This window comes from Treponema sp. OMZ 788, assembly GCF_024181245.1.
Classification (GTDB): domain Bacteria; phylum Spirochaetota; class Spirochaetia; order Treponematales; family Treponemataceae; genus Treponema_B.
This window is the reverse complement of the sequence record NZ_CP051199.1, coordinates 2,076,171-2,306,856: the sequence shown is the minus strand read 5'-3', so window position 1 is coordinate 2,306,856 and position 230,686 is coordinate 2,076,171. Positions and strand designations below refer to the sequence as shown.

222 protein-coding genes, 2 tRNA genes and 21 pseudogenes (2 of these 245 only partly in view) are annotated in these 230,686 nt (G+C 38.1%); 145 read left to right on the top strand and 100 right to left on the bottom strand.

Annotated elements, in window-relative coordinates; genetic code table 11:
• The 3 genes in view from E4O00_RS11480 to E4O00_RS11470 are tightly spaced (at most 47 nt apart) and all read left to right on the top strand, a layout consistent with a single transcriptional unit that may run on beyond the window.
• A protein-coding gene (locus E4O00_RS11480) for a DUF58 domain-containing protein (protein WP_253677497.1) crosses the window boundary here: on the top strand, nucleotides 1–776 show its 3' portion. The gene continues 523 nt to the left of window position 1, outside the view; 776 of the gene's 1,299 nt are visible here — the last part of the coding sequence; its start codon lies beyond the left edge, outside the window; its stop codon occupies nucleotides 774–776.
• A complete protein-coding gene (locus tag E4O00_RS11475) occupies nucleotides 760–4,476 on the top strand; it encodes a transglutaminase domain-containing protein (protein ID WP_253677496.1) in 3,717 nt (1,238 codons plus the stop codon). The genes E4O00_RS11480 and E4O00_RS11475 overlap by 17 nt, the downstream gene beginning before the upstream one ends.
• Before the next feature lie 47 nt (nucleotides 4,477–4,523).
• Nucleotides 4,524–5,492, top strand: coding sequence for an AAA family ATPase (locus E4O00_RS11470; protein ID WP_253677495.1), 969 nt, complete (start codon nucleotides 4,524–4,526; stop codon nucleotides 5,490–5,492).
• A 27-nt stretch (nucleotides 5,493–5,519) separates the two neighbouring features.
• Here the strand turns inward: E4O00_RS11470 and E4O00_RS11465 are convergent, their stop codons facing one another.
• From E4O00_RS11465 to E4O00_RS11450, 3 genes and pseudogenes are all read right to left on the bottom strand, one after another.
• Entirely contained in the window at nucleotides 5,520–6,293 is a 774-nt protein-coding gene (locus E4O00_RS11465) for a TIGR03943 family putative permease subunit (protein WP_253677494.1), read from the bottom strand.
• 18 nt (nucleotides 6,294–6,311) lie between these two features.
• Entirely contained in the window at nucleotides 6,312–7,238 is a 927-nt protein-coding gene (locus tag E4O00_RS11460; RefSeq protein WP_253723067.1) for a permease, read from the bottom strand.
• A 2-nt stretch (nucleotides 7,239–7,240) separates the two neighbouring features.
• Nucleotides 7,241–9,114 (bottom strand): annotated as a pseudogene (locus tag E4O00_RS11450) (hypothetical protein).
• Between the two features lie 120 nt (nucleotides 9,115–9,234).
• Between E4O00_RS11450 and E4O00_RS11445 the strand changes: the two are divergent.
• From E4O00_RS11445 to E4O00_RS11425, 5 genes and pseudogenes are all read left to right on the top strand, one after another.
• Nucleotides 9,235–10,854 (top strand): ATP-binding protein, encoded by a 1,620-nt coding sequence (locus tag E4O00_RS11445; protein ID WP_253677490.1) that lies wholly within the window; start codon nucleotides 9,235–9,237, stop codon nucleotides 10,852–10,854.
• A gap of 122 nt (nucleotides 10,855–10,976) precedes the next feature.
• Nucleotides 10,977–12,062, top strand: coding sequence for an endonuclease/exonuclease/phosphatase family protein (locus E4O00_RS11440; protein ID WP_253677489.1), 1,086 nt, complete (start codon nucleotides 10,977–10,979; stop codon nucleotides 12,060–12,062).
• 34 nt (nucleotides 12,063–12,096) lie between these two features.
• A pseudogene (gene hutH / locus E4O00_RS11435) lies at nucleotides 12,097–13,621 on the top strand (histidine ammonia-lyase).
• A gap of 345 nt (nucleotides 13,622–13,966) precedes the next feature.
• Nucleotides 13,967–14,389 (top strand): hypothetical protein, encoded by a 423-nt coding sequence (locus tag E4O00_RS11430; protein ID WP_253677488.1) that lies wholly within the window; start codon nucleotides 13,967–13,969, stop codon nucleotides 14,387–14,389.
• A 267-nt stretch (nucleotides 14,390–14,656) separates the two neighbouring features.
• Nucleotides 14,657–14,935 carry a BrnA antitoxin family protein gene (locus tag E4O00_RS11425; protein ID WP_253677487.1) on the top strand — a complete coding sequence of 93 codons (279 nt, stop codon included), beginning with the start codon at nucleotides 14,657–14,659 and terminating at the stop codon, nucleotides 14,933–14,935.
• 78 nt (nucleotides 14,936–15,013) lie between these two features.
• Here the strand turns inward: E4O00_RS11425 and E4O00_RS11420 are convergent, their stop codons facing one another.
• From E4O00_RS11420 to E4O00_RS11365, 12 genes are all read right to left on the bottom strand, one after another.
• Nucleotides 15,014–15,931, bottom strand: a complete 918-nt coding sequence (locus tag E4O00_RS11420; protein ID WP_253677486.1) for an acetyl-CoA carboxylase carboxyltransferase subunit alpha — start codon at nucleotides 15,929–15,931, stop codon at nucleotides 15,014–15,016.
• A 20-nt stretch (nucleotides 15,932–15,951) separates the two neighbouring features.
• A complete protein-coding gene (accD, locus tag E4O00_RS11415) occupies nucleotides 15,952–16,743 on the bottom strand; it encodes an acetyl-CoA carboxylase, carboxyltransferase subunit beta (RefSeq protein WP_253677485.1) in 792 nt (263 codons plus the stop codon).
• 16 nt (nucleotides 16,744–16,759) lie between these two features.
• Entirely contained in the window at nucleotides 16,760–18,079 is a 1,320-nt protein-coding gene (locus E4O00_RS11410) for an acetyl-CoA carboxylase biotin carboxylase subunit (RefSeq protein WP_253677484.1), read from the bottom strand.
• Between the two features lie 10 nt (nucleotides 18,080–18,089).
• On the bottom strand, nucleotides 18,090–18,641 hold the full coding sequence (gene accB / locus E4O00_RS11405) for an acetyl-CoA carboxylase biotin carboxyl carrier protein (protein WP_253677483.1): 552 nt from the start codon (nucleotides 18,639–18,641) through the stop codon (nucleotides 18,090–18,092).
• A 126-nt stretch (nucleotides 18,642–18,767) separates the two neighbouring features.
• Nucleotides 18,768–19,850 (bottom strand): leucine-rich repeat domain-containing protein, encoded by a 1,083-nt coding sequence (locus tag E4O00_RS11400; RefSeq protein WP_253677482.1) that lies wholly within the window; start codon nucleotides 19,848–19,850, stop codon nucleotides 18,768–18,770.
• A gap of 33 nt (nucleotides 19,851–19,883) precedes the next feature.
• Nucleotides 19,884–21,224 (bottom strand): ATP-binding protein, encoded by a 1,341-nt coding sequence (locus tag E4O00_RS11395; RefSeq protein ID WP_253677481.1) that lies wholly within the window; start codon nucleotides 21,222–21,224, stop codon nucleotides 19,884–19,886.
• Entirely contained in the window at nucleotides 21,211–21,396 is a 186-nt protein-coding gene (locus E4O00_RS11390) for a virulence RhuM family protein (protein WP_253677480.1), read from the bottom strand. The genes E4O00_RS11395 and E4O00_RS11390 overlap by 14 nt, the downstream gene beginning before the upstream one ends.
• Nucleotides 21,383–22,576 carry an enoyl-ACP reductase FabV gene (fabV, locus tag E4O00_RS11385; RefSeq protein ID WP_253677479.1) on the bottom strand — a complete coding sequence of 398 codons (1,194 nt, stop codon included), beginning with the start codon at nucleotides 22,574–22,576 and terminating at the stop codon, nucleotides 21,383–21,385. Before fabV ends, E4O00_RS11390 begins: the two co-directional genes overlap by 14 nt.
• 34 nt (nucleotides 22,577–22,610) lie before the next feature.
• Nucleotides 22,611–23,354, bottom strand: a complete 744-nt coding sequence (gene fabG / locus E4O00_RS11380) for a 3-oxoacyl-[acyl-carrier-protein] reductase (protein WP_253677478.1) — start codon at nucleotides 23,352–23,354, stop codon at nucleotides 22,611–22,613.
• 171 nt (nucleotides 23,355–23,525) lie between these two features.
• A complete protein-coding gene (locus E4O00_RS11375) occupies nucleotides 23,526–23,744 on the bottom strand; it encodes a hypothetical protein (protein ID WP_253677477.1) in 219 nt (72 codons plus the stop codon).
• A 52-nt stretch (nucleotides 23,745–23,796) separates the two neighbouring features.
• Nucleotides 23,797–24,771, bottom strand: coding sequence for an ACP S-malonyltransferase (locus tag E4O00_RS11370; protein WP_253677476.1), 975 nt, complete (start codon nucleotides 24,769–24,771; stop codon nucleotides 23,797–23,799).
• Between the two features lie 21 nt (nucleotides 24,772–24,792).
• Nucleotides 24,793–25,770, bottom strand: coding sequence for a beta-ketoacyl-ACP synthase III (locus E4O00_RS11365; RefSeq protein WP_253677475.1), 978 nt, complete (start codon nucleotides 25,768–25,770; stop codon nucleotides 24,793–24,795).
• A 158-nt stretch (nucleotides 25,771–25,928) separates the two neighbouring features.
• Between E4O00_RS11365 and E4O00_RS11360 the strand changes: the two genes are divergently transcribed.
• The gene (locus E4O00_RS11360) at nucleotides 25,929–26,846 is read left to right on the top strand and encodes a nucleotidyltransferase family protein (protein ID WP_253677474.1); all 918 of its coding nucleotides are present in this window, start codon (nucleotides 25,929–25,931) and stop codon (nucleotides 26,844–26,846) included.
• A 5-nt stretch (nucleotides 26,847–26,851) separates the two neighbouring features.
• Here the strand turns inward: E4O00_RS11360 and E4O00_RS11355 are convergent, their stop codons facing one another.
• Genes E4O00_RS11355 through E4O00_RS11345 form a run of 3 tightly spaced genes read right to left on the bottom strand, consistent with a single transcriptional unit; the run spans nucleotide 26,852 to nucleotide 29,288 of the window.
• On the bottom strand, nucleotides 26,852–27,628 hold the full coding sequence (locus E4O00_RS11355) for a TIGR02757 family protein (protein WP_253677473.1): 777 nt from the start codon (nucleotides 27,626–27,628) through the stop codon (nucleotides 26,852–26,854).
• A gap of 18 nt (nucleotides 27,629–27,646) precedes the next feature.
• Nucleotides 27,647–28,540, bottom strand: a complete 894-nt coding sequence (locus tag E4O00_RS11350) for a ParB/RepB/Spo0J family partition protein (RefSeq protein WP_253677472.1) — start codon at nucleotides 28,538–28,540, stop codon at nucleotides 27,647–27,649.
• Complete coding sequence (locus tag E4O00_RS11345) at nucleotides 28,533–29,288, bottom strand: ParA family protein (RefSeq protein ID WP_253677471.1); 756 nt, start codon at nucleotides 29,286–29,288, stop codon at nucleotides 28,533–28,535. Before E4O00_RS11345 ends, E4O00_RS11350 begins: the two co-directional genes overlap by 8 nt.
• An 88-nt stretch (nucleotides 29,289–29,376) precedes the next feature.
• Between E4O00_RS11345 and E4O00_RS11340 the strand changes: the two genes are divergently transcribed.
• Nucleotides 29,377–30,078 carry a hypothetical protein gene (locus tag E4O00_RS11340; protein ID WP_253677470.1) on the top strand — a complete coding sequence of 234 codons (702 nt, stop codon included), beginning with the start codon at nucleotides 29,377–29,379 and terminating at the stop codon, nucleotides 30,076–30,078.
• Here the strand turns inward: E4O00_RS11340 and E4O00_RS14340 are convergent, their stop codons facing one another.
• On the bottom strand, nucleotides 30,079–30,270 hold the full coding sequence (locus tag E4O00_RS14340) for a winged helix-turn-helix transcriptional regulator (protein WP_371922731.1): 192 nt from the start codon (nucleotides 30,268–30,270) through the stop codon (nucleotides 30,079–30,081).
• A gap of 267 nt (nucleotides 30,271–30,537) precedes the next feature.
• Here E4O00_RS14340 and E4O00_RS11335 point away from each other — a divergent pair, with 267 nt between their 5' ends.
• The 6 genes and pseudogenes from E4O00_RS11335 to E4O00_RS11305 all read left to right on the top strand — a co-directional run.
• Nucleotides 30,538–30,735, top strand: a complete 198-nt coding sequence (locus tag E4O00_RS11335; protein WP_253677469.1) for a hypothetical protein — start codon at nucleotides 30,538–30,540, stop codon at nucleotides 30,733–30,735.
• A 7-nt stretch (nucleotides 30,736–30,742) separates the two neighbouring features.
• On the top strand, nucleotides 30,743–31,657 hold the full coding sequence (locus E4O00_RS11330; RefSeq protein ID WP_253677468.1) for an MFS transporter: 915 nt from the start codon (nucleotides 30,743–30,745) through the stop codon (nucleotides 31,655–31,657).
• Nucleotides 31,658–31,693: 36 nt separating this feature from the next.
• Entirely contained in the window at nucleotides 31,694–32,440 is a 747-nt protein-coding gene (gene cobM, locus E4O00_RS11325) for a precorrin-4 C(11)-methyltransferase (RefSeq protein WP_253677467.1), read from the top strand.
• A pseudogene (gene cbiG, locus E4O00_RS11320) lies at nucleotides 32,440–33,511 on the top strand (cobalt-precorrin 5A hydrolase). The gene cobM and the pseudogene cbiG overlap by 1 nt, the downstream one beginning before the upstream one ends.
• A gap of 87 nt (nucleotides 33,512–33,598) precedes the next feature.
• Nucleotides 33,599–34,489 (top strand): Rpn family recombination-promoting nuclease/putative transposase, encoded by an 891-nt coding sequence (locus E4O00_RS11310; protein WP_253677464.1) that lies wholly within the window; start codon nucleotides 33,599–33,601, stop codon nucleotides 34,487–34,489.
• A 27-nt stretch (nucleotides 34,490–34,516) separates the two neighbouring features.
• A pseudogene (locus E4O00_RS11305) lies at nucleotides 34,517–34,723 on the top strand (hypothetical protein); the annotation flags it as partial.
• Between the two features lie 127 nt (nucleotides 34,724–34,850).
• Here the strand turns inward: E4O00_RS11305 and E4O00_RS11300 are convergent.
• On the bottom strand, nucleotides 34,851–35,108 hold the full coding sequence (locus E4O00_RS11300) for a hypothetical protein (RefSeq protein WP_253677462.1): 258 nt from the start codon (nucleotides 35,106–35,108) through the stop codon (nucleotides 34,851–34,853).
• A 225-nt stretch (nucleotides 35,109–35,333) separates the two neighbouring features.
• Between E4O00_RS11300 and E4O00_RS11295 the strand changes: the two genes are divergently transcribed.
• The 6 genes and pseudogenes from E4O00_RS11295 (at nucleotide 35,334) to E4O00_RS11270 (ending at nucleotide 43,000) form a co-directional block, all read left to right on the top strand.
• A complete protein-coding gene (locus E4O00_RS11295) occupies nucleotides 35,334–36,761 on the top strand; it encodes a hypothetical protein (protein ID WP_253677461.1) in 1,428 nt (475 codons plus the stop codon).
• A 42-nt stretch (nucleotides 36,762–36,803) separates the two neighbouring features.
• Nucleotides 36,804–37,082, top strand: coding sequence for a transposase (locus tag E4O00_RS11290; RefSeq protein ID WP_210121237.1), 279 nt, complete (start codon nucleotides 36,804–36,806; stop codon nucleotides 37,080–37,082).
• A 26-nt stretch (nucleotides 37,083–37,108) separates the two neighbouring features.
• A complete protein-coding gene (locus tag E4O00_RS11285) occupies nucleotides 37,109–37,984 on the top strand; it encodes an IS3 family transposase (protein WP_253677158.1) in 876 nt (291 codons plus the stop codon).
• Between the two features lie 72 nt (nucleotides 37,985–38,056).
• Nucleotides 38,057–40,636, top strand: a complete 2,580-nt coding sequence (locus E4O00_RS11280) for a leucine-rich repeat domain-containing protein (protein ID WP_253677460.1) — start codon at nucleotides 38,057–38,059, stop codon at nucleotides 40,634–40,636.
• A gap of 143 nt (nucleotides 40,637–40,779) precedes the next feature.
• Nucleotides 40,780–41,596, top strand: a pseudogene (locus E4O00_RS11275) (hypothetical protein).
• Nucleotides 41,597–41,617: 21 nt separating this feature from the next.
• Complete coding sequence (locus tag E4O00_RS11270) at nucleotides 41,618–43,000, top strand: MATE family efflux transporter (RefSeq protein WP_253677458.1); 1,383 nt, start codon at nucleotides 41,618–41,620, stop codon at nucleotides 42,998–43,000.
• 5 nt (nucleotides 43,001–43,005) lie between these two features.
• Here E4O00_RS11270 and E4O00_RS11265 read toward each other — a convergent pair whose 3' ends face one another.
• A complete protein-coding gene (locus E4O00_RS11265; RefSeq protein WP_253677457.1) occupies nucleotides 43,006–43,941 on the bottom strand; it encodes a radical SAM protein in 936 nt (311 codons plus the stop codon).
• 130 nt (nucleotides 43,942–44,071) lie between these two features.
• Here E4O00_RS11265 and E4O00_RS11260 point away from each other — a divergent pair.
• From E4O00_RS11260 to E4O00_RS11190, 14 genes and pseudogenes are all read left to right on the top strand, one after another.
• Nucleotides 44,072–45,695: pseudogene (locus E4O00_RS11260) on the top strand (ATP-binding protein).
• 18 nt (nucleotides 45,696–45,713) lie between these two features.
• Nucleotides 45,714–46,436 (top strand): precorrin-3B C(17)-methyltransferase, encoded by a 723-nt coding sequence (gene cobJ, locus E4O00_RS11255; protein ID WP_253677456.1) that lies wholly within the window; start codon nucleotides 45,714–45,716, stop codon nucleotides 46,434–46,436.
• Nucleotides 46,433–47,192, top strand: a pseudogene (gene cobK / locus E4O00_RS14335) (precorrin-6A reductase). The gene cobJ and the pseudogene cobK overlap by 4 nt, the downstream one beginning before the upstream one ends.
• The gene (locus E4O00_RS11240; protein ID WP_253677453.1) at nucleotides 47,179–47,946 is read left to right on the top strand and encodes an ABC transporter ATP-binding protein; all 768 of its coding nucleotides are present in this window, start codon (nucleotides 47,179–47,181) and stop codon (nucleotides 47,944–47,946) included. The pseudogene cobK and the gene E4O00_RS11240 overlap by 14 nt, the downstream one beginning before the upstream one ends.
• A 181-nt stretch (nucleotides 47,947–48,127) precedes the next feature.
• Nucleotides 48,128–49,057, top strand: a complete 930-nt coding sequence (locus E4O00_RS11235; protein ID WP_253677452.1) for a hypothetical protein — start codon at nucleotides 48,128–48,130, stop codon at nucleotides 49,055–49,057.
• Nucleotides 49,058–49,257: 200 nt separating this feature from the next.
• Nucleotides 49,258–50,160, top strand: coding sequence for a Fic family protein (locus E4O00_RS11230; protein WP_253677451.1), 903 nt, complete (start codon nucleotides 49,258–49,260; stop codon nucleotides 50,158–50,160).
• Between the two features lie 141 nt (nucleotides 50,161–50,301).
• A complete protein-coding gene (locus E4O00_RS11225) occupies nucleotides 50,302–51,066 on the top strand; it encodes a nucleotide exchange factor GrpE (RefSeq protein ID WP_253677450.1) in 765 nt (254 codons plus the stop codon).
• A gap of 19 nt (nucleotides 51,067–51,085) precedes the next feature.
• The gene (gene dnaK, locus E4O00_RS11220; protein ID WP_253677449.1) at nucleotides 51,086–53,032 is read left to right on the top strand and encodes a molecular chaperone DnaK; all 1,947 of its coding nucleotides are present in this window, start codon (nucleotides 51,086–51,088) and stop codon (nucleotides 53,030–53,032) included.
• 77 nt (nucleotides 53,033–53,109) lie between these two features.
• A pseudogene (gene dnaJ, locus E4O00_RS11215) lies at nucleotides 53,110–54,247 on the top strand (molecular chaperone DnaJ).
• A 78-nt stretch (nucleotides 54,248–54,325) separates the two neighbouring features.
• A complete protein-coding gene (locus E4O00_RS11210; protein WP_253677448.1) occupies nucleotides 54,326–55,777 on the top strand; it encodes a PP2C family protein-serine/threonine phosphatase in 1,452 nt (483 codons plus the stop codon).
• A gap of 3 nt (nucleotides 55,778–55,780) precedes the next feature.
• Nucleotides 55,781–56,722, top strand: coding sequence for a hypothetical protein (locus E4O00_RS11205; protein ID WP_253677447.1), 942 nt, complete (start codon nucleotides 55,781–55,783; stop codon nucleotides 56,720–56,722).
• On the top strand, nucleotides 56,688–57,908 hold the full coding sequence (locus E4O00_RS11200; protein WP_253677446.1) for a PP2C family protein-serine/threonine phosphatase: 1,221 nt from the start codon (nucleotides 56,688–56,690) through the stop codon (nucleotides 57,906–57,908). The genes E4O00_RS11205 and E4O00_RS11200 overlap by 35 nt, the downstream gene beginning before the upstream one ends.
• A gap of 9 nt (nucleotides 57,909–57,917) precedes the next feature.
• A complete protein-coding gene (locus tag E4O00_RS11195; RefSeq protein WP_253677445.1) occupies nucleotides 57,918–58,241 on the top strand; it encodes an STAS domain-containing protein in 324 nt (107 codons plus the stop codon).
• 21 nt (nucleotides 58,242–58,262) lie between these two features.
• Nucleotides 58,263–59,063, top strand: a complete 801-nt coding sequence (locus E4O00_RS11190) for a M15 family metallopeptidase (protein WP_253677444.1) — start codon at nucleotides 58,263–58,265, stop codon at nucleotides 59,061–59,063.
• On the opposite strand, the gene E4O00_RS11185 is transcribed toward E4O00_RS11190, so the two are convergent.
• The 12 genes from E4O00_RS11185 to E4O00_RS11130 all read right to left on the bottom strand — a co-directional run bounded on the left by E4O00_RS11185 (nucleotide 59,060) and on the right by E4O00_RS11130 (nucleotide 70,951).
• A complete protein-coding gene (locus E4O00_RS11185; RefSeq protein ID WP_253677443.1) occupies nucleotides 59,060–60,004 on the bottom strand; it encodes a cation diffusion facilitator family transporter in 945 nt (314 codons plus the stop codon). The genes E4O00_RS11190 and E4O00_RS11185 overlap by 4 nt on opposite strands.
• A 31-nt stretch (nucleotides 60,005–60,035) precedes the next feature.
• Nucleotides 60,036–60,998: an ABC transporter ATP-binding protein gene (locus tag E4O00_RS11180; protein WP_253677442.1), complete on the bottom strand. Its 963-nt coding sequence runs from the start codon at nucleotides 60,996–60,998 to the stop codon at nucleotides 60,036–60,038.
• Nucleotides 60,991–61,989, bottom strand: coding sequence for an ABC transporter ATP-binding protein (locus E4O00_RS11175; RefSeq protein WP_253677441.1), 999 nt, complete (start codon nucleotides 61,987–61,989; stop codon nucleotides 60,991–60,993). Before E4O00_RS11175 ends, E4O00_RS11180 begins: the two co-directional genes overlap by 8 nt.
• Nucleotides 61,986–62,945 carry an ABC transporter permease gene (locus tag E4O00_RS11170; protein ID WP_253677440.1) on the bottom strand — a complete coding sequence of 320 codons (960 nt, stop codon included), beginning with the start codon at nucleotides 62,943–62,945 and terminating at the stop codon, nucleotides 61,986–61,988. Before E4O00_RS11170 ends, E4O00_RS11175 begins: the two co-directional genes overlap by 4 nt.
• 2 nt (nucleotides 62,946–62,947) lie before the next feature.
• Nucleotides 62,948–63,889 (bottom strand): ABC transporter permease, encoded by a 942-nt coding sequence (locus E4O00_RS11165; RefSeq protein ID WP_253677439.1) that lies wholly within the window; start codon nucleotides 63,887–63,889, stop codon nucleotides 62,948–62,950.
• A gap of 34 nt (nucleotides 63,890–63,923) precedes the next feature.
• Entirely contained in the window at nucleotides 63,924–66,158 is a 2,235-nt protein-coding gene (locus tag E4O00_RS11160) for a methyl-accepting chemotaxis protein (protein WP_253677438.1), read from the bottom strand.
• 114 nt (nucleotides 66,159–66,272) lie between these two features.
• Nucleotides 66,273–67,553 carry a UDP-N-acetylglucosamine 1-carboxyvinyltransferase gene (gene murA, locus E4O00_RS11155; RefSeq protein ID WP_253677437.1) on the bottom strand — a complete coding sequence of 427 codons (1,281 nt, stop codon included), beginning with the start codon at nucleotides 67,551–67,553 and terminating at the stop codon, nucleotides 66,273–66,275.
• 13 nt (nucleotides 67,554–67,566) lie between these two features.
• Nucleotides 67,567–68,271, bottom strand: a complete 705-nt coding sequence (locus E4O00_RS11150; protein WP_253677436.1) for an early set domain-containing protein — start codon at nucleotides 68,269–68,271, stop codon at nucleotides 67,567–67,569.
• 51 nt (nucleotides 68,272–68,322) lie between these two features.
• Nucleotides 68,323–68,934 (bottom strand): aminoacyl-tRNA hydrolase, encoded by a 612-nt coding sequence (gene pth, locus E4O00_RS11145; RefSeq protein WP_253677435.1) that lies wholly within the window; start codon nucleotides 68,932–68,934, stop codon nucleotides 68,323–68,325.
• Between the two features lie 11 nt (nucleotides 68,935–68,945).
• Complete coding sequence (lptB, locus tag E4O00_RS11140; RefSeq protein WP_253677434.1) at nucleotides 68,946–69,683, bottom strand: LPS export ABC transporter ATP-binding protein; 738 nt, start codon at nucleotides 69,681–69,683, stop codon at nucleotides 68,946–68,948.
• A complete protein-coding gene (locus E4O00_RS11135; protein ID WP_253677433.1) occupies nucleotides 69,676–70,371 on the bottom strand; it encodes an LptA/OstA family protein in 696 nt (231 codons plus the stop codon). The genes lptB and E4O00_RS11135 overlap by 8 nt, the downstream gene beginning before the upstream one ends.
• A complete protein-coding gene (locus E4O00_RS11130; RefSeq protein WP_253677432.1) occupies nucleotides 70,328–70,951 on the bottom strand; it encodes a hypothetical protein in 624 nt (207 codons plus the stop codon). Before E4O00_RS11130 ends, E4O00_RS11135 begins: the two co-directional genes overlap by 44 nt.
• Nucleotides 70,952–71,071: 120 nt before the next feature.
• Here E4O00_RS11130 and E4O00_RS11125 point away from each other — a divergent pair, with 120 nt between their 5' ends.
• A complete protein-coding gene (locus E4O00_RS11125; protein ID WP_253677431.1) occupies nucleotides 71,072–71,887 on the top strand; it encodes a CheR family methyltransferase in 816 nt (271 codons plus the stop codon).
• 40 nt (nucleotides 71,888–71,927) lie between these two features.
• Nucleotides 71,928–73,055, top strand: coding sequence for a protein-glutamate methylesterase/protein-glutamine glutaminase (locus E4O00_RS11120; RefSeq protein WP_253677430.1), 1,128 nt, complete (start codon nucleotides 71,928–71,930; stop codon nucleotides 73,053–73,055).
• Between the two features lie 84 nt (nucleotides 73,056–73,139).
• Here the strand turns inward: E4O00_RS11120 and E4O00_RS11115 are convergent, their stop codons facing one another.
• Nucleotides 73,140–73,643 carry a hypothetical protein gene (locus E4O00_RS11115; protein ID WP_253677429.1) on the bottom strand — a complete coding sequence of 168 codons (504 nt, stop codon included), beginning with the start codon at nucleotides 73,641–73,643 and terminating at the stop codon, nucleotides 73,140–73,142.
• Between the two features lie 94 nt (nucleotides 73,644–73,737).
• Here E4O00_RS11115 and E4O00_RS11110 point away from each other — a divergent pair.
• Together E4O00_RS11110 and E4O00_RS11105 are read left to right on the top strand one after the other, a co-directional pair.
• Nucleotides 73,738–73,810: transfer RNA gene (locus E4O00_RS11110), tRNA-Ala, on the top strand.
• A 39-nt stretch (nucleotides 73,811–73,849) separates the two neighbouring features.
• Entirely contained in the window at nucleotides 73,850–74,884 is a 1,035-nt protein-coding gene (locus E4O00_RS11105; RefSeq protein WP_253677428.1) for a PTS sugar transporter subunit IIC, read from the top strand.
• A gap of 93 nt (nucleotides 74,885–74,977) precedes the next feature.
• Here E4O00_RS11105 and E4O00_RS11100 read toward each other — a convergent pair whose 3' ends face one another.
• On the bottom strand, nucleotides 74,978–77,050 hold the full coding sequence (locus E4O00_RS11100; protein ID WP_253677427.1) for a sodium-translocating pyrophosphatase: 2,073 nt from the start codon (nucleotides 77,048–77,050) through the stop codon (nucleotides 74,978–74,980).
• Between the two features lie 614 nt (nucleotides 77,051–77,664).
• Between E4O00_RS11100 and E4O00_RS11095 the strand changes: the two genes are divergently transcribed.
• The 5 genes and pseudogenes from E4O00_RS11095 (at nucleotide 77,665) to E4O00_RS11075 (ending at nucleotide 82,380) form a co-directional block, all read left to right on the top strand.
• Nucleotides 77,665–78,363, top strand: a complete 699-nt coding sequence (locus E4O00_RS11095) for a response regulator transcription factor (protein WP_253677426.1) — start codon at nucleotides 77,665–77,667, stop codon at nucleotides 78,361–78,363.
• The gene (locus E4O00_RS11090; RefSeq protein WP_253677425.1) at nucleotides 78,341–79,414 is read left to right on the top strand and encodes a sensor histidine kinase; all 1,074 of its coding nucleotides are present in this window, start codon (nucleotides 78,341–78,343) and stop codon (nucleotides 79,412–79,414) included. Before E4O00_RS11095 ends, E4O00_RS11090 begins: the two co-directional genes overlap by 23 nt.
• Before the next feature lie 141 nt (nucleotides 79,415–79,555).
• Nucleotides 79,556–80,318: pseudogene (locus tag E4O00_RS11085) on the top strand (ABC transporter ATP-binding protein).
• Nucleotides 80,319–80,336: 18 nt separating this feature from the next.
• On the top strand, nucleotides 80,337–81,068 hold the full coding sequence (locus E4O00_RS11080; RefSeq protein ID WP_253677424.1) for an FtsX-like permease family protein: 732 nt from the start codon (nucleotides 80,337–80,339) through the stop codon (nucleotides 81,066–81,068).
• Nucleotides 81,069–81,096: 28 nt separating this feature from the next.
• Complete coding sequence (locus E4O00_RS11075; protein WP_253677423.1) at nucleotides 81,097–82,380, top strand: hypothetical protein; 1,284 nt, start codon at nucleotides 81,097–81,099, stop codon at nucleotides 82,378–82,380.
• Between the two features lie 273 nt (nucleotides 82,381–82,653).
• Here E4O00_RS11075 and E4O00_RS11070 read toward each other — a convergent pair whose 3' ends face one another.
• The 5 genes from E4O00_RS11070 to E4O00_RS11050 form a co-directional block, all read right to left on the bottom strand.
• Nucleotides 82,654–83,502, bottom strand: coding sequence for an Rpn family recombination-promoting nuclease/putative transposase (locus E4O00_RS11070; protein ID WP_253677422.1), 849 nt, complete (start codon nucleotides 83,500–83,502; stop codon nucleotides 82,654–82,656).
• A gap of 88 nt (nucleotides 83,503–83,590) precedes the next feature.
• Nucleotides 83,591–84,103 carry a ClbS/DfsB family four-helix bundle protein gene (locus tag E4O00_RS11065; protein WP_253677421.1) on the bottom strand — a complete coding sequence of 171 codons (513 nt, stop codon included), beginning with the start codon at nucleotides 84,101–84,103 and terminating at the stop codon, nucleotides 83,591–83,593.
• Nucleotides 84,104–84,185: 82 nt separating this feature from the next.
• A complete protein-coding gene (locus E4O00_RS11060) occupies nucleotides 84,186–85,091 on the bottom strand; it encodes a helix-turn-helix transcriptional regulator (protein WP_253677420.1) in 906 nt (301 codons plus the stop codon).
• Nucleotides 85,092–85,133: 42 nt separating this feature from the next.
• Nucleotides 85,134–85,511 carry a type II toxin-antitoxin system death-on-curing family toxin gene (locus E4O00_RS11055; RefSeq protein WP_253677419.1) on the bottom strand — a complete coding sequence of 126 codons (378 nt, stop codon included), beginning with the start codon at nucleotides 85,509–85,511 and terminating at the stop codon, nucleotides 85,134–85,136.
• Nucleotides 85,508–85,711: a hypothetical protein gene (locus E4O00_RS11050; RefSeq protein WP_253677418.1), complete on the bottom strand. Its 204-nt coding sequence runs from the start codon at nucleotides 85,709–85,711 to the stop codon at nucleotides 85,508–85,510. The genes E4O00_RS11055 and E4O00_RS11050 overlap by 4 nt, the downstream gene beginning before the upstream one ends.
• A gap of 404 nt (nucleotides 85,712–86,115) precedes the next feature.
• Here E4O00_RS11050 and E4O00_RS11045 point away from each other — a divergent pair, with 404 nt between their 5' ends.
• A complete protein-coding gene (locus tag E4O00_RS11045; protein ID WP_253677417.1) occupies nucleotides 86,116–87,384 on the top strand; it encodes an OmpA family protein in 1,269 nt (422 codons plus the stop codon).
• 306 nt (nucleotides 87,385–87,690) lie between these two features.
• Here E4O00_RS11045 and nifJ read toward each other — a convergent pair whose 3' ends face one another.
• Nucleotides 87,691–91,251, bottom strand: coding sequence for a pyruvate:ferredoxin (flavodoxin) oxidoreductase (gene nifJ / locus E4O00_RS11040; RefSeq protein WP_253677416.1), 3,561 nt, complete (start codon nucleotides 91,249–91,251; stop codon nucleotides 87,691–87,693).
• A gap of 228 nt (nucleotides 91,252–91,479) precedes the next feature.
• Here nifJ and E4O00_RS11035 point away from each other — a divergent pair, with 228 nt between their 5' ends.
• From E4O00_RS11035 to E4O00_RS11025, 3 genes and pseudogenes are all read left to right on the top strand, one after another.
• Complete coding sequence (locus E4O00_RS11035) at nucleotides 91,480–92,418, top strand: tetratricopeptide repeat protein (RefSeq protein WP_253677415.1); 939 nt, start codon at nucleotides 91,480–91,482, stop codon at nucleotides 92,416–92,418.
• An 18-nt stretch (nucleotides 92,419–92,436) separates the two neighbouring features.
• A pseudogene (gene greA, locus E4O00_RS11030) lies at nucleotides 92,437–95,161 on the top strand (transcription elongation factor GreA).
• Nucleotides 95,162–95,231: 70 nt separating this feature from the next.
• The gene (locus E4O00_RS11025) at nucleotides 95,232–97,265 is read left to right on the top strand and encodes a vWA domain-containing protein (RefSeq protein ID WP_253677414.1); all 2,034 of its coding nucleotides are present in this window, start codon (nucleotides 95,232–95,234) and stop codon (nucleotides 97,263–97,265) included.
• Between the two features lie 52 nt (nucleotides 97,266–97,317).
• Here the strand turns inward: E4O00_RS11025 and E4O00_RS11020 are convergent, their stop codons facing one another.
• The 3 genes from E4O00_RS11020 to E4O00_RS11010 form a co-directional block, all read right to left on the bottom strand.
• Nucleotides 97,318–100,122, bottom strand: coding sequence for an ankyrin repeat domain-containing protein (locus tag E4O00_RS11020; protein ID WP_253677413.1), 2,805 nt, complete (start codon nucleotides 100,120–100,122; stop codon nucleotides 97,318–97,320).
• Nucleotides 100,123–100,194: 72 nt separating this feature from the next.
• Nucleotides 100,195–101,805, bottom strand: a complete 1,611-nt coding sequence (locus E4O00_RS11015; protein ID WP_253677412.1) for a CTP synthase — start codon at nucleotides 101,803–101,805, stop codon at nucleotides 100,195–100,197.
• Nucleotides 101,806–101,915: 110 nt separating this feature from the next.
• On the bottom strand, nucleotides 101,916–104,324 hold the full coding sequence (locus E4O00_RS11010; protein ID WP_253677411.1) for a hypothetical protein: 2,409 nt from the start codon (nucleotides 104,322–104,324) through the stop codon (nucleotides 101,916–101,918).
• 269 nt (nucleotides 104,325–104,593) lie between these two features.
• Between E4O00_RS11010 and E4O00_RS11005 the strand changes: the two genes are divergently transcribed.
• From E4O00_RS11005 to E4O00_RS10960, 10 genes are all read left to right on the top strand, one after another.
• On the top strand, nucleotides 104,594–105,262 hold the full coding sequence (locus E4O00_RS11005) for a pyridoxal phosphate-dependent aminotransferase (RefSeq protein WP_253677410.1): 669 nt from the start codon (nucleotides 104,594–104,596) through the stop codon (nucleotides 105,260–105,262).
• Nucleotides 105,222–105,575, top strand: a complete 354-nt coding sequence (locus E4O00_RS11000) for an aminotransferase class I/II-fold pyridoxal phosphate-dependent enzyme (RefSeq protein ID WP_253677409.1) — start codon at nucleotides 105,222–105,224, stop codon at nucleotides 105,573–105,575. Before E4O00_RS11005 ends, E4O00_RS11000 begins: the two co-directional genes overlap by 41 nt.
• A 70-nt stretch (nucleotides 105,576–105,645) precedes the next feature.
• Nucleotides 105,646–105,996, top strand: a complete 351-nt coding sequence (locus tag E4O00_RS10995) for a hypothetical protein (RefSeq protein ID WP_253677408.1) — start codon at nucleotides 105,646–105,648, stop codon at nucleotides 105,994–105,996.
• Entirely contained in the window at nucleotides 105,983–106,987 is a 1,005-nt protein-coding gene (locus E4O00_RS10990) for a flagellar biosynthesis protein FlhF (RefSeq protein WP_253677407.1), read from the top strand. Before E4O00_RS10995 ends, E4O00_RS10990 begins: the two co-directional genes overlap by 14 nt.
• Before the next feature lies 1 nt (nucleotide 106,988).
• Complete coding sequence (locus E4O00_RS10985; RefSeq protein ID WP_253677406.1) at nucleotides 106,989–107,879, top strand: MinD/ParA family protein; 891 nt, start codon at nucleotides 106,989–106,991, stop codon at nucleotides 107,877–107,879.
• A 43-nt stretch (nucleotides 107,880–107,922) separates the two neighbouring features.
• Nucleotides 107,923–108,597: a hypothetical protein gene (locus E4O00_RS10980; RefSeq protein ID WP_253677405.1), complete on the top strand. Its 675-nt coding sequence runs from the start codon at nucleotides 107,923–107,925 to the stop codon at nucleotides 108,595–108,597.
• A 24-nt stretch (nucleotides 108,598–108,621) separates the two neighbouring features.
• A complete protein-coding gene (gene whiG / locus E4O00_RS10975) occupies nucleotides 108,622–109,410 on the top strand; it encodes an RNA polymerase sigma factor WhiG (protein WP_253677404.1) in 789 nt (262 codons plus the stop codon).
• Nucleotides 109,411–109,418: 8 nt separating this feature from the next.
• Nucleotides 109,419–111,389: a FapA family protein gene (locus tag E4O00_RS10970; RefSeq protein ID WP_253677403.1), complete on the top strand. Its 1,971-nt coding sequence runs from the start codon at nucleotides 109,419–109,421 to the stop codon at nucleotides 111,387–111,389.
• The gene (locus E4O00_RS10965) at nucleotides 111,370–111,705 is read left to right on the top strand and encodes a hypothetical protein (protein ID WP_253677402.1); all 336 of its coding nucleotides are present in this window, start codon (nucleotides 111,370–111,372) and stop codon (nucleotides 111,703–111,705) included. The genes E4O00_RS10970 and E4O00_RS10965 overlap by 20 nt, the downstream gene beginning before the upstream one ends.
• A complete protein-coding gene (locus E4O00_RS10960; RefSeq protein WP_253677401.1) occupies nucleotides 111,702–112,325 on the top strand; it encodes a hypothetical protein in 624 nt (207 codons plus the stop codon). Before E4O00_RS10965 ends, E4O00_RS10960 begins: the two co-directional genes overlap by 4 nt.
• Here the strand turns inward: E4O00_RS10960 and E4O00_RS10955 are convergent.
• Nucleotides 112,322–113,025: pseudogene (locus tag E4O00_RS10955) on the bottom strand (Rpn family recombination-promoting nuclease/putative transposase). The gene E4O00_RS10960 and the pseudogene E4O00_RS10955 sit on opposite strands and share 4 nt — an antisense overlap.
• 208 nt (nucleotides 113,026–113,233) lie before the next feature.
• Between E4O00_RS10955 and E4O00_RS14330 the strand changes: the two are divergent.
• Nucleotides 113,234–116,814 (top strand): annotated as a pseudogene (locus tag E4O00_RS14330) (alpha-amylase family glycosyl hydrolase).
• On the opposite strand, the gene E4O00_RS14010 reads toward E4O00_RS14330, so the two are convergent.
• From E4O00_RS14010 to E4O00_RS10930, 3 genes are read right to left on the bottom strand one after another with little or no spacing between them, the layout of a single operon-like run.
• On the bottom strand, nucleotides 116,811–116,945 hold the full coding sequence (locus E4O00_RS14010; protein WP_256481879.1) for a hypothetical protein: 135 nt from the start codon (nucleotides 116,943–116,945) through the stop codon (nucleotides 116,811–116,813). The pseudogene E4O00_RS14330 and the gene E4O00_RS14010 sit on opposite strands and share 4 nt — an antisense overlap.
• 5 nt (nucleotides 116,946–116,950) lie before the next feature.
• Nucleotides 116,951–118,264: a PALP domain-containing protein gene (locus E4O00_RS10935; RefSeq protein WP_253677397.1), complete on the bottom strand. Its 1,314-nt coding sequence runs from the start codon at nucleotides 118,262–118,264 to the stop codon at nucleotides 116,951–116,953.
• 20 nt (nucleotides 118,265–118,284) lie between these two features.
• Nucleotides 118,285–119,175, bottom strand: a complete 891-nt coding sequence (locus E4O00_RS10930) for a DUF2156 domain-containing protein (RefSeq protein WP_253677396.1) — start codon at nucleotides 119,173–119,175, stop codon at nucleotides 118,285–118,287.
• Nucleotides 119,176–119,358: 183 nt separating this feature from the next.
• Here E4O00_RS10930 and E4O00_RS10925 point away from each other — a divergent pair, with 183 nt between their 5' ends.
• On the top strand, nucleotides 119,359–120,060 hold the full coding sequence (locus E4O00_RS10925) for a DUF2715 domain-containing protein (protein ID WP_253677395.1): 702 nt from the start codon (nucleotides 119,359–119,361) through the stop codon (nucleotides 120,058–120,060).
• 64 nt (nucleotides 120,061–120,124) lie between these two features.
• On the opposite strand, the gene E4O00_RS10920 is transcribed toward E4O00_RS10925, so the two are convergent.
• Nucleotides 120,125–121,465 carry a tetratricopeptide repeat protein gene (locus E4O00_RS10920; protein WP_253677394.1) on the bottom strand — a complete coding sequence of 447 codons (1,341 nt, stop codon included), beginning with the start codon at nucleotides 121,463–121,465 and terminating at the stop codon, nucleotides 120,125–120,127.
• A gap of 134 nt (nucleotides 121,466–121,599) precedes the next feature.
• Here E4O00_RS10920 and E4O00_RS14325 point away from each other — a divergent pair.
• The 7 genes and pseudogenes from E4O00_RS14325 (at nucleotide 121,600) to E4O00_RS10875 (ending at nucleotide 128,876) form a co-directional block, all read left to right on the top strand.
• Nucleotides 121,600–123,592, top strand: a pseudogene (locus tag E4O00_RS14325) (DUF4139 domain-containing protein).
• Between the two features lie 106 nt (nucleotides 123,593–123,698).
• Nucleotides 123,699–124,767, top strand: a pseudogene (locus E4O00_RS14320) (MraY family glycosyltransferase).
• A 19-nt stretch (nucleotides 124,768–124,786) separates the two neighbouring features.
• Nucleotides 124,787–125,569, top strand: coding sequence for a CDP-alcohol phosphatidyltransferase family protein (locus E4O00_RS10895; protein WP_253677390.1), 783 nt, complete (start codon nucleotides 124,787–124,789; stop codon nucleotides 125,567–125,569).
• A 93-nt stretch (nucleotides 125,570–125,662) separates the two neighbouring features.
• Nucleotides 125,663–127,183 carry a glycine hydroxymethyltransferase gene (locus tag E4O00_RS10890; protein WP_253677389.1) on the top strand — a complete coding sequence of 507 codons (1,521 nt, stop codon included), beginning with the start codon at nucleotides 125,663–125,665 and terminating at the stop codon, nucleotides 127,181–127,183.
• Between the two features lie 83 nt (nucleotides 127,184–127,266).
• Nucleotides 127,267–127,605 (top strand): hypothetical protein, encoded by a 339-nt coding sequence (locus tag E4O00_RS10885; RefSeq protein ID WP_253677388.1) that lies wholly within the window; start codon nucleotides 127,267–127,269, stop codon nucleotides 127,603–127,605.
• On the top strand, nucleotides 127,565–127,999 hold the full coding sequence (locus E4O00_RS10880) for a carbon-nitrogen hydrolase family protein (protein WP_253677387.1): 435 nt from the start codon (nucleotides 127,565–127,567) through the stop codon (nucleotides 127,997–127,999). Before E4O00_RS10885 ends, E4O00_RS10880 begins: the two co-directional genes overlap by 41 nt.
• 70 nt (nucleotides 128,000–128,069) lie before the next feature.
• On the top strand, nucleotides 128,070–128,876 hold the full coding sequence (locus tag E4O00_RS10875) for a phosphohydrolase (RefSeq protein ID WP_253677386.1): 807 nt from the start codon (nucleotides 128,070–128,072) through the stop codon (nucleotides 128,874–128,876).
• Here the strand turns inward: E4O00_RS10875 and E4O00_RS10870 are convergent.
• Nucleotides 128,873–130,387, bottom strand: coding sequence for an IMP dehydrogenase (locus E4O00_RS10870; protein WP_253677385.1), 1,515 nt, complete (start codon nucleotides 130,385–130,387; stop codon nucleotides 128,873–128,875). The two genes, E4O00_RS10875 and E4O00_RS10870, sit on opposite strands and share 4 nt — an antisense overlap.
• 113 nt (nucleotides 130,388–130,500) lie before the next feature.
• On the opposite strand from E4O00_RS10870, the gene E4O00_RS10865 reads away from it, so the two are divergent.
• The 6 genes from E4O00_RS10865 (at nucleotide 130,501) to E4O00_RS10840 (ending at nucleotide 136,461) form a co-directional block, all read left to right on the top strand.
• A complete protein-coding gene (locus E4O00_RS10865; protein ID WP_253677384.1) occupies nucleotides 130,501–131,226 on the top strand; it encodes an ISAs1 family transposase in 726 nt (241 codons plus the stop codon).
• Entirely contained in the window at nucleotides 131,186–131,602 is a 417-nt protein-coding gene (locus tag E4O00_RS10860) for an ISAs1 family transposase (protein WP_253677383.1), read from the top strand. Before E4O00_RS10865 ends, E4O00_RS10860 begins: the two co-directional genes overlap by 41 nt.
• Before the next feature lie 105 nt (nucleotides 131,603–131,707).
• Nucleotides 131,708–135,007 carry an isoleucine--tRNA ligase gene (ileS, locus tag E4O00_RS10855; RefSeq protein WP_253677382.1) on the top strand — a complete coding sequence of 1,100 codons (3,300 nt, stop codon included), beginning with the start codon at nucleotides 131,708–131,710 and terminating at the stop codon, nucleotides 135,005–135,007.
• The gene (locus E4O00_RS10850; RefSeq protein ID WP_253677381.1) at nucleotides 134,991–135,836 is read left to right on the top strand and encodes a hypothetical protein; all 846 of its coding nucleotides are present in this window, start codon (nucleotides 134,991–134,993) and stop codon (nucleotides 135,834–135,836) included. Before ileS ends, E4O00_RS10850 begins: the two co-directional genes overlap by 17 nt.
• Before the next feature lie 13 nt (nucleotides 135,837–135,849).
• Nucleotides 135,850–136,095 carry an FmdB family zinc ribbon protein gene (locus E4O00_RS10845; RefSeq protein WP_253677380.1) on the top strand — a complete coding sequence of 82 codons (246 nt, stop codon included), beginning with the start codon at nucleotides 135,850–135,852 and terminating at the stop codon, nucleotides 136,093–136,095.
• Nucleotides 136,096–136,101: 6 nt separating this feature from the next.
• The gene (locus tag E4O00_RS10840; RefSeq protein WP_253677379.1) at nucleotides 136,102–136,461 is read left to right on the top strand and encodes a zinc ribbon domain-containing protein; all 360 of its coding nucleotides are present in this window, start codon (nucleotides 136,102–136,104) and stop codon (nucleotides 136,459–136,461) included.
• A 2-nt stretch (nucleotides 136,462–136,463) separates the two neighbouring features.
• On the opposite strand, the gene E4O00_RS10835 is transcribed toward E4O00_RS10840, so the two are convergent.
• From E4O00_RS10835 to E4O00_RS10820, 4 genes are all read right to left on the bottom strand, one after another.
• Entirely contained in the window at nucleotides 136,464–137,717 is a 1,254-nt protein-coding gene (locus E4O00_RS10835; protein ID WP_253677378.1) for an HD domain-containing phosphohydrolase, read from the bottom strand.
• 63 nt (nucleotides 137,718–137,780) lie between these two features.
• Nucleotides 137,781–139,070 carry a cobyrinic acid a,c-diamide synthase CobB gene (locus E4O00_RS10830; protein ID WP_253677377.1) on the bottom strand — a complete coding sequence of 430 codons (1,290 nt, stop codon included), beginning with the start codon at nucleotides 139,068–139,070 and terminating at the stop codon, nucleotides 137,781–137,783.
• A gap of 3 nt (nucleotides 139,071–139,073) precedes the next feature.
• Nucleotides 139,074–139,742 (bottom strand): precorrin-2 C(20)-methyltransferase, encoded by a 669-nt coding sequence (locus tag E4O00_RS10825; RefSeq protein WP_253677376.1) that lies wholly within the window; start codon nucleotides 139,740–139,742, stop codon nucleotides 139,074–139,076.
• 1 nt (nucleotide 139,743) lies between these two features.
• On the bottom strand, nucleotides 139,744–140,499 hold the full coding sequence (locus E4O00_RS10820) for a sirohydrochlorin cobaltochelatase (protein WP_253677375.1): 756 nt from the start codon (nucleotides 140,497–140,499) through the stop codon (nucleotides 139,744–139,746).
• Between the two features lie 152 nt (nucleotides 140,500–140,651).
• Between E4O00_RS10820 and E4O00_RS10815 the strand changes: the two genes are divergently transcribed.
• The 4 genes from E4O00_RS10815 to E4O00_RS10800 all read left to right on the top strand — a co-directional run bounded on the left by E4O00_RS10815 (nucleotide 140,652) and on the right by E4O00_RS10800 (nucleotide 143,627).
• On the top strand, nucleotides 140,652–141,017 hold the full coding sequence (locus E4O00_RS10815) for a GntR family transcriptional regulator (protein WP_253677374.1): 366 nt from the start codon (nucleotides 140,652–140,654) through the stop codon (nucleotides 141,015–141,017).
• A 15-nt stretch (nucleotides 141,018–141,032) separates the two neighbouring features.
• Nucleotides 141,033–141,899 carry an ABC transporter ATP-binding protein gene (locus tag E4O00_RS10810; protein WP_253677373.1) on the top strand — a complete coding sequence of 289 codons (867 nt, stop codon included), beginning with the start codon at nucleotides 141,033–141,035 and terminating at the stop codon, nucleotides 141,897–141,899.
• A gap of 1 nt (nucleotide 141,900) precedes the next feature.
• The gene (locus E4O00_RS10805; protein ID WP_253677372.1) at nucleotides 141,901–142,539 is read left to right on the top strand and encodes a hypothetical protein; all 639 of its coding nucleotides are present in this window, start codon (nucleotides 141,901–141,903) and stop codon (nucleotides 142,537–142,539) included.
• A 92-nt stretch (nucleotides 142,540–142,631) separates the two neighbouring features.
• On the top strand, nucleotides 142,632–143,627 hold the full coding sequence (locus tag E4O00_RS10800; protein ID WP_253677371.1) for a lipoate--protein ligase: 996 nt from the start codon (nucleotides 142,632–142,634) through the stop codon (nucleotides 143,625–143,627).
• Nucleotides 143,628–143,660: 33 nt separating this feature from the next.
• Here E4O00_RS10800 and E4O00_RS10795 read toward each other — a convergent pair whose 3' ends face one another.
• The 5 genes from E4O00_RS10795 to E4O00_RS10775 all read right to left on the bottom strand — a co-directional run bounded on the left by E4O00_RS10795 (nucleotide 143,661) and on the right by E4O00_RS10775 (nucleotide 147,822).
• Nucleotides 143,661–143,939 carry a BsuBI/PstI family type II restriction endonuclease gene (locus E4O00_RS10795; RefSeq protein WP_253677370.1) on the bottom strand — a complete coding sequence of 93 codons (279 nt, stop codon included), beginning with the start codon at nucleotides 143,937–143,939 and terminating at the stop codon, nucleotides 143,661–143,663.
• A gap of 71 nt (nucleotides 143,940–144,010) precedes the next feature.
• A complete protein-coding gene (locus E4O00_RS10790) occupies nucleotides 144,011–144,613 on the bottom strand; it encodes an ATP-binding cassette domain-containing protein (RefSeq protein ID WP_253677369.1) in 603 nt (200 codons plus the stop codon).
• 56 nt (nucleotides 144,614–144,669) lie between these two features.
• Complete coding sequence (locus E4O00_RS10785; protein WP_253677368.1) at nucleotides 144,670–145,056, bottom strand: DUF1667 domain-containing protein; 387 nt, start codon at nucleotides 145,054–145,056, stop codon at nucleotides 144,670–144,672.
• Entirely contained in the window at nucleotides 145,049–146,356 is a 1,308-nt protein-coding gene (locus tag E4O00_RS10780) for an NAD(P)/FAD-dependent oxidoreductase (RefSeq protein WP_253677367.1), read from the bottom strand. Before E4O00_RS10780 ends, E4O00_RS10785 begins: the two co-directional genes overlap by 8 nt.
• Nucleotides 146,353–147,822 (bottom strand): NAD(P)/FAD-dependent oxidoreductase, encoded by a 1,470-nt coding sequence (locus tag E4O00_RS10775; RefSeq protein WP_253677366.1) that lies wholly within the window; start codon nucleotides 147,820–147,822, stop codon nucleotides 146,353–146,355. The genes E4O00_RS10780 and E4O00_RS10775 overlap by 4 nt, the downstream gene beginning before the upstream one ends.
• Nucleotides 147,823–147,937: 115 nt before the next feature.
• Between E4O00_RS10775 and E4O00_RS10770 the strand changes: the two genes are divergently transcribed.
• Nucleotides 147,938–148,010, top strand: a tRNA-Lys gene (locus E4O00_RS10770).
• 42 nt (nucleotides 148,011–148,052) lie between these two features.
• Here the strand turns inward: E4O00_RS10770 and E4O00_RS10765 are convergent.
• Genes E4O00_RS10765 through pepF form a run of 3 tightly spaced genes read right to left on the bottom strand, consistent with a single transcriptional unit; the run spans nucleotide 148,053 to nucleotide 151,924 of the window.
• Complete coding sequence (locus E4O00_RS10765) at nucleotides 148,053–149,042, bottom strand: Fic family protein (RefSeq protein ID WP_253677365.1); 990 nt, start codon at nucleotides 149,040–149,042, stop codon at nucleotides 148,053–148,055.
• A gap of 47 nt (nucleotides 149,043–149,089) precedes the next feature.
• Nucleotides 149,090–150,064 (bottom strand): M28 family peptidase, encoded by a 975-nt coding sequence (locus tag E4O00_RS10760; RefSeq protein ID WP_253677364.1) that lies wholly within the window; start codon nucleotides 150,062–150,064, stop codon nucleotides 149,090–149,092.
• Nucleotides 150,065–150,085: 21 nt separating this feature from the next.
• Nucleotides 150,086–151,924, bottom strand: a complete 1,839-nt coding sequence (gene pepF, locus E4O00_RS10755; protein ID WP_253677363.1) for an oligoendopeptidase F — start codon at nucleotides 151,922–151,924, stop codon at nucleotides 150,086–150,088.
• Nucleotides 151,925–152,066: 142 nt separating this feature from the next.
• On the opposite strand from pepF, the pseudogene E4O00_RS10750 reads away from it, so the two are divergent.
• From E4O00_RS10750 to E4O00_RS10740, 3 genes and pseudogenes are all read left to right on the top strand, one after another.
• Nucleotides 152,067–153,180, top strand: a pseudogene (locus tag E4O00_RS10750) (DNA adenine methylase).
• A gap of 15 nt (nucleotides 153,181–153,195) precedes the next feature.
• Complete coding sequence (locus E4O00_RS10745) at nucleotides 153,196–155,508, top strand: MFS transporter (protein ID WP_253677362.1); 2,313 nt, start codon at nucleotides 153,196–153,198, stop codon at nucleotides 155,506–155,508.
• Nucleotides 155,509–155,532: 24 nt separating this feature from the next.
• Nucleotides 155,533–156,048: a nitroreductase family protein gene (locus E4O00_RS10740; protein WP_253677361.1), complete on the top strand. Its 516-nt coding sequence runs from the start codon at nucleotides 155,533–155,535 to the stop codon at nucleotides 156,046–156,048.
• 72 nt (nucleotides 156,049–156,120) lie between these two features.
• Here E4O00_RS10740 and msrB read toward each other — a convergent pair whose 3' ends face one another.
• The 3 genes from msrB to E4O00_RS10725 form a co-directional block, all read right to left on the bottom strand.
• The gene (gene msrB / locus E4O00_RS10735; RefSeq protein ID WP_253677360.1) at nucleotides 156,121–157,185 is read right to left on the bottom strand and encodes a peptide-methionine (R)-S-oxide reductase MsrB; all 1,065 of its coding nucleotides are present in this window, start codon (nucleotides 157,183–157,185) and stop codon (nucleotides 156,121–156,123) included.
• 68 nt (nucleotides 157,186–157,253) lie between these two features.
• Complete coding sequence (locus E4O00_RS10730; RefSeq protein ID WP_253677359.1) at nucleotides 157,254–157,712, bottom strand: threonine/serine exporter family protein; 459 nt, start codon at nucleotides 157,710–157,712, stop codon at nucleotides 157,254–157,256.
• Nucleotides 157,712–158,482: a threonine/serine exporter family protein gene (locus E4O00_RS10725; protein ID WP_253677358.1), complete on the bottom strand. Its 771-nt coding sequence runs from the start codon at nucleotides 158,480–158,482 to the stop codon at nucleotides 157,712–157,714. The genes E4O00_RS10730 and E4O00_RS10725 overlap by 1 nt, the downstream gene beginning before the upstream one ends.
• A 185-nt stretch (nucleotides 158,483–158,667) precedes the next feature.
• On the opposite strand from E4O00_RS10725, the gene loaP reads away from it, so the two are divergent.
• From loaP to E4O00_RS10690, 7 genes are all read left to right on the top strand, one after another.
• Nucleotides 158,668–159,204, top strand: a complete 537-nt coding sequence (loaP, locus tag E4O00_RS10720; RefSeq protein ID WP_253677357.1) for an antiterminator LoaP — start codon at nucleotides 158,668–158,670, stop codon at nucleotides 159,202–159,204.
• Nucleotides 159,191–160,678: a polysaccharide biosynthesis protein gene (locus tag E4O00_RS10715; RefSeq protein WP_253677356.1), complete on the top strand. Its 1,488-nt coding sequence runs from the start codon at nucleotides 159,191–159,193 to the stop codon at nucleotides 160,676–160,678. Before loaP ends, E4O00_RS10715 begins: the two co-directional genes overlap by 14 nt.
• A gap of 5 nt (nucleotides 160,679–160,683) precedes the next feature.
• A complete protein-coding gene (locus tag E4O00_RS10710) occupies nucleotides 160,684–162,012 on the top strand; it encodes a S41 family peptidase (RefSeq protein ID WP_253677355.1) in 1,329 nt (442 codons plus the stop codon).
• A gap of 172 nt (nucleotides 162,013–162,184) precedes the next feature.
• Nucleotides 162,185–163,360 (top strand): DegT/DnrJ/EryC1/StrS family aminotransferase, encoded by a 1,176-nt coding sequence (locus tag E4O00_RS10705; protein WP_253677354.1) that lies wholly within the window; start codon nucleotides 162,185–162,187, stop codon nucleotides 163,358–163,360.
• A gap of 4 nt (nucleotides 163,361–163,364) precedes the next feature.
• Nucleotides 163,365–165,452, top strand: a complete 2,088-nt coding sequence (locus E4O00_RS10700) for a xanthine dehydrogenase family protein molybdopterin-binding subunit (RefSeq protein ID WP_253677353.1) — start codon at nucleotides 163,365–163,367, stop codon at nucleotides 165,450–165,452.
• A complete protein-coding gene (locus E4O00_RS10695) occupies nucleotides 165,442–165,921 on the top strand; it encodes a (2Fe-2S)-binding protein (protein ID WP_253677352.1) in 480 nt (159 codons plus the stop codon). Before E4O00_RS10700 ends, E4O00_RS10695 begins: the two co-directional genes overlap by 11 nt.
• A gap of 5 nt (nucleotides 165,922–165,926) precedes the next feature.
• Complete coding sequence (locus tag E4O00_RS10690; protein WP_253677351.1) at nucleotides 165,927–166,772, top strand: FAD binding domain-containing protein; 846 nt, start codon at nucleotides 165,927–165,929, stop codon at nucleotides 166,770–166,772.
• Between the two features lie 7 nt (nucleotides 166,773–166,779).
• Here the strand turns inward: E4O00_RS10690 and holA are convergent, their stop codons facing one another.
• From holA to E4O00_RS10665, 5 genes and pseudogenes are all read right to left on the bottom strand, one after another.
• Nucleotides 166,780–167,796: a DNA polymerase III subunit delta gene (gene holA, locus E4O00_RS10685; RefSeq protein WP_253677350.1), complete on the bottom strand. Its 1,017-nt coding sequence runs from the start codon at nucleotides 167,794–167,796 to the stop codon at nucleotides 166,780–166,782.
• 69 nt (nucleotides 167,797–167,865) lie between these two features.
• Nucleotides 167,866–169,264, bottom strand: a pseudogene (locus E4O00_RS10680) (hypothetical protein).
• Nucleotides 169,265–169,338: 74 nt separating this feature from the next.
• A complete protein-coding gene (locus tag E4O00_RS10675; protein ID WP_253677349.1) occupies nucleotides 169,339–169,995 on the bottom strand; it encodes a hypothetical protein in 657 nt (218 codons plus the stop codon).
• 60 nt (nucleotides 169,996–170,055) lie between these two features.
• On the bottom strand, nucleotides 170,056–171,366 hold the full coding sequence (locus tag E4O00_RS10670; RefSeq protein WP_253677348.1) for a hypothetical protein: 1,311 nt from the start codon (nucleotides 171,364–171,366) through the stop codon (nucleotides 170,056–170,058).
• Nucleotides 171,367–171,382: 16 nt separating this feature from the next.
• On the bottom strand, nucleotides 171,383–172,699 hold the full coding sequence (locus tag E4O00_RS10665) for a hypothetical protein (protein WP_253677347.1): 1,317 nt from the start codon (nucleotides 172,697–172,699) through the stop codon (nucleotides 171,383–171,385).
• 193 nt (nucleotides 172,700–172,892) lie between these two features.
• On the opposite strand from E4O00_RS10665, the pseudogene trxB reads away from it, so the two are divergent.
• From trxB to E4O00_RS14005, 7 genes and pseudogenes are all read left to right on the top strand, one after another.
• Nucleotides 172,893–173,847, top strand: a pseudogene (gene trxB, locus E4O00_RS14315) (thioredoxin-disulfide reductase).
• A gap of 11 nt (nucleotides 173,848–173,858) precedes the next feature.
• A complete protein-coding gene (locus E4O00_RS10650; protein WP_253677344.1) occupies nucleotides 173,859–174,176 on the top strand; it encodes a thioredoxin TrxA in 318 nt (105 codons plus the stop codon).
• Nucleotides 174,177–174,301: 125 nt separating this feature from the next.
• A complete protein-coding gene (gene grdA / locus E4O00_RS10645; protein ID WP_253677343.1) occupies nucleotides 174,302–174,775 on the top strand; it encodes a glycine/sarcosine/betaine reductase complex selenoprotein A in 474 nt (157 codons plus the stop codon).
• 134 nt (nucleotides 174,776–174,909) lie between these two features.
• Nucleotides 174,910–176,739: a S1 family peptidase gene (locus E4O00_RS10640; RefSeq protein ID WP_253677342.1), complete on the top strand. Its 1,830-nt coding sequence runs from the start codon at nucleotides 174,910–174,912 to the stop codon at nucleotides 176,737–176,739.
• Between the two features lie 17 nt (nucleotides 176,740–176,756).
• On the top strand, nucleotides 176,757–177,395 hold the full coding sequence (locus tag E4O00_RS10635) for a hypothetical protein (protein WP_253677341.1): 639 nt from the start codon (nucleotides 176,757–176,759) through the stop codon (nucleotides 177,393–177,395).
• Complete coding sequence (locus tag E4O00_RS10630; protein WP_253677340.1) at nucleotides 177,379–177,750, top strand: hypothetical protein; 372 nt, start codon at nucleotides 177,379–177,381, stop codon at nucleotides 177,748–177,750. Before E4O00_RS10635 ends, E4O00_RS10630 begins: the two co-directional genes overlap by 17 nt.
• A gap of 106 nt (nucleotides 177,751–177,856) precedes the next feature.
• Nucleotides 177,857–177,985: a hypothetical protein gene (locus tag E4O00_RS14005; protein ID WP_256483910.1), complete on the top strand. Its 129-nt coding sequence runs from the start codon at nucleotides 177,857–177,859 to the stop codon at nucleotides 177,983–177,985.
• Between the two features lie 127 nt (nucleotides 177,986–178,112).
• Here the strand turns inward: E4O00_RS14005 and E4O00_RS10625 are convergent, their stop codons facing one another.
• From E4O00_RS10625 to E4O00_RS10610, 4 genes are all read right to left on the bottom strand, one after another.
• Nucleotides 178,113–178,583: a GNAT family N-acetyltransferase gene (locus E4O00_RS10625; RefSeq protein ID WP_253677339.1), complete on the bottom strand. Its 471-nt coding sequence runs from the start codon at nucleotides 178,581–178,583 to the stop codon at nucleotides 178,113–178,115.
• Nucleotides 178,584–178,688: 105 nt separating this feature from the next.
• Complete coding sequence (locus tag E4O00_RS10620) at nucleotides 178,689–179,180, bottom strand: hypothetical protein (RefSeq protein WP_253677338.1); 492 nt, start codon at nucleotides 179,178–179,180, stop codon at nucleotides 178,689–178,691.
• A gap of 141 nt (nucleotides 179,181–179,321) precedes the next feature.
• Entirely contained in the window at nucleotides 179,322–180,170 is an 849-nt protein-coding gene (locus tag E4O00_RS10615; protein WP_253677337.1) for a Na+/H+ antiporter NhaC family protein, read from the bottom strand.
• Entirely contained in the window at nucleotides 180,079–180,798 is a 720-nt protein-coding gene (locus E4O00_RS10610) for a Na+/H+ antiporter NhaC family protein (protein ID WP_253677336.1), read from the bottom strand. The genes E4O00_RS10615 and E4O00_RS10610 overlap by 92 nt, the downstream gene beginning before the upstream one ends.
• A 158-nt stretch (nucleotides 180,799–180,956) precedes the next feature.
• Here E4O00_RS10610 and E4O00_RS10605 point away from each other — a divergent pair, with 158 nt between their 5' ends.
• The 32 genes and pseudogenes from E4O00_RS10605 (at nucleotide 180,957) to E4O00_RS10450 (ending at nucleotide 196,695) form a co-directional block, all read left to right on the top strand.
• On the top strand, nucleotides 180,957–181,115 hold the full coding sequence (locus E4O00_RS10605; protein ID WP_253677335.1) for an AAA family ATPase: 159 nt from the start codon (nucleotides 180,957–180,959) through the stop codon (nucleotides 181,113–181,115).
• A 69-nt stretch (nucleotides 181,116–181,184) separates the two neighbouring features.
• Nucleotides 181,185–181,508, top strand: a complete 324-nt coding sequence (locus E4O00_RS10600; RefSeq protein WP_253677334.1) for a hypothetical protein — start codon at nucleotides 181,185–181,187, stop codon at nucleotides 181,506–181,508.
• Complete coding sequence (locus tag E4O00_RS10595; RefSeq protein ID WP_253677333.1) at nucleotides 181,505–181,813, top strand: PD-(D/E)XK nuclease domain-containing protein; 309 nt, start codon at nucleotides 181,505–181,507, stop codon at nucleotides 181,811–181,813. Before E4O00_RS10600 ends, E4O00_RS10595 begins: the two co-directional genes overlap by 4 nt.
• A gap of 493 nt (nucleotides 181,814–182,306) precedes the next feature.
• Nucleotides 182,307–183,495: pseudogene (tuf, locus tag E4O00_RS10590) on the top strand (elongation factor Tu).
• Between the two features lie 61 nt (nucleotides 183,496–183,556).
• Nucleotides 183,557–183,866, top strand: a pseudogene (rpsJ, locus tag E4O00_RS10585) (30S ribosomal protein S10).
• Nucleotides 183,867–183,924: 58 nt separating this feature from the next.
• Nucleotides 183,925–184,551 (top strand): 50S ribosomal protein L3, encoded by a 627-nt coding sequence (rplC, locus tag E4O00_RS10580; RefSeq protein ID WP_253677332.1) that lies wholly within the window; start codon nucleotides 183,925–183,927, stop codon nucleotides 184,549–184,551.
• A gap of 14 nt (nucleotides 184,552–184,565) precedes the next feature.
• Nucleotides 184,566–185,201: a 50S ribosomal protein L4 gene (gene rplD, locus E4O00_RS10575; RefSeq protein WP_253677331.1), complete on the top strand. Its 636-nt coding sequence runs from the start codon at nucleotides 184,566–184,568 to the stop codon at nucleotides 185,199–185,201.
• Between the two features lie 2 nt (nucleotides 185,202–185,203).
• Nucleotides 185,204–185,488: a 50S ribosomal protein L23 gene (locus E4O00_RS10570; protein ID WP_002672216.1), complete on the top strand. Its 285-nt coding sequence runs from the start codon at nucleotides 185,204–185,206 to the stop codon at nucleotides 185,486–185,488.
• A 33-nt stretch (nucleotides 185,489–185,521) separates the two neighbouring features.
• Nucleotides 185,522–186,352: a 50S ribosomal protein L2 gene (rplB, locus tag E4O00_RS10565; protein ID WP_253677330.1), complete on the top strand. Its 831-nt coding sequence runs from the start codon at nucleotides 185,522–185,524 to the stop codon at nucleotides 186,350–186,352.
• A 12-nt stretch (nucleotides 186,353–186,364) separates the two neighbouring features.
• Nucleotides 186,365–186,643: a 30S ribosomal protein S19 gene (gene rpsS, locus E4O00_RS10560; protein WP_253677329.1), complete on the top strand. Its 279-nt coding sequence runs from the start codon at nucleotides 186,365–186,367 to the stop codon at nucleotides 186,641–186,643.
• Nucleotides 186,644–186,647: 4 nt separating this feature from the next.
• Nucleotides 186,648–187,010: a 50S ribosomal protein L22 gene (gene rplV, locus E4O00_RS10555; protein ID WP_253677328.1), complete on the top strand. Its 363-nt coding sequence runs from the start codon at nucleotides 186,648–186,650 to the stop codon at nucleotides 187,008–187,010.
• Nucleotides 187,011–187,012: 2 nt separating this feature from the next.
• Entirely contained in the window at nucleotides 187,013–187,732 is a 720-nt protein-coding gene (gene rpsC / locus E4O00_RS10550; protein WP_253677327.1) for a 30S ribosomal protein S3, read from the top strand.
• A 2-nt stretch (nucleotides 187,733–187,734) separates the two neighbouring features.
• On the top strand, nucleotides 187,735–188,154 hold the full coding sequence (gene rplP / locus E4O00_RS10545) for a 50S ribosomal protein L16 (protein WP_253677326.1): 420 nt from the start codon (nucleotides 187,735–187,737) through the stop codon (nucleotides 188,152–188,154).
• A gap of 12 nt (nucleotides 188,155–188,166) precedes the next feature.
• Complete coding sequence (gene rpmC, locus E4O00_RS10540; protein WP_253677325.1) at nucleotides 188,167–188,376, top strand: 50S ribosomal protein L29; 210 nt, start codon at nucleotides 188,167–188,169, stop codon at nucleotides 188,374–188,376.
• An 11-nt stretch (nucleotides 188,377–188,387) separates the two neighbouring features.
• Entirely contained in the window at nucleotides 188,388–188,660 is a 273-nt protein-coding gene (rpsQ, locus tag E4O00_RS10535; RefSeq protein WP_253677324.1) for a 30S ribosomal protein S17, read from the top strand.
• Nucleotides 188,661–188,678: 18 nt separating this feature from the next.
• A complete protein-coding gene (gene rplN / locus E4O00_RS10530) occupies nucleotides 188,679–189,047 on the top strand; it encodes a 50S ribosomal protein L14 (protein WP_253677323.1) in 369 nt (122 codons plus the stop codon).
• 9 nt (nucleotides 189,048–189,056) lie between these two features.
• Nucleotides 189,057–189,371 carry a 50S ribosomal protein L24 gene (rplX, locus tag E4O00_RS10525; protein WP_253677322.1) on the top strand — a complete coding sequence of 105 codons (315 nt, stop codon included), beginning with the start codon at nucleotides 189,057–189,059 and terminating at the stop codon, nucleotides 189,369–189,371.
• Nucleotides 189,371–189,922 carry a 50S ribosomal protein L5 gene (gene rplE, locus E4O00_RS10520; protein WP_253677321.1) on the top strand — a complete coding sequence of 184 codons (552 nt, stop codon included), beginning with the start codon at nucleotides 189,371–189,373 and terminating at the stop codon, nucleotides 189,920–189,922. The genes rplX and rplE overlap by 1 nt, the downstream gene beginning before the upstream one ends.
• Before the next feature lie 11 nt (nucleotides 189,923–189,933).
• Nucleotides 189,934–190,119, top strand: coding sequence for a type Z 30S ribosomal protein S14 (locus E4O00_RS10515; RefSeq protein WP_002670020.1), 186 nt, complete (start codon nucleotides 189,934–189,936; stop codon nucleotides 190,117–190,119).
• Nucleotides 190,120–190,129: 10 nt separating this feature from the next.
• A complete protein-coding gene (gene rpsH, locus E4O00_RS10510) occupies nucleotides 190,130–190,528 on the top strand; it encodes a 30S ribosomal protein S8 (RefSeq protein ID WP_253677320.1) in 399 nt (132 codons plus the stop codon).
• Nucleotides 190,529–190,538: 10 nt separating this feature from the next.
• Nucleotides 190,539–191,078, top strand: coding sequence for a 50S ribosomal protein L6 (gene rplF / locus E4O00_RS10505; RefSeq protein ID WP_253677319.1), 540 nt, complete (start codon nucleotides 190,539–190,541; stop codon nucleotides 191,076–191,078).
• A gap of 10 nt (nucleotides 191,079–191,088) precedes the next feature.
• Nucleotides 191,089–191,451: a 50S ribosomal protein L18 gene (rplR, locus tag E4O00_RS10500; RefSeq protein ID WP_253677318.1), complete on the top strand. Its 363-nt coding sequence runs from the start codon at nucleotides 191,089–191,091 to the stop codon at nucleotides 191,449–191,451.
• 8 nt (nucleotides 191,452–191,459) lie between these two features.
• Nucleotides 191,460–191,981: a 30S ribosomal protein S5 gene (gene rpsE, locus E4O00_RS10495; protein WP_253677317.1), complete on the top strand. Its 522-nt coding sequence runs from the start codon at nucleotides 191,460–191,462 to the stop codon at nucleotides 191,979–191,981.
• Between the two features lie 4 nt (nucleotides 191,982–191,985).
• On the top strand, nucleotides 191,986–192,171 hold the full coding sequence (rpmD, locus tag E4O00_RS10490; RefSeq protein WP_002670028.1) for a 50S ribosomal protein L30: 186 nt from the start codon (nucleotides 191,986–191,988) through the stop codon (nucleotides 192,169–192,171).
• The gene (gene rplO, locus E4O00_RS10485; protein WP_253677316.1) at nucleotides 192,171–192,623 is read left to right on the top strand and encodes a 50S ribosomal protein L15; all 453 of its coding nucleotides are present in this window, start codon (nucleotides 192,171–192,173) and stop codon (nucleotides 192,621–192,623) included. The genes rpmD and rplO overlap by 1 nt, the downstream gene beginning before the upstream one ends.
• Before the next feature lie 13 nt (nucleotides 192,624–192,636).
• Nucleotides 192,637–193,954 (top strand): annotated as a pseudogene (gene secY, locus E4O00_RS10480) (preprotein translocase subunit SecY).
• A 47-nt stretch (nucleotides 193,955–194,001) separates the two neighbouring features.
• Nucleotides 194,002–194,115: a 50S ribosomal protein L36 gene (gene rpmJ, locus E4O00_RS10475; RefSeq protein ID WP_002672206.1), complete on the top strand. Its 114-nt coding sequence runs from the start codon at nucleotides 194,002–194,004 to the stop codon at nucleotides 194,113–194,115.
• Nucleotides 194,116–194,131: 16 nt separating this feature from the next.
• Nucleotides 194,132–194,497 carry a 30S ribosomal protein S13 gene (rpsM, locus tag E4O00_RS10470; protein ID WP_253677315.1) on the top strand — a complete coding sequence of 122 codons (366 nt, stop codon included), beginning with the start codon at nucleotides 194,132–194,134 and terminating at the stop codon, nucleotides 194,495–194,497.
• Between the two features lie 23 nt (nucleotides 194,498–194,520).
• Nucleotides 194,521–194,901: a 30S ribosomal protein S11 gene (gene rpsK / locus E4O00_RS10465; RefSeq protein ID WP_253677314.1), complete on the top strand. Its 381-nt coding sequence runs from the start codon at nucleotides 194,521–194,523 to the stop codon at nucleotides 194,899–194,901.
• 10 nt (nucleotides 194,902–194,911) lie between these two features.
• Nucleotides 194,912–195,967, top strand: coding sequence for a DNA-directed RNA polymerase subunit alpha (locus tag E4O00_RS10460; RefSeq protein ID WP_253677313.1), 1,056 nt, complete (start codon nucleotides 194,912–194,914; stop codon nucleotides 195,965–195,967).
• Nucleotides 195,957–196,496 carry a 50S ribosomal protein L17 gene (gene rplQ, locus E4O00_RS10455; RefSeq protein ID WP_253677312.1) on the top strand — a complete coding sequence of 180 codons (540 nt, stop codon included), beginning with the start codon at nucleotides 195,957–195,959 and terminating at the stop codon, nucleotides 196,494–196,496. The genes E4O00_RS10460 and rplQ overlap by 11 nt, the downstream gene beginning before the upstream one ends.
• On the top strand, nucleotides 196,480–196,695 hold the full coding sequence (locus tag E4O00_RS10450; protein ID WP_253677311.1) for a hypothetical protein: 216 nt from the start codon (nucleotides 196,480–196,482) through the stop codon (nucleotides 196,693–196,695). The genes rplQ and E4O00_RS10450 overlap by 17 nt, the downstream gene beginning before the upstream one ends.
• 108 nt (nucleotides 196,696–196,803) lie before the next feature.
• On the opposite strand, the pseudogene E4O00_RS10445 reads toward E4O00_RS10450, so the two are convergent.
• A pseudogene (locus tag E4O00_RS10445) lies at nucleotides 196,804–197,101 on the bottom strand (TIGR02328 family protein); the annotation flags it as partial.
• A 345-nt stretch (nucleotides 197,102–197,446) separates the two neighbouring features.
• Between E4O00_RS10445 and E4O00_RS10440 the strand changes: the two are divergent.
• Both E4O00_RS10440 and E4O00_RS10435 read left to right on the top strand, forming a co-directional pair.
• Complete coding sequence (locus E4O00_RS10440) at nucleotides 197,447–198,280, top strand: PHP domain-containing protein (RefSeq protein WP_371922693.1); 834 nt, start codon at nucleotides 197,447–197,449, stop codon at nucleotides 198,278–198,280.
• Complete coding sequence (locus E4O00_RS10435; RefSeq protein WP_253677309.1) at nucleotides 198,273–198,557, top strand: acylphosphatase; 285 nt, start codon at nucleotides 198,273–198,275, stop codon at nucleotides 198,555–198,557. Before E4O00_RS10440 ends, E4O00_RS10435 begins: the two co-directional genes overlap by 8 nt.
• A gap of 38 nt (nucleotides 198,558–198,595) precedes the next feature.
• On the opposite strand, the gene E4O00_RS10430 is transcribed toward E4O00_RS10435, so the two are convergent.
• Nucleotides 198,596–199,927 (bottom strand): MFS transporter, encoded by a 1,332-nt coding sequence (locus E4O00_RS10430; protein WP_253677308.1) that lies wholly within the window; start codon nucleotides 199,925–199,927, stop codon nucleotides 198,596–198,598.
• A 105-nt stretch (nucleotides 199,928–200,032) separates the two neighbouring features.
• On the opposite strand from E4O00_RS10430, the gene E4O00_RS10425 reads away from it, so the two are divergent.
• Complete coding sequence (locus tag E4O00_RS10425) at nucleotides 200,033–200,815, top strand: glycerophosphodiester phosphodiesterase (protein ID WP_253677307.1); 783 nt, start codon at nucleotides 200,033–200,035, stop codon at nucleotides 200,813–200,815.
• Here E4O00_RS10425 and E4O00_RS10420 read toward each other — a convergent pair.
• The 7 genes from E4O00_RS10420 to E4O00_RS10390 form a co-directional block, all read right to left on the bottom strand.
• Nucleotides 200,810–201,682 (bottom strand): ketopantoate reductase family protein, encoded by an 873-nt coding sequence (locus E4O00_RS10420; RefSeq protein ID WP_253677306.1) that lies wholly within the window; start codon nucleotides 201,680–201,682, stop codon nucleotides 200,810–200,812. The two genes, E4O00_RS10425 and E4O00_RS10420, sit on opposite strands and share 6 nt — an antisense overlap.
• A gap of 9 nt (nucleotides 201,683–201,691) precedes the next feature.
• Nucleotides 201,692–202,207, bottom strand: a complete 516-nt coding sequence (locus E4O00_RS10415; RefSeq protein ID WP_253677305.1) for a GNAT family N-acetyltransferase — start codon at nucleotides 202,205–202,207, stop codon at nucleotides 201,692–201,694.
• Between the two features lie 16 nt (nucleotides 202,208–202,223).
• Nucleotides 202,224–202,661: a GNAT family N-acetyltransferase gene (locus E4O00_RS10410; protein ID WP_253677304.1), complete on the bottom strand. Its 438-nt coding sequence runs from the start codon at nucleotides 202,659–202,661 to the stop codon at nucleotides 202,224–202,226.
• Between the two features lie 44 nt (nucleotides 202,662–202,705).
• Entirely contained in the window at nucleotides 202,706–203,140 is a 435-nt protein-coding gene (locus E4O00_RS10405; RefSeq protein WP_253677303.1) for an Rrf2 family transcriptional regulator, read from the bottom strand.
• A 310-nt stretch (nucleotides 203,141–203,450) separates the two neighbouring features.
• The gene (locus E4O00_RS10400; RefSeq protein ID WP_253677302.1) at nucleotides 203,451–204,086 is read right to left on the bottom strand and encodes an SDR family oxidoreductase; all 636 of its coding nucleotides are present in this window, start codon (nucleotides 204,084–204,086) and stop codon (nucleotides 203,451–203,453) included.
• 306 nt (nucleotides 204,087–204,392) lie between these two features.
• A complete protein-coding gene (locus E4O00_RS10395) occupies nucleotides 204,393–204,701 on the bottom strand; it encodes a type II toxin-antitoxin system VapC family toxin (protein ID WP_253677301.1) in 309 nt (102 codons plus the stop codon).
• Nucleotides 204,698–204,925 carry a DUF2281 domain-containing protein gene (locus tag E4O00_RS10390; RefSeq protein ID WP_253677300.1) on the bottom strand — a complete coding sequence of 76 codons (228 nt, stop codon included), beginning with the start codon at nucleotides 204,923–204,925 and terminating at the stop codon, nucleotides 204,698–204,700. The genes E4O00_RS10395 and E4O00_RS10390 overlap by 4 nt, the downstream gene beginning before the upstream one ends.
• 81 nt (nucleotides 204,926–205,006) lie before the next feature.
• Between E4O00_RS10390 and E4O00_RS10385 the strand changes: the two genes are divergently transcribed.
• From E4O00_RS10385 to cls, 4 genes are all read left to right on the top strand, one after another.
• Nucleotides 205,007–205,366, top strand: coding sequence for a hypothetical protein (locus E4O00_RS10385; protein ID WP_253677299.1), 360 nt, complete (start codon nucleotides 205,007–205,009; stop codon nucleotides 205,364–205,366).
• Nucleotides 205,299–205,739, top strand: coding sequence for a hypothetical protein (locus E4O00_RS10380; RefSeq protein WP_253677298.1), 441 nt, complete (start codon nucleotides 205,299–205,301; stop codon nucleotides 205,737–205,739). Before E4O00_RS10385 ends, E4O00_RS10380 begins: the two co-directional genes overlap by 68 nt.
• 1 nt (nucleotide 205,740) lies before the next feature.
• Nucleotides 205,741–206,487: a hypothetical protein gene (locus tag E4O00_RS10375; protein WP_253677297.1), complete on the top strand. Its 747-nt coding sequence runs from the start codon at nucleotides 205,741–205,743 to the stop codon at nucleotides 206,485–206,487.
• 89 nt (nucleotides 206,488–206,576) lie between these two features.
• On the top strand, nucleotides 206,577–207,941 hold the full coding sequence (cls, locus tag E4O00_RS10370; protein WP_253677296.1) for a cardiolipin synthase: 1,365 nt from the start codon (nucleotides 206,577–206,579) through the stop codon (nucleotides 207,939–207,941).
• A gap of 7 nt (nucleotides 207,942–207,948) precedes the next feature.
• Here cls and E4O00_RS10365 read toward each other — a convergent pair whose 3' ends face one another.
• Entirely contained in the window at nucleotides 207,949–209,076 is a 1,128-nt protein-coding gene (locus E4O00_RS10365; RefSeq protein WP_253677295.1) for an RtcB family protein, read from the bottom strand.
• Between the two features lie 147 nt (nucleotides 209,077–209,223).
• Between E4O00_RS10365 and E4O00_RS10360 the strand changes: the two genes are divergently transcribed.
• From E4O00_RS10360 to E4O00_RS10345, 4 genes are all read left to right on the top strand, one after another.
• Entirely contained in the window at nucleotides 209,224–209,973 is a 750-nt protein-coding gene (locus tag E4O00_RS10360; RefSeq protein ID WP_253677294.1) for an alpha/beta fold hydrolase, read from the top strand.
• A 116-nt stretch (nucleotides 209,974–210,089) separates the two neighbouring features.
• A complete protein-coding gene (locus E4O00_RS10355) occupies nucleotides 210,090–210,755 on the top strand; it encodes a hypothetical protein (RefSeq protein WP_253677293.1) in 666 nt (221 codons plus the stop codon).
• A gap of 12 nt (nucleotides 210,756–210,767) precedes the next feature.
• Nucleotides 210,768–211,106 carry a hypothetical protein gene (locus tag E4O00_RS10350; RefSeq protein WP_253677292.1) on the top strand — a complete coding sequence of 113 codons (339 nt, stop codon included), beginning with the start codon at nucleotides 210,768–210,770 and terminating at the stop codon, nucleotides 211,104–211,106.
• 21 nt (nucleotides 211,107–211,127) lie between these two features.
• Nucleotides 211,128–211,520, top strand: coding sequence for a DUF4145 domain-containing protein (locus E4O00_RS10345; protein ID WP_253677291.1), 393 nt, complete (start codon nucleotides 211,128–211,130; stop codon nucleotides 211,518–211,520).
• 9 nt (nucleotides 211,521–211,529) lie between these two features.
• On the opposite strand, the gene E4O00_RS10340 is transcribed toward E4O00_RS10345, so the two are convergent.
• Complete coding sequence (locus E4O00_RS10340; protein ID WP_253677290.1) at nucleotides 211,530–211,997, bottom strand: hypothetical protein; 468 nt, start codon at nucleotides 211,995–211,997, stop codon at nucleotides 211,530–211,532.
• 153 nt (nucleotides 211,998–212,150) lie between these two features.
• On the opposite strand from E4O00_RS10340, the gene E4O00_RS10335 reads away from it, so the two are divergent.
• Both E4O00_RS10335 and E4O00_RS10330 read left to right on the top strand, forming a co-directional pair.
• On the top strand, nucleotides 212,151–212,936 hold the full coding sequence (locus E4O00_RS10335) for a hypothetical protein (protein WP_253677289.1): 786 nt from the start codon (nucleotides 212,151–212,153) through the stop codon (nucleotides 212,934–212,936).
• Nucleotides 212,933–213,565 (top strand): hypothetical protein, encoded by a 633-nt coding sequence (locus E4O00_RS10330; RefSeq protein ID WP_253677288.1) that lies wholly within the window; start codon nucleotides 212,933–212,935, stop codon nucleotides 213,563–213,565. Before E4O00_RS10335 ends, E4O00_RS10330 begins: the two co-directional genes overlap by 4 nt.
• A gap of 306 nt (nucleotides 213,566–213,871) precedes the next feature.
• On the opposite strand, the gene E4O00_RS10325 is transcribed toward E4O00_RS10330, so the two are convergent.
• From E4O00_RS10325 to E4O00_RS10265, 13 genes are all read right to left on the bottom strand, one after another.
• On the bottom strand, nucleotides 213,872–214,141 hold the full coding sequence (locus E4O00_RS10325) for a hypothetical protein (protein ID WP_253677287.1): 270 nt from the start codon (nucleotides 214,139–214,141) through the stop codon (nucleotides 213,872–213,874).
• A gap of 13 nt (nucleotides 214,142–214,154) precedes the next feature.
• On the bottom strand, nucleotides 214,155–214,445 hold the full coding sequence (locus E4O00_RS10320) for a BrnA antitoxin family protein (protein ID WP_253677286.1): 291 nt from the start codon (nucleotides 214,443–214,445) through the stop codon (nucleotides 214,155–214,157).
• The gene (locus tag E4O00_RS10315; protein WP_256481900.1) at nucleotides 214,423–214,596 is read right to left on the bottom strand and encodes a BrnT family toxin; all 174 of its coding nucleotides are present in this window, start codon (nucleotides 214,594–214,596) and stop codon (nucleotides 214,423–214,425) included. The genes E4O00_RS10320 and E4O00_RS10315 overlap by 23 nt, the downstream gene beginning before the upstream one ends.
• A 269-nt stretch (nucleotides 214,597–214,865) precedes the next feature.
• Nucleotides 214,866–215,975 (bottom strand): leucine-rich repeat protein, encoded by a 1,110-nt coding sequence (locus E4O00_RS10310; protein ID WP_253677284.1) that lies wholly within the window; start codon nucleotides 215,973–215,975, stop codon nucleotides 214,866–214,868.
• Entirely contained in the window at nucleotides 215,965–216,102 is a 138-nt protein-coding gene (locus E4O00_RS10305) for a hypothetical protein (RefSeq protein ID WP_253677283.1), read from the bottom strand. Before E4O00_RS10305 ends, E4O00_RS10310 begins: the two co-directional genes overlap by 11 nt.
• Nucleotides 216,103–216,136: 34 nt before the next feature.
• On the bottom strand, nucleotides 216,137–217,180 hold the full coding sequence (locus tag E4O00_RS10300; protein WP_253677282.1) for a leucine-rich repeat protein: 1,044 nt from the start codon (nucleotides 217,178–217,180) through the stop codon (nucleotides 216,137–216,139).
• Nucleotides 217,170–218,822 (bottom strand): protein phosphatase 2C domain-containing protein, encoded by a 1,653-nt coding sequence (locus tag E4O00_RS10295; protein ID WP_253677281.1) that lies wholly within the window; start codon nucleotides 218,820–218,822, stop codon nucleotides 217,170–217,172. Before E4O00_RS10295 ends, E4O00_RS10300 begins: the two co-directional genes overlap by 11 nt.
• Complete coding sequence (locus tag E4O00_RS10290) at nucleotides 218,822–219,541, bottom strand: vWA domain-containing protein (protein WP_253677280.1); 720 nt, start codon at nucleotides 219,539–219,541, stop codon at nucleotides 218,822–218,824. The genes E4O00_RS10295 and E4O00_RS10290 overlap by 1 nt, the downstream gene beginning before the upstream one ends.
• A gap of 14 nt (nucleotides 219,542–219,555) precedes the next feature.
• On the bottom strand, nucleotides 219,556–220,515 hold the full coding sequence (locus E4O00_RS10285; protein WP_253677279.1) for a protein kinase domain-containing protein: 960 nt from the start codon (nucleotides 220,513–220,515) through the stop codon (nucleotides 219,556–219,558).
• Entirely contained in the window at nucleotides 220,487–220,876 is a 390-nt protein-coding gene (locus E4O00_RS10280) for a hypothetical protein (protein ID WP_253677278.1), read from the bottom strand. The genes E4O00_RS10285 and E4O00_RS10280 overlap by 29 nt, the downstream gene beginning before the upstream one ends.
• Nucleotides 220,876–221,115: a TerY-C metal binding domain-containing protein gene (locus tag E4O00_RS10275; RefSeq protein WP_253677277.1), complete on the bottom strand. Its 240-nt coding sequence runs from the start codon at nucleotides 221,113–221,115 to the stop codon at nucleotides 220,876–220,878. The genes E4O00_RS10280 and E4O00_RS10275 overlap by 1 nt, the downstream gene beginning before the upstream one ends.
• Before the next feature lie 129 nt (nucleotides 221,116–221,244).
• Complete coding sequence (locus E4O00_RS10270) at nucleotides 221,245–222,156, bottom strand: leucine-rich repeat protein (protein WP_253677276.1); 912 nt, start codon at nucleotides 222,154–222,156, stop codon at nucleotides 221,245–221,247.
• Nucleotides 222,157–222,485: 329 nt separating this feature from the next.
• Complete coding sequence (locus E4O00_RS10265; RefSeq protein WP_253677275.1) at nucleotides 222,486–223,112, bottom strand: hypothetical protein; 627 nt, start codon at nucleotides 223,110–223,112, stop codon at nucleotides 222,486–222,488.
• A 141-nt stretch (nucleotides 223,113–223,253) separates the two neighbouring features.
• Between E4O00_RS10265 and E4O00_RS10260 the strand changes: the two genes are divergently transcribed.
• From E4O00_RS10260 to E4O00_RS10245, 4 genes are all read left to right on the top strand, one after another.
• Nucleotides 223,254–224,354 carry an ISAs1 family transposase gene (locus tag E4O00_RS10260; RefSeq protein WP_253677274.1) on the top strand — a complete coding sequence of 367 codons (1,101 nt, stop codon included), beginning with the start codon at nucleotides 223,254–223,256 and terminating at the stop codon, nucleotides 224,352–224,354.
• A 143-nt stretch (nucleotides 224,355–224,497) separates the two neighbouring features.
• Entirely contained in the window at nucleotides 224,498–225,802 is a 1,305-nt protein-coding gene (locus E4O00_RS10255; RefSeq protein WP_253677273.1) for an AAA family ATPase, read from the top strand.
• Entirely contained in the window at nucleotides 225,771–226,358 is a 588-nt protein-coding gene (locus E4O00_RS10250) for an RloB family protein (protein WP_253677272.1), read from the top strand. The genes E4O00_RS10255 and E4O00_RS10250 overlap by 32 nt, the downstream gene beginning before the upstream one ends.
• 132 nt (nucleotides 226,359–226,490) lie before the next feature.
• On the top strand, nucleotides 226,491–226,805 hold the full coding sequence (locus E4O00_RS10245) for a DUF4469 domain-containing protein (protein ID WP_253677271.1): 315 nt from the start codon (nucleotides 226,491–226,493) through the stop codon (nucleotides 226,803–226,805).
• A gap of 152 nt (nucleotides 226,806–226,957) precedes the next feature.
• Here E4O00_RS10245 and E4O00_RS10240 read toward each other — a convergent pair whose 3' ends face one another.
• Nucleotides 226,958–229,693, bottom strand: coding sequence for an OmpA family protein (locus E4O00_RS10240; RefSeq protein ID WP_253677270.1), 2,736 nt, complete (start codon nucleotides 229,691–229,693; stop codon nucleotides 226,958–226,960).
• Between the two features lie 372 nt (nucleotides 229,694–230,065).
• A protein-coding gene (locus tag E4O00_RS10235; RefSeq protein WP_253677269.1) for a class I SAM-dependent methyltransferase crosses the window boundary here: on the bottom strand, nucleotides 230,066–230,686 show its 3' portion. It continues 3 nt past the right edge of the window; the window shows 621 of its 624 coding nt (coding positions 4–624); its start codon lies off the right edge, out of view; the stop codon is at nucleotides 230,066–230,068.

The following is a 230,686-nucleotide window of genomic DNA, read 5'->3' as shown; positions in this document are numbered from 1 at the left end:
AAAATTTTGAGCTGCCTGAAATTTTAAATGAGACTTCGGCTCACACCATAAATTTAAGACGCACCGATGAGCTTTATGATTCGCGTCCGTATTTTCCGGGTGATGATATAAGAAAAATTAATTGGAAACTTTATGCCCACACTCAGGAGCTTAATATAAAGCAGGGAGACTTTATTCCTCCTCCGAGAATTTTTTTTACACTCTATGTTGAAAGTCCCATTGTAAATAAAGATATTGAATTTTATAAAAAGAAATTTGATGATCTTATTAATTTTAGTGCATCGGCAGCATTTTATTTACACCAAAAAGGAATAAGTTTTAATATCCGTTTTTATGACCGCGAAAAAAATTCTTATGAAACGGCAACTGTTTATCCTGATGACAGAGATGCCGAAGAATTTATAAAGCGAATTTTTTCGATTCCTCAAATTAGAATTCGAAAACAATTAAATAAAGCTGAACCTAAATTAAAAAAGAATTTTTTTATTGATGATGAAAATAAAAAAACTTGCTTACTATATTTTCTTATGCCTGTAAAATCAAGCAATAGTATTCTCGATAAGCTTTTTGGAATCTTTGAAGATCATAAAAATGAATGTGCTTTTTATACCGGACTTGAAACAGCTATTAAAGAACCTCAAAGCCGTTTATCTTCTTTTTTGTTTTATACATATTCTCAAAAAAAATATAACCGCCTATCAAAAGAGATGAATGAAAAGATTGAGTTGATAAAAAATGAATTAAGAAATGGAGGATTTTATGCTTACTCGATATAGGCTGAATTTTATTTTGCGTGTAATTTCGCTGGTAATGTTAAGCAGTATTCCTTCATTATATTTTTTTGAAATTTTATCTTCGTTTGTGCTTCCGGTATGGGCAGTTATTTTAATTTTTTTGTGTTACCAATTTCAAAAAAGGCGGATAAAAATATCTGCCTTTATTATTTTGTCTTTTATAATTATCGGTCTTTTTTTGCGTTTTGTGTTAATTTTATTAAAAAATTTTTCAACCCCGCTGTTTGATGTTTTATATCTGCGGTTGGGGGTTATACTTCCGTTTTTAATAATTGAAGCAGTGTTTATTGTGATATCTACCGTTTTATTTTTTCAAAAAGAAAAATACAGGCAATATGAACCTATAATTTTATTTAGTATATTTGCTCTTTTCTTTTTTGGGCAGGGAAATTTTTCGATGTCGGCTTTTGAACATCCGATATATGCAGTTTTGTTTTCTCTTAGCTTTTCTGTATTAGAGCTGACTCGTATTTTTTTATCTTTTAATTTTGAAAAAAAAGTTTTTACATTCTTTTTGTTTTTTTTACCGTTTTTTGCTTTTATAATGTTTTTTATATTAAAGAATTATAATGAGGCTGCATCGGTTAATCATGGCGGCTTATTGCAGCCGACTCTTTTTCGGTTTGATTTTTCGGATTATTTAAAACTGCAAAGTGAAATTAAAATGAGTGATGATCTTGTTTTAGTTGCTCATTTTGATAAAGATTTTTCTCACAATATGTTGAGGAGAATGTATCTTTCAGGTTGGGATGCTGCAAAAGGTTTTTATGAAAAAAAAGCTCCATCCGAAAAGCCTCAGATTACAGCCTTGCCTAAGGGACAAAAAGATATTTTGCATAGGGCCTTTTCTATGCGTGAAAAAGTTTCACAAGAATATTTTTTTGTAAATCTTTCACCTTCCTCTTTTATAGCGATGGATTATCCGGTTCAGGTTATTCCTTATGAGATTTGGAATAGTTCAAAATTTAACGGAGGATATAAGGTGTTCAGTGATGCAATATTTGATTTTGCATCGGATCTTTACGGCGAGACATTTCCATCAGGGAATGAAGATGAAGGTTTGTCTAAAGAAGATTTAGCTTTTTATACTAAAATTGATGCCGAAACTTTTGAGCTTGTACATAAAACGGCTGAAAAAATAACGGAAGACATACCCGGGTATTTGGATAAAATTCTTGCCCTTCAATTTTATTTTAAGGATGGCGATTTTCGTTATTCGCTAAAACCGGGACGAGCTTCTGATGGAGATCAATTAAAATATTTTTTGACGGAATCAAAAAAAGGATATTGCTCTTACTTTGCATTTTCATATGCACTTATGCTTAGAAGTATCGGGATACCTTCCAGAGTTGCCGTAGGTTTTTTTGTCCAGCCGGAATCGGAGCTTATGAATTATTATCCGGTTCGGGCAAATATGGCACATGCCTGGGTTGAAGTTTTTTTTCCATTTATAGGCTGGGTAAGTTTTGATTCTACGACTTCACAACTTGCCGAGGGAGAAAATATTAACTTTGGAATGAATGCCGGAGGAGAAGAATTTAATTCTCTTTTAAGTGAAATTTTGGAAAACCGCAGTGAAATTAAACTGACGGCAGTTACTGAAAATGAAGATGAGGTTTTAAGTATAAGTAATTATATAAAACAATTTTTTCAAGAGAATATATCTTTCTTAAGATTTATTATAATTTTTCTTTTGGTTTTGATATTTACTTTTTATAAGATGCAGCCTTATCTTGTATTAAAATTTTCTAAAAATAATAGAAGATTGGTGCTGACGGCAGGTAAGCTGTTTAAGAAAAAAACACGGAGCGATGAGGAGAAAAAACAAATGAAAGCACTTATCCAAAAAGCAAAGTTTGCACCGGAATGTACACAAGAAGATGCAACGGCTGCAAAGGCTCTTTTAAAAAATAAAACAAAAAAAATAATTTCCTTATTGTTTTTTTGCCTTATAGCGTGTTTTGTATTTGCTGAAAATGCTGAAAGTATTTTTGCTGAGGCAGAAAAAGCTGCGGAAGCCGAAAATTGGGAACTGGCCTTATCTCTTTTGCAGGATGGAATAAAAAAATATCCTCGAAGCGACAGTCTCTTTTTAAAGTTGGGAGAAATTTATCATGATAAAGAATTATATAAGCCGGCGTATAAAGTTTTAAAAAAAGGTTTGGAAATTAATCCTGAAAACAGCAGTATTTTATTTTATCTTTTCAGTTGCGCGTCTTCTTTAAATAAATATGAAGAAGCTCTTATGTATATAACAAAATATTTGAGGTTTATTCCTGATGACCGTTTTGCAGCATCCAGTTACGGCTGGTTATGTTATAAGTGCCACAGACCTGAAGACGGAATAAATTTTTTGTTGGATAATATAGAGCGTTACGGAGATGACATATCTGTTTATAACTCACTTGGAACATTATACAATGAAATTTTTGATTATGAAAAATCTAAAGAGTTTTATACAAAGGCCATAAAGGGAGCAGAGCAAGGTGATAGAGGATATTCCGGATCCGTTTATTATTATAATAAGGCTATTTTAGAAAGTCAGTTTTATCAATTTGATAATGCAATAGAGGATGCAGAGTCTGCGGTACGTATGGATGAGCATACCTCCGGTTATATGATATTGGGAGAACTTGAAGAAAGAAGAAATAATTTTTCGCAAGCCCTTGCTGCATATCTTTCTGTCGCTGCCGATGATGATACTCCTCTTTCAGCATTAAGTATTGTAAATTTATTTTTGGAAACAGGGCATATTGAAAAAGCTGAACAATATATGTTAAATAATCTTCAAAATATCAGCGAAGCATGGATTTCAAATTACGGCTTGAGTGTAAACGGATTTAAAGCTAATCTTTACGACATAAAAAAATCGTTATACATACGGAAATATAATTTTGAAAAAACCAGACTAAAATCTGGTTTTTTAGATTGGATAAAAAGTTTAGGAGATAAAATAAACTATAGATTAAAACATAAATATTATGATTCGGTTTTCCGATTATACTCTTTAAAGGTTGCAAAAGAATATCAGGAAAGCGATAGAGGAAATTTAATCAGCAATACAAATACTCTTTATACGAATACTTATTATTATTATGCTTTTAGAGGAAAGGGGAAAAAAGCTTTAAAATATCTTAAAAAGGCAGAATCTATAGAGACTATGTTTATTCCGCAAAGTGTAGGAGCTTATATGGCCGATCGGGGAATTATTGAGTCGGATTTAAAACTCCTTAATGAGGGTCTTTCAAAAATGGATTCCGAGTGGGAAAAAAACAGTCTTACCGATTTATATGCCGAAGGATGCAAAATTTCAAAGAAAAGCGGTTCGCATCTTTGTTATGGCTATTTGGAATCTCTTTTTGCTTCTAATCCTGCCGGATTTTTGGAGCATGACATAAAACTACCGGTCGAAATAATTGTGAATATCGGTAAAAATGAAAATACAAGCCTTAATGAAACAAAAATAAAGAAACTTATATTGTCATCCCGTTTTAGCGAAGCAAAAAATCCCAAATTTACTCTCAATCTGAAGTACTCGGATAAAATTCTCTCTTTTAATTTAACCGATAAAAATGGGTATAGTCTTTATATTAAAAATATTCCGATTCAAAACTTAGATAAAAAACAGATTAAAAATTCCATAAATATTTTTGTAAAAGAAGTTTTTACTTTTAAACTATAAAACCTTCTGATATAGACAAAAATATATTTTCGATTATACTGTTTGTTATGAATACAAAAGATATAATAGATGAGCTTAGCAGAAATATCGGCTTAGTAGTAAAAGGAAAAGATGAGGTTATACGCCTTTTTGTTGCAGCTTTTCTGACAGGCGGCCATGTTCTCATAGATGATGTTCCAGGGGTCGGAAAAACAACAATGGTAAAAGCCCTAGCTAAATTAATAAAAAAAGACTACGGCGATCCTGCCGAGTTTAAAAGAATTCAATGTACTCCGGACTTACTTCCATATGATATTACCGGTGTTGATGTTTTTAATGCACAAACTCAAAGTTTTGAATTTATAGAAGGTCCTGTGTTTTGCGATATTTTTTTGGCTGACGAATTAAACAGAACTCCTCCCAAGGTGCAATCCGCCCTTCTTGAAGTTATGGAAGAAAAACAGGTTACTGTAGGAAGACAAACTTACAGGCTGCCCGATATTTTTTTTACGGCTGCCACTCAAAACCCTGTGGAAACGGTGGGAACCTACCCCCTGCCTCCCGCTCAGCTTGACCGCTTTATGCTTTCTGTTTCGATAGGTTATCCTAATGAGGATGCATCTCTTGAAATACTTCGAGGTAATCCGGGGGTAAAGACTCTTTCAAAACTTTATCCTATCATCAGTACAGGCGATATAATGACTTCCCGAGAAGAACAAGAAAGAGTTTATTGTCACACGGCATTGCAAAAAGCTATAATTGATATTTGCAATAGAACACGCGAACATTCCGATATTGAACTAGGAGCTTCTCCAAGAGCTTCCTTGCAATTTTTGCATCTTGCAAAAACTATGGCTCTGGCAAACGGACGGAATTGGGTTGAAGATAAGGATATTGAAACGATAGCTCCTTATGTTCTTGCTCATAGATGTATTTTTAAAAATAGAAAAGTTAATGCAAAAGAATCTATTGCAGAAATTACAAAATCCGTTTTGATAAAAATGGATAAAGAAACGGACTGGTCTAAAGAATCATAAATAAAACTGATGATATGAAAATTTTATTTAAAAAGGATAGACATATTCTAAGGCCGGCCGCGGAATAATTTCTATATTGTCTACTATGATTAAAGGTTCAAAGCTGCCTTCATATTCTGTTTTAGAAATTGTGCCTGTAACACGGACCCAATCGTCTTCTTGCGGCTCTTCTGTTTTTGTCCATTGAGCTACAAGACCGGCCGGCTGCATATCTGCTGCACAGCAAACCATCAACATTCTTCCTATTGCAAATTCGTTTTCACTTAAAACTTCAGGGTTTTTCCAAACGGCACCTTCGATTTTTATCTTCTTATCCAGCCATGAATCCAAATTTAAATAAAGCTCAGGCAGCCAGCGTCCGAAAGTTTCATTATCCATAACTACAAAACCGTCTTCCAATTCCAAAAGCCGGCTTGGTCTAAAATTGAAATTAGGGCCGGTTTCTTCTTTTTGCTTTTGAAATGAAAGAATATCTCCGTTAAATGCAAGAGAGTCCGCAGTTAATGTTTTGTAAGGAATAAAAATTGCAAATAAAATCGGCATTAAAAAAATTATCAGATACAAGGGATTTTTTCTTTTTGCATGAGTGTGATGGGGAACACAAAAAGCATCCCTCATTGTAATAATTGCTATAATAAAAAACACAATAGCCGAAAAAATAATTATACCTGTATGGCGTACATGAACATACAGGAGAGCTTTTTTTGAAGCTACCGCATAAATAAACACAAGAGAGGTTGCTAACAATAATAGGGAACATATAATTTTTTCGATAAAAATATCTAAAAGTAATTTTTTCATATCCTACCTACTCATTTTTTATAAAAATATAAATCCCATTGCACTTATAAAAATTATATTCATAATAGTTATTATTATAGCCAGCTCTATTACAAATCGTTTTTTAAAAATAGATAAAAGCATGAAGATATTTTTTATATCCATCATTGGTCCATATACAAGAAATCCCATAATTGAAAATAGAGAAAAGCTCCCATAAAAACTGCGGGCAATAAATGCATCCGATGTGGAACATGCAGAAAACACAAAGGCAAAAAGCATCATAATCAAGATGCTGCTTAAAGAGTGTGATTCGTTAAAATTTATAAAAAAATTATTCGGCACTCCGGCTCGTATAAAAGAGGTTACCATTGCTCCCAATATTAAATAAGGTCCGACATTAAAAAATTCCGTACCGCTGTGCAAAAACATTTCTTTTAATTTTTGTATAAACGATTTTTGATCTTGTGAAGAACCGGAAGAGCATCCGCAGCTGCCGCAAGAGCATAAATGATTATTGTCTATTTCTTCTTTTAAATACTCGTTTTTTGGATAGAACAAAAGCAATATGCCGATGGCTGCGGCTGTTACTATACCAAAGATTACCCTATATAGAGCTGTCATGGGGTTTTCAGGAAAGGCGTATAGTGTCGCCATTATCGAAATAGGGTTTAAAATAGGAGCTGCGAGCATAAATGTTACTGCGATAGGCATGGCAACTCCTTTTTTTACAAGCCCCGAAAGAACCGGTACCGAAGCACATTCGCATACCGGAAAAACAAGGCCTCCTAACAAGGCGGTTAAAAATCCTAGACCGTGTTTATTAGGGAACACTTTTACAACAAAATTATCAGAAATAAAAATATGCAAAATTGAAGATATAAGTATCCCCAAAAGCATAAAAGGAAAAGCTTGCAAGAGGATGCTTAAAAAAATCGTATTTGTTGTGCTTATAAAACCGGACATTGTTAATAATACTGTGATACCAATTTTATGATATATAACTCAACATAGTCCTTTAAAGCCTTTCTGTCTTTTATCTTTAAAAGGCCTGGAGAGTCCAGCAGTGTTTTTGCCAGTCCTTTAACTCTGTCCGTGGTAAAGCTTGAAACCGAAAGAGTTTTATTTATTCCGCGTAAATAATCTCTGATTAAAGCATTTACATCTTCTGTCAGGTTTTCTCTTGCAGGATGGCTTAGCGTATTATTCCATTCATTCAGATTTTTTTCGAGGGCCTGATCTATTGTCATTCCTTCAGGAATAAATTCTATACTGATTTTTTCTGCGGCATCTTTTAATTTTTGTTTCGGTTTTTTATGGACAGTTTCCTTTTTTTCTGCTTGCACAGGCTGAGGTGTTTTTTTCTTGCGTTTAAAAAAAAGCAATGATTGCAGAAATTATAGGGATGGTATACCAAAATGGAAGAAGAATCTTGGTATCGCTTAAAATCTCATGCCTATTGAGCATTAAAATTTCGTTATACGCTGCAGGCTTACCGGCTGGAAAAAATTCTGTTGATTTCCATAGCTTGGATCTCGTTTAAGCGAGGATCTGCAATTATTGATAAAATAAACGAAGCATTTAAAAGTCCGTGCAGGTTAGGTGCCGAACGGGCGGTGATTTCTTTTAATAAATCGTTGAAAGCTGAATCGTGCTTCATTGAGTCATCTTGCTCGAAATTTATTAACATCTCATGCCATTTTTTTATACATAGTTCCCTAACCGGTTTTCTCGCTTCATTTATTAGCGATATTAAAAGCGGTACAACTTTTTCGGTAAGCAAATAAAACCTATCATTTGAAGAATTTGTAAATGTAAGAATATCCGGGATTATATATTTTTCGGAAGAGCTTGTTTTTTCCTTCATAAAATTCTGCAAGGTTTCTTCAGTATATTGTCCAAGCAGAGGCACTCCTCTTGAATCTGTAAATTCAGTGATTTGCTTCATTGTAAAATAATAAGGAGATTTTTGAAAAGCAAGAAGGAGGTTTTTTAAAGCTGTGTCCGTTTGAATATCTTTTTGGGCCCTGTTTCGGTAGTAGTTATTTAAATATTCGAGAATGCCTGCTGCTTGTAATAAGGCAATTTCATCCGGAAGCTTTTCATTCTTTTTGGCAAATTCCTGTTTTATAAAGGCACACAGCTGTCCCCACAATATATAATTATCGCCCGATTCTTTAACATTTTGAAAGCTGTTAACACTGTGAGCCATGGTTTTTGCGATAAATGTTTTAACTGTAAATTCTTTGCCTGGATTGGCAACCATGAGCCTTTTTTGCATATAATCTCTGCTTTCATCCTTTGATAAGAAAAGCTTAATCTTATCTAGGGCTAAACCTAAAAGTTTTTCGGTTTTGTAAGAGCCTGGAAAGATAAGGGCGGGGATATCGCCGTTATAGTTTAAGGTATATAAAAAAGAATTTTCGCGTGATTCGGGATTGAGCTCGGCTATATCGTCTGAAACATTTATTGCCTTTAACAATTTTCCCGGAAAATTTCTTGGCAGATCCGATAAAAGCGGAAAAGGAATATCCGGATGCTGTTCAATATTTGCATACTGACGGGATATATTATCTACATGAAAATATGGAACAAAGATGAGAGTAGTGTTGGATTTATCGGTTGTTATTATTATATCTCCCTCATCTTGTATTTTTTTTAGTTCATTTAAAAGGGTATCAAGAGAAATTTCAAGGTGAACAGCCAGTTCCGGTTTTTGCTGTAAAAAATGCCGTGCATAACGTTGGAGATAATCTTGAAAAGGCTGAAGGGTCACTTGAGCACTGTCTCTGCGTAAAGAGAACATTCGCAGAAGGTGCAGTAAATCCGTATAAATAGTCATCTTAGTATTATACACAATATTTTTTAATAATTCAAGATTGGCAGGGTTTTAAAAATTTAAATTCAAACATTGAATATTCACTTGATTTTATGCTATAATCATCTGTAAGGAGGTTTAAAGATGGACTTTGATTTTTCACGAAAAATACCGATCGGTGTACAGAGTTTTGAGGATTTACGCAGAAAAAATTTTTTATATGTTGATAAAACTTTATATGCTTTTAAGTTGGCAAACTTGGGTAAGGTCTATTTTTTAAGCCGCCCTCGGCGTTTCGGCAAAAGCCTTTTTTTGTCGACTCTCAAAGCCTACTTTTTAGGCCAAAAAGAATTATTTACCGGCTTATACATCGAAAAGGCAGAAGAAAAACGGGCCGAAATCGAAAAATCTGCCGCTTGGGTAGAATATCCTGTTCTCTATTTGGATTTTAATACCAAATATTATAAGGATCAAGAAGCTCTTTTAACTATTATAAATTTGCACTTAGATGACTGGGAAAAAATTTATTCACTTACAAAAACATCTGGAAGTATTGAGGATAGATTTAAAGCTATAATTTCAGCCTTGTACGAAAAAACCGGCCGGCAAGTTGTCATCCTTGTGGATGAATACGATAAGCCTCTTTTACAAACTATGGGTGTAAACGAGGCATTAAACGAAGAATACCGAAACACCCTCAAAGCTTTTTATTCGGTAATAAAAACTTGCGACCAATACATCCGTTTTGCTTTTTTAACAGGCGTAACAAAGTTTAGTAAGGTAAGTATTTTTAGTGATTTAAATAACTTACAAGATATAAGTCTTATAACCGAGTACAGCGATATTTGCGGTATAAACGATTCAGAGTTAAAACTTAACTTCGAACCTGAAATAAAGGCTTTAGCAGATCGTAAAAAGAAAAACTTTGAAGAAACCTTATCGGATTTAAAGAAAAAGTATGACGGGTATTTATTTGCAAAAGAAGGAGTGAACGTATATAATCCCTTTAGTGTTTTAAGTGCTTTTTCTGCAAAGGATTTAGGTAACTACTGGTTTGCGACCGGAACTCCGACCTTTTTGGTAAACTATTTAAAAGACGCTTATTACAATGTACCCGATTTGGACGGAGGAGTGGAAATAAACGAAGCGGGAATCGATCTATATCGTGCCGATGCGAAAGACCCTTTACCGATACTTTTTCAATCGGGGTATTTAACGATAAAGGAATATTTAGAAGAAGCAAATATCTACCGCTTGGGCTTCCCTAATGATGAGGTGCGTTACGGCTTTTTAGAAAACCTTGTGCCTGCCTATTCTTCTCTCCGGCCTTATGAAACGGCTTCATCCGTGTGGGAATTTACAAAGGATATTCGCGCAGGGAATGTAGATGCCTTTATGGAGAGGATGCAGGCAATAATAGCGGGAGTACCCTACGATAATCTTCCGAAGGATAGGTTTAAGTTAAGAGAGCAAAACTACCAGACGGCTGTCTACTTAATCTTTAAGCTGATGGGTCAATTTGTTCAAACCGAGATACACTGTGCAAGGGGCAGGGCTGATTGTATAGTGCATACTAAAGACACGATATACATCTTTGAGTTTAAGCTTATGAGTGCAGGAAGCCCTGAAGATGCAATCGCACAGATAAGAGAAAAGGGCTATGCCGAGCAATTTAAGAGCGAGGGCAAAAATATAATCATGATAGGTTCAAGCTTTGATGAAGAAGAAAGAACTATCGGGGAGTGGAAAACGGCAAGCTTATAGAAGCTTGCCTATTCAGTAGTTATAACATTATAATTTTTCTATCCATTATAATTGCATAAAATTTATTTTTGAGTTATAATCTTTAAGTAAGAAAAAAAATTTGAAAGAGAGGCTGTCTGAGAATGAACAAACAAAAAATATATATTTTAATTCCTTTAATAATTTTAGCGGTTGCGTTTTTTTTGATAGGCAGTTTTCTCATTTTTGTAACTGCAGCAGAATATCGGCCTAAGGCTGTCGAAAATGCCGATATAAAAAGAGGATCAAAAAAATCGGTTTTAAATACCGATGAAAATTTTAAAGTTTTAAATTGGAACATAGGATATTGCGGGCTTGATGCTAAAAACGATTTTTTTTATGACGGCGGCAAAAATGTAACGGCTCGAAGCATGGATGCCGTTTTGCATAATCTTGAAAGCGTTAAAAATATCTTAAACAAAAATCTTTCAAGTTTCTATCTAATCCAAGAAATTGACTTAAAATCAAAACGCAGTTTTTATATAAATCAAAAGCAAGCCCTTACCGATTTTTTTACCGATTATGATTCGGTATTTGCAGCAAACTATGATGCCCTTATTGTTCCGGCTCCCGTTTCAAACCCTTTGGGAAGAGTTAAGAGCGGCGTTTTTACTCTAAGCGGATATGAGATAGCAAAGGCCGAAAGACTTCAGCTCCCCGGCTCATTTTCATGGCCCTTAAAAACGGTAAACTTAAAACGCTGTATTCTTGTTTCTGAAATTAAAACAGATGTTCCCAATAAAAATCTTTATATGATAAATTTGCACCTTTCAGCCTATGATGCTGACGGAGTTCTACGAAAGCAGGAAATGGAATTTTTACAAAATCTTGCTTTGAAGTTTTATAATGAAGGGCATTGGGTCATTGCCGGAGGAGATTGGAATTCTTTGTTTCCGGGTGTAGAAAAAAATCGCTTTATGCCTTATAATACTCCTGAAGAATTCCTTGAATGGATAGAATATTCTCCTTCAGATTTTATCGGCAAGGAATGGAAGTGGTGTTTCGATAATTCGGTACCGACTGTTAGACTTTTGGAAAAACCTTATGTTAAGGGCGAGAACTATACGACTGTTATTGATGGTTTTATATGTTCGCCTAATGTTGAAATTATCGGAGTTAACAATATTGATTTAAATTTTGAATTTTCGGATCATCATCCTGTGCTTGCAGAATTTAAACTTTTAAAATGATTTTTATTTAAAATAAAATATAAGGAGCAAAAAAATGAAGGTAAAACCTGTAACAGTAACCGGCAGCAGTTTAACAATCGAAGATGTTGTAGCTGTCGCCCGACACGGTGCGGAAGTAAAGCTTTCCGCTGATGCAAAAAAAAAGAATCAAGGATTCAAAGAAAATTGTAGACGACATCGTAAAAAGCGGTAAGCCTACCTACGGTATTTCGACCGGTTTTGGAGAATTATCCACCGTAACAATTACAAAGGATCAAAACGGTGCCTTGCAGAGAAACTTAATTTTAAGTCATGCCTGCGGTGTAGGCAATCCTTTCCCTGAGGACATAGTAAGAGCTATTATGCTTTTGAGATTGAACACACATGCAAGCGGTTTTTCCGGTGTAACTCCCGCAGTGCCGGATATTCTTGTAGATATGCTTAATAAGGGAGTAACACCCTATGTACCCGAAAAAGGCTCTTTAGGTGCAAGCGGCGACTTGGCAAACCTTGCCCATATCGCCCTCGTAATGATAGGGGAAGGCAAGGCTTATTATGAAGGTAAGCTGATGGCAGGAAAGGATGCACTTGCAAAAGCCGGGCTAAAGCCTGTTGTTCTTTCAGGAAAAGACGGACTTGGTATTATTAACGGTACGCCCGTAATGTCCGGTATCGGAGCCTTGGCGGTACATGATGCAGAGCAGCTCCTCAAAGCTGCAAACATGGGCGCTTCTTTGGTATTTGAAGCCTTTAGAGGTATCACAGCCGCCCTCGATCCCAGAATCCATAAATCCCGCCCCCACAAGGGACAGATGGATACAGCCGCCTTTATTCTTAAAATGTTAAAGGGCAGCTCTTCTATCAATACAAGAGAAAACGATGTTCAAGACCCCTATACTCTCAGGTGTGTTCCTCAGGTTCACGGAGCAAGTGCCGATGCTATCGCCTATGTCCGCAAGGTTCTTGAAGTTGAAATCAACTCTGTGACCGATAACCCGCTCGTATTCCCCGATAATAAGGATGTTATCTCAGGCGGAAACTTCCACGGCCAGCCCATTGCCATTACCATGGACTTCTTAGGCATAGCAGTAAGTGAACTTGCAAACATAAGTGAAAGAAGAACGGAACGCCTTGTAAACCCGCAGTTAAACGGAGGCCTCCCTGCATTCTTGATAGAAAACGGCGGAGTCAATTCCGGCTTTATGATTCCTCAGTATACGGCTGCATCCCTTGTTTCAGAAAACAAAGTATTGGCTCACCCTGCCAGCGTTGACTCTATTACCTCATCAGGAAATAAAGAAGACCATGTAAGTATGGGAACAACCGCAGCCCGCAAGATTACCGAAATCGTTAAAAACGTACGCCATGTTCTTGCTATCGAATGGCTTACAGCCGCTCAAGCCTGCGATTTACGCGGTATCAAAAAATACGGTAAGGGAACCGGCGAAATGATGAAGCTTATGAGAAAACACATTTCCACAGTTACCGAAGACCGCATTCTTTATGATGACATTATGAAGGCTCTTGAGATTATTTCAAATGATGAAAACATCGAAATGATAGAAAAGGCTATTAAGTAAATCGGTTTAACAACTAAGCCGGTTTAAAAAGCCCGTATCGGAAACATAAATCCGGTGCGGGCTTTTTTTATTGAATAAAAGAGTTTTTTCTTATTTTTTTGCTTGTATTGATATATAATTATAGATAGAGATGTTGTTTTATGATCAAAACTATTTATGATGACGATTTTTTAGGAGGACGATTATGAAAAGAAAAATTTTATTTGTTTTAATTTTAGCCGTGTTGTTTTCGGCATGTAAGATGAAGTTATCCGAAAATCCGGTATCGAACTCAGTGATTTAAATCCTAAGGATATTATTACCGCCCTTGCAGCCAACAGGGACGGCATCTTTGTAGCGGTAAAAGTGATAACTAATGAAGGGCAACATGATGAGAAGTATATTATTAAAGTTATAAAATATTCTCATCAAAAACTAGAAGTTACCTCCGCGTCCGCTTCTGCTGCCGGAACGGTTACTATTGCAAAAAACATACCAACAGGACATCCTGATGTTACTCCCGGCGGAACAGATCCTGCTTGGACGGAAAATACAGCAAATGCATACATTGAAGAAAACCTTAACGCCCTATATATTCATGAAGGTGTTTTGTACGGTCTCATAACCAAACAAAAGGGAAAAATGGACACCATATATTCCACTGAAACATCGGGAGAATTTGCTCCTTACCGTTTTATTGCAATGAAACCGGACAAACTTGTAATAGCCTCTGACGGTTATTACGGCCAAAAAAAACGATGTAGGAACAACAACTCAGACATTGATTAACAAAAATAGGGTTTTTGTATTCGATATAGGAACTTGGAGCCATCCTTCTATACAACAAGTTGCTAATGAAGTTAAGTTTTCAAAAGAAATAGACCATAGCAGCGGTAGCGGCTTTAGTTGGAAGTAGGCAAATAAACCTCTTATAAGTATTTACGTTCCGGTTTGAGGAACGGAATGGAAGGTGAAATTTTATTTTTACCTTGACTATGTATAAAATAGAATATATACTATAAATTAAAAAGGAGTTAGAGTTTATTGAGGAAATAAATGAATACTATAGTAACTATGACATTAGATGATTTAAAAAAAACTCCGCTTACAGAAGAAGAAAAACAAACTATCCGAAAGGCAAGGGCTATCCCTACTGATGACTGCCCCGAACAGTCTAAAGAAGACCTTGCCAAATTCAAACCATGGTATGAAGTACACCAAAAAGATGAAAATAGCATAAAAATAGATACTGATGTATTGGAGTGGTTTAAAGCTCAAGGTAAAGGCTATAAAACAAAAATCAATGCAGTTTTACGCTCCTACGCATTCGGCTGATTTTTATCAAAAACGATTTTAGTAAAGTCTTATATTACGTTGTAGAAAAGTCCTGCATTATGCTGCAGGACTCTCTGTTTATTCCGAATACTTTCCTATGCTTCTTATTTTTTTGCTTCGGTATTTTACCAAAACGGCGGGGTCGCGTTTTGTAAGGTCGGCTAAATCCTTTAGGATTTGCTGCTTTATAGCCTCTGCGGTTTGTTTGGGATCGATGTGGGCTCCTTTTTCGGGTTCGGGGATGATGCCGTTTATTACCTTTAGGTCAAGAACTTCTTGGCTGGTAATTTTAAGCATGGCTGCGGCATCCTTTGCCCTGCTTGAATCCCTCAATAGGATTGAAGCGCAGCCTTCAGGGGATATAACCGAGAAAATGGCGTTTTCAAGCATATAAATCTTGTCGCCGACTCCTATGCCGAGGGCTCCGCCTGAGCCTCCTTCACCGATGATTATGCAGATAACCGGCGTTTTTAGACGGCTGAATTCGCGCAAGTTAAAGGCAATGGCCTCTCCGATTCCTCTTTCTTCGGCTCCGAGGCCCGGGTAGGCACCTTGGGTGTCGATAAAGGTTATAATCGGTCTTTTGAACTTTTCGGCCTGTTTTGCAAGGCGCATTGCTTTGCGGTAGCCTTCGGGGTTTGCCATACCTCCGTTCCTGTCGATGGTCTCGCGCAAGTTTCTTCCCTTCTGGGTGCCGATTACCGTAACCGGCATTCCGTCGATAAAGCCTATTCCGCCTATCATTGCCGGGTCATCGCCGAAAAAGCGGTCTCCGTGGAGCTCGGTAAAATTATCGAAAATCAAATTGATGTAGTCCAAGGTTCTGGGCCTGTCGCTGTGGCGGGCAAGCTCAACCCTTTCCCATGTTTTTGAAAGAGCCGTTGAACTTTCAAGTTTAGCGTTTATCTTTGCAAGCTCTTCGCTTATATCAAGCCCCGCCTTTTGGGCTATATCTTTTAAATTATTTAATAAATTAGTTTGATCCGTATTGCTCATGCACTTCCTCCATAAAAACCTTAGACCTTTTTCTTCTTAGGGGCTTCTTTTAGGCCGAGGCTGTGAGCATCAATCATGCGGGCAAAAAACTGCCTTTGTTCTTGACGCGGTACTATACAGTCTACAAAGCCCTTTTCCATCTGAAATTCGGCACGCTGAAAACCTTCGGGGAGCTGCTGGCGGATGGTGCCTTCGATAACTCTGGGGCCTGCAAAGCCGATGAGGGCTCCCGGTTCTGCTGCCGTTATGTCGCCGAGCATGGCAAAACTTGCCGTAACGCCTCCCGTGGTCGGGTCGCAGAGCATTATAAAAAGAGGAACACCCTTTTCATCCAACTCGGCGGCTGCACTTGAGGTCTTGGCCATCTGCATAAGCGAAAAAAGCCCTTCCTGCATTCTCGCTCCGCCTGAGGTTGCATAGATAATTACGGGGATTCTTTCGGCCGCTCCCTTTAACATGAGCCGCGAAATCTTCTCCCCTACAACCGAGCCCATCGAGCCTCCCATAAAGTGAAAGGACATAAGGGCCAAAAGGGCATCCCTCCCCTTAATCTTGCAGGAACCCGTAATTACGGCCTCGTTTAAGGCTGCCTTTTCTTCGGCGGCCGATATTTTTTCTTCATAGCCTTCCATTTCGATGGGGTTACAGGTTTTCAAGTTTGCATACAGCTCCTGAAAGGAATTTTCATCCGTCAGATAGGTAATCCTCTGCCTAGGCTCTATGCGCAAATGGCAATTACAATGAGGGCAGACCATCAGGTTATCTGTAAACACCTCTTCATCATATGATACTTTACAACTAGGACAATCCATAATTTGTCAAAACTCCTTATTTACTTCCAAAAAGCTCTTCATAGAGCCCGGTACCGAAAACACCGGATTTGAACTTTTTTGAGTTAAGTATAATCTTTTGCTCTTCGATATTGCAGGTGATGCCTTCGATTTTAAGCTCGTCGAGGGCGCAAAGCAGTTTTTGAATTGCATTAGCCCTGTCGGCTCCGTGAACGATGAGCTTAGCCGTCATCGAATCATAAAACGGAACTACCGAGTAACCTTGATATAAAAAGCTGTCAAAGCGTACACCGTTTCCGCCGGGAATCATCAAGTTTTTGATAAGGCCGGGAGAGCGGGCGTTTATTCTGGCCTCGATAGCCCAGCCCTTTGTAGGCAGGATGCCTTGGGCAAACTTCATGTTCTCGCCCGTACAAACGCGGATTTGTTCTGCAATTATATCGGTGCCTGTAATCATCTCCGAAACGGGGTGCTCGACCTGAATTCGGGCGTTTACTTCCATAAAGTAGAAATTGTTGCCCGATACGAGAAACTCGATTGTTCCCGCCCCGCGGTATTTAAGGGAAGAAAAGAGGCTGACAGCCCCCTTACACATGGCTTCGCGCATTTCCTCGCTTACGGCAGGGGAGGGGCTTTCTTCTATCAGCTTTTGATGATTTTTTTGAACGGAGCAGTCTCTTTCGCCTAAGACGGAAACGGCTCCCTTTCCGTTGCCTACGATTTGAAGCTCGACATGGCGCGGGTCTACGAGGTATTTTTCGATATAAACTGTGCCGTCTGCAAAGTTGGCCTCGGCTTCTGCGGAAGCGATTTTTAGGTTTTCTGCCAGCTCCGATTCCTTATAAACTATGCGCATTCCCTTTCCGCCGCCGCCTGAGGCTGCCTTTATGATGACGGGATAACCGCATTTTTCGGCAGTTTTTTTGGCTTCTTCCAATTCCTTTATAGCTCCGTCCGAGCCGGGGGTTACTGGAAGGCCGCTTTTTACGGCGGTTTCACGGGCCCGTACCTTGTCGCCCAGCATTTCGATTGTGTCGGGTTTAGGGCCTATCCAAAAAAGCCCTGAGTTTTCTACCTCGCGGGCGAAACTTGCGTTTTCGGATAAAAAGCCTACTCCCGGATGAACGGCCTCGCAGGAAGTACAGAGGGCTGCCGTGATAAGGGCTTCCTTGTTGAGGTAGCTTTTCGCGGACGGGGGCGGGCCTATGCAGACGGCCTCATCAGCCAAAAGAACATGGAGGCAGTCCTTGTCCGCCGTGGAGTAAACGGCTACGGTTTTTATTCCCATTTCGCGGCAGGAGCGGATAACCCTCACGGCAATCTCGCCCCTGTTGGCGATAAGTATTTTTTTTATCATAGGAACCTGCCTACTTAGCCTTTATCTTAAACAAGACCTGATCGAATTCGACAAGGTCTCCGTTTGAAACCAAGATTTCTTCGACAATTCCGTCATGGTCGCATTCGAGGGTGTTCATCATCTTCATGGCCTCAAGCACGCAAAGGGGTTGACCTTTTTTTACCGTGCCGCCTTTTTCGACATAGGGCGGAGAATCGGGAGACGGAGCCCTGTAAAAGGTTCCGACGATGGGGCTTTTTACCTCGATTAGATCGGCCGATGAAGATGCCGTGGCCACTTGGGCCGGAGCTTCTGCAACAGGGCTTGCCGGTTGAGGTGCTGCCCCTTGAACTCCCGAAGGAGCGGTCTGAGGCACGCCCTGAAAACCTGCTTGGAAAGCTGCCGGCATAGCCAAAGGCATAGGATAGGCAGCCTGTGCTCCTGCCTGAGCTGCAACTTCCTTTTTAGGAAAGGCTCCTTCCTTTTTTAATACAAGCTCGCAGTCGTCCTGCTTTATCTGCAAGAACACTGTATCACCTTTTTCAAATTGTTCTATCACCTTTAAAATAAAATCTTCTTTCATGAAATCTCCTTAAAGTTTTATTTATGTTTATTTAACCGTTAATGCTATTTAAGATAGACATTTTATCAGTATGTAGATAGTATGTCTATCCCTTATGAAAATTACCGATAATCTGTTTTTACCATTTTAAATCTTTTCATACATTCCGTTTGTATCCTGTTTATAAAATATCCAGTTTTTTGCTTTTGCGGCTTCAAAGGCGGTTTTCAGTTCGGCGGAAGAAGTAAAGTCCGTTACATTTTTTTCCGGAACATCGTTTCTTTCACGATATATACAGGCTTTGCCCGCTTCGTTTTGTTTTCTGTCAGGCAAAGCGGTGAATATCCGTATAAAGGCTTTTTCGTTTAAGCGGTTGCCGTAACAGTCCAGTTCCTGTAAAACGTTTACCGCCGGTAATTCGATGGCTGTAAGTTTATTGACGGAGCAGTCCAGCGTTTGTAAAGTGCTTATGCCGCGCATATCGAGGGCGGCAAGTTGATTGCCGGAACACCACAGTTCGCGTAAAGCGGTCAAGCCTTTTAGGTTAAGTGTTTTAAGTTGATTATGACGGCAAGACAAATACTGCAAAGCGGTCAATCCCTGTACATTTAATGAAGTCAGCTTATTACCGGAACAAGCCAATTTTTCTAAAGCCGTCAAGTCTTGTACATTAAGAGAAGTCAGCAGATTATCGGAACAGTCAAAGCCCTTCAAAGCGTTAAAATCTTGTGTATTAAGCGAAGTTAGCAGATTTTTAGAACAGTTCAGCTTCCGTAAAGCGGTCAAACCTTGCACATTGAGTGAGGCAAGCTGATTTTCGGAACAGTCAAGCACAGCCAAAGCCGTTAAGCCATGTACATTGAGTGAGGTAAGATCATTGCCGGCACACTCCAGCACCGTCAAAGCCTGCAATCCCCGCACATCAAGCGAGGTAAGCCGATTGCCGGAGCAATAAAGCTCGGTAATTGCCCCTTTTAAGACAATCCTATTTCCCGTTGCCGTAAGCCGTACCGATTCACCGCTCGGTAATTCCTCAACTGTGCAGCCTTCAACCTGTATCTCGGAACCATCGGCAGTTACCGCTTTCACGGCTATCTCGTTTGTATCGTAATCGTAGCTTATACCGAGTATTGCCCGTCCTGTGCCTGCGGAAACTGCTGCACCTTCCGCCGCTGCGATACCGACTGTCATCAATCCTGTTAAAAATAATATCGTTAAAAATTTTTTCATAATTGTTTACCGGAAATCCTCTATTACAAATATCTAATTAGTTCTTTTTACAATCCAGTATCCGTCCTTGGCACTGCCTGTATATTCAATTTTGTTCTCTTTCTTTAATTTAGATATATCCCTCTCAATGGTGGGTTTGGATACATTAATCATATAACTCATCATATCAATTGTAATCTTGTTATTTGATTTTATCAGTTCGATGATTTTTTCTTTTCTTTGCTCAGGACTCAATTTTTGGACATCATTTTGGACATCATTTTGATCGCCGTTTTGACCGTCATCTTGAACATCATAGTTGCGGTTGAACAAGGTAACAATTACTCCGTTATCGGAAATATAATATTCGGGCTGTTTTTTAAAGCCGGCATAATCTTCGAATATTCTGCGTACTCCTGAAGCATAATTTTCGATGACATCCGCCTTATCCAGAGTGTCCACTATAATTTTATTCCTTTTAGCAACCATGCCCATTTTTATGTTCTCCAGGGTCAATCCGTCCGGTAAGCTGCCGGGAGAAAAAATTTGCACTCTGTCATCGTAAAATTCTATTTTTATATCTCCGCTCAAGGTCCAGTCCCTATGGCAATAGCAGTTTACGATAGCTTCTCTGAGAGCTCTTTCCGGAATATCCGAATACTCATCCCGCTCAGGGTTTCCTGTAATGGTTATTTTTTTTCGGTTCGATAAATTTGCAAAATATAGCACCTCATCTAATTGCTTTAAGATGGAACCTGTAAATTCTTTTTTATCCAAAAAGACATTAACCGTAGTTCCCTGAAAAACGGCAAACTTACTGATAGTGGGATTTTGGTCGCTCAATAAGAGGGCGGCATTATTATATTTACCATCCTTATCCATGAGGGATAGAGCATATTTGTCGAAAGGAACGCTTTTTTCTTTAAATCTATTTTCTATATAATTAAAGGTCAAATCATCCCGATGGCATAACAAACGCTCGTAATCATGCTGATTATGCTGCCGTATCATTCTTTGGATTTCATCAAAGCTTGCAAGTCTTTTTGTACTGCCGACTCTGACATATACACCTTTTGTATTAAAGCCTTCTCCGTCTTTATAAAAGTAAGGCCGCTCTTTTCCCTTAAAAATTTTGATTCTAAAGGGAGTTTCGTTTGGATAAATATAAATCAAGCTCGTCACACCGGGCGTAAAGGCATTTACAATCCAATTTGAAAGAACCTCTTCCCATTTTTTCTTTTTTTCGTTTATGAGATCATAATGTACAGTTCCGCTGTCATTGACACCCAGATAAATTTCTCCGTCGGTGCTGTTTAAAAAAGAAACGATTTCGGCTTTAAGTGCACTCTGTTTTTTAGGAATATCGATTTTAAACTCTTTATTATAATCTTCCATAATTTCCAATTACCCGCTGATGGTGTTTTCCTACGGAAATAACGGCATCAAGATTGTAGAATTTCATTCGATAGGATTTACCGTCTGAGGCAGTTGCCGAGGAATCCTCGGTAACTGAAGCCTCTTCCAATTCACCTGATTTGAATATCTTTTGCCATTTAAATCCTATCAAACCTTTCTACTTCGGCTTCGTAGTTGACGCCTTCGACATCAAAGCCGTTTGAGGCTAAAAAGTCGCGGCGGTAGCCTGCAAGGTCAGTGAGGCTTTCGGCATTTTCGCTTGTTACCTTTTCCATCAAGGCAGAAACTTCTCGCTGTACGTCTTCTTCAAGCTCCCAGTCGTCAATGCGGATTCTGTTTTCTTCATCGACGGGGATTGAGCCGTCTTTGCGGTAGAGCCTTTCTGCATAAAGGCGGGTAATCTGTTCGATACAGCCCTCGTGGTTTCCTTTTTCCTTCATAACCTTGAACAAGGAAGCGAGGTAGAGGGGAATTACGGGGATTACCGCACTTGCCCTTGTTACGAGCCCCTTGTTTACCGAAACAAAGGCACGTATTGACGGGGTTTCTTTGTTTAGGCGGTGAGCTGTGGCTTCAAGGTGTTCTTTGGCCTTGCCTATGGTGCCTTTTCGGTAGAGGGCTTGGGTGGCTTCGGGGCCTATATAGGAATAGGCCATAGTGATGCAGCCTTCTTCCAACAAGCCTTCTTTTGAAAGCCGGTTTATCCAGCGCTCCCAATCTTCTCCGCCCATAACCTTAACGGTGGCTTCCGCTTCTTCATCGCTTGCAGGCTCTGCGGAAATCTCTTTTAGTTCTCCCGTAAAGGGATCGACGGTCTTGCCTGTAAAGGTTTTTCCGAAGGGCTTTAAGACCGACTTGTGCATTATGCCTGTGTCGGGGTCTACTCTTACAGGGCTTGCCAAGCTGTAAACAATGAGATCGAATTTTATCCCTTTCTTTTTAGCTTCTTCAATAACTTGAGCCTTGATTTCGTCGGAAAAGGCATCGCCGTCTATAGTAACGGAATAAAGTCCTTCTTTTTTTGCCGCCTCGTCAAAGGCGAGGTTATTGTACCAGCCGGGGGTTCCGTACTTTGTTTCGCTTCCGGCCTTTTCAAAGGAAACGCCTATAGTGGCGGCTCCGTAGCCGAAGGCTGCCGTGATTCGGCTTGCAAGTCCGTATCCGTTAGAGCAGCCGAGCACGAGTACATTTTTCGGCGATGCAGCTCCCGATTTTACCTCAGCGGTAATCCTTTTTTTTGTGTATTCTATTTGATCCTCTACACCCTTTTTGCATCCTTTAGGATGAGCATTTAGACAAATGTTATTCCTAATCATCGGTTTTACAATCATATCCTTCCTCCATAATTTTATTCATTATTGCAGCTTAAGCTCCCAATCCGCCATCGACACCTAGGACTTGAGCGGTTATATAAAGCGATAAGTCCGAAGCCAAAAAGACTGCGGCGTTTGCTATGTCTACGGGTTGTCCGGCTCTTTTTAAGGGGATGCCTTCGACCCAGGCCTTGCGCATTTCTTCGTTTACGGCGGCTGTCATGTCGGTTTCAATGTAGCCGGGAGCTATGGCGTTTACGCGGACTCCCCTGCCTGCCGTTTCCTTTGCAAGGCTCTTTGTGAAGCCGATAAGACCTGCCTTGCTTGCGGAATAGTTGACCTGTCCGCCCTGACCGTGGAGGCCGACTATGCTCGTCATATTGATGATTGAGCCGGCTCTTTTTCTGATCATATCGGAGGAAACAATTTGCGAAGCGATAAAAACTCCTGTTAAGTTTACGCGCAAAACATCTTCCCAGTCTGAAAGCTTCATTCTAAATGAAAGGCTGTCCCTTGTGATTCCTGCATTGTTTACAAGAACATCAAAGCCTCCCGATTCTTCTAGAGCTTTTTTTACCGTTTCGGTAAGGCCTTCTGCATTGCCGCAGTCGGCATATATTTCGTGAAATACCGAGCCTTTTTCTTTTGCAAAGGCTTCCATTTCTGATTTTGCTGCTGAGGGCTTTGTACAAAGGCCCCATACTTCTGCTCCTTCTTCAATAAATCTTCTAACAACCTCTTTTCCGATTCCTCTTGAAGAGCCTGTTACCAATGCTTTTTTTCCTTGTAATAACATCTTTCCTCCAATAATTACGATATTTTGTGTAAAGTACAAAACTTATATATTTTAATCTATGCCAAAACTAAGACATCCCCAAACCTTGTTCTCTATCTTGTTGTAGCTTTTGCTGAACCTCAAGTTTCCCCCGAAGATAGTCTATCAGAATACAAGTATCACAAAGATAAATCATTGAGAACGTCCCCATGCCTTATTTCTTATTTCTTCAACCGAAATATTCCTGTCTTTCCATAATCCAAAGGCCGCATTAAAGTCTGAATCTTCCCTTTTATGCGTTTTTACAGGCTTGTGTAAAGTCTTTACTATTTTATCAAGTAATCTAATTCTTTCCGTATAAGAAAGCATCTCAACCTGTGCTGAAAGTTGTTCAAAAGCAAGTTCTGACATAGGCATCTCCTTTAATTTTTTTGAAAATCTTTTTAATTCTCATATCCGGTTTTTATTCTATAATTTTATTTAGCTGTTCCAAAGTTCCTGTCGGAGAACAGGTTAGTTCATCCGAGGCAAAGCCGCTGTCCCTCCAAAGATTGCACAAGGTGTTTCCGGGGCCTATTTCCAAGAGGCGGCAGGGTTTTAAGTCCTCACATAAAGAAGCGATCTCTTTTTCTTCGCTCGTCCATAAAACAGGATGAGTCAAGTGAAGGACTGCATTTGCCCTTGCTTCTTCTCCCGATTTTACTTTTTTACCCGTAACGTTTGAGAAGACGGGGATTTCGGGGTTTTTAAATTCAAAGCCTTTTAAGACTTCTTCAAATTCCTTTGCCGCTTCTCCCATAAGGGGGGAGTGGAAGGGGCCTGCAACTGCAAGGCGGACACATCTTTTTGCTCCGGCTTCTTTGCAAAGTTCTTCTGCAAGAGAGAGGCCTTCCGCCGTTCCCGAAATGACGGTTTGGACGGGACTATTCATGTTTGCGGCAAATACTATTCCGGTCTTGGGGTCTGAATGAGGCTTTAAAAGCTCTATTACCTTTTCGGGATCAAGCTTTAAAATGGCCGACATGCCGAGGGCACCCGAACCCTCGCTTGCCCTTGCTGCAATCTTGTCGCAGGCGGCTTGCATAATCCGGCCTCGTTTTTGGACTATGCGTATCATGTCTTCAAAGCTCAAAATACCTGAGGCATAGAGGGCCGAAAACTCGCCTAAACTGAAACCTGCAACGGCTGAAGGGCTTACACCTTTCTCTTTTAAAACGGCAAGAATAGCTGTTTCAACTGCAATTATTGCAAGCTGGCTCTTGTCGCTTCTAGACAAAACCTCGTTTTCGGTGTGCCAGAGGAGGGCTTCAATGTCTTCCCCGGTTATATCGCCGATATTTTTGATTAGGGCTCTTGCTGAACCGTATTTTTCAACAATATCCTGAGCCATTCCCTTAAATTGGGCACCTTGCCCTGAAAATAAAAATATGCTTTTCATCATCATCCTTCCTTATATGTATTAAAACCTTATGACGGCACCGCCCCATGTGAGCCCTGCACCGAACCCCGCAGTAATAATTGTCATTCCTTTTTTAAGCCTTCCGTCCAGAACAAGATCGTCAAGGGTTATGGGGATTGAGGCTGCGGAGGTGTTTCCGTAGTTTTCCATATTACATACAAATTTATTCATGTCTGCACCAAGCCTTTTTGCCGCTGCCTCCAAAATTCTGGCATTGGCTTGATGGCATACCACTAGGTCTACATCTTCCATATTCATATTTTCTTTTTGAAGAAGGCTTTTTACGGTTTCGGTTATAACTCCGACTGCAAAATTGTAGACGGTTCTTCCGTTCATTTTTAGATAGTCTCCCATATAGAGGGCATCGTAACCTGTTCCGTCTGAACCTAAGATGACCGAGCCTATGCCTTCCTTTGTTTTTTCGAAGGTGTTTTCAAGAAGAACTGCACCTGCACCGTCTCCGAATAGGACGCAGGTAGAGCGGTCGTTCCAGTCTACGATTTTACTTAATACCTCGGATCCGCAAACAAGGGCATAGTGCCAGCCGTGCCTTTCCATGAGGGCGGCCGCCGTATCAATTGCGTATAAAAATCCCGAACAAGCTGCCGATAGGTCAAAGCAGACTGCCTTTTTTGCATCAAGTTCTTTTTGAATAAGGCAGGCATTTGAGGGGAAGCCTTGATATTCCGCCGTAGCAGTTGCACAAATAATCAGGTCTATATCAGAAATTTCTGCGGTCTGAGATCCGGCCGAAAAAAGATTTTTGTATTTCTCCTTGTGCTGATTAAGCAGGGCTTCCTTACAGGCCTCTGATCCCAATGAAGCACTTGTGTCCTCTTCGGAAGCTATATAGCGGCTTCCTATCCCTGTGTGGCTTCTGATCCATTCATCAGAAGTATCCAGAGAAGCGGGAAAATCGCTGTTGCTCATTACCTTTTTGGGGATAGCCTTCCCCATTGTTTTTATTATAATAGCCATAGTTTCTCGCTTTGTTTTATTAAAAGTATTTTATTATTTTTTTGATAGTAATGTCAACTGTACGGGAAAATTTAGAATATCTTTTATTTATTCCGATAATATGATATTATATTTCAAGGTTATATTTTAGCCTAATTAAAATCTTAGGAGGTTTATTTATGAAACCAACTCTCTTAGTTTTAGCTGCCGGAATGGGCAGCAGGTATGGAGGTGTCAAACAGATAGCTGCCGTTGGAAGGCATGACGAAACCTTGTTGGATTATGCAGTTTACGATGCAATGAATAACGGCTTCGGTAAGGTTGTCTTTATAATCAGAGAAGATATTGAAAACGATTTTAGAGAACGTTTTTTTAATAGAATTGCACGCAACTGTAATGCGGATTATGTTTTCCAATCCATGGACGGATTTTTGACTGATGAGCAAATAAAAAGAGCTGTCAACAGAAAAAAACCTTGGGGAACTGCACATGCGATCTTGGCTGCGGAGCTCAAAATAAATGAACCCTTTGCAGTTATAAATGCCGATGATTATTACGGCCGCTCTGCTTATAAAACTATAGCGACCCACCTTTCAACATTGTCAAATGATTCTACCGAGCATGCTATGGTCGGTTATATCTTGGATAAGACCTTGAGCCGCTCCGGTTCCGTTTCAAGAGGGGTTTGTCAGGTTGGAAACGGTTATCTTGTAGGAATTACCGAGCATAAGGATATCGCATATAAAAAGGTTGGTCCTGTCGAAAAAATTATTTCGGAACATGAAGGTGCCGAGGTTGAATTCTCAGGTAAGGAAACCGTTTCGATGAACCTTTTCGGTTTTTCTCCTAAAATTTTCGATTTTATGAATGAGTATTTTAAAGACTTTATTCATAAGTATGCAGAAAGTGAAAAGGCCGAATGTCTCTTGCCTGAAGGTGTAGGGGCTATGATGAAAAAGGGTCTTGGAAAGGTTAAGGTTTATACTACCACTGAAAGATGGTTCGGTATGACCTATCCCGAAGACAGAGAAATCGTTAAAAACGAGCTTGAAAATAAGGTAAAAGAAGGTTACTATCCCGAATTCTTGTGGAGGTAAAATTCTTATCTTTCTGCTAAGGCCTTTTCGACTTCGGGAGCAAAAAGGGCAAAGTCATATTTTGACGGGTCTTCAGGGCAAAATTCTCTGAGGCGTTCCGTAATTTCTTCGACTGCCTTGCGGTCGTTTTGTTTTCGAGTTAAGAGGCCGAGGGCTCTTCCTCTTCGGGCACAGTGCACATCCAAAGGGAGGTAGAGCTCAGACGGCTTAATGCTTTTCCATAAACCGAAGTCAACTCCCTTATCATTCGATCTTACCATCCAGCGTAAAAACATATTTAATCTTTTTGCTGCGGAACCGCCTTCCATGTCGGCTATGTGTTTTATGTTATGCGGTTCCATGTTTTTTATAAATTCTTTTCTAAATCGGCTCATCCTGCTTATCAAAGGTTCTTCCGGATTTTTAGCTTTAAATAATTCTTCAAAATTTGAGCCCGATAAATAAATGCGTCTTATAGCCTTTGCTATGGCAAGGCTGTCTTCTCCATTTAAGGTGCGGTGATAAAAGGTGCTTACCGTTTTTAACTGAGCCGGAGTGCTTTGAGTTAAGAACGCATGAGGTTGATTTTGTAAGAGAGCCATCAATTTATCCGCACTTTTTAAAATTGCTGTTCTGTTTCCCCATGCAAAAATAGAAACAAAAAATCCTGCAATTTCTATGTCTTCTTTTTTAGAAAAACGGTGCGGAATACTTATCGGATCGGCAGGTATAAAGGCCGGTTTTTCGTACTTTATTACCAACTTGTCAAGAGTTTTTTTTAGGTCTTTAAATTTAGTGTCCATTATGTCCTGCTTAATTGACTAGTTTAATTTTTGATATAACATATCCAAATCATCTTTTGAAAAGTATGATATTTCGACAACTCCTTTTTTTAAGTCTCCTTTTATTTGCACCTTTGTTCCCAAGGAATTTATAAATTGCTGCTCAATATCTCTTAATTCAAAATCATCGGTAGAAAGAGATGGAGCTTCTTTTTTTTGTTTTTTTGTTATGCGTCCGATTCCCGAATTAAGATCGGCTGCCATTGACTCGGCTTCTCGGACCGACATATCCGATTCTAAAATTCTTGTAAAAAGAATTTTTTGATCGGCAGGATTTACTATGGATAGTAGAGAGCGTGCATGACCCGCCGAGATTTTATTTACCCGCAAAGCCTCTTTCATTTCCTCGGGCAGTTTTAATATTCTTAAACTGTTTGTAATTGCCGACCGGCTTTTCCCGACCCTTTTTGCAAGCTCTTCTTGGTTTATGCGGGTGAGTTCCATAATCTCTTGATAGGCAAGGGCTTCATCGACTGCATTTAGGTCTTCCCTCTGAATGTTTTCTATTAGGGCGACTTCAAGCTTCTTTTTTTCCTCAAAGCTGCGCAGGATTACAGGAACGGTTTCTAAGCCTAAACTGACGGCGGCTCTTGTGCGCCTTTCGCCTGCTACTATAAAATAACCCTTGTCCTCATGTTTTTCGGCTACAATCGGCTGAATTATTCCGTGTTCTTTTATTGATTCTGCAAGTTCGTTTATTTTTTCTTCATCAAAAGTTTTTCGAGGTTGATAGGGATTGGGCTGAAGTAGTTTTGGGTCAAGATTGATAATTGAATCTTCGGAAATATTTAGTGTTTCCTGCACTGTATGATTTGAAGGTTGCTCTTCCAAGAGGGCATCGAGCCCCCGTCCTAATGCCGATTTTTTAGCCACGGTTTAATACCTCATCTGCAAGTTTTTCGTAACTTCTTGCTCCGGTGCATTTTGCATCATAATTGCAAATCGGAACTCCATGCGATGGGGCTTCGGATAATCTTACATTCCGCGGAACAATGGTCGAAAAAACCTTGTCCTTAAAATATGAAGATACCTGCTGTACAACTTCTTGAGCAAGATTCGTTCTTGAATCGAACATGGTAAAAAATATTCCGCCTATTTCAAGGGAAGGATTAAGGTTTTGCTGTACCCTTTGTACTGTCTGCAAAAGGAGGGTTAATCCTTCAAGGGCAAAGTATTCGCATTGGAGCGGTATATACACTTGGTCGGCTGCCGTGAGTCCGTTTAATGTCAAAATGCCCAAGGACGGAGGACAGTCGATTAGGATATAATCGTATTCGCTTTTTACGCTTTCGATAATATTTTTAAGATAGAATTCTCTGTCGGCTTCTTCTACAAGTTCTACCGTTGCTCCCGAAAGGTCTATTGAAGCAGGGATTGCCGATAGGTTTTTTACCGTAGTAGGGTAGATGGTGTTTTTTATTGAGGTCTTTTGGGCAAGGGCATCATAAACGGTCGGCCGCTTTTTTTGAATACCGACACCTGAAGACATATTCCCCTGAGGGTCAAAGTCTATTAAAAGAGTCTTTTTTCCTGCCAGTGCGATGTAAGCACCCAAATTAATCACGGAAGTCGTCTTCCCGACCCCGCCCTTTTGGTTTACAAAAACAAATGTTTTTCCCATAATAGTTTCATTATACATGATTTTTAATATTTATGTAAGGGGTTTTCAACCTTGACATCCCCCTTTAAAGAATAGTAAAATACTTATTATGAAAGACGAAAAAGGAAAATTTATACCGGAGATTTCTTCGGAGCTTAGACAAAAGACTGTGCAGGTGCCTGAAACTATTTATCAGGCAAGCGGAATTATGATTTTGAACAGGAGGATAAAATCCCTTTTGTTTTCGACCGATATTGCTGTAATTAAAAACTCCAATGCAAATTCGATAATGGCTGTTTATCCTTTTACTCCCCAGCTTTCGATTACGCAGGCGATAATAGAGGTTGCTCCTGTTCCGGTTTTTGTCGGAGTAGGCGGAGGAATTACTACAGGGAACCGCTCGATTCATATTGCTTTGCAGGCCGAACTTTTGGGAGCTTACGGCGTTGTTGTAAATGTGCCTATGAAGGTTGAAGTGATCAAAAAAATGTCCAAAGAAATAGATATTCCGATTATTTCGACTGTGGTTTCGGAGTATGATGAGGTTATCGAAAAAATCAAGGCCGGTGTACAAATATTAAATGTTTCAGGCGGAAAAGAAACTCCTCTAATTGTAAAAAAATTGAGGCAAGACCTGGGAGCCGAATTCCCCATAATTGCAACCGGCGGCCCCACAGATGAAAGCATTTTGCGTACAATAGAAGCCGGAGCAAATGCTATTACTTATACACCGCCTACCAGTGCAAATATATTTGAAGACATTATGGTAAAATACCGTGAAGAGCAAAATCGAAATCATAGGATAGGGTAATTAAACTTTTTTACCAATCACAAGCCAAGAGCCCGCTCTTGATGACCCTTCCCGTTTTACAATATTTTCTTCTTGCAAGCGGGCTAAAATACGCTTAACGGTACGAAGCGAGGTATTGAGCAATTTACTTATTTCTTGTTGAGTAATTTTTGGGTTTGTTTTTAACGAATCTAATACTTTTTCGTATAAAATTTCGTTAGATTCAGGATTGGTGCCATTGGTGACAGGATTGGTGCCATTGGTGACAGGATTGGTGCCATTGGTGACAGAATTGGTGCCATTGGTGACAGAATTGGTGCCATTGGTGACAGGATTGGTGCCGTCTATCTTGTTGTTCCGATATAAGCAAATTCTAAAATCTCCTTCAAAATCAATGAACTTAAGAGCCCTTCCCCCCTGATATAAATTGATTGACAGAACGGCTTATATTTACTATACTCAAATAAGGATAAGCTTTTTATGAACGAGAAAAAATTATTCACTGTTTCGTTTTTTATAAATTTTATTTTTTCGATGTTGACGGCTTTGTTATCTTTAATAGTATTTAATATCAACAAAAAAACAGGGGATATAAATATTATTATGATGACATTTATAAGCTCTCTCCTGTTTACGCGTGTTTTTTCAATCGGGAATTTTTTTAAAGGCGAGGACTGAAATTATATTGGGAAGTATACTGTTCACTGCAGGCTGTCTTATTTTGGTAATTGAAAGCAGCAGCATGATTTGGATGTCTATCGGAACAGTTTTATTCGGCATATCTATCGGTTTAGTTCCGCCTGCGATTTTAGTATTACTCAGTGAAAACGAAAATAAGCGTACTTCTAATTTGGGCATATATAATGCTATCGTCGCCATAGCTTCTGTGTTTTCGCCCATTATAGGTGAAAATGTTTATAATACTAATCCCTATTTTCTTTTTGTATCTTGGTCTATATTTGCTTCTATAATGACAATAATTTCGTTATCCTTAAATCGGCAAAAAGTAAATGGCGGCGAAGATTCGGCTTCTAAAATGCTTTATAATTTGAAAAAAGTTTTGTCGAATAAAATATTTCAAATTTCGTTTATTGTGCTGTTATTTTCATCGATATCATACGGTTCAATAATATCTTATTTGCCTATATATTTTAAATCGGTAAATTTATCAATCGGAATATACTATCTCTTTTTTTGGTCAGGATATATTTTAGTTCAGTTTTTTAAACAAATAAACTACAAGTTTAATATGGTGCTTTTTGCATTGTTTTTTATTATAGCAGGCCAAATTTCTCTTGTGCTTTTGGGCGGAACCTTTTTGCTATATTTTTTCGCTTTTATATACGGCTTAGGTTACGGCAGTCTTTTTAAAATGTTTTATGTTGCTATCGGTAGTTTTGAAAATGAAGAAGAGAGAAGTATCGGCTTTTCGATTGTCGGTTTAATTTCATATATAGGAGTCGGGATAGCTCCGGTCTTTTTAATACCTTTTAATACGGGCTGGAGGATGCTTTTTACAGGAAATTCCATTTACAGTATTTCAGCTTTGGTTCTATTTTTATTTTTGGGAAGATCGGCTGTTATGAAAGCTCAATCTTAAAGATGCATTTTAATTAAAAACAAGAAAGGAATACTTATGGTTTATTTTGTAGGAGCGGGTCCGGGGGATCCGGATTTAATTACGATAAAGGGACGCAAGCTGATTGAAAAGGCCGACGTTATCATTTATGCAGGCTCTTTGGTTTCAAAGGCTCATTTGATGTTTGCAAAGCATAATTGCAAAACCTATAACTCGGCTTCAATGACCCTTGAAGAAGTTATCAAGGTTATGGAAGAAAACCGCAATGCCCAAATTGTAAGACTTCACACCGGAGACCCTTCAATTTACGGAGCCGTCAGGGAGCAGATGGATGAACTTGATAAGCTGGGAATAGACTACGAGGTTGTCCCGGGTGTCAGCTCTTGTACGGCAGCGGCGGCGGCAATAAAAAAAGAGTTTACCCTTCCCGATGTAAGCCAGACAGTTATTTTAACCCGCATGGAAGGCCGCACCCCTGTTCCTCAAGATGAAAAGCTGGCAGACCTTGCTGCCCACAAGGCTTCGATGGCGATTTTTTTATCAGTGCAAAATATAGAAAATGTAGTTACGGAACTTCTCAAGGGCTATAAGGATGAGGCGACTCCTGCTGCGGTAATTTACAAGGCAACTTGGGAAGATCAAGAAATAATAACCGGCACCCTCGGCGATATCGCTCAAAAAGTGAAGAAGGCCGGAGTAAACAAAACGGCTCAAATCTTGGTGGGGAATTTTATTGCAGGGGCTTATGAAAGGTCCCGGCTTTACAATCCTAAATTTTCTCACGAATTCAGAAACGCAGAATAATGAAAAAAATAGCTGCCTATTCATTTACCGAAAAAGGAAAGCTCTTGGGAGAAAAATTATCCCGCTTGAATTCCGAAATCGAGCATTTTTATAATGCAAAAACAGCCGGCGGAATCCGCTCTCTTATTCCCGATGATTTTAAAAATAGAGATGCCCTTATTTTTATTTCCTCTACAGGTATTGCCGTCCGCATGATAAGGGATTATATTCAGGATAAAACCCAAGACCCTGCCGTGCTTGTAATCGATGATATGGGACGCTTTGTAATTTCATTGCTGTCGGGGCACTTGGGCGGAGCCAATGCTCTTACCGAAAAAATTGCAAGAGCGATAGGGGCTGTGAGTGTAATTACAACTGCCTCCGACGGCCGCAGCATAGAAGCTGTCGATTTGTTTGCTCAGAAAAATAATTATGCTATCTTGTCCATGGAAGATGCAAAAATAATCACTGCCCTCATGGTGGACGGAAAGGCTGTAGGCTTTTATTCCGAGGATAAGGTGTCTCCCATAAATTACCCTAATCTTTTTGTTTTGCAAGATGAAGATTTTAATTCGAATTTACCGGCCGTAAAATTTACTTCAAATTTACAATCCGTGAAAGAAGAAAAAAAACTTGAAGGCCTTATCATTGTTTCAAATAAAAAAAGAGAAACGGTATCTGCTTTAAGCGGTTCTTTGCCAATGGTACACTTGGTGCCGAAAAAATTTAAACCTTGGGATAGGCTTAAAAAAAGGAGTGAATAAAGAAACCCTTGCCGAGACGGTAAAGCTTGCCCTTGATTCGATAAACAAGGATTTGAAAGCTGTTAAGGCGATAGCCTCGATAGAATTAAAACAAAATGAAAAAGGCTTGCTTGATTTTGCAAAAGAACTAAACATAAGCCCTGTCTTTTTTTCTGAAAGCCAAATAGAAAAAATCGAAGACAATTTTGAAAAGTCAGACTTTGTAAAAAAGACAGTCGGCGTTTACAATGTCTCCGCCCCTTCCGCCTTCCTCCTCGGCGGCAAAATAATTTTAGATAAGTTTAAACATGAGGGTGTCACGGTTTCTGTTGCGGAGGACATGGTGTAAAATTAAGGATGATGGAAAAATCTCTTACAAATATGATCTTTTAAAATCGGTTCGTATATGTTATAATACAAATAACAGGAGGCTGATATGAGTAGTTCAAACCGCAAATACAAAGACTCGGTTTTTGTCGATTTGTTCAGTGAAGACGAAAAAGCTAAAGAAAACTTTTTATCGCTCTATAATGCCTTGCACGGTACCAATCTGCAACTGTCTTGCCCTGTAGAAAATATAAGGCTTGATAATGTTATGTACATGAACATAATCAACGATGTTTCCTGCCTTGTAGATGGTAAAATCATCATATTGGCTGAACACCAGTCCACCATAAACGAAAACATGCCTTTACGCTTCTTACAGTATATAGCAAGGCTCTATGAAAAGCTGCAAGCACCCACAGACAGGTATCTGAGAAAACTGTCAAAAATACCGACACCGGAGTTCTATGTTTTCTATAACGGCAAGGAAGACTACCCTGAAACAGCGGTTTTAAAACTTTCTGATGCTTTTATTACAAAGTCTGAACAGATGCCCTTGGAGCTGACGGTTCAGGTTTTAAACATCAATACCGATAAGGCAAACAAAGTTTTAACGGCGTGCAAGCCGCTTGAAGAATACAGTCTTTTTGTGGACGAGGTAAGAAAGCAAACGCAACTAGACCCTGAAAAAGGCTTTACCAATGCAGTAAAAATATGTATAGAAAAAGGAATCTTAAAAGAATACTTAACGAGAAAATCACGGGAGGTAATCAATATGTTGGTAGCAGAATATGATTATGATACGGATATAGCCGTCCAAAGACAAGAAAGTTTGATGATTGGCATACAACAAGGTATATCTCAAGGCATATCTCAAGGAATCGAACAAGGTTCTTACCAAAAAGCTCTTGAAACGGCTAAAATGATGAAACTAAAGAACTTTGATATAGTTGTGATTAAAGAAATATCAGGCTTGTCTGAACTTGAAATCCAAAACCTTTAGAAATCTTTGATACTGAACATGTTACTGGCAGAATATGATTATGATACGGATATAGCCGTCCAAAGGCAAGAAAGTTTGATGATTGGCATACAACAAGGCATATCTCAAGGAATCGAACAAGGTTCTTACCAAAAAGCTATTGAAACGGCTGCGGCATTTAAAAAACTCGGTTTTGATATCGCTAAAATAGCTGAAGGGACAGGCTTAAGCATCAAAGAAATCGAAGCTCTATAAAAGCAAAAAAACGCCCTTGCAATTTTCCCCTTAATCCTGTATACTGTTGTTATGTTAAAGAAGGCTAAAAGTTATATAGTTTATAAAAAACTTATTAAAAAGCTCTTGACAGAAAAATGCGGAGGCGCTAAAATTCGCAGCCTCGCAGCCTCGCAGCCTCGCAGCCTCGCAGCCTCGCAGCCTCGCAGCCTCGCAGCCTCGCAGCCTCGCAGCCTCGCAGCCTCGCAGCCTCGCAGCCTCGCAGCCTCGCAGCCTCGCAGCCTCGCAGCCTCGCAGCCTCGCAGCCTCGCAGCCTCGCAGCCTCGCAGCCTCGCAGCCTCGCAGCCTCGCAGCCTCGCAGCCTCGCAGCTGAGGCATTCCCATGCTTAAGTAAATTTTTCCGCATAAATACAAACTACTCAAACCACGCCCAAGAACAGAAGGTCTTTCAAAACCGGCCTCTCTGCCCTTGGGCTTTTTTTATATTATACCGTTTAATAAAACCGCAAAGCTCTCCAAGATCTCAAAGGATTATAAAGGAACCTCTTACAACATCTCCCTTAAATTTCTTCGCGTCCTTTGGGCTATTTGTGGTTAAATTAAAAATAAATTAAAAAGGAAGGAAATAGGAATGAAGCAAAGTAAAAGAAAATCATTTTTTGGGGCAGTAAATCTTACTGTATCGGTATTGGCTCTAGGTTTATTGATTGGGCTTTTTACAGGCTGCCCTCCCGGGGTTAAGCCTCCTGAAACGCCAGAAACGGTAACAATCACACTAACAGGCGATGAAAACGTAACTGTAAACGCACCTAACACTCTTGAAGTTACCAAGGGTTCTAAATGGAGCGGGGTAAGGAGTAAGGTAGAGGAAAAAGTAAGCTATAAGCCGGGTTACGAGGCGAAAGGCTTTAAGTTGGGCAGTGCAATCGGAGCGGATTTACAGGATAATTATATATTTAATGAAAACAAAACCGTTTTTGTCCTTTCTAAGCCGAAGGGCGGCAGCATTCAGCCTTCAAGTATCACAATTACGGTAGATGCAGACGAAGGTTACACGCTTGTAAGTCCTTCAAATTTTGAAGTTACAAGCGGTGCAAAATGGGCTGACATTAAGGCACAAGCCCAAGCAAAGGTCAGTCTTAAAGCAGGCTGCACCGCTTTGGAGTGGAAGCTCGGAGGAGCAAGCGGAGCATACTTAGACGGAAATCATACCTTTAATAAAAGCACAACGGTCTTTGCGGTTTCTAAACAAAACGGAGATCCGGAACCTGAAACGGTCGGAATTACGGTACTGGGCGATGAGGGCGTAGAACTTGCTGTAGAAAACACCTTTAAAGCCGACAAGAATGTCGAATGGCAGAACATCAAAGCCGCCGCAACGGGTAAAATCACCGTTAAAGAAAATTGCGAACTTAAAGAATGGCGGCTTACCGATAAAACGGGTCAAATTATTGAGGACAATAACACCTTTACGGAAGATACAACAGTCTTTGCAGTAACAAGACCTAAGAGCTCTCCGATTCCTCAAATAGCAAACTACACTGTGGAACACTGGCAGCAAAACATTGCGGATAACGAGTACACAAAAATAGAAGCGGACACAGAAACAAAGACTGGCAATGCAGGTGAAAATACTGCTGCGGCAGCCAAAACTTATGTAGGCTTTACGGAAAAACCTATTATTCAGAAGAAGATAGAAGCGGACGGTTCTACGGTAGTAAAAATTGAGTATGACAGAAACATTATTACCCTGATGCTAAACTTGGACGGCGGAACTACAACCACGCAGCTTACCGACGGCAACAAGTTAAAAGGAAGATTCGGCTCGCCCGTAACTGTGGCAGAACCTGTAAAAGAGGGAGAAATTTTCGGCGGCTGGGAGCCGGATTTGCCTGATACCTTTCCGGCACAAAACCATAGCGAAGTGTACACAGCTCAGTGGGGTGATAGCTTTATAATTAAAATATCGGGAGATGAACGCACTCAAATACCTAAAAATACTTACATTAAACCAGAGGGTGCTAATACTTGGTCGGAAATAAGTGAACCGTTATCATAAAAGTGCAGACCTAAAAACCCGAAAAATAAAGGAAGGGAAGATATGGTCAAGTACAATAAAGAATTTAAGGAACAGGCACTGCTATTGTCAGATGAGATAGGAGTGAAAAAGGCAGCCGAACAGCTGGGACTCAGTTATTACACGATTGCAGAGTGGAGGAAGGTGAGAAGCCGAAAGGCGAAGGAAGAGAGAATCGCATCGGACAAAACACCGTTAAACGAGAGAGAGCTTGCCATGCAGCGAGAAATACAGGAGCTGAAAAAAGCAAACGAAATACTCAAGGACGCTCTCGGTTTTTTCGTCGTAGACCGGAAGAAGTAAGTACGCAAGGGTTATTCAGCTACATTTTGGAAAATGCAAAAGAGAAAATGTGGTCAATTGTAAAGCTGTGTAGAACCCTAAAGGTGAGCGAAACGGGTTTTTACAAGTGGAAACGGAACCGTACAAAGATGAAACGCTGGCAACTTCTTCTGGTCGAAATACACAAGATTCTTTCACAAGATCCTGAAAACGATAATTATGGAATACAGAGAATGCGATTAGCACTTGAGCAGCGAGGCATAAAAGTTTCTCGCTCGACTATAATCAGAGCGATGAGGAAGGGGAATCTGCTTCATAAGAGCAGAAGAAGCCCTGATGGACTTACCAAAGCCGACAGAAAGGCGCAAAGGCCTGAAAATCTTCTTAAAGGGGACTTTAGCGCAGACGCTCCTAACAAGAAATGGCTGACCGATATAACGCAGGTTCCGTGCAAAGATGGAAAGCTGTATATTGCACCGATGATGGACTGCTTTGCAGGAGAGATAATCGCAGTAGCGATGGACGACAACATGAAAAAAGAGCTTTGTATAAAAGCTCTAAAGGAGGCATATGAATTAAGAAAGCCGGCTGATGGGCTCATACATCACAGTGATGCCGGCTCTCAATACACGAGTGAGGCGTACAAACTTGAGTTGGCTCGCCGTCATGCAATTCAAAGCATGAGCGGTGTGGGAAAATGTTATGATAATGCGAGAATGGAATCCTTTTTTGCGACACTCAAGAAGGAGAAGCTATACCGCATAGATACAACAAAATTGAAAAGGGAAGAAGTAAAGAAAATCGTCTGGAGGTTTATTGTCTACTACAACCGACGAAGGATTACCACAATGAATCCGAAAGGTTATCCTCCTGCGATTTATCGGGAACTGTTTGAAACCGGTTTATCAAAACCGGCAGCTTAAACTATATTTTAGGGAATTTAGGGTATGCACTATTATTGACTTTTTCAAAGAGATAGAGCAAAAGAAAAGGTAATGTTAAAAAGTGAATGGAAAGGAGGAGATTATGCTGTGTACGAGTGGCGGCTTAAAAACGAAGCGGGTGAAAAACTGACGGATGAATACCCTATAAATAAAAGCATAACCGTATACGCCGTAACAAACTATGTCAATTTTAATATTGACAGTACAGGTACTAGAATTATACTTACTTCAGAAGGTAAGGGATATAAAGGCACTAAACCTAAAGGCAAGATAATACTCGGCGATGGTATTATCGAGATAGAAAGCGGAGGTAATTGGAATGGAGCTTTTATTGGCTGTACCGAAATAACTTCCGTAAGCTTACCTCAAAGCCTTATTTCTATAGGCAATAGTACTTTTTCAGGATGTACGGGATTAACAAGTCTAGACCTGCCTGCAAACCTTGTTTCTATAGGTAATGGGGCTTTTTCAAGATGTACCAGCTTAACAAGTGTAGACCTTTCAGGGTGTTCAAGCCTTACTTCTATAGCAGGTGCTTTTTCAGACTGTACCGGCTTAACAAGTGTAGACCTTTCAGGGTGTTCAAGCCTTACTTCTATAGCAGGTGCTTTTTCAGACTGTACCGGCTTAACAAGTGTAGACCTTTCAGGGTGTTCAAGCCTTACTTCTATAGCAGGTGCTTTTTCAGACTGTACCGGCTTAACAAGTGTAGACTTTTCAGGCTGCACAAGTCTTACTGAAATAGGCGAAAAGTTTTTTTACCAGCATACGAACTTACAAAGCATAAAGTTTTCAGGGTGTACAAGTCTTGCTTCTATAGGTAATAATGCTTTTTCAGACTGTACCGGCTTAACAAGTATGGACCTTTCAGGCTGTACAAGTTTTGCTTCTATAGGTGATCATGCTTTTTATAACTGTACCGGCTTAACAAGTCTAGACCTTTCAAGCTTGACACGCCTTACTTCTATAGGCGATGGAGCATTTCGCTACTGTAAGGGGTTAAAAAGTGTAGGACTACCTGCAAACCTAGTTACCCTAAAAGATTGGGCCTTTTCAAGATGTACCGGCTTAACAAGTGTAGACCTTTCAGGCTGCTCAAACCTTACTTCTATAGCAGGTGCTTTTTCAGACTGTACCGGCTTAACAAGTGTAGACCTTTCAGGGTGTTCAAGCCTTACTTCTATAGCAGGTGCTTTTTCAGGATGTATCGGCTTAACAAGTGTAGACCTTTCAGGGTGTTCAAACCTTACCGAAATAGGCGGTGCCTTTGCGTCCTGTTACAGCTTAACAAGTTTAGATCTTTCCGCTTGCATAAACCTAACCGCTATAAATCCTCGGGCTTTTTATTGGTGCATGGAACTAATAAGTGTAACCCTTCCTGCAAGTCCTCTTACTGTTATAGGAGAAAATGCATTTTGTGAATGTACAAAACTAGCAAGTCTAGACCTTTCGGGTTATACAGGTTTTACTACAATAGGAAACGGTGCTTTTTACAAGTGTAAAGGCTTAACAAACCTAAATCTGCCGATAGGTATTACTGCTATAGGTAGTGAAGCTTTTTCAGGCTGTACCGGCTTAGCAAGTCTAGACCTTTCAGGTTATACAAACCTTACCACTATAGGTAGTGAATCTTTTTCAGGATGTATCGGCTTAACAAGTCTAGACCTTTCAGGTTATACAAACCTTACTACTATAGATAATGGTACTTTTTCAGGCTGTAAGGGCTTAACAAACCTAAATTTGCCGATAGGTATTACCACTATAGGTAGTGAAGCTTTTTCAGGATGTACCGGCTTAACAAGTGTAGACCTTTCAGGCTGTTCAAACCTTAGTTCTATAGGCAAGGGAGCTTTTGACTCATGCACAAAAGCAACTGTAAGTCTGCCTATAGATGTTCAGGCAATAGGAGATTTTGCTTTCGGAAGTGATTATGATAGCTGTGAAAAAGTAATTGTTCCGAATTATGAAATATACAGAAAGGTTCTTGATACGTACTATGCTAAAAATAGGATTGAATTTCCCGGGCGTTTTGAAGAAGGAGGCTTCTACTATTCCGACAGTACAAAAACAATTCTGATAGGCTGTACAAATGTCGTATCAGGAAATATCACCATTCCTTCTACAGTTACAACAATAGGAAGATCCGCTTTTATATCCAACTACAGTATAACCGGTGTGAATCTTTCAAGCTGTACAAACCTTACAGTAATTGATAAAAATGCTTTTACCGACTGTAAGTACTTACCAGACATAAGTTTGCCTTCAAACATTACTTCAATCAAACAAGGTGCTTTTGCCTACTCCGGCTTAACAAGCATAGACCTTTCCGGCTTAGCAAGCCTTACCGTTATCGATAAGGCTGTTTTTTACGGCTGTAGGGACTTAGTAAATATAAGTCTGCCTGCAAACCTTACTATGATTGATGAATATGCTTTTTCCGGCTGTACAAAGGCAGAAATAAAATTGCCTATAAGTGTGCAGACAATAGGGAATGATGCTTTCGGGCGGAATGAAGATTCATACTGCAAAAAAGTCCTTATAAAATCGGGTGCCGATTTTGAAAGGATAAAGGCTCTTGTAACGGGTAATCCTTGTAATTATCCCGCAGACAGGGTTGAGTCATACAATTAATAAATTAGTTACTTAATTTAATATTGGATTAAAAGTAAAAAATTGCTGCCGTTTCTTTAAGCTCAAAGTAAAAAAGCTTAGGGAACGGCAGTTTTTTCTACATCTTTTCAAACCCCTCAATAATCTGATATAATACCTTGCCGATGGAAAAAGATAAGTGGAATGCTTTTTGTAAATTTAAAAGCGAGTATAAAACCGAATGTATAAACTACCTTGATATCTTAGGATATAAATATAAAGAACCTTTTTTAGAAAACTGTGCCGCCCAATCTTTTAAAAAAAGAAAATGCTTTATTTTTTAAGGAGGGTTTGGCCAAGCTTCAAGAAGAGGCTGCACGAGCGGCTAAGACTCCTCCCTATCCTGTGGAAACTCCGATAGTGTATAATCACGCTTGGGATTTAATCGGTCAAGATGATGAAATTAAGCTCATCGTCATAGGCGATAATCCGGGGAAAAATGAGCAGCTGCATAAAAATCAAAGGTACCTTGTAGGCCTTGCAGGAAAGATTGCGGATAACTTCTTTAAAAAAAATCCCTCGTTCGGAATCGATTTTAGAAAGAATGTCATTATCCTAAACAAAACGCCCATTCATACTGCCAAGACAAAACAGCTCGATTTTCTTTTAAAAAAAGACGTAGACGGTTCTTTTAAAAAATTTTATGAAGAGACTCAGATTTTTACGGCTCAAAAAACGGCTGAGCTTCAAAAAAAATTGGACTGTCCCATATGGCTTGTAGGCTATAGCGAGCTTAAACCCCGCGGCTTATTTCAATCTTATGCAAACGAAATAAAGAATCTATATAAGGATACAAAAAATCCGCAAATCTATCTTTACCAGCACTTTTCGATGAACAGGTTTTTGATTGACCTAAAAGATAATTATGATCAAAGTATCGGCCTTGAAGAAAACTTATCCCTTTTAGGAATAAGACATCGAAAAGAAATTTTAGATTTTTAATACGGGGGAGTTTTAACACTTATGACTACGAATTTAAAACCGGCTGTAAATTTAAAATCGGTATTTTCCGATAAATCTTTTTTAAAAAACTTATTTATAATTGCCGTGCCCATAATATTGCAAAACTTTATAAGCTCCTTTGTAAATATTTTAGACACAATAATGATAGGCCGACTCGGCACCGTCGAGCTTGCGGCAGTAGGTCTCGGCAATCAATTATTCTTTTTATTGAATTTGATTTTATACGGAATAGGTTCGGGCGGTATGGTTTTTACCGCACAGTTTTGGGGCAAAAAAGATTTTAACGGCTTACAAAAAACATTTGCAATCTCCCTCATTGTTGCAGTTTTTTTCAGTACCCTCTTTACCTTGGCCTGCACTATTTTCCCGAAAGAAATTTTATCCCTCTATTCAAAGGATGCAGCGGTAATCGAAAAGGGCGTGGACTACCTGAGTATTTCTGCCTTTTGTTTTTTGCCCTTTGCCGTGAACTTTATTTTTATGATTACCCTGCGCTCTATCGAAAAGGTAAGAGTAGCGGTTGCGGCAACCCTCGTTTCTCTTTTTGTAAACTTAATCTTAAACGCCGTTTTGATTTTCGGCTTGTTCGGTTTTCCTGCCCTCGGAGTTAAGGGGGCTGCTATTGCAACAGTTGCTTCCCGGGCTGCAGAGCTTTTGATTCTTTTTTCGGTAACAAAGAAAAAGAAATATCCCATACTCGGAAAGCTCAAAAACCATTTTGACTTTGACCTTAAATTTATAAGGCAATATTTTACGATAGTTATGCCTGTTTTAATAAACGAATCTTTATGGTCTTTGGGTATCACCTTTCACCATAAGATATTTGCAGGAATCGGAACCTTTGCCTATGCCTCCTACAATATCACAAACACCGTTTCGATGTTGACATGGGTTATCTTTATAGGCTTCGGAAACGGAGTCAGCGTTTTGATAGGCAAAAAAATCGGAGAGAAAAATTATGATGAGGCAAAAACTTATGCGGCAAAGGTTTCAATCTTTGTTCCCTTTGTTGCAATTTTTGTCGGAGCTATGTTAATTCCGATTTCTTATTTAACTCCCATTTTCTTTAATGTAGAAAAAATAGTCTTAGAAACCGTAATGAAGCTCTTTATAATTTTAGCTTGCTGTTATCCCTTAAAAGCCTTTAATATGTGTATGCTTGTCGGTATTCTAAGAGCGGGAGGCGATACGCGCTTCGGCATAATCTGCGACACGGCAGTTATGTGGTGTGTTTCTATTCCCTTGGCCTACTTCTTATCGGTTTACACCTCTATTCCGGCATGGGGAATTTATATTTGCCTTTTTAGTGAAGAACCCTTTAAGGCCCTTTTAGGCCTTTGGAGAATCCGGTCAGGTAAATGGCTCCGCTCCGTTACGGATTGATCTGTTCAGGCAGTTTTCCATACCTTGCCTGTGCCGTCCGATTTTTCGAGAGAGGGCGTACATTCCCCGTTTACAAAGGCGTAATCGTTTTGCATAGGCTTGTAGCTTTCGATTTTGGCTTGGATGTGTTTAAGCATCTTTTCTCTATCCTTAGGAAGAGAGCCTCTTACCCTAAACTCCAGATAGTCATGGAAGCCGTCATAAAAAATAGGGTAGGCCTCATTGCCTAAAAGCTCGATTAATCTTTTTTCTTCTATAAGATTTTCCGTCTCGCTTGCAGCCTGATATTTTCCCGCCCTTATATCTTTATAAAGCGGAACTTCTTTGTGGAGAAACATCGAAAAATTTACAACACGGATGGGCTTCGTCCTATTTAAAAACTCTGCCGTCGCCTCGGCATTTTCTATGCTTCTGCCTTTTCCGGCTATGCCCGTCATAATGTGTGCCCCGAAAGAATAGCCGTGTTCTTGTATTTTAGAGATTGCCCTTTCGGCCTCGGTCCTTGTGTGATCCTTATTCATAAATAAAAGCACATCTTCCAAGCCGCTTTCTATTCCGATATAAAGAGTTCTAATTCCGTGAGTATATAATCTTGCCAATTCGGCATCGGTTTTTTGCAAAATGCCTGTGATTGTTGCATCCATGTTTATGCAATTACAATCGGGAAAATATTTATGAATTAGATTTAAGATTTTTAAAAGATGTTCCGTTTTTAGATTAAAAGCGCTTCCGTCCCCTAAAAAAATTTTAGAAAGGTTCCCGTTTAAATTTTTTACGCGTATAAGCTCCTCTTCAATTTGCGAAAGAGGCAGTTCCCTATACTTTATACTGCGGAATAAATTACAAAACTTACACTTATTATATGAGCAGCCGACCATTACCGGAAGCATAAAAGAAGACCTTTCCATAGGAGGCCTGCAAATTCTACCTTCATATTCCATAAATATCTCCTCTTAACATTATACCTTCAAAATAGTGTACTTTCAAGATATGATTGAATTTTACCTCGGCTTGTACATAAGGTGTTTTTGTTATATAATTGTAAATAATCCAGGTTGAGGAGGTTTAAGATTGAATTTTTACAGAAAACTGCCTATAGGCGTACAAAGTTTTGAAGATTTACGCAAAAAGAATTTTTTATATGCGGATAAAACGGAATATGTGTTTCGGCTTGCAAATTTCAGTAAGGTCTACTTTTTAAGCCGACCTCGCCGCTTCGGAAAAAGCCTTTTTCTTTCTACACTCGAGGCCTATTTTTTAGGAAAAAAAGAGCTCTTTAACGGGCTGTACATTGAAAAGGCGGAAGAAGAAAGAGCTAAGGCTGAAAACTCGGAACCTTGGATTGAATATCCCGTTCTTTACTTGGATTTTAATATAGGAAAATATGATGAGCCTAATTCTTTAAAAAGCCATCTAAATCTGGCTTTATCTAAATTTGAACAAATATATGGAGCTTATGAACTGGAAGAAGAATTAGCTCAAAGGTTTGCGGGTATAGTCCAGAGAGCCTATGAAAAAACAGGCAGACAGGTTGTTATACTCGTAGACGAGTATGATAAGCCGCTTTTGCAGACAATGGGAGTAAATGAAGCTTTAAACGAAGAATTCCGCAGCACTCTAAAATCTTTTTATTCCGTTATAAAGACTTGCGACAAGTACATACGCTTTGCCTTTTTAACGGGTGTAACAAAATTCAGCAAGATAAGTATTTTCAGCGACTTAAATAACTTGCAAGATATAAGCCTTCACCAAGATTGCTCTGCCCTCTGCGGGATAACACAAGAAGAATTGACGGCCGTTTTTTCTCCCGAAATTCAGGTTTTAGCCGACAAAGAAAAAATAAGCTATGAAGAATGTTTAAACCTTCTTAAAAAAAAGATATGACGGATATCTTTTTGCAAAGGAAGGAAAGAGCGTTTATAATCCGTTTAGTCTTTTAAATGCCTTTTCTGCAAAGGATGTGGGAAGTTACTGGTTTGCAACGGGAACGCCCACATTCTTGGTAAACTACCTAAAAGATGCTCATTATAATATTCCTGACCTTGACGGAAATGTTGAACTTGATGAAGCCGGCCTTGCCGATTACCGAGCCGACACAAAAAACCCTCTGCCGATTTTGTTTCAGTCCGGCTATCTTACAATTAAAGAATATATAAGGGAGGCAGCCCTTTACAGATTAGGCTTTCCCAATGATGAGGTCCGTTACGGCTTTTTTAAAAACCTTTTACCTGACTACACTTCTTTGCGTACCGATCAAACAGCCTCTTCCGTTTGGCGTTTTACGGAAGATGTGAAGAACGGCAACATAGACGGCTTTATGGAAAGGATGCAGTCCATAATTGCCGGAGTCCCCTACGATAATCTTCCTAAAGACAAACTAAAACTTAGGGAGCAAAATTATCAGACTGCCGTTTACCTAATCTTTAAGCTGATGGGGCAATTTGTAGAAACCGAGGTGCACTGTGCCGCCGGAAGAGCGGACTGTATTGTTCACACTGCGGATAGTATTTATATCTTTGAATTTAAACTTGACGGGAACGGAAGTGCGGAAGATGCAATAGCACAGATAAAAGAAAAAGGCTATGCTGCACCTTTTAAATCAAGCGGTAAAAAAATAGTCTTAATCGGTTCCTCCTTTGACAAAAAGGAGCGCACCATAAAAGACTGGAAATATGAAACTTTTGATAACCAATAAATTTTAAAGGAATTAAAATTGAGTAAACTATTTGTTGTAGGTATCGGCCCCGGCGGGCCGGAACAGATGTCGGTTCAGGCTGTCGAAGCCTTAAAAGAATCCGAAATAATCGTAGGCTATTCTGGCTATATTGAATATGTAAAACCCCTTATCGAAGGAAAGGAAGTTTTTCAAACCGGAATGACAGGCGAAATTGAAAGATGCAAGTATGCGGTTTCAAAAGTAAAAGAAGGAAAAACCGTAAGCATTATAAGCACGGGAGACGCCGGGCTTTACGGAATGGCAGGCCCCATCTTGGAGCTTGCTCCCGATTTAAATGTCGAAATAGTTCCGGGCATCTCCGCCGCCTTTGCTGCGGCTTCACGGCTGGGTGCTCCCCTGATGCACGATACGGCTCTTATCAGCCTTTCCGACAGGCTCACCGATTACGAGGTTATAAAAAAAAGGCTCAAGCTGGCAGCCGAGGGCGATTTTGTAATAGCTCTTTACAATCCCAAATCTAAAACTCGAATCCGTTATATCGAAGAAGCCGTAAATATAATCTTAAAATTCAGGTCTCCTAAAACGCCTGCGGGCATAGTAAAAAATGCCTGCCGTAATAATGAAGAAGTTATTGTCACCGAGCTTCAAAAAATAAATTACGATGAAATCGATATGTTCACCCTCATCATCATCGGGAACAGCAACACCTATATTCAAAACGGAAAAATGATTACGCCCCGAGGATATAAGATTAAATGATCTGGATTATAGGCGGAACTACTGAAGCCGGAAGCCTTGCGGATTTTTTAAAAGCAAAAAATGAGCCCTATATAATGAGCGTTGCAACGGAAGAAAGCAGGGATTTTTTTAAAAACCATAAACTTAAGGTCGGCAGAATGGATGCCCTTCAAATGGAACAATTTTGTATTGAAGAAAAAATAAACCTCATTGCCGATTTAAGCCATCCTTATGCCCTAATCGTTTCTCAAAATGCAAAAAAAACCGCACAAAATTTGAACATAAAATATTTGCGCTTTACCCGCGGAGCTTCTCAATCCTCAACCGATTTTGACCAAAGCAATTTTTATACCTTTGATGACATGGAAGGCCTTTGTTCATTTTTAAAAGAATTAAAATCTTCTGTTGTTTTTTTTTACGACAGGCTCCAAGACCCTTGCCGATTTTGAAGTGTACCGCTCCTCAAACCGCTTTGTATATAGAATTTTACCCACGGTAGACAGCATCGAAAAATGTAAAAATGCGGGAGTAGCGACTCAGGACATAATAGCCATGACAGGCCCATTTTCTCAAAATTTAAATGAAGCTATGTTTAAAGAATACGGAGCTTCCTATATTGTGATGAAGGACAGCGGAGATGCCGGAGGCACAAGGGAAAAGCTCGCAGCCTGTGAAGCTCTAAATATAATAGCCTTAATTCTCGGACGCGGAAAAGAAGAGGGCATTAACGAATTTGAAGAATTTAAAAATGAGGTTTTAAAATATGGACATGCTTAGGATAGAAAATTTAAGCCTTTCCTACGGAGAAAAGCATGTTGTTCAAAACCTAAACTTGAGGGTTAAAAAGGGGCAGGTGGTTTCGATAATCGGGCCCAATGCTTCGGGAAAGTCCACCATTTTAAAAAGCATCGCAGGAATTATAAAACCCGTTTCCGGCAAAATCTTTATCGAAGAAAAAGACATCTCAAAAATGGATTCCAAAAAACTCGCCCAAAAAGTTTCTATACTATTACAGCAAAATAAAAACCCTGACGATATAAGCATCGAAGAATTGGTTTACTTCGGCCGTTATCCCCATAAAAAATGGTTTGAGGGCTTTGAAGCTTCCGATAAAAAGATAATAGAAGAAGCTATGAAGCTTACAAATACCTTTGCTTTGCGGGACAAAACCTTGGAAACACTGTCCGGCGGCGAAAGACAAAGAGCTTGGATAGCCATGGCCCTTGCCCAAGAGCCGGATATTCTTTTATTCGATGAGCCTACGACCTATCTGGATTTGGCCCATCAGATAGAATTCTTGGAGCTTGTAAACCGTTTAAACAAGGAAACGGGGGTTACGGTAGTCTTGGTTCTTCACGATTTAAATCAAGCAGCCCGTTACGGCAACTACCTTTTTGCAATGAAAGAGGGTAAAATTTTTGCACAAGGCAATCCCGAAGAGGTACTGAATCCTCAAAATATTTTAAGTATCTATAAGATAGAGGCTGATATCATCAATAGACCCGACAGATTGGTCGTAATTCCGAGATAATGCATAGATAAACGCCGCTGCAATCTGGTTTACAAACTATGGAGAAATATGAGAGTGGAAAAATGTTTAATTTAATCTAAAATTATGGAATTACGGACTTGAAAAACATGATTTTTTGAGGTAGTATTTGGACGGGTTTAATGTATGTTAGAACGACGCCTATCGGCGCGAGGAGAAAAGAATGAGAAAAGTAGTATTGGTGATTGTTTTATTTTTTTCAGTTAATTGCCTGTTTTCTGAAAAGAATAAATATTTTTTTTATGTTCCGTCAACTGAAGAAATGCAGGTTTATTTTAGTATGAAGAATTACCTTTCAGAATGGGATGCCGGCAAACGTGTAGTAGATGATTTAACTTTCGATAAAATATATCAAAATAATATTGGAAAAGAAACGATAAATAGTCTACTACTTGAAAGTTTTTTTAGAAATACACGAAATGCCAAGATACAACAGCAATTAAAAAAATATATAAAATCCAATAAAATTGACTCATCATTTTCAAAAGCAATAGTAAAGAAAATTGATTCAAAATTAGAAAAACAAAAGACATCAGAAAAAGAAGTATGGAGATATAATTATGATGATAAGGAATTTGATGAGAATATAAATTTATTCAATTTTAGAGAAGCGAATGTGTTTAATAATAAACTCGGTATGCTGCTCTTTGATAATGATTGGAATCAAATTTCTTTTAGTCAAAAAGAAAAGACTTCCGAAGATAAATTTTTTCTGATTTACGGAGGTGGTACAAACTCAATAACAATTAATTTCTATGAGAAAAATGGAGTAAAGAGAGAAGATTTGGATGTTGCGATGAACCAAGGCTATTATAAAAACAGACATCCAAATAATTGGCAGTCAATAGAGTTGGAGCGTGAAGGAATTTTATGGAATTGTGGAGCCGATAAATATATTATTGCTTTCGGAAGTGACCCGGAAGGTAGTTCAGCAACCTTTAATGCATATCTTTATGATGAAAAAGAAAAAAGATTATATTTGATGAGTACATCAATGAATTTTTCAAATATCAATATGTTTTATTCTGAAAGATATAGAATATATAATTATTTACTTTTCAATTCATTGTTTTGTTTTATAAATAAAAAATAATCAGTTCTAACACTCATATTCAACCTGCCATTGCGGAGGAGCCGCAAATGCAGGTTAAGCGAATGCTAGACGACAGCCCTCTGAGCCGGTAAAGTAATATAAATGTACAAATAAACCGTTTTATTGTCGGCAAAATAAAATTGAATTTAAATACATAAATCCGCTTTATATATTGCCGATAATGTGTTATAATATTACCTATGAATAAGATAAAATACATATCTGTTAAAGAAACTGCAAAGCGCTGGCAAATCAGTGAACGTAGTGTAAGAAATTACTGCTTGCAGGGTAGAATTGCGGGGGCTCTATTAGAAGGTAAAACATGGAAAATCCCTTCCGATGCAAAAAAGCCTCATCGAAAAACTCGTCATACAGCAAAACAAGATACTCTCTTATCATTTCTTAAACGTGAAAAAGAAGCCGGTCTGAAAGGCGGAATTTATCACAAAATTCAGATTGATCTTACTTATAATTCAAATCACATCGAAGGTTCAAAACTTACCCACGAGCAAACCCGCTTTATTTTTGAAACAAGAACTCTTGGAGTTACAGATGACGTTGTTAGAGTTGATGATATTGTTGAAACAGTCAATCATTTTCATTGTATTGATTTAATAATAGAAGGTGCACATACGAAACTTTCAGAAAGTTTTATAAAACAGCTTCATTATGTTCTAAAGTACGGTACAACTGATAGCCGAAAATCATGGTTTAAGGTTGGGGATTATAAAATGCTGGAAAACGAAGTGGGCGGTGATGAAACTACAAAACCTGCGGATGTTGCAGCAGAGATGAAAGCATTATTAACGAAATACAATTTAAAAGCTAAAATCACTTTTGATGACATCTTAGATTTTCATGTCCGGTTTGAAGCTATTCATCCATTTCAAGACGGTAATGGCCGTATTGGAAGATTAATAATTTTCAAAGAATGTCTTAAACATAATATTGTCCCTTTTATAATTACTGAAGAACTAAAAATTTACTATTACAGAGGAATTAAAAAGTGGAAAAATGAAAGAGGTTATTTAAGAGACACTTGTCTTACCGGACAGGATTTAATGAAACAATGTTTGGATTATTTCGGTATTATTTATGATTAATTATTATTTTAATTAATAGTGCTTGCATGGTTTTGCAATAAAAATCTTAAAAAATACGCTATGATTTTATAAAAACCCTTGACCCTTTTTTTTTCTATTAGTATCTTCTATCTTGTAAGACAAAATGTAGTTGGAGTTCAAATGAGTAAGAATCATGAAAAGCAGGCCGAAAAAAAACAGGCGGAGAAGGAAGAACTTGAAAAAGACCTTCAGCCTAAAGATGAGTCTGCGGTGAAAGATGAACAAGGAGCCGGATGCGGTTGCGAAACTTCAAAAGAAAGCCCTCAAGAAGACAAAGCAGAGCACAGCACTTCTTCCGGCGAAACATGCGGAAAAGAAACAGAAAATGATAAGGCTTCTGAGCTTGAAAAAAAGATAGAAGAATTGGAAGCCCAATGTAAGGACTGGCAGGATCAGTATTTACGAAAGGCTGCGGATTTTGAAAACTACCGCAAGCGCATGATTAGGGAAAAGCAGGAAGCTATCGACTATGCAAACAGCAATCTGCTTTTGGATCTTGTACAGGTTCTGGATGATTTTGACAGAGCTATTGATGCAGGTAATAATGCCGGCAAAAATCAAGGCGGAGAAGCCGCAAACAATGCCTTTGTTGAAGGCGTTGTGATGATAAAAAATCAAATGGTTTCTATGCTGAGCTCAAAGTACGGACTTAGCTATTACCCTGCAAAGGGAGAAGCCTTTGACCCGAACCTTCACGAAGCAGTTTCGATGATTCAATCGCCTGATGTAAAAGAGGCTGTTGTAGGGGAAGAGCTCCAAAAAGGTTATAAGCTAAAAGAACGAGTGATCCGTCACTCCAAGGTAATGGTCTTAATGCCTGCCGAAAAGCAGGATGAAAAAGAGGCGGAAGAAAACGAAACCGCCGATAAAACAAACGAAAATTAGGTTATAGGAGATATTGAAAATGGGAAAGATTATTGGAATTGACTTAGGAACAACAAACTCTTGTGTATCGGTAATGGAAGGCGGCGAGCCTGTTGTTATACCGAACTCTGAAGGCGGAAGAACAACTCCGTCCATTGTAGGTTTTACCTCAAAAGATGAAAGGGTTGTAGGCCAGCCTGCAAAAAACCAAATGATTACCAACCCCGAAAGAACGGTTTACTCGGTAAAACGCTTTATCGGACACCGCTACAATGAACTCACAGACGAGTTAAAGCGGGTTCCCTACAAAATCGTACCTCAGGGCGATGATGTAAGAATCGACATTGACGGAAAACTTTATTCCACACAGGAAATTTCCGCCTTTATTCTGCAAAAAATGAAAAAAACAGCCGAAGACTATCTCGGCGAAACCGTAACCGAAGCCGTTATAACTGTTCCGGCTTATTTTAATGATGCTCAAAGGCAAGCAACAAAGGATGCAGGAAAAATCGCCGGTTTGGAAGTAAAGCGAATTATAAACGAGCCCACAGCCGCTTCCTTGGCCTTCGGTTTTAACAAGGACTCTAAAAAAGAAAAAACAATCGCCGTATACGACCTTGGAGGAGGAACCTTCGATATTTCTATTCTCGAACTTGGTGACGGTGTTTTTGAAGTAAAATCCACAAACGGAGATACCCACTTAGGCGGTGACGACTTCGATAACCGAATAGTAAACTGGCTTGTTGACGAGTTTAAAAAGGATACCGGTATCGACCTTTCTAAGGATAGAATGGCCTTACAGCGCTTGCGCGAAGCTGCCGAAAAGGCAAAGATTGAGCTTTCTTCAGTTGCAAATGCCGATATAAACTTGCCCTTTATCACAGCCGATGCAAACGGGCCTAAGCACTTACAAAAGAGCTTATCCAGGGCTAAGTTCGAGCAGATGACCGAAGACCTCTTTGAAAGAACAAAGGAGCCTTGCCGCAAAGCATTGAAGGATGCCGGTATTTCTCCCGACAAAATCGACGAAATTCTTTTGGTCGGCGGTTCAACCCGAATGCCCAAAATTTTGCAGATTATAAAAGAAATTTTCGGTAAAGAAGGCTCTAAGAGCGTAAACCCCGATGAGGCAGTAGCAATGGGAGCCGCTATTCAGGGCGGTATCTTGGGAGGAGACGTTAAAGATGTTCTTCTCTTGGATGTTACTCCTCTTTCATTGGGTATCGAGACAATGGGAGGCGTATTTACTCCTCTTATCAACCGAAATACCACTATTCCGACGAGAAAGAGTCAGGTCTTCTCGACAGCTGCCGACGGACAGACTGCCGTTTCCATCCATGTATTGCAGGGTGAGCGCGGTATGGCCAGCCAGAACAGAACTCTCGGCAACTTTGACCTCGTAGGTATTCCTCCGGCACCCCGCGGCGTTCCGCAGATTGAAGTTACCTTCGATATTGATGCTAACGGTATTGTTCACGTTTCGGCTAAAGACCTCGGAACAGGAAAAGAACAGCACATCCGCATCGAAAGCTCCAGCGGCCTAAGTGAGAGCGAAATCGACAGAATGGTTAAAGAGGCTGAGGCCAATGCCGAAAACGATAAGCTTGAAAGAGAAAAGGTTGAGGCAAAAAATAATGCAGACTCTCTTATTTATCAAACCGAAAAAACTCTCAAAGAAATGGGAGACAAGATAGGGGCTGCCGATAAGCAGCAGATTGAAACTGCAATAGCCGATTTAAAACAGTCTCTTACTTCGGATAATACGGCCGACATTAAGGCAAAGACCGAAAGCCTCCAGCAGGCAGCCTATAAGATTGCAGAAGAAATGTACAAGCAGCAAGGAGCTCAAGCAGGAGCAGATCCCAACGCAGGAGCTCAGGGTGCTCAGCAGGGCGGCCCCAATTACGGTGCTTCCGGAGCAGGCCCCAACACCGGTACAGCCGATGATGTTGACTATGAAGTCGTAAATGATGATAATGATAAATAAATAGACAAAAGAACTAAAAGAGCGGAGAAGAGTATATCTTTTCTCCGCTTAATAAATTTTTATACTGGGAGTTTTTAGTGCCGGCATCTAAAAGAGACTATTATGAGGTTTTAGGCGTAGATAAAAAGGCCTCAAATGACGAAATCAAAAAAGCATATCGAAAATTAGCAATCAAATATCATCCCGATAAAAACCAAGGGGATAAGGCAGCTGAAGAAAAATTTAAAGAAGCAACTGAAGCTTATGAAATTCTTATCGATGAAAAAAAGCGCAGCATGTATGACCAATTCGGCCATGCAGGTGTAGACGGAATGTCCGGCGGCGGAGGCTATGATCCTTCAGCCTTCCAAGGTTTTGAAGACATCTTCGGAGGCGGCTTTTCCGATATTTTTGAAAATTTATTCGGGAGTGCTTTCGGACGAAGCTCAGGCTTTGGAGGCCGTCATGCAGGACCTATGCGCGGCTCAAACCTTCGTTATGATCTTCAAATTTCTTTTGTCGATGCAGTTTACGGCAAAAAAGCCGAGTTAAGCTATACCCGCAACGAAAAATGCTCCGAATGTCACGGATCAGGCAGTGAAAGCGGCAGTTCAAAGAAGATGTGCCCTGATTGTAAGGGAACAGGACAGGTACGCCAAAGTAACGGCTTTTTTTCAATATCTAGGCCATGTCCGACCTGCGGCGGTGAAGGCTCTATAATAGAAAAACCGTGTAAAAAATGCGGCGGAAACGGCTTAGAACGAAAAAAACAGAGAATAATAGTTACCATTCCTGCCGGTGTCGAAAACGGAAAACGCATTACAATCCCAAGCCAGGGAAGTGCCGGTCAGGGCGGAGGAGACTACGGAGACCTATTTGTATTTATCTTTGTACAAGCCCATCCTCATTTTGAACGGAATGGAATCGACCTCTATTGTGCAGTCCCCATCTCGATGACTCAGGCTGCCTTGGGCGGAGAAATAAACATTAAATCCCTTGACGAAAAAAACCTTAAAGCTTAAAATCCCTGCCGGAACGCAAAACGGAAAACTTTTAAGAATCCGGGGCGAAGGAGTTCCAACAGGTATAGGCCGAAAGGGAGATCTTTATATTCAAATTCAAGTTCAAATTCCTTCAAAGTTGTCATCAAAGTCAAAAAAACTTTTGCAGGAAATTTCCGAACTTGAGGGCGAAAATGAAAATCCAAGCCTCATAGCCTTAAAGGATTTGCCTTAAAATAGTCAGTTAGACTTTTTTCTACTTTATCTTTATTTTATTTTATGATATAATGCCTCTTAAGCTGGAGAGGTCATAATGATAAAATTACGCAAATTACTTTCAAATATTCTAATAAGTATTGGAATGGGTAGTGTTTTTGCTCTTTTCTTGATATTTATAAGTCCAAGGTTTTTGTTTTTAGGTAAATTTTATTCTGCTAATGATATGACTCTGGCTGTAAGCCGTTTGGCAAGGATCCCTGAGATAACTCAGTTTCACAGATTTGTCATCGGAGCCTTGGTCTTTGTCATTGTTGCAATATTTGCAGACTATCTTATACGTACATTTTATAAAAAAATAGAAAACAAGGCATATGATAAACCTAAGACTAAGGTATTCACCGAATTCTTAAAAAAAATCAGGTTTTGTTATACTATCGAAAATTTGATAGATACCGTTCAAAACGAGCTTGAGTATTCAGGCGATTGCTCGGTTATGATTGTAGATCCTGTTGAAAATATCGTATTATATAACAGTTCCTCAAGATTTGCATCCTCTCCCGAAACTTTTTCTTCGCTTCATGAAATTACGGCAGAATACAAGGAAGGCGTTTATTTTTTTAATGCAGGGATGCAGAAATGTAAACTAAAAAAAGCACGGATTGCTGCGGTACTCTTAGAAAAAATCCATTTTTTTATTATTTGCGGATATTTTAATGAGGTTGAGTCCGAAATTTTTGATACAATGTTTTCCGAACTTTTGACCTACCAAAACAGAGTTACTACTCTTGAGCAGCTTTTACATTTTTCTGAATTAAGTCAGGAATGGAACATGGTTGCCAATACACAGAGAGCCTTCTTACCGCAAAAACTTCCTGAAATGCCCATGCTTGAACTTGCCGCTTATTTTAAACCTCTTGTAAATGTATCAGGCGATTATTATGATGCTATTAAGGTTGATGATAATAAGACGCTTTTAGTTGTAGGTGATGTTTCCGGTAAGGGGCTTTCGGCGGCTTTGGTTATGGGTATTGTTGTAAATACGCTTAAAATAGCAAAGAATAAAGAAGATCTTCCTGCACTGATTTTGGCTGTTGACAGTGCTATAAAGCGAATGGGCCTTTTGGATAAATATACGGTTTTATTTTTAGGCTTGGTCGATACCGAAAAAATGACTATAAAATATGTTAATGCCTCAATGGAAGATCCTATGATTCTCACGGAATCTCCTGACGGATATAAGGTGAAGGTTCTAGAATCTACTTGCAGCATTGTAGGGATTATTGAATTTGATAAAATAGAAGTGCATGAAAGGCCTCTTTATCGGGGTGATGTAATTTTGATGATGACAGACGGTGTGCCCGAGGCTATGAATGATGAAGGTGTCGAATTAGCTGAGACCGGCACATATATGGAATCTATAAAATCTTTTGTTCAATATAGTGCAGATGATATAGTTAAAAAGGTTGCAGGTTTGGCTTATACTCATGCAGGTAATCAGCCCATGAGGGATGACATTACTATAATGTGTGCTAAGGTTAAGGGGTAAATTATGGGTCTGATTGTTTTTGTATTCTTTTTTCTGGTCGTTTTAACCATATTGGCTATAAGCCTTGTTTTCAGAAAAGAACCCCATGCTCGAGATCTTTTTATGATTGCAGGTACTACGGTAATCACTACCTTGCTGTTTTTAATCTTAATATTGGCCTTATATTTTAACTTTTCGAATATCATTGTTATTGTTTCTAAAATATTTATGATGGGCATGGTTTTAATTTCGTTTTTTACCTTGCAGTTTACGGTAAAAATGCCTTATTTTGAGCCCCAAAAAAACATTACTTTTACAGTGTTCAATGGTATTTTGCATTTGCTAATTGCTTCATTGGCAATTTTCTTTATAAAAGGCTTTTTTTGGAATCCCTTATCGGGTTTTAAATTTGCATCTGTTATACTTGCCGGTAATCCCGCAGCAGATATTTTTGAAAGAACTCTTCTTTTGTTTATACCTATTTTGGCGATGGGTATTTCTATATATAAAATTTTTAATGAAAGAAGTAGAATTCACAAACAGCAGATGATAATATTTTTTGCGGCACTTCTTCTTTGTGCAATCCTTTGGGGTATTGTATATTATCTTGCTACAATATTTTCATGGGCAATTGCTATAACGCCCCTTGGTTATCTTCTTTTAGTTTTCTTTACTTCATCAGGATTTTCTACCTCAATGGTTTATGATAGAAAACAATTGGCCTTTGCTCTACTTAGATTTTTGACCTTCATTTTAATTTTTGCGGCCATGACAGGATTTTGGGCTTCGTGGGTTTTGACATATGTTCGAAATTTTTATGTTCAGGTTATTTTGTTGGTTGTTGGAGCTCTTGTTTCTCTGGTTATCAGAAATTTTGTATCGCAAAAATTTAGATGGTTCTTGGGTGATAAATCCGAATATGCAAGTGCTATTGAAGAAAAAATTACAGCAGCTAGATTATACTGAAGGCCGCGAAAAAGTCATGAATACATTTTCGAATATTTTGCTGGAGCGGCTTAATGCCGGATCCATAAATATATTCATTGCAAGCGAAAGCGAAACCTTGGAACCTGTTTACTCTACATTGGGTGTAACTTCAACTTTTAATGCCAATCAGCCTATCTTTGAATTTTTGTTGAATGAGAATATTCAGGTTATAATGAGATCACAAGTTTTAACAAATCCTTCTTTTTCGAGTGTTCGAAGCGAATTGATCGGCTTTATGAACAGTGTAGATGCCGAAATATTGATTTGTGTACGCGAGAGTCAAAAGTTAATAGGCGTTATTTCTGTTTCTTCCAAAAAAAGAAACGAAGCTTATACAACTTATGATTTTGATGTATTAAACAGTCTTTACTCTTACTTCTTTTTGGTTGTTTACTATTTAAGGAATATTGCAAAGCAGGATATTGTTCTTATTCTCGATAGGGAGATAGAAATGTCCGATCAAATTATCGGAGCAATTCAAAAGAATATAGATATTGTAGAAAAAAAAGTTATCGATGTGGATTCTGTTGCTTTTTCGGCCCACCAGTTAGGAGGCGATTTTACAGACTTTATTAGATTATCTGAGGATAGATATTTATTTTTGATAGGTGATGTTTCAGGTAAGGGTTTGAGTGCAAGTATGTCAATGGTTATTTTGAAATCCGTTATGCATACCTATCTTTCTGAAACGCCGGATTTTAAAGAGCTTGTTGTAAAAATAAATTCATTTATTAAAAATAATCTTCCTAAGGGAACCTTCCTTGCAGGTCTTTTCGGTATTATAGATTTTAAGACTTCAACAATATATTATCTTAACTGCGGTATTCCTCTCATGTCGATGTACATTGATTCTTATAAAAATGTTATCGAAATACAGGGAGAAGGAAGAGTATTGGGTTTTGTAAAAAATATCAGACCTTTCCTAAAGGTAAGAAAAATAACAATGAACCGTAACGATATTATAGTATTTACTACTGACGGTTTGCTGGATTCAAAAAACTTAAAAGGAGATAAATTTGGAAATGATAGAGTACGCCGCTTAATTGCAGCGAATAAGACTAAGTCTGCTAAAGAGATTTCCAATGCAATATATAAAACTTTTTTGGATTATATTGCCCATGAAATTGAAGATGATATCACTATTATGACATTTAAACATATATAAGGAAGTTTTATGGAGAATTTAATTATTAATGAATCGCATGTATCCGGACGTTTGTTATTAACTATCGAAGGCACTGTTAATCTTTATACATCCGGTGATTTTGAAAAAAAAGTATATTCAGCAATTAAAGATCATGATACAATTTTGGATTTATCAAAAGTAACAACATTATCATCATCGGGAATCGGAGTGCTGATGTCTGCTCATAACGATAGCGAAGATAATGGGCACAAGATGTATATTTTGAATCCTGCTAAGGATGTCAAAATGGCTTTGGACTCAACGGGTTTTTCTGATGTCTTTAACATTATCCATTCAGTTAATGAGATCTAAATAGTTTTACAATATTAAAATATGTATTTTTCTATAAAAAAAAATTTCTCGTTATTTCTCTTTTTGATATTGGTGTGTTCTATTTATCCCAAGGATAAATTAGCAGATGAAGATGTATATAAAAAAGTTTATACATATATTTCAAAAAGATTTCCTAAACAGATCTTTGATAAAATAGATAAAAACCGTGTCATTTTTTTTAAAGATTTAAATGTTGTTCTCAAAAATGAAAAAGAAGATGAATTGATTTTGGTGGATAAACTTAACCGTCTTGATAAAAATTATACACCTAAAAATATTATATTATTGGTAAATATAAAAGACAGAAAATATGTTCTTTATCGGCATGATATTTATCTTGCAAAAATTGCCGAGAGGCCATTGCAGCGGATATCTGAAGCGGCACAAAAAGATGGTGTTGAAATATTGATTAGATCCGCTTATAGAGATTATACACATCAATCTCAACTTTTCAAAAAATATGTTAAAGAATATGGACCGCATGAAACTTCCATATTTTCTGCGCAGCCGGGAGCTAGTCAGCACCAGCTCGGTACTGCAATTGATTTGGGGAGTATTGACGATTCTTATGCCGATACTGCTGCAGGAAAATGGATGCTTAAAAACGCATGGAAGTACGGTTGGTCCCTATCTTACCCTAAAGATATGGAGCATATTACAGGGTATAAATGGGAGAGCTGGCACTATAGGTATTTGGGCGTTGAGGCTTGCAAGTTTCAAAAGGAATGGTTTGGCGATATTCAACAATATATGCTGGAATTTATTGACCTTTGGAAAAAAGAGAAAGCAAAGCTAAATTAGTTGTTTATATCTTTTTCGGAAAGCCCGAATCCTTCTTCCTCGCAGTTATGAATTCCGTATGGTTCAATGTGTACCATTACATCGTAAACATTTTCTATTTTTTCTTTGATTGCTGAGGTTACTTTTTCTGCTATAGAATGCCCCTCGCAGATGCTTATTCCGGCATCGACCTCAATATCCAAATCTATATCTAAGAGATTTGCCATCCTCCTTATTCTTGCTCGGTGAGGATTATGAGCTCCTTCAACGGAATTTACGGCCTCAAATAATTGTTTGTACAAAATATCGTTTGTATTTCCGTCCATTAATTCAACATTCAGCTCCATAAAAAGCTCTATGGCTGACTTCATAATCCAAAGGCTTACAAGAAGGGCCGTAATTGCATCAAAAAAAGGAGCCTTAAAAAAATGTGAAATTGCAAGGCCTGTTAAAACCGAACCGGAAAGAATTACATCATTTGTCATATTTTTTGCATTAGCCTGAATCATCATGCTGCCGGCTTTTTTGCCCAATATATGTTGGTTTAAGGCTAAAAGGAGTTTAATTGCGATTGAAGACAGGGTGACGATAAGCGCAAGTATATGAGGCATCGGAATAGCTGCCGTTCCTCTATAAACATTTATAAGTTTTCCTCCGGCTGTCAAAAAAAGTTGAAAACCTGCTGTCATGATAATAAAGGCCAAGATTAAAGAAGCCATGGTTTCAGCCCTTTGATGCCCCCACGGATGTTCTTTATCCGACGGACGGCTTATTATAAAACTGACTGCAAGAGTCATAACGGAAATCGCTACATCTGTTGCAGAGTCGATGCCGTCGCCTATTACCGAAAGGCTGTCTGCATAAATTCCCACTATAAGTTTTGCTGTGCAGATTATTATATTTCCGATAAGAGCCGTAAGAGAGGCGATTCTAACGATTTTTATTCTGTTATCACTATTCATTTGTTTAGTATACCAAAACGTCAAAATAAAATCAATCTTGAATTAAATGGCAGGCTGTAAAATGGCCTTCTTCGGTTTCGATTAATTTAGGCTGAATTAGTGTACACTTTTCAAAAGCCTTTGGGCAGCGTTTGTAAAAGCGGCAGCCTTGGGGCGGATTGATTGCACTGCTTATTTCTCCCTTAATATGAATACGCCGTGCCGACATGGGAGCATCTATATCGGTACTTGGTATTGCAGAAATTAAGGCTTGCGAATAAGGATGAATCGGTTTTTTATATAGGTCTGCACTTTTTGCAAACTCTACAAGTTTCCCCGAATACATAACGCCTACCTTATCGGAAATATATTTTACGATAGATAAATCGTGAGCAATAAATAGATAGGTCATTTTAAATTCTTTTTGAAGTCTTATCAATAAATTTATTATCTGAGCTTGAATCGAAACGTCGAGAGAAGAAATCGGCTCATCGCAGACTATAAACTCAGGCTGCACAGCCAAGGCCCTTGCAATTCCTATCCTTTGTCTTTGACCGCCTGAAAATTCATGAGGAAATCTATTTGCATGTTCGGGAACAAGACCTACCGTTTCAAGAAGAGAGTATACGGCCTCTTCTCTTTCTTTTTTTGTTTTATACAAATTATGTGCTTCCATGCCCTCCGAAATAATTTGCGAAATTGTCATGCGGGGGTTAAAAGAAGCAAAGGGATCCTGTAAAATTATTTGGGCTCTCTTTTTAAAAGCATGCAATTCTTTTTTTGAGGCTGAACCGATTTCGGTCCCGTCAAAAATTATTTTTCCCCCGTTGGGGCGGTAAAGGCCGAGGACCGTTCTTCCCAGAGTGGTTTTTCCGCAGCCGGATTCGCCTACTATGCCTACCGTTTCTCCGCGGTTTACCGAAAAGCTTACATCATCGACTGCATGTAAAATTTCTTTACGGTTCAATCGAAAAAACTTTTTTAAATTGCAAACTTCTAAAAGAGTATCAGCCATTGTTTTTTCCTTTTGCAAAATCATGCTGAAGCCAGCAGGAAGTAAGATGATCCTCGCTTACCCTCATTTCGGGAGGTCTATGTATAAGGCAAACCTTCATACATTTTTCGCACCTGTCTGCAAAGGCGCAGCCTTTTGAAAGAGAAAGCATATCGGGATGATTGCCTTCCGGCGCATAAAGTTTATTTTCTTTTAATTGGTCTACTGAGGGGACGGCTGCGAGCAATGCCTTAGTGTAAGGGTGTTGGGCGTTTTTAAAAATATGCTCGGCCCTTCCGCGCTCGATAATTTTTCCGGCATACATAACCTGAATGCGGTCTGCAACTTCTGCTGCAATTCCGAGGTCGTGGGTGATGAGCATTACGGCTGTCTTTGTTTCTTTTTGAATTTTTTGTATCAGCTCCAAGATTTCGGCTTGAATTGTAACATCCAGGGCAGTTGTCGGTTCATCTGCAATTAAAATTTTAGGATTACTTGCAAGGGCTATAGAAATTAAAACCCTTTGCCTCATGCCTCCCGAAAATTCGTGAGGATATTGTTTTAGCCTTTTTTCCGGATCAGGGATTTGAGCCAGCTCTAATATTTTTATTGTTCGCACTAAGGCTTCTTTTTTGCTTACCTTTTGATGAATCAAAATGCTTTCCATGACCTGTTTACCTATTGGCATTGTAGGGTTTAGATAGCTCAAGGGGTCTTGAAATATCATGGATATTTCGTTTCCTCTTATGTGCTGCATTTCTTCTTCGGAGTATTCCAAGATATTTTTATCTTCAAAAATAATTTGTGATTTTTCGTGTATGCGTGTTTTTTTTCCGGGGAGGAGTTTTAAAATCGAATGAGCCGTAACGCTTTTTCCGCAGCCTGACTCTCCGACAAGAACAAGCGTTTCATCTTCGTATAGATTAAAAGAGATTCCGTTCACGGCATGAATTGTTCCGCCGTAATTTTTAAATGTAACTTCTAAATCTTTAACTTGTAAAATAGGCTTCATTTATACTTCCTTAAATGCGGGTCCATTGCATCCCGCAGTGCATCGCCTATAATCTGCAAGGATAAAATTGTCATGCTTATAAAAAGAGCCGGAAAAAATAATTGGTAAGGAAAAAAAAGCATTGTTTTTTGAGCTTCCGAAGCTAAGACTCCCCAGCTTGTATAAGGCGGCTGAATGCCTAAGCCTATATAAGATAAAAAGGCTTCACCGAAAATAAATGAAGGAATATCAAATGTTAGGGCTATTATCATAATGCTAACAGTGTTGGGAAGTAAATGTTTTAAGATAATTTTAAATGAGCTTGTGCCTAAGGCTCGGGCCGCCAAAATAAAATCTTGATTTTTTATCTGTAAGACCTGACCGCGCACAAGACGAGCCGTAAAGCACCAACCTGTAATTGTCATTGCAATGATAATAGAAAAAATTCCTTTGCCGAAAATAAGAGAAATTAAAATCGCCGTAATTAAATACGGAATGCTTGAAAGGATTTCGACAATACGCATCATGATTGTATCGGTTCTTCCTCCGGCATAGGCTGAAGCTCCTCCATAAATTAAACCTATGCTCATGTCGATAGCCGCTCCTACAATTGCAATTATAAGAGAAACCCGTCCGCCTTTACAGACTCGTGTAAATATATCGCGGCCTAATTCATCGGTTCCGAAAAAATGAGAAAAAGAAGGGCTTAGATTTTTTTCTTTTAGGTTTCCGTCATCTGCGGAGTATCCGCTTACAACAGGGCCCAATGTGCATATCAAAATAATTAAGCCTAAAACTGCACAAGAAAAAATAGCCCTCTTGCTCTTTTTAAATCTCCGTCTTACATCTTCCCAAAAACCTATGCTTACCCTTGTCGTTTGAAGCGTTTTTTTTGTTCTTATTACCGGTTCAAAATCAGCCGGAGTTAAATTGACTTCTTTAAGATGGTCATCCGTATTTAATATTTTTTCATCCATTTTTAAATAACCTCATTTTTTGCTTGGACCTTAATTCTCGGATCAAGCAAGTTATAAGCTATATCTACTATAATGAGAGATGTTACATATAAAAAAGAAATAAAAATTGTTTGCCCCATTACCATTGTATAATCCCTTTCGGAAATTGAGCGTACAAAATATGAGCCTAAGCCCGGAACAGAAAAAATATTTTCGATGATAAAAGTTCCCGTAAATGTAAATGCAATTTGAGGGCCGAGCATGGTTATGATAGGCAAAAATGCATTACGCAAAATATGGCTTTTTATAATTCTTATCTGTGAAGCACCCTTTGCTCTTGCAGTTAAAATATAATCTTGATTTATAATATCCAAATAGTTGGAACGCATATATCGGGAATACTTTGCAACAGGGCCTATGGCTAAGGCCAAGGAAGGCAGAACGGTATATTTAAAACTGCCCCAGCCCGTAATAGGCAGAAGATTATGTTTGATGCCACAAAAATATTGCAGAGTTTGTCCCAACACAAAATTGGGAATGGAAATTCCTATAACAGCAATTAAGATTACACTGTAATCGAATTTTTTTCCGCGGTTTACGGCTGCTACGATGCCTAACACTAAACCTACCGATACTCCGAAAAATAAGGCTTGAAGTCCCAGCCTCGCCGACACGGGTGCATGGGTTTTTATTACATCTGTAACAAGTCTTCCGCGGTAATAAAGTGAAGTGCCTAAATCTCCCTTAACCAAAAGATTTTTCCAAAAAACTATATACTGAGTAACAAGAGGTTTATCGTATCCGTATTGCGAGTAAAGCTCATTGCGTCTTTCTTCAGGTAAATTTTCCGCTATTGTTTCAATCGGGTTCCCCGGAATAATATGCACCAAAAAAAAGGTAATACTGGCAACAATGAACATTGTAAGAATACCATATAAAATTCTCTTAAAAATAAAGTTAAGCATCTTTAAAGTGAGCCTTTTTGTTAAGCTGCCTTCATTATATTTTGAATTTGCCTACTTCTTTAGCCAGAGCTTCAATATTCATTCTGTTTTTTTGAGAAATCCCTTTTACTTCAGAACAGGAGGTTTGTATTTGGCTTGTTCCTGCCGACATTTCTTGGATGCTGTTATTTATGATCTGTGTTAATCCCCCAAGCCTGTTCATTTCTTTGACGGCATCTTCACCGGCCTTAAGCATTTCGCCTGAGCCTTCTTGAACATCTACAGTTATGTTGTTTATATCCTGAATTGCCGATAGAACTTCATGACTTCCGCTCTCTTGCTCTCGCATTGCAGCCATTACACTGCTGCTCATTGATTTTACATTTTCAGCAAGCTCAAATATTGCATTAAATTTTTGTTCTACTGTTTTTGAAGAAGTTGCTAATATGGAAATTTCCTCCGAGAATTTTTTGAGGGCAGAGGATATTGATTTTCCCTGCATACTGGATTCTTCGGCCAATTTTCTTATTTCATCTGCGACGACGGCAAATCCTCTTCCTGCTTCGCCTGCATGGGCTGCTTCAATTGCCGCATTCATTGCTAAGAGATTTGTCTGGCTGGCAATATGCTGGATTACATTTGATGCTTCAATCAAACTTCCGGATTCTTCTGCAATTTTATGCGTAACCGAATTTGAAAGATGAAGGGCTTCTTTTCCGTAGACTGTTGCATCTGCCAATTCTTTAATTGCCGAATCGCTTTGATCCAATATTCTTGTGACTGAAGAAATATTAGCAACCATTTCTTCAATTGCTGAAGATGATTGAGCAACATTTGCAGTCTGACTTTCAATACGGCCGTCGAGCTGTCTTATTGTTTGAAGAATTTGTTCAACATTTGCAGTTGCCTCGCCTACGCTTGCCGATTGAGATTCAGCTTGATCTTTTACCTTCAAAATATTTTTGCTTATTTGCCCTATTGAACTTGCGGTTTCAAAAACATTTACTGCAAGATCTTCTCCCGTCTTTTGCATATCAGCAGCACTGTTTGCAACATTTTTTACTGTAAAACCTATTTTTTCTATCGTCTGATTAAAGGAATGAGATAGGTCTGCAATTTCATCCTTGCCTTTTCCTACTAAGCGGGCTGTTAAATCTCCGTCACCTTGAGCAATATTTCTGAGAGCCTTAACTACACTCGATATTCTTCTAGTGATTCCGTTTACTATAAATGTTAAAATAATTATTGATGCAATAAAGCCTATCAATAAAATCAGTGAAACAAGTTTAATTAAATTTTTACTTTCTTTATATATCTCTTTTTCCGGTGTTGATGTACCCACAAACCATATTTCATTTGTTTCTCCTATCTTTATGGGTGTAAATACTTCAAGATGATTTGCTTCATTTACGACAGTTTCAAGTAAAAACGGATTAAGAGATTTTTTTGCATCCGAAAAATAAACAGCCGTTTCTTTGTTCTCAAATTCGGGAAGCTTTTTTGAAATTAGGTTTTTATTTCTATGTGCAAGGACCGTTCCTTCTGCCGAAATAAGAATTGCATAGCCTGTTTCAAAAAACACTTCTTTTGAAAGCTGCTCCTGCATATAATCGAGGGTATAGTCGATTCCTACAACTCCCACAATTTTGTCTTTTTTATCCCGTAGAGGAATTGCTGTACCTGCAACATAAAGCATTTTACCTTGCAATCCATAATTATTGGGTTCAATCAAAATACCTTTTTGAGAGGTCTTAGGTACTTCATACCAAAAACTGTCTACATAATCGGTTAGAGCTACCATTGAGATTTTACCGTCAATTTTTGTCCAATAGGGAATAAACCTTCCGGTATCATCATGCCCTGCCGTATTTTTAAATTTACTGTCAAGGTTATCTAAGGCATCAGGTTCCCACACAGTCCATACATCTACAAATTTGTCGGAATCCTTTAGAATCTCTTTTTGTAAGGTATTAAAATAAGTTCTTCTATTTTCGGGAGGAATATCTTGAAAAGATTCAAATGTTTTAGCTAAGGTTTTGTTTGTATCATATACTGTTTTTATAACCTTTTCTACAAAGGCTCCAAGATTTCTACTGGAGTCATATAGTTTTACAACTGCATTCCGTTTTGAAGTATCGCCAAGTTTTTTTACAAGAACTAAACTTGTTGCAATCAAAAAAAATGACAAAACAGAAATTAACGCAATTATTATTTTTTTTCTAATTGTTAAAGTAGAGTATTTTTTTATGTTTTTAAATTTTGAGGTTTCGTTACCATTGATTTCATTCATAATTATCCCCCGAAATGTTATCTAGCGGCACACTGCGATTAAAGATATACAGTCAGGCGAGAATTTACAATAAAAATAAAGTATGGTCAATAGCTCCTAAAATAAAGGATGCTTCTATTTTTCGCTTCGTTCTATTTTTACGCCTATAGATTGAAGTCTTTCGACTAGGTGTTCATAACCTCTTTCTATCTGGTAGACATTTCGGATAATGCTTTCTCCTCGGGCACAGCAGGCGGCTATTACCATGGCCATTCCGGCTCTTACATCGGGAGAAACCAACTCGCTTCCGTGGAGGGAGCTTGGTCCCGAAATTACAGCTCGATGAGGATCGCACAAGGTAATGCGGGCTCCCATTCCGATCAGCTTATCCACAAAGAACATTCTGGATTCAAACATTTTTTCGTGGATTAAAACCGTGCCTTCTACCTGTGTTGCAATTACTGTCATGATGCTTGTAAGATCAGGCGGAAAGCCCGGCCAAGGAGCGTCATCAATTTTGGGAATCATTCCTCCAAGGTCGCAGTTTACCTGCATCTTTTGTTTGTCGGGAACGGTAAGGGTGTTTCCTTCCAAGGTCCAGCCTATGCCCAATTTTCCGAAGGCTACACGCAAGGGTCTCATGTCTCTCGGTTCTACATCCGTAATTTTAAGCTGACCGCGGGTAACGGCGGCAAGCCCGATAAAAGAGCCTATTTCCATATAGTCGGGACCTATGCGGTGTTCTGTACCGCCTAGTTTTTCGACCCCTTCGATGGTCAATATATTTGAACCTACTCCGCTGATTTTTGCACCCATCTTATTTAACATATTGCACAGCTCCTGAACATGAGGTTCGCTTGCGGCATTTGATATAATGGTAGTTCCTTCTGCAAGGCTGGCAGCCATGATGGCATTTTCGGTTGCGGTAACTGAGGCTTCATCTAAAAATATATCTTCTCCCATCAATTTGTGTGCGATAAAAGAAAAATTTTGATCGGTTTCAACTCTTGCACCCAATTCAGTCAGGGCTAAAAAATGAGTATCGAGACGGCGTCTTCCTATAACATCGCCTCCGGGAGGAGGGAGAATAGCCTTGCCTGTTCTTGCCAAAAGCGGCCCCGCAAATAGAATGGATGCCCTTATCTTTGATGCAAGATCTTCAGGTATCTTGCTTGTTTTTACATTTTCCATTCGGAGTTTAAATACGTTTTTTTCTATCTTTTCGTAATGTCCGCCCAAGGCCTCAAAAACTTGAAGCATTACAAACACATCCTCAATTTCGGGAATGTTTTTTAGGATAACGGGCTCTGCCGATAGTATGGCAGCAGCAATGCATGGCAGGGCTGCATTTTTATTTCCGCTCGCTTTTATTGTTCCCTTTACAGGGAATCCGCCTTGTATAATATATTCGTGCATATTAATCTCCTTTTTACTGAACAGTTATAACCGAAGCGACCCGTCCATCGGCCGTATATACATGGTTTTTATTTGTGTTATCGGGCAGTCTTGTTCCGCCTGAAAAATAGGCGTAAAACCATGTTCCTGCCGGTAAATTTAATCTCAATTCATATCTTCCGGGGGAGACCTCTATAAGATCATACATAAAGGGATCCCAATTATTAAAAGAACCGGCAAGCCTTATAGTTTTTTTAGGTTCTCCCAAGTAGGTAAATTTTACGGAATTTTTATTGCTTAGCTCGGTTTTATACTCTTTTTTGTAAGGAACTTCAATACGCGAAACACTCATGCTGTGTATTCTATCGAAGACTATGTTTCTGTTTATCGGATCTGAAGACCACAGTCCGTCTATTACCAATCGATATTTGATTTCGGTCAATTCATCAGGAATCTGAAAAATATAGAATAAAATAGTTTCTTTTCCTTCATATAATTCATTTTGCGGGAGTTTTTGAAAAGAATGAATATATTTGTAATCTTCATGTGAAAAAGAGATTCCTACATGACGCTTAGCTGTTGAAGTAAAGATTATATGTCCTTCCTTAATTTTAGGAGCTTCAACACGTACAATCGACTCTACAAGTTTTTGATAAAATTCCGTTTCAATACTCTTTTCCGAAAAAATCGCCGGCAAAAAAAGAGTAACAAAAATTAATAAGAATATTGATTTTTTCATACTCATCCTCATTTTAGTTTCGGAAAAATAAAAAAAATCTTAAGTAGGAGTTTAATTTTGGGGCGGCATCACCTTGGCCCATTTTTTTATAAGAGTTTGAGGCTCATCAGCTTCCAATAATTCTTTAAAAAAAGAATTTGCATTGGATACCTGGCTTTTTATGGTCTCCAATTCGGATTGTGCGAAGCGGGAAAGTACATAGCCGGAAATATCCGGAGAAGAATCTCCTCCCTGGGAAGAAAAATCCGGCCGGCCTATTCCTATCCGCAGGCGGAAAAAATCTGCCGTGTTTAAAACCGATTTTATCGATCTCAAACCGTTGTGCCCGCCAAGGCCGCCTGACCACTTAAAACTGAGAATGCCGGGTTTGATTTCCAGCTCATCATGTACGATTAAAATATTTTCAGGTTTTAACCTGAAAAAAGAGGCGGCCGCTATTACGCTTTCCCCCGACAGGTTCATATAGGTTTCGGGTTTTAAAATGTGTACAGCCCTGCCGCCTGTCATAGAAGAAGGCAGTTTTGCATATTGCCCCTTAAATTTGCCCTGCCACACAGCATTTGAGCCTATTTCTATTGAATCGCATAAAACCCAAGCTGCATTATGCCTTGTATTTTCGTATTTTTTTCCGTAATTGCCTAAAAAAACGATTAAGTCTATCATCTCATCTCCCATTACATTCTGAATTCTTCACCAAGATATATTTTTCGGGCAATTTCGGAATTTAAGATTTCATCCCGTGAGCCTTGCTCTACAATTTCTCCGCTGCCTATTATGTAGGCCCTGTCGGTTATCTCCAAGGTGTCACGGACATTGTGATCTGTTATTAAAATACCTATGCCCTGATCGGCTAAGATACGGACTATGCTTTTAATATCGTGTACGGCAATCGGGTCTATTCCGGCAAAGGGCTCGTCTAAAAGCAAAAACTTAGGTTCGATGGCCAAGGCTCTGGCTATTTCGGTTCGTCTTCTTTCTCCTCCGGAGAGGGTATAGGCTTGCTGTTTTCTGTTTGCCTTAATTCCGAATTCCTCAAGAAGAAATTCCAGTTTTTCCGTTTTTTGCTCTTTGGAAAGATCCTTTCTTGTTTCCAAAATTGCGTAAATATTTTGTTCTACAGTCAGCTTTCTAAAAACCGAAGCTTCTTGCGGTAAATATGAAATTCCTGCGTGGGCTCTTTTATACATTGGTAAGTTTGTTATTCTATTACCGTCCAAATATATGTTCCCTGAATTCGGTTTATAAAAACCTACAATCATATAGAATGTGGTAGTTTTTCCTGCACCATTAGGGCCCAAAAGGCCTACAATTTCTCCCTGGTACATCGAAAAGCTTACATCCTTTACTGCGTGTTTTTTTCTAAAAAATTTGTTTAATCCCTCAACTTTTAAAATACTTTTTGCGTCAAACATTGGGCTTTTCCTCTTGTTTTTCTTCTTTTTCTTTTCCCTGCTCTACAGAACCTCTGACGCGGCCGTCAAGGGTTATATCTTCAGTATCTAAATTAACGGAAATTTTTCCGGCCCTAAATTCATCCTTTCCCTTTTTTACTACAGGGCTGCCGGTCAGCTCTACCTTTGATTCTTTTCTATTGTATAAAGCGAACATTGAATTACAGTTTATATCTTTATTTGTAATTTTTACATTAAAACGCATGATAATTATTTCTTGCTTTTTTTTGTATTCAATATTTTCGGAAGCTATGCTGACATCATTTTTTGTGTCCTTAAGTTCGAGCTTTCCGAACATTGTAACCGTATCCGTTTTTCTGTCAAAATTGATTAAATCTGCCTTAAAGCTGTAGCCCTTGTCTGCATCTTCGCCCTTAACGGAACCGGTAGCATTTACATATCTATAGTCTTTTCCGAAAATTTCGATGCGGTCGGCCGATATGATTAGGCTGTCGACTGTTACTTCGGCATTTCCGATGAGATTGGTAGATTTTTTATTTTCGGATACTGAGGCGGTTACCTTATCAGCCTTAAAGCTGATCGTTGAGGTTTGAGCCGCAATATCGGTTAAAAAAAGGAATATAAAAAAATAAATCGAAAAAAACTTAAATTTCTTGTGATTCGGAATTTTCGTTTGAATTTTCTTCATTTTCCTTCTCCTCATTTTCAGTCTGAATTTTACCTTCGATCGAATTTAAAAATTCAAATTCCTTAGAAAGAGTGTTTGCTATAAAGCCTGCTCCGCTTATATAAAATTCATCTCCCTTTTTTACGGTTACCCGGTTGTCTTCAACTCCGTACAGGATATTCTCTTTTTTGTTCCAAAAAAATGCTTCTCCCGAAATCGTAAGGCCTTCTTTTACATCCTCAAAAAAAACTTTTTGACCCAAAAAATAGTTGTTATTTTTTTCATCGATTTTGATAATTCCGGCCCTTCCCTTGAGTTCCGCCTCAGGTCTGCCGCTCCCAAGAGATTTTTTATCTATTTTGAAAAAGCGCAGATTTTTTCCGGCCCATACTTTATCCGAATCATAAACCTCTAATTCCATTAAATTTATACGCAAATTTAAGGCCGCATCTTCATATTGGTCTAAATTTGCGTTTTTAAATATAAAATTCGGTTTTTTTTCAAAATTTTTTGCCTCTTTACTATAGTTTAAAGTGCAAGAAAATGATATAATAGCAATAATGGAGGCTATGACGAAAATTTGAGCTTCCTTAAAATTCATAGTTTATTATACTATCTTTTTTAATCTTAGTCAAAAGCCTTTGACTGCCGATTGACATAATATCCGATAAAGAATAGACTATATAGAATATTTAAAAAATAAATTTGAGGAGCCTAGAGTATGTCAGATTTTTTAACTGATCAAGAATTCCGTATGTTTAGCGATTTAATATATACCGCAAGCGGTATTACGTTTTCCGATACGAATAGGTCTATTTTGGAAAGCCGGTTAAAAGAAAAACTTAGGGACAAGAAACTCGAAAAAGTGTCGGATTATTATGCGATACTCATCAAGGATTCGGAAGAACAAAAGAGTCTTTTAGACTCTGTTACAACAAACCTTACTAGGTTTTTTAGAAATCAGCCTCACTTTGATGCTCTTGAGAAATATGTTATACCGGAGCTTGTAAAGGTAAAACGAGCTGAAGGAAAGAATAAAATTAAAATATGGAGTGCCGGATGCTCAACAGGGGAAGAGCCGTATACCCTGGCAATGGTTATGAAAAAGCATCTTCCGATAGGGTTTACAGCAGAAATTACTGCTTCGGACTTATCCTTAAAATGTCTTCTTGTAGGCAAGACCGGTTTTTATCAGGCGGCAAGAGTTGTAGGCATTCCTGATGACTATTTAAGAATGTATTTTGATAAACTAAATGACGGTTACCAGGTAAAAAAAGATATAATGCAGATGGTAAACTTTGACTATCATAACTTAAAACACGATTCAAAGCATACCGATTTTGATCTTGTATTTTGCCGAAATGTTTTAATCTATTTTGATGAACCTGCACAAAAAGATGTTATTGATAGGTTTTGGCGTGCTATGTCGCCTAAATCTTTTTTATTTATAGGTCATTCCGAATCTCTTTTTGGTATGGAAACTCAATTTAAGTTTGTAAAAACGGATTGGGCTTGTTTTTATCAAAAAGGGCTTTGATTTTAAAGGTTTTATATAATTCTTCTAAAGGAGTTTTGTTATGGAAGATATTCGTGTTTTAATAGTGGATGATTCTGCATTGATGAGGAACATTATAGGTAAGATTGTTGATGCCACTCCCGGACTAAAGATAGCAGATAAGGCAATGAACGGCCGTTTTGCCCTTCAAAAGCTTGACCGCGTTGCCCCCGATGTTATTGTTTTGGATCTGGAAATGCCTGAAATGAACGGTATTGAATTTTTAAGAGAACTTAAAAAGCAAAATATAAAGATTCCTGTAGTAATCTTGTCCAGTATTGCAAAAGAAGGTGCCAAGGTTACTATGGACTGTTTAGAGCTTGGAGCCAGCGACTTTATTACAAAGCCGTCCGGTTCCGAATCTGCTAATCTAAACACTGTTTCGGAAACTCTCTCAAAGATGCTGCTTGCCTACGGCCGCCGTCATCAAATTGAAACAGGTGCAAGAGGCAGTGCTGCAAAGTCATCTTTGTCTGAGCCGTTTAAGAGCAGCCTTCCAAAGCCTACAACCGCAGCTTCAGCTGTTGAGCCTCAAAAAGAAGAAAAGCCTAAAGCCCAAAGAGATCACGGAAATATTCAGATTATTGCAATAGGTATTTCGACAGGCGGCCCCAATGCCTTGCGTCAGGTTTTTGCCTCACTCGATAAAGATCTTCCTCAGCCGATAGTTGTGGTACAGCACATGCCGCCCGGATTTACCAAGGAATTTGCTTCCAGCTTGGATAAAATCTGTCCGCTTGAAGTCAAAGAAGCCGAAGACGGAGACCTTATAAAGCCCGGCCGTATTCTTATCGCCCCAGGCGGAAAGCACCTTGTTGTAGAAAAACGCTCCCTTGCTGCCGTTGCAAAGGTTATAGATACACCGCCTCAAAGCGGACATAAACCCAGCGTTGATGTTCTGTTTGAATCTGTTGCAAAGGAATATCAAAACCATGCCCTCGGAATAATCATGACAGGTATGGGAAAGGACGGAGCTCAAAATATTACAAAACTTTACAGCGAAGGCTCCCGCACAATAGGACAAGATGAGGCTTCTTCTGTTGTATACGGTATGCCGCGAGTTGCATGGGAAATGGGCGGTGTCATGGAACAGGTAAGCCTTGATAACATGGCCGCAACTATAAACCGATACGGCAAAGAATTTGCTTAAAATATCAGGTATATTTGTTTTTATAAGGATTAAAAAACCGTCCTAAAAGGACGGTTTTTTTGTATATAAAATGTAACAATAATTTTATAGTCTTACAAAGTGAAGTAAAAGTTCTCCTTCTTTGGAGTAAAATTTTATTTCATTTTCCGTTATTGTAAGTTTATCGATATTTATCAAATTTCTTTCAAAAGAAGCATCAAAGGGTTTTCCTATGATATTTGACGGATCTGCCAGCTTTTTTCCATTTATTTGAAAAGTAAAAAACTCTTCCGAGTTTTTTCTTGTTTTCGTCCATGAGCCTTCATAGTTTGTTATACCTGTTGTAGCTTCAAATTTTCCGTCTTTAAAAAAATTAATTCGTGATTTTGTTAAATTTGCATCAAGCTGTACATATTGGCCGTTTTCAAAATAGCACCCGGCCAAGCGCCAAACTCTTTCTGCCAGATATTCATCAAAGGGAATCCCTTCTTCTTTTCCTTTGTTCTCTTTTGATGTTTTTATGTCTTGTGCCGAATTAAATGTTTCGCATGACCAAGTAAAGATAAGAAAAATCGAAATAAGGAATAAAAAATATATATTTTTTTTCATAATTATCATTCTACAGAAAAAAACGAAAAAGACAAGCTCCCTTCTTGCTTTTTTTTTGCTTTTGATGTAACATCAACATACTCATAATTACCTTGGGGAATTAGCTCAGTTGGTAGAGCGATTGGTTCGCAATCAATAGGTCGTGGGTTCGATTCCCATATTCTCCATTATCTTTTCTTTTTAAAAATTTTCCGGGAGCATTTTAAATGACTAACTCTTTTAAAAACTTTTTAGCTAAAAAGAATATTGAAATATCGGCAAAGCGTTATTTTATTGATGCCATGAGTGCTATGGCCATGGGGCTTTTTTCTTCTCTATTGGTAGGCACGATTTTAAACAGCATAGGACTTAAGCTTAATATTCCGTTTTTAACCCAAACCGTCTGGCCTATTTGCCGCGATATGACGGGGGCAGCAATCGGTATAGCCATAGCCCATTCGCTAAAAGCCCATACCTTTGTGCTTTTTTCGGCAACGATAGTAGGTTTTGCAGGAAACAAGCTTGGCGGGCCTGTGGGAGCTTTTATAGCAACGATAATCAGTACCGAGCTTGGAAAGGCCGTTTCCCGAGAAACAAAGATTGACCTTATAGTTACGCCGATGGTAACAATTATTTCGGGAGCAGTTATTGCCTCTGCGGTGGGCCCCGGAATGTCCGCATTTATGACCTGGCTGGGAAAAATCATTATGGAAGCTACTACCTTACAGCCCTTTTGGATGGGGGTTACCGTTTCAGTTTTGGTCGGAGTTGTCCTTACCCTTCCTATAAGCAGTGCCGCAATCTGCATGATGCTTTCCCTTGGAGGGCTTGCGGGAGGAGCTGCAACCGCCGGCTGTGCGGCACAAATGATAGGCTTTGCAGTTATGAGTTATAGGGATAACGGGCTTGGAGGAAGTTTTGCTGTAGGCATAGGCACAAGTATGCTCCACATGCCCAATATAATCAAAAATCCTAAGATATGGATACCGCCAACCTTGGCAGCCGCTATTTTGGGGCCCTTGGCTACTATTATTTTTCAACTGGAAAACATACCTCTCGGTTCGGGGATGGGAACCTGCGGCCTTGTCGGCCAAATAGGCACTATCACTGCAATGGAAGCTATAGGAAGGGGAGGCTTGGACACTTATGCAGCCATTCTTCTTTTACATTTTATCATGCCTGCGGCCTTAACTTTATTCTTTACCTTTCTTTTAAGAAAAATAAATTGGATTAAGGATGGGGATTTAAAGCTGGATCTTTAAAACCTTTTTAAAATAAAAAAAGACGGCCATATTTTCAAGACCGTCTTTTTTTGTGTTTATCCGATTTCCGCTTGCCGGAAATCTAACAAAAGCTTATCCCCAGTATAGTTTTAACATCGGGGCTATAACCAATGAAACCATTGACATAAGCTTAATCAATATATTGATGGAGGGGCCGGAAGTATCTTTGAAGGGATCGCCTACAGTGTCGCCTACAACAGCGGCCTTGTGTGAGGGAGAACCCTTTCCGCCTGCGATTCCGCCTTCAATCATCTTCTTTGCATTATCCCATGCACCGCCTGCATTGGACATAAAGACTGCCAATACAACACCGGATACTGTTACACCTGTCAAAAGACCGATTAACATAGCGGGGCCTCCTGCAAAACCTACAAGAATGGGTGTAATAATTGCGGCAAGGCCGGGGATAACCATTTCCTTTAAGGCAGCCTGAGTACTGATGTCTACGCATCTCTTGTAATCGGGCTTTTCGGTATTTTCCAAGATGCCGGGGTGCTGTTTAAACTGGCGGCGTACTTCTTCAATCATCTTATGAGCGGCCTTTCCTACAGCCGACATTGTAAGGGCAGAGAACAAGAAGGGGAAAACACCTCCCAAGAGAACGCCTACAAGAACGTTAATGTTTGTAATATCTACACTTGCAACACCGGCTTGCTCTTTAAATGAAGTAAAGAGGATGATGGCCGTCAAAGCAGCTGATCCGATGGCAAAGCCCTTTCCGATAGCGGCTGTGGTATTTCCTACGGCATCAAGACTGTCTGTGATATTGCGGACATCCTTGGGGAAGTTTGCCATTTCGGCAAGACCGCCTGCATTGTCGGCGATGGGGCCGTAAGCATCAACTGCAAGCTGGATTCCTAATGTTACCAACATACCTACGGCAGCTATACCTACACCATAAAGGCCTGCGAGCATAAAGCTTGAAAAGATTGAAGCTCCGATTAAAATCATGACGGGGAAGGCACTTCTCATACCTACTGCTAAACCTGAAATAATTGTGGTAGCTGCTCCTGTTTCGCAAGCATCTACGATTCCTTTAACGGGTTTTTTTCCGGTTCCCGTGTAGAATTCGGTGATAATACCTATTAGAACACCGGCTGCAAGACCAATTACCGTAGAAGCAAAGACATGTAAATAGCCTTGGGTTCCGTTAAATGTTGCATCTCCCATAATAAATTTTACGGTAAAGAAAACGAAAATTGTTGCAATGATTGCAGCTCCGAAGGTTCCTGTGTTGAGAGCTTTTTGAGGGTTTGATCCCGGTTTTGCCTTTACAAAGAAGGTTCCGATTAAGGATGCTACAAGACCCACAACCGAAATAAGCAGGGGCATAAGCATCATCTTCAATTTTAAAGAAGAATCCGGCGTGTTTACGATTAGACCCAGAATCATAGCACCTACCAATGAGCCTACAAAGGACTCAAAGAGGTCTGCACCCATACCTGCAACGTCTCCTACGTTGTCTCCTACGTTATCTGCAATAGTGGCAGGATTTCGGGGGTCATCTTCGGGGATACCTGCTTCAACCTTTCCTACAAGATCGGCTCCTACGTCGGCAGCCTTTGTATAAATACCGCCGCCTACACGTGAGAAAAGGGCAATAGATGAAGCTCCTAATGAAAAAGCTGTTGCTAAGGGTAAAATAATATCTTTAAGGGTATTTTCTTCAGTTCCCAACATTGAAGTAGAGAGAATAAGAACGATAAAAAGACCTATAAATGCAAGACCGACAACGCTCATTCCCATAACGCTTCCGCCTGAAAAAGCAACTTTTAAAGCTCCGTTTAAGCCTTGATCCTTGGCGGCTTGTGTTGTGCGTGAGTTTGCTTGTGTTGCAACGCGCATACCTATGTATCCGGCTGACATTGAAGCAAGAGCTCCAAGCAAGAATGAAAGAGATTGGAATTTAAGAGCTCCCTTATTTCCTATGGCTAGGAAAACGGCAACTATGGCGATGAAAGGTAGAAGAGTTATATATTCTCTTCTTAAAAAAGCCATAGCCCCATCGGCTATATGGCCTCCAATTTCTTTTAAAGCCTGATCTGAAACCTTTTGTTTATAAATCCATAAGGTTCTTACAAGTGCATAGGCTAGGGCTGCAATCCCGCCTCCGAGCACGGCATACAATGCGAGTGAAATACTCATTTTTTCCTCCTGTTGTTAGTACAACTTGAAATAATTATACGGTTTTTCCGTCATAATATCTTTAAATTTACCATATTTTTGGGAGTTTTGCAAGTAGGGAATCAAGAGCTTGACAGGCAAAAATAAATCTGCTATCGTAAATATCTAAAAATGATTCCAAAAGCTTATTTCGACTGGAGATATACATCTAATTCGGGAGAAACAAAATTTTCTGCTGTTTTCAGATTATTCGCATTGAGTTTCTTCTTAATGATAGCCATACTCATGTTTGTAAAACGTTTGATAGGAAAATTATAAAATTATGAGGCAGAAAGAGGAGAAAGAAAGATGTATAAGATTTATTGGGTTATCAACAAAAAAGACAAGGGGAGACTTTTTAGCAATAAACTTGAAGTAATTTATGGATAAACTATTATCCAAAAATCATAACAAAATAAGAGGTTTTTCACAGTGAAAAAGAAGATTTTTTTAATTATTATAACTATATTTTTTATATTCGCAACATATTGCATACACATAAAAAATATTTTTCGCTCGGCAAGGCAACTTCTTGTATTTGGTAAAAATATTCTCGTATTATCTTATCAAGAACCTAAAAATACATAAACAAACAAATGAAACAGCTTATAAAAATTTTAATTGTAGAAGATGACTCAACAATAGCTTTAGGTTTAAAAAAGAATTTGGAACAATGGAGCTTCGATGTACGATGCGCAAAAAATTTCAATAATATTTTGGAAGAATTTGAAGACTATGCGCCATCCCTCGTCATAATGGATATAGGGCTTCCCGCCTTTAACGGTTATCATTGGTGTTCCGAAATCAGGAACAAGTCGCAGGTTCCCATTATCTTTTTATCTTCCCGCAACGATAAGATGGATATTGTGATGGCTATGCAAATGGGCGGCGATGATTATATCGAAAAGCCCTTTGACATAGATGTAACCGTTGCAAAGATTCAGGCCGTTATCAGGCGGACATATCAATTTACCGCTTCAATGAATGAAGTTAACTTTGCAGGAACCGTTTTAAATTTGAGCACCCTCATTCTTGCATACAACAAAAAAACCGTTTTATTGACTGCAAACGAAATCAAAATTTTAAAATGCCTTTACTTGGCACAAGGTGAATTTGTTTCACGCGAAAAAATTATGGATGTACTTTGGCAAAACAATCAGTTTGTAGATGATAATACTCTCTCGGTAAATATTACCCGTCTACGCAAAAAACTGGAGGGTATCGGACTTTTTAATTTTATCGAAAACAAAAAAGGTTTAGGATATAAGCTAAATGAAAATCACGGAAGCCGGTAAATTAAAAATAAACATAATTATAAAAAGTTTTTTTAAAGATAATTTCCTCTTTATATTTACCCCCTCTCTTTTAATCCTTGTGCAAGTGTTCATCCTATATTTAAGTAATGCCGAGAAAGGGCTCGTATCTTATATAAGCTCATTAAGTATTTCTATTTTAATTATTTTTATAATATTAAAATTTATTTTTTATTACCGTAAAAATACGGATTATTTTGATCTTTTAGAAAACTGTGAAATAAACTCAGGAGAAATATCTTTAAATGATGAAGACTTTTATTCAATGCAAAGGTTATCTTTGTCGCAGATTATTGCACTAAGCAAAATAAAAAAAATACTTTTAGAAAGAGAAGGTGCCATTTACGAAAACAGAAAAATGCTCATCGATCAAAACGATTATTTTTCTCTTTGGATTCATCAGATAAAAACGCCTATTACTTCCATAAATATTTTATTGCAAAATATGAACTCTTCAAAAGATGAAATCTTTGAAATTAAAAAAGCTCTTTTAAACATAGATAATTATACTCAGATGGCCCTGCATTATTTAAAACTTCAAAGACCTGACAGAGATTTGGATTTTTCTAATTTCAATCTAAATGATGTTCTTCAAAACATCTTCCGCAAATACAGAAGCATTTTTATTTATAAAAATATAGAGCTTAATTATAAGACTTGCGATTTGAATATTATAAGCGATCCGGTTCTTTTTGAACTGATGATTGAGCAGATAGTTTCCAACAGCTTAAAGTACTGCGGAATAGAAGGCAAACAAGGAATTTTAAGCATCTATATTGAAAATCGAAATCCTTCGGTTCTTGTAATCGAAGACAACGGAATCGGAATAAGTCCTTCCGACCTCCCTAAAATTTTCGATAAGGGGTATTCCGGTTTAAACGGCCGTCTCAGCGAAAAGGCTACAGGCCTCGGCCTTTACCTTGCACGGGAAATAGCCGAAAGGCTTAACTGTGAGCTTAGCATAGATTCTGTTCAAGGTGAATGGACTAAGGCAAGAATTAAACTTGGAGGAGAAGTTTTAGAGCATCTCTAAAAATCCAACAAGATTTTTAAATATGCCTTTTAATCCTTACAAAAATGTAAGTCAAAAAAACAAAATGTAAGACTCCGTCAATGCAGTCCTTTTCTTTTTTTGATACAATGTTCATACTTAAATTTGTTTGGAGGTGTTTTTATGGAAACATTACTTGACGTTAAAAATATTCAAAAAATTTATAAAGCCAGATTTTCAAAACAGGGAACGGTTGCCTTGCGCGATGTAAGTTTTTCGGTAAAGAAAAAATGAATTTACGGCTATCATGGGTGAATCGGGGTCAGGAAAAACGACCTTGCTCAATTTACTTGCGACCTTGGATAAGCCTTCTTCCGGCGAAATATTTTTGCAAGGTGAGCCAGTATCCAAGATAAAGGGGAAAGATATTGCAGCATTTAGGCGGAATAAATTGGGCTTCGTGTTTCAAGATTATAATCTCTTGGATCAGTTTTCAGTAAAGGATAATATCTTACTTCCTCTTGTACTTTCAAATTATCCGATTGATGAAATGAATAGAAGGCTTCTTCCGCTCGCAGAAAAGCTTGGGATTTCAGACCTTCTCGAAAAGTATCCTTATGAGATTTCGGGCGGTCAGTGCCAAAGAGCGGCTGCTGCACGAGCCTTTATTACAAGGCCTGAGCTCATCTTGGCAGATGAACCTACAGGTGCCCTTGATTCAAAATCCTCCGATATGCTTTTGGAAACCTTTACTCAAATGAATGAAGAAGGACAGACCATCATAATGGTAACCCACAGTGCACGGGCTGCAAGCTATGCGAAGCGCGTTTTATTTTTGCGTGACGGAAATATCTATTACGAAATATACAAAGGCGATATGGGGCAGGCTGTCTTTAGGGAAAGGATCAATGAAGGTCTTTTTATGATGAACCGCAGCAGCATTTAGGAAAAGGGAGGACAGTTTATGAAACTTAATTTTTATTTTAAGCTTGCTAAAAAAAATATTTCGACAGGTGCAAAAACTTATATTCCATATATTTTTGCCTGCTCACTTTCGATAATGATGTTCTCGATTATGTATACTCTTTCACAAGATGCCTTTACTCAAAAATTAGGCGGACTTAAGGCTTTGATGGGATTCGGTGTTATAATAGTCGGCTTTTTTTCGATGATTTTTATCTTTTACGGAAATAAGTTTTTAATTAAGAACAGGGTAAAGGAAATAGGGCTTTATACTATTTTGGGACTTGAAAAAAAACATATTACAGGAGTTTTGTTTTTCGAATTCCTAGCCTGTTATTTTTTAAGTATGCTTTTTGGTGCAATAGGCTCCATGCTTTTCGGAAAATTATGCTTTTTAATTTTATTTAAGTTAAGCGGGATTCCTTCAAAAATCGACTATAGTCTTTCGCTTACATTTTTAAAACCTGCAAGTATTGTATTCTTTTGTTTTTTTGTAATAAATTACCTTTATAATTTAAAAAAGATAAGTCTTTTAAATCCTATCCAGCTTTTAACCGAATCAAAAAGCGGAGAAAAAAGGTCGAAATATTTACGCTTAAAAACTTTTCTTGCACTTTTTTTTGCCGGGGCAGGCTATATCCTTTCAATTTTAAGTTTTACTCCTATGACGGCTTTACAATTTTTTTTGCCTGCCGTTATTTTTTGTAATTGCGGGAACCTTTTTTTTCTTTGAAAGCATTACCGTTTTTATTTTAAATAAAATGAAAAAACGCAAATCCTATTATAAACCTGCAAAATTTATTTCCATTTCGGGAATGATTTACAGAATGAGTCAGCATGCGAATGGTTTGGCTAGTATCTGTATTTTGCTTACGATGATCCTGCTTACTCTCGCTTCGGTAACCAGTATTTATATGGTAAGCGAAAAAATCATATCAAAAGCCTTTATACGCAATCACCAATTGGATAAACTATTTAGAAAAAATAATACGGAATTACAAAATAAGGAAAAATTAATTGCAGATATAAAAGAAATAGGTTTGAAGCACAGTATAGAAACAAAAGATTTTTTGTATGTAAGATACTTTTATGGAATTTCAAATATAAACGGAAATGTTTTTTATGAAAATGATGATTCATATTTTTCCCGCAATAATGTTCAAGTTATGCTGTGCAATCTTGATGATATTAAAAATATTTTTCCTGATGAGCTGCGTAAAAAATTATTAGCAAATGCTGCAAAGATGAATGATGATGAGCTTTTTATTTTTTGCAATAAAGAGGTTGACTGCACAAAGCCTTTACGAATTGGTCAAAAAGAATTTAAACTAACAAAACTTGAAAGTAAATTTGTTGCCATACTGGATAATTCTCCATATATTCCTTATTCTCCTTTTCCTTATATAAATATTATAGCTAAAGATTCTAAAAGTCTTGACCTTATTAAAGATGAATTAAATTTATTAAAAGAAAATTCAAAAGTGAAATTTAAAAATAAAAAACAGCTTACACTTGAAGAATCCTTTTTTTGGAATACTTCGGCTGATAATCTAAGTATTCCTCAAAGCTATTCTCAAGATATACAAAAATTGGCAAAGACTTCGGAAGCGGGGCTTTTTTATCACAATAAATTTGAGTCCTACAAAAACAGAAGAGAATTTGACGGAAGTTTTTTATTTTTAGGCGCTTTTTTAAGTTTGATGTTTTTAATCTGGCTCATCCTCATCATGTACTTTAAACAAATTTCCGAAGGATTGGAAGACAGAAGACGATGGCAAATAATGCTCAAAATAGGAATGGATTCTTCTTTAATTAAAAAGACTTCACACACCCAGCTTGTTTGGCTCTTTGTGCTTCCCGTTTTGGTTTCTCTGGTTCATTGCCTTTTTGCATCTCCCCTGTTTACCCAGCTCTTATTTGCCTTTGGTCTTTTTAACAAGATAGTCTTTTTTGCTTCCCTGTTTTTAAGCGGGGGATTTACCTTAATTTTATATTTAGTTTTTTATAAGATTACTTCGAGTAAGTATAATAAAATTATTAGATAGATAAAAGGGCTGTTCCGTTGAACAGCCCTTTGGTTGTAAGATGAACAAATGGTTTTTTAGGAACCGAGGTATGAAGTTTTTATAAAAATCGGTTTATCAATTCATAAAAGATAATATAATCATCATTACCTTTATCATAATTACAAAATTCTTCTTTACAATTTTTTTGCTGTGAAGAAACCACCTTTTGTGTGAATTACTTTTTCCATTGTAATCTTCCCTTAAAAATTTTTTATACGGAACTATGTATTCCCTTTGCATAGGGTAATTTTATCACAGCTTTTCGATTTCTTCACGGCTTAAACCCGTAGCTTCTGCAATATTTTCAACCGATAAGCCTATCTTAAGCAAGTTTTTTGCGGTCTGCATTATTCCGTCAGCAAAGCCTTGAGCTATACCTTGCCGTATACCTTGCTGTATACCTTGCTGTATACCTTGCTGTATACCTTCTTGTATTCCTGCTTTCCAGCCATCATTCCGTGCATCCCTTTCAAATGAATTTATTAACATGTATTCCCTCCTCATTTCTTCGCTCATCTTTACTTCTTTTATCCGCCCCTCTATCTTTTGGATAAAATGGTCATCACTTACTTTACCGTTCATATACTGCAAAAAGTTTTTAAGTGCAGAACTCTCTTCTTTTTCAGCTGCCTTGCTGTTAATGATTATCTTTGTTATCCCGTCAGCAAGTTGTATATTTGTGTTTTCTGTGCATATTGTTTTAAAACTATACACGGGGAGACCTTTACCAATATAATCAAAGGTGCAGAAGAAAATGATAAATGAATCAGGCAAATCTTCATAAGGCTGATTTTTCTCCAACACACTTACGTCTATTGCCGATTGGTAGTAGCGTATACGCTTTGCTAGGTCATCTTTATTGATTGCCTGCATTTCCACATCGTAGATGGTGCCGTCACAGTCTTTAGCCCACACGTCAAAACGTACACCTTTTGCATTTCCTGCATCTGTTACTGTTTTTTGAAGCTGAATATCAGTTATAGTACCGATTTTATCGTGCAAGACAATATTTAAAAGCGTTTTGCAAATGTCAATATTCTCCATAACACGATAGAACATATAATCGTCGGTTATAGTAAGCTCGTCAAAACTTTTCCGCATTTACACCTCCCCATAGTTCTATTATACCAAAAAAACGCAAAAATTTCAATTATTGGTGTTTTGGAAAAAGAACCTATATATATAGATATTACTTTCCCCTATTCTTCTTTAGAGCTTTTTTTATATCCTTGATTGCCCAGTCATAATGGCTGGCTGTTGCAGATACACAGTAGCTTCCGAGAGTTGTTGTTCCTGTCCAGTTAAAACATTTTTTTGAAAAAAGTTCATCATTCGAAAAAGTCTCGATGAGTTTCATAACTTCTTTATGAGTTTTTTTTAGCATTTTTTCGGCATCGGTATAAGAAGTATCTTGATGCTTTTTCCAAAACTCAATATTCATTTCAGGATAAGTTTTCCAGTTATAAGGTGCAGGTAAAAAGGCTGCAGGCTTCCCTTTCGTGTTGGATTTTATCCAATTCAATAAGAGGCAGTGCCACTCATAAAGATGAACCAACATATCGCGTACATTTTTATCGCGCTCGTTCGGATTTATATCGGCAGCTTTTTCTTCTTCGGTCATACCGTCAATTAAGCTCCATAGTTTTTCAAACTGCTCATTTGAAGCAAAAATCAAATCTTCTTTTGTTGTAGGTCTCGGCATAGTTTACTCCTCATCTTGTAAAAATATATAACCTATTATACTACGTAAACATGTCAGAATGTGTCAGGTTTGAAAAAATGATTTAAACTTTCCTATGCTTTTTCATAATTTTTTCTGCAAGTTGGGCGATTTCTTCTTTTAAGCTTTTCGGCTCGAGGATTTCTACTTCGGTACCAAGTGACAGGATAAAACCGCAGACCCATGAATCAAAGGGGAGAGCTGCATTCAGGGTATACGAGCCGTCGGAATCCTTTGTAATAAGCTCCGGAGGAAATTCATCGTAGAGTCTGTAGACTGTTTTAGCGGTACATTTTAATTTAATGTTTGTAAGCGAAACCGGTGCAGCCTCTTTATGGTCAGGCATTTTATTCAGTAAGTCAGTACGGTTAAATGCCGTTAAAGTCTTTGTAATAGAAAGAATACGGGTTAATCTGAAAAGCCTGTAATCGTTTTTTTCGGTACAATAGCACTCGGCATACCACGCCTTTGATTTATACAAAAATCGCAAGGGATAAACCGTGCGCTCGCTTTTTTCTCCATAAGAGCTGATGTATTCCAGCTTGACGGCGCGGCATTCCAAAACTGCCTGCTTCAATGTTTCAAAAATGCCGTTACCGTTTTCACTTCCCCAAATTGAATAGTCGATTTTAACCCAGTCCGTATTTTTTTGAAAGATTGCAGATAAACGGTTCAAAATGGATTCGGTGTGTATCTCATCGATTGGTGAAAGGCATTGCAGTGCAAGCAGAATTTTTTCCTGCTCTTCTTTTGTTAAAATCGATTTATTGATTGTGTAGCTTTCATCGATAAAAATACCGCCGCCTGTTCCCTGCATTGTATATACGGGGATTCCTGCGGTACTTAAAATATCCATATCGCGGTAAATAGTACGTACCGATACTCCGAATTTTTTTGCAAGCTCCTGTGCAGTTGTCTGCTTCCGGTTGAGAAGAATGAATACGATTTCAAAAAGTCTTTCAGCGCGCATGGTTAAATCTAAAACAGTCCGGAACAGGTTGTTATGTGTTTTCTATATTTTGTGCTCCACGAACCAGTCTTTTATTTTTTCTTGTTTTATCTTGCCTGAAGCTATTTCAAATCCAAAATTAATTAGTTCCTCTTGAGTATAATTCAAATCAATTCCATTTATTTTAAGAAAAATCAATGATAAATGGATACCTATTCTTTTATTTCCATCTAAAAAAGGATGATTTTCAATTAGTGAATAACAAAGTTGAGCTGCCTTATTTAAAGTCGATGGATATAATTCTTTTCCATCAAAAGTTTGAAATATTGATTTTAGGCTTGAGTCCAAAAGATTTAATTCCCGAACTCCATGTACTCCTCCGGTTTTTGTAATTAAAGATGAATGAATTTTTAAAACCTGTTCTTCCGAGAAGAAATTCATTTTGCCAATTCCTGATAGGCTTTCATATTTTTGGTAATTATTGAATCGGAAATTTCAGATAGTTGCTGGTTAGGAATAGTATCATAACAATTATCTTCATCTAAAATGGTAATTATCACTTTTCTCCCGTTATATTGGTCAAGTACACAATCTTTTATATAAACAGTATTATCTTGAATTATTCCTGTCGTTGCAAACATAAGACACCTCCTGTATTACTATAGCATATTTTTCAATTATCTTCCAGCAATAAATAATATTTTATTTACCGAATTAACAATTACATTTATTATATTTGAGTATAGTATTAACATAATATTAAATTAAATCGTAATGCAAGCTGCATTTAGATTCTGTAAGCTGTCAAGAAAATAAAAAACCCGACAGGTAAAAGGAGGAGAAAAACCTGCCGGGAAACTGCAAAGGAGGTATATTGAATTATTTGTTGTCGTTCAACATACACTAAACAAAACTATTTAGGCACTTTTAGTTACAAAAAAATTTGAAAATTTAAGAGAAATTTTTAAATTTTTGTTTAAAAATAGGCTTTTTTTTAGAAAAAACTTTTTCTAAAGGTTTATTCTAAAAATACCGATAAGAAAATGTGAAATACCGTATTTTTAAGAATAATATTTTAAAAAAACTCGTCTTGTTAGTGTTTATCTTGTGTTTTTCTCTCCTTTTTGCTCAAGAAGATGAGAAAAACAACGAATTCCTCTTTAAATTTAAATTTATTGATGGCGATGCTTATAAAGTTCACTCTGTTGTAGATGAAAAAGTCTATGTAAACGGAAAATTTCATCATCAAGCCCATATTATCAATAGAATTGAGGTAGAAGTTTCGGATATACAGCCAGCTGAGGCAGATGAACCTGCCTCAGCTCTTTTTTCATGTATGTTTATGACAAGCGAGCAAAATTCCAACAAAACATTTGACTGGTCCCGCAATTACCCAAGCGTATTTAGGCGTGATGAGGCAGGGTTTTATTCTATCGGCGATGAATATTTTATGCCTGTTGTACGGAATGTGCCGGCATTTCCTAATTATCCCGTTAAGCCGGGTGATACATGGCAGGGAGAAGGCTTTGAAGCCCATGATTTTAGGGATGCCTTCGGAATAGAAAATCCCTTTACCTTTCCGTTTGAAGTTGAGTATCAATACATAGGTCTTGCAGAAATAGATGGGCAAACCTACCGCCACATAACGGCAAGCTACGACTTAAATCACCTTGTTCCGCAAGAGGTTCTTAAAAATTATAAGGGCAAAATAGATGTTCCTATAAAAATTTTAGGCAAATCGAGGCAAAATCTATATTGGGATGAAGAACGAGGAAACCTCTTTTGCTACAATGAAGAATTTAATATCAAAATGTTCCTTTATTCAGGCTACACCTATGACTTTATAGGGACTGCAAGAGCAGAAGTAATTGAAGTAAAAAAAATTGATACAAGCACTGAAGAAGAAATAAAAAAGAGCGTTGAGGATTTAAACCTTGAAAATACCACCATCGAAAAAACAGATGAGGGCTTAACAATCAGCATCGAAAATATTCAGTTTTTGCCCAATTCGGCTGTCTTAAGGGATAGCGAAAAAGAAAAATTAAAAAAGATAGGTGAAATCCTTTCAAAGTTCTCCGATAGAGAATTATTAATTTCAGGGCATACGGCCTTAGCAGGAACCGAAAAAGAAAGGCAAAAGCTTTCCGAAGAGAGGGCTGCCGCCGTAGCTAATTATCTTATTGAGCTGGGCGTACAAGAGAGGGAACATGTTTATACCCGCGGTTTCGGAGCCCGACGGCCCGTTGCAGCAAATAATTCGCCTGAGAACATGGCTAAAAACAGGCGTGTAGAAATAACTATTTTGGATAAATAATTATTCTAGACGGATATTTGGCTATACAACAGCCAATCAAATGTATATATGAATTTCATATTACAATTTATATGTATTGACAACTTGTACACTAACACTTGACAAGTATCCTTTTATCTTACTTATGATTCGTATCATGAATGTCTTTTTTAATTGAATCAAATCCAGCAGAAGATAAGCGGGGTCCTTAGGCGATTGCAAGCCGGCGTAGCAATCCAAGCCCCTAAGCGGTTCTTTTGAAAGAAGAGGGGGTGAGGGGGAGAGGAAAAACTTTTATCCGAAAAAGTTTTCCTTTCCCCCTAAGTTTTAGAAGGGCCTGTCAGCCAAATACTTGTATTCCTGCCACTGCCTCTTAGCCTTAGCAACAGCCTTATCCAATAGCATTTGAGCTCGCTCAGGATCGGCGTTCTTTAAGGTCTTGAAACGGACTTCTTTGTACATAAAGTCGGCAAGATTAAAGTCGGGTTCCTTGCTGTCAAGCTGGAAGGGGTTTTTGCCCTGCTCGACAAGTCTCGGATCGTATCTGTAAAGAGGCCATAAACCGCAGGTTACAGCTTCTTTTTGGTTTGTCATACCCTTGGTCATGTTGATACCATGGTTGATACAGTGACTGTAAGCGATGATAATCGAAGGTCCGTCATAGCTTTCGGCTTCGCGGAAGGCCTTGATTACCTGGCTCATGTTTGCACCCATCGAAATGTGGGCAACATAAACATAGCCGTAGCTCATAGCCATCATACCCAAGTCTTTTTTGCTTATATCCTTACCGGAAGCGGCAAATTTTGCAACGGCACCGATAGGTGTTGCCTTTGACATCTGTCCGCCGGTATTTGAGTAAACCTCAGTGTCCATTACAAGAACATTGATGTTTTTGCCTGAGGCAAGAACATGATCCAAACCGCCGTAACCGATATCGTAAGCCCATCCGTCTCCTCCGAGGATCCAAACGGAGCGCTTGATAAAGTGGTCGGTTAAAGAATCCAATTCCTTGGCCAATTCGTCTTTTGAACCGGCTAGCTCTTTTTTGAGCTCTGCAACGAAGCTTCTCTGATCTTCGATAGCGGCATCATCCTCTTGAGTGTTATTGAGAATCTTGTCGATTACACCGGCTGCAATTCCCTTTTCCTTTACCTTAGCGGCAACTTCACGGGCATAGACAGCGAGCTTATCGCTTGTAAGTCTCATACCATAACCGAACTCTGCTGCATCTTCAAACAGTGAGTTAGACCATGCAGGTCCTCTTCCGTCGCATCGTTTTGCATAGGGTGTGGTAGGCAAGTTTCCGCCGTAGATTGAAGAACAGCCTGTTGCGTTTGCAATAATGGCTCTGTCGCCGAAAAGCTGTGAAAGAAGTTTTACATAGGGAGTTTCACCGCAGCCTGCACAAGCTCCGGAGAACTCGAAGAGCGGGCGCTTCATACCGATACCCTTGGGAACACTCAAGTTAAGTTTCTTTACATCCGGATCCGGAATATCGTTGAAGAAGAAGTCCCAGTTAGCAGCTTCCTGCTTTCTGTTTTCAACAAAGTTTTCCATGTTGATAGCCTTGATTTCGGGATTTTCCTTGGACTTTGCAGGACACTGCTGAACGCAAAGACCGCAGCCTGTACAATCTTCAACCGAAACTTGAATCGTGAACTTGGAGCCTTCAAATTCCTTGCCCTTATAGTCGCAAGATTTAAAGCCTTGGGGTGCCTTTGCCAAGAGAGAGCCGTCATAAGCCTTCATTCTGATACAGGCATGAGGACAAACAACAGTACACTGACCGCACTGAATACAGATATCGCTCTTCCAGATCGGAACATGTTCTGCGATAGCCCTCTTTTCATATTGAGTTGTGGCTGTCGGGAAGGTTCCGTCTTCAGGCATTTCACTTACTTTGATGTCGTCACCTTTCTGGATAGCAACTTTGCCCAAAACATTCTTTACAAAGTCGGGTGCATTGCCTGTGATTGCAGGGTGCATCTTGAGCTTGCTTGTTGCTGTCTTGGGATAGTCAACTTTTTCAACTCCTTCAAGAGCCATATCTATAGTTTTGATGTTCTTTTGAACAATTTCGGGGCCTTTCTTTCCGTAGGACTTTTCAATGAATTTTTTGATTAGGTCTACGGCTTCGGCTTCAGGCAAGATTCCGAAGATTTTGAAGAAGGCTGTCTGCATAACAACGTTGATTCGGTTACCCATGCCGGCATTTTCTGCAATCTTGATAGCATCGATTACATAGAATTTTGCTTCTTTTTCGATAATCTGCTTTTGAACCTCGATGGGCATATTATCCCAAATCTCATCCTTTCCGTAAGGAGCGTTCAAGAGGAAGGTTCCGCCTTTTTTGAGGCTGTGGAGCATATCGTAGGTTTCAAGATAGCTGAACTTATGGCAGGCAACGAAGTCTGCATTTGTAATTAAGTAGGGTTTTCGGATTGCGTGCTTTCCGAATCTCAAGTGAGAGATCGTAAAACCGCCCGATTTTTTACTGTCATAGGAAAAGTAGGCCTGAGCCTTGTTATCTGTAGCTTCACCGATGATCTTAATTGAGTTCTTGTTTGCACCTACAGTACCGTCTGAACCCAAACCGAAGAACATAGCCTGATGCATGTCTTTATCTTCAAGTTTGAAGTTGGGATCGTACTTGATGCTTGTGTTTGTAACATCATCTTCGATACCTACAGAGAAGTTGGATTTCTTCTCGCCTTCGAGGTTGTCGAATACACCCTTAACCATGGCCGGTGTGAATTCTTTTGAACCTAGACCGTAGCGTCCGCCGATGATAACGGGATAGTGGGTAAAGGGGCATTTTTTTGCAGCCTGCATTTCGCCGATGGCTGTTCTTACATCTTCGTAGAGGGGTTCACCGAGAGAACCAGGTTCCTTACATCTGTCAAGAACTGCGATGCCCTTTACTGTTGCAGGAAGGGCCTTTACAAAGTGTTCGGCACTGAAAGGTCTGTAAAGCCTTACTTTTAAAAGACCGTACTTTCCGCCCTTGGCATTGAGCTCATCTACCGTTTCTTCAACAGTGTCGGCTCCGGAGCCCATTATGATGATAACCTGCTCGGCATCCTTTGCTCCATAATAGTCGTAAAGATGATATTGTCTTCCCGTAAGTTTTGCATACTTATCCATTTGTTTTTGAACAATTTCGGGAGTAGCAAGGTAGTATTTGTTTACGGCTTCTCGTCCCTGGAAGTAAATGTCAGGGTTTTGTGCTGTTCCGCGAAGCTCGGGATTTTCAGGGGTTAAACCGCGTTTTCGGTGAGCTCTGACAAGTTCATCGCTTACCATTTGGCGCATGATATCGTAAGAAACTTCTTCAATTTTTTGCACTTCGTGCGAAGTTCTAAATCCGTCAAAGAAGTGGAGGAAGGGTACTCTTGCTTCCAATGTGGCTGCATGGGAAATAATGGCAAGATCCATAACTTCCTGTACCGAGTTGGATGCTAACATAGCCCAACCTGTCTGGCGGCAAGCCATTACGTCTTGGTGATCTCCGAAGATTGAAAGAGCACTGCAAGCTACGGCACGGGCAGCAATGTGGAAAACAGTGCTGGTCAATTCACCGGCTATTTTGTACATATTCGGAATCATTAAGAGCAAGCCCTGAGATGCGGTAAATGTTGAAGAGAGAGCTCCTGTTGTCAAGGCTCCGTGTACGGCACCTGCAGCTCCTCCTTCAGATTGAAGCTCAACAACATCGGGGACAGTACCCCAAATATTTTCTCTTCCGCGGGCTGAATATTCATCAGCGACCTCACCCATCGGACTTGACGGTGTAATCGGGTAAATGGCAATTACCTCGCTTAAGGCGTGGGCAACGTGACCGGCAGCAGTATTACCGTCGATCATTACAAGTTTTTTTTCTTGGCTCATAAAAACCGTCCTTATAAAAGTATTAGGGATTATTCAAGCCGATTATATAAAGGAAAAAATATGATTAAAAAGCATACTGCATATAACGGAAATGAACAGTCCCGAAAATCTAATTTATCATAAACTTTATATTTTTTCAAGAGCGTAAAGCATATTATGGAAAAATGAGTCAATATGCTCAATTGACTAAAATCGTTTTTTTATGTACAATAATAAATTGAGGATATTATGACTGAAAGACCCGTACAGAGTAAATTGAATAATGCATTGAACATCCTCAAGCAGGGAGATCTAAAAGGAGCCTATGCCGAGCTTGAAAGGTTATTAAAAAATGACCTTGAAAATGCAGACATTGACTATACTCTAAAGGGCGTTAGGTTTTGGGAGGATAAGCTTGAAAAAGCAAAAAAAGCTTCTACTCCTTTAGAAAAGGCCGAAATGATGATATCGCAATGGAAGCCTTTTTTAGCCTATATTCACCGCCAGGGAGAAGAAAAAGAATTTATCATATATTCCTTAAAATGTGCCGTTTTTACGATTGCTTTGGAATTTTATGCAGATCTATTTAAAGAAGAATCGGAACTGCCTGATGCAGAGCCTTACCGCAAAATCGGTCTTTGTTATAAGGTTCTCGGAAACTATGAAAGAGCTCTTGAATTTTTGAGGTATGCCGCCGAGATAGACAAGAATTCCGGTGCGGTCTTAGCAGATTTGGCCGATTGTTATGCCCTTTATGGGGAAATAAAATTTGCAAAAGCTTTTTTTAGAGAGGCCTTTTTTATAGACCCTGAAGGAATTGAACTGCAATTTCTTGAGTCCGAAATTATTCGAAGGCTTATTAATAGAGTTTATAATCTTGGTTATAATGTTGAAGATATTGCCGATTGGGTGCCAGTGTACGGTGTTATTGACGGTGTTTTCAATGTAAAGCGGGAGCTTAGGGCTTTTGAAGTAGGACAACTAAAGCAGAATATCTTTTTGATGGAAGGTGAGGTGCAAACTGCCTCTCAAGAACAAAAACATAAGCTTATTCCGCGTTTGATAAACCATTATTTTTGGCAGATTGACCATTATGTTAGCGTAAATGAAAACAAGTCAAAAATAGATGATCTGCTGCTGCGGATAAAAGTATTGGATCAAAATATATATAATTGCTATATGAGGTAGCATATTTTCGGAGGATTTATGTCTGATATACAAAAACAATTGATAGAGATGCTCAATGAAGAAAAATGGACTAGAGCAGCTATAGGCAACTACACAACAAAGAATTTTGAAGATCTATATAAATTAGTATCGACCGCAAAAAAAAGAAGGTGTTGTGAATAAGGTCAAAGAGATATGTGATGAACATTTGACTCATACAAAAAACAGTATAATCGCCCTTTATATTTCAAGTATAATTTCTCTTTCAAATCAACTTTTGGACGATTCAAATGTTGTAAGCTTAATCGAAATATTTACCGACAACCACAGAACACAAATAGTTGAATATTTGTGTAAAAAGGTTCTCGAATACGGAGAATCTAAGTATGCCCTTAGAACATTGGCGGAATGTTATAAATCTGCAGGAAGTGAAGACATTTATGATATTTGGGAACGCTTGGTCAAGGTAGACTATGACGAAGCCGAGATAGCAAAGCTATTAGCCGAAAAATATGAAAAAGACGGAAATACCGAAAAATCTATAGAATATTATAAAAAAGCCTTATACCGCTTTATAAACCGCAAACAAATAAACGGGGTAAAAGAAATCTGGTCAAAACTCGTTACCTTAATACCTGACGAAATTGATTTCTTCTTCCGCATACAGGCTAAGATTACAGGCACTATAGATAACGGCCGTAATCTTATTTTGATGCAGGATGTGTACCAGTATTATAAAGAAAATGAAAATTGGAATATCTGTATAGATATTTTAAAACTCATCCTTTCTTACGATGAAAAAGATGCTTGGGCTCGTGAAGAAATTACCGAGTGTTTTAAAAATAAGTATAAAGATCATAGCCAGCTTGATGAGTGTATCAAAGTTTCCGATATAACCCAGCCTTGGAGACCTGTTTTTGACGCTATAGCAGACTTTGAAAAACATATCTCCTTTGATACAGGCTCCTTTGTCTTCCACAGAACATGGGGTGTAGGCCATATTAAGTCCATCAAAGATGATGAACTTTTAATAAGATTTGCAAAAAAACAAAAGCAAAGCGGCGACAATATCCACTCTATGAGTCTTAAAATGGGTATAACAGCCCTCCAAACCTTGGATAAAGAGCATATCTGGGTATTAAAATCTACTGTTAGCAAGGAAATTCTTACAAAGAAAATCAAGAGCGATCCCGAATGGGCCTTGAAGGTTATCATAAAGAGTTTTGACAACAACTGCGACATGAAAAGAATTAAGCAGGAACTTGTACCTTCTCTTTTAACGGCCGGAGAATGGACTAGCTGGAATACAAAGGCTAGAAAGGTCTTAAAAGAAAATCCGATGTTCGGAATTAATCCTGATAATATAGATTTTTACAGTGTAAGACAGCGTCCCATTGCTGCTGAAGAAAAACTTTCAAACGAATTTAAAGCTCAAAAGAACTTTTTTGCAAGAATTGAGCTTCTTAATGCTTATGATACCTCTGATGCCTGTGATGACGAATCCGATACATTCAGAGAAATGCTTGACTATTTTGAGGGCTTCCTAAAAGCCTTTAGTCAGGTAAATGAGCAAGTTATTTGTGCCTATATCCTTGTTAAAGAATTTATTTCGGACAAACAACTGATTTCGGCAGTAAAGCAATATAACTTTGCAGAACTTTACAGCCGTATTGAAGACCCGATGGAAGTATATTCTCAAATAAAGGATAAGGTTTCGATAAAGGGTCAGACTCTTCGTCAAAAATTCTTAAAGTACATCAAAAACCTTATTCCGAATTGGGAAAAAGAGTATATCAGACTCTTTCCCACAGTTTTATCTTCAGAGATCTTGGATGCCCTGATAGAAGTCGGCTCAACCGATGATGTAAAGAATTTGGTAAAAGACTGTTTTGAAAACTACCGCATTTACAGAAGTGCCGTTATTTGGTTCTTTAAAAATATTCAGGAAGAAGAATGGTTTAAGGAGCTTGGCATCAGTGTAGAGCAGCAGCTTATAGTGCTTATCCATATTCTTGATATTACATACCGCGAAATTGCATCAAGAAGAAACACAACCGAAAACCGAAAAATCAATCACCAGGTACATACAATCCTCTTCGGAAAGGATGAGCTTTTACAAAACTTTATCATGCAAAGTGATGTCGATACAATAACCAGACTTTACACCCTTATTGGCGATATTAAAGACCTCGAGCCGATGATTAAGATGAATATTAGATCCAAAATTGTTGAAAAGCATAAGGATTTTAAATTCTACGAAATCGAAGAAAAGACCGCTACGGTTCACGGCTTGATTGTTACAGCCAAGATGCTTGATCTTAAAAACAAAGAACTCATCGATATTAGGGATGTTAAAATTCCGCAAAATGCAAAAGATATCGGTTTTGCTCTTTCACTCGGCGACTTGCGTGAAAACGCCGAATACAAGGCTGCAAAAGAAGAGCAGACCCGACTCAACAATGCTCTTACAAGGCTGCAGGATGAACTTGATAGGGCTCAAATATTTGATCCCACCACTGCAACAGCAAAGAAAGTTTATTTTGGAAGTCATGTAAAGATATTAAACAATTTGACAAATAAAGAAGAAGAGTATACAATTTTAGGACCATGGGAATCTGATCCTGCAAACGGTATCATTTCTTATATGTCGCCTTTAGGAAACGGATTGTTCAACCGCAAACAAGGGGAAGATGTTGAATTTGAAGTAAATGACGAAAAAAGGAGCTATAAGATTATAGATATTTCTATTGCGAATTTGAAATAGTCCGGTTAAGGCTTGCAGGCCCTCATAGGCTTGCAAGTCTTTTCACTTTATTCCGAAAGGAGGAAAAAAAATGTTTAAAAGAATTTCTCTGTGTTTGTTTTTGTTTGTTCTTTTTATTCCTATCTTTGCCCAATCCAATGCTAAAACAAATGCCGAAATCGTAATCTTAATGGATACATCAGGAACTATCCTTCCCTATTACGAGGATATAAATAATCGGGTTTTGGCTGAAATTAACAATAAATTTGTAAGAAAGGGCGATACTGTACACATTTTATCCTTTAATGCTGATGCACGCTATGAAATGTCCCAAAAAATTAACAGCGAAAAGGATATGTCCAGGGTTGTTTCAAGGTTTTTACTTTTATACCATCTTGGAAAAAGCTCGGATTTTTTAACGGGACTTCAATATGCCCGCCAATATGGTGCTAACTTATCCGATAAAAATGAAAAAATATTGATTATAATATCCGACGGAATCTTTAATCCTCCCGCTTCAAGTCCATATAAAAATTATACCGACGATCAGATAAAAAATGAGATAGGTCTTCTTGCAGGAAGTATCAGAAAAAAAGGCTGGAAGGTTTATTATGTTAAACTTCCTTATCCTGCCGATGCGGTAATACGCGGCTTGGATGGCGAAGAATTTTATAATTCAGGCCGAAGCTATGCAGAAGGAGGCAGCGGCAGTTCCGCGGCTCAAGGTACCGGCAGATCTTCTGCAGGAAGCTCAACCTCAGGAACATCCGGTTCTTCTTCGGGTGCGGGCGGATATGCCGGAAGAATCGGCGGCGGTAATTCCGGTCAGGGCGGCTCCGGCGATGCCGGAACAGGACAGGGCAGTTTGACCGATGTTTCAAAGGCTTTTAAAGAAGCCTCCGGGGCATCAGGCAGCGAGCTTCCCCAAGATAAAAATGAAAAATTTACAATTACTGAAAATGCGGAAATCTTGCCCGTAATCCGTTTTCCCGATGAGGGGCTTGAAGCTCATGGGAATAAGCTTGATTTTTCATTTGAAGTAACAAACAATTCCGATGAAGATGTAGAGCTGCATTTAACTCATATTGTAATAGATAACGGCATCAATACTAGCAAAATCCCTGTTGATTCTCAAAATACAAAGATTAAGCCTGGCGAAAAGGATGCTGTTATTCGGGTTTCGGCCCTTCTTCCTCCGGAATATAAGGAAGGTAATTATAATCTGATTATGAGGCTTGAGTTTGCAGACGGAAAAAGGGTTTTGCCTCAGGTTACGGAAACCTCATTGGCCGTATTCCCTACAAGTTTTCAAAGGCTTAAGGACTCAAATGCTCTTTTGTTTATTCTTCTTGGAATTATCCTGCTTCTTCTACTTATATTTTTGATTATATTCTTTGCAAGGAGAAAGGGTTCTTCGACTCAGCCAAATAAGGCCCGGTATGCCTCGGCAGGAAATCAGCCTAATTATCAGGAAGAGGATAAGAGGTATCCTCATAAATTATCCGAAGAAGATGACCATGCAAACCGTTTAAATGAGTTTAATGCTGCTGCATCTGCCTATCCTGACGGAAAAAACTTTTCCGGTACCGGAACTTCTATGTACTCTGCGGATACTTTGGATAGAGTTGCATCTCAACGACAGGATGATGAAGTTTTACGCAGGCGTGTTTTGGCGGCTTCTTTTGCATCAAAGGAACCTAGGGGAACATATATGTCTCCTGCCAACTTCTTTGAAACAATAGAGATAAAGCGTAATAAATCCGGCATGACAGAGATTTATGTTTTAAATCAAAATAGAAACATAGGAAGGCGTAATATTCATGTTATGAAACCCGGAACAAGCTTAACATTGGGCGGCGGAAAGACCGATAATTTCTTAATCTTCTTGGTGCCATTTCCTTCGAATTTGGCTCAGGTTAGGTATGACGGGCAAAATTATAATCTGGCTATTCTTAAGCCTAAGTATTTTCCCTATGAAAAGTCAAATATTGTAAATAACTGTATCGGTAAAACCATTACCCTTGTTTCCGATAAGGGGTATCATGTTTACTTTACATTTAGGGAATATGAAAATCCTACCGAAAAATTAAACAGTATTTTAACATCGATAAAGTACGATAAGTAAGTGTTTGGGTTATAAAAAAACCGTAATCATTAAGATTACGGTTTTTTTTGTTTTATTCGGTTTTTAAAAGGTCTGCTATTTCACTTCTGTTCCATCTTAGGGCTACCCGGTAAGGTGTTTCTCCTGCCGTATTTTTTACATCAAGATTTATTCCGGGGAGGGCCAAAAGTTCTTTTACCGTTTTAGCATCTGCAAATTTTGCGGCATAGTGAAGTATTCCTTCGCCAAGTGTGTCGGTTTGATTTAATGAGAACTCGGCCGCCGCAGGGGCAAGGTCAGTGTTATTTGTAAAAATTTCCGTTATAGCAGACACTCCCTTATTGTTGACGATAAAAGGATCCGCTCCTCCGGCTAAGAGAGCTCTGGTTAATTCTTTTTGGCTGTTTTGAACTGCGAGTAAAATAGCCGTCTCTCCGTTTTTGTTCCGTTTATTTAAAGGATACCTTTTTTTCATAACTGTTTCAAAATATTCAGGTTTTACCCTTTCTTTTACCGCTATGTGCAAAGGAGTGTCGCCGTCAGTATCGGTTAAGAGGCTGTCATTTCCAAGCACAAGATCTACAGTTTTTGTGCTTTTGTTTAGGGCTAGAACAAAGGGTGTTTTTCCATAGGCATCTCGGGCTAATGGATTGCCTCCTGCATTCCGTATGAGTGTTATGCTTTCTTCAGAAATATCCACAGCTTCATGCAAGGGCGTTTTTCCGTACATATCCTGCTGAACGGGAGAAGCTCCGTTTTGAAGCAATAAGTCTATAGCTTCTATTTGATTTGCAATGACGGCTTCCGATAATGGGGATCGGCCGGTTTCATCTGCGGCATTTATGTCAATGTCTGCTTTTAAGAAGATATTGATAAATTTTACTTCACCTTGTTTTGCTGCTTCATGTAAAACGGTTTTTCCTGCAAGGTTTTTTGAATTTATCAGTCTTTTATGTTCTTCAGTATTCTTGCTTAAAATAAAATTTGCAGATTTATATGCTGACCATCTTACTGCTGCATGCAAAACCGTATTCCCTAAAAAATCTCTTGCGTCTAAATCGGCTTTTTTTGAGACCCCATCGCCTAACAAGGCTTTTACTGCTTCTGGGCTGTCAGCTCTGACTGCATTAAAAAGAGGCGTTTCGTAATTTGCATTTCTTGCATTTATGTCTGCTCCCTTATCGATTAAATATGGTATCATAGGTAAGATTTGCCATTCTGCAACAAGATGAAGCGGTGTATTTCCTGCTCCGTCTTTTGCCCCTATTGTGTGAGAATTTATCATCCAGTCTTCTCTGCCGCCGCGTAAGGTCATTGCAAATTTTAAAGGACTATCGCCGTTTAGGTTTGAATTGAATATATCGGCATTGTTTGCGATTAATATTTCCCCTGCTTCGCGGTAGTTGTTTTCGGCTGCTATATGAAGAGGTGCGTTTCCTATCTTATTACGCGTATTGATTAAGCTCTTTTTTTCTATCAGATAGTAAATAATATCCTTGCTTGCTTTGCGGCTTATAGCCAAGTGAAGAGGTGTTGAACCTGTTGAATCTCTATCAGTGCTGTTTTTTTCGGTTACTACATGCTGTACCATCGGAAGACCTATGTTTACGGCATGAATAAAGGCGGACTCCCCCGACTTGTCTTCGGCATGGATATCGGCACCATGATTTATTAAAAAATTAGCTTGCTGTGTTTGGTTTCTTTCGATTGCCAAAATAAGAGGAGTTTGTCCTTTTTTGTTTCTTTCATTTATGTCGGCTCCTGCTTTTAAGAGGAAATCAAGAATTTCGTCATTCATTCCGACCCTTGATGCAATATGGAGAGGCGTTTCTCCATAATTATCTTTAAGGTTAGGGTTGGCACCGGCTTTTATAAGCTCGCTAAACAGTTTTGAGCGGGAGGCTTCCGGCATGACCAGATGGAGGGCTGTGTTACCTGATGAGTTACGGCTGTTGGGATCGGCCCCCGCTTGCAATAATAAGAGTGCGGCTTCTACATTTCCGTTATAAACGGCTTCGTGCAAAGCCGTTGAGCTTGAAGCATCTTTTACATCAATGGGAATATTTTTTTTAATTAAAAATTTTAAAAATCCGGTGTATCCCTTTCTTGCAAAAATGTGAAGAAGAGTTTCTCCGTCTCCGAAACGCATTGAGTAATTTCGGGCAAGCGATGCCGTTTCAAATTCGCTAAAATTTTTTCCCATCGGCTGTATACCGGCAAGTAAAAGCATTGATGCAATTTCGGCTGAAACTTCAAAATCATTGTATTTGTATGCGATACCGAGAGGACTTAAGCCTTCTTTATTGTACTTGGTTTCAGTAGTTTCAATGGCTAAAATCTGCCCGGTAAGCTGTTTATCTATTGCCTTTGCTGCAAGATGCAGGGCGGTATCGTGATTTTCATCTTTTTGTTTTAATGTTTGAGAACTTAGAATCAAATTGGGAACATTTTTTTTACATGCCGTATAGAAAGGCTTTTCGCCCTCATTATCTTGAGCAAATATATTTGCATTGTACTCGATAAGAACTTTAACCGCATCATAAGCCTCATTGTTTAGAGCTGCGGCCAAAGGTGTTGCCCCCATATTGTTTTTTGCTTCTATGTTTGCGTCCATGTTTATTAAAAAGCGTAAAATCATGGTATCATTTTGAATAGCTGCAATGTGTAAAAGACTGTTTCCATCTTCGTCCTTCATATTTAAGGCTGAACTGTTAAGTCTTTCTTGCAATTCTGCCGATTTTCCTGCCTTTATAAGATCAATCAAACTTTCTTCTTTAGGCTCAGGAGCTGTTTTACATGACATAAAATTTGCCGTAATCAAAGTTATAACAAATGCAGATATAAACATTTTTTTTGTTTTGAGAATAAGATTTTGCATAAGCGTATAGCCTCCCCTCTTAATATCGGCTTGAATCTATATGCCCTTTAGAAGGGCATATTTATCGGGCAGCTATCGATTGCCTTTGTTGTCGACTGCCGTCTGAATAAAATCCCTAAATAGGGGATGGGGCTTGTTGGGCCTTGAGGCAAATTCAGGATGGAATTGGACTGCGACAAACCAAGGATGATTTTTTAGCTCTATAATTTCCACTAAATTGCGTTCGGGATTAAAACCTGAAAAAATCATATCCGAATTATCGAATTTTTCTCTGTAAATGTTGTTGAATTCGTATCTGTGGCGGTGTCTTTCTTGAATTTCATGGGATTTATAGGCTTTTTCCGCAAGAGATCCTTCGGTTATCATACATCGGTAAAGCCCTAAGCGTAGGGTGCCGCCGATTTTTACATCTTTTTGATCGGGCATTAGGTCGATGACCGGATTTTTAGCGTTTTTATCGAATTCTGAAGAATTGGCTCCTTCAATGTGCAGGGCATTTAAGGCATATTCGATGGCTGCAATCTGCATACCAAGGCAGATTCCGAAGTATGGAATTTTATTTTCGCGGGCAAATTGGGCTGTTAAAAGCATACCGTTAATGCCCCTGTCGCCGAAGCCTCCCGGTACGATAATTCCGTCTGCATCCTTTAAAAAGTTTGCTGCATCTTCTTTGCTTTCGATTTTTTTGGAGTCGACCCAAAGGAGTTTAATTGAGGTTTTGTGGTAAATGCCGGCTGCCGTCAGTGCCTCTGCAACGCTGAGGTAGGCATCGGGGAGTTCTACATATTTTCCTACTAAGGCTATGGTTATTTCTTTTTCAGGTTTGTAATAAGTTTGAACCATCTTTTTCCATTCTTCTAAATTAGGCTCTTTATTTTCAATATTGAAGAGTTTGCAAAGAACCTTGCCGAGGCCGGCATCTTCGAGCATAAGCGGAACTTCGTAGATAGATTTTGCAGTCAGGTTTTCGATTATTGCATCTTGGGGAATATTCGAGAAGAGACTTAGTTTTTCGCGCGTCGATTTTGAAAGATGTTTTTCGCTGCGGCAAATTAAAACGTCCGGCTGAATACCGAAGCCTAAAAGCTCTTTTACGCTGTGCTGCATGGGCTTTGTTTTGATCTCGCCGCATTCTTTTAGGTAGGGTAAGAGCCCTAAGTGAACGAACATACAGTTTTCTTTTCCTACAGTGTAGCGGATTTGGCGGATTGCCTCGATAAAGGGGAGGGCTTCGATATCACCCACAGTGCCGCCTATCTCAGAAATAATAAAGTCGGCTCCGGTCTGTTCGGCGGTTCCTATGATTCTTGACTGGATTTCGTCGGTAACATGGGGAACTACTTGAACGGTTCCTCCGTTGTAGCCTCCGGCTCTTTCTCTGTCCAGAATGGAAAGGTAAACCTTTCCGGCTGAGGTACTGTTGAATTTATGCAGGGGAACATCGGTAAATCTTTCGTAGTGGCCGAGGTCTAAGTCGGTTTCGCCCCCGTCTTCAGTAACAAAGACTTCACCGTGCTGGTAGGGGTTCATTGTACCCGGATCTACGTTTAAGTACGGATCGAATTTTTGATTGACTACGGAATATCCGCGGCTTTTTAAAAGCATTCCTATAGAAGCTGCCGTTAGGCCCTTACCTAAAGATGAAACAACACCGCCTGTTACAAAGATAAATTTAGATTTCATAATTTTTCCCCTCGACCAAAAAAAAACGGTTGAGCTTTTTTTTAGCCTCTCAACCGTGCTTTAGTATAACCTATTTTTGACTTATTCGCAAGAGGGGTGTGATTTTCCGTTTATTGTTTTCTATTTTCACCGTCATATTTTTGGAATGACAGCGATAGATATATAATATACAATTCTATAGGCAGCTTATATATCTCGAAAAAATCTGCATCATATAAAACCTCATCATTGTGTCTGGCATCATAATAAAGACTTCGTATATTCCATACTATCTCAAAAAATTCTTGAAGGCAAGTGTACATCTCATACCCAAAATCTAAAGCAGAAAAATCATCATTAAATGCAGAAACAAGTTCTTTGGGGCAGCCAAATTCTCCGTTATCATTAAAAATATATTCCCACTCTTTATTTTGCGGAATAGATTTAAAATACTTACGAACGATAATTTTAAATAAGATATCACATTCTTTATTTAGATATTTAATTTGTAAAATTTGATATAGTGTGTTTTCTTTTTCGGTCATATCTGCAAGCTGCTTTTTTATATCGAATAGTGCAGATAGTATAAATTTTTTATCAAAGCTGTCATCACCAAGCAGATTGTTTATGGCTGTACAAGATGAATAATGAGTTTCACTATTGCGGTCATTGTATAAATACCGATTCCAAAAATGATTTTTGTAATTTGACCTGAAACGTCTATCTTTGTCAATGCGTAGGGTACAATTTTTTCCGGAGCTGTTAAAGATATAAATATCGGAATCAGTTTCCGGCAAGAATTTGCAAATACAATTACGTCTTAATGAAATAGAGTGTTGCTTAAATGGATAAAATGACTGCTCAAATTCGTCCAGATGAAAACCTACATCGTATTCTTTTAAGAACTGTAAATTTTTTTCACAATCTTTTTTTACTTCAGCTCTTTCAGCTTCGCTTTTAAATTTCTTTCTAGTATTTGGAAGAACATTGAGAGAGAATTCATATTGTTTTCGTATAAAATTCAATTCATTGATTATATATGTACTTGCTTCACCATGAGACAAGTTATATATAAGTATAGGTACCGTTTCAAAAATTGAAATTTTACCTCCGGAAAGTTCTGAAAAATTAAGTCCATCAAAGGGATTTTTTTTATTGAATTTAAAAAAATCTGCAAACAAATTTAGAATGTGCTGCAAAGTTTTAGGATTTCTCCATGTACCGTCAAGGAATGGTTCATAAAAATTGGCCATGAGATTTTCTTTGTCGTTAGTCCATGTACTAAAACGGTTTTTTTTTGTTTTAGTAGAAAAACTATTATATTCTCTTTCTTTAAAGAGAATATGCGGTTCCTTGCCATTGATTGGATAACTTCTATAATTTTCCCATCTAAATTTATATGCAGAGCATATGTCCCATACCATAAAGTAAAATAAGACTTGTAAAAATTGAGAAAGAAATGATTCATCAATGTTTGTATTTTTTTGAAGTTTCTCTTTAGAAGGTGTAAAGATATCCTTGAAGTCATACAAGGAGATTTTTTGTATACCCAGATACATAAGCAAAACTATTCCGGGATTTTCAAGTAAGTCCTGATTCATAGAGGTAAAAAGGGACTTATATATTTCTTTCATTCTTAAACTTGTATTATGAGGAAATTCTTTACCAAACATCCATCTTACAAGTTGTTCAATATGCGGATCCGTTTTTTTAAAGATTACATCATAGTGAATCCATTTGCAAAGAATTTCCGTATCACAGAACTCTACATCCAACATACCCATAAGGCATTTATTTTTTTCGGTCTGCATCTGATGTGCAAATCGCGGTTCAAATTGGTAAAAGTCAGGTTTTTTCCCATCCATTGATGTATACCAATAATAGTAGTTGATTATAAAATTATTAACTATCTGACGGTAATAGCGGGAATTGCCGGAACAAGCAATCCATGCACAAATGTTTAAAAGATATGCCTTATAGTCTTGTGTAAGACGAGTCGCGTCAGGCAATATTTCATCTTCATAATCGATAATAAACATATTCAAAACACCTGCAAAATATTTGCCGGAACACTCCGCTGTTTCAATAAAATTATCATATTCTTTTAATGTCTTCTTATAGTATCTTGACTTTTTGAAAGGAAACCGCCAAGAAAAATTATAATCAGGATGCGGATGAAATTTGCTCCAATAGCCTTTACTTTTTAGGCCGGAACCGATAAAGGACTTTACACATAACTTTAAGTGGGATTGTAAATCTGCAAGCTCACGAGCATAGACACCCTTTTTTTTCATGTTGTAGACATAATACAAGGCCCAAGCGAGACAAGATTCTGCAAAATACAATTTTAATTCATCTTGGTTGGAAAAATCAATAGAAATTTCTTTTAAATCGGCATAAGTGCAAGCTAAACAATCAACATATTTAGGAGCTATTTCAGTATCCGCTGAACTGTGATTAAGGTATAACACCAATTCATATAAGTTGTATGTATTACCATTGTGAAATAAAAAAGAAATATCTTTACCTGATTTTGTCATAAAAACCTCCGTTCATTTACTAAAACACACTTCAATCAACAGAAGGTTATAAAGTAATTATAGTAAAAACCAATAATTTGTCAAGGGGCCGCATTGCCTCAAGTTACCTGCGGTTAATTTCTCTACATCTTCCCTTTGCCATTATCTTAAAAATCTGTTATAATCTTTAGCGTTAAAAAGGTGGGCAACTTTGGAACACGGCGGGGTTTTGTCTTATAAAAAAAAAGGACGAGGTTTTAATCGATTTTAGCAGCAACATCAATCCTCTTATGACACCTAAGGGCTTAAAAAAGGCTTTAAGTGCGTCTTTTGACAATCTCTTGGTTTATCCGGATATTCGGTACCGTTCCTTAAAAAAGATCACGGCTAAGTACTTAAAATGCGGGTGTGAAAATATTGTTTTGGGGAACGGAGCTGTAGAAATAATCGATAATTTTTGTTCCCTTTTTAAGAGGGTTATCGTTTTTACCCCCTCTTTTTCGGAATACGGCTTGCGAGCCCTTGTTCATAAAAAACCGTTAATTGAAATTCCTTTTCTTTCAGATTTTTCTCCCGATATTGAAGGACTTGAAAAAAAATTGAGGACCGGCGACCTTCTCATCTTGGGAAACCCGAATAATCCTACCGGCTTGCGTATTGAAAAAAATACTCTTTTACAAATTTACGCCATTGTAAAAAAGGCAGATGCCTTTCTCCTTTTGGATGAGGCCTTTTACGAGTTTTGTCCGCCTGATTACGACAGCATAAGCCTTTTTAAAAAAGACGGCTACAAAAATCTCTGTATAATCAGGGCTGCAACCAAATTTTTTGCTCTGCCAGGCATCAGGCTGGGCTATGCCTGCACCTCGCCTGAGACGGTTTCAGCTCTTTCTAAGATTGAAATAGCTTGGCATATAAATGCCTTTGCCGAGGCTGCCGCCCCTGCAATTTTTTTTTGACGAGGATTTTATAAAAAAGAGCAAGGCTCATATTCAAAAAGAAAGAGATTTTTTGCTCGAAAATATCGAAAAATACGGCACAAGCGGAGAGATAAAATTAAAAGCCTATAAAAGTCACTGCAATTTTATTCTTCTTAAAGTTTTAAATGCAAAAGATGAAGATGCCTTAAAATTCTTTGAAAAAAGAGGAATCTTGATAAGAACTTGCTGCAGTTTTAAAACTCTTGGGGATAATCATATAAGAATTGCTGTACGCTCCCATAAAGATAATTGTAAATTTATTAAGGCAATTAGCTCTAAAAACTCAAAATAAACATCTTATATCTGTATTGTAAAATTTATAAAAATGTTTTATAATGGCTTCGGGTGGTATAAAGTTTATTATGGAAACATTTGTCGAAGAAGCTTCAACATATGAAAAGTGTATTCAAAAAATTCATGAAAAGTATGGGCCGAATATAATGGTTACCCGCCGAGAGGTAAAAAGAAATGTGGGATTTTTAAGTCTTTTTAACAAGGAAACGATAAGGGTAAGTTTTAATATTCAAAATGAATCCTTTGTTCCGGTATTCTCAGGGAATGAAGACGAAGTTCAATCTAAATCACCTGCGGCTCCCATTAAAACTTATTCTCCTGAAAATATTGCAGAAGAGCGTTTAAAAATAATAAAAATGGCGGCATCTAAATCTGAAGCAATGGCTGAAAAGATGATGCCGTACATTGAAAAAACTTGAAAATCAGAGCACTTCGCCCATAAAAACAGGTATCGAAGCTAATGAATTACAAACCCTTGCAGAAACCGTCGAAAGACTCACAGAAGAAATTAGATTAAAAAATTCGCCTTCCCAAGAACATGAAAATATTGTAAAAATTGCAGAAATTTTACAGGAAAATGATTTTACCCTCAAATATATACGCTCCATAAAAGAAAAAATATCTAAAAATTTGAGCTTGGCCGAATTAAACGATTTTGAAATTGTTCAAAAAAAAGTACTTGAATGGATTGCTTCCTCTATACTTATAAAACCTGAAGAAACAAATAATGAGGATTCCGGTAAAAAGCAAAAACTTATCGCTCTTGTCGGCCCTACAGGTATCGGCAAGACAACAACTCTTGCAAAACTAGCAGCTTATTACATTTTGGCTGTTTCAAAACTTGAAGGCCGCTCTCTTGATGTGAGGGTAATAACTATCGATCAATACAGAATAGGAGCCGCCTTTCAGATAAAAAAATACTGCGAGCACATGGGCATTCCCCTTATTATAGCAACCGATCCACTGGACTTACACAAATATCTGGACCTATATAGGGATTCTGCCGATATTATATGTATAGATACGACAGGGAGGAGTCCGGCCGATCCCGAAAAGATATTCGAAATGCAAAAGTATTTTGAGAAGATAGAGACGGGCAGGATTGAGACTCATCTTGTAGTAAGTGCCGTAACTAAGGCTGCCGACATAAGCGAGATAATAAGGCAATACTCCGTTTTTGATTATTCGAGTCTCATAGTTACAAAACTCGATGAAACGGCAAATGTAGGCAGTATTATCAGTGTATTGGAAGAATACAAGATTCCTGTCGCATATATAACAGAAGGCCAAACAGTGCCCAAGGATATAGCTAAGGCTTCCAAGCTTGCTTTTCTAAAAAAACTTACAGGGTTCTCTTTGGATTATATCAACGAAAATTTTAATGATGCAATTTCTATAATATGGAGCTAAGATGACGGATCAGGCAGAAGATTTAAAAACATTAATGAAGAATAAAAACAACAGCGATAAGGGCTTATCCGATCTTCCTCCCAAGAGGAAGACAAGGATAATTGCCGTAACCAGCGGAAAAGGCGGTGTCGGCAAAACAAATATTTCCACAAATATGGCTATTGCTTACGCCAAGATGGGAAAAAATGTTATTGTCATCGATGCAGATCTTGGTCTTGCAAATGTAAATGTTATGATGAACATAATTCCGAAATATAATCTTTATCATGTAATGAAAAAGCAAAAGAAAATGTCGGACATCATAATCGATACGGAATACGGAATAAAATTTGTTGCAGGAGCTTCAGGTTTTTCAAAAATTGCAAATATGGAAGAAGCAGAAAGATCCGATTTTATTAAAGAATTATACACCCTTGCAGAGGCCGACATAATAATAATAGATACCAGTGCCGGTGTTTCCAAAAATGTACTCAGCTTTGTTGCTGCCGCTGATGAGGTTGTAATCGTTACAACCGCGGAACCTACAGCTATAACCGATGCTTACGGAATTATCAAAATAATCGCAACAGAGGTTGAAAACTATGATTTAAACCTAAAAATGGTTGTAAACCGTGTAAATTCTGCTCTTGAAGGAAAAAAAATAGCCGAACGCATGATACAGATTGTTGGCCAATTTTTAAACTTAAAGGTCGAATATTTGGGCTTTATTTATAATGATCCTGCGGTCGAGCAGGCTGTTTTAAAGCAAAAGCCTTTCTTTATATATGCTCCAAAAAGTAAAGCGGCAGGTTGTTTGCGCCACATAGTTGCAAAACTTGAAAAAACGGATTATAATGAATATTCAGGCTTTTCCGGCTTTTTGCAAAAGCTTTTTGGCAGAAAGTGGGATTAAATTTAGGTTCGTGAATTTTTAAATATAGGAGGTAACAGGGGCCGTGGCAAAATTTAGAATTCCCCTTATATGTGCAATAGCTGCTTTGGCTCTTTCTTTCCTATTGGGCCTAATAAGCGGAGTGCGTTTTTCGACTATAATTTTGCGTTCACTTATCATATCTTTGATAAGCGGAGGCTTTGTTTTAGGGGCTCAGATCCTTTTGGATCATTTTGTGCCTGACTTGTTTCAAGCCCTTGAGGCTCATGAGCCGGAAAAAACAGAAACAGGCAAAAATTTGAATATCAGCATTGATGAACCGGTGGAAATGCCGTTTATGGATGATGAAGAAAAAGCGGATTTAAAGTCAGCTGTCTTAAACTCTGAAACTGAATCCGGTCATTCGATATCGGATGATGTTAAAGAAATGGATGAAGCTGATTCAATTGAAGAGGACTTTGAGACTGTTAAGACAGAATCACAAGCTTCTGCACCAAAAAACGCTTTTTCTAATGGGAATGAAAAAAAACAAGATAAAAATACTGTAAAAGAGTTGGAAGAACTTCCCGATTTGCAGGATTTTATACCTGAAGATGAACCGGAGGAAAGTGATGATCAAGTAGACTTTACTCAAAGAGGTACAGCCGCATTTGATGTATCAACGGATTTAGCCGGTTCAGGAATGGATACGAATACCATGGTTAATGCTATTCGTACAGTGCTTAAAAGGGATTCATAAATTAGAACATAAAAGGTGTGGGTAATGGCAAATACGGATTATGAAAATATACCTGAAGAAGAACTTTGGGAAAAATACAAAAAAACCTCAGATCCTAAAATCAGAGAATATTTTATTTTAAAGTATGCTCCATTGGTAAAGTATGTCGCCGGAAAGGTCGGAATAGGAATGCCTACAAATGTAGAATTTGACGACTTAGTCGGTTACGGTGTTTTCGGCCTCTTGGATGCCATAGAAAAATATGATCTCGATAAAAATGTTAAATTCAATACCTATGCCGTTAATAGAATAAGGGGAGCTATCTTTGATGAACTGAGGTCTATAGACTGGGTTCCACGCTCGGTACGCCAAAAAAGCCGCGAAATTGAAGAAACAATAGCCGACTTGGAGGCCCGCCTAGGCCGTTCCGCTTCAAACGAGGAGATCGCCTCTGCGATGGGTTTGGATATTGAAGAGTATAACTCTCTCTTGCTTAAAATATCTGCAACCAGCGTTATTTCTTTGACCGATTTAAGGTTTTCGAATGACGATTCTGAAGAATTCTCTGTAGGAGATATAATTGAAGCTCCTTCTTCTTTGAACCCTGATGTAATTGTAGAGCGTGAAGATGTAAAGCGTGTTATATCCGAGGCTCTTAAAGAATTACCTGAAAGAGAAAAAAAAGTTTTGATTATGTATTATTACGAGGACATGACCCTCAGGGAAATAGGAGAGGTTCTTCATGTAACCGAATCCAGAGTTTCGCAAATACACACAAGTGCAAATATAAAACTAAGAACTAAACTTTCCAATGTTACAAAGGGCATAAAATAGGGGGAATTATGATTAGGCTTAATCAAATACAGGAAAAAATGTCTGAAATGCACGAACAGGATTCCAGCCGTTTTTTTGTTGATATAAGCGGTGATACCCTTGATGAAGCCCTTGCAAATGCTGCTATACAGTTGGGGATGCCTGTTTCGTCAATAGACTATGAGATTCTTCAAAAAGGCGCTTCCGGTTTTTTTGCAATAATTCCAAAAGAATGGAAGATAAGGGCCTATGAGACGATAAAGGTAAAGAAGCATCAGGATATTGAAGAAGAAACGGTTGAAACTGAAGAAATTATTGAAGGCGAAGTAATCATAAATAAAGACGGAATGGGTTATGTGTTCTGTGCCGCCGATGGTATCTACTTTAAGGTAACGGCTCCATCAGGAACGGGCCGTGCTCTCGATATAAAGGCTGCAAGAGACAGATTTAGAGACAGAGCCCTCCCTATTCCTGAAGATGAGGTGCTTAATCCCATATTGGATGAAAAAACCGGCGAATATGTCAGGGTTGCTCCTTATAAACGAGTTCCGGGCAATGATGCCGCTATGGCAGTTAATATAAGCGATGACGAAATGAGGGCTTATCTGTATGTTACCCCGCCGACAGCAGGCGGTGTAGACCTTTCGGCAGATACCATTATCGCATTTTTAAAGAATAATAGGATAATGGTCGGAATCAATGAAGAGAGGGTAAGGCAATTCCAAGACTCTCCGGTTTATCGTGAAGACTATCTTGTTGCAGAAGGTATTGCCCCTCAAAACGGAGCAGATGCAAAGATTATTTATAACTTTGAGGTGGATAATACCCAAGTCCGTTTACAAGAGACTCGTTCAGGTCAAATAAATTTTAAAGAGTTAAATCTTATTCAAAATGTTGTCGAAGGCCAGCCCGTAGCACAAAAGGTTCCGGCCCAAAGAGGTAAGCCGGGTAAGACCGTTACGGGAAAATATCTTGATGCCCTTAACGGAAAAGATATTGCGATGCCTGTAGGTAAAAATACAAAGATTGCCGCTGACGGCCTAACCATAGTGGCCGAAGTAAACGGACAAGTTCTTTTGGTAAAAAATAAGATTACGGTACAGGAAATTTACGTAGTTGAAGGCGACGTTTCAATCAGAACAGGAAACATTACCTTCTTGGGTTCGGTCTTTGTAAACGGAAATGTTGATGACGGTTTTGTTATAAAGGCTTCAGGAAATATAGAGGTTAAGGGCTCTGTCGGAAGGGCAGAGCTTGATACCGAGGGTGATATAGTTGTAAGTCAGGGCATCATGGGCAAGGAAGGCGGCGTAATTAGGGCCGGAAAATCCATTTGGTCTAAATTTATTCAAAATACCGATATTGTTGAAGCCGGAGACATGGTAATTGTTTCGGACGGTATTATAAAATCGAATGTAATGGCTAACCGAAAAATTATATGCCGAGGAAAGAAGGCCGATATCATAAGCGGAAATTTAAGTGCTGCAGAATCCATTTCTGCAAGAAATTTAGGCAGCGTTTCAGGAGGAAATGATCTTGTTGTAAGTGTAGGCTTTGACCCGAAAAGCAAGGAGCGCTTAAACTTCTTGCTGCAAAAACAAGAAATGGATCAAAAAACCTTGGAAGACTTAAAGCTTAATCTGATGAGCCTTGAAGAGCTTAAATCCAAACGCGGGGAATTGCCCAAGGACAAAGAAGAAAACTACAACAAGATGAGCGAGTATAAGTATACTCTTCAAACTGAAATTCATGAAGTGCAAAAAGAAATAACTCAAATAAAAGAGTACTTAAATACATTGAAGAATCAAGGAAGGGTTTCCGCTTCCGGACATGTATATCCGGGAGTACGCATAGTGATACGGGATACTACCGAAGATGTAAGGATGGATTGTAAGGCTACAACATTCTATCTTGACAAGGGAATTGTGCGTTACGGAAAATATCAAGAAGAAAACGAAGAGGATGCTAAGAAGGTACCAAGTGGCTATTCAACCAATTGATCTACAGACTCTATATGCTCAAATGGCTAAGGTCGGAAAACAACAGGGAGCCGAACAGCAAGTTGCTTCTATGGTAAGAGATGCCCAGCAGCAGCAAAATAAAATTGATGCACAAAAAAAACTTAGCACTGTTCAGCTTGTAGAATCCGACAGCAATAAGAATCTTAAAATCAATAAGGATGGTAAGTCTCCCCAAGAGGAAAATAAGGGCGGAGAAAAGAAAAAACAGAATATACCTCAAAGTAATCAAGAATTAAATGCTGAAGAATATATAAAAGACCCTTCTTTGGGCCAAAGAGTGGATATTTCGGGATGATGACTTTTATTGCTATTGCTTTATTAATATTGAATCTTTTTTTTATGTTTGTTTTTTATGTCAAGCTGAAAAATCAATTTTCCGATAGGGCTTCGATAAATAATATAAAAAATGAAACTCAAAAACTTGTTGCACAGATTGCCTTTCAAACAGATCAGTCCGTTACGATATTGGAAGACAAGATTAAAGAGGTAAACAGTCTCATCCTTGAGTTGGATAAGCGTATCCTTCTTGCAGGAAGAGAGGAAGAAAAACGGAGTGCAGCCGAGAAGGTTTACCGAAGCCTAGCCGAAGCATCCGAATCCAATACATTTTCAGGTTATGATGCCGATGCTTTTTCAAAAACCAAAAAACCGGTAATTCCCAATGATCAGTCAACAAGTTACGGAACCCAAAAACAAGTAACCCAAAAAGAACCTGCTCCTACGAAAGACGAGCCAATCAATATATATACCAAGCAAATTTTTACCCCACAATCGGTGATTGTTCCTGACCAAACTGCTTCAATGAAAGAACAAATAATTGAAATGGCCAAAAAAGGGCTTTCAATTGAACTTATCGCCGAAAAAGTTCCCCTCCCCACCGGGGAAATAGAGCTGATTATTTCGATGAATACTTAAAGTTTATCAATTTCTGTCTCTGTAAGTCCCGTCATTATCAAAATTTCAGAAGGTGGGTATCCTCTGTTTTTCATAAGTTTGGCTGTTTCTATAGCTTTATCATGCGCTCCTCTATCTCTGGCATCCATCTCAAAAGTAGACATTAATCTATATTCTTGTCTGGCTTGTTCATTATTTTTTATTGTCTGTATCATTTCTTCTATCCCCTTTGTAAATTCATTATTCGCCTTACCTGTTTTAAGATATTCTAAAAATTCCTTTAAATCTTCATCATCGGTATTCTTAAAGGCTTCCGCATTTATTATAACTTTTTTTGTTCCGTCTTGTAAAGATATTTTTTTATCTTCAAGGCAGATATTTTCAAAGGTGTAAACAGGTTTTTGGTTGCCTATAACATCAAATAAGCAGATAAAAATTATAAATGTATCTTTTAAATTGTTATAGGAATTCCCTTTATCCAAAAAGGAAATATCTAGAGCAGCTTGGTAGAACCTCTTTCTGTTTGTACCAAAACATCAAACCTTACGGACTTTGCCTGTTCATAGGTGTTAATACTATGCTGCACGGAGACATATACAATTTTACCTATTTTATCAGATAGTATCATTTCAATAAGTTTTTTGCAGAAATGCGGGTTTTGCATAACCTTATAAAACATAAAATCATCCTGTAATGTGAATTCTTCAAATATTTTTACCATATTGTTCTCCTATTTTTAAACTTCCCCTCTCATTATATTTATAGGAATTATTTTAAAAAAATAGTAAATCGGTAAAAAATTTGTGATTCAAGCACAAGCATTAAATTAATATATCCTTTGACTTCTTTGTTTCTTTGCAGGTAAATAAAAAAACTGTATTCAATATATCCGGCTTGCGTTTTGAGCCTATTAATGCTATACTTAGAGCATGTCTGAAAACTCTTTTTTTCAAAAAATGGAATTTCATATTAATGGGGATGTCCGAAAAAAGTGTCATTTAAAGTCTTCTCTTTTTTCTTCGTGCGGAAATGCCGTGTTTGAAAATATTTCTGAAGTTCATCATTTTGTTTTTAATTTTAATTCTCTTGTAAAAGAAGGCCTTTTTGGAAAAGAGCAAAAAAATTTGCAGGCGGGGGAGTTAAATGCTATGGGAATTTTTGATGAAGTTCTCCATTATGTTTTAAGACTTTACCGCGAAAATGTTGATTCCGAATTTTTTGTAAAAGGTTATGAATTTATCGATAAAGAATTTAAGAGCAAAAATTTTCATAATCTCGATTTTTTATTAAAAAATTTTTGCAAGGATTTTCCTCCAAAGGATGTTTACACAGATAAAATCTCATTGGATGAGTGGTTTGAAGCAAATGATGAAACTTCAAATGTGCCGAACAAGCTTCTCGCTTTTGAAGAGTTAATTCTTCTTTGCCTTGCAAATAAAAAATCCTGCAAATGCTCAGTTTAAGATTTTGTTTAATGACATAAATTTAAAAACCATAGATTCATATGGTGTTTTTTGGGATTATGCAAAAAAGTGGTCAAAAAAGAATAAGCCTATAGGAAGCCGGTTGGGAAAGGAACAGGGGCGGCTTGACATTCTTTCCTTTTTGGAAGAACCAATTAAACGCTGCCCCAACAGTATCTCAGGTCAGCTTAAATATATAAAAGAACATTGGGCCAGGTTTACGCAAAATCTTTTGTTGAAGGTTTTAGGTGCGGAAGATCTTATCCGCGAGCAGGAAAAGGCCGGTTGGGCACCCCCGCAGGGAGGAGCCTTTGATGTGCCGGTTTATACCTTTGAAAATTTATTAAAAGAATATGAAGCCTTTACCCCCGATAAGAATTGGATGCCGAACCTCGTTTTGGCTGCAAAAAGCACCTTGGTTTGGCTTGATCAGCTGAGTAAAAAGTATTCTGCTCCGATTACACGCTTGGATCAGATTCCCGATGAGGAGTTAAAATTTTTTGCCGATGCCGGAATAACAGGACTTTGGCTGATCGGAATTTGGCAGCGTTCCGAGGCAAGCCGCCGAATTAAAGAGATTTGCGGAAACCCTGATGCAGCTGCAAGTGCATACAGTATCTACGATTATGACATTGCGGAAGAACTGGGCGGTTGGCCTGCCTTAGCAAATTTGCGGGAGCGGGCATGGAAATTCGGCATCCGACTGGCCGCCGACATGGTACCCAATCATACAGGCCTTGATTCGAAATGGATTATGGAAGATCCGAATATTTTTTTTACAGACAAGGGACAAGCCGTTCCCTTCATATAACTATGAAGGGGAAAATTTATCCCATGACGGAAGAACAAGCGTCTATCTTGAAAACGGCTATTATTCAAAGACGGACTGTGCCGTAGTTTTTAAACGAGTCGATAACTATTCCGGGGATGTCCGCTATATATATCACGGAAACGACGGCACCGGCCTCCCTTGGAACGACACGGCTCAGATCGATTTTTTAAACAAGGAAGCCCGAGAAAAGGTTATCCAAAAAATTCTCCATGTTGCGCGTAATTTTCCCATAATACGCTTTGATGCGGCGATGGTGCTCGCAAAAAAACATATCCGCCGTCTATGGTATCCGGCTCCCGGTTCCGGAGGTGATATTGCAAGCCGTTCCCGCTATGCTCTTTCTATAGACGAATTTGAAAAAAGAATCCCCGAAGAATTTTGGAGGGAGGTTGTAGACCGCTGTGCAAAAGAAGCCCCCGATACCCTCCTGCTTGCCGAAGCCTTTTGGATGATGGAAGGCTACTTTGTCCGTACCCTCGGAATGCACCGCGTGTATAATTCCGCCTTTATGAATATGCTTAAAAAAGAAGAAAATGCAAAATACAGGGAAACCATCAAAAATACCCTTGAGTTTGACCCGGAAGTCCTTAGGCGTTATGTAAACTTTATGAACAATCCCGATGAAGAAACAGCCATAGCCCAATTCGGGGATGGGGATAAATACTTCGGCATATGCACAATGATGTCGGCTATGCCCGGGCTTCCCATGTTCGGGCATGGACAGCTTGAAGGCTTTACCGAAAAGTACGGAATGGAATATAGAAGAGCTTATAAGGATGAGGCTATAAACCATGGCTTACTTGAAAGGCATAAAAAAGAAATCTTCCCTCTTTTAAAAAAACGCCGAATTTTTTCCGGTGTTGAAAAATTCAGACTTTTCGATTTTTGGAACGAAGGAAATGTAAACGAAAATGTTTTTGTTTGGTCAAACTTTTTTGAAGGAGAGCGTTCATTAATTTTTTATAATAATGCCTATGAAAGAGCTGTCGGCTGGATAAATCTTTCGGCTGCCTTTGCCTTAAAAAACGAAAGAAACGAAAAAGAGCTAAGACAGGAAACTCTCATGGACTCTCTCAATTTAAGTTCCGGAGAGTCATATTTTACCGTTTTTTATGAGCAGCGTTCTTCATTGTTCTTTTTAAGGAAAAATTCCGAGCTTGCCGAAAAAGGTTTTTTTGCGGCCTTAGATGGGTATCAATGTCAGGTCTTTTTGAACATATATGAACGAAAGGATGATGACGGCTACTATAAAGAGCTTTATAAAAAAGCTGATGGCCGCGGCTTTAAGGATTTGGAATTTGAAATAAATAAGTGCAAGTACGGAAGGCTTTACCAGCCTGTTCAAGATTTATGTGCCAATGACTTATTTCCGCAAATTTCTGATTATTACGGTAATGCCAAAAAATCGAAAAAGATGATTGATGATGTATCGAAAAAGCTTTATCCTAAGTTTACAGACTTTTTTGAAAAATTTGAAAAGGCATTTTTTGAAATCTTTTCTTACGATACAGAGATAAAAAGTGCAAAAATTCTTAAAGAAAAAACTAAGGCCAAAGCCTTGTCTTTGAAAAAATCTTTTGAATGTTTGTTGTGCCTTTGTTCTGATGAAGCTTCGTTTATCGATAAAAATATTAAAACCAAAGAAGTACTCTTATTTATAAATGATCTTAAAGCCTTGGTGCTTAACACAAAAGAAGATGTGCTTTTGTATGCGGCAAGTCTTTTATTTTCTGCCATGTTTAAATTTTTTCCTGAAGAAAAAATTAAAATATGCCGTTTTGATTCTGCCCTTACCGATCTGCTTTGCTCTTTCGGCCTCACGGAATTGAATGTAAAAAGCACCTTGTTCTTGTTAAGCCGCTTATTTTGCTTAACCGAAGAAGAGAAAAAGTTTTTTGAACATTTGGATTCAAGTAAGGATTGTATCAAGGCCTTTACGGACTTTTGTTTGCATGACGAAATAATAAAGACCTATCTCGGGTTAAACGAATGGGACGGTGAAATGTGGTTTAATAAGGAATCGACAGAAAGGCTTGTTTTGATACATATTTTATTTAAGCTTATATGGGAAGAAAGGCCTGAAGACGATTTGCATAAATGTAATGTTTTATCTTTAAATGTTTATGCAGGTATTTATTCGGATATGGCCAAGATACTTTCGGATTCCGAATATAAGCTAAAAAACATTATTGACTTTTCGAATGAAGATATTTAGTCTTTTTCGGCATTTTCTTCAGCATATTTTTTAAATTCTTCCTCACTCATCGTATCTGCATAAATAGGGTAGAGGGCTTCTACCAGTTCTTCAAGTGTCGGAAATTTTGCCCCATTAAGTTTATATGACATAAAAACTACCTCTCCATGTATTGTAGCATATTTTCAATTTCTTTTTTAGATGCCTGTATCTTTTTTACATTTTTTATAGGCCTGTCTAAGCCCTTCATGTATTCAGGCTGATTGGGTTTTTCGCCGCAGGCATCCTCTATTATATCGGCTTCAAAGGCCGGATGATCTTTAGATATAAGAACAAGGGTTTCAGGGCCCTTATTTTCCAGAATTTTACTTTTTAGTGCAGCCCCATAGGCGGCAGCTGTCGAGGAGTCTATCATAATTCCATAACGCTGATAGGCCTTTCTGATAAGCTCTTTATAATCGTTAGGATCTACGGTTTTAGGAAAAATCAAGGCCTTCATAATTGCAGGGCTGATTTCAAAAATTTGCTCCAAGCGCTCGATATTTGAGGGACTGACAGGATCTGCTGCACTTCTTTGGCTTAAAGGAACTTCCATAGTTTTGCAAAAACAGTCTCCATCCTTGTTTACTGATAATTCAGCGGTAGAGTCGGTAATAAATCCGTTGAGGGAAAGGCCGCTTTTCCATGCAAAAAGACCGGCTGAAAGGTTTCCGTAATTACCGGAGTGGAGGGCGTAGTAAATTTCACCGAAGCTGTGTTTTTTAAAACGGGTAAAAGCAAAAAAATAGAAAAATATTTGAGGCAGAAGACGGCCTATGTTTACCGTATTTGCCAAGGTAAGGCCGTATTTTTCTACAAGATTCCTATCAAGATAGACGGCTCTTTTTAAGTTTTCGACATCCTTTATGTCTCCGTCACATTCTACAGAGTAAATCGAGCCTCCGTTTTCTGCCAAGTATTTTTCGGGGATTCCGGTGGCATAACCTTTGGGGTGTATCAAGAGGGTTTTGACTCTTTTTTTGTTTCCGAAGGCTGCGGCCATGCTTTGACCGTTCTTTTTTGTTCCTGTGCCCAAGACTATAGCTTTTTCGTCATTTATGGTTAGGATATGCTCAAGAACAGAGGCAAGCCATAAAAAGCCGAAATCTCTGTGACAGCCGGTCGGCCCATGAAAAAGATCCAGCAAAAAAAGCCTTTCATCCAGTTGCCGTACTCTCGGACTGTAATTTCCAAAAGCTGAAACGGCAATGCGTTCCGAAACGGCCGGACTGAATTCCTTTTTCAATATTGCAGAGGTTAATGTTCCTGCAACAGAGGTAAAACTTGAAGTTTCGCTAAGGTGACAGGCCCAATCGCTTAAATCTAAGGCTTCTTTCGGTATATAAAGGCCTCCGTCTGTCGGCATACAGTTTGTTACTGCCTCATAAAATGATACTGTCTTATTGTTATTACGTGTACTTACTAAATCCATGTTTTCCTATTGTATCATATTTAAGATAAAATTCTATACTTTTTTATGAATTTTATCGGTTTATATGTCATTTTTGCTTGTCTTAGGCCTTCATTGCCTAAATCCTGCTCTCTGTTTATGAATTCTATATGTTCAGGCAGATAACCTGCAAAGGCATAATTAATGTACTGAAAACTGCCCTTGTAAGAAGCCAGTGCTTTTTCGAATAAAATAACGGCTGTTTTATTGTTTGGTGTTATTTCTGCAAGGGTCCAAGCCACAGGCTCATCCCAAACATAGAGAATAATGCCCATCATTGAAGTTCTGCTTAAAATTGACAGGGCTTCCAAGGCCGCTTCATAGTCGGAATTTTCAGGATTGGAGTCCGGTTTTGTGCTATTCCATTCTTCAAGAACCTTTTTTGCATCTTCTACATTTTCAAGGGTTAGAGGCTCAATTTTTATTTTGTCGTAGGATTTTTCAAACTTGTTGATATGGGTCTTCTTTTTATGAAAATCTTTGCCTTTCAGTTCGGCCAAGTCTTTTCTTAAATAAACATAGTCAAAATTATCCCTATCCTCTTCAATTTTAAGCTCTTTGAGAAAGGGTAGATTGAATGCATTGGTATTATTATCTAAAAAAGACTTTGAAAGAATCATCCATTTTTTGTATTTTGCCAATAATTCTTTTGTTATTTCGACATCCACTGTGCAGCAGGGTGTAATAAAAAAACTTTCCCCCCTATATTCCCCTATGATTATCAATAGTTTTCCGGTTTTTGCTGCTTGATATTTATAATTGTGTCTAAAAAGGTATAAATTCAAAAAAGTCAGCTCCGATATTCCGTCAGGAAGCCTTTTTAAGTAAAATTCCATTTCGGATTGCATATCCGTGGAAATGGGTGCAAATTCGGGATACTGTGGTATACTCATGCATATATCCTACTATTTTTAGGCAAAAACGGCAATAGATAGCAAAAAAAACTTACAAGTGATTGAAAATATGGCAATAGTGAGCTATACTTTAAAAAAGATGTAACAAACTTATCATTTATAAGTTTGTTACATAGACTTATATGACAATACTATTAGTATTGGTATTTTATGGAGGTTTATATGAAGAACAAGAAAATAATTTTTGTTTTTGTTATGTTGATTGTATCTGTAAGCTTTGTATTTGCAGACTTTGCTGTTTCGTTCGGCCCTGCCTTTACGAATTATTTTATTAAAACTGATAGTAAAGTTAGTTTTGAAGGATTGTATGGTGATGTAGAAGCCGCTATTAACAATGTAAAAAAGGAAAAAAACAATGCAGCCGGTGTTGCTTTGGATTTGAGAGCCGGTCTCTTTTATGTTATGGCACAGATTGCTTTTCCCGGAAAAAGTCATAAGAGTCTTCTTAGTGAAGCCAAAAATGCCAAAGGTTTCGTTTCAAAAAATTCATTTATATTTGATAGCCAGCTTGGTGCAGGTATAACTCTTTTTAAAAAGACTAGGTTTAACCTCTTTTTGGGCGGCGGCCTTGGTGTAAATGCTATGCGTGCAACACAAAACGCTGATATTGGATCTGTAAATGTGGCATATGAAAAATTGGATGTTATGTTCGGTCTGGGGGCAAATGTTTTAGCAAGCTTTTATATTACAGATATGATCGGTATTTATGCAGGCATTGCTGATACTTTTTATTTTACACCTTTAAAAGTGCAAAAGAAATTTAAAATTGCTGATAAAGATTTTGTGTTTTCAACATCAGACAGTAAATTAAAAACATTTGCCAACAGTGTAAACTTAAAATTGGGTCTTTCGATTAGATTGTAATTTTGAGGCCGATTAAAAAAGGCAGTACCTTAAAGGTGCTGCCTTTTTTGTTTAATCACAAGTTTTATTTTAACGAGTTTAAAACATTTGAAAGTCTTGCTTTGTCATATAAATCTAAGGGTCTGCCTTCAGAAAATCTAACAGCTTCTTCGGTAAATGTTCCTGCACTCATACATATTCCGGTTCCGCCCTTTACTTCTTTTAGGCGTGCATGAAGTTCTCTGAGGAGGAGCTCTCCTACCGTTCCCTGAGATCTAAAAAACCTAAAAATAACCGTATCCGAAAAACGCGGTGTATCTATTTCGGCAACTATATCTGTATAGGCGGCCAATACAGATATATCAAGTATTTTTACCTTTGCTTTTGGATAAAAACGGGCTACGATTTTGCGGCAAAGGGCTACGAATTCGCTTTGTCCGGACATTAGGTATATCTGCAAGTTCTTGTTTTTATTTAGCTCCTGATATCTCATTATTAGAGTTGCTGCATCCTTATATCCCGGGCTTATCGTTTGGATTTCTTTTAAAAGATGGAGAGCCTGACCTATTTCTTGAGTCTTTATATAGGCTTGTGCCAACCTGTACTTTAGCTCATTGGAAATATCTACGGGCATTCCTGTATGTTTTAAGCCGATTTGAAAGTCTTCGATAGCTCTTTCCAATTGGTCGGCCTTTGCCCTGATCATACCCGTGTATAATGAGGCTTGAGGTCCGAAAACCGGATCTACCCTGAGGTGGTTTAAGATTTTTAAGCATCTGTCCGTTGCTTCCGTTTCATAAAAGCATTCGCCCATTGCAAACAAAACTTCCTTATCGTCCGGCTTAAAATCCAAAGCCTTTTTTAGAACCGGTAAGGCTTCAGCGTATTTACGCAAATATTTAAACGTATAACCGAGATATTTTGTTGCTAAGAAACTGTTCGGCTCAATTATTAAGGCTCTTTTGAAAAACTTAACGGCTTTTTCATAGTCTTTTTCGAGGTAATAGATATATCCCAAATTATAATTTACATCAAGATTTTTAGGATTCATCGTTTCTGCAAGCAGAAAACCTTTTTTAGCCTCATTTAGCCTGTTTGTTTTTAATGCACAGGTTCCGTATCTTACAGCAATATCCTGTTGCTTCTCCATTTCAAGGGGTTTCATTCTATCCAGTAAGGCAGAGTATGCCGTATATGCTTTTTCCCAGTCTTGGTCTTGATAATAAATATCTCCCATTATAAACAAACCTTCAATATCGTGAGGATTTTGAGCCAAACGGCGTGAGGCTTCTTTCATCAATACGGCCCTGCCCTTAATTTTTTTCTTTCCGCCTCCTGAAGAAGTTTTGGCTCTTGTGGCTATGAGAACGATAATAACAACAGCAATTATAATAATCAAAAAGGAAATAATAATAGTCGATAGCATTCTCTTATTATGCGTTTTATTTTGAGATATGTCAATGGAAGGCGAATTGAATTTTTTAATAATTATAATAAGTGCTCTAGTCAGCAGTGCTTGTCTGTGGTATAATCAAAGAAGCTTTTTTCCTTGGAGGAGGTATGAAAAAATTATTTTTTATGTTAGTTTCTTTAATGTGTATTGCCGGTGTTTTTTCTGATACTGTAAAAGGGTTTAACGAAAACGATATTCCTTTAAAAAGGGTAACCTTATATTCGTCCGGAGTTGCTCATTATGAACATGAGGGAAGAGTAAGCGGCAGCGGAAAAATAGAAATGCTTTTTTTACCTTCTCAAATAAGCGATGTTTTAAAATCCGTTTTTGTAAAAGATCCTGCCGCAAAGAATTTATCGGTAAATTATCAATCGGAAGATACCCTTAAAAAAACTATGCAAAGTTTAAAGATAGATTTATCCGAGAATAACTCTATTTTTAAGATTCTTAAATCGCAGAAGGGTGCGGAAATTGAAGTTTATACTCCGAGTAAGATTACGGGTAAAATTTTAAGTGCAGACAAAATTGAAGATTCTAAGGCGGAAGTGATTTTGTCCATAGCTGCATCTGACGGTGTTAAGATAATATCCTTAAAAGATGTGCAATCTTTTAGGTTTACAGATCCTCAACGGAATGACGACTTACAAAAGGCCTTGAGTCTCATTTTGGAAGCCTCGGCAAAAGACAGAAAACTTATTTCGATCGATATAGAAGCGTCCGGTGAGCGTAATATAGGGCTTTCTTATGTCATGGAAGCTCCCATTTGGAAGCCTACATATAGGCTTGATATGGGAAATGAAAGTGCGGCTTTTCAGGCGTGGGCTATAATCGATAACTCTACTGATATAGATTGGAAGGATGTAAAACTCACTCTTACAAGCGGAAGGCCCGTGGGCTTTAAGCAAAATCTATATGCTCCGTATTATACCCATAGGGAAACAATTCCTATTCTCGCAGGTCAGGCAGCCGATCCTGAGACCTTTGATTCCGCTTATGATGATTCTGCCGACTATAAGGTAGAAGAAAGAAAAGCTTCTATGAAAATGCAAAAACAGTCTTATTATGAGAGTATTGAACTTTCTATGACCGAGGCTGAAGAACCTGCTTATTTTGAAAATCAAACTATTGCCCAAGGTGCTGCAGGAGAAATGTTTGCTTTTACTCCCGTTAAACCGGTTAATCTGCCCAGACAAAAAAAGCACTATGATTCCGCTTAGCCTTGTTTCTCTTCCGGCTCAAAAATACTCGGTTTTTTCTAATATACCTCATGGTGTTGATGTGCATCCTAAACTGTGTATCAGTATCGAAAATAATTCCGGTTTAAAATTTCCTGCCGGCCCGATTACGGTTTTTGAAAATGGGGAATATTCAGGCGATGCCGTTTTGCAATTTTTGCCCGAAAAAGAAAAACGCCTAATAGCCTTTGGAGATGATATAGATGTAAGAGGGGCAAAAACGCAAGACTTTGAAGATAATATTCATAGCCTTAAAATCGTAAAAGGTGTTTTAACAAAAAAATATAAATCATCTAAGAGTTCTGTTTACACGATTAAGAATTCTGCTTCAAAAGAGCGTTCAATCATTGTTGAGCATTTTATAAGCTCAGGGTATAACCTTGCCGATGAAAAAAAATTGCTCGAAAAAACAGCAAACAAGTATAGATTCAATGTAAAAGTTAAGGCTGACTCTCAAGAAAAACTTGAAGTAGTTGAAGAAAAATTTTTTGAAGACATTATTCAAATAAATGTTATGGATAACAATTCCATGATAGCTATTTATTCCGATTCTAAGATACCGGAAAAAATAAAAAAAGCATTTAGGGGCATTTTAGATGAAAAGGTAAAGGTTGATAAGGCTCAAACGGTTTTGGTAAATTTACAAAACGAGCAAAAAAATCTTAATGCCGAGCAGGATCGAGTACGCAAAAATCTTCAGGCTGTCGGTTCCGATACCCGGCAGGGCAAGCTGTTTTTAGATAAACTTCTTGAAATAGAAAGTTCTTTGGAGAATTTAAAGAAAAAAATCGGCCAAAGCGAAAAAAATTATGCTGATGTGCGTGCCGATTTTTTAGATTATGTAGAAAAAATTAACATAGAATGACTATTTTATCTAACCTAAATAAGAATCTCGGTTTTTTTTAAGGCTTGATAATTTAGCTTTATTGTTGTATAATGCCGACACGGGATTTAAAAGGAGCGTACGAAATTTGACAACTATTCAGTTTATTTTTTATATAATATTTCTGCCCTGTGCGTTATCCACTCTTTTTGTTTATCTGGTTATTTTATTTTCAAAGAAGCATAATCTGTATGATGAAACAGGAGGAAGAAAAATCCATTCCGGTAATATTCCAAGAATTGGAGGTGTCGGATTTAGTGTTGCCTATATAATTTCAAGTGCGGTATTGCACTTTCGCTTTCCTGAATTCCAGGTTATGCATTCCAATTTTTTTTATATTGTCTTGGGAGGGGGTATTATTTTTTTGATGGGCCTTTGGGACGATATAAAGAACTGCAAAGCTATTTATAAGCTTTTTTTTCAGTCTTGTGCTGCTATTTTAGTAATATATGGCGGTTATATGTTTAAAAAGATAAGTTTCGGCCCGTCTAATTTTGTTTGGGAAATGGGTGTAGAGGCTTATATAATTACCTTTTTATGGATAATAGGCATAACTAATGCTATTAACCTTGTTGATGGGATTGACGGACAAGCCGGATTTTTAGGCTTTTCTGTTCTTTTGACTTATGCAGCAATTTATTTTTCGGTGGGTGTAAGCAATGCCGTCATAATGAGGGTTTTTATTCTCGCCTTTGTTGTTGTAGGCTTTCTATTTTTTAACTTGTCATTGCCCAGTGCAAAAATCTTTATGGGAGATTGCGGTTCGCAAATTTTAGGATTTGTATTGGCGATTTTGCCTCTTGTGCCGTCTCCAGATGGTTCTGAGTCTTCAGGCGTTATATTTGCTTCTGTTATTTTAATGCTTCCTATATTTGATACCTTTGCTGCAATATGGCGCAGGTTGAGAGAAAAAAAGGCCCATAGGAGAAGGCGATAAGTATCATTTACACCATAAGCTTATGTTAATAGGATTTAATGCTAGAGGGGCTTTAGGTGTTTTTGTTATTCTTCAAATAATAATCAATCTTTTTGCATCGATAGCTATAGTCTCACAAGGAATGAATGCTCTTATTATTTTGATAGGGCTTATACTTGTAGGCTTGTTGTTTTTTACATTGATTCATTATGAAAAAGAAAAAATTGTAAATAAAAAATAGAATTCGGAGTTGCTTTTTTATGGATAAAAAAATCGGCAGATTGGTCTTGTTTTTTTGGCTTTTTCAATGTTCAGCCATTTTTGCAATTTATAAGATCCTTAATACCGATATTGAAATTTTTAATTCCTTTTTAATATACATAACTCTCTGGCATTCTTTACTTCTTCTATTTTTAATTCTACATAAGGGAGAATTTATAAGTGTTGAAAGTAATATTGCTCTTGAAAAAATTAATCTTGCAAATGGAATTACTCTCTTCCGCATAAGTTCGGTTCCTTTAATAGCCTTTCTTTTAAAACAAAATGAAATTGAGAATATAAAAATAGTTTTGGCCGTTGTTTTGATTTTGGTTTTTTTGACTGATTTTTTTGACGGTCTTATAGCAAGAAGATTTAATCAAGAAACCAAGATCGGGCGTATGCTTGATTCCATGAGTGATTATTCCCTGCTTGCTCTTGTTTCAATCGTTTACTATCAGTTGGGATTGGTGCCGAATTGGTTCTTCTATTTAATCTTTGGAAGATTAATGTTTCAAGCTCTTGGAATGCTTTTTTTTATTCTTTTAAAATTCCCGGTTGAAATAAAATCCACAAGGGGCGGCAAAATAACAATAGCTGCAACGATGATTCTTTATAGTCTCAAAATTATGCAATTTTTTGTTACTTTATTTTCCAATTTTAAAGAGTTATTTTTAATCGGCGAATATTTATGCGGTTTTATTATCTTTGTATTTTTATTTGAAAAGATATTTATTTTTTATGATCATTATAAAGAATACCGCAAAAGGAATACAGAAAGTTAGGCTGCAGTAAACAAAAAGACTAGAATATAATTTTATAAATTGTTATAATGAGGATGTATAGTTATAAAACATAGTTTTGATAGGAGTTATAATATGAAAGAAGGTTTAAAGAAATACCTTGAAAAAGAAGGCTCAAATGCAAAGTTACCTATGGTTGCATATTTGGCCAATTTGGATCAGGTTGCATCTGTGTACCCTGAAGTTGCATCAAGCATTGTAAAAGAAATTGAGAATCAGCGAAGTCACTTAAAACTTATCGCCAGCGAAAACTATTCTTCATTGGCAGTTCAAGCTGCTATGGGTAACCTCCTGACCGATAAGTATGCAGAAGGTTTTCCTGAGCATAGATATTACGGAGGATGCGAAAACGTAGATGCCGTTGAAATGGCAGCCTGTGCCGAGGCTTGTAAGGTATTTGGGGCCGAACACGCCTATGTTCAGCCTCACTCAGGAGCTGATGCAAACATCGTCGCCTATTGGGCAATATTAAATGCCAAGGTCGAAGAACCTTTCTTAAAGAAATTTGAAACTGTTGTAGACGGAAAGGTTAAAAAGATGAGTCTTGAAGGCTTGAGCCATGAAGATTGGGAAGAGTTGCGCCATGCTCTCGGAAACCAAAAACTTATGGGCTTGGATTACTATTCGGGCGGACACCTCACCCACGGCTATGTTCAAAACGTTTCTTCAAAAATGTTTAGGACATGCTCATATACCGTAAACAAGGAAACAGGCGAGCTTGATTATGCCGAGATCGAAAAAAGAGCAATGGAAGAAAAGCCCTTGATTCTTTTGGCCGGATATAGTGCTTACCCCAGAAAGATTAATTTTAAGAAATTTAGAGAAATTGCCGACAAGTGCGGAGCTGTTTTGATGGTTGATATGGCCCACTTTGCAGGTCTTGTTGCCGGAAAGGTTTTTGAAGGCGAATATAACCCTGTTCTTTGGGCTGATGTTGTAACAACTACGACTCATAAAACTCTTCGAGGTCCCCGCGGTGCCATGATTCTTTGCAAAAAAGAATTTGCCGAATTCGTCGATAAGGGATGCCCCCTTGTAATCGGCGGCCCCCTTCCCCATGTTATGGCTTCAAAGGCTGTTGCCTTCCGCGAAGCAAACAGCAAGGAATATCAGGACTATGCCCACAAAGTAAGGGACAACGCTGCAGCCCTCGCTGAAGAATGTATGAAGCTCGGTATGAAGCTTCAGACAAACGGAACAGACAATCACTTGATGCTGATTAATGTAACAAAATACGGCTTAAACGGCAGACAAGCTGAAACTGCAATGTCCGAGTGCGGTGTAACCCTTAACAGGAACAGCTTGCCCTTTGATCCGAACGGCCCCTGGTGGACAAGCGGTTTACGCGTCGGAACTCCTGCCGTAACAAGTCTTGGAATGGGCCCTGCCGAAATGAAGCAGATCGCTTCAATCATTGACAGGGTATTGAAGGCTTCAAAACCCGGCGTAACAAAGAGCGGAGCTCCCAGCAAAGCTAATGTTGTGGTTGACCCCACTGTAAAGGCAGAGATACAAAAAGAAGTGGATGCTATTTTACACAAATTTGTTCTTTATCCCGAATTGGATTTAGACTTCTTAAAGAGCATCTATTGCTAAGCAAGACTTTCTTTTAATTTAAGATATGGGGCTCCGAAAAGCTTTGCTTTGTACCGGCAGCCCCTTTTTTTATGGAGGAAGATATGAAAATTGGACTTTGCGCATCGGAAAATAAAAATAATGATATTGATTTTAATATATCGCAGATTGAAGGTTTTATAGAAAAAACAAAATCCGAAAAACCCGATCTTCTTCTTTTCGGGGAAAGTTTTTTACAAGGGTTTGACTCCCTTTGTTTTGAGTATAAAAAAGATATTTTGACGGCTCTCCAAATAAACTCGGAACCCATCGCAAAAATCCGTTCAATCGCCCGAAAAGAAAAAAACGGCAATAGGTTTCGGCTTTATCGAAAACGACCATGGGGCTATTTTCAGCTCCTACATGATAGCCGGGAAAAACGGGGAGATAATTTGTCTTTATAAAAGAGTTTCCCAAGGCTGGAGAATTCAAGGTACCTGTGCCGATTATAGGGAGGGAAAAGAGTTTTTTGAGTTTGATTTTGAGAGTAAGCGGCTTGCAGTTATCGTATGCGAGGACTTATGGGAAGATGAACTTTTAGAGCCGATTATCAGCCTCAATCCCGATGCATTTTTATGGCCGGTATTTTGCAGCTATACAATAGAAAAGTGGAGAAATACTGAAGCCTCAGCCTACGCTGAAAGAAGTGCAATTCTTGAACCGCCCGTTTTATTTATAAATTCCCTTGTAAAGGAGAGTGCTCCGGCTGCAGGGGGCGGTGCCTTTGTATGGCATCATGGTAAACTCATAAAAGAAATACCGATGGGAGAAACAGGTTTTTTATTATACGAAATTTAATCAAATCTTAATGGAATTTCGGTTTTTTTTTTAGTATATTAGTATAAATGGAATTTTTATTGGAGTAGCTATGAAATCGCCTAAAGAAATTAATGTTGAGAAACTGCTTTTAGACTATGTTAAAGAGAATGCTCTTGTCTCTCAGCTTTTGCATATTTTGATTGCCGATCCTGAAATAGAAGCCTTGCAGGACTATGCCAATTCTGTGTCCATTGTTAGGTTGGGCTATAATGATCACGGACCCGTGCATATGAAAATTGTCACCTTAAATGCTCTTAAAATCTTGGATCTTTTAAAAAAGGCCGGAGTTCAGACAAGCCTGCAAAAAGAGGGTTCAGGTTCCTTGGATGACAGCTACTGTGCTGCGGTGCTTGGAGCCTATCTTCACGATATAGGAATGTCCCTAACTCGTCAAGATCACGAGCTTTTTTCGATGACCTTGGCCCTTCCAATAATTGAAAGAACAATGGATAAGATGGGAATTACTTCCTTTACACGCAGGGCTGTGATAAAGGCTATGGCTAGCGAGTGCATCATAGGCCATATGGCCAGCCGCAAGATACATTCTATTGAGGCCGGAATAGTTTTGATAGCCGACGGCTGCGATATGAAAAAGGGCAGGGCCCGCATTCCTATGGAGCTAAATACCGATGCTAAGATCGGGGATATACATAAGTATTCTGCCAACTCAATTCAGTCAGTTTCCATTGCTGCCGGAAAAGAAAAGCCTGTACGCATAGATGTTTTAATGGACAGTGATGTGGGCTTTTTTCAGGTAGAAGAAGTCTTGATGGGAAAAATAAATATGAGTCCTGCCAAGCCCTTTATCTCCCTCTATGCACAGTCGGGAGATAAGGAGGCTAAGCAATATCTCTAATAATTTGAGCCGGAAGAATGGCTCATATCTTTTAAGACGACATCGTGAGGGCCGCCTTCGATGATACTGGCCGAGGATACCAAGGTAATTTTGGCATCACGCTGGAATTCGGGGATGCTTAAAACTCCGCAGTTGCACATTGTTGAACGGATCTTATTTAAGGTTACCGAAACATTGTCGTGAAGTTTTCCTGCATAGGGAACATAGGAGTCTACACCTTCTTCAAATGAAAGTTTTTTCTCTCCGCCCGAATCGTACCTCTGCCAGTTTCTGGCTCTTGCAGAACCTTCACCCCAGTATTCTTTCATATAGTTTCCGTTAACTAATACCTTGTTTGTCGGGCTTTCGTCAAAGCGGGCAAAGTATCGGCCGAGCATGCAAAAGTCGCTTCCCATAGCAAGGGCTAATGTTATGTGATAGTCAAAAACGATTCCTCCGTCGGAGCAGATGGGAATATAAATGCCCTTCTTCTTAAAATACTCATCCCGGGCCTTGGCAACTTCGATTACGGCTGTGGCCTGACCTCGTCCTATTCCCTTTGTCTCGCGGGTAATACAGATCGATCCGCCGCCTATTCCGACCTTGATAAAATCGGCTCCTGCATCAGCTAAAAAGTTAAAGCCGTCCGCATCGACAACGTTTCCGGCACCTATGGGGATTGTATCTCCGTATTTTTCTTTTACAAATCGAATGGTTTGTTTTTGCCAATCGCTGAAGCCGTCGGAAGAGTCGATACAAAGCACATCGGCTCCGGCTTCAATAAGGGCCGGCACCCGCTCTTCATAGTCCCTTGTATTTATACCGGCTCCTACCATGTATCTCTTTTTTTCGTCGAGAAGTTCAAGCGGGTTTTCGGTATTGCTTTCATAATCCTTTCTAAAAACAAAGGCAACGAGCCGGCCGTCTTTGTCCAAAATGGGAAGCGAATTAAGTTTAAACTCCCAGATAATGTCTTGAGCTTTTTTTAGGCTTATTCCTTCTTCGGCAACATGAAGCCGCCCGATGGGAGTCATAAATTCTTTTACTTTTTTATTTAAATCGGTGTGACCTATGCGGTAATCCCTGCCTGTAACTACGCCCAATAGTTTTCCGTGTCCTGTGCCGTCATGGGTTACGGCAACGGTTGTGTGATCGGTTTTGTCTTTTAAGTCTAAAACATCACTTAAGCAATGTTCGGGTGTGAGGTTTGAATCGCTTTCTACAAAACCTGCCCTATAGTTTTTTACCTTTGCGACCATCTTAGCTTCGTTTTCGATTGATTGCGAACCGAAAATAAAGGAAAGGCCTCCCTCTCTTGCAAGGGCAATAGCCATATTATGATCGGAAACGGATTGCATAATTGAAGAGACCAGAGGAATATTTAAACTGATTTTAGGCTCTTCACCTTTTTTATATTTTGTTAAAGGCGTTTTAAGAGAAACAGCCTGAGGAATGTGCTCGACTCCCGAAAGACGCGGGACCAATAGATATTCGCTGAATGTATGCGATGGTTCATCATAAAAAAAAGCCATAGATCACCTCAAAAATAAATTTGTTAATACTATAATTTTTTTGAAAAAAAATCAAGGACTTTGAATTTTTCGTCACGGCTTACGCATGAAAAAAAATAGCCGATATTTAAAGTATGAAAACATTAAAAGAATATTTTAACGAACTTAATGATAATCGTCAGTCGGGCAAAGTAAAGCATCTAATCAGCGAAATATTGGTAATAGCACTGTGTGCTGTTTGTAGCGGAGTTCAAACTGTATTTGAAATAGGGGAATTTGCCGAAGTAAAAAAGGATTGGCTAAAAAATGAGGTAGGACTATTGTTAGAAAATGGAGTTCCTTCGCACGACACCATAGGAAGAGTCCTTGCGATGATTAATCCAAAACAATTTCAAAACCTTTTTATCTCGTGGATTGAACAATCCCTTAATATTCCAGCAGGTTCATACATTCACATTGATGGAAAAACATTACGTGGAAGTGCAAGTGAACAAAGTAGAGGTATTCATTTGGTAAGTGCATTTGCTCACGAAGCGGGAGTTGTACTAGGACAAATAAAATGTGCTGAAAAATCGAATGAAATCACAGCAATTCCTGAACTCCTTAACCTTTTAAAACTAAAAAGCTCGATAATTACTATAGATGCCATGGGTTGTCAAAAAGAAATAGCAAAAGAAATCACAAAGAAAAAATGTGATTATGTATTGGCTCTAAAAGAAAATCAACCGGCAGCGTATAATGATGTAAAAGATTATTTTTCTATAGAAGATAAAGACTTTCAAAACACACTTTTAAGATTTGAAACCTTGGATATAGGGCATGGCAGAGAAGAAAAAAAGAGAATACTTTCTTTCTTCTAATATAAACTGGTTTGCAGATAAGAATAAATGGGCAAATTTAAAGAGTTTTGGAATGGTCAAAAGCACTGTAAGGTGCAAAGGCAAACAATACAGTGAAAAGCGTTACTTTATTAGCAGTATAGAGGATATAAATGAGTTTGTAACAGCTGTAAGAACACATTGGACAATAGAAAACACCTTACACTGGTCGCTGGATGTAATATTTAGAGACGATGAATGTCAAATTCGAGAAAAAAATACTGCTGAAAACATAGCAATTTTAAGGAGGATTTGCTTTAATCGAATGAAAATGTATCAAAACGGTAAAACTCTGAAAAGGAAGAAAATGCTTTGTACTTTTGATGATTCATTTAGGTTTAATGTTTTATTTAGCTAAGGAATTCATGCGTAAGCCGTGATTTTTCGTTACTGCTAGGCGTTGTACAATTTAAAAAAAAATAGTATAATCCCTGACTGTAATTTTTATATTTTGGAGTTTAAAATGTATAAGCCTGTAGACCCTAAGGTTGATTTTGCAAAACAAGAAGAAGATGTCTTGAAATTTTGGGAAAAACATGATGTGTTTAAAAAGTCCGTTTCATCACGCGATGGACGGGATAATTACATTTTCTTTGACGGCCCTCCCTTTGCGACAGGGCTGCCTCACTTCGGTCACTTTGTTCCCGGAACAATTAAAGATATTATTCCCAGATATAAAACAATGAAAGGATTTAGGGTTGAGCGCCGTTTCGGATGGGACTGTCACGGGCTTCCCGTTGAAAACTTAATCGAAAAAGAACTCGGACTCAATTCAAAAACCGACATAGAAAAATACGGTATAGATAAATTTAACGAGGCATGCCGTGCAAGCGTCTTGCGTTATGTAAAAGAATGGAAGCAGACGGTTACACGTTTAGGCCGATGGATCGATTTTGAAAACGATTATAAGACCATGGAACCTGCCTTTATGGAATCAATTTGGTGGGTGATGAAAAGCCTTTGGGAAAAAGGCCTCTTGTATGAGGGCTACTATATTCTTCCTTATTGTCCTAGATGCTCTACTGTTCTTTCAAACCATGAGCTTAACTTGGGCGGGTACAAGGATGTCCACGACCCCGCAATAACGGTACGCTTTAAGACTCTTTCTCCCGTAAAGACTTCTCCTGCCGGTAAGGCCTTTGAAGGAAAAAATGCGCTTCCTTCCGAAACCTACCTTTTGGCATGGACAACCACTCCTTGGACTCTTCCGAGCAACCTCGGCCTCGCTGTGGGTGCCGATATCGATTATGCTTTAATAGAATATGACGGTGCTCACTATATAATGGCCGCTCCCCGGCTTGAAGCTTATTTTGCAAATAACGGAAAAGAGGAAGCAAAAGAATATAAGCTGATATGGACAAAGAAGGGTGCAGAGCTTGAAGGCTTACGCTATGAGCCCCTCTTTCCTTATTTTAAAAACTTGAGCGCGGACGAAGACGGAAAAAATGCTGAGGCAGGGCAGGGAGCCTTTAGGGTTTTAATAGGCGACTTTGTCACAACCGAGGACGGAACAGGCATTGTTCATACTGCCCCAGGTTTCGGTGAAGACGATAACAGAATATTTAAAGGTACCGGAGTGCCGACTGTCTGCCCCGTCGATGCGGAATGTAAATTCACTCAAGAAGTGTCCGACTATCAAGGTCTTTTTGTAAAGGATGCCGACAAGCAAATTATGGAAAGGTTAAAAACCGAAGGCAAACTTTTTAAGCGGGCTCAAATTTTGCACTCCTATCCTCATTGCTGGCGATGTTCAAGCCCCTTAATATACAGGGCTGTTGCAAGCTGGTTTGTTTCAGTTACAAAGATAAAGGACAAGCTCCTTAATGCCAACTCAAAAATCAATTGGCAGCCTGATCATATAAAGACAGGCCGCTTTGGGAAATGGCTTGAGGGAGCCCGTGATTGGGCCATCAGCCGAAACCGTTATTGGGGAAACCCTATTCCGATTTGGAAGTGCGAAGAATGCGGCGAAACAATTTGTGTAGGAAGCAGGGAGGAACTAAAAGAACTTTCAGGAGTCTTCCCCGATGATATGCACAAGCACTTTGCCGATAAGATAACTATTCCCTGTAAAAAATGCGGCGGAACAATGAAGCGTGTTCCCGAAGTTTTGGATTGCTGGTTTGAGTCCGGTTCGATGCCCTATGCCCAACAGCACTATCCTTTTGAAAATAAAGAATACTTTGAAAAAAACTTCCCGGCCGATTTTATTTCGGAAGGTTTGGATCAAACTAGAGGATGGTTTTATACCCTGACGATTTTGGCGGCAGCCCTCTTTGATGAACCTGCCTTTAAAAACTGTATTGTAAACGGTCTTGTTCTTAATGAGGACGGGAAGAAGATGTCCAAGTCCTTACGTAACTACACCGACCCCAACGAGGTTATAAAGCAATTCGGTGCGGATGCCCTCCGTCTCTTTTTAATGAATTCGAATGTCGTAAAAGCTGATGATTTAAAATATTCGGATGAGGGAGTGCGTGATGTTCTTAAAGGAATTTTAATTCCTTTTTGGAACAGCTACAGTTTCTATATAACCTATGCCAATATCGACGGAGTAAGGCCTCCTCATAATGCAAAGGTCGACGGAAAGGACGAGGGAGTCGAAGAGTTTTTGGTAAAACTAAATAATCCCTTAGACTTGTGGATTCTATCGGTAACCGAAAAACTGGTTGCCGATGTAACGGAAGCTCTCGACAAGTATGACCTATCGCAAGCTATTCCGCCTATGGTCGAATACATTGACCTTTTAAATAACTGGTATATCCGCCGTTCGCGACGACGCTTTTGGAAGAGCGAAAATGACGGAGACAAGGCTCAAGCCTACGAAACCCTCTACCGCGCCTTAAAGAAATTTTCCCTTGTTGCCGCTCCGGTAGTGCCATTTATAACCGAAAGCATTTGGCAAAACTTGCGGACAGAAAAGGATGCTATTTCCATTCATCTTGCAGACTACCCTGAGTACAATGAAAAGATAAGAAACAGCGAGCTTGAGTTTAAGATGAAAACCGTGCAAAAAGCTGTTTCGATGGGAAGATCCTTGCGTTATCAGTTTAACTTAAAGATAAGGCAGCCATTAAAGGCGGTCGAAATAGTAACCCTCAATCCCGAAGAAAAAAGAGTTCTTTTGGAAATGGAAGAAAGCATAATCGATGAGCTCAATGTTAAAGAGGTTATCTTCCATGAAAAAGAAGATGAGCTTGTCGAGTATTCGGCCAAGGCTAATTTTAAGGTGCTCGGAAAAGAACTGGGGCCTCTTATGAAGAAAGCCGCTGCCATTATTGAGCAGATGAATTCGCGGGAGATCCAAAATATAATGGAAGGAGCTACCTTAAGTATCGACATTGAAGGAAAGCCGGTTGAAATAACTGCCGATAAGATCGTAATAAACAGGATTGAAAAGGCTTCCTTAAAAATAGTAAATGAAGGAACCTTAACCGTTGGTCTTAATACCGAGCTGACTGAAGAACTTTTAATGGAAGGTTATATCAGAGACTTGGTAAGGGGTATTCAGACACTGCGTAAGGAATGCGGTCTTGATGTTACCGACAGGATTAAACTTTATCTTTCAGCCTCTCAAAAAAATGCCGATAATAAAGAACTAGAAAAAGCCTTTGAGCTTTTTAAAGACTATGTTTGTGATGAAACCTTGACTGTTCAGTCTTCTTGGCTTAAAACCGGAGATTTGGCAAAGCGTGATATTAAAACAAGTCTTGTTGAAGCCGGCGATTATGAATGGGAGATTGGAATTGAAAAGAATAATTAGAAATACCCTTGCTGCACTGATTTTTACCTTTGTGCTTGCTTCATGTAAGACCGCACCGCCTCTCCCCGGAGTGATAAGTCCCTTCGGAATGATAGGTGACGGTGCAGATATGTATATTTATATGCCTATCGAACAAAATAAAAAAATAGCGGAACCTATTTTGACCTCGGTCGGCGGTGATGCTATGAAGCAGGCCCTTGGTAGAACCACAGCTGTTTATTCCGGAGTATTTGTAAAGAAGGGTTTGCCTGAAATCAGGGTTTGTTCTACAGGTAAATATCCGTATGGATTGACTGACAGTATTTTTAAGAAAAAAAATGGATGGGAGCCTAAAAAAACAAAGGCAAAATACAAATACTACAAATCGCCTTATCTTGATGTTTCAATTCCGTCTGCCCAAATCGCCTGTTTGGTTATGGGGCCTGATGACAGACAAAGTATGGAGGCCTTTTTAGGTAAATTGGCCTCCCCCGAAGAAGCTGTTTTTTCTCAGCGTTTTGATGCCCTTGTCAATTCCGGATCACATGATATAGGTATTTTTGTAACAAACGGAGACTTTTTTTTAGGTCAGATAATAGGTGTTCAGCTGGGTCTTCCTGTAGGCGTAATAGAAATGTACCTAAAAAAGAATACGGAAGTTGAAAATGAATATCTATACGATTTAAGTATTGAAACAAAAAATGCTATGACATCTGCCTTATTGAAATTATTTTTTAAAAAACAGCTTAAGGCTGATGTAAGACTTGAAGATAATAAGTTAATTATAGAAAATAGATCTGTTGCCGAAAATAGAATTATCGAAATTATCAAGTCTTTATATAATTATTGATAGGAGTTTAAAGATGCCAACTTATGAGTATGTCTGCGATTCTTGCGGTCATGATTTTGAGGTTTTTCAGAGAATGAGTGATGAACCCGTATCTGTCTGTCCGGAATGCGGGAAGCCTGTAAGAAGAGTTATTTCCGGAGGCTTAGGAATTAATTTTAGAGGATCGGGTTTTTATGTAAACGACTCATCTTCTTCAAAAGCGTCCTCAGGCGGTTGTTCAAGCTGCTCCTCATCTTCATGCTCAACATGTAAGCATTAGGATTTTATGGGTAATTTAATGAAAGGGCATTCCCCTAAGTTTTTTTGTGAAAACTGCGGGCAAGAGGTAAAGCGCAACACAAAGGTGTGTCCCCACTGCGGGCGTTTTTTTGCTTCGGTGAGATGCCCTTCTTGTAATTATATGGGGCATACTGATGAATTTATCAGCGGATGCCCTTCTTGCGGCTTTGCTGTCAGCTCAGATTCAAGCAAGAATACAAAAAAATATCACAGAAAAAAACTAAAAGAATACCGTTCAAACTATAAATCCAATAGGTATGATGATCCTCTCCCCTGGTGGGTTTACAGCATTGTGATAGGCTCTTTAGCTCTATTAATAACCTATATTTTTTATTTTAGGGTCTAAGCCTACTCGTCTACAAAGTGAGCCTTAATAGCCTGGATTCTTTCCAAAACATCAAAAAAAGCATCTACTATTTCAGGATCAAATTTTTTTCCGCTCATTTTTTTTACTTCGGCAAGTATGTCTTCTTCTGTCCAAGAGTCTTTGTAAGATCTTTTTGATGAAAGAGCATCGTACACATCAGCCAGTGAAACAATTCTTGCACCAAGAGGTATTTCTTCGCCTATAAGACCTTTTGTTTTTCCTGTTTTTGTGTCTGTTTGTACTGTTTTTCCTGTTTTTAAATCTATATGGCCGGGATAGCCGGTTCCATCCCAGTTTTCATGATGGCGAAGGGCTATTTCCATTGAAAGTTTATCCAGCGGGGATGCATCCGAATTAAAGAGGCGTGCTCCCAGCCATGTGTGAGTTTTCATTATTGAAAACTCTTCATCTGTGAGTTTTCCGGCTTTTTTTAGGATTGTATCCGAAATAGCAACCTTGCCTACATCGTGAAGCATTGATGCTATTTTGAGCGAGTCCCTATATTTTGTCTGCTCAGAAGCCGGAATTTCTTTTTTAAAAGCCAAACGATCATAAATTTCTACAGAATAGTTTGCAACCCTGTTTACATGCATTCCGGTTTCTTTAGGATCCCTAAGTTCGGCCATCTTTATCATACGCAAAACCATAGATCTTGTCAAAAAAGCATGTTCAAGGGCGATTCCTGCATTTGATGCAAAGTGACTCAAGTATATTTCATCATCATGGGAGAAAGGTTCCGGATTTCCGTCTTTATCGAGGGCGTTTAGAACTTGAAGAACTCCTAAAAGCATTCCTGACATTGAAAGAATGGGAATTGTAAGGTTTGAAACCGTTTTATAGCCTGTTTTTTCGTCTGTAGCTTTGCCGAATTTATACGGCAAAGCCGGATCAATATTGTAAACATCCGGCACATTGACCAGTTTTTTTGTATATGCTGCACATCCGGCTATGGTTGTGTTGCTTATGGGAAAATCAAAAAAAATGTATGGCAGTTTTTTTCCTGCCGGTACTTTTTTTTGTTGGGTATCATTTTGAGCATACCTTATGGCAAGTCTGTCGCCTTCAGCTATATATATTGAGCCGGCATCGGCATTTACTACACTTCTAGCTTCTGTAAGGATTTGTTCCAGAAGAACATCAACGTCTTGAACGCTATGTATTAAAGATTCCGTTTCGAGAATTTTGACGAGAATCTCTTCTTTTGATAGCTCTTTATATTTGTTTTTATCTATCATGCTCATATTGTATTATATTCTAAAGAAAAAGTCTATAATTTTGAGGAAAATAATATTTTCATTCTAATTTTGTATCAGATTGTAAAAATTCTCAAGATTATATATAAAATGAATGTTTTGAAAAAGACCCAAGCAATTTTTGTATTTGTAGCCGTCTTCAAAGCTTAAACTTGAATGCGGTTTTGTGACTATAGCAATGGTTGGGGCCTTAGTTACAGCCTTTGACTTATGATATTCGGCCGCATTGAATCCGCTTCCTTTTTTTCCCAAGATACAGTCATCGGTAAACTCAAGCTGCTTATATCCGAAATTTTGCAAGGTGCGTGAACTTTCGGCCGAACCTTGAAAAACACCGCACATTTTAAAACCGTCAAGGTCTTCAAAAAGATAGGAGAGGGCTTCACCTTCAGCCAGAATACGGCCTTCGGCTTCTGCAAATTTTTTGATTGCTTTTTGCATTGCAATATTTTTTGAAAGAGCTTCCTTGTATTTATTTATTTGTCCGCTCCCAAAATATAAAAAATTACAGTCCGGCAATGCTTCATCTTTGAGAGGAGAAAAATAAGTTACCTCGGTGCTTTTTTCGAGCAAAAATATATTTTCTGAATAGTATAAATTAAAGGCCTCATCCATTGCGATTGCAGTTCGTGTCTTTGTTTTTTTTATTTCTATCTTACTACCGGTTTTAAGAGGCTGAAATAAGTTTAAAAATTTTTTAATATCGATATTATCTTTTACGATTTTATATAAGACATCTAAAAATTTTTCATCCTTTAGCCTTTCATCTATGTTGAGACCAAGTCCCGATTCTTCAATTTCGAATTCGGAGATTTTAGGAAAAAAACCCAAGACTTGCAGTTCAAGGTTATCTTCTATCATCTTTTTGTAAAGAGGATAAAGTTTAGCATTGGTTTTATTAAGTATAATTGCCCTTATTCTGTTTTTTGAAAAATCTATCATCCCTTTTAGCTTAGGAATAATTGTAAACATTTCTCCTTGCGGGGAATATACGAGTACAATATCGCTCCCGATTTTTTCAGCCGTATCAAAGGATGAGTTTTCCCAAGTAGAGCCGATTCCGTCAAAGCAGCCCATCACACCTTCGGCAAGGGCGTATTCCGAGTTTGAAATATTAAGCGAAAATTCCATTCCTGTTTGCCCCATCATAAACGGGTCGAGATTGCCGGCCCTTTTGCCGGAGATTATTTCGAGAATTTTGCGGTCGACTTGATCGGGACCTGTTTTAAATGCGGAGATGTCAAGCCCTTCTTTTTTTAAAGAATAGAGCAGGGCTGATGAAACTATTGTTTTTCCCGAATTGCTGTTCGGAGCGGAAATCATTATTCCTTTCATCTTTTATTTTCCTTTTTGTTTACGGGCAATGATTAAGGAAATATAGTCTTCGTCTTCTAAGATTTTTTCTTTTTTGTCCTTTTGCAGAACGGCTTCCTCTTGCATTGTTGCTCTTTTTATATAGGCATAGTTAAAATTATTATCTTCAAATTCTTTTAAAATAAGTTTTTTTTGTTTAAATGTTTTTAAAAGGGCTATAGATGAAGATGAATTTAAAATTTCTTCACTTAGATGATCGGTTATAGTAAGCACTTCTCCTTTTTCGGCCAGCGGAATTTGTGCTCTGCCTGCGGCTGCTACCGAGGAAGGAATGCCTGAAATAATTTGCAAATTAACTTCCGGTATTTTAAAGTAGGGCATCATGTAAATAAAGGTGCTGTATATCATAGGATCGCCTATCGTTAAAATAACCGAGTTTGAATTTTCTTTTGTTTTTTCAAGTATTTTTTCGGCTTGAATTTTATAATCTTCATCTGATACAAAGCCCATAGGAAAATCAAGAAACAAAACTTCTTTATTTTTTATAAAGTTTTTTACCGTATCTAAGGCCATGTTTTTTCCCTTATTATTTGGAGCAAAAATCAGATCTGCATTTTCAAGAGCTTTGACTGCCTGTAATGTAAGATATTCCGTAGCTCCCGGGCCCGTTCCTACTGCAAAAATATTTTTCATTTTAACCTCTGCCTTGATTGATTGTGTCCTCTAAGGATTTAAAAATGATTTCTCGAATCATTGGGAATTCTCCCAAGCCTTTTAGATTTGCATTGACTTCGTAACCTTCATTTTTTAAAATAGTGTACCAGCTGTCTTCTTCATCCCCCGCCATATCGTTGTGGGCATGGTCACCTGCAACCATCATAAAGGGGTACAGTTCAATTTTTTTTATTTTGCGTTCTGCAAGAATAGGCAGAATATCTTTTAGTTCTACAGAGCCTTCAACTGTTCCTATCAGCACATTCTCAAGCCCCTTTGAGTTTAGTTTATTTTGCATTATATCATAGAATTTATCTGCCTCATGTGAAGATCCGTGTCCCATAAAAAGAATTGCGGTATCGGCTTCGGGCTTTTTTAAGTCGATGGCTTTTATCATTTCGTCAAAGTCGGTATTTTCATTTAAGAGAGGCTGGCCTAAAACAGTGTTTTCAAATTTCAGTTTTTCATATTCTTCACCGGGAATTATGTGGGTCGGCTGTATGTAAATTTCTGAAAATCCTTTTTCTTTTAATTCTTGAATTATCTCCTTGGGAGAAGCCACATTGATAGAGTCTCTTTTTTTGAGAATCGCTCTAACCATGTTTGAAGTATAAGCTTTAAAAATCTCATAATCTTTAAACCTTTCAGCGGCTTCTTTTTCGATAACGTCAATAGTTTTTTCTCTTGTATCGGCATAGCTTGTACCGAAACTTGCTATAACAAGGGCTTTTTTCATTTTGTTTCCTTTAGGTGTTTTTAATAAAATTGTTAGACAAGTATAATGAGAATGAGGGCAAAAATCAAGATAGTTTGTTTTTTTATTTTCCATCTTGACAAAGACTGTTATTCTGTATATATTTAATATATACAGAATAACAGGAGGCGAAAGTGAATATTTTTTTGAATAATTCTTCGGGAGTTCCTCTTTATGAGCAGCTTTCAGAACAGATAAAAAATCAAATTTTATCAGGCTCTTTAAAAAAAGAGGAGCCGATGCCTTCGATGAGGGCCTTGGCTGCATCTTTGCGTGTGAGCGTCATCACTACAAAGCGGTCTTATGAAGACTTGGCCCGCGAAGGCTTTTTGTATTCGGTTCCTGCGAAGGGATATTTTGTTGCCGATGTAAATTTAAAAAAAATAGAAAAATCGATAAAAAAAAATATTGAAGAAAAGTTAAAAGAGGTTTGCAGTCAAGCAAAAAAAATTAATCTAAATGCTGAGGATTTATATAAAATCCTTAGACGTATTTATTAGCTTATGGGAGGTTTTATGTCTGATGATGTATTAAAAGTTGAAAAACTTAAATTTTCGATAGGGCGTGGTAAAAAGGCTTTTTCTTTAGATGATATTTCTTTTTCGGTTCCGCGGGGCTGTGTTACGGGTTTAATAGGAGAAAACGGGGCAGGGAAAACAACTCTTATACGCCTTCTTCTCGATATGTACCAGCCGGAAAGCGGAAAAATCTCCCTCTTTGGGGAGAAATTAAAAAGAGAAAATATAGAAATAAAGGAAAAAATCGGTTTTGTTATAAACGACAGTTTTTTATCCTTGTTGTTCACGCCTAAAAAACTTGGAAGATTTTTTGCGGGTGTTTACAAAAATTGGAATCAGAGGCTTTACGAAAGGTACCTAAACGATTTTAAAATTCCTCCTTCAAGGTTTTTGTCGGGGCTGTCGTCCGGGACTATGCAAAAACTTCAAATTGCTATAGCCCTCTCTCACGGGGCCGAGTTTTTGATTTTGGATGAGCCTCTTAATTTTTTAGACCCTGTTTCCAAAAAAGAATTTTTAGATCTTATAAGAAATTTTATGCTTGACGAAAATCACTCGGTTTTAATTTCGAGCCATCAAACAAATGAGCTTGAAAAAATTTGCGATGAAATTGTTTTTATAAGTGAAGGGAAAAAAGTTTTTGATTCTTCTTTAGAAAATATAAATAAAAATTACGGGCTTTTAAAAATAGATGAAAGGACTTTTAAGTCATTGTATAGTAATGAATATATAGGTTATAGAAAAACCGATTATGCTTATGAGGTTTTGGTTTCGGATAAGGAAAATCAAAAATTTAACGGAATGGTTTGCGAAGATGCAAGCCTTGAAGATATTATGTATTTTTATACAAAGGAGAAAATCTAAAATGAAAAAAATTAGAGCGATTATATTTAATTCTATGCATAGTATTGGTGTTTTAATTGGAAGTATTTTCTTTTTAATTGGAATTATCGAGATTCTTATAGGAGCATTGATACCTGCTGCTCGGAATGTTATCTTTTTTCAAGGTTTAATGTTTTTATTTATCGGAACTATGATTCCCTCTCTTTCATCTTATGAATCTATTACAATGTGTATATTAATGCCGATACGTGGAAAAGAATATTTTATTGCAAATACTATTTATTCTTTGTCGGTTAATTTTTTAAGTATTTTTACTTTAAGTCTTATTTTATATATTATAAATTTTTTTCTACCGATTGAAGATCTAAAACTGCTTATTTGGATTCTGTTTATTTATTTACCTTCGTCTGTAACTTTTAATATGATTTTATGTGCAGTTTCAATTAAGGGAGGACTTTTGCGCAGTATAATTACCTCAGTTATAGCTTACGGATTGCCTCCTACAGTTCTTACTTTAGTAAGTATCGGATTAAATACTTCGCATGATAAACTAAAATCTTTTTTTCAAATAATTCCGTTCACATTGTTTTTTCTTGCAGTTTATCTTGTTTCTTTAGTTCTTATTTTAATTTCTTTCTTTTTTAGGAACAAGGAATTTTAACAAATTTAGATTCAAAAGTTTTATGCTTAGGAATAAAAAGAGCTAAGTATTTCTATATTGAAGAAAGATTTATTTTATTGTATAGTAGTCTTATGAAATACTTAGAAACTTATTCAAATGATCCGGAATATAATTTGGCTTTTGAGGAATATTGTTTTAGACATCTGCCTCTTGAAAACGATGAGTACTTTTTTTTATGGCAAAACGGCCCTGCCGTAATTATAGGTAAAAATCAAAATGCTTATCAAGAAGTAAATGATGACTATGTGAGTGAGCATAATCTTAAAGTTGTCCGCCGCATAACCGGAGGAGGAGCTGTATATCACGATCTCGGCAATTTGAATTTTTCGTTTGTTGCAAAAACAAGGGAAAATCAGACAATTGATTTTAAGCGCTACTATATTCCGATTATAAATGCCTTGGAAAAAATCGGCGTTAAGGCAGAGCTTTCCGGCAGAAACGATGTTACTATAGACGGGCAAAAATGTATCGGTGCTTCCCAGTCGGTTTGGCAGGGCAGGGTTTTGAGTAACGGCTGTATTCTGTTTGATGTCCGCTTGGAAGAACTTTCGAAGGCTCTCAATGTACGAAAAGAAAAACTTGAATCGAAGGGTGTAAAAAGCGTTCGAGCCAGGGTTACAAATATTAAACCCCACTTAAAGCGGGATATTTCTGTTGCCGATTTTAAGGCCGAATTATTGAAAGCTATCTTTGAGCTTGAGGGACAAGAACCTGTAGAATATAAACTTTCCGAATCGGAGCTCGATGGAGTCAAAAAAATATATGCCGAAAGATTTTCCCTTAAAGAGTGGAACTATGGAGCTTCTCCCAAGGCAGAATATTCCCACTATGAAAGGTTCCCCATAGGAAGCATTGAAGTATTCTTTAACGTTAAAAATGCAAAGATCTTCGATTTAAAAATTCACGGAGACTTTTTCGGTACAAAGGATGTTGCCGAAATTGAAAAACTATTGGAAGGCTGCGAATACGAAAAAAATGCCGTAAGTGCAAAACTTGCAGATGCTGATTTAAAAGCCTATTTCGGCACAATCGAAATAGACGAGCTTGTAGATTTGTTTTTTAGATAGAGTATAGCGATTATCCTATCCGATGCCTAGTTTTTATTTATATGGGCCTAAGAATTTATCTCCATTAAAATGAATCATGTGATCCGGATTTTCTGCAATCCAAACCTCCGTTTCCCATGCAATATTGTGAGCAAATTTGATAAATGTTTTTTTGTCAGGAAATGCGGAAATAAATACCGGATAGGAATTCACTGATGAAAATAATTCTTTTAATTCTATAAACCGCTTACTATCAACAGGACCATGAGATGTAGCAGACTCTATCAAAACCAGCCAATTTTTATTTTCAACATATAAAATTACATCAGGCATTTTGCCATTCATTAGATCTTAATAGAAGCCGCATACATGATAAACAACGCTGCATACTGTCGGCCTGTCTATTATAGCTCCACTATCTTATCCGCAATTTTTTTTGCGAAGGGTGCGTCGTGGGTTACGCAGACTGCGGTGCGCTTTTCTTTTTTGACTATCGATAAAAAAAGATCGGCAACCTTGTACTTGTTTTTTTCATCGAGGGAGTCGAAGGCTTCATCGAGGAGTAGTAGGGACGCGGGATAGCTTAAGGCGCGGGCAAGACCTGCCCGTCTTTGCATTCCGCCTGAAAGCTCGGCAGGTAAAAAGTTTTCAAAGTCTGAAAGTCCCAAGGCTCTTAAATAAAAAAGAGCCTTTTCCTTATTTTCAATTTTTGAAGAATTTTTTAAATCCAAAACATATTCTATATTTTCTACGGCCGTTAGATGAGGAATAAGGCGCATATCCTGATAGGCCATAGCATAGCTTCCGCGGACGGGACGGTTTTCTATTTTTCCCGATTTTAACTCAAGGCTGCCTGAAATAATTTTTAGGAGGGTAGTTTTGCCCGCCCCCGATTCCCCTAAAATGCAGGTAATTTTTTGTGCAGGAATTTCGATATTGAGGTTTTGAAAAACCTTGTGCTTAGAGTAATAAAAAGTTCCGTCGTGTATTCTAATCGGTTTGTCCATTTTTCCTCTCGGTTTAGCTGAAAGGTTCAGCTTTACTGAACGGCTTAAGTACTAATTTATCTCTGCCCGGCTTTGAGGCAGGAGCGGCTTGCGACTATGTCTATTCCTGTGTTAAGCACATTTTCAATTATCACTTCACCCATCTTTTTAGGTGCCTGAGTTTTGACGCTGTTTATTTCTTTCATTACATCGAAGATCAAGGCCTTGGGGATGGGGCTTGAAGTTTTTACGGGAAGGGAGGGAAGAACTCCGCCTTCGATTATTACAGTCGAGCTTATATTTCTTCGAGGGTCTTTAATTTCCTGCATTGCATAAAGCTCTCCGCCCTTGCATAAATTTCCTTTAACGGAAAATTCTCCCGGCTCTTCTTTGAAGACTGAAAGTTTACAGCCCCGCGGGCAGGACACACACGTAAAATCTTTTTTTATCAGTTCTCTACTCATCTAAAATTACCTCCGCAGTTATGTCTTCGGTCAATCCCTTTAAGGTGATAAAATTTAAGGGAATGTTTATCATTTCGGACGGAACCAGCTGTGCAGTTTTCTTTTGTGCAAGAATTTTTTCGCCCGACTTAATTATAAGATGAGCATTTCTATAAACCGAATCCGTCCGCATAAAAAGTGAAGCTCCGTCGATGTTGGTTGTGTTTATTCTATTCGGAACAATGTAGCGGATTCCTTTTTTTGCTCTCGTCTTAATAAAAGCCGCCTCCTCTTTTTGCGGGGTATTATTTTCAAGCTTCTTGTTTTTTTGAGCAAAGAGGGCTGCGTTTTTTCCGGCTGTTCGGCTTTCCTTTGTAACGAAGTCTACGATGTCGTGCACATGGAGAACATTTCCGCAGGCAAAGATACCGCTCGTTTCCGTTTCCATTCCGTTATCGACAAAGGCGCCGTTTGTTATCGGGTTGAGGGCTATACCTGCCTTTTGCGTAAGTTCGTTTTCGGGGATGAGCCCGACTGAAAGAAGAACCGTATCGCAGGAAAATTCTTTTTCGGTTCCGGGAATTTCTTTAAAGGAAGAATCTATTTGCGCTATCGTAACTCCCGTAACCCTGTCCTTGCCGTGGACGCAGGATATGCTGTGGCTTAAAAAAAGCGGAATCCCGTAGTCTTCAAGGCATTGGGCTATGTTCCGGTTTAGGCCGCTTGAATAGGGCATTATTTCTACAACGGCCTTCACCTTGGCTCCTTCCAAGGTCATACGGCGGGCCATGATTAGGCCGATGTCGCCTGAGCCGTAGATTACGACCTCTTTGCCGACTGAAAGACCCTCGATGTTCATAAGGCGCTGGGCCATGCCGGCGGTAATTACGCCCGATGGACGGTAACCTTTTAGGGAGATGGCTCCTGCCGTGCGCTCGCGGCAGCCCATTGCAAGGACTACAGCTCCCGCCCTTATTTTTTTTAAGCCGCCTTCGTTTATGAGAGTAATCTCTCTTTCTTTGGTTAGGTCGATTACCATGGTATTGAGGAGGATATCTATGTCCTCTCTTTTTACCATCTTTATAAAGCGTTCCGCATATTCGGGGCCGGTTAATTCTTCTTTAAATTCGTGGAGGCCGAAGCCTGCATGAATACATTGGTTTAAGATGCCGCCGAGTTCAAAGTCTCTTTCTATTATGAGAACGGAAGAAGCTCCGTTTTTTTTGGCTTCAAGGGCTGCTGCCAAACCTGCCGGGCCTCCGCCTATTACGGCGACCTCGTATTCGTCTTTGCAATTATTGCTTTCTTTTATATTTATCATTGTGCACCGCCCTTTAGTTTTCCGTAAACAATCGGAGAGTTTCTTCTATCCTTTTGAATTTTCTCGATAGGGATTTTTAATTCGCGTGAAAGGATTTGGAGAACGTGGGGCTCGCAAAAGCCTCCCTGACATCTTCCCGAGCCGGGGCGTACCCGCCTTTTTATGCCGTCAACCGTGCGGGCTCCCGCAGGCCGGTGAATTGCTTCAATGATTTCTGCCTCGCTTACTGTTTCGCAGCGGCAGATAACATGGCCGTAGAGAGGATTTTCTTTTATAAGGGCTTCCTGCTCTTTTGGGCTCAGATCGGCAAAGTGCTTGATTGCTTTTCTCTTTTCGTTAAAGTTTTTCTTTTTGTTAAAGGGAATTTTTAAGTCATCCGCTTCTTTTTTTACAAGCTCCGCAACGTATTCTCCAATGGCGGGAGCCGAGCTTAGGCCTGGCGATTCGATTCCGCCTGCGTGTATAATTCCCTTGGAATTTTTTGAAGCATAGATCATAAAGTCGCCAGTGTCAGGTCTTGCCCTTACTCCTGCAAAAATGCGGATGGTGTTTTTGAAATTGAGTGAGGGCACTGTCTTTAAAGCCTTCGCTTCTACCTGAGCCAAGCCTTGGGCTGAAACGGAGGTGTCTTCGGGATCTTCAATGTTTTCTGCGGAAGGACCAACCAAAAAATTCCCGTGGTAGGAGGGGAGAACCAAGATGCCTTTTCCCATCTTTGAGGGAGCCTGAAAGCAGATATGGTTTACAAGATTTGTATAGTTTTTATCGAAGAGGCGGTACTCCCCGCGGCGGGGCAGAATTTTAAAATCTTCGTCGCCTGCCATTTTTGCAATCTTATCGGAGTAAAGTCCTGCCGCATTTATAACCAGCTTGGTTTTAAAACTCTTTTGTTCCGCCTTGCCTGATAAGGTTTTGATGACATATGCTTGGTCTTCTCTTTCAATTGAGATGACCTCGTTTTCGGGGAGGAAGTCTACACCGTTAGAAACGGCGTTTTCCATAAAGGCCGCTGTCATATCGAAGGGACAGATGACTCCGGCTGTTCCGCAGTAGAGAGCACCCAATGCCTCTTTTGAAACATTGGGTTCTTCTTTTAAAAGCCTTTCCCTATCCCAAAGCTCTAAGCCTTCAGCTCCGTTTTTTATGCCTCTTTCATAGAGGGCTGAAAGTTCTTTTTGTTCTTCTTCGCTAAAGGCGATTACAAGAGAGCCTAATTGTTTAAAGCGCAGATCCAATTTTTCTTTTAAGCTGCGCACTAAAAAATTACCTCTCACATTTAGCCTTGCCTTTAATGAGCCTTCCTTTGCGTCATAGCCCCCGTGGACGATTCCGCTGTTGGCCTTGCTTGTACCGCAGCCGAATTCCAATTCTTTTTCGAGGACGGCGATTTTTAATTCGTATTTGGAAAGTTCCCGTGCAATGCAGGCTCCTACAACTCCTGCTCCGATTATTATTATGTCGTACATATCTTTTGATAATATCACTATTTTGAGGCTTAGTCTATATGAAAAAAAAGCAAATTTTATTCGGTATAGCATTGACTTTTTTTTTAGATTTTTATATAATCAAGACTCGTTTTATGGGCCATTAGCTCAGTTGGTAGAGCAACAGACTCTTAATCTGTGGGTCGCAGGTTCGAAGCCTGCATGGCTCATCTTAATTGAACCTCTAGGAACATTAGTTTTTAGAGGTTTTTTTATGACTTTTCATCCAAGATTTGCCAGTACCCGTTTTTGTCGGCCCCGATGCGCTTGATGATATTTTTTTCTTGCAGTTTTTTCATATTTTTAATTATATTTAAACGTGCTATTCCTACGATTTCGGCGAGTTCTTCTTGGGTAATGTAAGGATTGTTTTTTACTGCGGCTATAATTTTTTGTTGATTTACAGTAATCTTTTGAGTAATCTTTTGAGTAATCTTTAATTCGGTTGAAATTATTTCTTCTATCGTTTTTAAAATAATCGATAACATAAATTCAATAAATTCCGTGCTGTCTGCATTGCTGTCACTAATTCCCAAAGCCTTGTAATAGAGTTTTTGATTTTCCTTTATTAAAGTTTCGATAGGCAGCCATGCAAAAATCGGTTTCCACTCTGTTAAGATTACGCTTTGCCATAAGCGTCCCATTCTTCCGTTTCCGTCTTCAAAAGGATGGATAAACTCAAACTCATAATGAAATACGCAGCTTTTAATTAAGGGATGAGCATCACTGTTTTTAAGCCAGTCAAATAAGTCGTTCATCAAAAAAGGAACTCTATCGGCAGGAGGAGCTACATGCACTACATCTTTTCCGTCAAAAATACCGACCCCTCCCTTTCTGTATTTACCGCTGTGTTTTACGAGATCATTCATCATAAGCTGATGGGCTTTGAGTAAATCTTTTTGGTTATAAGGGCTCAGGTTTAAAAGTAATTCATAGGCTTGAACGGCATTTTTTACTTCCTGTATTTCGTTCGGCGGCCCAAGGACTCTTTTCCCCTCAATGATTGCAGTGATTTGTTCTATGGACAAAGAGTTATTTTCAATGGCCAATGAAGAGTGGATTGTCCTAATCCTGTTTTTTTTTCTTAATTGGACACTTCGCTCGGTATTTTCAAGGTTGTTTATTTCTCCGATTTTTTCGGATATTTGAGAAATCAAATTTATAGCTTTTGACGTAATTTTAAATGGGGGTTCGTAACTCATATTCTTTCATTATAAAAGATTTTTAAGATATAGTTAAGTAAGTAGTTTTAGCGGTAATTGTACGTCAAGGCTTTAAGATATTTTTCGGTGAGGATGAAGGCTTCGTTAGTTAGAGTTTCAATCTTGTCATCGGCTGTGTGCATGAGCTGCCATGTAAAAGGGATGATTTTTTCGAAAGGAGAACCTTGGGGCGGCTTTTGATTTTTTATTACCATGTCCGTGAGTTCACCCATGGCCGTTTTATTTTGAGTTTTGTTTTGGCTATTTAGTACTGAAGTTTTCTTTTGAGGGAGACTGCTCAAGGGATAACCTTCTTTTTCCTGCGGGAGATAACGCAAAAGAGTTGCGGCTTCTTCCCGAGGGAGAACGGTTATGACTTGGGCGCAAAGGCCGGCAGCAATAAAGCCGGCATTGTCGCTGTAAGCCGTCAGCATTGAAAGCCATTGATTCGGACAAGCCTTCTGTGCAAGGAGGCCGGCCCGCTTATGAAGCTCGTCGAGCCTTTTGGTTTTTTCTTTATCCCGTCCGAAAATGCCTGAACGGGAAAGGATTAGGGTATCGCCTCTTCCGCACATGTCGAATACAAAAATATCGTCTTCATCCATTTTAAGTTTTTTTAAACCCATTCCAAGTGTGTAAGATCCTTGTTCTCGAAGACCGGCCGCTCCTGCTTCTTCACCGTCGGTAAAGATAATTTTTATGTTGTGGGTCTTTGTGTAAGCGCATAATTTTTTTGCAAAGTTCATGAGGATAAAACAAGAGGCGGAATTGTCGTTGGCTCCTTGGGTATTTGGAGCCCTGTCATAGTGAGCCACGAGGGTTTTCATCTTAAAATTCTTATCGTAAAACTGTGCAGGGTATTTTATGATGATGTGTTTTTTTTGTGCAAGGTTTACTATGCTGTGCGGAACCTTATTGGCGTTTAACCACTGCGATATAAAATCACAGCGGTTAAGGTCTTTTTTTAAAAAGGCTTTAAACAAATCGGAATTGAGCAAACTGTCTTCATTTTCCTGAATCATTTTTGTTAAAGCCTTTTATTCTTATTTTTTTAATTCTTCAAGAGCTTTTTCAAGTTCGTCTACAATCTTTGCAAAGTTATCACAGGCTGCTTGTACCGGAGCGGGACTTGCCATATCAACACCTGCAAGTTTGAGCGACTCAATCGGATAGCGTGAGCCTCCCGATTTTAAGAACTTAAAGTAGTCTTCTCTTTCTTTGTCGCCGCCTGAGCAAACCCTTTCGGCAAGAGCCATTGAGGCGGAAATTCCTGTTGCATATTTGTAAACATAGAAGGCCCTGTAAAAGTGCGGAATCCTCATTCCTTCCAAGTCGCTTACATCTTCGAATACCATTTCGGGACCGAAGTAAAGTTCCAAAAGTTTTTTGTATTCGCTTCGCAAGTTTTCGACTGTAAGAGGTGTGCCGCTTTCGACAAGGGCGTGGGTAATCTTTTCGTACTCTGCAAACATGGTTTGTCTGTAGAGGGTTGCGAGGATATCCGATGCTCTGACACTTAAAAGATAGGCTTTAATTTTCGGGTCGGTTGTATTTTTAATCATGTGTCTGAATAAGAGTTCTTCATTAAAGGTAGAGGCAACCTCGGCTTCAAAGATTGTGTAATGGTAGCAGGGATAAGGATTGTTTCTTACCGAGTACCATGAGTGCATGGAGTGGCCGCCTTCGTGTACAAGGGTGAATAAGTCACGGATAACATCTTCTTTGTAGTTCATCAAGATATAGGGAACGCTGTCGTATCCGCCTGCCGAAAAGGCACCGGAGCGTTTGCCTTCATTTTCGTACTTGTCTACCCAGCCGTTTAAAAGACCGTCTCTGATTGTTTTAACATATTCTTCTCCAAGAGGTTTGAGGGCTTCAGTGATGATGTCGACAGCTTCATTATACGGAGTAACTTTTTTTACCTCGCTGACCAAGGGCATATAAACGTCATAGTGGCGGAGCTCTTTAACTCCCAGATGTTTTTTCAGCATACCATAGAATTTATGCAAGGGCTTTAAATTTTTGTGAATGGTGTCAACAAGGTTGTCATAAACAGCTGTAGGAACCTTGTCCACATAGAGGGATTTTTCTCTTGCAGAACCATAGCCTCTGATTTTTGCAAGGGCTACGTTTTGCTGAACCTGTCCTGTATACAAACTTGCGATTGTATTTTTATGAGCACCGTATGTACCGTAAAGCTGCTTATAGGCTTTTTCGCGCAAGGCCCTGTCCGGATTCTGCATAAACTTCGAATAGGAAGATTGAGTTAGTTTTATATCTCCTTCTTTTGTGGTGATTGTACCGAAGTCAAAATCTACGTTAGTTAAAACCGAAAAGGCCTGACTGGGCGTGCCGTGGGGCTCGCTTAAAAGGCTTAAGATCTTTTCTTCCTTGTCGGAAAGGGTGTGAGGCTTTAGGTGCAAGGTCTTTTCCAAGGAAACCTTAAAATCGGCAAAGTCCTTACCTGTGGGGCTTGAAGGATCAATCCATGAGCGGATTTTCTCTTCCGGGATTTCCATGATAGAGGGCATGAGCCAGCTGGTTGCAGCAGAAAGCTCCGTAACAGTCATCATGTATTTGCCTAAGCGTTTAATATTTTCGGGATCTCCCTCATTTGATGATTTTTGTAAGAAGGCATAGTTCCCGACTTTTTCTGCAATTCTATCAACTCCTGTTGAAGCCTTGAGGCAGGCAAGCAGGGTTGCCGCATCGATTGTTTCAGGCTTGGAAAAGGCTTCCTTATATTTTAAGATTTCTTTTCCGCCTTCAGGAATGGAAGCAAGGGCTGCTTCCCATTCTTCTTCATTCTTAAAAAGTAATTCGATATTCCATTTGTCGCTCTGTGCGATCTCGGAACGTTTAGGTGTTGTTGAGTTTTTCATATATATACTATACAACAATGAAGACAAATAGACAAGGGTCTTAATTTTTTAATTTTCAAAGGCAAGGCTTGATTCTATCTTCTTGTAAGTTTCTAATCTTTATAGTAGTATAACATTTCTGAATTTAGGAAGCATCGAATCTATGAAAGAGCAGCAAGAAGAAAATAAGGAATTTCTTACCACACAGATAATTACATACCTCGGCAATAAAAGAACTCTTATAGATAAAATAGAAGAAGAGGTAAAGCTTATATCTAAAAACTTAAACAAGGAAAAGCTTATCTGTGCGGATCTTTTTTCAGGTTCCGGCATAGTTGCCCGTATGTTAAAAAAAATATGCTTCAAAGATAATCGTTAATGATTTGGAAAGTTATTCATATGTTATAAACTCATGTTATCTTACAAACAAAGAAGAATATCCTAAAAAACTTTGCGGTCAATTAAGAAAAGAAATAATCTCTTCTTGTTCAGATAAAAAAATCCCCGGAGTAATTACAGAAAACTACGCTCCCAAGAATGACAACAAAATCGAAAAAGGAGAAAGAGTTTTTTATACACATCAAAATGCTCTTTTAATCGATACCTATAGAAATCTTATCGATAAAATTGTACCGGAAGAAAATTTAAAAAGATTTTTTTTGGCACCCCTAATTACCGAAGCTTCAATTCATGTAAATACAAGCGGCGTATTTAAGGGGTTTTATAAGGACAAAAATACGGGAATAGGCTGCTTCGGTGCCAGCGGGAAAAATGCCCTGACAAGAATATTGGGCGAGGTGGAATTAAAAGAGCCCGTTTTTAGTAATTTTAATTCCGAGCTTGAATTTTTTACAAAGGATGCTGTAGAGCTTTCAAAAGAAATTAAAAATATAGATATCGCTTATATCGATCCGCCTTATAATCAGCATCCATACGGTTCAAATTATTTTATGCTTAATTTAATTCTTAAAAATAAACTCGATGTTCCTATAAGCAAGGTAAGCGGAATTACCCAAGACTGGAAGCGCTCCGCCTTTAATAAACCTTATCTGGCTTTAAAATCCATGGAAGAAATTATATCATCTCTTGATTCGAAGTATGCAGTGATTTCTTATAATTCGGAGGGCTTTATTTCTTTTGAAGATATGACCGCTATGCTGCAAAAATACGGAGAACTAAAAACCGCCGAAATAAAATACAATACTTTTCGGGGAAGCCGAAATCTTAACAATAGGAACATTCATGTTTCGGAATACTTGTTTGTTTTAAAAAAATAGATTAAAATACCTGTGATGGAAGAACAATTATCTAATTTTAGAATTAAACAGGGCCGCAGCGTTTTTAGTGCGTACAATGGAATCAACTCGTTTTCATTTGCCCTCGTTACAGGAAACACAATCACTCTTTATGCTCTTGCTCTAAAAGCTAACAGTACCGTCATAGGTTTGCTTACAGCCTTTATGTATATGTGCTATTTTACAATTCCTTTAGGCAAGCTGATGGCTCGAAGGTTTACGATTGTAAAAACTTTTGCTTATACTTGGTTTTTGCGTAACGCCTCGCTTTTGCCTATTTTGTTTATTCCGTTTTTTTATTTTAGCGGAGAAAATGAAGCAGCCATCTTTATGCTCTTACTTGCGGTAGCTCTTTTTAACTTTTTCCGCGGAGCCGGAATAGTTGCAAACAATCCGGTCATAAGCCTTTTGGCTCCCGGCAAGGATCGAAATTCTTATATAGTCAAAATCTCATTGACAAATAACTCGGCAGCACTCACAGCCATAATATTTTTAACCGTCTTTTTGTGGTTTTCTCCAAGGCTGGGAATCGATATAGTTTCTACATATAATATAACTGCAATAATAGGAATTATTACGGGCTTTGCCGCTTCTGCTCTTTTACTTAAACTTCCCGATCCCGATTTTGAAAGAAGAATGGAAGCTGTAAAGCAGGCTAGGGCGGAAGGAAAAAGCCGAAAGGAAATACGAAAACTGAAACGGGGAAATCAAAATCTTCAAAAGGGTTCTTTTTTTGCCGCCGCTAAGGAAGCCCTTGCAGATAAAAACTTTAAGCTATATATTTTTTCGTTTTTTATAATTCAGTTCGGAATAAGTTTGGCCCGCCCTTTTATAATTGTTTACGGAAGATCAGTTTACGGTATACCCGATAATTTGGTAATTATTTTTTCTCTTGCTTCAACTATGGGCTCCCTTTTGGTCGGTCTTTTAATGCGCCTATTGATAGACAGGATGGGTGCAAAGCCGATGTATGTTATTTTTACAGCTCTCAGTGTTACAGCTCTTATTCCTGCAATTATAGCACCTGCCAGAGATATGCACTTGATTGCCTTTATCTTTTTGATTTTATTTTCGATGATAACCAACATGGGTTTTTCAGCTCAAATGGATGCATCTCAGGCCTACTTCTTCGGGATAGTTCCGTCAAAGTCTTTGATGGATTTGAGTATGCTCAATTTTTTTGTTATGGGTATTACAGGAGCTCTCGGTTCAATCTTAGGCGGCCGCATTTTGGATATGCTGCAAACTTCAGGTTTTTCCAATTTGAGCATGTACCGTTTATTTTTTTCGGGCGTTATAATCTGCATCCTTTTTGGAATGTTTTTTCAGATTAAGCTTTTAAACCTCGGAGGCCGCCTTGTAAAGGATGCTCTTGCAGTTATTTTTTCGCCGCGAGACATGAAGGCTTTAAACCTTTTGTATAAACTGGATTCGAGTGAGAGCCTTCAAACGGAAGAAAAAATTTTACATGAACTTACGGCAACAGCTTCTCAAGAATCGGCCGACAAGTTAAATCAATATATGAAGTCTCCTCGCTTTTCGATAAGATATTCTGCAATGAAGTCGCTAAATTCCTTAGAAAAACTTTCGGCAAAAAATAGGGAATCTCTTTTAGAAGAATTGAATAAGGGAGAATTTACTACGGCCGCTCTTGCTGCTAAAACTCTTGCCCATTTTAATGTTTACCAAGCTGTCGAACCTTTGAGAAAAGCCATTGAAAGTGAAGATTATATTTTGGCAGGGGAAGCGATGATTGCTCTTGCACGTCTTAAAGATGAGGCTTCTCAATTTAAAATTTATCAAATCCTATCGGGAACACAAAATCCCAAAATTCTGCTTTCGGGCATTAAGGCTATGGAAACTTATAGGTCGGTAAATTCCATTCCCTTTATAATCGACTTGCTCCGCAGGGAGGGGCTTCCTTCCTTGGTAGAAGATGAGGCTTATTTAAGTTTGGCTTCAATGATGAATGTGGAGGGCGGTTTTTATTTTGCTTATGACCGATTTAAAAATGAAGCGAGGGACACGGGAGCGATTTTTACCGACATGCTGGATGAAGCCTTTGCAAAAAGAAAAAATTCTGATCTTGAATTTAAAAAGATAATTTTAACATTTATAAGCGAGGCTTCAAACGATACAGAATTTATAAAATGGTTTTTGGATTTAGCGGAAGAATTTTTAGGCATGAACACTGCTCTTCTTTTGAGCGTTATAATGGATGTCGATATGGTTACAAATAAGTCCTTTAGATTTTTCTTGTGCTATTGGGCCGTGTCGATTTTTAAGGAACCGAAATTGGCAGCAATTTAAAAGATAATTAGATGGAGGTAGGATATGAATGAGGTTATTGAGAATATGCTCACTCGTGTGAGTGTGCGTAAGTTTACGGCAGACAGGGTCGAAGACGAAAAGCTTAAAACAATTGTAGAATGTGCTAAGGCTTCTCCGACAGGTAAAAACAGGCAGATGAGAAAATTTACCGTTGTGCATAATAGGGAGAAAATACAGGAACTTGCAAGGGCCGTTTCTTCCGTGCTTGATATTCCGAATTATCGAATCTATGATTGTGATGCTTTGATACTGATCAGCTTTGAAGAGGATGACCGCTTCGGTTACTGCGATTCTTCGGTTGCAATTCAAAATATTTATCTTGCGGCTCATGCCTTGGGATTGGGGTCAGTCTGGATAAATCAGCTGAGAGAAAAATGTAATTCGCCCGAAATAAGGCGCGTTTTAGATTCTTTTAATATTCCTAAAAATCATGTTGTCTGCGGAATATCCGCTATCGGTTATCCTGCTGAACATCCCGAACCTAAAACACGTACCGAACCTGTAGAATTCATAAATTAAAAGAATAAAAAAAGACCGGATAGAATGTTTCTATGCCGGTCTTTTATATTAACTAAAACTATTTGATAGTTTTTAAAAATTGCCTGTAGGTTTTACATAGGGGAGATAATCTCCGTAACCTTCTTTTTCCATTTTATCGTAAGGGATAAAGCGTAAGGCTGCACCGTTTATGCAGTAGCGTAATCCGCCCGTATCGGAAGGGCCGTCATCGAAGACATGGCCTAGGTGGGCTCCTCCCGTTTTTGAAACAACCTCGGTGCGGTTCATGCCGTGGCTTCTGTCTTCCAAATATTGAAGAACCTGAGTTGTAATGGCTTTCGTAAATGAAGGCCAGCCGCAGCCTGCGTCATACTTGTTTAATGAAGAAAAAAGAGGTTTTCCTGTTGTGATGTCAACATAAATTCCTTCAGCATCGAATTTATCGTACTCGCTTGTAAAAGGTCTTTCGGTTGCTTTTTCTTGAGTAACGGAAAACTGTATTGCCGTTAAAGAGTTTTTTAATTCTTCTTTTGACGGCAGCTTGAATTTACTTTCATCATAGAGCGGGGTAAGGGCTAGGGTTAAGTCTATGTGGCAATAGCCGCCGGGATTTTTTTCAAGATAATCTTGATGGTACTCTTCTGCAAGAATAAAATGTTTTAGTTTTTCAACCTCAACAACAATCGGCCTTGAATATTTTTTTTGCATAAATTTAATAAAACTTTGTATTTCTCTAATCATAGAATCATCTACATAGTAAATACCTGTTCTATATTGGCGGCCTGCATCGTTTCCCTGTTTGTTTAAGGATGTAGGGTCGATTACTCTAAAATAGTGTGCAAGTAACTCCTGCAAACTTACTACAGATGCATCATAAACTATTTTTACTGTTTCGGCGTGGTCACTGCTGTGCAGTCCCTTGTAGTTTGCAGAATCGCTCTTACCGTTTGCATAGCCCGTGTCCGTTTCTTTTACTCCGGGTATTTGTCTAAAATATCCTTCAACGCCCCAAAAGCATCCGCCTGCAAGATATATCTCTCTAATCATTCCTTTTCCTCCGATAGATAGTTTTTGTTCTGCCTGAGCCTTTGTACACGATAAAAATAAAACTATCGAAAATACAAGACTCACCGGCAATATAATCTTTTTGTTTTTCATATCTAATTCCTCTCGAAAAAAATGTACTTCTTTTTTTTATACAAAACAAGAGGTTTCAATAATAAAATTTATTTTCTTGTTTTTTTGTCTGCCGCTTTTTTCTTTATGGTTCTAATAAGACGGGTTGCCGATGTAGAAATAATTAAGCCTATTGATATGGCTACGGCGATAAAAGCGGCTTGAACTCCTTCGCTCACTCCTTTTTCTAATCTATCAGTAACAAAGAAGAGCATGGTTTTATAAACCTTAAACCCGGGAACCAAGGGAATAGTACCTATAACGATAAAGCATGTAACCGGTGTCTTTTGAAGTACTGCAAACCAATCCGCTAAGAGACCTACTGCTAAGGCTCCTGCCAAGGTTGCAAATATATAGTTGACTCCCATGTTCTGAAAAAATATTAAGACCGTCCAAGAGACGCTTCCGCACAGGGCGCTTAAAACTGTATTTTGCTTCGGAACCGAAAACAAAAAACAAAAACAAAAACTTGCGATAAAGGATGCTATTGCATGTATGTAGAGCGGCATTATATTCCTCCAAAAAGAGAGTAAGCGAAAAGAACGGAACCTATACCGAAGGCGATTGCGACTGCGATGAGTACAGCCTCACAGGTACGGGCTATTCCCGAAATTAAATCTCCCAAAATAAAATCCCGTATTCCTGATGTAAAGGCTACTCCGGGTACTAAAGACAAAACGGCTCCCACTATTATCATGTCAAGATTTTTTACAAAACCTACATGATAAAAAAAGATGGTTATTATGCCGACAAAAAAGCCCGCTATAAAATTTCCTAAAAATACCGTTTTAGAAAACCGGGTAATTCTATCATTTAAGAAAACGGCAGCAAAGGTTGCAAGAAATGTAACGATAAAATCATTTACCGTTCCGCCGAGAAGTACTGAGAAAACTCCGCAGCCTATTCCGGCTGTAGTCAATATAAGCCAATAGGGATAGCCTTTTTCTGCATCAATCTTTTTTAGAATATCTAGAGCATCGGCTTCGGGTACCTTGCCTTGGGTAAAGTTTCTTGAAAATTCGTTTACCAATGAAATTTTTTTTATATTGCTGCCTCGGCTCTTGATATTTTTAATATAAGTGGTGCCTTCTTTTTTATCGTCGCCTATCATGATTACGGTGGGGCTTATAAAAACGGCTATGTCGTTAATACCTCGAGAAGCACATATTCTTAAAATTGTTTCTTCTGTTCTATGCATCTCGGCTCCGTTTTTTATTAGAAGCTCTCCTGCTGCTAAGGCGATTCTAAAAATTGAAACCGCTTTTTTTTCTTCTTCCATTATGTTCCTCAATCGTGTTAAAATCTTGAATTAAAATATAGCACAGGAGATTGAAAAAAACAAGTAAGCCAGTGTTATGTGATGGTAATAGCTCTTGCTATTTATACGGTAAGACTTAACCGATAAAACTTAAATTAGAGGCAGTACTTTATTTAATGCGTATTTTATGATATAATCATTCAAATATGGATTATTATGTAGTTCAGGTCAGTACAGGTAAAGAAAAGAATTTTATCGATGATGCGGAATTTAAAAATAAATTTAAAGAGCTTTCTTATTCTATAGTTTTTCCTCAAAGAATTTTAAAGATAAGAAAGGCCGGTAAGGTAACGGAGAAGAAGCTGCCTGTTTTTGCAGGGTATTTGTTTGTAGGTGCTGATGAGCTTTCAACAGAGCTGTATCAGCATCTTAAAAAGTGTAAAGGCTTTTATAGATTTTTACCTAACAATCAAGAACCCAGATCTTTAGAAGGAAGAGATTTGGAAATCCTTAATCAATTTATTTCTTTTGGAGGGGTTGCGAAAATTTCACAAGTTGTATTTGATGAAAATGATAGAATAAAAGTTATTGAAGGTCCTTTAAGCGGGCTTGAAGGTTATATTGTAAGAGTAAATAAGAGAAAGGGAAGAGCTACCGTTTGTCTGGATATGTGTCAGACTGCTTTTTATATCGACTTAGGATTTGAAACAATAAAGAAGGAAGAAAAAAATGGACCGTCCTAATAAGCAAAAATCTTCTATATATATAGTAGGCGCAGGTCTCGCCGGAACTATGATTGCGCATGAAATTTCGGCAAAAAAAATATTCGGTAAGGTTGCTGCATTTTTAGATGATGACCCTAAAAAAATCGGAACCAAGATTGACGGCATTCCGGTATTCGGGCCTATAAGTGAAACGGTTCATTTAATAAGAATAGATGCAGGGGATGAGGCTCTGATTGCAATTCCCAGTATACGCTCCGAGCGTTTGCGGGAAATATATGAGCTTTTAAAATCGGCCGGATTTTCAAAAATAAAGTTGTTGCCCGCAATTTCTCAAATCATTGACGGTTCGGCGCATTTGGTGCAGGCCCGCGAGATAGATCCGCAGGATTTACTTACCCGCACTCCCGTTACAATTTCTTTAAAAAAAAGTTTGGCATATCTGCACGGAAAGCGTGTTTTAATTACCGGAGCCGGAGGTTCTATCGGGAGCGAACTCTGCCGTCAGCTTTTATCCGGCGGAGCGGAACGCCTCTATCTTTTCGGGCACGGAGAAAATTCCATCTATCAAATTTATAAGGAACTTAAAATATTGCAGGCCGGCGGAGTGGGAGACAAGGCGACTATTGTTCCTGTAATCGGGGAATTAAAAGACCGCGAGTATATGCGCTACATCATCAAGCAATTAAAATGCGATGCAGTTTTTCATACGGCGGCCTATAAGCATGTTCCGCTGATGGAGGAAAATCCTATTGCCGTTATCGAGAACAATGTTTTCGGAACGAAGAATCTTTTGGATGCCTGTATCGAATTCGGGGTAAAGCGCTTTGTTTTAATTTCGACGGATAAGGCTGTTGAGCCTGTTTCGGTTTACGGCGTTTCAAAACTATTAAGTGAAAAATTGGTATTGCAGGCTGCCGAAACCGTAAAAGAAAAAAAAGATTCGGCCTATATGTTTGTACGTTTTGGAAATGTTTTAGGTTCAAGAGGTTCCATCTTTCCTTTATTTGTGGAGCAGATACAAAACGGCGGCCCCGTTACAGTAACCGATAAAAAGATGATAAGATTTTTTATGACAATTCCCGAAGCTTGTTCCTTGGTACTGCAGACCGGCGGTGTCGGCAAATCCGGCGAGTCCTATCTTCTTGATATGGGAGAGCCTGTAAATATTTATGAGACGGCAAAGCAGTTAATAAGCTATATGGGCTTTGAACCTGAAAAAGATATTAAGATAGAAATAATCGGCCCCAGAGAAGGGGAGCGTTTGGAAGAACCTCTTTGGTCTTCAACCGAATATCTTGAAAAAACCGATTACGAAAAAATTATGTGTCTCCGCGATAAAAAAGAATTCGATTCTAAAATATTAAACGAAATTTTAAAGACTCTCTATCCATTTTGTTTTTACACTGAAGAACATAAAGATATTTTTCGCAATAAAGAAAAAATGCGCAAGTTTTTAGAGGAAAAAGATTTATTAACTCATATTAGCAAGTAAGGAGAATGATAAATTTGTTTTTTATCTATGATATAATTAAAATAAGATTTCTAAAATGGATTAAAAATATTTCCATGAAGCAATTAATAATCAGTGCTATAATATTTGTTCTTGCTTTGGTATTTGTTATAATAGCCCTGAATATATCAAAACAAAATGATGAAATATCCGGTTTTATTTCTGAAGAAAAAATGCAGGCTGATTATGAATATTTTTGGGATTTTATTTATAACGGCTATCCTTTTACTGAAGTATGTGAACGCAAAGGTGTAGATTTAAAAAAAATACAACAGGCAGGATATAAATATTTGTCTGATCCTATGATGCAATACGGATACTACTTTTTTTATAAAGACTTATGCAGAAAAATTACAGGGAATAGATATCTGGGGCATCTTTATCCTTCCGATTATTTTGATTATAAGAAAATTTTTAAATGGAATACGCTTCACTTGATTAAGCCGCATGATTTGATAGATGACTTTTATTTTTATGTACATCAAGCAGAAGTTATTAGCGATAAAAATATAGGTAATTTTAAAAATAGAACGTCTCCATTAATAGGAACACGTGTATATTCAAAGCCGTTTATACAGATTATCGAGAAGGACCATATTGCATATATAGAAATCAGATCTTTTCTGACAACGGAACTAGCAGAAAAGCAAGAATATCTAAAAGCTTTAGAAGACTTTTTTATTGAAACGGCAAATTATAAGCATATAATAATAGATATACAAAATAACGGAGGCGGATATATTGAAAATTATGAAGCAATAATATCTCCGCATATAAAAAAAGATATGAATATAGTTTCTTACGGCCTTTATAGCGAAAATAAATATACGGATACTTATTTGGATATGTTTTTTAAAAATTATAAAGCAGAAAAAATCAATCGGAAAGAAGTTTCTTATATAGAAAATTGCGGCACTGTAAAAAATGATAAGGCCTATAGATTGGAGGAGATAATTGCAGCTCGTCCTATTATGGGATATGAACCCTGTGAAGATAAAAAATTTTGGCTTCTTGTAGACAGCGGCGTATATTCGGAAGCCGATCGGTTTACTTATGTGTGCAAAGCAACAGATTTTGCTACTGTTGTCGGAACGAATACGGGCGGAGCCGGAGCAAACGGTAAATCTCCTGCTTACATTGTTCTTCCCAACAGCGGTTTATTAATAAATTTTGATTTTATGTACGGCTTAAATGAAGACGGCCGTTGTACAGATGAGTTCGGTACTGCTCCGGATATCTATAATCTTCCCGGCAAAAGTGCTCTTGGAACCTGTTTGGAAACTATAAAAAAATTAGGGGAGAGGACAAACTTTTGATGGAGCAAAAGTTTTTCTTCTCCCTTAATATAGCGGTATGGATTATCATTAAGACAAACCTGCGGTTTATTTTTGGGGTCAAGCTTAACCGCGAAAAAGTCGTCTTATTGCATAATAATTAAAATTTTAGTATACTTTGCTGTTGATTTTATGCGGCAAAGGACCAAGATATATGCAAGATGTTCAAGCTAAAAAAACGATTCCTTTTTTTACTCCTTCCTTTTCTGATGAAGAAGAACAAGCCCTAATGAGGGTGCTCCGTTCAGGATGGCTTACTACGGGAAAGGAAACCCTTGAGTTTGAAAAAGAATTTGCAGCCTTTACCGGAAGTAAGGCCGCTCTTGCAGTCAACTCGGCTTCAAACGGACTTATGCTTGCAATGGATGCCTGCGGTATAAAGAGCGGAACTAAAATCTTGACAAGTCCTTATACCTTTATTTCGACGGCAACCTCAGCTCTGCACTTAGGCGGTGATGTGGTTTATGCCGATATAGAAAAAGATTCTTACAGTATAGACCCTGAAAAAATTGAAGATATATTAAAAAAAGATAAGAGTGTTAAAGCTATTGTTCCTATTCATATTGCGGGAAATGTTTGCAATATGAGGGCTATAAATGATCTTGCAAAAAAATATTCCGTTGCCGTGATAGAAGATGCAGCTCATGCTTTTCCTTCAAAGACTAACGAAGGCTATGCCGGGACTCTCGGTACCTGCGGCGTTTTTTCTTTTTATGCAACAAAGACAATTACGGCCGGCGAGGGCGGAATGATTTGTACCAACGATGAAAAAATTGCAGAGCGTATAAGGCTCATGCGTTCTCACGGTATAAACCGCACCATATGGGACAGATACACCGATACAAAGGCCTCATGGAAGTACGATGTTACGGCTGAGGGCTGGAAGTGTAACCTGCCGGATATTCTTTCTGCAATAGGAAGGGCTCAGCTTAAAAAGGCTCAAAGTTTTTTTGAACAGCGTAAAAAAATTGCCGAAAAATATAATGCTGCATTTGCAGGGAACGATTCTTTTATTCTTCCACCCGATGGAGAAGGCAATGCGTGGCATCTTTATATTTTAAGGTTGAACCTTGACGCTTTAAAAATAGGCAGAGAGGAGTTCGGTCAAGCCTTACAAGAAAGGGGGTTGGGGATTTCGGTGCACTTTATACCTCATTTTGAAATGTCTTATATAAAAGAAAGATACGGTTTAGATAGTTCCGATTTTCCGGAATCGAATAAAAAATATTTGCAAAGTTTAAGTTTGCCCTTCTATCCTTCTATGAGTGAAGAAGATTCCGATTATGTTATTGAAACAATAATTAAACTTGCAAAATTAAATAGGCGTTAATTTTATGGATAAAATTTTTGTTTCCGATTTGGAATTTGAAAATCAAGAATGGGCTTGTCTTATACGCTCTTCCGATGCAAATGGTAAAATTTTAGAGATAGAAATTCCCGATTTACCTGAAGGTTTTTCTTTTTTTTCTGCAAAGGATATTGCGGGAAAAAATTCAATCAGCTTTTTAAAAACTGAAATGCCTGTTTTTGCCGATGAAAAAATAGATTATGCAGGACAGGCTGTTGGAATTTTAACCGGCCCAGATAAAAAAAAGCTGTTTGAGCTTTCAAATCTTTTTCAAATCAAAACTCAGGGCCTTTCACGTCCCAAAGCCCAATTTACATTTGAGGAAGAAGAAAAAAATTATTTTGATTATCCTATAGTTTCTAGGGAAAGTTTAAGTTCGGGAAATGCGGAAGAAATTTTTGAAAAAAGTTCACAAGTGGTTTATTCTACTTTTTCTTTTAAACAAAGATATCACTATCATGCTGAAACTGCCTGCGTCAAAACAAATTGGGTTGATGACAGACTCGAAGTGCATCTTGCAACTCAATGGCCTTATCAGGTTTTAACTTCAGTTTGTAATGTTTTAAATTTGCCTAAAGAAAAAGTAAACATAATTTCACATGCAGAAGCAGAATCTCTCGATGGAAGAATTTGGTTTCCTGCTTTACTTGCTGCACAAGTTTCCGTAGCATCCTTTTTAACAAAGAAAAATATAGTGATTGAATTTTCACGTCAAGAAGATTTTCTATACACGGCGAAGACTCCTGTCGTTATGATTCAGCATAAAACTTCCGTTTCCGAATTGGGAAAAATTACAGCTATGGATGTTTCGATAATTGTGGATGCCGGTTCATTCAACCCTTTTATAACACAAATGCTTAAGCAGATGGTTGTAACTGCGGCCGGTATTTATCATGTACCTGTTTATATGATTAGTGCCGTTGCAATAAAAACCGAAAAAGGTTTGACGGGATTATTTTCAGGCTGGGGAGATTCTTATGTAATAGCTGCATTGGAAAAGCATATTACCGAGATAGTAAATCAGCTTGATTTATGCCCGATTCAATTTAGGCTGCAAAATAATTTAAAGATGGGACAAAAAACAATTACCGGAATCAAAAAAGAAGAAAATTTTGTTTTTGAAAATATTTTAAAAGCTGTTTGCAATACAAGCGATTTTTATAGAAAATTTTATGCCTATAGATTGATGAATAAAAGCCGCAAGAACCGTTATGACGGAAACTGGAGGGGTATTGGGATTGCCGTCGGTTGTCAATACAACGGTTTACACATTCTTGTAAAATCGGGAATGAGTTATAGTGCAGAAATAACTTTGACAAAAGACGATAAGGTATTGGTTAAGGCTGAACCTACATCAGATGGTTTAAAGCGTATTTTAAAAAAACAAATTGCAAAAGAGCTTGAAGTTGAAGATAATCAGATTGTTTTTTTAGGAGCTTCAACCGATGATATGAGTCCTACCGGAGCTGCAACTGCTTCGTGCGGTATAAGCATCCTGCCTGACCTTATTGCAAAATGCTGTACGGGAATAAAGAATCAAAGGTTTCGAAAACCCCTCCCTATTACCGTAAGCAGAACCTACAAGCTATCCCGCTCTAAAGATTGGGATAACGAAACATTAACAGGACATCCTTTTATTTCCGAAACTCCCGGTGCCTGTGTTATAGAACTTGAACTTGATCCGAGTACCTATCAAATTAATGTAAGAGGTATTTGGTTTGCTTGTGATCCGGGAAAAATATATTCTAAAAAAATGGTTCATAGAAATATTCATAAGACAATTGCAAATGCCGTTTCAAATATTTCTGTAGAAAATATTCGGGAAAATAATTTGCTTCCCTCCAACTATAAAATCATTACGACGGGAGAGATTCCTCCTATACGGGATTTCATTTTGGATAGCGAATTAAAAACCCGCGGACTTGGCGATTTGGCAGAAAGTCTTGTGCCTGCGGCATATATCTCTGCACTAAACCAAATTATGATCAATCATAAGCGGATAGATTTTTTACCTGTTTTTACTGAAGATATTTTTAATGCCGTTACAACAAGTGAGGCTGTAGATGAAGATTAGTTTTAATTTAAATAAAACAGCAGTTCAAATTGATGCTCCTGCAAATGAAAGGCTTTTATCTGTGTTGAGAAGGGAGTTTAATCTTTTAAGTTTAAAAGGCTCATGCTTAAGCGGACAATGCGGTTCTTGTACTGTTTTAATGAACGATAAGCCGGTGCCTGCATGTTTTATTCCTGTTTTTAATGTTGAAGGAAAAAATATAATAACCTTGGAATATTTTAAAACAACCGAAGAGTATAAAATAATTGCAGCAGGCTTTGATCAAGCCGGTGTTGAAATGTGCGGCTTTTGCGATGCTGGAAAGATATTTTTTACATATGCAATTTTAAATTCAAATATAGATATTGAGGCTCCTGATGCCGAAGAGATTGTAAGAAAATATTATTCGAGTACAATGTGCCGGTGTACAAGCTTTGAAGATTTATTTTCGGCTATTCAAAAAATAGGCAAAAATCAACGGAGAAAATAGCACTTATGACTGAATTAACAAAAAATAGTATTGTTTATCGCGTTCATCATATGCAGGAAATGCAGACCATTTTAAAAAATATTTCAAATATAAAACCTATTGCAGGTGCAACAGGTTTTTTAAACCATCAGACTGACGAAATCCTCGATTTACCTGAGCATATTTTGGATTTAAATTTTTTACCCGAATTAAAAGTTATTTCAAAAACAGAACGCTACTTTGAATTCGGGGCTGCCGTAACATTAAATGAAATCTTGGATCTAGGTAAAAAAAATATTCCTCCGGCCTTGTATTACTCTATAGAAAAAATTGCAAATAATGCCATACGCTCTCTTGCAACTATAGGAGGAAACATCGCAACGGCAAATCCTCTTGCCGGAACTTTTTTACCTATGCTTGCTCTTGATGCAAAATTGGAAATCAGAACTGCTGAAGATATTGAATGGGTTCCTTTTGCAAGATACATTGATAAGAGTTATACCGAAAAAAGACAAGAAAAATATATTATAAGCCGAATTAGAATTCCCAACGAAACATGGACAAAGAGTTTTTATACAAGACTCGGAACTCCGGGATATACAGGAAGCGATACGGCTTCATTTTTGTTTTTAATTCTCATTCAAAAAAATATATTATCCGATATGAGACTGTTTTTTGCATCGGATAAACTTATAAGGAATAAGGAATTCGATAACTTGCTGTTGGGAAAAGATCTTCCTCTTTCTCAATCTGAGGTTCCGGTAATTATCCAAAAAGCAAAACAAATTTTTACTCCCGAGCAATTTTCTTCGGAGTTTCATCATTCTTGTTTTTATAATTTGCTTGAAGATACTTTGTACAAGTTGACATAAACATTTGTTAAATATTATCCAAGGTATACTGCTCTATTTTATTTCCGGATTTGCAAGCTATTTCGTATAAGCACATATCCATAACAAGGTTTTGAAGCCCCGTACCTAAGGATCTCAGTTCTAAATCCGTTTCCGATAAAAGAGCAATTATTTTTACGCATTGAGTTTCATTCCAAAGTTTTGCAGCTCTTCTGTATTGAGCCAGTGCTGTTTTCCCTGAAAAGCCGAAACGCTTTAAAGCAAAATCATCCAAGTATTCGTTATCCCGATGTATTTTGTGCCAGTCTTGTAAGCGCCTAAAACAATAGCTTAATCCTGCAATAATCTGAACCGGAGAAGAATTTTTTGAAAGTATTATCTTTTGATTTATGGACAAGGCTGTTTCAAGACTTCCCATTGTTAGAGCATTAAAAAGACTGAAAGGCGTTTCTTCTTTATTGTGTGCAAAAAGCTTTTCAATATCTTCCTGCATAAGATGAGCACCTTTTTGAAAGTATAGCACCAAATGAGAGCAGGCTGTTTTTAAAGCATCAGTATTGTTCTCGACTAATTCCAAAAGCTCATCTACAGCTTCATCTTCAATTTCAATGCCTTCTCTAAAAAGAAAAGATCTTATCCATTCTTGTTTTTTGTTTTCAAAAAGTTCCCAAAATATTTTTTGTTGAGTTTTAGGAACTGTATCGCTTATTTTTTTTGCAACTGATGTTTCATCGGAAATCAAAATTAAAAAAGAATCGTTTGAGTTTTCTTTTTTTGAAACTGATTGAATCCAGTCTGTAAGAAGGTCTATGTCTTCTTTCTTTTTAATAAGTTCTGCCGATTTTAATATAAGGAGTTTTGCCGAAGAAAAAAGAGATGCGTTTTGCAGGAGAGATATAATATCTCCCATTCCGGTATCGCCTGCATAGACGGTATGAGTTTCAATATCACCGCATTGCTTTGAAATAGTTTTTAATACTGTGTCGACAGCTGCGTTTCTTTCCCCTATTTCGGGTCCCATAAAAAGCCAAACAGGATTTGCCAATTTTTTTCTCCCTAAAAAATCATATTTACAAAAACAGTATACAATAAATGAAAGGCTTTGTCAGCAGCTCTATTCGATAATTTCAGTGAAGGCGAGAGCTATTGCCTTTGCTACAGCAACTGAAGCCGATCTATGAGCTTCACCTTCGGTAAAGCCTGCACCTCTTTTTCTTATGTTTTTTTTATAAAGGGTTTCTTTTGTGCCGGAATTTTTTATTTCTATTGATGCCTTAAGCCTTACCAAGAATCCTTCGTCTATTTTTGAGACCTCATCATTTTCTATTATTGCATGAATAAAAAAATCGGCTGATGAGGATTCTTCTTTTGTCGATATGGTTTTAAAATTCATCTCCTCCAAAATATTTGATAATTTTTCTTCAGCGGCTGCAGTTTTACTATAGGGCTCTTCGATAAAAACCGAAACTGTTCCTTTTTTTTCGGTTTCATTTTTTATTTTATTTTCTGTTTTTTTAAATTCAAAATTTATTACCTGCTTAAAAATAATTTGCTGAAGCTCCTTAATATCTTCTTTGTATTCATCAAAATATTTTGAGCCGAATATTTGTTTGATTTCGGAAATATCCAATTCGATTCTTATACGGCTTGCGGTATCGATTTTTTCGTCATGTAAAATAAAATTTGCAACTCCGTTTTTATCCGTTTCGATTCTTTCAATTATTATCGAGCTGTTATTTTTTACCTTTGACTTGTAACTTACTAATAAGGGAACGGCTTCTTCATCGATTCCTATATTAATGGGTATTAAAAAAATCATTTGATGGATTTTCAAGAGCATCTTTTTGCAAATTAAGTTTGATTTTTTTTAAGCTTTCTTTTGTTTTGGAAATATTATTTTTGAATTTTATTTCATGGTTTTCTATTTTTAAGCTCAATGCTGCATGGGCAGTCTTAGCATAATAAAGGGCAGCAGAGTAATATTTTCGGCTCGCAAAAAAATCATCAGCTTTTTTTTCGGGTTCACTTACCGATAATATTTTTTCTTCTGCAAGTTTTATTAAACGGTTTCTTTCTTTGCGGAGCTCTTGTTTATCGTATGCGGCCAAAAGATAAACGGTAACGGTTTCCGTATTTTTTTGAGTATAAAGGTTTTTGATTTTTAATTTTTTTATATTAGCAGCAGAAGACTGCGAGATTTCAGATTTTAAGATCTTTTCAATATTTCCGGCCGAGCCTACGGCTGTTGCTGTAGTTTCGGTTTTTATTGATACGCCTAAGTAGCGTATGATTTCATTTATAAGATTATTTTTTGCATCTATTTCTGCAAGTGTAAAATTTGTATTTGTTCCTGAAGCTGTAAAGTATTCGTAATTTTCATCTCCTTCAGGAACCTTTTCTATCCAAGCCGGAATCTGTTCGTGATTTGTATTTTTATAAGTTGCACAAGAGAATAACGTCAAAATTAAGGTAATTAAAAATATTTTTTTTATTAACTGTGTTTTTTTATGCATATTTTTGTGATAGATAATTTTTAGGCGATAAGCGGAAGAAAGAAAAATTTCTTTCTTCCGTAATTTTAAAAGATTTATAGGCCTTCTGAAAGAGCTTCTTTTACTCTTGCTCTTACAACCTTCTCTTCTTCTGTCTTGGGTTTATCCTCATCAGCTCCGTTGATTGCGTTCTGAATGAGTTTATCCAAGTTTTTTTTGGAGATGCTGTATAATACGACATATGTAAAATCGTCTCCGGTAGGTTTTCCGTCTGCATCAAAATATCTCATCTGAACCCAATAATCGGTTTCTTTTTTAAAGCCTGAAAGTTTTGTAGAAGTTACGGTTTTAACGATATCCTCAAGATAGCCTTCAATCTTATCCTTATCACCGGCAGCAGCTGCAGCAGCCTTGCTTTCTACCCTTACCTTAACCATTCTGGCCATTTCTGAAGCAACCGAAAAATCTCTTGTCCATAATTCGGCTCCCTCCAAGCTTTTTGATCTGGGTGAATCAAACTTAAAAAGATAAACATCCTTTCCCTTATAGTCATCGGTTTTTTCGATAACGCTCGGCTCTTCTGCGACCCAACCGGGGATAGGCTTATCCCATTTAAGATTTTTGTGGTCGAGCATCTCAGGTTTTTTTACCTTACTCGAAATTGTTCCAAGAGGTTTTAATTTGTTTGCACAGCCGGTTAGAGCTATAACTGCAAATACTGCAAGGAACATAAATTTAATTGCTTTTTTCATATCTTGCCTCCTAAAATAATGCAAATATATTTTTAAAATCAGGCGTAATCTACGCCTAATTTAAAAGCCCGATTTAAATGTTAAGGTCTTACCCCTTAGCATTACCAGTTTTATATTTTCAAAACCCGAAACAGAATCTGCCGTATCATATATGACGGCTTCAAGATCATCGACTGTTCCGAAAAATGAAACGGCATATTTTGTTTGTGCCGGGGATTGATATAATGTTTTTATATTGTTTAAGTTTTCGCTTAAAGCTTTTCTAAAGCGGGACATACTCTTACTGTCAGGCGTTTCATTTATGATAATTTCATATCTTATACCGCGTGAGTATGCTTTGGCCAAAAGGATTTTCGCTTGGTCTATAGCCATGGGGAGAGCTTTGTTTACTGCCGATTGGATTGCATTAGATTGGGCATCATAGCTGCTTACGCGGCTGAAAGTTTTTTGGCTTGTGTACGGAACGGCCCCCAGCAACTCACCTGTAGAAGGATTAAATATTTTTAAGGTGATTTTTGCCGAACCGTAATAGCCGTTTGGTTCATAACCGCCCTCTGTTACAGCATCAATTTCCATATAGACATCTGCATTCAGCTTTTGGGCGATCAACTGAATGGCCGACATTCCTTCATTGCTGCTTTCCTGATATATAATAGCCTGATCTTTTTTTAGTTTTTCAACCTCTTTGGAATCTACTGCCCTGTATCCCTGTTTTAAAAGAAAGGCGTTTGAAGTTTCTACAGCTGCCTTAAGCAAAAATCTGTCGGCATCCGATTCTTCAGAATCAAAAACCATATAGGTCATGTTTTGTATGTAATTATTTAAAAACTGAAGATTTTTTTTGCCTTCTGCCGAAGCCTGAGCTTCTTTTAAAATAAGTTCTGCATCCTTAGTTTTTTGTGAGGCATTCAGACTGTCTTCAGTTTGTCTGTCTCCAAAAACTATGTCATCCATTTTTGTATTTCTTGAATGGCCTTGAGCAAAAATACCTGATGAAGAAAGAGCTGCCGCAACCTCATTCATTTTTACGGGAATAGTAATTTTAACTATATATGTATCTCCGTTTTTTGATTTTTGTAAAACATCCATTTTTTCGTTTACTACATATTCATTAGGATATTCCGTATTGTAAATCTTTTCTTTTATTAGCTCATAATTATATTTTTCCGATTCGGCACCTATTATATCGATAACTCCCTTACGGATAGCGCCAATTTTTGCCTTATTTATTGCCTGCAAAAAAGAAACATCTTCTCCCATTGAGGTGTATTCTCTTGTTTCGCCATACGATGTTAATGCATCTTCAAGACTAACACACGAAAAAAAGAAAAAAGATGCCGATAAAAACAAAAAAAGTAATGTTTTTTTCATTATAAATCTCCTAAAGTTATAATTTAATTGTGAAGCCGATCCCTGCGGTAAATCTTAAGACTCCTTTTACTCCATCAAAAAAAGTTGTTCCAAGTTTTACGCCAATGTCGCCTCCTATTTTAAAATTCTTTGTTATAAGAAAGCTTGTATGCACAAAGGCTTTAAATCCTGCTCCTTCCGGAATCGGAATAGTCTTTTTTAGTCCTGATACAATCATTGTATAATAAAATTCAATGGTAGGCAAGATTTGTAAGCGGTTAATGTATGTGTTTCCTATTTCTGCGCCTCCAAATATTGTTAAGGGTGCTCCCAAAGCAAGAATTTTAGGGCTCCTAGAATCAAATGTGATTTCGGCCCCAAAGCATGGTCTAAATCGGTAAAATCCTCTTGTTCCTGAAACATGAAGACCGAAGGTTGCTCCTGTATCATATAGTCCTTTTTCAATAGAAAAAACACCGATTTCGCCTAAGGCATAAGCTCTGTATTCAAAGGGCCCGTGAGGTACCTCCTTGATAGAATCTCCTAAATTTAACGTTTTTTTAGAATAAAGTATTAAGCCTTCCGAAAAATCGTTTTCAGTTTTGGTAACAACAATTAAGCCTGTTTCTTTTTTCCCATCTTCGTTTAAAACAACATACTCATCTCCAAGTTTCACACCCATTTTTTTTCCAAGCTCGAAATTAACGGTGTTTTTTTCGGTTTTGATTATGCCCGTTTTTATGGTAAAGGCCTTATTTTTTCTTAGCTCAAGATCAAGTTGATTCGATAAGGCTGCAAGCGCTGAAGTGCAAGCCTTGTCATAGGAGCTCTCTGTCGAAATTATTTCTATATCAAATTGTTCGTTTATGTCTTCCTTTAAAGAATATACATTGAATTGCAAATTAAGTTTTACCCTATATCCTTCTATTTCTCCAAAAAGTATATGATTAAATGTTCCTTGTTGAATTGAATAATCTTTGATTATAGGGGTTACTACATAATAGGAATTGACCGTTTTTTTCCAATCCTCTTTTGTAAAGGCTTCAAGGCCCATCAAAACAGCTTCAGGAAGAGGAGTGTCGCTTTCCCGTGCTTGTTTTATAATTTCGTTAAAAGTGTCTACATCCTTTGAAGCTAATCTGTATTCTAAGCCTATTATATTAAACCTTTCAATGTTAAAAAAAACATTCATAATCGAATCATCAATCATATCGATTAACTCGTTTGGAATATACCAACCGTAATAGGAGGTTGTAAATACGGCTATATCCTTTTTTTCGCTTACTTTTTGTGCGTAAAAATGACTTGAGAAAAAAAATATTATAAAAACAGCCAAAATAAGTTTTTTTTGCATTTTATCGGAATTCTTTGCCTTTCTCCTAGGCTTATGAGCAGTATATACCATTTATTAGGTGTTTTCAAGTAAAGCGGTTGTTTCTTTCTGTTCAAATACGGCTCTGATGCGTAAGCCGTGATAGTTTATATGTACATCTTGATTAAAATAAAAAAAACTGATATAGTTATACTGAAATATTTAGGAGGACTTTATGTCAGAAAAATATGATTTGGTTATAATTGGAGGCGGTCCCGGCGGTATGGCCGCAGGAATTTATGCAGCCCGTTCAAAGTTAAAGACGGTTATTCTTGAAGAAAAACCCAATCAAGGCGGACAGTGCTATATCACTGAAGAAATCGAAAACTATCCCGGTTTCCCTGAATCTTCAGGACCTGCTCTGACCGAGGCCTTTCAAAAACATGCAGAGAAATTCGGTGTTGAATTCAAAAGAGCAAGGGCCGAAAAAATCGAACTTGTTCCCAATTCACCTACAAGAATCGTTCATGGAAGCGACGGCGTAAAGTATGAATGCTTGGCTGTTGTTGTTGCAACCGGTGCAAGTGCCAGAGAGCTCGGATGTAAGGGTGAAAAAAGAACACTGGGGCAAGGGTGTTTCATACTGTGCAACATGTGACGGTGCATTCTTTGAAGAATGCGAAATCGTAGTTATCGGCGGCGGCGACTCTGCTGTTGAAGAAGCTATGTACCTTACAAAGTTTGCCGACAAGGTAACTATCGTTCACCGAAGAGATGAGCTTAGAGCTGCAAAATCCATTCAGGACAAAGCCTTTGCCAATCCCAAGATGGCCTTTAAGTGGAATGCTGTTGTTGAAGAAGTTTGCGGGGAAGGTCTTGTAGACAGCGTTATCTTAAAAGATACGAAAACAGGTGAAACCTCCAAATTCGATACTGAAGGCGTATTCGTATTTATCGGACACAATCCTCAGACAGCCTTTATTCAAGGTTTGGTAGACCTCGATGAAAATGGTTATATTCTTACAAACGGAAAGATGGAAACAAACGTTCCCGGTATTTACGGTGTAGGCGACGTTATTCAAAAAGAATCACGCCAGGTTGTTACAGCCGCAGCCGACGGTGCTCTTGCCGGTATCTGGGCAGGCCACTATATCGATGATATCAAAGCCAAAATGGCTATGAACAAATAAGGAGAAACAAAATGATTGAATTGACAAAAGAAAATTTTGAACAAGAAGTTCATCAGTCAAAGGGTGTAACCTTTGTAGATTTTTGGTCGGACGGATGCGTCCCTTGTAAACAATTAATGCCTGATGTTCATGCAATGGCAGAACGCCATGCAGGAAAAGCTAAGTTTTGCTCATTCAATATTGACGGTGCAAGACGCGTTGCCATGAAAGAGCAGGTTTTAGGTCTTCCTACAATGCTCATCTATGTTGACGGCGAGAGAAAAGACAGCGTTACCGGAAGCGACTTAACCATCGATCAAATCGAAGAGATGGTAAAAAAATACATCTAATTTACTTCTAATCTTTTAAGCCGGAAAAAAGATAATAAATCTTTTGACGGTTTTTTGAAGATACGGTTTAATAAACCGTGGGCAGGTTCTTCCTGCCTCAACAAATTTTATCCTAGGAGGATGCTATGGTTGAATTGAAAACCAAAAAAGTCATCATCATTGGTGACCGAGACGGCGTTCCCGGGGAGGCTATTAAGCTCTGTGCAGAATCGGCAGGTGCTGAGGTTGTATATGCTGCAACCGAATGCTTTGTCTGAACAAGCGCAGGAGCAATGGACTTGGAAAACCAAAAGCGAGTCAAAGATTTAGCTGAAAAATACGGTCCTGAGAACGTAATCGTTCTTTTGGGCGGTGCAGAAGCCGAATCTTCAGGTTTAGCCTGCGAAACTGTTACAGTAGGCGACCCGACTTTTGCAGGTCCGTTGGCTGGAGTCTCGTTGGGACTCTTGTGCTATCACGTGGCAGAACCGGAAATTAAGAGCCAAATAGACCCTGCGGTCTATGAAGAGCAGGTAAGCATGATGGAAATGGTTATGGACGTCGATGCTATTATCGCGGAAATTTCGGAATACCGAAATAAAGGCTGCAAATTCCTGTAATGCCTTTCGGAGCTTATGCGTTTTAAACCATAGGCTTCTTTCGTGTTAGTCAGCGGTGCGGTTATACAAGAATGAAACCATTATTCAAGTGGTTCATTTTTGCAGCCCACCGCTTTTTTTCTTGGAGGTTAAGTGTGAAAAAGATATTTATATTTCTTTGCTTTTTTATTTTAAATTTTTTGTGTTTTGCTGATTTGAGAGATTATGTTTGCGTTGTAAGGCCTAACTACAAGGAAGATATTGTTGATTGTGTAAATGAAGCTGCAGATGCCCTAGAAGATATGGGTTATGCAGATTTTGCAGAAGTATTTAAGTTAAGAGTTGAAAAAGATAACTCATTCGGATCCGGTTTTATTTATATCTTTAACGGAAAAAGCTATGTTGTTACAAACAATCATGTTTGTGCATATGCCGACTCCGTTTCTATAGAAATGATGGATGCTGATGGTAAAACTATAAAAAAAGTTGAAAACTGTAAGATTATTGCAAGCAGTGCTGAAGATGATCTTGCTATTGCGGAAATTCCTGCAGATGCAGGTATAACGAAAGGATTAAGTCTTTATAAGGCTGATTTGCGTGAAGGTATAGATGTATGGTCTGCCGGTTATCCGGCTTTAGGCGGTAAACCGTCATGGCAATTAGGAAAAGGGACATTAACTAATAAAAAAATAAAATTTGATGATCCTCTTTATCCCAAGGATAGCTTTTTTTTACAGCATTCGGCTCCGATAGATGCCGGCAATTCCGGCGGTCCTCTTTTGGTGGTATCAAAAAATGCTTCAGAAGAATATGCAGTTATTGGCGTAAATAAGTCAAAAGCCCGCAGACGTGAAACGACAAACTTTGCAATTCCTTATTCTACTGTAAATTCATTTTTTAAATTGGGCTTTGCCGACTTAAACAGTGTCCAAAGCGAAAAAATGTTAAAAAATGCGGAAGCTGTCTTTTTAAAACAAGCTTCTTATCCGCAAGAAGCTCTTGCCGATGAAAAAGAAACTGAGGATAGACTAAAAAGGATCTACGCTCTTGCTTCGCTTATAAGCACTGACTATGCCAAAAAAAACGGATTGGGTATGCTAAAAGATGCCCTTCTCAGAGCTCCTACCTATGTGCGTGATACTATTATTGAAAGAATGATATTTTCCTTTCCTATTGATTCACTAAAATTTGCAATTGCGTATAACCTTGAAAGAGATATGAATGATTATAAAACCTTTTCTTCGGTAGAAAATAAGTCCGATTCACAAAATGCCGGAGGAAAATATATAGTATTTAAAAATAATAACTCAGATAAGTTATATTCATTGTGGATAATTGAAAATAAAAACTGGAAGATAGCTGATTTTTCACTAAATAATGAGCTTTCTGATGAGAAAGTTGCCGAGTCTTCTAAAAATAAACAGGAAAAGACTAAGATTAAAGAAAAAAAATCGAAAAAGTCTACAAACATGATTTTTGCATCTCCGTATAAAGCAATCGTTTTTTTTGAATACAACGGACTGCCTACACCATATGGCTTTTCGTCGGGCGGAACTATTGGTGCAATTTTCAATTATAGATTTTTTGGTTATGGAGCTATGATTAATGTAAATCAGCGCCCCATTACTACCAGAAAAAAAACAAATAGGTTTGATAGTGACGATATTTTTTCAACCAGCTTTAAAATTTTTGATGCAGTTTCATATTCAGTTTTAGCATTTATTGAACCCAATCTTCCTATTTCAGTAAATGACAAGGTTACTATAATGCCTTATATACAGGCAGGAGGAGGCTTTGGTTCTCCTTTTATCATGCCTGGCTTTTTTAGTTTTCATGCAAGACTTTCTTCAGGAGTTAGATTTATTTTTGATATACGAGGTAAAAAACTGATGCTTGGGGCGGCATACCTTGGAAGATATGCAAATATCGAAGATACACGCCTATTCTTAAATGGATTTGGCATAAGTGTAGGATATTCATTTTAAATTTTACGGAGGTTTTTATGATAAAATTTAAGCTAAACAAAAAATACATTTTGTTATGGTTGACTTTATCTTTGGTTCTCTTTTCTTCATGCTCCAGTGTGGGGGGCTATGTTAACGGAAAGACATTGAATAAAAAAGAATTCGGGCCGCCTGAAACTCATACACTGATGTTCGGGCATATGGATGTTGAAGAGGCCCCATTGCATTTACCGGTTAATAATACGGCTAAGGATTATCAGGAGTATGTTCAGATGAATCCTGAAAAAGAACCTTTGCTTTTTTTACCAATTTATTTTAAAGGTTCCGTTATGTCGTTTTATCCGATGGAGCAGGGAATAAGTTTAAGACTAATGTTTTCACACTATTCTATAATGAGGTTTTATGGAAATTATACACATACGAATGTTTACCAATTCTGGTCATTTTTAGGCTTGCCTGAATCAAGTACTCTGTGGTTTTCATGTAAAAAGCCGGGGCTCCAATATATAGGATCTTATATACGTACAAGATCGGGATATAAAAAGGATACGGCAAAAGATTCGCCTAAAAATGAACTTTCTGCGTTAGAGGAAATTAAAGAGTATTACAAAGGTACTTCTTGGGAAACAGTTATCGAAAACAGAATTAAGGAGCTTCAAAATGAAAAAAGCAAGTAGTATAATATTTATTTTTTTGTTAAGTGTTGCAGTTTTTGCACAAAACTATTCAAAACCTGGGCGAAATGAGGTTGTTTTAGTTTTTTCGGTAGATATTCGGCCGTCGGTTAATAGAGAATTTTTTAAACAATATCTTAGTATACCGTCCATGCCTCTATCCGATTTGATAATCAATGAGACAGGCAGACCCGTCAATAATGATCCCGGTGATTCAATATCTTTATATTGTGAAGGAGACGAGAAATTTGATAAACCTACTGCTGTAGCTGATGTTGAAGATCTTATTTCGGTAAAAGTTCCGGTTTCGAGATCCGGTGAGATAGCTTTAAATTTTTGCACATATAACTTTTTTTAAGGGCACTGCCTTTCGTTTCTTCTTACCTTTCGGTGTAAAGATAAAAGTACAGCCTGAGTTCAAATATTATTATTTGGGTCATCTGGAGTACAAACGAAGCGGAGGTATGAATTATGAAATTACCGATGTTAAAAAGCAAGATAACTATGCTGGAGTAGTACCCATAATAAAAAAGCGATACGGCAAGGATGCGGAGCTTGTCCGTGCTGCCATGACCGCCATTGATATTAAATAGTTTTACTATAATATTTAATTGAATAAAGCTGCACTGTGATTTTCACAATGCAGCTTTTTTTGTTTGTGATAACAATCAAAAATAATACGTGTTTTAAGCATAAAATTCATCAAAAGGATCTATAAAATCAAAGTTTACAAATCATAATATAATCTTCTTTATTTTCCTGAACAACTTCAAAACCTAGCTTTTTATACATCCGAACTGCATAGTTTATCTTTTGAACCGATAATGAAACTTGCTTATATTCTTTTTCTTTTAAAGTCAAAAGAATTTGTTTTATAAGTTCTGTTCCAATACCCATATTTCTATATTCCTTGAGAAGTGAAATTGAAAGGGATGGCGTTTTATCATCAACATGGCCGTAATCATTTATTATACGAGTCCATACCGCTCCTACCACCTTTCCTTCGACTTCTGCAACATAACAGAGATCATCCTTCTTACCAAAATCTGAAACATATATTTGTAAATCGGGATGTTTTATAATATCTTTGGATGGTGCTTGTACTCCTTCGGGAATAAAAATAGCTTCATATAAGAATGTATCCAAAAGTTTAATTTCATTTTGTTTTAATTCTCTTATTTTGTAATTCATGTCAGCCTCCGACTTAGGGTCTGATTTTTGTTTTTATAACTTGTCAAGATCTTTTTAACCAAAACCATATTCTTTTAGCCCAATTTTCCTGCGGTAAACTAAAAATTATAAATGACTATTTAGCCAACAAATCTTCTTGAAGTCTTTATTGTTATTATTATCGTTTCTATATGAATCTTTTGATGATGCTTCATAAATACCTAAAAACTGTTTTAGACTTGGTACACGAAACTTTATTCCGTCTAGTTGAATAAGTTCTATATCCGATTCATAAATACCTGCAAAATCATACAATGCATCAATTGTGCCGTATTCTACGCTCACTCCGGTTTTTTGAAATTCATGCTCATGAACATCTATTAAATTATATCCTAATTCTTTCATAACCGCCATTATTTTGTCCCAATTATAAATTCTAAGTTCGTCAGGAGCTTCCCATCCTCTTGGATCGCCCGGAACATGAATATCAATATCTGACGGCTCCCAATCTTCTTTTGATATAAATTCTAATCCTAAAGAACCCATTAGTGTAGGTGTGATTCCGGCTTTATTTAAATGTAAACAAATAGTCTTAAATTCATCAAATAAAAAACTCATTTCTCCTCCATAAATTCTAAATTGTCGGTTTTTACGATTGTAGTTATGCAAGCACAAAAAATCAGGTTTATTTAAGCAATGATAGACGGAAAGTAAAAAAGCTGCACGGTGCTTTTTCACAATGCAGCTTTTTGTTTGTTCTTATTTTTTCTTCAACCTTACCTTAGGTTCGCTTGCGATTCCGAATTTGGGGAAGATTCTGTCTATTCCGAAGAGGGTAAACAATAAAATAGTTGCAACCGAAATATGGGCCATAAAGTTATACTGTATTATCTGGGTTTGGCTGAATTGGTAAAGAGGATATACCGTGCCTGCGATACCGATAAAAAAGCTTAAATAAACATGCCAAGGAATCAGCTGTGAGCCGAAGATGCCGAGGGCAGAGGAGAAGGTTGCGTTTCTCAATTTTAAAGAATAAAGGTCTTTTTCGTCTCCTTCTACATTTTCTTCCGTAATGTCTCTGATTATCGGGCCTACCGTAACTATTTGAGCCATCTCGTCGGCAAGGGCTGCGTTTCCTAACAAAGAGATGATGCCGTTCCAGAACATTAGCTGTCTTACGTTTCGGGAAAGTTTTACGGCAAGGTTTGAAAGGGGCCTGAAGGCATCCATCTTCGACATTATGCCGCCGAAGGCTGCAACCCACATCATCATTATGATAACCCATGAGCCGGCTCCCACAAAGCCGTTATACACTATGTCAAAAAAGGCGAGGAGGCCTGAGACTGTTCCTGCAAAGCGTCCTAAGATAAAGCATGAAACTATACCTGCTCCCAAGCAAAGGAGGGTAGAGTAGCCTTTTAAGGCAATTCCTATAACCAGGATGAGAGGTATTACCATGTAAGCCGGAACTCCGTGCTGTACCTGATGAAGGAGGTCGACTGCAACAGGTTTTTCTTCAGCCAGCTTTTCCCAAACGTCTTGGGGAATAGCCTCGATTGCTTTTTGCGGGCTTACGGCATCTCCGGGGAGGCTCAAGCCTGCAATCAAAAATAGGCCGCCTGCAAGCACCAAACACATTAAAGACCAAAGCCCCTGATTTTTTCATACGGTGGGTAACCTCAACCCTGTGAATACCTGAGCTTACGACTGTTGTGTCCGAGATAAGACCGAGGTTATCGCCGAAGCAGGAGCCGCCTGCAATGGCTGCAATGCTTAAAACCATGTTTCCGCTTAAAATATGGGTCATCCACAAGAAAATCGGGGCACAGGCGGCGAAGGTTCCCCATGATGTTCCTGTAGCAACCGACAATACTGACGAAACCAAAAAGGCAACAAGGGCTACGGTTCTTGCCGATATACCTATGTTTAGGCTCAAGGTAATAATCGAGGCTCCGACCCCTGTAGACATAAAGGCATCTGCCATGGCATAGGCAAACATGAGGATAAAGAAAACCAACTGCATTTCTTTAACATTGTCTACGGCAGAGTTTAAGATATCGTTGAATTTGAATTTTTCGGTTATCATAGCAACGATGGAGGCATAGATTACGGCAATAGGGGCTATGATTAAAATGTCCAGTTTAAATCCCAAAGCAGTCGAAAATGACTCAATATTCGAAATCATCATCAAGCCTGCAAGCAATAAGACCGGAGTGAGCTTAAAAAAAGCGCGCATAAAGTCTCCTTTTATGTGAAATAAGGGTGTCAGTCTATCACATTAGTAAAAAAAAGTGTATAGGTTGAGTTAAAAGATATGGGGTTCCGTCTTAGGTTTAAAGACGGTTGAAAAGATAAGTTGTAAAAATATCTTCCTCTAAATTAAGGAGGCAGGAAATGACGGATATACGGAAAATCCCTATAGGTATTCAAAGTTTTGAAGATTTAAGAGTAAAAAATTTTTTGTATGTAGATAAGACCTCATACGTTGCTCAGCTTGCTTCTTTAAATAATTTGCGGGATATCAGTATGCTCCCCGAATACGATGCCGTCTGAGGTATCACCCAAAAAGAAATGGAAGAAGTTTTTCGGCCTGAAATAATTTAACTTGGCAAGGCTCAAAATTTGACCGAGCCTGAGACCCTCACAAAGCTAAAACAAAAATACGGCGGCTATCATTTTTCAGAAAGCTTTGTAAATGTGTATAATCCGTTCAGTCTTTTAGAAAATGCCGAAATGGATGAGCATGCCTTACAAGACTATCGCCCGGATATGAATAACCCTGTTCCTATTTTGTTCCAATCGGGTTATCTTGCATTAAAAGAATATGACAAGGAATTTCAGCTTTACAAATTAGGTTTTCCGAATGACGAGGTAAAATACGGCTTTTTAGATAATCTTGTGCCGGCCTTACTTACAGCCTTGCCTCAAAAGAAAATATGCAGATGAGAGAAAGAGATTACCAGATAGCCTTTTATATCATCTTTAGCCTCATGGGGCAGTTTGTTCAAACTGAGATTGTAAGTTCAAAGGGAATGGCTGACTGTTTGGTGCACACGGATGATACAGTCTACATCTTTGAGTTTAAGCTTATGAGTTCCGGCACACCCAAAGAAGCTATCCAACAAATAAAAGAAAAAGGATATGCTGAGCCCTACAAGACGAGCGGTAAAAAGATAGTTCTCATCGGTGCGGTTTTTGGCGACGGCATTGATGAAGAAACCTCCGGTACTTGGGAATCTTGCAATTTATAGACTCGTTTTTATAATAAACAAACCAATTTTCCTATTGACATTTTTTCTTCTTTATGGTATAAAAAACGCTGATATTGAAATGATGATTTAAGGCCGAAAAAAGGGCTTTAAATCGGTATTCTTTAGAAGTTTTGCATTGCCGTAAAGCCTTTTAGGCAGGCGGATGCCGTCCTTATTTAAGCAAATTAAGGAAAGAAATCTTTAAAACTTCGCAGGATGCCAAACCAGTCATCGGAGTTACGGTTTAAAGGTGATCAGGTGGGTCCGAATGCTGTCCGAAAACCTATGGGCGGTGGATAAAAAGCGTTTTTCTTTCTATAAAAGATATAGAAAATGCTTAAATCTTATCTGATTTTAATCACTGTCTTATGTTTCTCCGGTTTGTTTCTTTGTTAAGCTTGTTTTTCGGTTACGAAAGACCGGTTGACTTTTTAATCTCGTCATTTTTAATGCGGGAAATATTAGACTTGCCTACGTCTTTTAGGAGGATCTCATGGCAAAGGAAAAATTTAACAGAACGAAAGTTCACATGAATGTTGGTACCATCGGTCACGTTGACCATGGTAAGACCACTCTTTCGGCAGCGATCACTACGTATTGTGCAAAGAAGTACGGTGATAAGCTTCTAAAATATGACGAGATCGACAATGCTCCGGAAGAAAAAAGCGCGCGGTATCACTATCAATACCCGACACTTGGAATATCAGTCCGATAAGAGACACTATGCACACATCGACTGCCCCGGCCACGCTGACTATGTTAAGAACATGATCACAGGCGCTGCCCAGATGGACGGCGGTGTTCTCGTAGTTTCCGCTCCGGACTCGGTTATGCCTCAAACAAAAGAGCACTTGCTTCTTGCTCGACAGGTAGGTGTACCCTCAATTATCGTCTTCCTTAATAAGGTTGACCTTGTTGATGATCCCGAACTTGTAGAATTGGTAGAAGAAGAAGTTAGAGAGACCTTGACCTCTTACGGTTTCCCTGAAGATACTCCCATTATTAAGGGTTCTGCTTTTAAAGCTCTTCAGGAAGGCGCTCCTGCCGAAGATACAGCCTGTATCGAAGAATTGCTCCAGACAATGGACAGCTACTTCCAGGATCCTGTTCGAGATGCCGAAAAACCCTTCCTTCTCCCCATTGAAGACATCTTCACAATTCAGGGTCGAGGAACAGTTGTTACAGGAAGAATCGAACGCGGTGTTATCAAGATGAACGAAGAAGTTGAAATCGTCGGTATCCGCCCCACAAAGAAGACTGTTGTTACGGGTATCGAAATGTTCAACAAGCTTCTTGATCAGGGAGAAGCCGGAGACAACGTAGGTCTTCTCTTGAGAGGTATTGAAAAGAAGGAAGTTGAACGCGGACAGGTTCTCGCTAAGCCCGGTTCAATCCATCCTCACACCAAATTTGAAGCTCAGATTTATGTTCTTTCAAAAGAGGAAGGCGGACGGCACAGTCCTTTCTTCTCAGGTTACAGACCTCAGTTCTATTTCAGAACAACCGATATCACAGGAACTGTAAACCTTCCTGAAGGAACAGACATGGTTAAGCCCGGCGATAATACAAAGATTATCGGTGAACTTATTCACCCCATAGCTATGGATCAAGGTCTTAAACTCGCTATTCGCGAAGGCGGACGAACTATTGCTTCGGGTCAGGTAACTGAAGTTATCGAATAAATGATGCAAAAAACGGTGCTTGTATTTTGCAAGTGCCGTTTGCATCTCTTCGGAGGGAATGATGACAAAGGAAAAGATTCGCGTAAAGCTTCGCGGATTCGATGTAGAATTGGTTGATCAGAGTTCAAAGGCTATTGTACAGGCTGTTCAAAAAGCAGGTGCAAAGGTTTGCGGTCCTATCCCGCTTCCCACTCGGATTAACAAGTTTACAGTGCTTCGCTCACCCCACGTAAATAAAAAAATCACGTGAGCAGTTTGAAATGCGAACGCACAAAAGGTTAATCGATATTATCGAACCTTCGGCAGAAGTTATGAACGCCTTATTGGCATTGGAACTTTCAGCCGGTGTTGATGTAGAAATTAAACAATAAGATTTAATCAAATGGTAGACGGCCTTTAATCAGGGGTGCGTACCTTAGGAGAAATTAAATGATTGGACTGATTGGAAAAAAAATCGGCATGACCCAAATCTTCAATGAAGTCGGTCACCTTATGCCGGTTACAGTTATTCAGGTAGAACCCAATACCGTTGTTGCACTAAAGGACAAGGAAAAGTTCGGATACTCTTCAGTAGTGCTCGGCTTGGGTGAACTCAAAGAAAAGCACACCAGTAAACCCTATGCAGGACAGTTCAGCGGAGACATTAAGCCTTTAAAACTTTTAAAGGAATTCCGTGATTTTGACAAAGAAGTTGCAGTAGGTGATAAGCTTGGTGTAGAGGTTTTTGAAAAGGTTCCGTATTTAGACATTACGGCAATTTCAAAAGGTAAAGGTTTTCAGGGTGTTATGAAGCGATGGGGCTATGGAGGCGGTAGAGCAAGCCATGGTTCTAAGTTTCACCGTGAAGCAGGTTCGACGGGACACTGTACAACTCCGGGTCGTTCTTTTAAAAATACGACAATGCCCGGAAGAATGGGTTTTGACAAGGTTACCGTTCAAAATTTGCAAATCGTAAAGATTGATCCTGAATTAGGTGTTATAATGGTTCGCGGTTCTGTTCCGGGTAAAAAGGATGCAACTGTATTCTTAAAATCCGCAGTAAAGCGGGCTAAATAAGGACGGTAGAAGACATGGAAAAGAAAGTCTATTCAGTCGATGGTAAAGAATTGAGGACAATTAATCTTGATGACAAGGTGTTCGGTCTTCCCGTAAATGATGATGTTATTTACTACGCCATCAATAATGAACTAGCCAATAAACGAGTCGGAACGGCTTGTACAAAGGGCAGAGCTGAGGTTCACGGTTCAAATTCCAAGCCTTACAGCCAAAAAGGTACAGGACGTGCACGACGCGGTGATAAAAAATCCCCTCTTTTAGTCGGAGGAGGAACTATTTTTGGACCTAAACCGAGAGATTTCAGCTATTCTATGCCTAAAAAGGCAAAAAGATTGGCTATGAAGTCAATTTTGAGCCTTAAAGCTCAGAACGACAGGTTAGTGGTTGTCGAAGATTTTACGGTAGAAAGCGGTAAAACACGCGACCTTGTAAAGATTTTAAATAACTTTGCAAAGGGCGAGCGCACTGTTATAATTCTAAAGGATGATGATTCTTTGGTAAAAAGAGCAGGACGCAATATTCCGCATCTTTCATTCTTGGCATATAACCGCCTTCGAGCCCATGATTTATTCTACGGCCGAAAAGTTATCATGCTTGAATCTGCCGCAAAAAATCTTTCCGATTTTTACGGATGTAAGGAGGCCGAATAATAATGGAATACAATGATATACTTATCGCGCCTGTTCTTACCGAAAAAAGCACAGAACTTCGCGAGCAGGGCAAATATGTTTTCAAAGTAGCGCCGAAGGCTACCAAGATTCAGATAAAGGAAGCAGTACGAAGATTGTTCAATGTAAAAGTTACCGATTGTACTGTTGTTAATGTTCGAGGAAAGACTAAGCGTCTCCGCTACAAGGAAGGTAAAACTTCATCTTGGAAAAAGGCAACCGTAAAACTTGCTAAGGGCGAGACGATTAAGATTTTTGAAGGTGCGTAAGCCTTAATGTGCTTATGCTAAGGGGATAGCAAAATGGCTCTAAAAGAATATAAGCCGATGACGCCCGGATTGCGCGGACGAATTGATTTGCGAAAAGATGAAATTACAGCTCAAAAGCCTGAAAAGTCATTGACTACAGGCAAAAAGAACAGAGCCGGTCGCGATTCAAGAGGACGCATTTCAGTTCGAGGCCAAGGCGGCGGACATAAACAGAAATACCGACAAATCGATTTTAAGCGAAACAAATATGGTATTCCGGGCACTGTAAGGACAATCGAGTATGATCCTAACCGCAGTGCAAATATTGCATTGATTTTTTACGCTGACGGAGAAAAGAGATATATCATCGCTCCCAAGGGTTTAAGAATCGGTCAAAAAGTTATGAGCGGCGAAATGGCTACATTGGATGTTGCAAATGCTCTTCCTTTGGAAGCAATTCCCGTCGGCTTTACCGTGCACAATATTGAGCTTACAATCGGAAGAGGCGGACAAATGGCGCGTTCGGCTGGTGCCGGCGCATTGGTTGCTGCAAAAGAAGGCGAATATGTTACCATAAAGTTGCCTTCCGGAGAAACTCGCTTGGTAAACAAAAAATGTTATGCAACAATAGGCGAAGTCGGCAATGAAGATCATATGAATACAAGTCTTGGCAAAGCCGGTCGATCAAGATGGCTTGGAATTAAACCCACCGTTCGCGGTATGGCTATGAACCCGATTGATCACCCCCTCGGAGGCGGTGAAGGACGAGGAAAGGGAAGACATCCCGTAACTCCTTGGGGACAGCCTTGTAAGGGTTATAAGACCCGCAAGAAGCGCAATCCTTCGGATAGCTTCATTGTCTCAAGACGAAAGAAGAAGAAGTAGGGGGTTGCAGAAGTGTCAAGATCAGTTAAAAAGGGACCTTTTATTGCAAAGAGTCTTTTTAAGAACGTAAACGAGATGAACAGATCGGGCAAAAAGAAGCCGATTAAGACTTATTCCCGCTGTTCTACAATTATACCTGAAATGGTTGGTAACACTATTTCGGTTCATAACGGCAAGACGTGGATTCCGGTTTATATCACCGAGAATCTTGTTGGACATAAACTTGGAGAGTTTGCTCCTACGCGCACATTCCGCAAACATGCAAACTCTGACAAGAAGGTTGGAAGATAGGTGAATGAAGATGACTGAAAGAACAGGATATCGAGCAACAACTAAATTTCTTATTGCATCACCTACCAAGGTAAGACCGGTAGCTAATGTTGTAAAAAACAAGCCCTATCCGGAAGCAATGGCTATTTTAGAAAATATGCCTCAAAAGGGAGCCGTCTTAATTTCTCAGACAATGAAATCGGCTGCCTCAAATGCTCTTTACAAAAATAAGCAGCTTGATGAAGACATGCTCTTTGTTAAGGAAATTATGATTGACGAAGGGCCTAGGCTAAAAAGAATTTGGTGTCGCGGCAAGGGCCGTGCAGACATGCTCTTAAAGCGCATGTGTCATATCACAGTTGTCGTTGACGAGAGAGCAGGAGAGTAGATATGGGACAGAAAGTAAACCCTACAGGATTAAGACTTGGTATAAACAAAACTTGGTCGTCTCGCTGGTATGCAGGCCCCCGAAATTATGCCGACTTGCTGCTTGAGGATTTAAAAATTCGAGCTATGATTCAGGAAATCCCTGAATGCAAAAATGCCGACATTGCCGAAGTTGAAATCATCCGTCATCCCCAGAGGATCACGATTATGATTCATACTGCTAGGCCCGGCGTTATAATCGGTGTAAAAGGTGCCAATATCGAAAATATCGGAGCTGTTATACAGAAAAAGCTCGGCAAAAAAGTGCAAATTAAGATTAAGGAAGTAAAGAGAGCCGAATTGAGGGCTTCTTTAGTTGCTCAAAATGTTGCACGCCAGCTTGCCGGAAGAGCTTCTTTCCGAAAGGTATTAAAGCAGGCTTGTTTTAATACAATGAGGTCCGGTGCCCAAGGTATAAAGGTTAGAATTTCAGGACGCTTAGGCGGTGCTGAAATGTCGCGAACCGAAGAAATGAAAGAAGGACGAGTTCCTCTTCACACACTTCGGGCAGATATAGACTACGGTTTTGCTGAAGCCGACACAACCTATGGAAAAATAGGTGTTAAGGTATGGCTTTACAGCGGAATGATGTTTGGCGGAGAACAAAAAGAAGATGCAGGCGCCTTGCTTAAAAAGCAAAGAAGACCCCGATCTGAAAAAACCGCTCAAGCAGGGAGGCAATAATTATGGCATTCAGTCCCAAACGTGTAAAACATAGAAAGGTTCAGCGCGGTAGAATCAAGGGCGAAGCTACACGATGCAACAACATCGATTTCGGCGAATACGCCTTAGTTTCTCTCGAGCCTTTTTTGCTTACAAACAGACAAATTGAAGCTGCCCGTGTTGCTTTAAATCGTAAGATTAAGCGAGGCGGAAAATTGTGGATTCGAGTTTTTCCGGATAAACCCTATTCAAAGAAACCCGCTGAAGTTCGAATGGGCGGCGGAAAAGGTGCACCTGAGTACTGGGTAGCGGTTGTAAAACCCGGAACTATTATTTTTGAATTAGCCGGCGTTGATAAGAATTTGGCCGAACAGGCTATGACCTTGGCAGGAAGCAAACTTCCCTTTAAAACAAGGTTTGCCGAGCAGATTCAGGCCGACTAAGGAGCGTTTAAAATGAAAAAGAAGTCAAAGTACAGAGAAATGTCGTATAAGGAACTTGTTTCAAAACGCAATGATCTAAAGCAAAAATACATGGATTTGAGATTTCAAGCTGTGGTAGGCCATTTGGACAACCCGCTTGAAAAGAGAATTATGCGTCGTGAAATAGCGATGTTAAACACCTTTATCCGCCAAAAAGAATTGGCAGGCGAAGGTGCAAATTAGGAGCTTAACCCGTGGAAACAACAGAAAACATGAAAAAAATCGGGAAGCGCGAGTTTGTCGGAATAGTAACAAGCGACAAGATGGAAAAAACCATCGTTGTTGAGGTCCGAACCAAAAAGCTTCATAAGCTTTACAAAAAATATGTATCGAGCAGTAAAAAATACAAGGCTCACGATGAAGAGAACACAGCTCACATCGGCGATACGGTAAGAATTGTAGAGCATAAGCCTATCAGTAAGGATAAGGCTTGGATGCTTACTGAAGTTATTGAGCGGGCTAAGTAAGGCAAGGAGTTAAGGTAAATGATACAGGTTGAAACAAGATTAAACGTTGCCGATAACTCAGGCGCTAAACTCGTCGAATGTATTAAGGTTATCGGCGGATCAAAACGCAGATACGCAGGTATTGGGGATATAATTGTTGTGGCAGTTAAAGAAGCCTTGCCCACATCGGTTATTAAAAAGGGTGCGGTACAAAAAGCCGTTATTGTGCGTGTTTCAAAAGAATACCGCCGTCCCGACGGAACTTATATCAGATTTGATGATAACGCTTGCGTAATCATTGATGATAATAAAAACCCCAAGGGAAAACGTATTTTCGGCCCTGTAGCGAGAGAGCTTCGTGATCATGATTACATGAAGATAATTTCTCTTGCTCCGGAAGTTCTTTAAGGAGAGTTTATGGCAGGAAAGATGAAAATTCACCGCAATGATAGTGTTGAAATCATTGCAGGTAAGGAAAGGGGCAAGCGGGGCGAAGTCGTAAAAGTTTTGCAGGAAGATAACAAGGTTATCGTCGGCGGACTTAATATGATAAAAAAAGCCATGCGCAAAAGAAGCCAGCAGGATCAGGGCGGAATTGTAGAAATTGAAGCTCCGATATCTGCATCCAATGTTATGATTATATGCAAAAAATGCGGCAAAACCCGAATTGCATACGAAATAAAGGACGGCAAAAAAATAAGAGTTTGCCGTAAGTGTGGAGAAACGTTATAATGAGTAATTACGTACCTCGGCTTAAGAAAGTCTATACAGAACAAATCATGCCCGAGCTTCAGAAGGAATTTAACTACAGTTCTGTTATGCAAATTCCTCGGCTTAAAAAAGTCGTAGTAAGCATGGGTGTTGGTGTAGCTCTCACGAATAGGAAACTACTTGATGCTGCAGTAACTGACCTTGAGATAATCACCGGTCAAAAAGCTGTGAAAACAAAGGCAAGAAAGAGTATAGCAAACTTTAAACTTCGTGAGGGAAATGAGATTGGGGCAATGGTAACACTACGCGGTGCCAGAATGTATGAATTCTTAGACCGCTTTATCAATGTTGCTTTGCCGCGTGTTAAGGATTTCCGCGGAGTTAACCCGAACGGTTTTGACGGTCGCGGAAACTATTCAGTGGGTATTACCGAGCAGATCATCTTCCCCGAAATCGACTTCGATAAGATCGAACGCATTTCAGGATTGAATGTGAACGTAGTAACTTCTGCCGAGACTGATCAAGAGGCAAGATCGCTTCTTGCAAAGTTTGGTATGCCCTTTAGGAAGTAAGAGAGGATTTCATGGCTACAGTTGCAAAAATTAATCAAGCTAACAGAAAAGCGAAGTATCCGACACGACAGTATAACAGATGCAAGGTTTGCGGACGACCCAGAGGTTATTTGCGAAAATTCAAGATGTGCCGTGTTTGTTTTAGAAAATTAGCAAGCGAAGGGCAAATCCCCGGCGTTACAAAGTCAAGTTGGTAGGAGGTAGATAATGAGTGTTTCAGATCCAATAGCAGACATGCTCACTAAAATTAGAAATGCTGCTTCCGCCGGTCACGAATCGGTTGATGTTCCTTCTTCAAAAATGAAATGGGAAATTATCAGTATTCTTAAATCGGAAGGGTATATTAAAAACTTTAAAAAGATGACCCAGGAAGGGGCCAGCAGTATCCGTGTGTTCTTAAAATACGATGATAAAGAATCTTCGGTTATTCACGGAATTGAAAGAGTTTCAACACCCGGCCGCCGAGTATATTTAGGTTATAAGAGCTTACCGAGAGTTTTTAACGGGTACGGTACTCTTATTGTATCGACTTCAAAAGGTATCATTACCGGAAAAGCCGCCGGCGAAAACCAAGTAGGCGGCGAGCTTATTTGCAAGGTTTGGTAGGAGGCGCAATATGTCAAGAGTTGGAAAAATGCCTGTTGCTATTCCTGCAGGTGTAAAAGTGAATGTTGCAAACGGTACTTTTACCGTTGAAGGACCTAAGGGAAAACTTTCGCAAAGCTATCATACCGAAGCTGTTGACTTTAAGGTCGAGGCTGATCATGTTCTTGTAACAAGGAAAAATGATTCCCTTCAGACAAGGGCTTATCACGGTTTATATCGAAGCCTTCTTAACAACATGGTAACAGGTGTAAGCACAGGCTTTACAAAAACATTGGTAATCAATGGTGTAGGTTATAGAGCTGAAGTTCAAGGCAAGCTCCTTGTAATGGCCCTAGGTTATTCAAACGATTTTTCGGTCATTATTCCTGAAGGAATTGAGGTAAAGGTTGACCAGTTAAAGGTTATCATTTCCGGATCTTCAAAAGAAGCGGTTGGACAATTTGCTTCTCAGGTACGAAAGTTGAGAGGCCCTGAACCCTATAAGGGCAAGGGAATTCGTTACGAAGACGAAATCATCAAGCGAAAAGTCGGTAAGTCCGGTGTAAAGTAAGGGTAGTATTATGGACAAAAAACGTAATGATAAAGATAGAAAAAGATTTAAGCGAAAGATGCACATTCGAAAGTCTATTTTCGGTACTGCAGAACGCCCGCGCATGACCGTTTTCCGAAGCAATAAACGCATTTCGGTTCAGGTTATTGACGATGTAGAGGGCAAGACATTGGCTGCCGTTTCTACAATGGAAGAAGATCTTCGATCGCTTAAGGTTAATGTTGAATCTGGGGCAAAGGTCGGTGAAGAAATCGGCAAGCGCCTCAAGGAAAAAAATATTGACACTGTTGTTTTTGACAGGAACGGATATCTTTACCACGGTGTTGTAAAGGCCGTTGCCGATGGTGCAAGAAAAACAGGAATTAAGTTTTAGGAGAGGTTATGAGTCATCAAAAAGAATCAAAACGGGATAACCAGCATACCGATAAAGAATATGTTGAAAAGCTTGTTAAATTGAACCGAACAGCCAAGGTTGTAAAGGGCGGACGCAGGTTCTCCTTTTCTGCACTTACTGTTGTCGGCGATCAAAAAGGACGAGTCGGATACGGTTTCGGTAAGGCAAATGATGTAAGCGATGCTATCCGAAAGAGTATCGAAAAGGCAAAGGCCAATATGGTAACCTTTCCGCTTAAAAACGGCACAATTCCTCATGAGGTTCAAGGAAAGTTCAAGGGCTCCGAGGTCCTTTTACGCCCTGCTTGTTCCGGTACGGGAATTATCGCAGGCGGTACAATCCGTGCTATTATGGAAGCTGCCGGTGCTACCGACTTGCTTTCTAAGTCTTTGGGATCAAGCTCCGCTGTAAACGTAGTTAAGGCAACATTTGATGCTGCAAGTCTTTTGATGGACGGCAAAAAAATTGCTAAAAACCGCGGAAAAACCCTTTTGGATGTATGGGGGTAAGTAAATGGCAAAGAGAATTAGTGTAAAATTAGTAAAAAGTACAATCGGTCAAAAGCAGCCGGTTTGTTCGACTATCCGCTCTTTGGGATTAAAAAAGCTTAATTCCACAGTTGAGCATGATGCAAATCCTGCCGTTTTAGGTATGGTAAAACGCGTTGCTCACTTGGTTGAAGTTAAGGAGTTAAACTAATGTCCGAATTTAATTTAACTGTTCCTGCAGGAGCAACTCATAAAAAGAAGATTGTAGGCCGAGGTTCTTCTTCCGGTTGGGGTAAAACTTCCGGAAAGGGACATAAGGGTCAGCAAGCCCGTTCAGGCGGTAAGGTTTATGCCGGCTTTGAAGGCGGTCAGATGCCCTTGTACCGACGCGTTGCAAAAAAAGGATTTTCAAACTATCCTTTTAAAAAGGAATTCTATGTTGTAAACCTTACCATGCTCGAAACAAAGTACAGCGATGGTGAAACCGTCAACAAAGAGTCCTTGATGCAAAAAGGCCTTCTCCGCAAAGGTTCTCTTTATGTTAAAGTTTTGGGAACAGGAGATATAACAAAAAAATTGACGGTTGATGTAGATAAGATTTCGGCATCAGCCAAGGAAAAAATAGAAAAGGCAGGCGGAACAATAGTTCAGTCTGAAGCATAAAAGGCGGTAAAAAATGGCTAATAATGTAGTTGCAAATATGTTCAAAATAAAGGATTTACGAAACCGTATTCTTTTTACGATCATAGTTTTAGCAGTTTTCCGCTTAGGCTCGGTACTCACCATCCCCGGTATCGATCCTCGGGCTCTTACAATGTATTTCCGGCAAGGTCAGGGAAATGCTTTTGCAGATCACATGGACTTCTTTGTTGGAGGAGCGTTTTCGAACTTTTCGGTATTTATGCTCGGTGTAATGCCCTATATTTCGACTCAGATATTGATGCAGCTTGCCATGATTATTTTCCCGCGCCTTAAAAAAAATAGCGGAAGAAGACGGAGGACGCAAAAAGATTCAAGTTTGGACAAGAATCATTACAGTTTTTGTTGCTCTTCTTCAATCTTCCGCTGTCGGTACATGGGCCAGAGCGATTCCGGGTGCCGTTGTAATTTCAAGTCCTGTTTTGCACTTGTTTATTACGATGGTTACGGTAACGACAGGTACCATGATTACCGTTTGGATGGGTGAGCAGATTACTGCAAGAGGTATCGGAAACGGTATTTCGATGCTGATTTTTGCAGGTATTGTTGCCCGCCTTCCTCAGGCTGTTTGGGAGTTGATCAAGCTTGTAAGCAATAACGAATTGAACCTTGTGTTCGTAATTATTGCTTTTGCAATGTTTGTCGGAATCATAGCCTTGGTTGTTTACGAACAGCAAGGTCAGCGCAAAATACCGGTTCATTATGCAAAGCGCGTTATCGGCCGAAAAATGTATGGCGGACAGAATACCTATATTCCGTTTAAGATTAACCCCTCAGGTGTTATTCCCATCATTTTTGCTTCGTCATTTTTAACCTTCCCCCTCATGCTTTCACAGATGTGGGGACCGAATGTGTCTTGGCTTGCTGCAGTTGCAAGATTTTTGCGTGCAGACGGTTGGGGCTATAACATTCTATATGTTGTTTTGATTGTTTTCTTTGCTTACTTTTATACACAGGTTGCACTTAACCCCACGGAAATAGCAAAACAAATAAGGGAAAACGGCGGATCGATTCCGGGAATCAGAACCGACAAAACTGAAGAATATTTACAGAAGATTTTAAACAGGTTAATATTGCCCGGTTCGCTTTATTTGGCTGCAATTGCAGTACTTCCTACTGTAATTCAGTGGGCGTTTAGTTTCCCCAGAAATATTTCGATGTTGATGGGCGGAACTTCACTGCTTATTTTGGTTGGTGTTGACTTGGACACAATGAGCCAAGTTGAAGCATTGCTTAAAATGCACCATCATGACGGCTTGCTTAAAAAAGGCAAGATTAGATCAAGGAACCTATAGAATTTTTTTTAAGAATGATATAAAATACGTTCTTTAAAGGAGTGGATATGAAGGTTAGAACAAGTGTAAAGCCTATTTGTGATAAATGCAAGGTTATTAAGCGCAACGGAATAGTACGGATAATCTGTACAAATCCTAAGCATAAACAAAGACAAGGTTAACGGAGGACACTGGATAATGGCTCGTATTGCGGGAGTTGACCTCCCTAATAAACATGTTAATGTTTCATTAACGTACATTTATGGAATTTCGACTTCATCGGCAAACAAAATTTGTGAAGCAACAAAGGTTGATCCGATGAAAAAAATGAATGATTTGGATGAAGCCGAGTTAGCTGCAATCCGTGAGTTGATTGACAGAGAATACAAGGTAGAAGGCCGCCTTCGAACTGAAGTGGCTTTAAATATTAAGCGTCTTCAGGATATCGGATGCTACCGCGGTCAAAGACACAGAAAGGGTCTTCCGGTACGCGGGCAGAGAACTAGGACAAATGCCAGAACACGCAAGGGTAAGAAGAAGACCGTTGCCGGTAAGAAGAAATAATCGTGGTTGGAGGTAATTAAAACATGGCTACTGTAAAGAAAAGAAAAGAAAAGAAAAGCATATATGAAGGCAATGTTTATATTCAAGCAACCTTTAATAACACAATTATTACGATAACCGACTTAAAGGGAAATGTTCTTTCATGGGCATCTTCAGGCGGCTTAGGCTTTGCCGGTGCCAAAAAATCGACACCCTTTGCGGCTCAGACCGTTGCAGAAGCAGCTGTTCAAAAGTGCCAGCCCTACGGCTTGCATGAGGTTCATGTTTTTGTAAAAGGTCCCGGAGTTGGACGCGAATCGGCTATCAGAACGCTTGGAACAATGGGATTAAAGGTTCGCTCAATCAGCGATGTAACTCCCATTCCGCACAACGGCTGCCGTCCCAAGAAGACGCGCCGAATATAAGGAGACGCGAATGGCCCGTAAAAATCTTTTAAAAGGATTTAAGAAGCCGAAAGGCTTGGAATTTGCTCAGCAAGAATCAACCGAAAGCTATGGTAAGTTTACGGCATCACCTTTTGAGACCGGTTTTGGAACTACCATCGGAAATTGTTTGAGGAGAATTTTATTGTCTTCAATACAAGGTTATGCTATATCGGCAGTGTTGATAACATCTTACGATGCCGACGGCGTACCCCACACAATTTCAAGTGAGTTTGAAAATATTCCGAATGTCTCGGAAGATACGCTGGAAATTTTAAATAAGCTAAAGCAGATCCGCCTCCGTTTATCGGATGAGTCGGAACAAGGTGACTTTCATTTTGAATTTAAGGGGCCTGCGTCGATAACCAGCAAAGATTTTGCCGTTGAAGGACAGCTTGAAATTTTAGGCGAACCTTTCCATGTTATGGAATTGATGAAGGGTGCTAATGTTTCGTTTGATGTTCAAGTAGATTTCGGCCGAGGTTATGTACCGGCAGAGGTTAATGAAAAATACATTGAAATTGTCGGAACTATTCCAATGGACGCAATCTACGGTCCTGTTATGAAGGTAAGCTATGCTATTGAGCCTTGCCGAGTAGGACAGAGAAACGATTACGATAAGCTCATTCTTGAAATTTGGACTGACAGTACTGTTAGACCTGAGGATGTATTGGGCGAAGCTGCAAAAATTGCAAAAGATCATTTTTCCATCTTTATTAATTTTAATGAAAATGATTATCTTGGTGAAGATGAAGACGATGATGAAGAAACAGCAGTAAAGCAGCTTTTAGCAACTTCAATTACTACTCTCGATTTTTCCGTTCGGGCTAAAAACTGCTTGGATTCGGCCGGTATTAAAACTCTCGGCGAGCTGGCTCAAAAGTCGGAAGATGAGATCGAAAGTATGCGCAATGTCGGCAGAATGACTTTGAATGAAATTCATGCTAAGTTGGCGGAATACAATTTGCGTTTGGGTATGACTGATTACAGTCATCTAAAAAATACTATAAAAGTATCAAGACAGAAGGAAGAAACAGATGAAGCATAAGAACGGCTTTAATCCGCTCTCGCGTACAACTGCACATCGCCGTGCTTTGCACCGAAATATGGTTACATCGCTATTTAAGTACGAGCGGATTACGACAACAAAACAAAAAGCGATGGAAGTACGCCGAACTGCGGAAAAATTGATTACCCGCTCAAAGGTTGATACATTCAACAACCGAAGGCATGCTGCAAAGTATATCTGGGATGACGATATTGTAAAAAAACTATTCAGCGATATCGGGCCTAGAATGAAAGACAGAAACGGCGGTTACACCCGTATCTTAAAAATCGGCTTCCGTGAAGGCGATGCAGCTGATGTTGCTATCTTGGAACTTGTAGACTATGACTTTGAAAAAAAGGAAAAGGATGCAAAGAAAAAAGATGATTCGAAAAAATCCGATGACAAGAAGGCTTCCAAAAAAGAAGTCGGTTTTAAATCGTCAAAGGGTGAATCCGAACACAAGAAAAATACCGATCAGGTAGTAGATAGTTCATCAAATCGGAGGTACAACCGTGTCAAAGGCTCATAGAGGTAAGGGAATCCGCGCAGAGCAAAACCGCGGACGCGGGGTATGCCCCGTATGTAACAAAACCGGAATCAAAGTTTTATACGAACAAGAGATTAACGGTGCAAAATCAAAGATCTGCAAAATATGCAGAGCAAACATCAAGAATAAAAAGGCTGCCGAAACATCTGCAGACAAACCGGCTGAAACATCGGCCGAATAAAGCCTTTTTTGCACAACGCCCGCCTTGGATGCGGGCGTTTTTTTATGTATCTATATTTTTTCCATGGAGATTAGTGATACATTCCTGCATATATTTTTCATCATGTTCCTTGTAAATAGGATAGGTTTTTTTGATTTTTTTTAGGTCCTCGTATGGCGGACATTTTTTTCCTCTGTAATTTTGATCTAACCATTCTTCTGAAACCTTATAGCCTCTTTTGTGCATCTCTTCCATTACCAGTTTATGGTATTGAAAAAGTTTGTACGGTGAATATAAAAATACATAGTCTACTACAGAATGCTTTTTTCCCCCAGCCGTTTCCTCGTAATACACAGCATTCTCTGTGCTGGCCTAATAGCTGCTGTGTCGGTAGTCTTTGTATCAGGTCTTGGTGCCATAGTCTCATTTTTTAACACTCTATGATATTTTTTGTTTTATGTAGAAACTGTATCACAAAATTCCATATTTTATTCTTCTATTAAGGTAACTGCACCGGAATGTTTCTGAAGCGGTTGCCTTCTTTCTGTGCGAAATTTTAAACAAAATTTCGCACATTTTTCAAAAAAGGGCAAACGCATCATGGGGTTAAATAAAATAGCAAAAAAATAGGCTGTGAATACCCCTCTTGCAGCCGCATAGCGGCGAAAGGCGGGTTGAACAGCCTACGTTTTTTGCGAGGATAAAACGATGATGTGTTTGCCGCTATATTCTCCGATTGACAAAGCCTTCTATAATAAATAAAATTATGTTGATGAAAGAAACTAACTTAATAAGCAATTTCCATACGCATACTTATTTGTGTAAACATGCTGACGGCAGACCCGTCGATTATGTAAAAGAGGCTATAAAGGACGGCTGTTCGGCCCTCGGTTTTTCGGACCATTGCCCCTATCCCGATTCTTCATGGGATTATTGCCGTATGGGAGAGTATGAGATAAATCTCTATAAGAGCATGGTGGAGGAAGCCGTTATTGATGCGCCCTTCCCGGTATATTTCGGCTTTGAGTGCGAGTGGCATCCTCGCTATAAGAACTGGTACAAGGATTTTTTAAGAGGAGAAATGAAATCGGATTTTTTGGTTTTGGGTTCCCATTGGTATGATTCTAATGGTGTTTTGGAATACGCTCCTAACCTTACAAAAAAAGAACTTTTCGGATATATAGATTTTACCATTGAAGGGATGGCTTCCGGTCTTTATAATTTTTTGGCTCACCCCGATCTTTTTTTGGCGAATGTTTCAAAGATAGATGCCGATCACATGGCTTGCTCGAAGGCTTTGATAGAAGCTGCTATTGATCTTGATATGCCGATAGAAATAAACGGCTATGGTACATTCAAAAGAAAAATTAAACGCTCCGGAATCGATGAGTTTATTTACCCTGTTCGGCAATTTTGGGAACTGGCTTGGGATATGGGGCCAAGGATTATCTGTAACTCTGATGCTCATTTCCCTGAACATACTATTTTGGGCTGTAGGAATGCAATCGCTTTTGCCGATACTCTAGGGATTAAACCTATAGATACTGCCGAAGCCCTGGGTTTTGAATATTTGGACTCTTCTAAACTTATGGCAGCCAATGGATAGAGAAAATTTAAGGGCTCTTCATATTATAGTAAAGGGCCGGGTTCAAGGCGTGGGCTTCCGTTATTGGACCCGGTCTCTTGCAAGGAGCCTTAAAGTAAAGGGGTGGGTGTGCAACCGCGCAGATTTCTCGGTAGAGATTCTTGCAGAAGCCGATACGGAAACCCTCGGAGAATTTATTTATGCTCTCAAACACGAGCATCCCTATGCCCGTGTTGAAAGCCTTAATTCCGAAGAAGTTCAGGTGAAAGGATATGCTGACTTTCGGATTGAAGTATAGTAAACTTAAATCTGCCGGTCAAACATCTTAATAAAAGTTTATTCTACCTTATCGTGTTTTTCGCCTCTTGTAACCCTTCCCATCATAAGCCATGCAAGAAGGAAAAAACATGCACAGTATACAAAGACGGCCCTGTGGCCTGCAAAGTCGATTATAAGACCTGCAAGGAAGGGGGCTATTATTGCAGCTCCTTGAGAAAAGGTATAGTATAAGCCTGTATAAAGACCTATATGAGAAAAGCCTGCCATTTGCCAAAGCATCGGGAAGGAGTTTGCTATTATACAGATCCAAAAAATACCGAAGATAAACATCATACCCCAAAAAAGATATTTTATTTGTCCTCCTGCAAGTCCTAGGATGTAGGCAATTTCGGTTAAGAAAAATTGGGCTATACACAAACTTGCGACAACGACTAAGGCGATCCTTATCATTCTTTTTCGTCCCCACTTACTTGCGGCATATCCCATTGGAATGGCTGACAAGGCTGAGGCTATGCCTACCATTCCTGCTGCAAAGGCTCCCTGTCCTGTAGATACACCGAAGTTTTTTATGCTGTATTCGGCAATGTAGGGCAACATTCCCTGATAGCCTAGGAACCATAAAAAAAGTGATAGGAGAACGAAGAGAGCACTCTTATCAGGCTTTTCTTCACCTTCAATTTTTCGTCCGGCCAATACGGTTTTCATGGCTTGTAAAAACGGCACCTTCTTTTCTTCTTTATTTTCAGGTGAGTCGGGAGGCGGAACATTTTTTTCTTTTACAAAGAGAAAGAGCATTAGGGTTGCCAGGATTACCAAAAGACCTGCTGCAGGAAAGGAAAGAACATCCTTTGTGTGTCCCAATATCGGCAGCACTGTATCGACATCCATTAGGCGAGCTAAAAATAATGTTCCGACTATTGCTGCAATGTTTCCCATAGTGTTTATAACTCCGTTTCCTTGGGAGCGGAATTCCGCGGGAACAATGTCAGGCATTAAAGCAATTACCGGGCCCCGCACCGATTGTTTAAATAAATTAAGCAAGGCAAGCACTATTATCAATGCAGTTAATGAGGTCTTTGCTGCATAGGGAATATAACTAAAGGTAATTGCCGACAGGGGAAGAAGAACAATTATCCACGGCATTCGTCTTCCTATTTTTGTCCGGGTTCGATCCGACCATGCCGAAACAATGGGGATTAATAATATTGCCAAAACATTATCAAGAGACATCAACATTCCGACAAGCCATTTAAAAGGAATATAACGGCTTAAAAAAATCGTTACATAACTGTCATACAATGGATCCATAAGTCCCATCGTAAAAAAACCTGCTCCGATTAAAAAAGTTATCGGAAGGTATTTTCTAAATCCGTCTTTTTGTTTTTGCATAACTTCTCCAATAAAAACTTTTGTTTTCTCTTAACAGTATAACCTATATTTGGTATAATCTCTATAGTAAAAATAAAAATTATTTAATTTATGAGGAAAAGAAATATGCATAAAGAAATTTTACCTAATGCAAAAAGGCCTCTTTTGTTTGGCCATAGAGGTGTTCCGAGTCTTGCTCCCGAAAATACTATGGCCTCATTTGAAAAAGCTGTAGAGCTGGGTATCCCCGGAGTCGAATTGGATGTTCACTTAAGCAAAACAGGAGAACTTGTTGTTATTCATGATTCCTCAATTAAGCGTACAGGACGGCTCTATGAGAATGGAGAAATTTTTGAAGCTCCGGATTTGAAAGTTGAAGATTTATCTTGGGAAGAATTACAAAAATACGACTTCGGTCTTTGGTTTTCAAAAGAGTATGAGGGAGAAAGGCTTCCTCTGCTGTACGATGTGCTTAAACTTTTAGGCTCCGATATCTATGTCGATATAGAAATTAAAATAGATAACTTAAAATACAAGGATGTTGTAGAAAAAACTTATCAAGTATTAAAAGATATTTTAAAAGTTTTGCCTGAAAATCCGCATAGATTTTTGGTTTCTTCTTTTAATCCCTTTGCAATAAAATATTTTTCAAAGATATGTTCCGATATTCCTACAGCCTTAATCTATGACAATCATCCCAATACTCCCTTCTTTTTAAAAAAGGGCAGGGGTTTGGCTTTTTGTAAGCCTGATGTGTTAAAACCTTCCTATAAATGCTTTACTAAAAAGAAAAATAAAGAAGTTTGGTGCTGGACTGTTGACGATAAAGAAAAGGCCGCGGAGTTTATCAAAAGAGGAGTAAGCGGAATTACTTCTAATAGGCCTCAGGATATAAAGGAAATTTTATAAATTCTTTAAAACAAGATTAAGATTTTCTTTTAGTTTTTGCATCTCTTTAGGAGCCTTCATTGAATGGCGGTACATAAACTTATTTCCAAATTCGCTCATATATGTTAGTTTTAAGATGAAGGCGATAAGAGAAAGAGGGCAAATCGTAACAAGATAAAATTTATTGGGCGAAAGCATTTTCCGTTTTGCCAAGAGCCTAAAATTATCCCTCATCGTTTTACCCGCTTCGTACATAATTTTTTTGTTTAAGTATACTGTTTCAGGTTCATCGCTTTTATAATAAGCATCCGCAAGCGGAACGACCATTGCAAGATGGGAAAGCTGCCAATTATGCATATCGGGGACAATCTGATAAGGAATTCTGCTCTTTTTAAAAAGAGCAGCTAGAAGTTTTGAGCGTTCAGTGTGTTTGCCGTCTTTTTCCCCGAATGTTGTAGGCTGAATAAGACGGGGAGTGAGAGCTGCATCCAAGATACCGTCATCAATACTGCCGCCTGCTCCCGGAAAAGCCGGTAGAATTTTTCCTTTTCCGCAAAGTTTTTCAAGCTCGGCATAGGGGCTTATGGTATTTACCATTGTAACGATGGCTTTGCTCTTGTTTTCTTTTAATTCGGTCAATGCTTCTTTTAAGTTATCTTCACGGACGGTCAAAAAAATAAAATCGTAGATATCATCATCAAAAACTTTTTCAAGCACTTTCACATTTACAGTTTTTATTTTATTTTTTTCAAAATAGGATAGACCTTTTTCTTTTATCTCCTGCAAACGGCTTCCCCTTGCATAAATTGAAACATCAGAGCCTCCTTTTGAAAAATAAACCGCATATAAACTGCCTATAACCCCGGCCCCATAAATTAAAATTTTCATTTGTACAGCTTACTCCATGTTCATTGTATAAATATTTGATTTAAATTCCATATCCGTACCGCGTTTTTTAAATGTTTGTGTCTCTTTTATTTTTAATCCGCATTTTTCCATCACTCGGCACGAGGCCTTATTTTCTTTTGCAACTGTACAATAAAAATTACGCACGCCGAATGAGTACGCAAAATTTATCAAAGCTTTTACCATCTCGGTTGCAAGTCCTTTGCCCCACAACTCTTTTTTTACTGTATAGCCGAAACCCCAATGACCCTTTGGTCCTTCCGTCCCTAAACAGCAGGTTGCAACGGGTTCGCCCGTATTTTTGCAAACAGCAATAAAAGGATATTCATCTTCCCATTCGTCTATATCGTAAATTATCTTTCTAAGTTCATCGCCGTTTTTATACGGTGCATCTGCAAGATACTTTCCGTTTTCAGGATCACCCCAAAGCTTTGCTGCAAAATCTGCATCGTCAAGTGTCATGCTGCGTAAAATAAGTCTTTCCGTTTCTATATCTTTTGTTTTCATTTGTACTCCATGTTTTTTATTTAGTGATTTGAATAAATTCGCACTTGTTGTACCAATTTATCGCCGGTTTATTTTTTGCTTCGACATCAAGATAGATTTTCAAATCTTTATTTTTAAAATAATTTATGACTCTATTTATAAGAGATATTCCGATTCCGCATTTTTGATATTTTTTTATAACTGCAATAACACTGATATAAGCCGAATTCTCTTTTATAAATGAAATAATAAAACCTGCATATTCTTCATTATATTTTGCAACAAAACAAGAATCGGGATTAAAGAGGTCTATTTTATACCAATCGCTTTCCCATGCCTTATCGCAAAATGCATCGGCATATATTTGCGGAATAATATCTTTGTGTTGAATTTCATTAAACTTTTCGATTTTAATATTTTTATTTTTATTACCCAAAAGTTTTTTAGGTATAAGATATTTAATCCAGTCCTCCATTTTGTTCCTCTTTAAGATTGTAGGTTTTATATCAATTAACTCAATTAAGAGATTTGTATATCTTTTATTTTATTTAAAATGGCTTGCAGGGTAAATGAATTTAATTTTTTTTCGAGGGCGGTTTGAGCGTCTATAAAGTAGCCGTCAAGTAAAAAATTTATTCTTTGTGCAACAGGGCATTCGTTCGGAGGTGTATCATGTATTTTAAAAAGTTTGCCGTCTTTTACGGATTCTACTGCATTAAAGATATCGAGGAAGGTGATTTGGTTTGCATTTTTTTTTAATGCGATACCGCCTGTCCCTTGAGTAATTTCTATAAGTCCGGCATCTTTTAACGCACTCATAAGTTTGCGTATAACTACCGGATTTGTCTTTACACTTTCGGCAAGAAAATCGCTGGTTACCTTACACTTATCTTTAAAGAATTCCACGCAGAGTAGGATATGAATTGACACCGAAAATTTTGTTCCTATTTGCATAAGCCGTCCTAACCTTATATAGTTTATACTAAAACTATATAAGATACAATAGGGCGAACAGGGTAACCGCACCAGAGTTTCATCTTCGCAAAAAACATAGGCTGTTCAACCCGCCTTTCGCCGCTATGCGGCTGCAAGAGGGGTATTCACAGCCTATTTTTTTGCTATTTTGTTTCCCCCTATGATGCGGTTACCCTGTTTTTTTGAACAAAAGAGCGAAATTTTGTTTAAAATTTCGCTCAATAAGGAAGCCAACCGCTTCAGCAATCTGGTGCGGTTGCCCTGATAGGGCGGACGGCTGATGGAGCTTTTATAAACTTACAACCGAAAAATTATCTTGAACGAATTTTGCATTTTCTACCTCATCAATCATAGCAACGGCATAATCGGCATAGCTTATTGTACTCTCTCCCTGCGAATTGAAAGAGAGCTCTTTACCTGCAAGTTTATATTTTCCGGTACGTTCACCTTCGGCCTTAAAATCTAATGGCGGCGATAAGTAAGTCCACAAAACATCTTTTCTTTCTTTTAATTCAAAAAAAGCATCCGTTTCTGCCTGTGCTAGGGGCCGGAATTCTTCGGGGAAATTGGGAGCATTAAGTAAGATTGTTTTATGCTCCTTGTCCGTGTAAAGGCAAGCTGCTCCTCCGACTACTAAAAGCCGCGTTTTAGTGTTTTTTAAGCAATCACATAAATGCCTTAATGAAGTGATGTGCAGATTAAAAGTTTCCGATGTCCACGCGCCAAAGGCATCGATGACGGCATCAAAGCTTGCCAAATCTTCGGGTTTTAAATCAAATAAATCTTTTTGAAGAACTCTTGCCTTTTCATTTTTAGCGCAAGGCTGACGGATAACGGCAGTTACATCAAAGCCCCGCATTACAGCTTCATTTGTGAGGCATTGACCTTGCTTTCCATTTGCTCCGATAATTGCAATCTTTTTCATTAGAACCTCCAATATTTTTATACTATAGCTGTAACTATAATTGTTACAGCTATAGTATAATCTTTTGTTGGTGTAATGTCAATAGTTACAGCTAAAATTTTTTAATATATTTTATTCGTGCGGAGGGTTTAATACCCCGACGCTTTGCGTCGGAGTTGTTGATTTGAGATTCACATATAGTTCTATTTTTATTTCCAAATCATTAATTACACGGATATGATAAAATTTTCATCATAATATGGAATCAATGCATCATGAGTCATGAGAAACATATTTTCTACCTTTGCTTGGCAAATTAACATGCGATCAATATGGATCGTTATGTATTTTTGGTGCCTTTTTAGAATAAGTAAGTGTTCCAAGTGCAGTTACATGATTTGGTTTTACATATAGGCAAGATAAATTTGCTTTAAGGCTTAGTTTATCCAAATGTTCTCCTGAAAATTGAAAAGAATCAGGATATTTTAAATGTTCAAGTTGAGCTTCCCAAATATTTATTGAGCTATAAAAAATGTCATTTTGAGGATTTAGTATAATTTTTCTAGCTTTTTGAGAAAGTCTTTTATCATTTTGGTGCAGCCATATTAAAATATGTGTATCTAATAAGATTTTCATATGTATTCCCCGAACATATCAATTATTTCGTCATCATATGCATTTATGTCATCAGGCGTGGGGAATTTTCCCTCTGCAAGTCCTATAATAGGAATTTTTTTTGAAAGCTGATTTTGATTTAAAAAGGAAATCTTATACTTTAATAGTTCAATATATTCTGCCACAGATTCAAGGTATTCTTCGGGCAGTGTTTTCAATTCTTTTTCTAATGCACTATAACTCATATTTTACCCCATTATCTTCATATTATATCATATTTTTTATCGGTAGTATACTATTTTTCTTTTTTTTAATATAATGTATACATGAAAACTGTTAAACTATTTTCTTTATCTTTAATTTTATTGAGTCTGTTTGTGTTGATGACCGGATGTGCAAGCATGTATATTCACGGTTCAACACCTGTTCAAAGGGCAGTATCAGCTGCCGAACTTCTTATTGACGGCAATGTATCGGATGACTATATACGGGTTTATAAAACTGAGGTTTCGCAGGCTGAGCGGTCTATAATGGATATGATAAGCAAGGCTGAAAGAAACGATATATATTATGCCGATATTGCAGATAATATTTCCGATTGGCTGCTTCTTTACAACCTTGTTTATACTCTTCAAAGAATGTATCCCGAAGGTTTACGCGGAAAAAAAAGAGTTTGTAGTATTTGAAGCCCGCGATTATACCGGTCTAAAAGATACCGCTTATACGCGAGCAACAGAAGCTCTTTATAATGAAGCCTTGCGTATTGTGCAGATGTCGGGAAACAATTCTAAAAATATTTCAAAGGCATTAGCTCATCTAAAACGTGCAAAAAAATACTCCCGCCATTTGGATAACGAAATAAATTCTTTAGGTGCCGATATAGCCTATAATGCTGCCGAAACTCTTGCTTATACAAATAAGCCCGATAACCTTCTCCAAGCTTCAGAATATTATATGCTTGCTCACTCATGGGTTCCCGGATATAGGGGGGCTTTGGAAAAGGGCAGGCTCGCAAAAGAAAAAAGCTGCCTACATGTATATTCAAGAAGGTCAATATAATATGCGTGTAAAGGATTATACGGCATTTCGTAATGCAAAGATTTCTTTTCAAAAAGCGGAAAAAATAATTCCCGGGATAGCTTCAAAAGAAATTGCCGAGATTAAAAAACTTCTTACGATTCGATTGGCAATTATTATGCCGGTTGATTCTTACAATGAAGAAGAAAGGATAAGACGGACAATCAGTTCCGAGTTGCGTTCTTCAAATTACGGCCCTGATAATATCGAAATAAATTTTATCAGAGGAGCAATGAGTTCTATCTTTAATCTTATAGATATCAGAGATGCAGATTTAGTTCTTATGCCTTCCGATGATTATGGAAAGGTGAAAGAAATATACGGCCCTGTTAAAAATTCAAATCAGAATGTATCAAAAACTATAAATGGAATTCTTTATACGGGTATGATAACCGAACAAAGTCAGCTTGTTAGTGTTTATGTTCAAAATGATTTTGTGCTATACGATATTAGAACATGGAGAAAAACCGAATTACGCTATTTTAATAATGAAACAAATAAGCTATCCAAAAATTTTATTATGAGATATTACAGCGGTTCTCCCGAAGCAAAGCCGTCCGACTTTAATCCCGGATTTTTATATGAAGCAGGACAATATAAAAAATTCTTTCCTGAATTGATGAATGAACGCAACTCCATTAATTTAATAAATAACTACGGCAGTCTTAGTTCAAACGGTAAAGAGTTTTGTAATGTAATTAAAAATCTGCAATATATAGAAAGGAGGTAATTAAAATTAGCGAGAATAAAAATAAAAAACGAGCAATATTTTTTTCTGTTTTATTGGCAGTATTTCATACTCTCGGTTTTTTTAGCTCCTTGAATGCTATTATAACATCACGGACTTCTCAAGGAGCTATTGCATGGACTGTAGGATTAAACTCTTTTCCGGTTATAACAGTTCCGATTTATTGGGTATTCGGCCGGAATAGATTTGACGGTTATGCAGAAGAGTGGAAGGCTAATTCCGATATTACTGAAAACCGGATAAAAGAAATATCGAAAAACTTGGAACCTTATTTTGTAGAGCCGCCGGATGTTTTCCCTGAATATGAAGTGCTGAAAAAATTAGCTCTCTCTCCTTTTTTAAACGGGAACAAGATCGATTTATTATTAAACGGAGCGGAAACATATAAAAGCATTGAGGAAGGAATTGAAAAAGCAGAACAATATGTTTTGTTTCAGTTTTATATTTTAAAAGATGATGAGATTGGAACAAAGTTTAAAGATCAGTTGATACGCAAAGCTAAAGAGGGTGTTGCCGTCTATGTTTTATATGATGAGTTAGGAAGCAGGGGAATATCCAAAGAATGGTTAAATTCTTTTTCTGTAAATGGAATAAAAGTTCTTCCGTTTAATACTCAGCAAGATCACCGCTTTCAAATTAATTTTAGAAATCATAGGAAGATTGTTGTTGTTGACGGTAAGGCTGCCTGGGTAGGCGGGCTCAACATAGGTGATGACCACTTAGATAAAGATCCCGTTTTTACGCCTTGGAGAGATACTCATTTGATGATTGAAGGGCCTTCAGTAATTGCGGCGCAAGCAACTTTTTTGGTTGATTGGCATTGGGCAAGTAAAGAACTTATAAGCGGTTTAAACTGGGAGCCTAATATTTTTAAAGGTGATAATGCCGATAAGAACGTATTGGTTTTAGCATCGGGGCCGGCAGATAAATACGAAACAGCAAGTTTATTTTTTACTAATCTTTTAAACTCTGCCCGAAAAAGAATTTGGATTGCAACGCCTTATTTTATTCCTGATGAAGCAACTATGACGGCTCTTAGGTTAGCCCTGTTAAAAGGAATTGAAGTTCGTATTTTAACTCCGAGGATGTACGATAATTGGTTTGTATTTAATGCTGCAAATGCCTATCTTGATGAGCTTGCAGATGACGGAGCTAAAATATACTTTTATGAAAACGGTTTTATGCATCAAAAGGTAATGCTCATAGATGATTCTTTATCGACTGTCGGAACCGTAAACTTTGATAACAGATCTTTTAGGTTAAATTTTGAAATTACGGCCTTGATAGCCGATAAACCCTTTGCATCGGAAATAGAACAAATGTTTTTAAATGATTTTGCTGTAAGCTCAGATGCTACGGCCGATTATAAAAGTAAACAATCTTTTTGGATTCGTCTAAAGTCCAAATTCAGTACTATGTTTGCCCCGGTATTGTAGGAGTATGCTAATTAGGTGCTTTGAAGTTATATATCGGTTTTACAAAATCTTTTACATCGGCAGTCGGCTTAATGTGTTTTAAAATTATTTCCTTATTTTTATAAGCAGAGGGAGCCTCATCCAATGTATTTTTTGTTGCAGTTGTAGTAAATATTCCGGCACTTTTCATTTCTTTTTGAAAGGCATTTAGTGAAAGCTCACTAAATGCCTTGGAGCGGGACATAATTCTTCCTGCCCCATGAGGAGCCGATTGGTTGTAGTTATCATTTCCTTTTCCTACACAAAATGCAAATCCGTCACGCATATTAAAGGGAATAATAAGTCTTTCATTTAATCCTGCTGAAGTCGCCCCCTTTCGAATAATGCCGTCTTCACCTATAAAATTATGAACGGATTCTACCGTTTCTTCAATTTCTGCATTTAAAAATTGCGAGATTAGTTCTATCATTTTTTTTCGGTTTTCTTTTGCATATTTTTGAGCAAAATAGGTTGCCCTTAGATAAGCTTTTCCTTCATCACTTGTTGTAAATAGGTATTCTAAGTTTTTATCTTCAGGGGTGAGAAGTTTCTGTTCATCTAAAAGCTGCTGTGCTTTTTTTTGATAAAAAACGGCAATTTGAAGACCTAGATTTCTGCTTCCTGAATGAACAGTCAGCCATAATCTTCCTTGAGAGTCTCTTCCAAGCTCTATAAAATGGTTTCCGCCTCCTAAGGTCCCTATACTTTTTAAGGCTCTGTCCTCATCCATATTAACCTTTTTTGATTCTTCTATAATTTCTTCTTCAAATTCTTTATTTGCTATTTTTATGTCTCGATGAACTGATCTTCCATGAGGAATGTTTTTTTTGATAAAGTTATCCAGCTCTGCAAGATCCGGATTTTTTATATTGAGCCGGGCGGAAAGAATTCCGCAGCCGATATCTACACCTACAATGTTTGGGATTATGTATTTATCTATATTCATCGTAAAACCGATAACGGCTCCCTTGCCTGCATGGCAGTCCGGCATTATTGCTATGTTTGTGCCTTCAAAAGCCTTATGATTGAGAAAGGTTTTGATTTGTTTTTCGGTTTCAGAATCGATTGAATCGATCATTACACTAGCTTTGTTGTATGCTCCTTCAATTATTTGCATGAATTTATTTTATCATAAGGAAGGTAAAAAGTCAAATTGGATTTATATACCTGACAATTTTTATGTAGAAATATACTCAAGACAATGGTATAATGAATTATCCTAAACTATCATGAATAAGGATTTAAAAATAGAGTGGAGGTAAAAATGACAATTCATGAATTCGGACGTGAAAATACTGAAAAGATACTTTTGATTCATCCTTCTTGCGTAAAATGGGATTACTTTGAGAAAGTTATTCCCTTGCTTGAAGACCGATATCACTTAATTGTTCCTGCCTTGCCCGGCTATGATTTTGATCGGGAAAGTGATTTTACAAGCGTTGAAGAAATTGCTTCGGAACTGAATGAATGGATGATGGAACAAAAAATCGAAGGCCTTTATGCAGTGTACGGCTGTTCTATGGGCGGCTCTATCGCCTTACTAATGACCCTGGAGAAAAGAACACGAATAGATCACTGCATCATGGACGGCGGAATTACACCTTATGAGCTGCCTTGGCTTCTGACACGTTTTATTGCTTTGCGTGATTATCTTATGGTGATGATAGGAAGAATAGGCGGTGTAAAATTATTGTCAAGAGTTTTTTCTACGGATGAGTATAGCAAAGAAGACATAGAATACGCAGCTGAAGTTTTGCGGCACAGCAGCCGGAAGACTCTGTGGAGGAGTTTTGATTCCTGCAATAATTATAAGATGCCTTTTCCTATTCCCGTCCTTTCCACAAAAATTCATTATTGGTATGCCGAGACTGAAGAAAAAGCTCGCTCTTGGGATATCCGCTATATGAAAAAATATTTCCCCCAAACAGATTTTAAGATTCTACCCAACCTCGGTCATGGCGGACTTGTTTTGCTTAAACCTAAGCTTTTTAAAGAGATGATTGTGGGGGGGTGAAATTAACTGCTTAGGATTAAGTTTTAAGAATTGTTTAAAAACTATTGGTATTGAAAAATTATAAAAATATTGATAGGATTAAAGTTAAAACAAATTAATGCTTTTGGGGTGTAATTATGGAGAAAAATATAGATATAAAGGAAGAAAATTATACAATGAAACATAAAACCTGTTTTTTGGATAAATGTCCGAAATTGAGATATTTTTTTGATTGGATCTTTAAAATAATTTTTATGGTTTTTAATTTTATTGTAATACCAATATTATTTGTTTTAACATTTTTAATTTTATTGTATATTATACAAAATATTATACAAAAATTTCCTCTCGATTATAAAAAAACTATAAGCAGTATTATAAGTGCAGTTTTTTCACTTGTCATTGTACCTGTTCTTTTATACTATTTTAAAACATTGGATGAACGTAAATATTTAATTTTTGAAAAAAATTGGGATGTTTTTGAAGAATTATCTGGTATTTTGATGGAGATTCATAGAAATTTACAAAATAAAGGAGATGATAAAATAAAATTATTGATAAAATTTATACAAACTCATGAAGCAAAAATTGTAATGCTTTTTCCTGATAGTTTGAATGAAGCTATAGCAAAGCTTATTTCTGAGTGTGATCCAAATAAAAAAAATGATATAATAAATAAAATTTTTTATACTAATAATTGTATTAAAGAGATAAGAAAGATAGCAGGTAAAGGTTTTTATTCTTATATACCGAATTATCTTACAAAAAATATTACTAAAAAAATGGAGGAAAAACAAAAATGATAGATATAGATTTTGATAATAAAAATTATGTTTGCCCTTATTGTGGAAATTCACAATCTTTTACTGATAAATATTATAAAAAAAACTTGGCTTTTTTCACAAAAAATTTTATTTGGTGGAAAAGAAGTTAAAGCTGAAAAAGAACTTGAAATTTACCTTTTAAAATGTGGAAATCCTCACTGTAAAATGTTTTCAGCTACTTCTTTTGATACAGTGACAAAAGAACAATTTGATATTTTCCCTGAAAGAGTATATAAAAAATTTTCTGAATATATACCCAAACAAATTCGTCAGGATTATGAAGAAGCCTGTATGATAATAGATAAAAGTCCAAAAGCCGGAGCAACATGATATAGACGTTGTTTACAAGGTATGATTAGGGATTATTGGAGAATAAAAAACAAGACTCTTGCTAAAGAAATAGATGATCTTAAAAATAAGATTCCAAATAATCAATGGCGGGCTATAAATAGTTTAAGAAAAATTGGAAATATTGGTGCTCATATGGAAAAAGATGTAAATATAATAATCAGGATAGAATATGATGAAGCAAAAAAAATGCAAAAACTGATAGAATATTTATTGGAAAAATGGTATATAGCACGTCATAATGATGAAGTGTTATTTTCAGAAATTGAAACAATTTCCAATAGTAAAAAAGAACAAAAAAATGAAAAAGTTATTTTATGTAGATTATTATCAATGGCAGGTATAATCACTTGTTTAATTAAGCTAAAAATAATAATATTTGCTGAACATACATGAGCTATTTACTCACCTATCTGCAGCAATCTGTATACCGTAGCCTGGATCGGTTTTATAGATATCGGCTGACTCCGTTTCAATGGTGTATGTTTTTGCAAGATGGGAAAAAGAGGCTGATGGGCTTATCTGCATTGAGGGAATAAAAAGATGTTTCCATGGTTTGCCCTTGTGTGCGGTGCTCCATTCCGAAACGGTTTTGCAGTAGCGGAATGCACGGTTTTTCTTTGCAATGACATCAGGTAGTTCCTGTTTGTCTTCGCCTTTTACTTCAATGAGATAAATGCAGGAGAATGTTTCGGCTACAAAATCAGGTTCGTAATGCTTGCCTCCGTTGTATTGCAGATTGAATTCTTTTTTTGCAGGACGAAGCCATTTTTGAACCGTCTGATCTTGTTCCATAATTCGAGCGAGGATGAGTTCCGGTTTGCTGTCGAACTTTGCTTCCTCAAATACTCCTTTTTTGATACCGGTAAACACAACCGATTGTATGTCTTTGTCATAAGAATCAAAGAAACGGGAAGAAGCCGAATATGTGTGCAGTTTTTAGAAGTTTTCAGTTTTATGAGTAACAAATTTGAGTGACTTGACACCTACATAGTAATTGCAGTATATTTTAATCAGAAGAAAATTATGATTTCTGCATTTAAACATAACAAAATTACGATAGAAGTGTGCGAAGATTCTCTTACATCCTGTATTTTTGACACGCTTTTTTTACTGCCTTCAACTTTTCTCTGGGAAATACTACGCAACGCTATAATTGCAACTCCTGAAAATACTCAAAAGAGCATACCTAAAGAAAAAATAGGACAATTAACACATTATGAATTTTGGCCACATTGGGCACCTTCAGGAACGGAAAATGTAAACTACGTTGAACCCGATGTGTTTATACGCTTTTCAGAATGTGATGTTATAATTGAAGCAAAACGGTATGAAATAGGTCAACAAAACCCTTTGCAGTGGAAAAAAGAAATTATCGGCTACCGCAATGAATACGGTAAAGATAATAAACAATCATACCTTATAGCTCTTGGAGGTCTCCTCAATAGCGGTATCAAAAAAATAGAAGGTGTATCTATATTTCAATGCCGATGGAGCAGTATACAGGATATAATCTGTAAAATATTGGAACATGAACAGAATAGCGTAGTTTGTTTAATACTGAAATTAGTACTACGCTATTTTGAAATTCATGGATATGTGCAGATAAAATGGTTAGAAGAAATGAGTTTGGGGGATAAACTATATAAGAACTACATAAAAAGCAGTTCACAATCAATCGGTTTTCTGTTGAGCCATAATGATTTTAAAAACTATTTACCCTTTCAAAAGTTCAGTACTTTAACCCCAGTTTTAAGAAACTATAATCAGTCTATCAGTATTCTAAAAACTACTTGGGAGGAATGGAAATGAGTACAGAGTGTAAACCAGATGATTTTGATGCAGCTATGGCAGATGTAAGGGGTGCTTTTCGTCTATTGTATACCTATAATCGGCTGATATTGGATTTAATGAAATACATATCAGCGAGACTTGATATGCCGTATGCAGGTGGTTTAGCTAAGTATGGCGATCCTAGTCCTGGAAACGGAGAAGGTAATTTGGATAATTGGGCATGGGATTGGTTAAATATGTATTTTTATGAATTTCATTTTAGAACAAAACATGAAGATATAGGATATAGTTTTTCCATTTTATTGCAAAGTGATACGGGGTTTTGGGATAGTTCATGTGATGAACTTGATATTGACAGATACACTGCAATAGAGAAATCAAAAACTCGCCTTATATTTATTTTAGGAAACAATTATTGGAATATCGATTACTTTAAAGAAGACAGCAGATTAAAATCTATAGTAGCCACAACAGATAGTGAATTTAAAATAGAAGATCCTAATGGCGGGAAAGGTTATATGCTTTGCAAGATGTTTGATATAAAAGATTTTAAAGATAGAAATGCTACAGAACAATCTTTAAAGAAATATGTAAACTATCTGAATCGTAAGGGGATTACGGCTATTAAATTGAGAGAATTGGATTAGCTTTTTCTATGTAGTTGTCGATTCATAGTCTGTTGTGCAAGTTGTGTTTTTGTATTTTATATTCTCCCTCTCAGAGTGTTCAAGCTTCTCTCATGAACTTTCGGAATAGCACCATACTAACAATGGCTGTTTGCAATCATATATTTTGATGAACTGCAAGTATTTTTGAGGTTTTCTGAGACTCATTATTCCTGCAATGTAGTCAGCCGTGTATTCGGGAAAACGGTTTGGCATTGGTCTATTCCTTTTCTCCTTCGTTTTCAGTATGTGATAAAATCCATTGTTTTATTATTGAGTTCAATAAAATCACTGTGCAAGTTCCTTATATGCTTCAAGATTTTTATGTATAAGATTATTGGAAACTTCAAAAAGTTTTTTGTCCGAAACAATTTCAGCTTTTGTTCCAAATAATGAAGTATCCGATAATTTATCTGCTTGAGTTTCTTTTGTGTTTTCTTCGTGCGTTTGTTTACTCAATTCTTTATTTTTTAGAAATAAATGTTCAATATAATGCTGTACTTCCTGCTGCAATTCTTTTGAAAGTAAATTATATTGATGTAACATTACCTCATTCATGCATACATACCTTTTAACCAAATACGGCTTTTCTTAAAATTGCATTTATGAAAGTTTGATATTCCTTTCCTTGAGCTTTTAGGGCTTCTATAATATCCGTATCAATGGTTACTTGTACAGTTTCTTTTTTACGTTTTTGTGATTCCTTACGCAGTTCATAATAAGGGCGAAACTGTTTAAGGTCTTCTTTCGTCTGTTTGGGACAGTCCGAAAAGTCGGTGTTTTGAAAGTTTTTAATTTCGTTTAGCCGTTTTTCCGTAAGCGGCGGAAGATTTTTAACTTCATCGAGCGTCATAGTTTTCATAATATTCTGCCTCCTCATCAGCTTCTGCTTTTCTTGCAGAGATAAGCCGTATTTTATCATTACGGTCTGTATATACAACAAACAAAATAATCATATTATTCATCTGACCTATAATATCAATTCTATCTTCTTCTAAAGTCGAATTGTTAATATCATATTTTACGATTTATTTGAACTGCCTATTAGTATTTATCTTTCTATATATTCATCGCTACTTTCTCGATATTTTTCGGGGGTATCAAACGGTTTTCAATTTGAAGAATTGATGTCGTAAAATAATCCGGTACGGCCGGTTAGCACAATCAATCAATGAATTAAATCTTGAGGTTATTCTTACAGTCCACTACTAGTTAACTTTTTCAGCTTATCCATCTTACTGTCACTATTCATCATAATCACCTCAGTCTAAATCAGCAACTTTTACCACTTATTCCCGATTTTTATTTTCGTAAAGTTCGGTGAATCTCCAAATATGCGGGCAATATCGGATTCTCTAAATCTGTTGTTTTCAATTGAAACGTATTTTAAGGAATAACATTTATAAAAAGCATAATCACCTATTTGAGTAACAGAACTCGGAATCGTTATACTTGTTAAACAGGTACAGCTAGAAAAAGCATTCTCACCTATTTTAGTAACAGAATACGGAATGGTTATACTTTTTAAACTACTACAGCCCACAAAAGTATAATCACCTATTTCAGTAACAGAATACGGAATGGTTATACTTTTTAAACCGTTACAGCTTGCAAAAGCGCTCTTACCTATTTTAGTAACAGAATTTGGAATGGTTATACTTTTTAAACCTGTACATTTATAAAAAGTATAATCACCTATTTGAGTCACAGAATTCGGAATGGTTATACTTGTTAAACCGCTACAGTTCTCAAAAGCCCTCTCATCTATTTCAGTAACAGAATTCGGAATGGTTATACTTGTTAAGCCACGGCAGCCAGAAAAAGCTTTACTATCTATTGTAGAAAATACACTCGGTATCACTATATCCGTAAAGAAAGTATCTTTTACCCTTGTCAGAATATACTTACCGTTACGTACTTTATACTTAAACGCTTCAAGTGGTGTTTCTTTCAATCCGGCGGAAACATTTGGTGCATTATCTTTCGTAGCCTTTACACTTGACAACGCTTCTTGCTTTGCGCCGCATTCGTTACAAAATGTTGCGTTGTGCAGGAGTATTGCACCACAGTGAGGGCAATTGTTATCTTGTTTTGCACCGCACTTATGACAAAATTTTGCGTTCATAGGAAGAAGTGCTCCGCACTGTACGCATTTGCTTCCGGCCGACTCCTGTACTTCCGCCTTTTTTATCGTTTGAGATAAGTCTTTCATGCACGAGGGACAATACCGATGTTCGCCGATAATTTCCGTCTTACATGACGGGCAAAAATATCTCGGTAGATTTACATCTTCGGCAATATTTCCTGCTTTTGTACTTCCCGGCATTGCCCCGCATATCGGGCATTTTGCCGTTCCGTCAGCAAGACGGAAGCCGCATACTTTACATTTCATTTTCTTTCTCCTCAAGTTTTTTCAAATAATTTTGTTCCTCACGGCTCCCGTGCTCACCGGCCTTTTTGTACCATTCAAGCGAAAGCTCTTCGTCTTGCTGGAAACCATTGCCACCTCTATTCATCATAATCACCTCAGTATAAATCAGCAACTTTTACCACTTATTCCCGTAACCAACTGAGAAGCCCTGAACATACGCTTAATATCGAATTGTATTTTTTTTTCATGCGGAGATTATCCAAGGAAACACAGCCCTCAAAAGCATAACCGCCTATTTGCGTAACAGAACTCGGAATGTTTATACTTGTTAAACCGCTACAGCCCCGAAAAGCAGCATCGCCTATTTGAGTAACAGAATCCGGAATGGTTATACTTGTTAAACCGCTACAGCCCTCAAAAGTATAACCGCCTATTTGAGTAACAGAACTCGGAATTGTTATACTTGTTAAACCGCTACAGCTCCGAAAAGCAGCATCGTCTATTTGAGTAACAGAACTCGGAATAGTTATACTTGTTAAACCGCTACAGTTCGCAAAAGCCCGGCAACCTATTTGAGTAACAGAACTTGGAATTGTTATACTTGTTAAACCGCTACACCCGCAAAAAGCCTCCCAATTTATTTTAGTAACAGAATCCGGAATGGTTATGCTTATTAAACCGCTACAGCCCCGAAAAGCAGCGTCGCCTATTTTAGCAACAGAATTCGGAATGGTTATACTTGTTAAACCGCTATAGCCAGAAAAAGCTTCATGCCATATTGTAGAAAACACACTCGGTATCACTATATCCGTAAGAGAAGTGTTTTTTATCCCTTTAAGAATATAGTTTCTGCCGCGTTTCTCATACTTAAACGCTTGAAGCGGTGTTTCTTTCAGTCCGGCGGAAACATTTGCTGCTTCTTGCTTTGCGCCGCACTTATGACAAAATTTTGCGCCGACAGGAAGTGATACTCCGCACTTTATGCAGTTATTCCAATCCTGCTCCTTGATACCAACTGTTTTTGCTGCTTCACTCAATTCTTTCATGCACGAGGGACAATACCGATGTTCGCCGATAATTTCCGTCTTACATGACGGGCAAAGATATCTCGGCAAATTTGCATCTTCGGCAATATTTCCTGCTTTTGTACTTCTCGGCATTGCCCCGCATATCGGGCATTTTGCCGCTCCGTCAGCAAGACGGAATCCGCATACTTTACATTTCATTTTCTTTCGCCTCAAGCTGTTTCAAATAATTTTGTGCCTCAAGGCTTCCGTGCTCACCGGCCTTTTTATACCATTCAAGCGAAAGCTCTTCGTCCTGCTGAATTCCCCTGCCGTCACGGTAACATTTGCCGAGCTTACATTCTGCTTCGGGATGTCCTTGTTTGGCAGCTGCAAAAGTCCACCTGATTGCTTCGGCAAAGTTCTGCCGCACACCGCAATGCTCGTAATCCTGCGGTCTGCCGAAATAAAGACTTACTTCATATTGGGCTTCTTTCATTCCGTATTCAGCCGACTTGAGAAAATATTTGAATGCGTCGGCATGGTTGCCGGTTTGTTGGAGAGCCTGAGCCTCCTCAAAAAGAAGTACTGCAATCGGTTCTTTTGCCTCTTTTATTCCGCCTTCTATTGCCTTTGCAAGGTATCCGATTGCCGTCTTTGGTGATTTTTGGCGAATCATATAGCCAAACCGATAACAACCTTCGGGGGAGCCAAGATCCGCCGCTTCACGAAATTTCTTTTCAGCTTTATCCGGCATTTCCTTAGCCTTTTTTCCTTCTTCAACCAGTTTTGCCGCCTTGAGAGCATTTTTGATATCATCTTTGCTTATGTCTACAAAACCTGCAAGAGTTACATCGTCCCCGCTTCCGCGTTTTGAGATGTCCGGAAGGGAGCTATTTATTTCGTCGTTTGCAAGTTCAACCTGTTTTTTTGCCGCAGTCTTCCAATTAAAATCAAAAAAGCCCATTACCTGTTTACTGCCAAAATTATATGTGCGAAAAAGTGAGAGTATTCTTTGATAAAAGGTAAAAAGCTGGCCTTTGTTTGCAAAGCTGTTCGCAATTCCGTCCGTCGAACAGAAGACCGCATCGATTTTACAAGTACCGAATGCGATTCTAAATTCATGTTCCGCATCCTTATCACAAAGTGATGTGGTTTGATTCAAAAAATTGCGTTCATCTTCGGGAACAGGCATAAAAAATCCGGTTTTATTATGCACGGCAATATCGCCGTCACCGATTTGCACCGCAAACCAGAAATGTTCCGCAGCAACAAAGCAGAGGAAGGTTGTGCCGTAAATCGGGCGTAAAACCTCGTTTGCTTTATCGCAGTAACCGGAAGCGAGTGCGTCCCTGTAATAATCTGCCGCCTGTTTGTCTTCCCGCTCCAAGAATTTGAGTTCTTCCTCTGTTATAGGATTTTCGGTACGGTCGGAATCTACCATTCTTTTCCATTCGGTAAGCAACGAAGGTACAAGCATGGAAAGGATATTTTTGTGCACTGCGGCATCGTCAATGTGTACTTTGTCACAAGATTCCTGAACAAGTGAATAATCATACGGAATGTCTTTCAGCAGTCTTGCAATTTCGTCAATATGGGCAGGGAGTATTTTCTTTATGGAGGCAATGGCCAGCTCCGCACCTCGTGCACTGCGAAAATACGGAGCTCCGCCATGACCGTCGCACGCAACGGTCAAATAATATGGCGTTTTATGAGAGGTATCAGCCGGGAAAAATTGGGAGCAGGATTTGTCCTGACAGGGAAATTTCTGCCCCAACTCTTTGTTTTCTGCAGATTCCTCTTTTTTACTGTGGCTTGCACCCTGAACGGATTGTGCAAACATACATCGCTCTGATTTTACCATTACCAGCCTTCGTCAATATTTTCTTCAGGATCAAGTTCCTGTCTTTCAGCCTGAATTTCAGCAACAACCTGCTGTTCCTTTGCTTCATGCCCGAAACCGTCGCCTGCCTTTGCACTTCCGATCCTTGACGATGTTACGGAAACAAAGCGAATCATGCGTTTCATCGCCGCCTTATTATGAATCGGGATGACTAGCTCGCTGTTGCCGGTAAATTTTGCAAGAACATCATTGTCGGCATCTTGTCCTATTGACAAAGCGATTTTAATTGCTGCCCCGAACCATTTGTTTTGTTTTAATGTCGCAAGCCCGCCATTAAAATCATCCGTAGGTGCACCATCACTCATAAGAATGATGACAGGTGCATAATTTCCTACCTTATCTTGTAAAAAAGAATTGCGGTTGAGCTTTGAATTCAGTTCACGGCATGCTTCACCTAAATCCGTCACGCCGCCAGCTTCTAAGTCCTGCCAGCGGAATGTGTCAAAATCCTGCGGAAGCGGTGTAATCCATTCGGTACCGCTTGCAAAGTCAAGTACGGCAATTTTAATGAGTGCATCCGCGTTGCTGTCCGAAATATCTTTAATATCAGGAATGGTTTCACGCATTGCGTCATTAAGGCTTGCGATTTTTTCGCCCTCCATACTGCCGGATGTGTCAATTAGGAAAAACATAATCATTGTTTTTCGCGGAATTTCCGTTGCTTCTGAAAGTATACTCATTTAATCTCTCCTCTTTATATAATTTCCCCTTCAGTACTACCGAAAGATATTTTTAATCCACGTGCTATGGGAATCACTTTCCCATTTTCTATTGTTTCTTCTTTTCCCTGCGGTGTGTGCTTTACCCATGTCTTTTTTCCCGTATTCCGTAAACCCCAGATTTTAGGATTGTTTTTGTTCCGGATTACCACACCGACATCTTCATCAAGGCTTTCGCTTTCAATATCTACACTGTCATCAACTTGATAGAGGTATATTTTACGCTCCGGCTCAAGGATTATATCGCCGCTTTTAAGGCGGAGAATCGCTGGGCGATCAAAAGGCTTGCCGCAGTTTATACACTTTGCACGCTCGGTTTGCGTATCAAAGAAGGTTTCCTCACCGCAGAACGGGCATATTGCAAGCTCAGAGTGAAGCCGCGTCAGTTCTTTGAGCCATGTTTTTTCAATAACTCTGTCCTCACGCCCGTTTCCGTCGCACTGAATATGCTCCTTTGCAAATGCCTTTATGAACACATCCTGAATGTGTTTGGGATAAATAGACCAAAATAGGAGTGCATTTTTGTGGATGTAAGGGTTAGGTCTATTTGACTTGTCGACAGGGTCAAAAATAAAAATAGGGTTCAAACAATAAAGGTTCATTGCGTTTTTTGCAGGATCGATGCGGTTGTTGTCCTTCAAGCCATCGAGAGGATGGCTTTTGCAGAAAAGAAGAAATAGAATCACCGCAAGCGAGAATCTGTCGGAATAAGTGTCCGGCAGGTTCGTCGCATGCACAACTTCCGGTGCCATATATTTCGGTTTTCCCTGAATACCGAGGTTCTGACGGTCGGGGGCAACATTGTCATTGTCGCAGATAAGAACATCGCCGCTTTCTGGATTGATAAAAAAGTTTCCATCATTCAAGTCCTGATAGCTAAATCCTAGATTGTGCAATTTTTTAAAGCTAGCCGTAATCTGTAAAGCAGCGTTCACAATTGCGGAAAAAATTTTTAAATTGTACCCTGTTTAATAGAAATAAGTCAAAATCTTTGTAGCGGGAAGGACGCAGCTCCATAACATAGCCGAAATATTTTCCTTCTTGTATTTCCGTAAGGGCAAGTGGCCACAAGAATGTTCGGGCAGGGCTTCCTTTTTCGATATTGCGTTTGAGATTTTCGTAAAAACGCTCCGAGTTGTCTCCAACACCCTTTGAATACCATTTAAGTGCCCGCTCCTTACCCCCATACAAAACTCTATAGACAATTCCCTGACCGCCTTCGCCGAGTACATCCCGAACGGTGATTTTTTCGCCATTGATTGTTTTAATAACAGCGTTTGTTTTTAACCGCCCCATTAATATCCTCCTCCTTGAACAATACCCCATCCATCGTTGGAAATCATTCCCGTATTTCCGCACCACGGACAGGTAGATTCAAATTCGCCTTTGTAGCAGTAGATTTTTCCGCAATCTCCGCATTGGACAAGTTCTTTGCTATGACAGTAGGGGCAGCCTGGAAAAGTTGCATCCGCATCCATATTTGATAAATCCATCTCCGACTGAAAGCCTTCCCGCTCTGCAGTGATAGGCTTCATAGGGAACGCCCATGTCTGAAACCAGGTCTGCCCGCGCTTCTCAAGCCGGATTCCATACACACCGTGCGACACCTGACACATCGGAGTGATAACAATTGCCGTTTTTTTCATATCAACCTCTCTTTTTCATTAGTCTAAAAATATATCTCTATCACCGATTGTTACTTTCGTAAAGCGCGGTAAATATCCAAATATACGGGCAATATCGAATTTATTAAAATTCGTGTTTTCAATCGATACATTCTTCAATGACATACAGCCCGCAAAAGCCAAATGACCAATTTTAATAACAGAACTTGGAATGGTTATATCCATTAAGCTTCTACAGTCCCCAAAAGCCCAATCACCTATTTCAGTAACAGAATTCGGAATGGTTATACTTGTTAAACGGATACAGTTCTTAAAAGTAGAAGTAGCTATTTCAGTAACAGAATTCGGAATGGTTATATCCGTTAAGCTGCTACAGCCATAAAAAGCCCTCCAACGTATTTCAGTAACAGAATTCGGAATGGTTATACTTGTTAAACGACTACAGTTCTCAAAAGCTTTACGCCCTATTGTAGAAAACACACTTGGTATCACTATATCCGTAGGGGAAGTATATTTTATCCCTGTAAGAATATACTTGATGCCGTTTTTCTGATATTTAAACACTTCAAGAGGTGTTTCTTTCAGCCTGACGGAAACATTTGGTGCATTATCTTTCGTAGGCTTTACGCTTGATAACGCTTCTTGCCTTGCCCCGCACTTATGGCAAAATTGTGCACCGACAGGAAGAGATGCTCCGCACTGTATGCAGTTATTGCTGCCTTGCTCCTGTACTTCCGCGTTTTTTGCCGCTTGAGATAAATCTTTCATGCACGAGGGACAATACCGATGTTCGCCGATAATTTGCGCCTTACATGATGGGCAAAAATATCTCGGCAAATTTGCATCTTCGGCAATATTTCCGGCTTTTGTACTTCCTGCTATTGCTCCGCACATCGGGCATTTTTTCATTTCATCAGTAAGACGGAAGCCGCATACTTTACATTTTGCCATTTATTATACCTCCGGATTTTAAGATTTAAAATAAGACTCCCTTATATATAGTACATATTTATTATTTTAGTTATTTTTTATAAATTGTCTAGTATAAAAATCAGCTTTTTTATCTTAATATTTTATCTTTTCACAGTTAAAATCTTTTCGAGATTTTAGTTTGCATCGTCTTTGATTAAGATACGCTGTTCCGGTTTTATAGGCTTATCCTTGGTGTACCACGTTAGTTCAAGTTTTTGGGACATAGGTGTAGTATAGCACAAAAGAGGGAAAAGGGGGAGGGGGGTTAAATTTGGGGTCAGTTCAAGATGATACAATAATAAAATTTATTATTTGGAAAATTCCAGTTCGATTTTTATTTTTTGTAAATATGTTTTTATTGTTTCCCATCGTGTCTGTTTACGTACTAATATTGTAATTACTATATCAATTATTACTGCTAGCATCGCTATAAGTGACATTAATAACACTAAATTAATTAATTTAATATTTTGAAATTTATTTACTATAATTGGTATAACGAATATATTTATAATAATAGAAAGTATTCTTAGATAGGAATATCTATTTTTCTGAGATTCCAAATTTGCACATTCAATAGCTGGATATATCTTTGAAGTTAAATTATTTTTGATAAAAGTTATTTTGAAATTTGTATAAGCTGAATTTTTGTTTAGTTTTTCCTTTGCTAGAAAATTTTCAAAATTTTTAAGTATTATTAGGCGGAATATAAATGAAATAATGATATAACAAATAGCAATAATGGTTGTGTATTTTAAGTAAAATGGGCTAAGTGCAAATAAAATTGAAATCAAGGCATATACACTCCATAATATTTTAAATATTAGCCCTCTTATTCCTGATTTATTGCTAAATAGATATTTTGATAAGGACTGTAATTTAACAGCCTGACGATACATATTGTCAAGCATATTTTTTATTTCATCATATGTCATTTTTAACTTCCTTTTTTATACATGTTTATTTATAATAAGAGCCTCTATTATTTAAAATAGCAAATTCTTACTAAAAAATCAACTAAATTAACATAAAAAATCACGGCTTACGCACGAAAAAAAATAGCCGATATTTAAACTATGAAAACATTAAAAGAATATTTTAACGAACTTAATGATAATCGTCAGTCTGGCAAAGTAAAACATCTAATCAGCGAAATATTGGTAATAGCACTGTGTGCTGTTTGTAGCGGAGTTCAAACTGTATTTGAAATAGGGGAATTTGCCGAAGTAAAAAAGGATTGGCTAAAAAATGAGATAGGACTATTGTTAGAAAATGGAGTTCCTTCGCACGACACCATAGGAAGAGTCCTTGCGATGATTAATCCCAAACAATTTCAAAACCTTTTTATCTCGTGGATTGAACAATCCCTTAATATTCCGACAGGTTCATACATTCACATTGATGGAAAAACATTACGTGGAAGTGCAAGTGAACAAAGTAGAGGTATTCATTTGGTAAGTGCATTTGCTCACGAAGCGGGAGTTGTACTAGGACAAATAAAATGTGCTGAAAAATCGAATGAAATCACAGCAATTCCTGAACTCCTTAACCTTTTAAAACTAAAAAGCTCGATAATTACTATAGATGCCATGGGTTGTCAAAAAGAAATAGCAAAAGAAATCACAAAGAAAAAATGTGATTATGTATTGGCTCTAAAAGAAAATCAACCGGCAGCGTATAATGATGTAAAAGATTATTTTTCTATAGAAGATAAAGACTTTCAAAACACACTTTTAAGATTTGAAACCTTGGATATAGGGCATGGCAGAGAAGAAAAAAGAGAATACTTTCTTTCTTCTAATATAAACTGGTTTGCAGATAAGAATAAATGGGCAAATTTAAAGAGTTTTGGAATGGTCAAAAGCACTGTAAGGTGCAAAGGCAAACAATACAGTGAAAAGCGTTACTTTATTAGCAGTATAGAGGATATAAATGAGTTTGTAACAGCTGTAAGAACACATTGGACAATAGAAAACACCTTACACTGGTCGCTGGATGTAATATTTAGAGACGATGAATGTCAAATTCGAGAAAAAAATACTGCTGAAAACATAGCAATTTTAAGGAGGATTTGCTTTAATCGAATGAAAATGTATCAAAACGGTAAAACTCTGAAAAGGAAGAAGATGCTTTGTACTTTTGATGATTCATTTAGGTTTAATGTTTTATTTAGCTAAGGAATTCATGCGTAAGCCGTGCATAAAAAATCGTAAATTATACCTATTTTTGCACTTTTTATGCAAAAATAGCTTGAATTTTATATATAAAAAGCCGATATTGGCTTATGGAAGCACCTTTATAAAACTATCAGGAGTTGATTATGATCCTTGAATTTTCTATTGCAAATACCTTTTCTATCAGCGAAAAACAAACAATCAGCTTTGAAGCTGTAATAAATGATACCGAAACTGATGCACGGCATTATGTAGAATGCGGAGGTAAAAAAATTCTTAAACTTGCATGTATTTACGGGGCAAATGCTGCGGGAAAAACAAAGATGCTTGAGGCACTGCAATTTTATATGAGTTTTCTTCTCAGCTCATTTAATAAATTAAAACCTGATGAGAAAATTGGGGTTGTTCCATTCAAATTTGATCCGCATTTTCAAAATCAACCGAGCGAGTTTGATCTGATTTTTTATATAAAAGATACAGAAACCGCACAATATATCCGGTATGAGTATAACCTACAGCTTACAACGGAAAAAGTCCTCTATGAATCATTATTCTATGCTCCGAAAGGGCAAAAAAAACGTATTTTCGAGCGAAGTGAAAATAATAAAATAAAATGGGGCAGTGATATTACCGGGGCAAAAAAAATACTTGAGGATATGACCAGGCCTAATTGTTCAGTTATTTCTACCGGAGCACAAATCGAACATTTAATTCTTAATAAAATATATAGGTATTTTATTTTAAATTTTACAGGATTGTATGTTGATAACAATGGGTTTATGATGAGAAATGCATTGATGCTTGTAAAGAAAAATAATAATTTTAAGAATAAACTTATACAATTACTTTCTGCTGCAGATATGACAACAATAAAAAATATAGAGGTTAAAGAAATCCCTATTTCTGAAGAATTATTTATTCAACTACCTAAAGATATTCAAGAAAGAGTATCTGTTAGCAATAATGGATATATATTAGAAGATATAGTTTTAACACATTGTTACAATGGAATTAATTATATATTATCTTTTTCACAAGAATCTGCCGGAACGGTAAAAATGATTGGAATGAGTACAATATTGTTCTTAATTGTTCAATTAAATTATATCTTTACTTTTGATGAACTTGAATCATCTCTTCACCAAGAGTTGATAGAATTGTTTTTAGATCTTTTTCTTGAGATATCTGATCATTCTCAACTGCTTTTTACAACTCATAATCAAGATTTGCTGGATTCCGGACTGTTGCGTGATGATGAAGTGTGGTTTTGTTATAAAACACAGGAAGGTAACAGTGTCTATAACAGTATTACTGACTATAAAGGAATTCGAAAAGAAACTTCCCGTAAAAAACTCTATAATGCAGATACATTTGGTGCCTTGCCCAATATCAATATTAATTTATTAAAGGAATTATTTTATGCCGAGAAAAACAGGAAAAATACCAAGTAATAAGACTGTTTTGATTGTTGTTGAAGGAAAAACTGAACAGCGGTATTTTTCTGAAATGAAGTCTATCGAAAGAATTCCGGGCATTACAATTATTCCGAAACAGGCAAAACACAGTTCTCTCGAGAGTATTTTAAAAACTGCATTAGATGAAAAGAAGTCAAATGTGTATGATTCAGTATGGTGTGTTTTTGACTATGATACAATTTTAGAAAAAGGTATTTCAGAAAAGACAAAAAAATTGAAAGCTCAAGTTGAAAGGAGTGAAATTTATATTGCAGATTCTCTCCCTTCATTTGAAATATGGTTTTTATTGCACTATGTAATACCACAAAAATATTACCATGATCAAAATACCCTTATAAAAGAACTATATAAATATTTTCCTGAATATGAAAAAGCAATATGTACGGTTTATTCTAAATTGAAGGATTTAAATGGAACAGCAATTAGAAATAGCTATGCATTATTAGAACGTAATAAACAAAATCATGATAAACATGCTTCATTTTGCAATGTTTATAAAATATTTGAAGAGCTTAAACTTGTAAAAAGGTAAAAAAAATTTATACAGTAATTATTTTTCTAAAAAATGATCAAAATTGTGAATCAAGAGGTTTAACAGATTCCGAAAAGATAGTTAATCACGGTTTCGACAAAAAAACATCTTTTAGGAATATGTAGCAGATATTTGTTTACTCAACAAGACAATGAGATTATTACCTGCGGAAAGTCGCTTAGGGTTTCGGGAAACCGAATCCGCATTCTAGGTACATTGGAAGACTGCGGTGTGTACTGTGTACCTCAAGACGGTTCGGAGCCTATAAAGGTAAAAGAAGAACATATCTTTACCAACACTCCTTCGTTGGTGGAATTCTTTGTTCCTGCCGAACTTGAAAAAGATAAAGAATACGCCATCCGTATTTGCACTCAGTTCTCGTCGGGTGCAGTACCCGTCAAGGATCTCCGCACTGGGGAAACGGATTTTTATCTAAAAGCCGTATAGGTTGGTTAAGGCGGAGCCTTGTTTACCGCTCCGCCTTAGTCTTTTAGCTGTTACAACCCTTCCGGCTGATCTGTAAAAGGATTAGCTGGAAGGGGTGTTTTAATAAATAGGGTAGGTTAAATCACTATGGGGATAAAGTTGACATAGCTAATTTATTCCTCAAAAGATTCTATTGTAACTGCTCTATTTAATCGACGCTCAGTTCCCCATCTACTTGTCTTTCCAATAGGAATAACTACTAATATGTCAGAAGGTATACCTCTTTTTACAAGACCTTTTTTTATATTTTCAGCACGCTCTTTAGCTAGAACCATTTCATCAATTTCATTTTGAAATTCTGCTACATATCCGCATATCTTAAATTTTAATTTAGGGTTTTGCCTTAGTTTTGTTTTTATTTCCTGTGCCATATTATCAAACCAAATTTCAGCTTCTTGTGGATTTACAAAATCTCTTCTATCTGCTCTAAATTCAAAAGATTTTGTTTCTTTTAAAAATACTTTTTCCGCGTTATGCACAGGTTTTGTTTCCGTTTGAATTTTGGGAGTTTCAATACTAGAAGTGACAGGCAGGGGGGCTTTTTCATTAAAGTTACATCCTTTGCAGGTACGTAATAAAAGTAAAAGAATTATAATAGCTGGAATAATAAGTATTACTTTCCAAGGAATACCAATTTTTAGCTTTTTATGTGTTTTCCACTTTTCTTCGGGTTCAATACCGAGTATAAGTTTTATTAGCCAGTTTACAGTTGCTTTTTTTCTAAATAATTTGAAAAATAAAGAATTGGGTTTTGATATTCTGTAAATATGTTCAGGAAGATTTTTATTATTAGATACTAGTTTTGCAAAACATTTTTCAGTTAAATCAGGCAATTTGCTGTTTTCGGAGTTTACACAAATTTGCCTAAATGAAAGTTCGTTGTTAAATTTTGCCTGTATATGTTTATCATATTTTTTACCGGTCATAAAAATAACTGCATCAGGTTTACATATTTTTATTTCATTTAGAAGAAGATTGAAATATTGGTTTTCTGCAGTTTCTATTTCTTTATTCGGTTTTGAAAATTTATAAATAGAATTCCAAATAAACATGGGATTATTTTGAGATGTATTTAAATTATGTGTAAGTTTTTTTGCAAAATTACCGAATGCATTAGCCGGAGAAAATTTATAATCTTTATACATTTCAAACATTGAAAGGAGCTTTTTAGGAGTTTGCATACTTTCGTCATATGTTAGTGACAGGTGATTTTCCATATCTACAAACATTACTTTTATATTTGTTTTTTCATATTGTTTTTCATTAATATGAATAAATAAGGGACCAAAATTCTTTCTTGCAATAGGGACGGTTTCAAAAACTTTACTTAAGCCGCCTGCATTTTTCTTATAAAGTCTGATAAGTTTTAAATTTTTAGGACAACCGTATGCATGTTCTTTTTTAAATTTCTGTACGCCCATCTTTATATCAAAACCGGCAGTAATGCCAAACGATACCGCTCCTACAAAATTTAAATGTAATAAAAATGACATATTTGTAAATCCGCCTGAACGAATAGCAGCATCAGCAGTATCAAATATTTCAAATGTGCCTTTTGAAATTGTCAACATACGTACAATAGTTCTATTTTTAAAAGGTAATATTTCTTTTAAATCGATGCGGTTGAAATCCGTAAAATTTGAAATGTTTTTTGACTGAAATTCAATAATTAAGCGACGAATAAAATAAAATCCTCGTACAAGACATTCATTGATAATTACAGGGACTGTCTGCCGACCTAACTCTTCGCCAACAGCAAGTTCGGCTCGCAAATCAAAAGGTTGTTCTGTTCCAGAAATAATCTTACCATTTTCATCATGTTGAGCCAATAAAGTTCCATTAAAAAGCTTTGAAATCCAAACAGAGACTTCTTTATTTCCGTCTTTATTCATCTTTTTAAAAAAAGATAAAGAAGATAATTCTTTTAGAAGAGATAAAATAGGACCTGGTAAACCTGTACCATAACCGCCTTTTGCAACAGTTCCAGATGAACCAGCCATATCACTCATCATATGAAAAAACCAGTGAATCACTCCAAAATAAAATTTTTCTTGTATATTTTTACCTATGAGTGTTTTATCAGTTATATCAACAATTTGAAATAAACCAGCGGTATTTGTTCCATATGCTTTTTCTGTGAATTGAGATAGTAAAGAGAAAAATAGCCCTACTGGTGTTGGATGATGGGTAAAGTCTCGTAAGTGATGTTGCAATCCTCCTCCAAAGTTGGAAGTAACACTATCAGCGGCTATTGGATATTTTTGTTCAAGTTCATGAATTGAACTTGCCAACATTTTTGAAGTTCCATTCTTTTTATCTTCTTCAAGAGCTTGTTGAATTTCTTGTTGTACTTTTTCTTTCTCATTTTTTATTATTTCTTTTATATTATCTGAAGATAATTTTCTACCATTTTTTATAGTTTCATTTTTTGCTTTTGCTATAGCTCTGCTTATAGCTTCTTCCTCTTTTAACTTTTGTGTTGATTTTATAATTATATTATTAATTTTTTCATTGCTCCATTCTTTTCCTCGTGCAAAATCAAATTCTCCAACAAAAAATGAATCAATAAGCCCGCATAAAATACCGCAGCCTACCGACACCAGATAATCTGTCGTGTCTGCATGATTTGTTAAATCATGAGTTCCGCAAAGATCTTCTTCTACAGCCTGCAAATCTCTAAAGATTTTTGTTTTTGTAAGATCTTCATTTTCAAAATCGGCTACAAACTCAACTTTAGTTCCGTCATTCAAAGTTATAGGTTCACTCTTCAAATTACCGTCTGCATCGGGTTTGATGTCTAGAAGTTTTACTTCTTCATTATTCTCTAAAGTATTTTCATCATTACTCATTTGAGACTCCTTTTAATTATAATACTTTACAATTTCATGTGTGTACTAATTTTAATATAAATATATAAAAAAACGCACAAGACAAAATAAAATAATTGACTTGTGCGTACAGTATTAAAGAGAAAAAAATATAAAAGATTTTGACTTAGTTTGTTGATTGTGTCATTTTGACACGTGGGGGGGGTAAAATGGCACAGTGTTTTGGTTAGAAGATCACTGCGTTTTTTTACCTTATCTAAAGCATTTAATGAGAAAATTTTAAAAAAGCATAAACTCAAAAAATCCTGCATATGCTTACCTTAGCATAAAAATATCTATTTTGTCAAGCATTATGAACAAGGATTAAATTTATATATCCCTCTGCATTATAATCTAAGTGTAAATTTCAATAGACCAATAATATTTATTGGAAAAATATTTATAGGTTTTGTCTTTTAGTAAAATTTTAAATTCTTTTTCGGTATAAAAGTTTTTCATTATTTCATACTCGATGCCGTCTTTAAGTTTTCGTATTTGATAGGTATTGCCGTTTTTATCGGTTTTGGATATCGGAGTACTTTCTCCTTCCACAAAAAGGTTGTCCATAAAGAATATTAAAGAAGGCTTTTTAGTTTTTTCTATGAGAGTTTCGACAAGATTTAAAAATTCATGTTTTGTCAGATGACTTGCCAAAAAGCCTATAAATATGCCGTTGTATTCGTTATTAGGTTTATAGTTTCTATAATCCAAAATTGCAAATTCCGGCTTGCAGGCTTTAAAAATTTTTTGTTTTGCAAGTTCCAGTACTTCTTTATTAATGTCGGTTGCAAGTACGGTTTTTGCAGTCTTGGTTAATGTTTCCGTCCAAAATCCGGTTCCGCAGGCAAGCTCTAATACATTCCTGTTTTGAAAAAGTTTTTTAATATAATCTTGATATTTAAGAATACTCTCTTGTCTTTCCGGTTTTTTATATATGTCTTCATATTCTTTTGCTCTTTTTTTGTAATATTCTAT

Coding starts and splice junctions, on each gene's coding strand:
- cobM (WP_253677467.1), top strand. CDS start 31,694: ATGGTTTATTTTGTAGGAGCGGGTCCGGGGGATCCGGATTTAATTACG.
- E4O00_RS10605 (WP_253677335.1), top strand. CDS start 180,957: ATGACGGATATACGGAAAATCCCTATAGGTATTCAAAGTTTTGAAGAT.
- E4O00_RS10250 (WP_253677272.1), top strand. CDS start 225,771: ATGCCGAGAAAAACAGGAAAAATACCAAGTAATAAGACTGTTTTGATT.
- E4O00_RS11310 (WP_253677464.1), top strand. CDS start 33,599: ATGAGTAGTTCAAACCGCAAATACAAAGACTCGGTTTTTGTCGATTTG.
- rpsK (WP_253677314.1), top strand. CDS start 194,521: ATGGCTACTGTAAAGAAAAGAAAAGAAAAGAAAAGCATATATGAAGGC.
- rplE (WP_253677321.1), top strand. CDS start 189,371: ATGAGTAATTACGTACCTCGGCTTAAGAAAGTCTATACAGAACAAATC.
- ileS (WP_253677382.1), top strand. CDS start 131,708: ATGTATAAGCCTGTAGACCCTAAGGTTGATTTTGCAAAACAAGAAGAA.
- E4O00_RS10635 (WP_253677341.1), top strand. CDS start 176,757: ATGATAAAATTTAAGCTAAACAAAAAATACATTTTGTTATGGTTGACT.
- E4O00_RS11370 (WP_253677476.1), bottom strand. CDS start 24,771: ATGAAAAGCATATTTTTATTTTCAGGGCAAGGTGCCCAATTTAAGGGA.
- msrB (WP_253677360.1), bottom strand. CDS start 157,185: ATGAAAAACAAAAAGATTATATTGCCGGTGAGTCTTGTATTTTCGATA.
- E4O00_RS10270 (WP_253677276.1), bottom strand. CDS start 222,156: ATGGCAAAATGTAAAGTATGCGGCTTCCGTCTTACTGATGAAATGAAA.
- E4O00_RS11095 (WP_253677426.1), top strand. CDS start 77,665: ATGAAACAGCTTATAAAAATTTTAATTGTAGAAGATGACTCAACAATA.
- E4O00_RS10740 (WP_253677361.1), top strand. CDS start 155,533: ATGAATGAGGTTATTGAGAATATGCTCACTCGTGTGAGTGTGCGTAAG.
- E4O00_RS11425 (WP_253677487.1), top strand. CDS start 14,657: ATGAATACTATAGTAACTATGACATTAGATGATTTAAAAAAAACTCCG.
- E4O00_RS10695 (WP_253677352.1), top strand. CDS start 165,442: ATGAAGATTAGTTTTAATTTAAATAAAACAGCAGTTCAAATTGATGCT.
- E4O00_RS10390 (WP_253677300.1), bottom strand. CDS start 204,925: ATGAGTTATAGTGCATTAGAAAAAGAATTGAAAACACTGCCCGAAGAA.
- rplF (WP_253677319.1), top strand. CDS start 190,539: ATGTCAAGAGTTGGAAAAATGCCTGTTGCTATTCCTGCAGGTGTAAAA.
- E4O00_RS11005 (WP_253677410.1), top strand. CDS start 104,594: ATGACACCTAAGGGCTTAAAAAAGGCTTTAAGTGCGTCTTTTGACAAT.
- E4O00_RS10745 (WP_253677362.1), top strand. CDS start 153,196: ATGGAAGAACAATTATCTAATTTTAGAATTAAACAGGGCCGCAGCGTT.
- E4O00_RS11125 (WP_253677431.1), top strand. CDS start 71,072: ATGTCAGATTTTTTAACTGATCAAGAATTCCGTATGTTTAGCGATTTA.
- E4O00_RS11105 (WP_253677428.1), top strand. CDS start 73,850: ATGACTAACTCTTTTAAAAACTTTTTAGCTAAAAAGAATATTGAAATA.
- rplN (WP_253677323.1), top strand. CDS start 188,679: ATGATACAGGTTGAAACAAGATTAAACGTTGCCGATAACTCAGGCGCT.
- pth (WP_253677435.1), bottom strand. CDS start 68,934: ATGATAGACTTAATCGTTTTTTTAGGCAATTACGGAAAAAAATACGAA.
- E4O00_RS10930 (WP_253677396.1), bottom strand. CDS start 119,175: ATGAGTATACCACAGTATCCCGAATTTGCACCCATTTCCACGGATATG.
- E4O00_RS11165 (WP_253677439.1), bottom strand. CDS start 63,889: ATGCTTAACTTTATTTTTAAGAGAATTTTATATGGTATTCTTACAATG.
- E4O00_RS11460 (WP_253723067.1), bottom strand. CDS start 7,238: ATGTCCGGTTTTATAAGCACAACAAATACGATTTTTTTAAGCATCCTC.
- E4O00_RS11410 (WP_253677484.1), bottom strand. CDS start 18,079: ATGATAAAAAAAATACTTATCGCCAACAGGGGCGAGATTGCCGTGAGG.
- E4O00_RS11020 (WP_253677413.1), bottom strand. CDS start 100,122: ATGCAAAATCTTATTCTCAAAACAAAAAAAATGTTTATATCTGCATTT.
- E4O00_RS11210 (WP_253677448.1), top strand. CDS start 54,326: ATGATAAAATTACGCAAATTACTTTCAAATATTCTAATAAGTATTGGA.
- E4O00_RS10345 (WP_253677291.1), top strand. CDS start 211,128: ATGATTAGGGATTATTGGAGAATAAAAAACAAGACTCTTGCTAAAGAA.
- rplO (WP_253677316.1), top strand. CDS start 192,171: ATGTCCGAATTTAATTTAACTGTTCCTGCAGGAGCAACTCATAAAAAG.
- E4O00_RS10790 (WP_253677369.1), bottom strand. CDS start 144,613: ATGGACAAACCGATTAGAATACACGACGGAACTTTTTATTACTCTAAG.
- E4O00_RS10925 (WP_253677395.1), top strand. CDS start 119,359: ATGAAGAACAAGAAAATAATTTTTGTTTTTGTTATGTTGATTGTATCT.
- accB (WP_253677483.1), bottom strand. CDS start 18,641: ATGAAAGAAGATTTTATTTTAAAGGTGATAGAACAATTTGAAAAAGGT.
- rpsH (WP_253677320.1), top strand. CDS start 190,130: ATGAGTGTTTCAGATCCAATAGCAGACATGCTCACTAAAATTAGAAAT.
- E4O00_RS10385 (WP_253677299.1), top strand. CDS start 205,007: ATGAAAACTGTTAAACTATTTTCTTTATCTTTAATTTTATTGAGTCTG.
- whiG (WP_253677404.1), top strand. CDS start 108,622: ATGGCAAATACGGATTATGAAAATATACCTGAAGAAGAACTTTGGGAA.
- dnaK (WP_253677449.1), top strand. CDS start 51,086: ATGGGAAAGATTATTGGAATTGACTTAGGAACAACAAACTCTTGTGTA.
- E4O00_RS10795 (WP_253677370.1), bottom strand. CDS start 143,939: ATGCCTGATGTAATTTTATATGTTGAAAATAAAAATTGGCTGGTTTTG.
- E4O00_RS10775 (WP_253677366.1), bottom strand. CDS start 147,822: ATGTACGACATAATAATAATCGGAGCAGGAGTTGTAGGAGCCTGCATT.
- E4O00_RS10625 (WP_253677339.1), bottom strand. CDS start 178,583: ATGAATTACAAAATAAGAGAATTAAAACAAAATGAAATTAAACTTTTG.
- E4O00_RS11400 (WP_253677482.1), bottom strand. CDS start 19,850: ATGAAAAAATTTTTAACGATATTATTTTTAACAGGATTGATGACAGTC.
- E4O00_RS10400 (WP_253677302.1), bottom strand. CDS start 204,086: ATGAAAAAGATTGCAATTATCGGAGCAAATGGAAAGCAAGGTCAATGC.
- E4O00_RS10920 (WP_253677394.1), bottom strand. CDS start 121,465: ATGCTATCGACTATTATTATTTCCTTTTTGATTATTATAATTGCTGTT.
- nifJ (WP_253677416.1), bottom strand. CDS start 91,251: ATGAGCCAAGAAAAAAAACTTGTAATGATCGACGGTAATACTGCTGCC.
- E4O00_RS10825 (WP_253677376.1), bottom strand. CDS start 139,742: ATGAAAAATATTTTTGCAGTAGGAACGGGCCCGGGAGCTACGGAATAT.
- pepF (WP_253677363.1), bottom strand. CDS start 151,924: ATGAAAAACTCAACAACACCTAAACGTTCCGAGATCGCACAGAGCGAC.
- fabV (WP_253677479.1), bottom strand. CDS start 22,576: ATGATTGTAAAACCGATGATTAGGAATAACATTTGTCTAAATGCTCAT.
- rpsC (WP_253677327.1), top strand. CDS start 187,013: ATGGGACAGAAAGTAAACCCTACAGGATTAAGACTTGGTATAAACAAA.
- E4O00_RS10595 (WP_253677333.1), top strand. CDS start 181,505: ATGAGAGAAAGAGATTACCAGATAGCCTTTTATATCATCTTTAGCCTC.
- E4O00_RS10800 (WP_253677371.1), top strand. CDS start 142,632: ATGAAATACTTAGAAACTTATTCAAATGATCCGGAATATAATTTGGCT.
- E4O00_RS10440 (WP_371922693.1), top strand. CDS start 197,447: ATGAAAGAAACTAACTTAATAAGCAATTTCCATACGCATACTTATTTG.
- E4O00_RS11420 (WP_253677486.1), bottom strand. CDS start 15,931: ATGAGCAATACGGATCAAACTAATTTATTAAATAATTTAAAAGATATA.
- E4O00_RS11170 (WP_253677440.1), bottom strand. CDS start 62,945: ATGGATGAAAAAATATTAAATACGGATGACCATCTTAAAGAAGTCAAT.
- E4O00_RS10895 (WP_253677390.1), top strand. CDS start 124,787: ATGGATAAAAAAATCGGCAGATTGGTCTTGTTTTTTTGGCTTTTTCAA.
- E4O00_RS10405 (WP_253677303.1), bottom strand. CDS start 203,140: ATGCAAATAGGAACAAAATTTTCGGTGTCAATTCATATCCTACTCTGC.
- E4O00_RS10430 (WP_253677308.1), bottom strand. CDS start 199,927: ATGCAAAAACAAAAAGACGGATTTAGAAAATACCTTCCGATAACTTTT.
- E4O00_RS11050 (WP_253677418.1), bottom strand. CDS start 85,711: ATGTTTGCAACGACAGGAATAATTCAAGATAATACTGTTTATATAAAA.
- E4O00_RS10880 (WP_253677387.1), top strand. CDS start 127,565: ATGATAGCCGGGAAAAACGGGGAGATAATTTGTCTTTATAAAAGAGTT.
- E4O00_RS10670 (WP_253677348.1), bottom strand. CDS start 171,366: ATGAAAAAAACATTACTTTTTTTGTTTTTATCGGCATCTTTTTTCTTT.
- E4O00_RS11160 (WP_253677438.1), bottom strand. CDS start 66,158: ATGAATGAAATCAATGGTAACGAAACCTCAAAATTTAAAAACATAAAA.
- rplD (WP_253677331.1), top strand. CDS start 184,566: ATGGAAAAGAAAGTCTATTCAGTCGATGGTAAAGAATTGAGGACAATT.
- E4O00_RS10570 (WP_002672216.1), top strand. CDS start 185,204: ATGGAATACAATGATATACTTATCGCGCCTGTTCTTACCGAAAAAAGC.
- E4O00_RS10995 (WP_253677408.1), top strand. CDS start 105,646: ATGGAAACATTTGTCGAAGAAGCTTCAACATATGAAAAGTGTATTCAA.
- fabG (WP_253677478.1), bottom strand. CDS start 23,354: ATGTTATTACAAGGAAAAAAAGCATTGGTAACAGGCTCTTCAAGAGGA.
- rplP (WP_253677326.1), top strand. CDS start 187,735: ATGGCATTCAGTCCCAAACGTGTAAAACATAGAAAGGTTCAGCGCGGT.
- E4O00_RS10305 (WP_253677283.1), bottom strand. CDS start 216,102: ATGATGAATAGAGGTGGCAATGGTTTCCAGCAAGACGAAGAGCTTTCG.
- E4O00_RS11185 (WP_253677443.1), bottom strand. CDS start 60,004: ATGAATAGTGATAACAGAATAAAAATCGTTAGAATCGCCTCTCTTACG.
- E4O00_RS10360 (WP_253677294.1), top strand. CDS start 209,224: ATGACAATTCATGAATTCGGACGTGAAAATACTGAAAAGATACTTTTG.
- E4O00_RS10280 (WP_253677278.1), bottom strand. CDS start 220,876: ATGGGGCGGTTAAAAACAAACGCTGTTATTAAAACAATCAATGGCGAA.
- E4O00_RS10865 (WP_253677384.1), top strand. CDS start 130,501: ATGAAAACATTAAAAGAATATTTTAACGAACTTAATGATAATCGTCAG.
- E4O00_RS10730 (WP_253677359.1), bottom strand. CDS start 157,712: ATGCCGCTCTACATACATGCAATAGCATCCTTTATCGCAAGTTTTTGT.
- E4O00_RS10985 (WP_253677406.1), top strand. CDS start 106,989: ATGACGGATCAGGCAGAAGATTTAAAAACATTAATGAAGAATAAAAAC.
- E4O00_RS11340 (WP_253677470.1), top strand. CDS start 29,377: ATGAAAGACGAAAAAGGAAAATTTATACCGGAGATTTCTTCGGAGCTT.
- E4O00_RS10460 (WP_253677313.1), top strand. CDS start 194,912: ATGGCCCGTAAAAATCTTTTAAAAGGATTTAAGAAGCCGAAAGGCTTG.
- E4O00_RS11265 (WP_253677457.1), bottom strand. CDS start 43,941: ATGGAATATGAAGGTAGAATTTGCAGGCCTCCTATGGAAAGGTCTTCT.
- E4O00_RS10310 (WP_253677284.1), bottom strand. CDS start 215,975: ATGAAATGTAAAGTATGCGGCTTCCGTCTTGCTGACGGAACGGCAAAA.
- E4O00_RS11365 (WP_253677475.1), bottom strand. CDS start 25,770: ATGGCTATTATAATAAAAACAATGGGGAAGGCTATCCCCAAAAAGGTA.
- E4O00_RS11195 (WP_253677445.1), top strand. CDS start 57,918: ATGGAGAATTTAATTATTAATGAATCGCATGTATCCGGACGTTTGTTA.
- rpmC (WP_253677325.1), top strand. CDS start 188,167: ATGAAAAAGAAGTCAAAGTACAGAGAAATGTCGTATAAGGAACTTGTT.
- E4O00_RS10830 (WP_253677377.1), bottom strand. CDS start 139,070: ATGAAAGGAATAATGATTTCCGCTCCGAACAGCAATTCGGGAAAAACA.
- E4O00_RS11335 (WP_253677469.1), top strand. CDS start 30,538: ATGAACGAGAAAAAATTATTCACTGTTTCGTTTTTTATAAATTTTATT.
- E4O00_RS10780 (WP_253677367.1), bottom strand. CDS start 146,356: ATGATAAATATAAAAGAAAGCAATAATTGCAAAGACGAATACGAGGTC.
- E4O00_RS10890 (WP_253677389.1), top strand. CDS start 125,663: ATGAAAGAAGGTTTAAAGAAATACCTTGAAAAAGAAGGCTCAAATGCA.
- E4O00_RS11180 (WP_253677442.1), bottom strand. CDS start 60,998: ATGGCTGATACTCTTTTAGAAGTTTGCAATTTAAAAAAGTTTTTTCGA.
- E4O00_RS11190 (WP_253677444.1), top strand. CDS start 58,263: ATGTATTTTTCTATAAAAAAAAATTTCTCGTTATTTCTCTTTTTGATA.
- E4O00_RS10820 (WP_253677375.1), bottom strand. CDS start 140,499: ATGAAAAAAGCCCTTGTTATAGCAAGTTTCGGTACAAGCTATGCCGAT.
- E4O00_RS10265 (WP_253677275.1), bottom strand. CDS start 223,112: ATGACATATGATGAAATAAAAAATATGCTTGACAATATGTATCGTCAG.
- E4O00_RS11000 (WP_253677409.1), top strand. CDS start 105,222: ATGCCTTTGCCGAGGCTGCCGCCCCTGCAATTTTTTTTTGACGAGGAT.
- E4O00_RS10810 (WP_253677373.1), top strand. CDS start 141,033: ATGTCTGATGATGTATTAAAAGTTGAAAAACTTAAATTTTCGATAGGG.
- E4O00_RS10425 (WP_253677307.1), top strand. CDS start 200,033: ATGCATAAAGAAATTTTACCTAATGCAAAAAGGCCTCTTTTGTTTGGC.
- murA (WP_253677437.1), bottom strand. CDS start 67,553: ATGCACGAATATATTATACAAGGCGGATTCCCTGTAAAGGGAACAATA.
- E4O00_RS10515 (WP_002670020.1), top strand. CDS start 189,934: ATGGCTACAGTTGCAAAAATTAATCAAGCTAACAGAAAAGCGAAGTAT.
- E4O00_RS10885 (WP_253677388.1), top strand. CDS start 127,267: ATGAAAATTGGACTTTGCGCATCGGAAAATAAAAATAATGATATTGAT.
- E4O00_RS11035 (WP_253677415.1), top strand. CDS start 91,480: ATGACTGAAAGACCCGTACAGAGTAAATTGAATAATGCATTGAACATC.
- E4O00_RS10860 (WP_253677383.1), top strand. CDS start 131,186: ATGGCAGAGAAGAAAAAAAGAGAATACTTTCTTTCTTCTAATATAAAC.
- E4O00_RS10365 (WP_253677295.1), bottom strand. CDS start 209,076: ATGCAAATAATTGAAGGAGCATACAACAAAGCTAGTGTAATGATCGAT.
- rpsE (WP_253677317.1), top strand. CDS start 191,460: ATGAGTCATCAAAAAGAATCAAAACGGGATAACCAGCATACCGATAAA.
- E4O00_RS11115 (WP_253677429.1), bottom strand. CDS start 73,643: ATGAAAAAAAATATATATTTTTTATTCCTTATTTCGATTTTTCTTATC.
- E4O00_RS10290 (WP_253677280.1), bottom strand. CDS start 219,541: ATGAGTATACTTTCAGAAGCAACGGAAATTCCGCGAAAAACAATGATT.
- E4O00_RS10805 (WP_253677372.1), top strand. CDS start 141,901: ATGAAAAAAATTAGAGCGATTATATTTAATTCTATGCATAGTATTGGT.
- E4O00_RS11470 (WP_253677495.1), top strand. CDS start 4,524: ATGAATACAAAAGATATAATAGATGAGCTTAGCAGAAATATCGGCTTA.
- E4O00_RS11270 (WP_253677458.1), top strand. CDS start 41,618: ATGACTACGAATTTAAAACCGGCTGTAAATTTAAAATCGGTATTTTCC.
- E4O00_RS10765 (WP_253677365.1), bottom strand. CDS start 149,042: ATGAGTTACGAACCCCCATTTAAAATTACGTCAAAAGCTATAAATTTG.
- E4O00_RS11375 (WP_253677477.1), bottom strand. CDS start 23,744: ATGTCAGAACTTGCTTTTGAACAACTTTCAGCACAGGTTGAGATGCTT.
- E4O00_RS10435 (WP_253677309.1), top strand. CDS start 198,273: ATGGATAGAGAAAATTTAAGGGCTCTTCATATTATAGTAAAGGGCCGG.
- loaP (WP_253677357.1), top strand. CDS start 158,668: ATGGATTATTATGTAGTTCAGGTCAGTACAGGTAAAGAAAAGAATTTT.
- E4O00_RS11360 (WP_253677474.1), top strand. CDS start 25,929: ATGAAACCAACTCTCTTAGTTTTAGCTGCCGGAATGGGCAGCAGGTAT.
- E4O00_RS10870 (WP_253677385.1), bottom strand. CDS start 130,387: ATGGCTTTTTTTTATGATGAACCATCGCATACATTCAGCGAATATCTA.
- E4O00_RS11100 (WP_253677427.1), bottom strand. CDS start 77,050: ATGAGTATTTCACTCGCATTGTATGCCGTGCTCGGAGGCGGGATTGCA.
- E4O00_RS10375 (WP_253677297.1), top strand. CDS start 205,741: ATGCGTGTAAAGGATTATACGGCATTTCGTAATGCAAAGATTTCTTTT.
- E4O00_RS11010 (WP_253677411.1), bottom strand. CDS start 104,324: ATGACAAAATCAGGTAAAGATATTTCTTTTTTATTTCACAATGGTAAT.
- E4O00_RS10650 (WP_253677344.1), top strand. CDS start 173,859: ATGATTGAATTGACAAAAGAAAATTTTGAACAAGAAGTTCATCAGTCA.
- E4O00_RS10630 (WP_253677340.1), top strand. CDS start 177,379: ATGAAAAAAGCAAGTAGTATAATATTTATTTTTTTGTTAAGTGTTGCA.
- accD (WP_253677485.1), bottom strand. CDS start 16,743: ATGGATTGTCCTAGTTGTAAAGTATCATATGATGAAGAGGTGTTTACA.
- rplX (WP_253677322.1), top strand. CDS start 189,057: ATGGCAGGAAAGATGAAAATTCACCGCAATGATAGTGTTGAAATCATT.
- E4O00_RS10295 (WP_253677281.1), bottom strand. CDS start 218,822: ATGGTAAAATCAGAGCGATGTATGTTTGCACAATCCGTTCAGGGTGCA.
- E4O00_RS11465 (WP_253677494.1), bottom strand. CDS start 6,293: ATGAAAAAATTACTTTTAGATATTTTTATCGAAAAAATTATATGTTCC.
- E4O00_RS11230 (WP_253677451.1), top strand. CDS start 49,258: ATGAATAAGATAAAATACATATCTGTTAAAGAAACTGCAAAGCGCTGG.
- rplV (WP_253677328.1), top strand. CDS start 186,648: ATGAAGATGACTGAAAGAACAGGATATCGAGCAACAACTAAATTTCTT.
- E4O00_RS10275 (WP_253677277.1), bottom strand. CDS start 221,115: ATGAAGCCTATCACTGCAGAGCGGGAAGGCTTTCAGTCGGAGATGGAT.
- E4O00_RS10970 (WP_253677403.1), top strand. CDS start 109,419: ATGATTAGGCTTAATCAAATACAGGAAAAAATGTCTGAAATGCACGAA.
- E4O00_RS10840 (WP_253677379.1), top strand. CDS start 136,102: ATGGGTAATTTAATGAAAGGGCATTCCCCTAAGTTTTTTTGTGAAAAC.
- E4O00_RS11175 (WP_253677441.1), bottom strand. CDS start 61,989: ATGAAGCCTATTTTACAAGTTAAAGATTTAGAAGTTACATTTAAAAAT.
- E4O00_RS10620 (WP_253677338.1), bottom strand. CDS start 179,180: ATGAGTTTTTTATTTGATGAATTTAAGACTATTTGTTTACATTTAAAT.
- E4O00_RS11080 (WP_253677424.1), top strand. CDS start 80,337: ATGAAACTTAATTTTTATTTTAAGCTTGCTAAAAAAAATATTTCGACA.
- rpmJ (WP_002672206.1), top strand. CDS start 194,002: ATGAAGGTTAGAACAAGTGTAAAGCCTATTTGTGATAAATGCAAGGTT.
- E4O00_RS10960 (WP_253677401.1), top strand. CDS start 111,702: ATGATGACTTTTATTGCTATTGCTTTATTAATATTGAATCTTTTTTTT.
- E4O00_RS11280 (WP_253677460.1), top strand. CDS start 38,057: ATGTTAAAAAGTGAATGGAAAGGAGGAGATTATGCTGTGTACGAGTGG.
- E4O00_RS10415 (WP_253677305.1), bottom strand. CDS start 202,207: ATGAAAACAAAAGATATAGAAACGGAAAGACTTATTTTACGCAGCATG.
- E4O00_RS10355 (WP_253677293.1), top strand. CDS start 210,090: ATGGAGAAAAATATAGATATAAAGGAAGAAAATTATACAATGAAACAT.
- E4O00_RS11235 (WP_253677452.1), top strand. CDS start 48,128: ATGAGAAAAGTAGTATTGGTGATTGTTTTATTTTTTTCAGTTAATTGC.
- E4O00_RS10330 (WP_253677288.1), top strand. CDS start 212,933: ATGAGTACAGAGTGTAAACCAGATGATTTTGATGCAGCTATGGCAGAT.
- E4O00_RS14005 (WP_256483910.1), top strand. CDS start 177,857: ATGAATTATGAAATTACCGATGTTAAAAAGCAAGATAACTATGCTGGA.
- E4O00_RS11150 (WP_253677436.1), bottom strand. CDS start 68,271: ATGAAAAAATCAATATTCTTATTAATTTTTGTTACTCTTTTTTTGCCG.
- E4O00_RS10395 (WP_253677301.1), bottom strand. CDS start 204,701: ATGAAAATCTTATTAGATACACATATTTTAATATGGCTGCACCAAAAT.
- E4O00_RS10610 (WP_253677336.1), bottom strand. CDS start 180,798: ATGCGCGCTTTTTTTAAGCTCACTCCGGTCTTATTGCTTGCAGGCTTG.
- E4O00_RS11130 (WP_253677432.1), bottom strand. CDS start 70,951: ATGAATTTTAAGGAAGCTCAAATTTTCGTCATAGCCTCCATTATTGCT.
- E4O00_RS10760 (WP_253677364.1), bottom strand. CDS start 150,064: ATGATTCAGGAAAATGAAGACAGTTTGCTCAATTCCGATTTGTTTAAA.
- E4O00_RS10875 (WP_253677386.1), top strand. CDS start 128,070: ATGAAATCGCCTAAAGAAATTAATGTTGAGAAACTGCTTTTAGACTAT.
- E4O00_RS11075 (WP_253677423.1), top strand. CDS start 81,097: ATGAAAAAACGCAAATCCTATTATAAACCTGCAAAATTTATTTCCATT.
- E4O00_RS10715 (WP_253677356.1), top strand. CDS start 159,191: ATGGACCGTCCTAATAAGCAAAAATCTTCTATATATATAGTAGGCGCA.
- rpmD (WP_002670028.1), top strand. CDS start 191,986: ATGGCAAAGAGAATTAGTGTAAAATTAGTAAAAAGTACAATCGGTCAA.
- lptB (WP_253677434.1), bottom strand. CDS start 69,683: ATGTTTGACGCAAAAAGTATTTTAAAAGTTGAGGGATTAAACAAATTT.
- E4O00_RS11120 (WP_253677430.1), top strand. CDS start 71,928: ATGGAAGATATTCGTGTTTTAATAGTGGATGATTCTGCATTGATGAGG.
- E4O00_RS11025 (WP_253677414.1), top strand. CDS start 95,232: ATGTTTAAAAGAATTTCTCTGTGTTTGTTTTTGTTTGTTCTTTTTATT.
- E4O00_RS11395 (WP_253677481.1), bottom strand. CDS start 21,224: ATGGAAGATTATAATAAAGAGTTTAAAATCGATATTCCTAAAAAACAG.
- E4O00_RS10260 (WP_253677274.1), top strand. CDS start 223,254: ATGAAAACATTAAAAGAATATTTTAACGAACTTAATGATAATCGTCAG.
- E4O00_RS11135 (WP_253677433.1), bottom strand. CDS start 70,371: ATGAAGAAAATTCAAACGAAAATTCCGAATCACAAGAAATTTAAGTTT.
- E4O00_RS11240 (WP_253677453.1), top strand. CDS start 47,179: ATGGACATGCTTAGGATAGAAAATTTAAGCCTTTCCTACGGAGAAAAG.
- E4O00_RS11090 (WP_253677425.1), top strand. CDS start 78,341: ATGAAAATCACGGAAGCCGGTAAATTAAAAATAAACATAATTATAAAA.
- E4O00_RS10710 (WP_253677355.1), top strand. CDS start 160,684: ATGATAAATTTGTTTTTTATCTATGATATAATTAAAATAAGATTTCTA.
- E4O00_RS11440 (WP_253677489.1), top strand. CDS start 10,977: ATGAACAAACAAAAAATATATATTTTAATTCCTTTAATAATTTTAGCG.
- E4O00_RS11475 (WP_253677496.1), top strand. CDS start 760: ATGCTTACTCGATATAGGCTGAATTTTATTTTGCGTGTAATTTCGCTG.
- E4O00_RS11345 (WP_253677471.1), bottom strand. CDS start 29,288: ATGGGAAAAACATTTGTTTTTGTAAACCAAAAGGGCGGGGTCGGGAAG.
- E4O00_RS10665 (WP_253677347.1), bottom strand. CDS start 172,699: ATGCAAAAAAAACTTATTTTGGCTGTTTTTATAATATTTTTTTTCTCA.
- E4O00_RS11445 (WP_253677490.1), top strand. CDS start 9,235: ATGGACTTTGATTTTTCACGAAAAATACCGATCGGTGTACAGAGTTTT.
- E4O00_RS10320 (WP_253677286.1), bottom strand. CDS start 214,445: ATGAAAACTATGACGCTCGATGAAGTTAAAAATCTTCCGCCGCTTACG.
- E4O00_RS11295 (WP_253677461.1), top strand. CDS start 35,334: ATGAAGCAAAGTAAAAGAAAATCATTTTTTGGGGCAGTAAATCTTACT.
- E4O00_RS10690 (WP_253677351.1), top strand. CDS start 165,927: ATGACTGAATTAACAAAAAATAGTATTGTTTATCGCGTTCATCATATG.
- E4O00_RS10835 (WP_253677378.1), bottom strand. CDS start 137,717: ATGATAGATAAAAACAAATATAAAGAGCTATCAAAAGAAGAGATTCTC.
- rpsM (WP_253677315.1), top strand. CDS start 194,132: ATGGCTCGTATTGCGGGAGTTGACCTCCCTAATAAACATGTTAATGTT.
- rplQ (WP_253677312.1), top strand. CDS start 195,957: ATGAAGCATAAGAACGGCTTTAATCCGCTCTCGCGTACAACTGCACAT.
- rplC (WP_253677332.1), top strand. CDS start 183,925: ATGATTGGACTGATTGGAAAAAAAATCGGCATGACCCAAATCTTCAAT.
- E4O00_RS10420 (WP_253677306.1), bottom strand. CDS start 201,682: ATGAAAATTTTAATTTATGGGGCCGGGGTTATAGGCAGTTTATATGCG.
- E4O00_RS10845 (WP_253677380.1), top strand. CDS start 135,850: ATGCCAACTTATGAGTATGTCTGCGATTCTTGCGGTCATGATTTTGAG.
- E4O00_RS10705 (WP_253677354.1), top strand. CDS start 162,185: ATGCAAGATGTTCAAGCTAAAAAAACGATTCCTTTTTTTACTCCTTCC.
- E4O00_RS11015 (WP_253677412.1), bottom strand. CDS start 101,805: ATGAAATCTAAATTTATCTTTGTAACAGGCGGTGTTGTTTCATCTTTA.
- E4O00_RS11205 (WP_253677447.1), top strand. CDS start 55,781: ATGGGTCTGATTGTTTTTGTATTCTTTTTTCTGGTCGTTTTAACCATA.
- E4O00_RS10935 (WP_253677397.1), bottom strand. CDS start 118,264: ATGGATTTAGTAAGTACACGTAATAACAATAAGACAGTATCATTTTAT.
- E4O00_RS11355 (WP_253677473.1), bottom strand. CDS start 27,628: ATGGACACTAAATTTAAAGACCTAAAAAAAACTCTTGACAAGTTGGTA.
- E4O00_RS10255 (WP_253677273.1), top strand. CDS start 224,498: ATGATCCTTGAATTTTCTATTGCAAATACCTTTTCTATCAGCGAAAAA.
- E4O00_RS10785 (WP_253677368.1), bottom strand. CDS start 145,056: ATGAGTAGAGAACTGATAAAAAAAGATTTTACGTGTGTGTCCTGCCCG.
- E4O00_RS10240 (WP_253677270.1), bottom strand. CDS start 229,693: ATGAGTAATGATGAAAATACTTTAGAGAATAATGAAGAAGTAAAACTT.
- E4O00_RS11300 (WP_253677462.1), bottom strand. CDS start 35,108: ATGCGGAAAAATTTACTTAAGCATGGGAATGCCTCAGCTGCGAGGCTG.
- E4O00_RS10300 (WP_253677282.1), bottom strand. CDS start 217,180: ATGAAATGTAAAGTATGCGGATTCCGTCTTGCTGACGGAGCGGCAAAA.
- E4O00_RS10325 (WP_253677287.1), bottom strand. CDS start 214,141: ATGAATGAGGTAATGTTACATCAATATAATTTACTTTCAAAAGAATTG.
- E4O00_RS10335 (WP_253677289.1), top strand. CDS start 212,151: ATGATTTCTGCATTTAAACATAACAAAATTACGATAGAAGTGTGCGAA.
- rplB (WP_253677330.1), top strand. CDS start 185,522: ATGGCTCTAAAAGAATATAAGCCGATGACGCCCGGATTGCGCGGACGA.
- E4O00_RS11290 (WP_210121237.1), top strand. CDS start 36,804: ATGGTCAAGTACAATAAAGAATTTAAGGAACAGGCACTGCTATTGTCA.
- E4O00_RS11055 (WP_253677419.1), bottom strand. CDS start 85,511: ATGAATTTCTTCTCGGAAGAACAGGTTTTAAAAATTCATTCATCTTTA.
- E4O00_RS10700 (WP_253677353.1), top strand. CDS start 163,365: ATGGATAAAATTTTTGTTTCCGATTTGGAATTTGAAAATCAAGAATGG.
- E4O00_RS10675 (WP_253677349.1), bottom strand. CDS start 169,995: ATGAAAAAAGCAATTAAATTTATGTTCCTTGCAGTATTTGCAGTTATA.
- E4O00_RS11070 (WP_253677422.1), bottom strand. CDS start 83,502: ATGCGGAAAAGTTTTGACGAGCTTACTATAACCGACGATTATATGTTC.
- rplR (WP_253677318.1), top strand. CDS start 191,089: ATGGACAAAAAACGTAATGATAAAGATAGAAAAAGATTTAAGCGAAAG.
- E4O00_RS11060 (WP_253677420.1), bottom strand. CDS start 85,091: ATGCGCGCTGAAAGACTTTTTGAAATCGTATTCATTCTTCTCAACCGG.
- E4O00_RS11225 (WP_253677450.1), top strand. CDS start 50,302: ATGAGTAAGAATCATGAAAAGCAGGCCGAAAAAAAACAGGCGGAGAAG.
- E4O00_RS11065 (WP_253677421.1), bottom strand. CDS start 84,103: ATGCCGAGACCTACAACAAAAGAAGATTTGATTTTTGCTTCAAATGAG.
- E4O00_RS14010 (WP_256481879.1), bottom strand. CDS start 116,945: ATGTCATATAAACTTAATGGGGCAAAATTTCCGACACTTGAAGAACTG.
- E4O00_RS10725 (WP_253677358.1), bottom strand. CDS start 158,482: ATGGAAGAAGAAAAAAAAGCGGTTTCAATTTTTAGAATCGCCTTAGCA.
- E4O00_RS10410 (WP_253677304.1), bottom strand. CDS start 202,661: ATGGAGGACTGGATTAAATATCTTATACCTAAAAAACTTTTGGGTAAT.